This window comes from Streptomyces sp. RLB3-17 (assembly GCF_007113425.2).
Classification (GTDB): domain Bacteria; phylum Actinomycetota; class Actinomycetes; order Streptomycetales; family Streptomycetaceae; genus Streptomyces; species Streptomyces mirabilis_D.
Genome location: NZ_CP041610.2, coordinates 9,154,520 through 9,383,133, shown reverse-complemented (window position 1 = coordinate 9,383,133; position 228,614 = coordinate 9,154,520). Strand labels below are relative to the sequence as shown.

General features: G+C 70.4%; 194 protein-coding genes, 2 tRNA genes, 12 pseudogenes and 1 riboswitch (2 of these 209 running past the window's edge). Of the genes and pseudogenes, 86 read left to right on the top strand and 122 right to left on the bottom strand.

Annotated features, from left to right (window positions below; translation table 11 throughout):
* Positions 1-463, top strand: the 3' portion of a protein-coding gene (locus FNV62_RS42115; protein WP_060898578.1) for a creatininase family protein. It extends 341 nt beyond the left edge of the window; the window shows 463 of its 804 coding nt (coding positions 342-804); the start codon falls outside the window, past its left edge; the stop codon is at positions 461-463.
* A 167-nt stretch (positions 464-630) separates the two neighbouring features.
* Here the strand turns inward: FNV62_RS42115 and FNV62_RS57685 are convergent.
* The 5 genes and pseudogenes from FNV62_RS57685 to FNV62_RS42090 all read right to left on the bottom strand — a co-directional run.
* Positions 631-1,392, bottom strand: a pseudogene (locus FNV62_RS57685) (lysylphosphatidylglycerol synthase domain-containing protein); the annotation flags it as partial.
* Between the two features lie 317 nt (positions 1,393-1,709).
* Entirely contained in the window at positions 1,710-2,654 is a 945-nt protein-coding gene (locus FNV62_RS42105) for a class I SAM-dependent methyltransferase (RefSeq protein WP_097287173.1), read from the bottom strand.
* Positions 2,651-3,916, bottom strand: a complete 1,266-nt coding sequence (locus tag FNV62_RS42100) for a glycosyltransferase family 4 protein (RefSeq protein WP_225900572.1) — start codon at positions 3,914-3,916, stop codon at positions 2,651-2,653. Before FNV62_RS42100 ends, FNV62_RS42105 begins: the two co-directional genes overlap by 4 nt.
* The gene (locus FNV62_RS42095; protein WP_060900963.1) at positions 3,913-4,311 is read right to left on the bottom strand and encodes a 6-pyruvoyl trahydropterin synthase family protein; all 399 of its coding nucleotides are present in this window, start codon (positions 4,309-4,311) and stop codon (positions 3,913-3,915) included. The genes FNV62_RS42100 and FNV62_RS42095 overlap by 4 nt, the downstream gene beginning before the upstream one ends.
* 137 nt (positions 4,312-4,448) lie before the next feature.
* A complete protein-coding gene (locus FNV62_RS42090; RefSeq protein WP_054234506.1) occupies positions 4,449-5,429 on the bottom strand; it encodes a zinc-dependent alcohol dehydrogenase in 981 nt (326 codons plus the stop codon).
* 106 nt (positions 5,430-5,535) lie between these two features.
* Here FNV62_RS42090 and FNV62_RS42085 point away from each other — a divergent pair, with 106 nt between their 5' ends.
* The 3 genes and pseudogenes from FNV62_RS42085 to FNV62_RS42075 form a co-directional block, all read left to right on the top strand.
* Positions 5,536-6,372 carry a CDP-alcohol phosphatidyltransferase family protein gene (locus FNV62_RS42085; protein WP_097287172.1) on the top strand — a complete coding sequence of 279 codons (837 nt, stop codon included), beginning with the start codon at positions 5,536-5,538 and terminating at the stop codon, positions 6,370-6,372.
* A gap of 93 nt (positions 6,373-6,465) precedes the next feature.
* A pseudogene (locus FNV62_RS42080) lies at positions 6,466-8,185 on the top strand (hypothetical protein).
* A pseudogene (locus FNV62_RS42075) lies at positions 8,170-9,207 on the top strand (RNA polymerase sigma factor); the annotation flags it as partial. The pseudogenes FNV62_RS42080 and FNV62_RS42075, both read left to right, overlap by 16 nt.
* Before the next feature lie 149 nt (positions 9,208-9,356).
* Here the strand turns inward: FNV62_RS42075 and FNV62_RS42070 are convergent.
* Positions 9,357-9,725: a hypothetical protein gene (locus FNV62_RS42070; RefSeq protein ID WP_060894699.1), complete on the bottom strand. Its 369-nt coding sequence runs from the start codon at positions 9,723-9,725 to the stop codon at positions 9,357-9,359.
* A gap of 288 nt (positions 9,726-10,013) precedes the next feature.
* Between FNV62_RS42070 and FNV62_RS42065 the strand changes: the two genes are divergently transcribed.
* Positions 10,014-10,841, top strand: coding sequence for an alpha/beta fold hydrolase (locus FNV62_RS42065; RefSeq protein WP_144316000.1), 828 nt, complete (start codon positions 10,014-10,016; stop codon positions 10,839-10,841).
* 153 nt (positions 10,842-10,994) lie between these two features.
* On the opposite strand, the gene FNV62_RS42060 is transcribed toward FNV62_RS42065, so the two are convergent.
* The gene (locus tag FNV62_RS42060) at positions 10,995-11,294 is read right to left on the bottom strand and encodes a hypothetical protein (protein WP_225900571.1); all 300 of its coding nucleotides are present in this window, start codon (positions 11,292-11,294) and stop codon (positions 10,995-10,997) included.
* A gap of 267 nt (positions 11,295-11,561) precedes the next feature.
* Between FNV62_RS42060 and FNV62_RS42055 the strand changes: the two genes are divergently transcribed.
* On the top strand, positions 11,562-12,377 hold the full coding sequence (locus FNV62_RS42055) for a DUF899 domain-containing protein (RefSeq protein ID WP_144315999.1): 816 nt from the start codon (positions 11,562-11,564) through the stop codon (positions 12,375-12,377).
* A 69-nt stretch (positions 12,378-12,446) separates the two neighbouring features.
* Here the strand turns inward: FNV62_RS42055 and FNV62_RS42050 are convergent, their stop codons facing one another.
* The 9 genes from FNV62_RS42050 to FNV62_RS42015 all read right to left on the bottom strand — a co-directional run bounded on the left by FNV62_RS42050 (position 12,447) and on the right by FNV62_RS42015 (position 21,412).
* Complete coding sequence (locus tag FNV62_RS42050; protein WP_144315998.1) at positions 12,447-13,574, bottom strand: LLM class flavin-dependent oxidoreductase; 1,128 nt, start codon at positions 13,572-13,574, stop codon at positions 12,447-12,449.
* A 13-nt stretch (positions 13,575-13,587) separates the two neighbouring features.
* Positions 13,588-14,733 (bottom strand): LLM class flavin-dependent oxidoreductase, encoded by a 1,146-nt coding sequence (locus FNV62_RS42045; RefSeq protein WP_144315997.1) that lies wholly within the window; start codon positions 14,731-14,733, stop codon positions 13,588-13,590.
* Positions 14,730-16,118 (bottom strand): NtaA/DmoA family FMN-dependent monooxygenase, encoded by a 1,389-nt coding sequence (locus FNV62_RS42040; RefSeq protein ID WP_097287168.1) that lies wholly within the window; start codon positions 16,116-16,118, stop codon positions 14,730-14,732. Before FNV62_RS42040 ends, FNV62_RS42045 begins: the two co-directional genes overlap by 4 nt.
* Before the next feature lie 17 nt (positions 16,119-16,135).
* Positions 16,136-17,371 carry an LLM class flavin-dependent oxidoreductase gene (locus FNV62_RS42035; protein ID WP_144315996.1) on the bottom strand — a complete coding sequence of 412 codons (1,236 nt, stop codon included), beginning with the start codon at positions 17,369-17,371 and terminating at the stop codon, positions 16,136-16,138.
* Between the two features lie 75 nt (positions 17,372-17,446).
* Positions 17,447-17,614, bottom strand: a complete 168-nt coding sequence (locus FNV62_RS57680) for a putative leader peptide (RefSeq protein ID WP_313905062.1) — start codon at positions 17,612-17,614, stop codon at positions 17,447-17,449.
* Between the two features lie 28 nt (positions 17,615-17,642).
* The gene (locus tag FNV62_RS42030) at positions 17,643-18,380 is read right to left on the bottom strand and encodes a GNAT family N-acetyltransferase (protein WP_097287166.1); all 738 of its coding nucleotides are present in this window, start codon (positions 18,378-18,380) and stop codon (positions 17,643-17,645) included.
* Between the two features lie 93 nt (positions 18,381-18,473).
* Positions 18,474-19,499 carry an ABC transporter substrate-binding protein gene (locus FNV62_RS42025; RefSeq protein WP_143629067.1) on the bottom strand — a complete coding sequence of 342 codons (1,026 nt, stop codon included), beginning with the start codon at positions 19,497-19,499 and terminating at the stop codon, positions 18,474-18,476.
* A gap of 126 nt (positions 19,500-19,625) precedes the next feature.
* Positions 19,626-20,450 carry an amino acid ABC transporter ATP-binding protein gene (locus tag FNV62_RS42020; RefSeq protein WP_097287164.1) on the bottom strand — a complete coding sequence of 275 codons (825 nt, stop codon included), beginning with the start codon at positions 20,448-20,450 and terminating at the stop codon, positions 19,626-19,628.
* Complete coding sequence (locus FNV62_RS42015) at positions 20,447-21,412, bottom strand: amino acid ABC transporter permease (protein ID WP_143629064.1); 966 nt, start codon at positions 21,410-21,412, stop codon at positions 20,447-20,449. Before FNV62_RS42015 ends, FNV62_RS42020 begins: the two co-directional genes overlap by 4 nt.
* Before the next feature lie 468 nt (positions 21,413-21,880).
* A riboswitch (SAM riboswitch) is annotated at positions 21,881-22,026 on the top strand.
* 30 nt (positions 22,027-22,056) lie between these two features.
* Here FNV62_RS42015 and FNV62_RS58140 point away from each other — a divergent pair.
* Positions 22,057-22,137: a putative leader peptide gene (locus tag FNV62_RS58140; protein WP_351660076.1), complete on the top strand. Its 81-nt coding sequence runs from the start codon at positions 22,057-22,059 to the stop codon at positions 22,135-22,137.
* A 203-nt stretch (positions 22,138-22,340) separates the two neighbouring features.
* A complete protein-coding gene (locus FNV62_RS42010) occupies positions 22,341-23,030 on the top strand; it encodes a glutathione S-transferase C-terminal domain-containing protein (RefSeq protein ID WP_060894711.1) in 690 nt (229 codons plus the stop codon).
* A 65-nt stretch (positions 23,031-23,095) separates the two neighbouring features.
* Here FNV62_RS42010 and FNV62_RS42005 read toward each other — a convergent pair whose 3' ends face one another.
* On the bottom strand, positions 23,096-23,611 hold the full coding sequence (locus FNV62_RS42005) for a YceI family protein (protein WP_097287163.1): 516 nt from the start codon (positions 23,609-23,611) through the stop codon (positions 23,096-23,098).
* 156 nt (positions 23,612-23,767) lie between these two features.
* Between FNV62_RS42005 and FNV62_RS42000 the strand changes: the two genes are divergently transcribed.
* Positions 23,768-24,313, top strand: coding sequence for a MarR family winged helix-turn-helix transcriptional regulator (locus FNV62_RS42000; RefSeq protein WP_097287162.1), 546 nt, complete (start codon positions 23,768-23,770; stop codon positions 24,311-24,313).
* A 24-nt stretch (positions 24,314-24,337) separates the two neighbouring features.
* Here FNV62_RS42000 and FNV62_RS41995 read toward each other — a convergent pair whose 3' ends face one another.
* Positions 24,338-25,132 (bottom strand): maleylpyruvate isomerase family mycothiol-dependent enzyme, encoded by a 795-nt coding sequence (locus FNV62_RS41995; protein WP_143629063.1) that lies wholly within the window; start codon positions 25,130-25,132, stop codon positions 24,338-24,340.
* Positions 25,133-25,187: 55 nt separating this feature from the next.
* Positions 25,188-26,071, bottom strand: a pseudogene (locus tag FNV62_RS41990) (dioxygenase).
* A gap of 306 nt (positions 26,072-26,377) precedes the next feature.
* On the opposite strand from FNV62_RS41990, the gene FNV62_RS41985 reads away from it, so the two are divergent.
* Complete coding sequence (locus FNV62_RS41985; RefSeq protein ID WP_143629061.1) at positions 26,378-26,818, top strand: hypothetical protein; 441 nt, start codon at positions 26,378-26,380, stop codon at positions 26,816-26,818.
* Here the strand turns inward: FNV62_RS41985 and FNV62_RS41980 are convergent.
* Positions 26,801-27,991, bottom strand: a complete 1,191-nt coding sequence (locus tag FNV62_RS41980; protein WP_144315995.1) for an RNA-guided endonuclease InsQ/TnpB family protein — start codon at positions 27,989-27,991, stop codon at positions 26,801-26,803. The genes FNV62_RS41985 and FNV62_RS41980 overlap by 18 nt on opposite strands.
* 333 nt (positions 27,992-28,324) lie before the next feature.
* Entirely contained in the window at positions 28,325-28,951 is a 627-nt protein-coding gene (locus tag FNV62_RS41975) for a MerR family transcriptional regulator (protein ID WP_143651752.1), read from the bottom strand.
* 166 nt (positions 28,952-29,117) lie between these two features.
* Here FNV62_RS41975 and FNV62_RS41970 point away from each other — a divergent pair, with 166 nt between their 5' ends.
* The 3 genes from FNV62_RS41970 to FNV62_RS41960 all read left to right on the top strand — a co-directional run bounded on the left by FNV62_RS41970 (position 29,118) and on the right by FNV62_RS41960 (position 32,548).
* Positions 29,118-29,561, top strand: a complete 444-nt coding sequence (locus FNV62_RS41970; protein ID WP_143629056.1) for a DUF3291 domain-containing protein — start codon at positions 29,118-29,120, stop codon at positions 29,559-29,561.
* 71 nt (positions 29,562-29,632) lie between these two features.
* The gene (locus FNV62_RS41965) at positions 29,633-31,075 is read left to right on the top strand and encodes an MFS transporter (protein WP_143629054.1); all 1,443 of its coding nucleotides are present in this window, start codon (positions 29,633-29,635) and stop codon (positions 31,073-31,075) included.
* Positions 31,076-31,237: 162 nt separating this feature from the next.
* The gene (locus FNV62_RS41960) at positions 31,238-32,548 is read left to right on the top strand and encodes a YhgE/Pip domain-containing protein (RefSeq protein WP_143656255.1); all 1,311 of its coding nucleotides are present in this window, start codon (positions 31,238-31,240) and stop codon (positions 32,546-32,548) included.
* A 38-nt stretch (positions 32,549-32,586) separates the two neighbouring features.
* Here the strand turns inward: FNV62_RS41960 and FNV62_RS41955 are convergent, their stop codons facing one another.
* The 3 genes from FNV62_RS41955 to FNV62_RS41945 all read right to left on the bottom strand — a co-directional run bounded on the left by FNV62_RS41955 (position 32,587) and on the right by FNV62_RS41945 (position 35,171).
* Positions 32,587-33,072, bottom strand: a complete 486-nt coding sequence (locus FNV62_RS41955; RefSeq protein WP_060895443.1) for a hypothetical protein — start codon at positions 33,070-33,072, stop codon at positions 32,587-32,589.
* Positions 33,073-33,260: 188 nt separating this feature from the next.
* Positions 33,261-33,944 (bottom strand): TetR/AcrR family transcriptional regulator, encoded by a 684-nt coding sequence (locus tag FNV62_RS41950; RefSeq protein ID WP_144315994.1) that lies wholly within the window; start codon positions 33,942-33,944, stop codon positions 33,261-33,263.
* 6 nt (positions 33,945-33,950) lie between these two features.
* On the bottom strand, positions 33,951-35,171 hold the full coding sequence (locus tag FNV62_RS41945; RefSeq protein WP_144315993.1) for a cytochrome P450: 1,221 nt from the start codon (positions 35,169-35,171) through the stop codon (positions 33,951-33,953).
* A 133-nt stretch (positions 35,172-35,304) separates the two neighbouring features.
* On the opposite strand from FNV62_RS41945, the gene FNV62_RS41940 reads away from it, so the two are divergent.
* Positions 35,305-36,858, top strand: a complete 1,554-nt coding sequence (locus FNV62_RS41940; RefSeq protein WP_143603542.1) for an MFS transporter — start codon at positions 35,305-35,307, stop codon at positions 36,856-36,858.
* A 55-nt stretch (positions 36,859-36,913) separates the two neighbouring features.
* Here the strand turns inward: FNV62_RS41940 and FNV62_RS41935 are convergent, their stop codons facing one another.
* The 3 genes from FNV62_RS41935 to FNV62_RS41925 form a co-directional block, all read right to left on the bottom strand.
* Positions 36,914-38,176: an NAD(P)/FAD-dependent oxidoreductase gene (locus FNV62_RS41935; RefSeq protein WP_181360949.1), complete on the bottom strand. Its 1,263-nt coding sequence runs from the start codon at positions 38,174-38,176 to the stop codon at positions 36,914-36,916.
* A gap of 165 nt (positions 38,177-38,341) precedes the next feature.
* On the bottom strand, positions 38,342-39,058 hold the full coding sequence (locus tag FNV62_RS41930) for a response regulator transcription factor (RefSeq protein ID WP_143603541.1): 717 nt from the start codon (positions 39,056-39,058) through the stop codon (positions 38,342-38,344).
* 524 nt (positions 39,059-39,582) lie between these two features.
* Positions 39,583-40,107 (bottom strand): MarR family winged helix-turn-helix transcriptional regulator, encoded by a 525-nt coding sequence (locus tag FNV62_RS41925; protein ID WP_054230167.1) that lies wholly within the window; start codon positions 40,105-40,107, stop codon positions 39,583-39,585.
* A 366-nt stretch (positions 40,108-40,473) separates the two neighbouring features.
* Between FNV62_RS41925 and FNV62_RS41920 the strand changes: the two genes are divergently transcribed.
* On the top strand, positions 40,474-41,517 hold the full coding sequence (locus FNV62_RS41920) for a zinc-dependent alcohol dehydrogenase (RefSeq protein WP_143609924.1): 1,044 nt from the start codon (positions 40,474-40,476) through the stop codon (positions 41,515-41,517).
* A gap of 28 nt (positions 41,518-41,545) precedes the next feature.
* On the opposite strand, the gene FNV62_RS41915 is transcribed toward FNV62_RS41920, so the two are convergent.
* The 3 genes from FNV62_RS41915 to FNV62_RS41905 form a co-directional block, all read right to left on the bottom strand.
* On the bottom strand, positions 41,546-42,550 hold the full coding sequence (locus FNV62_RS41915) for a hypothetical protein (RefSeq protein WP_143609922.1): 1,005 nt from the start codon (positions 42,548-42,550) through the stop codon (positions 41,546-41,548).
* Positions 42,547-43,449, bottom strand: a complete 903-nt coding sequence (locus tag FNV62_RS41910; protein WP_097287148.1) for a helix-turn-helix domain-containing protein — start codon at positions 43,447-43,449, stop codon at positions 42,547-42,549. Before FNV62_RS41910 ends, FNV62_RS41915 begins: the two co-directional genes overlap by 4 nt.
* A gap of 61 nt (positions 43,450-43,510) precedes the next feature.
* On the bottom strand, positions 43,511-44,389 hold the full coding sequence (locus FNV62_RS41905) for a hypothetical protein (protein ID WP_143629040.1): 879 nt from the start codon (positions 44,387-44,389) through the stop codon (positions 43,511-43,513).
* 19 nt (positions 44,390-44,408) lie between these two features.
* On the opposite strand from FNV62_RS41905, the gene FNV62_RS41900 reads away from it, so the two are divergent.
* The 3 genes from FNV62_RS41900 to FNV62_RS41890 are packed head-to-tail and all read left to right on the top strand — an operon-like array spanning position 44,409 to position 47,133.
* The gene (locus FNV62_RS41900; protein WP_164657663.1) at positions 44,409-44,708 is read left to right on the top strand and encodes a hypothetical protein; all 300 of its coding nucleotides are present in this window, start codon (positions 44,409-44,411) and stop codon (positions 44,706-44,708) included.
* Positions 44,705-45,907: a CaiB/BaiF CoA transferase family protein gene (locus tag FNV62_RS41895; protein WP_144315991.1), complete on the top strand. Its 1,203-nt coding sequence runs from the start codon at positions 44,705-44,707 to the stop codon at positions 45,905-45,907. Before FNV62_RS41900 ends, FNV62_RS41895 begins: the two co-directional genes overlap by 4 nt.
* Before the next feature lie 59 nt (positions 45,908-45,966).
* Complete coding sequence (locus FNV62_RS41890; RefSeq protein WP_143609918.1) at positions 45,967-47,133, top strand: acyl-CoA dehydrogenase family protein; 1,167 nt, start codon at positions 45,967-45,969, stop codon at positions 47,131-47,133.
* Positions 47,134-47,232: 99 nt separating this feature from the next.
* Here FNV62_RS41890 and FNV62_RS41885 read toward each other — a convergent pair whose 3' ends face one another.
* Positions 47,233-47,814, bottom strand: a complete 582-nt coding sequence (locus tag FNV62_RS41885) for a dienelactone hydrolase family protein (RefSeq protein WP_143603534.1) — start codon at positions 47,812-47,814, stop codon at positions 47,233-47,235.
* A gap of 309 nt (positions 47,815-48,123) precedes the next feature.
* On the opposite strand from FNV62_RS41885, the pseudogene FNV62_RS58135 reads away from it, so the two are divergent.
* The 3 genes and pseudogenes from FNV62_RS58135 to FNV62_RS41875 all read left to right on the top strand — a co-directional run.
* Positions 48,124-48,615, top strand: a pseudogene (locus tag FNV62_RS58135) (3-oxoacyl-ACP synthase); the annotation flags it as partial.
* Positions 48,616-48,754: 139 nt separating this feature from the next.
* Positions 48,755-49,195 carry a 3-oxoacyl-[acyl-carrier-protein] synthase III C-terminal domain-containing protein gene (locus tag FNV62_RS58130; protein WP_413083899.1) on the top strand — a complete coding sequence of 147 codons (441 nt, stop codon included), beginning with the start codon at positions 48,755-48,757 and terminating at the stop codon, positions 49,193-49,195.
* Positions 49,196-49,370: 175 nt separating this feature from the next.
* Entirely contained in the window at positions 49,371-49,724 is a 354-nt protein-coding gene (locus FNV62_RS41875) for an SCO4225 family membrane protein (protein WP_060895429.1), read from the top strand.
* 9 nt (positions 49,725-49,733) lie between these two features.
* Here the strand turns inward: FNV62_RS41875 and FNV62_RS41870 are convergent, their stop codons facing one another.
* On the bottom strand, positions 49,734-50,303 hold the full coding sequence (locus FNV62_RS41870) for a TetR/AcrR family transcriptional regulator (protein ID WP_054230157.1): 570 nt from the start codon (positions 50,301-50,303) through the stop codon (positions 49,734-49,736).
* A 158-nt stretch (positions 50,304-50,461) separates the two neighbouring features.
* Between FNV62_RS41870 and FNV62_RS41865 the strand changes: the two genes are divergently transcribed.
* Positions 50,462-51,319, top strand: a complete 858-nt coding sequence (locus FNV62_RS41865; RefSeq protein ID WP_067362768.1) for an AAA family ATPase — start codon at positions 50,462-50,464, stop codon at positions 51,317-51,319.
* Positions 51,316-52,698 carry a vWA domain-containing protein gene (locus tag FNV62_RS41860; RefSeq protein WP_143609917.1) on the top strand — a complete coding sequence of 461 codons (1,383 nt, stop codon included), beginning with the start codon at positions 51,316-51,318 and terminating at the stop codon, positions 52,696-52,698. Before FNV62_RS41865 ends, FNV62_RS41860 begins: the two co-directional genes overlap by 4 nt.
* A gap of 49 nt (positions 52,699-52,747) precedes the next feature.
* Here the strand turns inward: FNV62_RS41860 and FNV62_RS41855 are convergent, their stop codons facing one another.
* Together FNV62_RS41855 and FNV62_RS41850 are read right to left on the bottom strand one after the other, a co-directional pair.
* Positions 52,748-53,449: an SDR family oxidoreductase gene (locus FNV62_RS41855; RefSeq protein WP_060899181.1), complete on the bottom strand. Its 702-nt coding sequence runs from the start codon at positions 53,447-53,449 to the stop codon at positions 52,748-52,750.
* 182 nt (positions 53,450-53,631) lie between these two features.
* Entirely contained in the window at positions 53,632-55,149 is a 1,518-nt protein-coding gene (locus FNV62_RS41850) for an MFS transporter (protein WP_376327990.1), read from the bottom strand.
* Between the two features lie 164 nt (positions 55,150-55,313).
* Between FNV62_RS41850 and FNV62_RS41845 the strand changes: the two genes are divergently transcribed.
* The gene (locus tag FNV62_RS41845) at positions 55,314-55,796 is read left to right on the top strand and encodes a MarR family winged helix-turn-helix transcriptional regulator (protein ID WP_225900570.1); all 483 of its coding nucleotides are present in this window, start codon (positions 55,314-55,316) and stop codon (positions 55,794-55,796) included.
* Between the two features lie 756 nt (positions 55,797-56,552).
* The gene (locus FNV62_RS41840; protein WP_054230200.1) at positions 56,553-57,734 is read left to right on the top strand and encodes a glycosyltransferase; all 1,182 of its coding nucleotides are present in this window, start codon (positions 56,553-56,555) and stop codon (positions 57,732-57,734) included.
* A 76-nt stretch (positions 57,735-57,810) separates the two neighbouring features.
* Here the strand turns inward: FNV62_RS41840 and FNV62_RS41835 are convergent, their stop codons facing one another.
* Entirely contained in the window at positions 57,811-58,008 is a 198-nt protein-coding gene (locus tag FNV62_RS41835; protein WP_095851535.1) for an antitoxin, read from the bottom strand.
* Between the two features lie 300 nt (positions 58,009-58,308).
* Here FNV62_RS41835 and FNV62_RS41830 point away from each other — a divergent pair, with 300 nt between their 5' ends.
* Entirely contained in the window at positions 58,309-60,954 is a 2,646-nt protein-coding gene (locus FNV62_RS41830) for a glycosyl hydrolase (protein WP_144315990.1), read from the top strand.
* Between the two features lie 47 nt (positions 60,955-61,001).
* Here FNV62_RS41830 and FNV62_RS41825 read toward each other — a convergent pair whose 3' ends face one another.
* From FNV62_RS41825 to FNV62_RS41795, 7 genes are all read right to left on the bottom strand, one after another.
* Positions 61,002-61,346: an acetyl-CoA synthetase gene (locus FNV62_RS41825; protein WP_225900569.1), complete on the bottom strand. Its 345-nt coding sequence runs from the start codon at positions 61,344-61,346 to the stop codon at positions 61,002-61,004.
* A gap of 348 nt (positions 61,347-61,694) precedes the next feature.
* Positions 61,695-62,519 (bottom strand): SDR family oxidoreductase, encoded by an 825-nt coding sequence (locus tag FNV62_RS41820; RefSeq protein WP_143603529.1) that lies wholly within the window; start codon positions 62,517-62,519, stop codon positions 61,695-61,697.
* A gap of 3 nt (positions 62,520-62,522) precedes the next feature.
* A complete protein-coding gene (locus tag FNV62_RS41815; RefSeq protein WP_225900568.1) occupies positions 62,523-63,014 on the bottom strand; it encodes a VOC family protein in 492 nt (163 codons plus the stop codon).
* A gap of 152 nt (positions 63,015-63,166) precedes the next feature.
* Positions 63,167-63,874: a response regulator transcription factor gene (locus FNV62_RS41810; RefSeq protein ID WP_143629027.1), complete on the bottom strand. Its 708-nt coding sequence runs from the start codon at positions 63,872-63,874 to the stop codon at positions 63,167-63,169.
* A 69-nt stretch (positions 63,875-63,943) separates the two neighbouring features.
* Positions 63,944-64,909: an SDR family NAD(P)-dependent oxidoreductase gene (locus FNV62_RS41805; RefSeq protein ID WP_143629025.1), complete on the bottom strand. Its 966-nt coding sequence runs from the start codon at positions 64,907-64,909 to the stop codon at positions 63,944-63,946.
* Positions 64,910-65,024: 115 nt separating this feature from the next.
* Complete coding sequence (locus FNV62_RS41800) at positions 65,025-65,819, bottom strand: SDR family NAD(P)-dependent oxidoreductase (RefSeq protein WP_143629023.1); 795 nt, start codon at positions 65,817-65,819, stop codon at positions 65,025-65,027.
* Positions 65,816-67,444 carry an acyl-CoA synthetase gene (locus FNV62_RS41795; protein WP_225900567.1) on the bottom strand — a complete coding sequence of 543 codons (1,629 nt, stop codon included), beginning with the start codon at positions 67,442-67,444 and terminating at the stop codon, positions 65,816-65,818. Before FNV62_RS41795 ends, FNV62_RS41800 begins: the two co-directional genes overlap by 4 nt.
* Positions 67,445-67,727: 283 nt before the next feature.
* Between FNV62_RS41795 and FNV62_RS41790 the strand changes: the two genes are divergently transcribed.
* The 3 genes from FNV62_RS41790 to FNV62_RS41780 all read left to right on the top strand — a co-directional run bounded on the left by FNV62_RS41790 (position 67,728) and on the right by FNV62_RS41780 (position 70,837).
* Positions 67,728-68,507: an enoyl-CoA hydratase/isomerase family protein gene (locus tag FNV62_RS41790; RefSeq protein ID WP_097287133.1), complete on the top strand. Its 780-nt coding sequence runs from the start codon at positions 67,728-67,730 to the stop codon at positions 68,505-68,507.
* Positions 68,508-68,622: 115 nt separating this feature from the next.
* Positions 68,623-69,681, top strand: coding sequence for an alcohol dehydrogenase catalytic domain-containing protein (locus tag FNV62_RS41785; protein WP_143652333.1), 1,059 nt, complete (start codon positions 68,623-68,625; stop codon positions 69,679-69,681).
* Position 69,682: 1 nt separating this feature from the next.
* Positions 69,683-70,837, top strand: a complete 1,155-nt coding sequence (locus FNV62_RS41780; RefSeq protein WP_097287132.1) for an acyl-CoA dehydrogenase family protein — start codon at positions 69,683-69,685, stop codon at positions 70,835-70,837.
* A gap of 58 nt (positions 70,838-70,895) precedes the next feature.
* Here the strand turns inward: FNV62_RS41780 and FNV62_RS41775 are convergent, their stop codons facing one another.
* On the bottom strand, positions 70,896-71,603 hold the full coding sequence (locus FNV62_RS41775) for a TetR/AcrR family transcriptional regulator (protein ID WP_143629021.1): 708 nt from the start codon (positions 71,601-71,603) through the stop codon (positions 70,896-70,898).
* Positions 71,604-71,801: 198 nt separating this feature from the next.
* Between FNV62_RS41775 and FNV62_RS41770 the strand changes: the two genes are divergently transcribed.
* Positions 71,802-73,811 (top strand): pyruvate dehydrogenase complex E1 component subunit beta, encoded by a 2,010-nt coding sequence (locus tag FNV62_RS41770; RefSeq protein ID WP_097287131.1) that lies wholly within the window; start codon positions 71,802-71,804, stop codon positions 73,809-73,811.
* Between the two features lie 61 nt (positions 73,812-73,872).
* Here the strand turns inward: FNV62_RS41770 and FNV62_RS41765 are convergent, their stop codons facing one another.
* Positions 73,873-74,919, bottom strand: coding sequence for a cyclase family protein (locus FNV62_RS41765; protein ID WP_097289342.1), 1,047 nt, complete (start codon positions 74,917-74,919; stop codon positions 73,873-73,875).
* Between the two features lie 154 nt (positions 74,920-75,073).
* Between FNV62_RS41765 and FNV62_RS41760 the strand changes: the two genes are divergently transcribed.
* Both FNV62_RS41760 and FNV62_RS41755 read left to right on the top strand, forming a co-directional pair.
* Positions 75,074-75,469: a YybH family protein gene (locus FNV62_RS41760; RefSeq protein WP_143629019.1), complete on the top strand. Its 396-nt coding sequence runs from the start codon at positions 75,074-75,076 to the stop codon at positions 75,467-75,469.
* Positions 75,470-75,514: 45 nt separating this feature from the next.
* Positions 75,515-75,913, top strand: coding sequence for a nuclear transport factor 2 family protein (locus FNV62_RS41755; RefSeq protein WP_097287130.1), 399 nt, complete (start codon positions 75,515-75,517; stop codon positions 75,911-75,913).
* 137 nt (positions 75,914-76,050) lie between these two features.
* Here FNV62_RS41755 and FNV62_RS41750 read toward each other — a convergent pair whose 3' ends face one another.
* A complete protein-coding gene (locus tag FNV62_RS41750; RefSeq protein ID WP_143629016.1) occupies positions 76,051-77,688 on the bottom strand; it encodes a flavin-containing monooxygenase in 1,638 nt (545 codons plus the stop codon).
* A 271-nt stretch (positions 77,689-77,959) separates the two neighbouring features.
* On the opposite strand from FNV62_RS41750, the gene FNV62_RS56170 reads away from it, so the two are divergent.
* The 3 genes from FNV62_RS56170 (at position 77,960) to FNV62_RS41735 (ending at position 81,002) form a co-directional block, all read left to right on the top strand.
* A complete protein-coding gene (locus tag FNV62_RS56170) occupies positions 77,960-78,499 on the top strand; it encodes a carboxymuconolactone decarboxylase family protein (RefSeq protein WP_225900566.1) in 540 nt (179 codons plus the stop codon).
* A 358-nt stretch (positions 78,500-78,857) separates the two neighbouring features.
* Positions 78,858-79,610 (top strand): 3-oxoacyl-ACP reductase family protein, encoded by a 753-nt coding sequence (locus tag FNV62_RS41740; RefSeq protein WP_313905059.1) that lies wholly within the window; start codon positions 78,858-78,860, stop codon positions 79,608-79,610.
* Between the two features lie 204 nt (positions 79,611-79,814).
* Positions 79,815-81,002: an NAD(P)/FAD-dependent oxidoreductase gene (locus FNV62_RS41735; protein ID WP_143629014.1), complete on the top strand. Its 1,188-nt coding sequence runs from the start codon at positions 79,815-79,817 to the stop codon at positions 81,000-81,002.
* Positions 81,003-81,051: 49 nt separating this feature from the next.
* Here the strand turns inward: FNV62_RS41735 and FNV62_RS41730 are convergent, their stop codons facing one another.
* Positions 81,052-82,242 carry an RNA-guided endonuclease InsQ/TnpB family protein gene (locus tag FNV62_RS41730; protein WP_143629012.1) on the bottom strand — a complete coding sequence of 397 codons (1,191 nt, stop codon included), beginning with the start codon at positions 82,240-82,242 and terminating at the stop codon, positions 81,052-81,054.
* Between the two features lie 155 nt (positions 82,243-82,397).
* On the opposite strand from FNV62_RS41730, the gene FNV62_RS41725 reads away from it, so the two are divergent.
* Both FNV62_RS41725 and FNV62_RS57675 read left to right on the top strand, forming a co-directional pair.
* The gene (locus FNV62_RS41725; protein WP_143629010.1) at positions 82,398-82,592 is read left to right on the top strand and encodes a ferredoxin; all 195 of its coding nucleotides are present in this window, start codon (positions 82,398-82,400) and stop codon (positions 82,590-82,592) included.
* Between the two features lie 419 nt (positions 82,593-83,011).
* On the top strand, positions 83,012-83,476 hold the full coding sequence (locus FNV62_RS57675) for a hypothetical protein (RefSeq protein ID WP_313905058.1): 465 nt from the start codon (positions 83,012-83,014) through the stop codon (positions 83,474-83,476).
* A gap of 142 nt (positions 83,477-83,618) precedes the next feature.
* Here FNV62_RS57675 and FNV62_RS41715 read toward each other — a convergent pair whose 3' ends face one another.
* Positions 83,619-84,857 carry a DUF418 domain-containing protein gene (locus tag FNV62_RS41715; protein WP_143629008.1) on the bottom strand — a complete coding sequence of 413 codons (1,239 nt, stop codon included), beginning with the start codon at positions 84,855-84,857 and terminating at the stop codon, positions 83,619-83,621.
* Between the two features lie 202 nt (positions 84,858-85,059).
* Between FNV62_RS41715 and FNV62_RS41710 the strand changes: the two genes are divergently transcribed.
* The 3 genes from FNV62_RS41710 (at position 85,060) to FNV62_RS41700 (ending at position 88,210) form a co-directional block, all read left to right on the top strand.
* Complete coding sequence (locus tag FNV62_RS41710; protein WP_054230148.1) at positions 85,060-85,731, top strand: response regulator; 672 nt, start codon at positions 85,060-85,062, stop codon at positions 85,729-85,731.
* Positions 85,728-86,846 (top strand): sensor histidine kinase, encoded by a 1,119-nt coding sequence (locus FNV62_RS41705; RefSeq protein WP_097287124.1) that lies wholly within the window; start codon positions 85,728-85,730, stop codon positions 86,844-86,846. Before FNV62_RS41710 ends, FNV62_RS41705 begins: the two co-directional genes overlap by 4 nt.
* A gap of 557 nt (positions 86,847-87,403) precedes the next feature.
* Positions 87,404-88,210 (top strand): hypothetical protein, encoded by an 807-nt coding sequence (locus tag FNV62_RS41700; RefSeq protein ID WP_143629006.1) that lies wholly within the window; start codon positions 87,404-87,406, stop codon positions 88,208-88,210.
* 51 nt (positions 88,211-88,261) lie between these two features.
* Here the strand turns inward: FNV62_RS41700 and ykgO are convergent, their stop codons facing one another.
* The 4 genes from ykgO to FNV62_RS41680 all read right to left on the bottom strand — a co-directional run bounded on the left by ykgO (position 88,262) and on the right by FNV62_RS41680 (position 89,233).
* Positions 88,262-88,384: a type B 50S ribosomal protein L36 gene (ykgO, locus tag FNV62_RS41695; RefSeq protein WP_054230145.1), complete on the bottom strand. Its 123-nt coding sequence runs from the start codon at positions 88,382-88,384 to the stop codon at positions 88,262-88,264.
* Positions 88,385-88,424: 40 nt separating this feature from the next.
* Positions 88,425-88,685, bottom strand: a complete 261-nt coding sequence (locus FNV62_RS41690; protein ID WP_054230144.1) for a type B 50S ribosomal protein L31 — start codon at positions 88,683-88,685, stop codon at positions 88,425-88,427.
* A gap of 101 nt (positions 88,686-88,786) precedes the next feature.
* Positions 88,787-88,951: a 50S ribosomal protein L33 gene (gene rpmG, locus FNV62_RS41685; RefSeq protein WP_054230143.1), complete on the bottom strand. Its 165-nt coding sequence runs from the start codon at positions 88,949-88,951 to the stop codon at positions 88,787-88,789.
* Between the two features lie 209 nt (positions 88,952-89,160).
* Positions 89,161-89,233, bottom strand: a tRNA-Gly gene (locus FNV62_RS41680).
* 381 nt (positions 89,234-89,614) lie between these two features.
* Between FNV62_RS41680 and FNV62_RS41675 the strand changes: the two genes are divergently transcribed.
* Together FNV62_RS41675 and FNV62_RS41670 are read left to right on the top strand one after the other, a co-directional pair.
* Positions 89,615-91,426, top strand: a complete 1,812-nt coding sequence (locus FNV62_RS41675) for a hypothetical protein (RefSeq protein ID WP_143629004.1) — start codon at positions 89,615-89,617, stop codon at positions 91,424-91,426.
* Positions 91,427-91,433: 7 nt separating this feature from the next.
* The gene (locus FNV62_RS41670; RefSeq protein ID WP_164331842.1) at positions 91,434-92,564 is read left to right on the top strand and encodes a serine/threonine-protein kinase; all 1,131 of its coding nucleotides are present in this window, start codon (positions 91,434-91,436) and stop codon (positions 92,562-92,564) included.
* A gap of 92 nt (positions 92,565-92,656) precedes the next feature.
* On the opposite strand, the gene FNV62_RS41665 is transcribed toward FNV62_RS41670, so the two are convergent.
* A complete protein-coding gene (locus FNV62_RS41665) occupies positions 92,657-93,739 on the bottom strand; it encodes an IS630 family transposase (RefSeq protein ID WP_186003241.1) in 1,083 nt (360 codons plus the stop codon).
* Between the two features lie 119 nt (positions 93,740-93,858).
* Here FNV62_RS41665 and FNV62_RS41660 point away from each other — a divergent pair, with 119 nt between their 5' ends.
* A complete protein-coding gene (locus tag FNV62_RS41660) occupies positions 93,859-94,401 on the top strand; it encodes a GNAT family N-acetyltransferase (RefSeq protein WP_143599674.1) in 543 nt (180 codons plus the stop codon).
* Here the strand turns inward: FNV62_RS41660 and FNV62_RS41655 are convergent.
* The 3 genes from FNV62_RS41655 to FNV62_RS41645 all read right to left on the bottom strand — a co-directional run bounded on the left by FNV62_RS41655 (position 94,385) and on the right by FNV62_RS41645 (position 97,529).
* Positions 94,385-95,259 (bottom strand): IS5 family transposase gene (locus FNV62_RS41655; RefSeq protein ID WP_225900565.1). Its coding sequence is split into 2 segments (ribosomal slippage): positions 94,385-94,869 and positions 94,869-95,259, totalling 876 coding nucleotides; the frame shifts between segments, so codons are not numbered across the junction. The genes FNV62_RS41660 and FNV62_RS41655 overlap by 17 nt on opposite strands.
* 65 nt (positions 95,260-95,324) lie before the next feature.
* A complete protein-coding gene (locus FNV62_RS41650; RefSeq protein ID WP_143629002.1) occupies positions 95,325-96,566 on the bottom strand; it encodes a cytochrome P450 in 1,242 nt (413 codons plus the stop codon).
* Between the two features lie 228 nt (positions 96,567-96,794).
* Complete coding sequence (locus FNV62_RS41645; protein WP_143629000.1) at positions 96,795-97,529, bottom strand: SDR family oxidoreductase; 735 nt, start codon at positions 97,527-97,529, stop codon at positions 96,795-96,797.
* A gap of 136 nt (positions 97,530-97,665) precedes the next feature.
* On the opposite strand from FNV62_RS41645, the gene FNV62_RS41640 reads away from it, so the two are divergent.
* Positions 97,666-98,256 carry a TetR/AcrR family transcriptional regulator gene (locus FNV62_RS41640; RefSeq protein ID WP_143609894.1) on the top strand — a complete coding sequence of 197 codons (591 nt, stop codon included), beginning with the start codon at positions 97,666-97,668 and terminating at the stop codon, positions 98,254-98,256.
* Positions 98,257-98,417: 161 nt separating this feature from the next.
* On the opposite strand, the gene FNV62_RS41635 is transcribed toward FNV62_RS41640, so the two are convergent.
* The 6 genes from FNV62_RS41635 to FNV62_RS41610 form a co-directional block, all read right to left on the bottom strand.
* The gene (locus FNV62_RS41635; RefSeq protein WP_097287118.1) at positions 98,418-98,960 is read right to left on the bottom strand and encodes an FABP family protein; all 543 of its coding nucleotides are present in this window, start codon (positions 98,958-98,960) and stop codon (positions 98,418-98,420) included.
* Positions 98,961-99,316: 356 nt separating this feature from the next.
* A complete protein-coding gene (locus tag FNV62_RS41630) occupies positions 99,317-99,892 on the bottom strand; it encodes a hypothetical protein (protein ID WP_143628998.1) in 576 nt (191 codons plus the stop codon).
* 121 nt (positions 99,893-100,013) lie between these two features.
* Positions 100,014-100,196, bottom strand: coding sequence for a hypothetical protein (locus tag FNV62_RS54780; protein WP_186003158.1), 183 nt, complete (start codon positions 100,194-100,196; stop codon positions 100,014-100,016).
* Complete coding sequence (locus FNV62_RS41620) at positions 100,193-100,561, bottom strand: BlaI/MecI/CopY family transcriptional regulator (protein WP_097287115.1); 369 nt, start codon at positions 100,559-100,561, stop codon at positions 100,193-100,195. The genes FNV62_RS54780 and FNV62_RS41620 overlap by 4 nt, the downstream gene beginning before the upstream one ends.
* Before the next feature lie 78 nt (positions 100,562-100,639).
* The gene (locus FNV62_RS41615) at positions 100,640-101,224 is read right to left on the bottom strand and encodes a class I SAM-dependent methyltransferase (RefSeq protein WP_225900564.1); all 585 of its coding nucleotides are present in this window, start codon (positions 101,222-101,224) and stop codon (positions 100,640-100,642) included.
* Between the two features lie 295 nt (positions 101,225-101,519).
* Complete coding sequence (locus tag FNV62_RS41610) at positions 101,520-102,371, bottom strand: helix-turn-helix domain-containing protein (protein WP_205522471.1); 852 nt, start codon at positions 102,369-102,371, stop codon at positions 101,520-101,522.
* Here FNV62_RS41610 and FNV62_RS58125 point away from each other — a divergent pair.
* Positions 102,348-103,942 (top strand): annotated as a pseudogene (locus FNV62_RS58125) (amidase). The gene FNV62_RS41610 and the pseudogene FNV62_RS58125 sit on opposite strands and share 24 nt — an antisense overlap.
* Positions 103,943-103,954: 12 nt before the next feature.
* On the opposite strand, the gene FNV62_RS41600 reads toward FNV62_RS58125, so the two are convergent.
* From FNV62_RS41600 to FNV62_RS41580, 5 genes are all read right to left on the bottom strand, one after another.
* Complete coding sequence (locus tag FNV62_RS41600) at positions 103,955-104,968, bottom strand: helix-turn-helix domain-containing protein (RefSeq protein WP_143628992.1); 1,014 nt, start codon at positions 104,966-104,968, stop codon at positions 103,955-103,957.
* 54 nt (positions 104,969-105,022) lie between these two features.
* Positions 105,023-105,667, bottom strand: a complete 645-nt coding sequence (locus FNV62_RS41595; RefSeq protein ID WP_143628990.1) for a class I SAM-dependent methyltransferase — start codon at positions 105,665-105,667, stop codon at positions 105,023-105,025.
* Positions 105,668-105,780: 113 nt separating this feature from the next.
* Entirely contained in the window at positions 105,781-107,046 is a 1,266-nt protein-coding gene (locus FNV62_RS41590) for an MFS transporter (protein ID WP_143628988.1), read from the bottom strand.
* A 153-nt stretch (positions 107,047-107,199) separates the two neighbouring features.
* Positions 107,200-108,591: an amidohydrolase family protein gene (locus FNV62_RS41585; protein WP_143628986.1), complete on the bottom strand. Its 1,392-nt coding sequence runs from the start codon at positions 108,589-108,591 to the stop codon at positions 107,200-107,202.
* Positions 108,592-108,651: 60 nt separating this feature from the next.
* The gene (locus FNV62_RS41580; RefSeq protein ID WP_225900563.1) at positions 108,652-109,479 is read right to left on the bottom strand and encodes an Atu4866 domain-containing protein; all 828 of its coding nucleotides are present in this window, start codon (positions 109,477-109,479) and stop codon (positions 108,652-108,654) included.
* A 347-nt stretch (positions 109,480-109,826) separates the two neighbouring features.
* Between FNV62_RS41580 and FNV62_RS41575 the strand changes: the two genes are divergently transcribed.
* From FNV62_RS41575 to FNV62_RS41560, 4 genes and pseudogenes are all read left to right on the top strand, one after another.
* Positions 109,827-110,093 (top strand): Atu4866 domain-containing protein, encoded by a 267-nt coding sequence (locus tag FNV62_RS41575; RefSeq protein ID WP_054230195.1) that lies wholly within the window; start codon positions 109,827-109,829, stop codon positions 110,091-110,093.
* An 86-nt stretch (positions 110,094-110,179) separates the two neighbouring features.
* Positions 110,180-110,386 (top strand): hypothetical protein, encoded by a 207-nt coding sequence (locus FNV62_RS41570; RefSeq protein WP_143628984.1) that lies wholly within the window; start codon positions 110,180-110,182, stop codon positions 110,384-110,386.
* A 487-nt stretch (positions 110,387-110,873) separates the two neighbouring features.
* Positions 110,874-111,760 (top strand): annotated as a pseudogene (locus tag FNV62_RS41565) (SigB/SigF/SigG family RNA polymerase sigma factor).
* 38 nt (positions 111,761-111,798) lie between these two features.
* Positions 111,799-112,203: a DUF1003 domain-containing protein gene (locus tag FNV62_RS41560; RefSeq protein ID WP_143603507.1), complete on the top strand. Its 405-nt coding sequence runs from the start codon at positions 111,799-111,801 to the stop codon at positions 112,201-112,203.
* Between the two features lie 13 nt (positions 112,204-112,216).
* Here FNV62_RS41560 and FNV62_RS41555 read toward each other — a convergent pair whose 3' ends face one another.
* Together FNV62_RS41555 and FNV62_RS41550 are read right to left on the bottom strand one after the other, a co-directional pair.
* On the bottom strand, positions 112,217-112,699 hold the full coding sequence (locus tag FNV62_RS41555) for an ANTAR domain-containing protein (protein WP_375336849.1): 483 nt from the start codon (positions 112,697-112,699) through the stop codon (positions 112,217-112,219).
* Between the two features lie 70 nt (positions 112,700-112,769).
* Positions 112,770-113,684 (bottom strand): MerR family transcriptional regulator, encoded by a 915-nt coding sequence (locus FNV62_RS41550; RefSeq protein WP_143628982.1) that lies wholly within the window; start codon positions 113,682-113,684, stop codon positions 112,770-112,772.
* Between the two features lie 96 nt (positions 113,685-113,780).
* Between FNV62_RS41550 and FNV62_RS41545 the strand changes: the two genes are divergently transcribed.
* The gene (locus FNV62_RS41545) at positions 113,781-115,301 is read left to right on the top strand and encodes an alpha/beta hydrolase (RefSeq protein ID WP_143628980.1); all 1,521 of its coding nucleotides are present in this window, start codon (positions 113,781-113,783) and stop codon (positions 115,299-115,301) included.
* A gap of 483 nt (positions 115,302-115,784) precedes the next feature.
* On the opposite strand, the gene FNV62_RS54775 is transcribed toward FNV62_RS41545, so the two are convergent.
* Positions 115,785-115,922 (bottom strand): hypothetical protein, encoded by a 138-nt coding sequence (locus FNV62_RS54775; protein WP_205522470.1) that lies wholly within the window; start codon positions 115,920-115,922, stop codon positions 115,785-115,787.
* Between the two features lie 200 nt (positions 115,923-116,122).
* Entirely contained in the window at positions 116,123-118,291 is a 2,169-nt protein-coding gene (locus tag FNV62_RS41535) for a hypothetical protein (RefSeq protein WP_164331840.1), read from the bottom strand.
* A 298-nt stretch (positions 118,292-118,589) separates the two neighbouring features.
* Between FNV62_RS41535 and FNV62_RS41530 the strand changes: the two genes are divergently transcribed.
* Positions 118,590-119,504 carry an RNA repair domain-containing protein gene (locus FNV62_RS41530; RefSeq protein WP_143628978.1) on the top strand — a complete coding sequence of 305 codons (915 nt, stop codon included), beginning with the start codon at positions 118,590-118,592 and terminating at the stop codon, positions 119,502-119,504.
* A gap of 215 nt (positions 119,505-119,719) precedes the next feature.
* Here FNV62_RS41530 and FNV62_RS41525 read toward each other — a convergent pair whose 3' ends face one another.
* Positions 119,720-120,409 (bottom strand): ATP-binding protein, encoded by a 690-nt coding sequence (locus tag FNV62_RS41525; RefSeq protein WP_313905057.1) that lies wholly within the window; start codon positions 120,407-120,409, stop codon positions 119,720-119,722.
* A gap of 211 nt (positions 120,410-120,620) precedes the next feature.
* On the opposite strand from FNV62_RS41525, the pseudogene FNV62_RS41520 reads away from it, so the two are divergent.
* The 3 genes and pseudogenes from FNV62_RS41520 to FNV62_RS58120 all read left to right on the top strand — a co-directional run.
* A pseudogene (locus FNV62_RS41520) lies at positions 120,621-121,156 on the top strand (helicase); the annotation flags it as partial.
* 222 nt (positions 121,157-121,378) lie between these two features.
* A complete protein-coding gene (locus tag FNV62_RS41515) occupies positions 121,379-122,617 on the top strand; it encodes a L,D-transpeptidase (RefSeq protein WP_143652325.1) in 1,239 nt (412 codons plus the stop codon).
* Positions 122,618-122,806: 189 nt separating this feature from the next.
* A complete protein-coding gene (locus FNV62_RS58120) occupies positions 122,807-123,229 on the top strand; it encodes an integrase core domain-containing protein (RefSeq protein WP_399223189.1) in 423 nt (140 codons plus the stop codon).
* Between the two features lie 188 nt (positions 123,230-123,417).
* On the opposite strand, the gene FNV62_RS41505 is transcribed toward FNV62_RS58120, so the two are convergent.
* Positions 123,418-123,502: transfer RNA gene (locus FNV62_RS41505), tRNA-Leu, on the bottom strand.
* A 207-nt stretch (positions 123,503-123,709) separates the two neighbouring features.
* Positions 123,710-124,141: a MarR family winged helix-turn-helix transcriptional regulator gene (locus tag FNV62_RS41500; protein ID WP_313905056.1), complete on the bottom strand. Its 432-nt coding sequence runs from the start codon at positions 124,139-124,141 to the stop codon at positions 123,710-123,712.
* A gap of 117 nt (positions 124,142-124,258) precedes the next feature.
* On the opposite strand from FNV62_RS41500, the gene FNV62_RS41495 reads away from it, so the two are divergent.
* Positions 124,259-125,194, top strand: a complete 936-nt coding sequence (locus FNV62_RS41495) for an LLM class flavin-dependent oxidoreductase (RefSeq protein WP_143628972.1) — start codon at positions 124,259-124,261, stop codon at positions 125,192-125,194.
* 23 nt (positions 125,195-125,217) lie between these two features.
* Here the strand turns inward: FNV62_RS41495 and FNV62_RS41490 are convergent, their stop codons facing one another.
* The 3 genes from FNV62_RS41490 to sucC all read right to left on the bottom strand — a co-directional run bounded on the left by FNV62_RS41490 (position 125,218) and on the right by sucC (position 129,055).
* Complete coding sequence (locus FNV62_RS41490; RefSeq protein WP_143628970.1) at positions 125,218-126,771, bottom strand: aldehyde dehydrogenase family protein; 1,554 nt, start codon at positions 126,769-126,771, stop codon at positions 125,218-125,220.
* Between the two features lie 239 nt (positions 126,772-127,010).
* Positions 127,011-127,910, bottom strand: a complete 900-nt coding sequence (gene sucD / locus FNV62_RS41485; RefSeq protein ID WP_143628968.1) for a succinate--CoA ligase subunit alpha — start codon at positions 127,908-127,910, stop codon at positions 127,011-127,013.
* Positions 127,911-127,924: 14 nt separating this feature from the next.
* Positions 127,925-129,055 (bottom strand): ADP-forming succinate--CoA ligase subunit beta, encoded by a 1,131-nt coding sequence (gene sucC, locus FNV62_RS41480; protein WP_143628966.1) that lies wholly within the window; start codon positions 129,053-129,055, stop codon positions 127,925-127,927.
* Between the two features lie 180 nt (positions 129,056-129,235).
* Between sucC and FNV62_RS41475 the strand changes: the two genes are divergently transcribed.
* The 5 genes from FNV62_RS41475 (at position 129,236) to FNV62_RS41455 (ending at position 137,257) form a co-directional block, all read left to right on the top strand.
* Positions 129,236-130,921 carry a thiamine pyrophosphate-binding protein gene (locus tag FNV62_RS41475; RefSeq protein WP_143603494.1) on the top strand — a complete coding sequence of 562 codons (1,686 nt, stop codon included), beginning with the start codon at positions 129,236-129,238 and terminating at the stop codon, positions 130,919-130,921.
* 10 nt (positions 130,922-130,931) lie between these two features.
* Complete coding sequence (frc, locus tag FNV62_RS41470; RefSeq protein ID WP_054230194.1) at positions 130,932-132,191, top strand: formyl-CoA transferase; 1,260 nt, start codon at positions 130,932-130,934, stop codon at positions 132,189-132,191.
* A gap of 3 nt (positions 132,192-132,194) precedes the next feature.
* Complete coding sequence (locus FNV62_RS41465; protein WP_143609877.1) at positions 132,195-134,339, top strand: acetate--CoA ligase family protein; 2,145 nt, start codon at positions 132,195-132,197, stop codon at positions 134,337-134,339.
* Positions 134,340-134,463: 124 nt separating this feature from the next.
* A complete protein-coding gene (locus FNV62_RS41460) occupies positions 134,464-135,852 on the top strand; it encodes an OFA family MFS transporter (protein WP_097287090.1) in 1,389 nt (462 codons plus the stop codon).
* A gap of 1 nt (position 135,853) precedes the next feature.
* Complete coding sequence (locus FNV62_RS41455; protein ID WP_143603492.1) at positions 135,854-137,257, top strand: OFA family MFS transporter; 1,404 nt, start codon at positions 135,854-135,856, stop codon at positions 137,255-137,257.
* Positions 137,258-137,371: 114 nt separating this feature from the next.
* Here the strand turns inward: FNV62_RS41455 and FNV62_RS41450 are convergent, their stop codons facing one another.
* From FNV62_RS41450 to FNV62_RS41375, 16 genes are all read right to left on the bottom strand, one after another.
* Positions 137,372-138,544 (bottom strand): sugar phosphate isomerase/epimerase family protein, encoded by a 1,173-nt coding sequence (locus tag FNV62_RS41450; RefSeq protein ID WP_143628964.1) that lies wholly within the window; start codon positions 138,542-138,544, stop codon positions 137,372-137,374.
* A gap of 156 nt (positions 138,545-138,700) precedes the next feature.
* Positions 138,701-140,101 (bottom strand): nucleotide pyrophosphatase/phosphodiesterase family protein, encoded by a 1,401-nt coding sequence (locus tag FNV62_RS41445; RefSeq protein ID WP_143628962.1) that lies wholly within the window; start codon positions 140,099-140,101, stop codon positions 138,701-138,703.
* The gene (gene eboE, locus FNV62_RS41440; RefSeq protein ID WP_144315987.1) at positions 140,098-141,267 is read right to left on the bottom strand and encodes a metabolite traffic protein EboE; all 1,170 of its coding nucleotides are present in this window, start codon (positions 141,265-141,267) and stop codon (positions 140,098-140,100) included. Before eboE ends, FNV62_RS41445 begins: the two co-directional genes overlap by 4 nt.
* Positions 141,268-141,270: 3 nt before the next feature.
* Positions 141,271-142,119, bottom strand: a complete 849-nt coding sequence (locus FNV62_RS41435; protein WP_143628958.1) for a TatD family hydrolase — start codon at positions 142,117-142,119, stop codon at positions 141,271-141,273.
* The gene (locus FNV62_RS41430) at positions 142,119-142,823 is read right to left on the bottom strand and encodes an EboA domain-containing protein (protein ID WP_164331839.1); all 705 of its coding nucleotides are present in this window, start codon (positions 142,821-142,823) and stop codon (positions 142,119-142,121) included. The genes FNV62_RS41435 and FNV62_RS41430 overlap by 1 nt, the downstream gene beginning before the upstream one ends.
* Entirely contained in the window at positions 142,820-143,797 is a 978-nt protein-coding gene (locus FNV62_RS41425) for a sugar phosphate isomerase/epimerase family protein (RefSeq protein ID WP_143628956.1), read from the bottom strand. The genes FNV62_RS41430 and FNV62_RS41425 overlap by 4 nt, the downstream gene beginning before the upstream one ends.
* The gene (locus tag FNV62_RS41420) at positions 143,794-144,849 is read right to left on the bottom strand and encodes an SCO3242 family prenyltransferase (RefSeq protein WP_143628954.1); all 1,056 of its coding nucleotides are present in this window, start codon (positions 144,847-144,849) and stop codon (positions 143,794-143,796) included. Before FNV62_RS41420 ends, FNV62_RS41425 begins: the two co-directional genes overlap by 4 nt.
* Positions 144,846-145,979, bottom strand: coding sequence for an inositol-3-phosphate synthase (locus tag FNV62_RS41415; protein WP_164331964.1), 1,134 nt, complete (start codon positions 145,977-145,979; stop codon positions 144,846-144,848). Before FNV62_RS41415 ends, FNV62_RS41420 begins: the two co-directional genes overlap by 4 nt.
* Before the next feature lie 111 nt (positions 145,980-146,090).
* Positions 146,091-147,434: a ThuA domain-containing protein gene (locus FNV62_RS41410; protein ID WP_186003156.1), complete on the bottom strand. Its 1,344-nt coding sequence runs from the start codon at positions 147,432-147,434 to the stop codon at positions 146,091-146,093.
* Positions 147,435-147,449: 15 nt separating this feature from the next.
* Positions 147,450-149,954, bottom strand: a complete 2,505-nt coding sequence (locus FNV62_RS41405) for a PQQ-dependent sugar dehydrogenase (RefSeq protein ID WP_186003155.1) — start codon at positions 149,952-149,954, stop codon at positions 147,450-147,452.
* Between the two features lie 80 nt (positions 149,955-150,034).
* The gene (locus FNV62_RS41400; RefSeq protein WP_097287080.1) at positions 150,035-151,039 is read right to left on the bottom strand and encodes a sugar phosphate isomerase/epimerase family protein; all 1,005 of its coding nucleotides are present in this window, start codon (positions 151,037-151,039) and stop codon (positions 150,035-150,037) included.
* 13 nt (positions 151,040-151,052) lie between these two features.
* A complete protein-coding gene (locus tag FNV62_RS41395) occupies positions 151,053-152,327 on the bottom strand; it encodes a Gfo/Idh/MocA family protein (protein WP_143628948.1) in 1,275 nt (424 codons plus the stop codon).
* Between the two features lie 52 nt (positions 152,328-152,379).
* Positions 152,380-153,438, bottom strand: coding sequence for a substrate-binding domain-containing protein (locus FNV62_RS41390; RefSeq protein WP_143603481.1), 1,059 nt, complete (start codon positions 153,436-153,438; stop codon positions 152,380-152,382).
* Positions 153,439-153,480: 42 nt separating this feature from the next.
* Positions 153,481-154,452, bottom strand: coding sequence for an ABC transporter permease (locus tag FNV62_RS41385; RefSeq protein WP_225900909.1), 972 nt, complete (start codon positions 154,450-154,452; stop codon positions 153,481-153,483).
* Positions 154,453-154,588: 136 nt separating this feature from the next.
* Positions 154,589-156,130 (bottom strand): sugar ABC transporter ATP-binding protein, encoded by a 1,542-nt coding sequence (locus FNV62_RS41380; RefSeq protein WP_143628946.1) that lies wholly within the window; start codon positions 156,128-156,130, stop codon positions 154,589-154,591.
* Between the two features lie 186 nt (positions 156,131-156,316).
* A complete protein-coding gene (locus FNV62_RS41375; RefSeq protein ID WP_143628945.1) occupies positions 156,317-157,498 on the bottom strand; it encodes an ROK family transcriptional regulator in 1,182 nt (393 codons plus the stop codon).
* A 227-nt stretch (positions 157,499-157,725) separates the two neighbouring features.
* Here FNV62_RS41375 and FNV62_RS41370 point away from each other — a divergent pair, with 227 nt between their 5' ends.
* The 5 genes and pseudogenes from FNV62_RS41370 to FNV62_RS58115 all read left to right on the top strand — a co-directional run.
* Positions 157,726-158,952 carry a low temperature requirement protein A gene (locus tag FNV62_RS41370; protein WP_143628943.1) on the top strand — a complete coding sequence of 409 codons (1,227 nt, stop codon included), beginning with the start codon at positions 157,726-157,728 and terminating at the stop codon, positions 158,950-158,952.
* A gap of 75 nt (positions 158,953-159,027) precedes the next feature.
* On the top strand, positions 159,028-159,483 hold the full coding sequence (locus tag FNV62_RS41365) for a DUF4231 domain-containing protein (protein WP_143628942.1): 456 nt from the start codon (positions 159,028-159,030) through the stop codon (positions 159,481-159,483).
* A gap of 9 nt (positions 159,484-159,492) precedes the next feature.
* Positions 159,493-160,260 (top strand): hypothetical protein, encoded by a 768-nt coding sequence (locus tag FNV62_RS41360; RefSeq protein ID WP_143628940.1) that lies wholly within the window; start codon positions 159,493-159,495, stop codon positions 160,258-160,260.
* 34 nt (positions 160,261-160,294) lie between these two features.
* On the top strand, positions 160,295-160,855 hold the full coding sequence (locus FNV62_RS41355) for a toll/interleukin-1 receptor domain-containing protein (protein ID WP_164331838.1): 561 nt from the start codon (positions 160,295-160,297) through the stop codon (positions 160,853-160,855).
* A 3-nt stretch (positions 160,856-160,858) separates the two neighbouring features.
* Positions 160,859-161,131: pseudogene (locus FNV62_RS58115) on the top strand (RyR domain-containing protein); the annotation flags it as partial.
* 83 nt (positions 161,132-161,214) lie between these two features.
* On the opposite strand, the gene FNV62_RS41345 reads toward FNV62_RS58115, so the two are convergent.
* From FNV62_RS41345 to FNV62_RS41335, 4 genes are all read right to left on the bottom strand, one after another.
* A complete protein-coding gene (locus FNV62_RS41345; protein ID WP_143628937.1) occupies positions 161,215-161,892 on the bottom strand; it encodes a GntR family transcriptional regulator in 678 nt (225 codons plus the stop codon).
* A gap of 177 nt (positions 161,893-162,069) precedes the next feature.
* Positions 162,070-163,017 carry a beta-ketoacyl-ACP synthase III gene (locus FNV62_RS41340; RefSeq protein WP_054230089.1) on the bottom strand — a complete coding sequence of 316 codons (948 nt, stop codon included), beginning with the start codon at positions 163,015-163,017 and terminating at the stop codon, positions 162,070-162,072.
* Positions 163,018-163,197: 180 nt separating this feature from the next.
* The gene (locus FNV62_RS54770) at positions 163,198-163,335 is read right to left on the bottom strand and encodes an MFS transporter small subunit (protein WP_165853968.1); all 138 of its coding nucleotides are present in this window, start codon (positions 163,333-163,335) and stop codon (positions 163,198-163,200) included.
* Positions 163,301-164,638 carry an OFA family MFS transporter gene (locus FNV62_RS41335; RefSeq protein ID WP_097287074.1) on the bottom strand — a complete coding sequence of 446 codons (1,338 nt, stop codon included), beginning with the start codon at positions 164,636-164,638 and terminating at the stop codon, positions 163,301-163,303. The genes FNV62_RS54770 and FNV62_RS41335 overlap by 35 nt, the downstream gene beginning before the upstream one ends.
* A 232-nt stretch (positions 164,639-164,870) precedes the next feature.
* On the opposite strand from FNV62_RS41335, the gene FNV62_RS41330 reads away from it, so the two are divergent.
* Genes FNV62_RS41330 through fdhD form a run of 5 tightly spaced genes read left to right on the top strand, consistent with a single transcriptional unit; the run spans position 164,871 to position 171,317 of the window.
* A complete protein-coding gene (locus FNV62_RS41330) occupies positions 164,871-165,842 on the top strand; it encodes a 2-dehydropantoate 2-reductase (RefSeq protein ID WP_143628934.1) in 972 nt (323 codons plus the stop codon).
* Positions 165,839-167,758 carry a molybdopterin oxidoreductase family protein gene (locus FNV62_RS41325; RefSeq protein WP_143628933.1) on the top strand — a complete coding sequence of 640 codons (1,920 nt, stop codon included), beginning with the start codon at positions 165,839-165,841 and terminating at the stop codon, positions 167,756-167,758. The genes FNV62_RS41330 and FNV62_RS41325 overlap by 4 nt, the downstream gene beginning before the upstream one ends.
* Before the next feature lie 4 nt (positions 167,759-167,762).
* A complete protein-coding gene (locus FNV62_RS41320) occupies positions 167,763-169,595 on the top strand; it encodes an NADH-ubiquinone oxidoreductase-F iron-sulfur binding region domain-containing protein (RefSeq protein ID WP_143628931.1) in 1,833 nt (610 codons plus the stop codon).
* Positions 169,592-170,452 carry a 2Fe-2S iron-sulfur cluster-binding protein gene (locus FNV62_RS41315; RefSeq protein WP_054230085.1) on the top strand — a complete coding sequence of 287 codons (861 nt, stop codon included), beginning with the start codon at positions 169,592-169,594 and terminating at the stop codon, positions 170,450-170,452. The genes FNV62_RS41320 and FNV62_RS41315 overlap by 4 nt, the downstream gene beginning before the upstream one ends.
* 7 nt (positions 170,453-170,459) lie before the next feature.
* A complete protein-coding gene (gene fdhD, locus FNV62_RS41310; protein ID WP_143609862.1) occupies positions 170,460-171,317 on the top strand; it encodes a formate dehydrogenase accessory sulfurtransferase FdhD in 858 nt (285 codons plus the stop codon).
* Positions 171,318-171,408: 91 nt separating this feature from the next.
* Here fdhD and FNV62_RS41305 read toward each other — a convergent pair whose 3' ends face one another.
* The 3 genes from FNV62_RS41305 to FNV62_RS41295 all read right to left on the bottom strand — a co-directional run bounded on the left by FNV62_RS41305 (position 171,409) and on the right by FNV62_RS41295 (position 173,599).
* Entirely contained in the window at positions 171,409-172,245 is an 837-nt protein-coding gene (locus FNV62_RS41305) for a LysR family transcriptional regulator (RefSeq protein ID WP_143603475.1), read from the bottom strand.
* A gap of 351 nt (positions 172,246-172,596) precedes the next feature.
* Positions 172,597-173,139, bottom strand: a complete 543-nt coding sequence (locus FNV62_RS41300; RefSeq protein ID WP_143609861.1) for an isochorismatase family protein — start codon at positions 173,137-173,139, stop codon at positions 172,597-172,599.
* A gap of 19 nt (positions 173,140-173,158) precedes the next feature.
* Entirely contained in the window at positions 173,159-173,599 is a 441-nt protein-coding gene (locus tag FNV62_RS41295; RefSeq protein ID WP_143609860.1) for a MarR family winged helix-turn-helix transcriptional regulator, read from the bottom strand.
* A 101-nt stretch (positions 173,600-173,700) separates the two neighbouring features.
* Here FNV62_RS41295 and FNV62_RS41290 point away from each other — a divergent pair, with 101 nt between their 5' ends.
* The 3 genes from FNV62_RS41290 to FNV62_RS41280 all read left to right on the top strand — a co-directional run bounded on the left by FNV62_RS41290 (position 173,701) and on the right by FNV62_RS41280 (position 177,949).
* Positions 173,701-174,624, top strand: coding sequence for a quinone oxidoreductase family protein (locus FNV62_RS41290; RefSeq protein WP_143609859.1), 924 nt, complete (start codon positions 173,701-173,703; stop codon positions 174,622-174,624).
* Between the two features lie 162 nt (positions 174,625-174,786).
* Positions 174,787-176,694: a sialidase family protein gene (locus FNV62_RS41285; protein WP_144315986.1), complete on the top strand. Its 1,908-nt coding sequence runs from the start codon at positions 174,787-174,789 to the stop codon at positions 176,692-176,694.
* Between the two features lie 10 nt (positions 176,695-176,704).
* A complete protein-coding gene (locus tag FNV62_RS41280) occupies positions 176,705-177,949 on the top strand; it encodes a DUF4185 domain-containing protein (RefSeq protein ID WP_144315985.1) in 1,245 nt (414 codons plus the stop codon).
* Here the strand turns inward: FNV62_RS41280 and FNV62_RS41275 are convergent.
* Positions 177,882-178,922: a bile acid:sodium symporter family protein gene (locus FNV62_RS41275; RefSeq protein WP_143656218.1), complete on the bottom strand. Its 1,041-nt coding sequence runs from the start codon at positions 178,920-178,922 to the stop codon at positions 177,882-177,884. The genes FNV62_RS41280 and FNV62_RS41275 overlap by 68 nt on opposite strands.
* A 152-nt stretch (positions 178,923-179,074) precedes the next feature.
* Here FNV62_RS41275 and FNV62_RS41270 point away from each other — a divergent pair, with 152 nt between their 5' ends.
* Positions 179,075-179,968: a LysR substrate-binding domain-containing protein gene (locus FNV62_RS41270; protein WP_060900999.1), complete on the top strand. Its 894-nt coding sequence runs from the start codon at positions 179,075-179,077 to the stop codon at positions 179,966-179,968.
* Here the strand turns inward: FNV62_RS41270 and FNV62_RS41265 are convergent.
* Complete coding sequence (locus FNV62_RS41265; RefSeq protein ID WP_143656217.1) at positions 179,943-180,923, bottom strand: Lrp/AsnC family transcriptional regulator; 981 nt, start codon at positions 180,921-180,923, stop codon at positions 179,943-179,945. The genes FNV62_RS41270 and FNV62_RS41265 overlap by 26 nt on opposite strands.
* 121 nt (positions 180,924-181,044) lie before the next feature.
* Here FNV62_RS41265 and FNV62_RS41260 point away from each other — a divergent pair, with 121 nt between their 5' ends.
* Positions 181,045-182,529, top strand: coding sequence for an MFS transporter (locus tag FNV62_RS41260; protein ID WP_144315984.1), 1,485 nt, complete (start codon positions 181,045-181,047; stop codon positions 182,527-182,529).
* A 344-nt stretch (positions 182,530-182,873) separates the two neighbouring features.
* Positions 182,874-184,700 carry an AMP-dependent synthetase/ligase gene (locus tag FNV62_RS41255; protein WP_143603469.1) on the top strand — a complete coding sequence of 609 codons (1,827 nt, stop codon included), beginning with the start codon at positions 182,874-182,876 and terminating at the stop codon, positions 184,698-184,700.
* Between the two features lie 44 nt (positions 184,701-184,744).
* Here the strand turns inward: FNV62_RS41255 and FNV62_RS41250 are convergent, their stop codons facing one another.
* The 8 genes and pseudogenes from FNV62_RS41250 to pqqA all read right to left on the bottom strand — a co-directional run.
* Positions 184,745-186,772: a PQQ-dependent sugar dehydrogenase gene (locus tag FNV62_RS41250; RefSeq protein WP_143656215.1), complete on the bottom strand. Its 2,028-nt coding sequence runs from the start codon at positions 186,770-186,772 to the stop codon at positions 184,745-184,747.
* A gap of 12 nt (positions 186,773-186,784) precedes the next feature.
* Positions 186,785-192,274 carry a glycosyl hydrolase family 28 protein gene (locus FNV62_RS41245; RefSeq protein WP_144315983.1) on the bottom strand — a complete coding sequence of 1,830 codons (5,490 nt, stop codon included), beginning with the start codon at positions 192,272-192,274 and terminating at the stop codon, positions 186,785-186,787.
* A gap of 11 nt (positions 192,275-192,285) precedes the next feature.
* The gene (locus FNV62_RS41240) at positions 192,286-193,077 is read right to left on the bottom strand and encodes a Tat pathway signal sequence domain protein (RefSeq protein WP_144315982.1); all 792 of its coding nucleotides are present in this window, start codon (positions 193,075-193,077) and stop codon (positions 192,286-192,288) included.
* Positions 193,078-193,084: 7 nt separating this feature from the next.
* Positions 193,085-194,284 (bottom strand): glycoside hydrolase family 105 protein, encoded by a 1,200-nt coding sequence (locus FNV62_RS41235; protein ID WP_054230073.1) that lies wholly within the window; start codon positions 194,282-194,284, stop codon positions 193,085-193,087.
* Positions 194,281-195,366, bottom strand: a complete 1,086-nt coding sequence (gene pqqE, locus FNV62_RS41230) for a pyrroloquinoline quinone biosynthesis protein PqqE (protein WP_143609850.1) — start codon at positions 195,364-195,366, stop codon at positions 194,281-194,283. Before pqqE ends, FNV62_RS41235 begins: the two co-directional genes overlap by 4 nt.
* Positions 195,363-195,617 (bottom strand): pyrroloquinoline quinone biosynthesis peptide chaperone PqqD, encoded by a 255-nt coding sequence (pqqD, locus tag FNV62_RS41225; protein WP_060897071.1) that lies wholly within the window; start codon positions 195,615-195,617, stop codon positions 195,363-195,365. Before pqqD ends, pqqE begins: the two co-directional genes overlap by 4 nt.
* Positions 195,618-196,384: 767 nt before the next feature.
* Positions 196,385-197,110: pseudogene (gene pqqC / locus FNV62_RS41220) on the bottom strand (pyrroloquinoline-quinone synthase PqqC); the annotation flags it as partial.
* 75 nt (positions 197,111-197,185) lie between these two features.
* Positions 197,186-197,281 (bottom strand): annotated as a pseudogene (gene pqqA, locus FNV62_RS58110) (pyrroloquinoline quinone precursor peptide PqqA); the annotation flags it as partial.
* A 366-nt stretch (positions 197,282-197,647) separates the two neighbouring features.
* Here pqqA and FNV62_RS41210 point away from each other — a divergent pair.
* The gene (locus tag FNV62_RS41210) at positions 197,648-198,439 is read left to right on the top strand and encodes an aldo/keto reductase (RefSeq protein WP_097289315.1); all 792 of its coding nucleotides are present in this window, start codon (positions 197,648-197,650) and stop codon (positions 198,437-198,439) included.
* A 245-nt stretch (positions 198,440-198,684) separates the two neighbouring features.
* Positions 198,685-199,380: a glycoside hydrolase family 75 protein gene (locus FNV62_RS41205; protein ID WP_143603462.1), complete on the top strand. Its 696-nt coding sequence runs from the start codon at positions 198,685-198,687 to the stop codon at positions 199,378-199,380.
* A 55-nt stretch (positions 199,381-199,435) separates the two neighbouring features.
* Here the strand turns inward: FNV62_RS41205 and FNV62_RS41200 are convergent, their stop codons facing one another.
* Both FNV62_RS41200 and FNV62_RS41195 read right to left on the bottom strand, forming a co-directional pair.
* Positions 199,436-200,137 carry an SDR family oxidoreductase gene (locus FNV62_RS41200; protein WP_054230068.1) on the bottom strand — a complete coding sequence of 234 codons (702 nt, stop codon included), beginning with the start codon at positions 200,135-200,137 and terminating at the stop codon, positions 199,436-199,438.
* Positions 200,138-200,222: 85 nt separating this feature from the next.
* Positions 200,223-203,828: a hypothetical protein gene (locus FNV62_RS41195; protein ID WP_144315981.1), complete on the bottom strand. Its 3,606-nt coding sequence runs from the start codon at positions 203,826-203,828 to the stop codon at positions 200,223-200,225.
* 255 nt (positions 203,829-204,083) lie between these two features.
* Here FNV62_RS41195 and FNV62_RS41190 point away from each other — a divergent pair, with 255 nt between their 5' ends.
* Positions 204,084-205,472 carry a glycosyltransferase family 39 protein gene (locus tag FNV62_RS41190; RefSeq protein ID WP_225900561.1) on the top strand — a complete coding sequence of 463 codons (1,389 nt, stop codon included), beginning with the start codon at positions 204,084-204,086 and terminating at the stop codon, positions 205,470-205,472.
* A gap of 36 nt (positions 205,473-205,508) precedes the next feature.
* On the opposite strand, the gene FNV62_RS41185 is transcribed toward FNV62_RS41190, so the two are convergent.
* Positions 205,509-206,402, bottom strand: coding sequence for a class I SAM-dependent methyltransferase (locus tag FNV62_RS41185; RefSeq protein WP_144315980.1), 894 nt, complete (start codon positions 206,400-206,402; stop codon positions 205,509-205,511).
* A 139-nt stretch (positions 206,403-206,541) separates the two neighbouring features.
* Here FNV62_RS41185 and FNV62_RS41180 point away from each other — a divergent pair, with 139 nt between their 5' ends.
* A complete protein-coding gene (locus tag FNV62_RS41180; protein ID WP_225900560.1) occupies positions 206,542-207,312 on the top strand; it encodes a phytanoyl-CoA dioxygenase family protein in 771 nt (256 codons plus the stop codon).
* Between the two features lie 28 nt (positions 207,313-207,340).
* On the opposite strand, the gene FNV62_RS41175 is transcribed toward FNV62_RS41180, so the two are convergent.
* Positions 207,341-209,056 carry a glycoside hydrolase family 6 protein gene (locus tag FNV62_RS41175; protein WP_144315979.1) on the bottom strand — a complete coding sequence of 572 codons (1,716 nt, stop codon included), beginning with the start codon at positions 209,054-209,056 and terminating at the stop codon, positions 207,341-207,343.
* 124 nt (positions 209,057-209,180) lie between these two features.
* A complete protein-coding gene (locus FNV62_RS41170; RefSeq protein WP_082416619.1) occupies positions 209,181-210,653 on the bottom strand; it encodes a cellulase family glycosylhydrolase in 1,473 nt (490 codons plus the stop codon).
* Between the two features lie 257 nt (positions 210,654-210,910).
* Here FNV62_RS41170 and FNV62_RS41165 point away from each other — a divergent pair, with 257 nt between their 5' ends.
* The gene (locus tag FNV62_RS41165; protein ID WP_144315978.1) at positions 210,911-213,832 is read left to right on the top strand and encodes a glycoside hydrolase family 48 protein; all 2,922 of its coding nucleotides are present in this window, start codon (positions 210,911-210,913) and stop codon (positions 213,830-213,832) included.
* A gap of 232 nt (positions 213,833-214,064) precedes the next feature.
* Positions 214,065-216,719 carry a cellulose binding domain-containing protein gene (locus FNV62_RS41160; protein WP_144315977.1) on the top strand — a complete coding sequence of 885 codons (2,655 nt, stop codon included), beginning with the start codon at positions 214,065-214,067 and terminating at the stop codon, positions 216,717-216,719.
* Between the two features lie 43 nt (positions 216,720-216,762).
* Here FNV62_RS41160 and FNV62_RS41155 read toward each other — a convergent pair.
* A pseudogene (locus FNV62_RS41155) lies at positions 216,763-218,637 on the bottom strand (rhamnogalacturonan lyase).
* A gap of 98 nt (positions 218,638-218,735) precedes the next feature.
* Positions 218,736-219,680 carry a helix-turn-helix transcriptional regulator gene (locus tag FNV62_RS41150; RefSeq protein ID WP_144315976.1) on the bottom strand — a complete coding sequence of 315 codons (945 nt, stop codon included), beginning with the start codon at positions 219,678-219,680 and terminating at the stop codon, positions 218,736-218,738.
* Positions 219,681-219,720: 40 nt separating this feature from the next.
* On the opposite strand from FNV62_RS41150, the gene FNV62_RS41145 reads away from it, so the two are divergent.
* Both FNV62_RS41145 and FNV62_RS41140 read left to right on the top strand, forming a co-directional pair.
* Positions 219,721-220,227: a hypothetical protein gene (locus FNV62_RS41145; protein WP_144315975.1), complete on the top strand. Its 507-nt coding sequence runs from the start codon at positions 219,721-219,723 to the stop codon at positions 220,225-220,227.
* Positions 220,224-220,694, top strand: a complete 471-nt coding sequence (locus FNV62_RS41140; RefSeq protein WP_060900433.1) for a hypothetical protein — start codon at positions 220,224-220,226, stop codon at positions 220,692-220,694. The genes FNV62_RS41145 and FNV62_RS41140 overlap by 4 nt, the downstream gene beginning before the upstream one ends.
* Here FNV62_RS41140 and FNV62_RS41135 read toward each other — a convergent pair.
* Positions 220,663-221,421 carry a class I SAM-dependent methyltransferase gene (locus FNV62_RS41135; RefSeq protein WP_144315974.1) on the bottom strand — a complete coding sequence of 253 codons (759 nt, stop codon included), beginning with the start codon at positions 221,419-221,421 and terminating at the stop codon, positions 220,663-220,665. The genes FNV62_RS41140 and FNV62_RS41135 overlap by 32 nt on opposite strands.
* Positions 221,422-221,426: 5 nt before the next feature.
* A complete protein-coding gene (locus FNV62_RS41130; RefSeq protein WP_060901010.1) occupies positions 221,427-221,732 on the bottom strand; it encodes a 4a-hydroxytetrahydrobiopterin dehydratase in 306 nt (101 codons plus the stop codon).
* A gap of 212 nt (positions 221,733-221,944) precedes the next feature.
* Here FNV62_RS41130 and FNV62_RS41125 point away from each other — a divergent pair, with 212 nt between their 5' ends.
* Entirely contained in the window at positions 221,945-222,796 is an 852-nt protein-coding gene (locus FNV62_RS41125) for a helix-turn-helix domain-containing protein (RefSeq protein WP_143603451.1), read from the top strand.
* A gap of 55 nt (positions 222,797-222,851) precedes the next feature.
* Complete coding sequence (locus tag FNV62_RS41120) at positions 222,852-223,718, top strand: helix-turn-helix domain-containing protein (protein ID WP_054236665.1); 867 nt, start codon at positions 222,852-222,854, stop codon at positions 223,716-223,718.
* 76 nt (positions 223,719-223,794) lie between these two features.
* On the opposite strand, the gene dnaK is transcribed toward FNV62_RS41120, so the two are convergent.
* The 4 genes from dnaK to FNV62_RS41100 all read right to left on the bottom strand — a co-directional run.
* Positions 223,795-225,663: a molecular chaperone DnaK gene (gene dnaK, locus FNV62_RS41115; protein WP_144315973.1), complete on the bottom strand. Its 1,869-nt coding sequence runs from the start codon at positions 225,661-225,663 to the stop codon at positions 223,795-223,797.
* A gap of 130 nt (positions 225,664-225,793) precedes the next feature.
* Complete coding sequence (locus FNV62_RS41110; protein ID WP_054236681.1) at positions 225,794-226,219, bottom strand: OsmC family protein; 426 nt, start codon at positions 226,217-226,219, stop codon at positions 225,794-225,796.
* A gap of 108 nt (positions 226,220-226,327) precedes the next feature.
* A complete protein-coding gene (locus tag FNV62_RS41105) occupies positions 226,328-228,139 on the bottom strand; it encodes a DUF2201 family putative metallopeptidase (RefSeq protein ID WP_164657661.1) in 1,812 nt (603 codons plus the stop codon).
* On the bottom strand, positions 228,136-228,614 hold the end of the coding sequence (locus FNV62_RS41100; RefSeq protein WP_054236668.1) for an ATP-binding protein. 583 nt of this gene lie beyond the right edge of the window; the window shows 479 of its 1,062 coding nt (coding positions 584-1,062); the start codon falls outside the window, past its right edge — the gene reads right to left on this strand; its stop codon occupies positions 228,136-228,138. Before FNV62_RS41100 ends, FNV62_RS41105 begins: the two co-directional genes overlap by 4 nt.

Sequence of the window (228,614 nt, the reverse complement as noted above, 5' to 3'; positions counted from 1 at the left end):
CGACACCCTGGTGCTGGTCAACGGGCACGGCGGGAATTACGTGCTGGGCAATGTGGTTCAGGAATCCGTCGGCACCGGTACGCGTATGGCGCTTTTCCCGGCCATGGAGGACTGGGAGGCCGCGCTGGAACGGGCAGGTGTGGAGACCTCGTTGCTCACCGATATGCATGCCGGTGAAATCGAGACCTCCATTCTTCTGCACACGCATCCTGAATTGGTCCGGCCCGGTTACGAGACCTCCGATTTCGTCGCGGACGACCGGCGTCATCTGCTCACCCTCGGAATGGCCGGCTATACCGAGTCCGGCGTCATCGGCCGTCCCTCGAAGGCGTCCGCCGAGAAGGGGAAGGAGCTCCTGGCGGGGCTGACCGAGGCCTTCGGGGCGTACTTCTCCTTGGTGACGGCGAAGACGCTGCCCACTGCCTCCGACGCGGCCCCGGCCAAGGGGACTTCCGGAGCGTGAACTTCGGCGGTCTCTGACACTCGGCATTGATCGTGCCCTCCTGCGTTCTCCTGCCGGGGGCGCCGCAGCGCCGCGAACCACCGGACGACCAGGACCGCGACGCCGGGCAGGGCGGCGGCGAAGCTGAGCACTCCGTAGATCACCGCGACGCTCAGGCCCATGCCGGCGCCCAGCCCGGCGGCGCCGAAGGCCCAGGCCATGACGCCCTCCCTGGGGCCCCAGCCGCCGATGTTCAGCGGCAGGCCCATGGCGAGCAGGGCCAGCAGGGCGAGCGGCAGCAGTACGGCGGCGGAGGCGTGGGATCCGGCGACGCGGGCGGCGAGCAGGAACATCGCCAGATGTCCCGCCAGCACCACGACCGACGAGATGAGCACGCCCGGCCAGTTGCCGCGGGCGAGCAGCGCGCCACGCGCCTCGGTGAGGGCGGCGCGGACGGCTCGGTGGCGCCGGGACGGGCCGGACTGGGCGCTGCCCCTGCGGACCGCGGCCGCCGTGACGACTCCGCACACCGAGACGATCGCCAGGATCAGGGCGAGTTGGCGGGCGTCCGCGAGGACCGGTGACGGGAAGGTGAGCAGGACCACCGCGCCGACGGCCACCAGGACCGCCTGGCCCGCGGTCCGTTCGAGCACCACGGCGCGTACGCCGCGGCCGACGTCCCCGGTGCTCTGGCCGTGTCGTACGGCACGGTGCACATCGCCGAGGACACCGCCGGGCAGCGCCGCGTTCAGGAACAGCGCGCGGTAGTAGTCCGCGACGGCGCCGCCCAGCGGCAGCCGGATCCGCAGTCCGCGTGCCACCAGGCACCAGCGCCAGGCGCTGAACACGGTGGTCAGCAGGCCGAGCCCCAGCCCTGCCAGCAGGGTCGGGCCGTCGACCCGTCGCAGGCCGTCCAGGAAGACACCGGTACCGAGCCGCCAGAGCAGCACACCGAGGATGAGGACGCCGGCGACGGAACCGATGTGCGTGCGCAGGGAGCCCCCCTTGCGGCGGGCGGGGGGCGGGTCGGCCTCCTGGAGGGCCGGCGCCACGTTCGACTCACTCTCGGAGCGCGGCTCACCCGCCTCGCGCTCGGCGTGCGGCTCACCCGCCTCGCCGCCGGTCGGTGCCGTGTCCGCCGGACTCACGTCGCCGCGCACCCGAACCAGGTCCGCGTCGGCGTGGACCCGGACCGCGGTCGCCGCGCCGCGCGGGCGGGAGGTGCCCGCGTCCACGCCGACCGCTTCCGCCGTCCCCGCCCCGGCGCTCACGCCGCACCGCCGGTCGGCCGCGGCAGCGCCAGTACGTCGCTGTGGTGGACCCGTACGCGCAGCTCACCCGCGGCACAGGCGGCGAGGCGGGACTTCAGATACGACTCTGCACGGGCGGCCAGCGCGGGCCGCTCCTCGACGGCCGCGCCGACCCAGCCGCGTAGCCACTCCGCCGTGAGGTCGGCCTCGTCGGCGCCGAGCCGCCAGGGGCTCGGATGCACCCGTACCGTCGCGCCGTGCCGGTCGAAGGCCTCGCAGGCCGCCGTGATCGCCTCGGGGCCGAGCAGTTCCCCGCGCCGCTGGTGGGCGTTGAACGCCTCGGCGAACTCGGCGTCCAGCGGATCGGCCGGTGTGAACTCGACGCGCCCCACGACGGAGAGCGTGAGGAGGGCCGGCACCCCGGCGCCCGCGCAGGCCGCCGCGAGCCGGTCGATCTCCTCACGGGTCAGCACGTCGAGCAGGGCGGACGCCGTCACCAGTGACGCCCCGGCCAGCGCGTCCGCGGTCAGCCGGCCGATGTCACCGCGCTGGGTGGTGACCGTGACCCGGCTGCCGTCGGCGGCCGCGTGCGGTGCGCCCACGGTCGCGAAGTGCAGCAGATAGGGGTCCCGGTCGTGCAGGATCCAGTGCTGGGCGCCGTCGAGCCGGGGGGCGAGCCAGCGGCCCATGGAGCCGGTGCCGCAGCCGAGGTCGTGGACCACCAGATCGCCGGCGCGGCCCGGCCGGTTCGCCAGCCGGATGCGCAGCGGGTCGAGCAGTTCGGGCGCCCGTGCGGCGGCGTCCGCCGGCTCCCGCAGCTGGAGCCACTGAGGGGCGTAGCGGGGCACGTCGTCGTCGGGCGCGCTCACGCGCTGCCCCGGAACCCCGGACACACCACCCTGCACGCCCACCTCCGACACGCCCTGTTCCGGAACTCCCGACGGAGTCGCAGTCATACTCATGCCGCCCTCCGAGGCTGCTGCGGAAGACGTCCCAGCACACCGGCCAGGCTGCGGGCGGTGGTCGCCCAGCCGTCCAGTGCGGCCCGGCGACTGCGCGCGGCGGCCTTGAGCCGGCGGCGCACATCGGCCTCGCCGAACCAGCCGCGCAGTTCCGCGGCGAGCGCCGCCGGGTTCTCCGGGGGTACGAGGATGCCGGGGACCCCGCCGTCGGGCGCGCGCCCGACCGCCTCGGGGAGACCGCCCACGTCGGTCGCCAGCACCGGGATCCCGCGCGCGAGCGCCTCGGTGACGGCCATGCCGTACGTCTCGGCGTAGGAGGTGAGGACCATGAGGTCGGCCGCCGCGTAGCTCGCGTCGAGTTCCGCGCCCGCCTGCGGTCCCGCGAGGTGCAGCCGGTCGCCGAGCCCGTACTTCTCGATCAGGCCGCGCAGCTGGGCGACGTACGTCGGGTCCTGGGTGAGTCCGCCGACGCAGACGCAGCTCCAGGGCAGGTCGGTGACGGTGGCGAGGGCCTCGATCAGCCGGTGCTGGCCCTTGCGCGGGGTGACCGCGGCGACGCACAGCAGCCGGGAGACGCCGTCGGTGCCGGAGGCGAGGGGCGCGATGTCGGCGCCCGGGGCGGCGACATGGACCCGTTCCGGGGCGAGCCCGTGGTGGGCGACGAGCCGGCGGACGGCCCAGTCGCTGGTGGCGACGACGGCGGACACGGCCCGCAGCGTCGCCCGTTCCTTCGCGTCCAGCTCGGCGGCCACGGCGGGCGCGAGCCCGGTCTCGTCGCCGAGCGGCAGGTGCACCAGGACGGCGAGACGCAGCCGTTCGGCCTCGGGGGCGATGATCTCGGGGACGCCGCAGGCGACGAGCCCGTCGAGGAGGACGACCGAGTCGTCCGGGAACTCACTGAGCGTGCGGGCCAGCTCCGTACGGGCGGAGGCCGACGGCCGGGGCCAGTCGCCCGCGACGGCGTGCTTGTGGACCTGCCAGCCGAAGCCGGGCAGGTCGAGGCAGAGTCGCCGGTCGTAGGCGTTGCCGCCGCTGGGCGCGGACGCGTCGTCGACACCGCCCGGCATCACGAAGTGCACGGAGCGCAGGGACATGGGGATGATCTCGGCGTTCTTGAGAGCCGTGTGCTGCACGGGCACGTAGTTCAGGGAAGCCTGGTCGCCGTTCGCGGCCGCCGGGCCGGTCTTCGCGGCCGCCTGGCCGGTCTTCGGGGACACCGGACCGGACTTGGGGGACGCCTGGTCCATGGTCGTGTCGGTCACAGCGCACGCTCGTAACTCGCCCAGGCGATGTGCGACTCGTGCAGGGTGACCGTGATGCCCGCGAGGCCTTGGGCGCCCTCGCCGAGGGCCCCGGCGTGCACACGCTCGGCGAGGCGGTCGGCGATGACCTTGGCCAGGAACTCCGTCGAGGTGTTGGTGTTCTTGAAGTCCGGTTCGTTGTCGAGGTTGCGGTAGTTCAGCGCGCTCACGACGGCGCCGAGTTCCTGCGTGGCCAGACCGATGTCGACGACGATGTTGTCGTCGTCCAGCTCGGCCCGGCGAAACGTGGCGTCCACCAGGAACGTCGCCCCGTGCAGGCGCTGCGCGGGCCCGAAGACCTCGCCACGGAAGCTGTGGGCGATCATCAGGTGATCGCGGACGGTGATGCTGAACAACGGACGACCCTCCAGGTGCGGCACGTCTGATCCCCTGCCGGGACCATGCCGTGTAGTACGGCTGCCCCGTTCTCCTTGTTCAGCTGCCTGTTCCCCTTTCTTTGCGGTTTTTGGAGGTCAGGCAGGTTGTTCAGTGCTCAAACGCCTTCGTAGACGACGCGATGGCACAGGCCGGGTATCGATCCGGAGGCCAACTTCGGCATCACGTGGGGCAGTTCGTCGAAGCCGCACTCACCAGTGACGAGCGCGTCGAAGCGGGGCTCGGCGAGCAGTTCCAGGGCGAGTGCCAGCCGATCGGCGTACGTCCGACTGGCCCGCCGCGCCGGGGAAACGGAACCCACCTGGCTGCTGCGCACGACCAGGCGCCGGGAGTGGAAGGCCTCGCCCAGCGGAAGGCTGACCCGCCGGTCGCCGTACCAGCTCATCTCCAGGACGGTGCCCTCCTGGGCGAGCAGCTCCAGCGACCGGGTGAGCCCGGCCTCGGTGGCGCTGGCGTGCACGACGAGGTCGCACTCGCCGGCGGCGTCCGCGGGGAGCGCGAAGTCGACGCCCAGGGCGCGGGCGATGTCGGCGCGCGCGGGGTCGGCGTCGACGAGCTGGACGCGTACGCCCGGGAAGCGGGCGAGGAGCGCGGCGACGGAGCAGCCGACCATGCCGCCGCCCACCACGGCGATCCGGTCGCCGACCAGCGGTGCCGCGTCCCACAGGGCGTTGACCGCGGTCTCCACGGTCCCGGCGAGCACGGCGCGCGGGGCGGGGACGGAGTCCGGTACGACGGTCACGGCGTTCAGCGGCACGACGTAGCGCGTCTGGTGCGGATACAGGCAGAAGACGGTCCGACCGCGCAGACCCGCCGGGCCTTCTTCCACCTGGCCGACGCTCAAATAGCCATACTTGACCGGTGCGGGAAAATCCCCGTCCTGGAACGGTGCACGCATCGAAGCATGCTGACTTTCCGGAACGCCGCCGCGGAAGACGAGGGTCTCGGTGCCCCGGCTCACTCCCGAGTAGAGCGTGCGCACCAGCACCTCCCCCTCGCCGGGGGCCGGCAGGGCGACCTCGCGTATCTCGGCGTGGCCGGGCGAGCTCAGCCAGAAGGCACGAGCTGTGAGTTCCATGAGCGTCCCCCTGAACGATTCAGCAGATCTTCACGTACGGAGCGGTGACAAGCCGCGCACTGTACGCGGCGTTGATCGACTCTGTCATACGGCCGGAGGATGTGCGGTGGCCCTGAACAACACGTACGACGCGAGGCTCTTGGCGCAGGAGACCACGGTGGGAGCGGGTCTGCAGCTCCTGGTGCTGGCTCTGCTGGGCACGGCGATCGGGATGGGGCCCGCGGGCTGGCTGACCGGTCTGGCCTTCGCGCTCGCCACCTGGGCGGTACTGACCCGTGCCCTGCGTCGCTCACGGCCCCGTTCCTTCGGACCGGCCAATCGGGTGACGCTCGGCCGGGCCATCCTGGTCGGCGGGGTCACCGCCCTGGTCGCGGACTCCTTCGAGAGCTCGCCCCCGGTCAGCCTGCTCGTCGGTCTCACGGCGGTCGCCCTGATCCTCGACGGGGTGGACGGCAAGGTCGCCCGTCACACCGGCACCTCGACGGCGCTGGGCGCCCGCTTCGACATGGAGGTGGACGCGTTCCTCATCCTGGTGCTGAGCGTGTACGTCTCGATGTCGCTCGGCCCGTGGGTGCTGCTGATCGGCACCATGCGGTACGCGTTCGTTGCGGCGGCCCGGGTGCTGCCCTGGCTGAACGCGGCCCTGCCGCACAGCATGGCGCGCAAGACCGTGGCGGCCCTCCAGGGGATCGTGCTGCTCGTCGCGGGCGCCGGGATCATGCCCCTGGAGGGCAACGCCGCCGCGGTGCTCCTCGCGCTCGCCTCGCTCATCTGGTCGTTCGGCCGCGACATCACCTGGCTGTACCGCCACCGCCACCCGGTCGAGGAGCGGGCGCAGACACAGGAGCGGGCGCAGGAGACCGAGCGGGTGCTGGAGCAGGAACGGGTGCTGGAGCAGGAGCAGCAGGTGCGGGACGGCGTCCGCGAGCTCGTCGAAGCGTGAGGCCGCGGCGGTGGGCGGAGCGTCACCGAGGGCGGAACCGGTCGACAACGATTCGGCAACCGCACGCTCTACCGCGTCGCAGGGTTCGGACATGTGAAAGACCAACTCGTCGTCAAGGGCGCCCGCCGGCACAACCTGCGTGACATCTCCGTGGAGTTGCCCAGGAATGCGCTCATCGTTTTCACCGGAGTATCGGGCTCGGGTAAATCCAGCCCGGCTTTCGACACGATGTTCACCGAGGGCCGACGGCGTTGCGTCGAATCGCTTTCCATCTGCGCCCGACAGTTGCATGCGCACGTGTTCAAGCAGTTGCGGGCCGACGGGTTCAGCCGGGTGCGGGTCGACGGGGAGGTTCAGCCGCTCACCGGGCCGCCGCCGCTGGACAGGCGCGGGAAGCACTCGATCGACGTGGTCGTGGACCGGCTCGCGGTGAAGGCGAGTGCGTGACAGCGGCTGACCGAGTCCGTAGCGACCGCGCTCGGGCTCGCCGGAGGCGTCGTCCGCGTCGACTTCGTGGACATCGGCCTTGAGGCGCTGGAACCGCGGCTGTTCTCCTTCGACGGGCCGTGGGGTGCCTGCCCGAGTGCACCGGCCTGGGCTCACGGAGGGAGGTCGACCCCGAACTCGTCGTACCGGACGAGGAGAAGGCGCTGTCCGAGGGCGCCGTCGCGCCGTGGACGAACACCAGCGGCGCCGAGTACTTCACCCGGCTGCTCGAAGCGGTGGCCGCGGCGGCCGGGTTCAGCACCGCCGCCCCCTGACGTCAACTGCCCGCCACCGCGAAGAAGGTGGTGCCGCACGGGTTCCGCGAGCAGATCCACATCACCTGTCAACGAGGTGCCCTGCCCGGCCTGCGGCGGCGCCCGGCTGGGAGCGGCGAGTCGCCGACGCCGTCGTCGCGGAGATCGGCGAGCGACCGCGGTTCCTTCTCGACGTCGGCCTGGACCATCTCCCACTGAACCGGCCCGCCGCCAGTCTGTCCGGCGGCGAGGCGCAGCGGATCGGGCCGGCCACCCGGATCGGCGCCGGTCCGGTCGGCGTGCTGTACGTGCTGGACGAACCGAGCATCGGGCCGCACCAGCGCGACAACCGACGGCTCGCCGAGACACTGCCGCGGCTGCGGGACCGTGGCAACACCGTGATCGTCGTCGAGCACGACGAGGAGACCGTGAAGGCGCGCGGTGTCGGTCTCCTTCCCGCCCGGGCGGTTCGTCGCCGTCACGGGTGTGTCCGGCTCGCGGCGCGATCAGCGGCGTCGAGGAGACCGACAAGGTGGTCCGGATCGACCGGTCCCCGATCGGCCGCAGCCCCCGGTCGGACCCGGCGACGTACACAGGAGTGACCTCTACGTGCCGTGTGAGGTGTGTCACGGAGCGCAGTACAACCGGGAGACCCGGGACGTACACTTCAAGGGCAGGTCCATCACCGACGTACTGGGCATGACCATCGAGGACAGCCTGGATTTCTTCGCGGAACACGCGATCATCTCCCGACACCTCAGGACGCTCCATGACGTGGGCCTGGGCCATGTGAAACGCTCTACGTCCTCGACGAGCCGACCACCGGCCTGCGTGTCGAGGACGTCCGCCAACTGATGGCCGTGCTCCACCGACTCGTCGACCAAGGCAACACGGTCGTGGTCATCGAGCACGACCTCGACGTGATCAAGACCGCCTACTGGATCGTCGACATGGGTCCCGAAGGCGGCCACCGCGGCGGCACAGTGATCGCCGAGGGCACCCCCGAACAGGTGGCGGCCCAGCCTCGGTCCTACACCGGGCAGTTCCTCCGACCGCTTCTGGAGAGGAGTTGAGCGCCATGGAAACGGACACTCAGGCATGGGAACTGGAGTCGCCCAATCCCGCCGCGTATGCGGACGAGGACGACGACGCGCCCACCCCCCGGCTCACCTCCGGCGGCGCCACGATCGATCAGGTGCGCGACTACCTCAAGCAGATCGCCCGGGTCTCCCTCCTCGACGCCGAGAAGGAGGTGGAGCTGGCGAAGCGGATCGAGGCGGGTCTGTTCGCCGAGCGAAGACTGACGGAGGAGCCGCACATCAGCCCGGATTTCCAACGCGAACTGGAGATTCTCGCCGCGGACGGGCATGTGGCGAAGTCTCATCTCGTCGAGGCGAACCTGCGCCTGGTGGTCTCCATCGCCAAGCGGTACAGCAGGCGGGGAATGCTGTTCCTGGATCTGATCCAGGAGGGGAACACGGGACTGATCCGCGCGGTGGAGAAATTCGACTACACCAAAGGGTTCAAGTTCTCGACCTATGCGACCTGGTGGATCCGGCAGGCGATTTCACGCGCCCTGGCCGACCAGAGCCGGACGATCCGCATCCCCGTCCACATGGTCGAGGTCATCAATCGCATGGCCAAGGTCCGCCGCGAAATACTCCAGGACACCGGGGCCGAACCCACACCGGAACAACTCGCGGACAAGCTGGACGTCCCCGTCGAGAAGATCACCGAGATAGAGGGCTACAGCAAGCAGCCGGTCTCACTCCACACCCCGCTCGGCGAGGACGGCGGCACGGAACTCGGTGACATCCTGGAGGACAGCGAGACCATCTCCCCCGCGGACATGGTCACCTTCCTCCTCCTCAAGGACGCCATCCAGGCCGTCCTCGCGAACATGACCGCACGCGAGGCGGGGATCATCTCCCTGCGCTACGGCCTCATCGACGGGCAGGCCCGGACCCTGGAGGAGATCGGGCAGGTGTACGGGGTGACACGTGAGCGCATCCGTCAGATCGAGTCCAAGACGATGTCCAAACTGCGCCACCCCTCCCGCTCCCAGGCCCTACGGGACTACCTCGACGTCAGCTGATCCCCCCTCACGCCTGCGGCGGGTTCCGCAGGGTCGAATCTCGCCGGAGGCGGAGAGAGAAGGGCCGGTCGGAGGCACGTCGGCCGGGGGCACGGAGAGACGGCCGGCTCAGGAGGGGTTTCCTCCCGGGCCGACCCATCGGCGGTGTGTCAGGCGGGCGGGCATCCGAACCAGTTCAGCTTGCCGTCGCCGGAGGTGTAGCCCATGCAGCTGATGGTTCTGTGGTGCAGGGTCTCGGTCCGGTCGACCCCTGCGTCCAGAGTGTCCCTCTTGTAGTAGGTCCGTACGAGGGTGTCGATCTCGATGGTGTACCAGCGTCTCTTGTTGTTCGGGACGCTGCAGTGGTGGCCGGTCAGGTTGCGGCTGGGCCCGCCGCTGCTCCACATGTCCTGTTCGGCGCGGTCGCAGTGCGCGCGACCGGAGGCGGCGGCGGTGCCGACGCCGGTGCCGAGCAGGGCCGACGCGCCCGTGACCACCGCCGCGGTAACGCCGAGCAGGCGCTTCAGAGTGAGGTTCATCGATTGCTCCTCCTGCCAGATGTGGTGACGGCTCGGAGTCGCCATGTCACCCCGGTGTGATGATCGCATTTATCCGGTATGTCCTGCCTGCCGGCCGGAGGCGCAGTACCTCGACCCGGTGACGTCGGTGCTGCCAATGCAGCAGGCCGCGGTCACACCCCGAGGCTCACCCCCGGAGCCCTCCCATGAACGGCCAAGTCTCGTCATGAGAGTTCACTTGCATGAAGAGAGCACACCCTCTAACTTCATGAGAGTCGACTCTCACCACGCGATGACAAGGACCTCACCATGCCCACCCCCACCTCCACCCCCGCCTCCCGCACCGTCGAGCTGACCGGCGGACTGTCCGTCACTGTCGAGGAGTACGGCGAGAACACCGAGGGATCCGGCGTGCTGATGCTGCACGGCGGTGCCGGCCCGCGCACGGTGGCCGGTATCTCGTCCGCACTGTCCGAGCACGTGTACGTCGTCACGCCGACCCACCCCGGCTTCGACGGCACCCCCCGCCCGGAGCGGTTCGACACCGTCGCCGACCTGGCCGTCGCGTACCTGGATCTGCTCGACACCCTGGACCTGAAGGGCGTCATGGTGGTCGGCAACTCCATCGGCGGCTGGATCGCCGCCGAGATGGCCCTGCGCGACAACCACGGCCGGATCGGCGCGCTGACCCTGCTGAACGCGGTCGGCATCCACGCCCACATGAAGGAGAACCGGGTCGTCGACCCGCGCGCCCTGGCCCCGGCCGAGGTGAGTCGGTTGTCCTTCGCCAACGCGCGGTTCCGCCCCGACTTCGCCTCGTTCAGCGATGCGCAGCGGGCCGCGGCGGTCGCCAACCAGAAGACCCTCGCCGTGTACGGGGGCGAGGGGTTCACGTACGACCCGAAGCTGCGCGGCCGACTGCACCGGGTGACCGTGCCGGTGCTGGTCGTCTGGGGCGAGGAGGACGGCATAGCGCCCCTGAAGTACGGGCGCGGCTACGCCGACTCGTTCCCCGACGGGCACTTCGCCCCGATCCCCGACGCCGGGCACTTCCCGCAGATCGAGCAGATGGGACGCACCCTCGGAGCCATCGGCGACTTCGTCAGCACGATCGTCAAGCCCGACGCTTCGGCCTGACCGTCTCGTACCCCGGCCCGTCTCGTCCCGGCCCGTCCCGCCCCCTGCCTGCCTGCCGCACGCCGGAGCCCCAAGCCCGGCGCGCGGCAGGCACGGCTTCGCAGCGGTCGCCCACTGAGTTCCGCGGCGTCAGAAACGGCGTTCGCCCTGTCCCTATGCCGCACCGCTGATGCCGGCGGCGATGAAGCGCCGGTGGAGCGGGCTGAAGCCCGTCTCGGGTGTACCGGTGATGCCGGCCTTCTGGATCGCGGGTGCGAGCCGTTCGGTGAAGAAGGTCTCGAACGCCTGCTGGGATTCCCACACATCGGTCACGTGGAACCCCTGGGCGTCGAACCAGGCCACGTGCACCTGGCCACCGGCCGCCGGGACCTCCTCCCAACCCACCACATCCCGCACCATGTCGTACTGCTCCGGCGTGACCCCAGCCCAATGCATCGACATCACCACAGCCATGTCCAGCCCCCCTTGCCGCTCGTAGTGCCCAACGCGGGTACCAGTACGGAAATCGTTCCATCCCACGGGCCTTGCCGGACAGAGCGTGTGGAGGCGTACCGGCGCCTGTGGAAAGCCTCGTACGCTCGCCGAGCAGTCCCCTCCACGCGGGCTCGCCCGAAGGTGTCCCGTGCCGCGATGAGTTCTGGTCGGCGCGCGAGTCTGTTCTGGTGAGCGTCGTGGGACGTCGTGCGACGCCGCCCCGCACCAGACATCACGGAGGACATCATGACGACCACGCCGAGTGACCCGACCGCCGCACTGCCCGGCCGTCCACCCGTCGTCGACCTGGCCACCTGGCAGGCTGTCCGTGACGCGCTCCTGATCCGCGAGAAGGCCCACACCCGCGAGGGCGACGCCCTCGCCGCGGCCCGCCGCCGGCTGCCGATGGCGGAGCTCGACGGGACGGTCGAGGTCGTCGGACCCGACGGCCCGGTCCCGTTCCTGGACCTGTTCCAGGGCCGCGACGAGCTCGTGGTCTACCAGCACATGTGGTACGACGGCGCGCCGCACCAGGGGCAGTGCGAGGGCTGCACCACCACGGCCTGGCATGTGAAGGACGCCGTCTATCTCAACGCCCGCGGCGTCTCGTTCGCCGTCCTGACCTCGGGCCCGTGGGACGAGGTGGCCTCCTACGTCGAGTTCATGGGCTACACCCAGCCCTGGTACTCGGTGCGCGGTGTGGACGCGCCGATCGGCGGCGGAATGGGGCACATCGCCTGTTTCCTCCGCGACGGCGACCGCGTGTTCCTCACCTACTCCACGACGGGTCGTGGCAACGAGCCGGTCAACGGGTCCCTCGCGCTGCTCGACATGACGCCCTACGGCCGCGGCGAGGCATGGGAGGACAACCCCGAGGGCCGGCCCGTGATCGTCGACGTCCGCGAGGGGCACCCGTCCCAGGGCCGCCAGGCCTGCTGGTACTGGCGCTCGGACGCGGACGGGAACGCCACCTGGGGACCGACCAGCCGGCCCGTGCCGCAGTGGACCCGCCCCGGCGCGACCCCCGTGGAGACCCTCGGCCGGCATGGCCACCACCACTGACGCGCCTTCGCCGGCGGCGTCGGCAAGAGGAGGAAGCCGGGTCCATGTGTCGTCCGAGTGCCGGTACCGCTATCTGCGTCGCCACTCCTCGGCCAGCAGTTCGTACGAGCGCACCCGGTCCGCATGGCCGTGGGTGATGGTCGTGATCAGCAACTCGTCGGCCCCGGTGGCCTCCTGGAGCTGTTCCAACTGGTCGGCGACGTGTCCCGGGGAGCCCACGAACCGGGTATCGACGCGATCCGCGACCAGCGCCCGGTCCGGGTCGCTCCACACGTGGGCGCGGGCCTCCTTCGGCGTAGGGAACTCGATGGCGCCCTCGGCGGTACGGATGCTGCGGACCCAGAGGCCGTATCCGGTGGCGAGTTCGCGCGCGGTCCCGTCGTCCTCGGCGACGACCACGTCCGCGGACACGCTGACGTACGGCTTGTCGAGGACGTCGGACGGCTGGAAGGCGGCGCGGTAGCCCTCCGCCGCCTCCAGCACCGTGGCCGGACTGACGTGGTAGTTCGCCGCGAACCGCAGCCCGTTGCGGCCGGCGACCGTGGCGCTCTCCCCGCCGCTGCTGCCCAGGATCCACACCTGCACGTCCGCACCCTCGCCCGGGACGACATGTGCCTCGACGCCGTCCGCCGACCGGTACGTCCCCGCGAGCAGGGCGAGGATGTCGTCGATCTGCTCGCCGTAGTCCTGCGACCGGGCGTGCGGCTGTTGGAGCAGCGTGCGCTGAAGGGCGACGCGGGGTGAGCCGAGCAGGTACTCGAAGGAGAACCGGGGTGGGATGCGGAGACCGTTCGGGGCGCGGCCGTCGACCACGGGGGTCGCGGTCGGCAGCGGGGCGGTGGGCCCTCCCGGCGGGCGCCCGCCGGAGCGGCCGAGGCCCAGGTCGAGACGGCCGGGGTGCAGGGCGTCGATCAGGCCGAACTCCTCGACCGTGGAGAGCGCGGTGCGGTGCCCGAGCTGTACGGCGCCCGAGCCGAGCCGGATCGTGGAGGTGGCGGAGGCGGTCAGGGCGAGGACCACCGCGGGTGAGGTGCCGGCGACTCCCGGGTTGAGGTGGTGCTCGGCGAACCAGTAGCGGGCGTACCCGAACCGCTCCGCCTGCCGGGCCAGGTCGATGGAGTTGCGCAGGGCCTCGGTCGCGGTGGAGCCGGAGGAGATCGGGACGAGGTCGAGGACGCCGAGGGGGATGTCGGACATGGGGCGGGCCTCCTCAGCGGTCGGCGGGGACGGACGCGGGGGCGGAGGCGGACACCGGCTCAGGCACCGGCCCGGACGCCGGCTCCGCCTCGGCCTCGGGCGTCGCGAGCACCGGCCCCCACGCGAACGGCGGGTCGGGGATCTCGCGGCGCAGTACCGGAGCGACCTCCGACTGGAAGCGCTCGAGGGAGTCGCGGTGCTGGGCGCCGCCGAGACCGCTCGCGTCCGCGTGCAGATGCAGCACCGTGTGTCCGAACCGCTCGTGGTAGCGGTGCACCTTGTCGATGATCTGCTGGGGACTGCCGATGAGAGCCGAGCTGCGCTCGACGAAGTCCTCCAGCGTCGGGAAGACCGGCTCCAGGCCCAGGCTCTTCTGGAAGGCCAGGTTTCCCTCGAACACCGGGCGGTACGCGGCCAGCGCCTCCTGCGACGTACGGGCCGCGTAGAGACCCGCCGTGCCCGCGCCCACCGCGATGTCGGCCGGGTCGTGGCCGTAGTGCTCCCAGCGCTCGCGGTAGTAGCGGATCAACTCGGCGTAGGGCTCGATGGGGTTGGTGACGTTGGCGGAGAAGAGCGGGTCGCCGTAGCGGGCGGCCAGGTCGACCGACTCCTTGCTGGTCGCGCTGCCGTGCCAGACCCGGATCGGCTGCTGGTACGGCCGGGGCCACACCTCCGCGTCCTTGAGTTGCGGGCGGAAGCGGGTCCCGGCGGTCACCTTGTCCTGGCGCCAGATCTTGCGGAACACCTCGTAGCTCTCGGCGTTGCGGTCCCACTGGTCTTCGGGGGTGACGTCGAAGAGGTCGCGCTGGGCGGCGCCGTTGCCCTTGCCGATGATCAGGTCCAGGCGACCGTCGGAGAGGTGGTCGAGGGTCGCGTAGTCCTCGTACGCGCGTACCGGGTCGAGCAGGCTGAGCGTCGTCACGGCCGTGAACAGGCGGATGCGCCTGGTGAGCGCGGCGACGTGGCTGAGCACGACGGGCGGCGAGGACGAGATGAACGGTCGCTCGTGCCGCTCCCCCACGCCGAAGCCGTCGAAGCCCAACTCCTCGGCGAGCAGGGCGTTGTCGAGGACCTCGCGGAACCGGTCGTGCGTGGACTTCCGCACGCCGGTGATCGGGTCCGGCCGGTGCACGATCAGGGTGATGGCCAGGAATTTCATGACGCCGCACGCTCGTCGCGCACGTGGTCCGGGTGGGCGAGGCCGAGGTGGTCGCGCAGGGTCGTGCCCTCGTACTCGGTGCGGTACACGCCGCGCTCCTGGAGCAGCGGGACCACGGTGTCGGCGAAGGTGTCGAGGCCGCCGGGGGTGATGTGCGGGACGAGGATGAAGCCGTCACTGGCGTCGGCCTGTACGAAGGAGTCGATGGTCTCGGCGACGGTGGCCGGGGAGCCGACGAAGGCCTGCCGGTTGCCGGTCTCGATGACCAGATCGCGGATGGACCACTTGTTGGCGGCCGCGAGTTCCCGCCACTCGCGGGCGGTGGCGAGCGGGTCGCGGTACATCCGGACCTGGGCGCGGCCCCGGGCGATGGTGTGTTCGCCGAGGTCCGGGTCGATGTCGGGCAGGGGTCCTTCCGGGTCGTACGCGGACAGGTCGCGGTTCCAGACGAACTCCAGGTGCTTGATCGCGGTGGCGCCGCTGACCTGCTGGCGGCGCACCTCGCGGGAGATCTCCTCCGCCTCGGCGTCCGTGTCGCCGAGGACGAAGGTCGCGGCGGGCAGGATCAGCAACTGGTCGCGCTCACGGCCGTAGCGGGCGAGGCGTCCCTTGACGTCCGTGTAGAACGCCTGGCCCTCCTTGAGGGTGGCGTACCGGCTGAAGATCGCGTCGGCGCTGGAGGCGGCGAACTCGCGCCCCTCGTCGGAGTCGCCCGCCTGGAAGATCACCGGGCGTCCCTGCGGGCTGCGTGGGACGTTGAACTGCCCCTGGATGTCGAAGTGTTGGCCTTGGTGCACAAAGGCTCCGGCCTTCGCGTCGCGCAGGAAGGTGCCGGTCTGCCGGTCGGCGAGGATCTCGTCCCCGTGCCAGGAGTCGAAGAGCTCGTTCGCCGTGGTCAGGAACTCCTTGGCCCGGGAGTAGCGCTCCTCCTGCGGGAGGAAGCCGCCGCGGCGGAAGTTCTCGCCGGTGAAGGCGTCCCAGGAGGTGACCACGTTCCAGGCCGCGCGGCCGTCGGAGAGGTGGTCGAGGCTGGCGAACTGGCGGGCCACCTCGTAGGGCTCGTTGAAGGTGGAGTTGATGGTGCCGGTCAGGCCGAGGTGTTCGGTGACGGCGGCGAGCGCGGTGAGGATAGTGAAGGTGTCGGGGCGGCCGACGACGTCCAAGTCGTAGACCTTCCCGCCCTGTTCGCGCAGTCGCAGCCCTTCGGCGAGGAACAGGAAGTCGAACTTGGCGCGCTCGGCGGTGCGCGCGAAGTGGGCGAAGGAGCTGAACTCGATGTGGCTGCCGGCCTCGGGGTCGCTCCACACGGTGGTGTTGTTGACGCCGGGGAAGTGCGCCGCGAGGTGGACCTGCTTGCGGGGCTTGTCCTGTGACGTGCTGCTCATGGGTGGGTCCCTCCGGCTCAGGCGGTGGCGGCGTAGCGGTTGGCGGGGCGGGAGAGGCCGAGCAGCCCGCGCAGGGTGTCGGACTCGTACGACTGCCGGAAGACGCCCCGGCGCTGGAGTTCGGGCACGAGGCCCCGGGTGACGGCGGGGAGGTCGTGGCCGAGGACGGCGGGACGCAGTCGGAAGCCGGACAGTCCTGCCTCCCCCAACTCCTGGAGCAGATCCGCCAGTTGGGCGGGCGTGCCGGTGAAGATCCGGGCATGGCTGGTGTACGGGTATCCGGCCAGGGCGTCGAGTCGCTCGCGGCGGGCCGCTGCGGCGGCCGGGTCGTCGTCCAGGAACACCACGAGGTCGCCGAAGAGGTGCAGGGGTTCGTCGGCGCGGCCGGCCGCCGTCCGCTCGGCGCGGATCTCCGCGACGATGGCGCGGGCCTGGCCGGCGTCGTGCGGGGTGACGTAACCGATGTCGGCGGCCCGGGCCACCAGTCGGTAGGGGACGGTCGCGTGGGCCAGGGCGCTGACGATCGGCTGGCCCTGCGGCGGGCGGGGGGTGATCGAGGGGCCCTTGACGCTGAAGTGCTTGCCCTCGAAGTCGATGTAGTGCAGTTTGTCGCGGTCGACGAAGCGTCCGGTGGTGACGTCCCGGATCTCCGCGTCGTCCTCCCAGCTGTCCCAGAGCCGGCGCACCGCTTCGACGTAGTCCGCGGCCTCGTCGAAGAGGTCGGTCGTCAGCTCGCGCAGGGCCGGGCTGTCCAGGTCCTCGATGCGCAGCGGCGGGAGCGTACGGCGGCCGAAGTGCGCGGCTTCGTGCGCGCGGGCCGACACCTGCACCCGTACGCCCGCACGGCCCGTGCTGACGTAGTCGAGGGTGGCGATCGCCTTGGAGATGTGGAAGGGCTCGGTGTGGGTGACGACGGCGGTCGGGACCAGTCCTATGTGGCTGGTCAGCGGGGCGACGCGGGCGGCGATCAGGACGGCGTCCAGGCGCCCGCGGACCTGGTCGGTGCGGCTGTCGGGTTCGGTGAGGTGGGAGGACTGGAGTCCGAGGGCGTCCTCGATGGTCACGAAGTCGAGGAGACCGCGCTCGGCCTCGGTGACCAGGTCCGTCCAGTACCCGGCGGTGAGCAGCTCACGGGGGCGGGCCACCGGCTCGCGCCAGGCGGCGGGGTGCCAGCCGGCGCCGTCGAGTGCGACGGCGAGGTGCAGGTGGGGGGACGAGGGGGAGGAATCGGGCAGCGGAGATGATGCGGACACGGAGGGGGTGCCTTCCTGGTCGACCGTACGAGAGCGCGGCCCTCTGCGCGGAGGGCGCGGCGGCGGGGTGACAGGTCAGGGACGACAGAGCGCGCCGGCCACGCGCTGGAGATCGATGTGCGGCCGGGAGTACAGGTGCACACGGCGGCGCGGGACGAGCGCCACGACGCGGAGAGCGGACCCGACTCGCACGTCCGTCACCTCCGCCTTTGTGTCCCGGCGGGCCCGTGGCCGCGCCGACATCGTGAATCCCTTCAACACAACGGTCCGCCTACGCCGTCTGTTCCTGCTGGGCGCCCGGAGTTCGGACGAGGAGGAAGTCCGAGCGGCGGCGCAGGGTGAAGCCGATCGACTCGTAGAGCCGGATCGCGCCGGTGTTGGTCGCGGAGGCATGCAGGAAGGGCGTGTCTCCGCGCTCCCTGATGCCGGCCGCGATCGCGCGGACCAGTCGCGTGGCCAGGCCCTTGCCGCGGTGGTCCGGGGCGGTGCAGACCGCGCTGATCTCCGTCCAGCCGGGCGGTCGCAGCCGTTCGCCGGCCAGGGCGATGAGCCGGCCGCGGTGGCGGATGCCGAGGTAGGTGCCGAGTTCGACCGTGCGGGGCAGGAAGGGCCCCGGCTCGGTCAGGGCGATCAGGTCCAGGATCTCGGGGACGTCGTCGGGCCCGAGCCGGACCGCTTCGGGGGCGGGCTCGGCGCGCAGCGCGGTGTCGACCAGTTGTACGCCCTGACCGTGCTGGACCGTTTCCCAGCCCTGGGGCGCCGACTTCGCCCCGGTCACGGGGGTGACGGTGCCGGGGCCGACGAGCGCGGCGAGGTCGTCCCAGGCGCGTGGGTCGGCCGGGTCGGCGAGGGCGGTGAACGGGGAGACGTCCAGGGGATAGCGGGCGGCACGTCCTACGCGCTCGGCGAGGTGGGCGTGCGGGCCGGTCAGCGCGGCCCAGGCGGCGTTGTCCAGGATGTGGGGCGTCGCCGGGCTCTGCTGCGGGGTCGGTCGGGCAACGGTGGACATGGTGGTGTCGGAACCTCCAGGAAGCGGTTCGGATGTCCAGGGAACGGATCCGGTCCTCAGGGACAGGAAACGGATCCGGTCCTCAGAGAGCGGTCAGGAGTTGCTGAGCGGCAGCCCGGGCGGATTGATCCGCGAGGTGCTGACGGCCTCGTTGGAGAGGTTCCAGGCGGCGAGCCACTTGGCGTACTGACCGTCCTTGATGAGGTGGTTGATCGCGTCGGCGACCGGCTTGGCCAGCCCGCTGTCCTTCTTCGCGGTGGCCGCGATCAGGCCCTGGAGGGTCGCGCCCGCGCCGGAGAACTTGCCCGCGTTGCGGGTCGGGTCGGGCGTCTTCGCCGTCTGGGTGATGTGGTACGAGATACCGGGGTTGGGCCCGAAGTAGGCGTCGATCTTCCCGCTGGACAGCGCCAGATAGACGCTGTTGTTGTCCTGGAAGTACTTGACGGTGAGCTTCTTGCCCTCCTTCGCGAGCTTCGCCTTCCACTCCAGGAGGATCTTCTCCTGGTTGGTTCCGGCGCCCACGGAGACGGTCCTGCCGGCCAGGTTCTCGTAGTCGCCTGCGAAGTTCCAGGTGCTCTTCTTCGGCACCTCGAAGGCGAGGTTGTCCTGCCGGTAGGAGGCGAACTCGTACTTCTTCTTGCGTTCCTCGGTGTCGGTGACGTTCGAGAAGGCGACGTCGACCTTGCCGCTGTCGATGCCGACGAACAGGTTCTCCCAGGTCGAGTTCTTCACCTCCGCCTTCAGTCCGAGGACCGCGGCGACCAGTCGGCCGAGGTCGGGTTCGGCACCGGTGAGGGTCTTCTGGTCCTGGCCGACGTACGCCAGCGGCGGGAACCCGGCGGGCAGCGCGCCGACGCCGACGACCAGCTTGCCGCTCTTGGCGACGGACTTGGGCAGCTCGGCGCTGATGGACTTGACCTCGGACACCTTCAGGTCGGTCTGCCGCGCGGCGCCGTTGGAGAGCGCGCCCACGGTGACGGTGCCGGCGGCAGCGCTGTCGGAGGTGGTGGCCGCGTCGCTCTCGCCCCCGCAGGCGGCGAGAGCGGCGGCGAGGGCGGCGACGGCGGTGGAGGCGGTGAGGCCACGGAGGAGTCTGCCGCGGAGGGTGACGGTGTGCATGGCTGTCCTTGTCCGATGCTCGTGAGTGAACCGTGTGGTGGGGAAGGCGCGGTGGGGGAAGGCGTGATGGGTGAAGGTGCGGTGGATGAAGGTGCGGTGGATGAAGGTGCGGTGAGGGCGAGGAGTTCAGAGGACCTTGCTCAGGAAGTCCCTGGTCCGCTCGTGCGTCGGGTGGTCCAACACCTCGGTGGGCGAGCCCTGTTCGACGACGCGGCCCTCGTCGAGGAAGACGATCCGGTCGGCCACCTCGCGGGCGAAGCCGATCTCGTGGGTCACGATGATGAGCGTGGTGCCGCTGGTGGCCAGGTCCTTGATGACGGCGAGTACCTCGCCGACCAGCTCGGGGTCGAGGGCGGAGGTCGGCTCGTCGAAGAGGATGACTCCGGGCCGCAGCGCGAGGGCGCGGGCGATGGCGACCCGCTGCTGCTGGCCGCCCGACAACTGCCGTGGATAGGCGTCGGCCTTGTCGGCCAGACCCACGCGGTCGAGGAGGGTGCGCGCGAGTTCCCTGGCCTCGGGCCGCTTCAGCCGTCGGGTCGCCACCGGCGCGGCCGCCACGTTGTCCAGCACCGTCAGATGCGGGAACAGGTTGAAGTTCTGGAAGACGAACCCGATCCGGCCGCGCTGGGCCAGGATCGCCCGCTCGGTCAGCTCCTTGAGCCTCCCCCGGCCTTCGGCCGGGGGGACCCCCGTCTCGCTGCGCTCGCCGTGTCGGCGTACGCCGATCAGCTCGCCGTTCAGGCTGACATGGCCGATCTCGGGCTTCTCCAGGTGGTTGATCACCCTGAGGAGGGTGGACTTGCCGGAGCCGGACGGGCCGAGGATCACGGTGACCTCTCCGGGCCGCACGGTCAACTCCACTCCGTTCAACACGCGTTGGGCGCCATACCACTTGTGCACATCGCGCACCTCGACGGCGGCCGGTCGGATCGCGAGCGTCTCGCCGGTCATATCGCCGCCTCCTTACGGGCCCGGGCCCGCAGGTCACGCAGACCGGTGCGGACCTTCTGCAACGGGGTCGGCGGGAGGGAACGCAGCGCGCCCCGCGAGTAGTACCGCTCGACATAGAACTGGACGACGGACACGACGCTCGTGAGGATCAGGTACCAGGCGGTGGCGACCAGCAGCAACGGCACGATGTCGCCGGGGTAGGTGGAGCCCATGCTCTGCACCGAGCCAAAGAGGTCGAGCAGCGAGACGTAGAAGACCAGCGAGGTGCCCTTGATCAGGCCGATCAGCTGGTTGACGTAGTTCGGGGTGATGGAGCGCAGTGCCTGCGGGAAGACGATCCTCGTGAACTGGTAGCCCTTGGGCAGACCGAGTGCGGAGGCCGCCTCGTGCTGGCCCTGGTCGACGGAGAGGATGCCGCCGCGGACCACCTCCGCCGCGTACGCCGCCTCGTTGAGGCTCAGTCCGACGACCGCGACGACCAAGTCGGTGGCAAGCCGGGACTCGTCGAAGGTGAGGAACGCGGGGCCGAAGGGGACGCCGAGGCTCAGCGTCTTGTAGAGCGCGCTGAAGTTGTAGAGGAAGAGCAGGACGACGATGAGCGGCACCGAGCGGAACAGCCAGATGTAGACCCAGCTCACCGCGCGCAGCACAGGGCTTTCGGAGAGTCGGGCCAGGGCGAGCAGGATGCCGCCGAGCAGGCCCAACACGGCGCTGTAGAGCGTCACTTCGAGGGTGATGAGCAGGCCGTCGAGGATCGTGGGACGCAGGAACCAGTACTGGAACCGGTCCCACTGGAAGAAGGGGTTGGTCGCCAGCCCGTGGACGATCTGGGCGACCACGACGAGCACGATCGCCGAGGCGATCCAGCGGCCGGGGTGGCGCAGGGGCAGCACGCGCTGTGCCGCGGCCGGGCGGGGCTCCGTCGTGCTCAACGGCACGGCGGAGCCCAGGGATTCACTCATGGAGGGCTCCAACGAATGCGGACACACCGCCGCGGCCCGTACGACGGCGGTGCGCGCGGGGACAGACGGATGTCAGGGAGTACGGAGGGAGGAGAGGCTCACCGACAGCACGCCGACAGGACGGCGGGCGAAGGAGGTCGAGCCGTGCGGACGTTCAACGCCGCGAAAGGCGGAAGCGGTCAGCCCTGACAGAGACAGCGGGCGCCGCGGGAGCTACAACACAGCGCGGCGGCGGAGCAGCCGTGGCGCCGCGAAGCGGTCGTCCCGTCAGCTGCGTACATCGCGTTCACCGTCACCATTCCGCCCCGTTGGGCCTCGAACGCACCGGGATCGATCCGGTCCGATGCGGCGTAAGTTAGGCATGGCCCCAAACGAATGTCAACGCGCACCGGCCGGAATGACCACGTGGTGAGACCGCGCATATGCCTTCTTGACGGCTCCGCGGACCGCACCGAGACTGACGGGGACGGTCACGATTGTCAGCGCCCGTCGTGCGGGTTCTCCCGTTCGACGCGGTTATCGGCCCCGGCCCGCTGACAGGCAACCCTTCCACCGCGACGGGGTGCCCCGGGTGACGACCGGGTCCCGCCGGTGCGGCGGGGCAAGCGTGGTCTCGCCTCTCGCGAGCCCCGGACACGGGAGCGATGGGAATGGCCAGGAGGAGCACGAACGGTCTGACCAGGCGCCTGCACATCGATCTGCAGCGGGTCTCCAGCGCGTACTAGTCCAGGCGGTCCGTCCGTCCTGGTCCACGCGGTCCGTCCAGCGCGTACTGGTCCCTGCGGTCCGTCCCGCGCGTACTGGTCCACACGGTCCGTCCGGTCGGGCACGTCCCACGATCCGGACCGGCCCGTACGTCAGCGCAGTCACTCCGTTCCGCCACCGCCGCCCAACGGGCCGCGGGGGCTTCGACGTTCCCTGGAGAGTCATGCCCAAGACAGTGTCGCTCGCCGCCCCTCGCCCCCACCGCATCCGCAGCCGCATCGGCGTCGGCCTGGCCGGCGGTTTCTACCCGGCGCCGCACCGTTATCAGCTGTACCTCGCCGAGGGCTGTCCGCGTTCGCTGCGCATCTCGGTCACCCTGGAGCTGCTCGGACTCCACGACTCGGTCGCCACCACGCTGCTGACGCTTCCCGCCGAGACACCCGACGCGTTCGCCGCACTGCGCGGCGCGTACGAGGCCACCTGGCACCACTACGACGGTCCGCTCACCGCGCCCGCGCTGTGCGACCGTTGGAGCGGACGGATCGTCAGCAACCACACGCCGGACATCCTGCGTGACCTCGCCGGACTGCCGGTCTGCCAGGGCGACGCCCGCCTCCCCCGGCTGAACCCACCGGCCCTCACCGCGGACATCGACGCCTTGCGCGAACTCCTCGACCGGGACGTCACCCCCACCGCGCCGCCGCTCGCGCGCACGACGGCACTCCAGTCACTGGACCGGCAACTCGCCTCGCACGTCCACGCGTTGGGCGACGAGCTGACGGCCGCGGACGTCGACCTCTGGGTGGCCCTGACCCGACTCGGCCCGACGGAGTCCCTCTCGCCGTACGGCCGGCTCCGCGACTACGTACGTCGGCTCGACGCCCACCCGGCCTTCCACGGCAAGGTGCGCTGAGCGCGTACGCCAAGGTCGCCGGGGCCGGTAGGGCCGTAGGGCCCGGGCCCCGGCGCCGGGTCGGCTCAGCCCTTGGCGCGGGAGAAGACGAGCGTGCCGGTGACGGTCGTCAGGCCGCGGATCATGCCCATCTGGTTCCAGCCCATGTCGAACTGGTCGCGGTCCACGGTGAACTCCGCGGTGAGCGTGACGGTGTCGGCGCTCGCCCCGGTCACCCGACCCGTGACGGGCTGCGGCCGGCTGATGCCGCGCACGGTCAGCTGCCCGTTGATCTCCACGGTGTCGTCCTGACCGAGGACGGCGTCACGGACGGCGAAGGTGATCGTGGGGTGGCGGTCGGCGTCGAAGAGGTCGGCGGAGCGGAGGTGCTTGTCCCGCTTGGCGTTCTTCGTGTCCAGGGACGCGACATCCAGGGTGATGGTGCCGCGGGCGGTCCCGTCGGGCTGGACCTCGCCCTCTCCGGCGACTCCGCTGAAGGTGCCCTTCACGGTGACCATGCCCCACATCGTCTTGTGCTTGATGGCGACGCTGGTACGGGCGGGGTCGAGCTGCCACAGGCCGGTTTCGACGGCGACGGTCATGAGAGTTCTCCAGACGGTTACAGGCAGTGCGCAGGGGTGCGCGACACACGGGGCGCGCGGCACACGGGGACTGTGGGGACAATGCGGTCATCCAAATTTGGATGACTCCACGCTAGCCGGTTCTTCAAATTTGGACAACCGGTAGACTGTGACACTATGGCCGACCCTTCCGCCCCCGCTGACCTGCCCGAACGCGAGCCGTCGGGCGACGGTGAGCTGCTGCCCGCCCCGCTGCGGGCCTGGATGCGTCTCCTGGCGGCGGCCGGGGCGATCGAGCAGCAACTGCGCTCCCGCGTCAAGGACACCCTCGACGTCTCGCACGACGAGTTCCTGGTGCTCTGCCTGCTGGCCGACCAGCCCGGTTCCGGCCTGCGGATGACCCAGATCGCGGAACTGCTGGGGCGCCCCAAGACGCGGCTGACCTATCAGGTGGCGTGTCTGCAACACGCGGGACTGATCACACGGCGCTCGGCGTGCGGCGACCGGCGCGGTATCGAGGTGGTCCTCACGGACAAGGCGCGTCGGCTGCTGCGCGAGTCCACGGGCCCGCTGGCCGACGCCGTCTCGCAGGCCATCGCACAGACGGCCTGCGCGCAGCGGTACGAGGCACTGCACGACCTGTTGCCACCCTCGCCGCATCCCGGTGCGGACTCCAGGGAGGTCGAGGGGGGCGATACGGCCCCCGAGGGGCCGGGGAAGTAACCCCTCAGGGGATGGACCGGCGGATCAGAACCCGGGGAAGACGCGTCGCAGGTCGTCCAGGGTGAGGGTGTCACCCTTGAGGGTCACCTCGGCCGGGGTGTGGGCGGCGGCATGGCGGCCGGTGACGAGCCGCAGCCACCACTCGGCCGGTGCGCTCAGGACGGCGTCGGGCTCGGCCGGCTCGTCGGTGAGCGCGACCGCGTCGACCAGGTCGAGCCCGAACGCGCGCCGGGGAGCGGTGGTGTGGACAGCGAGGCGAACCTGCCGCCCGCCGAGGGCCTCGACCTTTCCGAGGAAGCCGATGAGCAGTCCGGACTGGTCGAGGAGCGGCTCGACCGCGGCGGGCGCCAGAACCGCCGTACGGTCGAAGGCCACCTCCACGTCCCAGGTGTGGTGGGTGAACTCGCCGAGCCGCAGACCCGCCACCGTCGCGACGTCCACGGGCGCGGGCAGGAAGCCGAGGTCGACCCGGAGTTCGGCACGGGCCCGCGGGTCGAGAGCCTCGTACCCGCGCACCAGCGCCTCGTTGGCGGTCACAAAGCCCTCGGCGCGCTCGACCGGGGACATCGCGTCCCAGCGCGACCACACCGACTTGTTGAAGTCGCCGTCCTTGGGCCCGGTGCCGTTCAGCGCACCCTCCAGAGAGGCGAGGCCGATCTCCGCGCCGCTGCCCAGGTGGCTGAGGACCTGGGACACGTCCCACTCCGACGCCCCGGACGGCCGGGTGAGGTCGGCGGTGGCGAGCCCGTGCACCACGGCGGTCAGGTAGTCGTGTCCGCCGCGCAGGGCGTCGATGGTCTGGTCGGCACGGTCGTTCATGTCTCAACTCCGTTGGGGTGAAGGCGGTTTGTGTCGGTACGGAGGGTTCAATGGTTCACACCGCGGTCTGGAAGGACCGCTTGGAGAAGCCCATCATGAAACCCTCGACGGTGGTGCGCACCGCCCGGTCGGCCCTCGGGGCGGCGCCCAGCGTGACGAACAGCGGGATGTAGTGGTCGACCGTCGGATGGGGTACGGCATTCCTGGCGCGCTGGTCCGGAAGGCCGCGAGTTCGTCGACGTCGCCGCGGGCGAGCGCGTCGGCGACCCAGGTGTCGAAGTCCGAGGACCAGCGCGGCACTTCGCCCTTCGTCAGCATCTCGCGGGTGAGGTGGGGCAGCCCGTGCGTCATGAACCCCGAGCCGATCACGAGGACGCCCTCCTCCCGCAACGGGCCGAGCCGGGCGCCGAGTTCGAGGAGCCGGCCGGGGTCGTGGGTGGGCAGGCTGAGCTGGAGCACCGGGATGTCACCCAAGGGGTACATGGCCATCAGCGGCACCCAGGCTCCGTGGTCGAGGCCGCGGGAGGGGTGCTGGTACAGCGACTCGCCGTCCGGCATGGCCCCGGCCACGCGGTGCGCGAGGGAGTTCGCGTCGGGGGTGTCGTACGTCATCGTGTAATAGCGCGGGTGGAAGCCGCCGAAGTCGTAGACGAGCGGGGTGTGCGCCGCCGGGGCGGACAGGCACAGCGGTGCCGCCTCCCAGTGTGCGGAGACGATCAGGACGCTCTTGGGCTTCGGCAGGGACTGGGCCCACTCGAACAGTTCCCGCAGCCATGGTCCGTCGTCGAACAGCGGGGGCGCGCCGTGGCTCAGGTACAGCGCGGGAAGCGGTCCGTCCTCGGGCGTCCACGCACGCTGGGACCGGGCTCGCGGCAGCGCGTCGATCAGGAACCGGTCGTACGCTCCGGCGGGCACCTCGGGGTCAAGGAGGGAATTCATGCCGGTCCTTACGTGGGTGAGGGCGCTCCGGCTTGCGGGTCGAGGGCTATTAACTTGAACATTCAACTTTGACCCTAGGTCATCCCACTTGAGACGTCAACCAAACGGCCGCGGACGGTGACGCCGGAGGTCCGAAGAAGGGCGCCGTACGCGATCGGACGTGGTCCGATCTCCGTATGCGGGATCGGACGCCGGTTGGACGCGGTGGCCGACGGGCTTCACTAGGGTCGGCCGGAGTCCACGGTCTGGTGCAGCTCAGCGGTGGACCGTCCGGAGTTCGGGCTGCCCGCCGAAGGAGTCCACCGCGTGTCGCACCCTCCCTCCGTTCCCTCGCCCCACGACCGGATCACCGGCCCCCACCCCGCCCGGCACACCGCGTTGCTCCTGCTGCGCGGGTACGCCGACGAGGACGCGCGGACCGTCGCCTCGGCCCTGGACACCCTGGACGAGTCCGCCCTCGACGACACGTACACCTATCTCTGTGCCGTCATGGACGTCACCCTGCGCCTCACCCTGACCGCCCAGCCCGCGGCCCGTGACGTGGGCCGGGCCGCCGAACATGCGGCCACGGCGGCTCCCCCGCACTACGAGTTCGCCTTCGGGCAGGCGGTCCGGGCCTGGGCAGCGGGCGACACGGAGACCCTGACCCGCGCCGCCGACGCGGACCTCCCGGGGGCCGTGCATCTGCTGGCCGTGTTGACTTCTCCCCCTCCTGAAGGAGGGGGATTCTTACGGCTCGCGCCGTGAGGGTTTCTGCTTCGTTGCCGACTGCCTGTCCGGAGTACTCCGTTGAGGTCTTACGCCAGCTCCACAGACTGTCACCGCCAGCCCGGCGGCCAGAAGGTTGTGCGCCGCGTTCACGTCGCGGTCGTGGGTCATGCCGCAGTCGCACGTCCAGGTGCGGACGTTCAGCGGCATCCTGTCCTGCAGGGTGCCGCAGGCGGAGCACAGCTTGGAGGAGGGGAACCACCGGTCCACGGCGATCACCTCGCGCCCGTACCACTGGGCTTTGTATTCCAGCATGCTCCGGAACTCGCTCCAAGCCGCGTCGCTGATGGCGCGGGCGAGCCGGTGGTTTTTGACCATGTTGCGCACGGTCAGGTCCTCGATCACGATCGTTTGGTTTTCACGAACGAGCCGAGTGGTGATCTTGTGCAGCGTGTCGCGGCGCCGGTCAGCGATCCGCGCGTGGATCTTCGCGACCTTCAGCCGGGCCCTGGCCCGGTTCGCCGAGCCCTTCTCCTTCTTCGCCAGACGACGCTGCTCCCTGGCCAGAGCGGCACGGTCCCGGCGCTCGTGCCGGGGGTTGGCGATCTTCTCCCCGGTCGAGAGGGTCAGAAGATGGTCCAGCCCGGCGTCGATGCCGACCGCGTTCCCGTTCTCGGGGAGCGGCTTGACGCCGGGGTCGTCGCACAGCAGGGAGACGAACCAGCGCCCCGCCGCATCCTGGGACACGGTCACCGTGGACGGGTTCACACCCTCGGGGAGCGGCCTGGACCACTCTATGCGCAAAGGCTCGCTCATCTTCGCGAGCCGCAGCTCACCGTCCCGGAAACGGAACGCGCTGGTGGTGTACTCGGCGGACTTCCTGGACTTCTTCCGCGACTTGAAACGCGGGTACTTCGCCCGCTTGCCGAAGAAATGGGTGAACGCCGTCTGCAAATGCCGCAGAGCCTGCTGGAGAGGGACCGAGGACACCTCGTTCAGGTAGGCCAGCTCCTCGGTCTTCTTCCACGCCGTCAGCATCGCCCATGTCTGGTGGTAGTTGACCCGCTCCTGACGCGTCCACGCCTCGGTGCGGGCGGCGAGCGCCATGTTGTAGACCTTCCGCACGCACCCGAACGTGCGCGACAGCTCGGCTGCCTGCGCATCCGTCGGATAGAAGCGGTACCGATACGCCCGCTTCACGTGAGTGGTCACAGCTCACAAACTATCGCATCGACTTGTGACTATCTGCGGGTAGTTGGCCGCGAACGACGATCCGCCCTGGCGGCGAATCGTCTTTCCCTGCCCTGCTCCGCAGGAGTCCGTTTCCTCTCCACCCTGAAGGTCGGAGTATCCACGGAGGGATCAGATGACCGTGACCCAGGGCGTCTCCGTGCTCGACCACGACGGCCTGAACGCCCTGCCCAACTGCCTCCCGGAAGACCCGCGCTGATCGCGACCACCGCCTGATCGGCGCCCCTCGGTCGGCGCCACCCGAACCACACGGTCCGTCCAATGGCGGCCGGCCGTTCAACGGCAACCGTCCGATCATCGGTGACCGCCCCCGTGACGCCGCGCCGACTCGTTCTCCTGGGCCATGCGGCGCAGCGCCATCAGCGCGGGTTCGAGCAGGACCGTGAGCAGCAGCGCGCGCTCGGCCAGTTCCAGCGGGTCGTCGATTCCGTCGAGCTGGTCGAGGTCGAGCGCCGCGGTGCGTTCGGCCAGCCGGGCGTAGGGCACGAGCGCGCCCTGGTCGAGCGGCACGCCCAGGCCGCGCAGCGAGCCCAGGGTCTCGGCCAGAGTCGCCCGCGCGGGCGCCGACTTGTGGACATCCCAGCCCAACTCCCCTACGAGCGAGTCGACTTCGGCCCGATCAGCGGAGTCCTCCGCGGAATCCTCGACGGGCCCGATCGAACCGAGGGTGAGACCGAGCAGGCGATGGGTGTCGCCGGTGTGCTCCGCCAGGGCCCCCAGGACCTCCCGGGCGGTGCTCACGGACAGCCCCCGGCCGCCGGTCAGCGCGCGGATCAGGCGCAGCCTGCGCAGATGGTTCCCGTCGTACTCGGCCTGGGTCGCCGACAGTTGCCGGCCCGCCGGGAGCAGCCCCTCGCGGAGGTAGTACTTGATCGTCGTGACGGAGACGCCACTGAGGCGGCTCAGCTCGGACATACGCATTGGGTCGGCTCCGCTCTGGTCATTGGATATCTCTACTGTCTAACATGGATAGCAGGGGTATCCAATGAGCGCTCCCCGGATCTCCGTCCGTCGAGCGCTTCCCTGGGCCCTCCGTCCGTCGTCCTGCCTCTCCCGTCGTCCTGCCTCTGTGGAAGAAGGCGCCACCATGCCCACGCTCCCCTGGACCACCGTCAACGTGCCCGCACCGGACTCCCGGGCGTTCGTCATGGCCTCACGCTTCGAGGTCCGTTCCTTCCGTGACGTCCCGCGCTTCTTCCTGCGGTCCCTGGCCGCGTGGAAGCAGGTGAAGGGCGCGGCCGGCGCGTACGGCGCCACGCTCGTCGCCCAGCCGCTCAAGCGCACCTTCTGGACGCTGTCGGCCTGGGAGGACAAGCGGGCCCTCTACACCTACGCGAAGACCGAACCGCACCGCTCGATCATGACCGGGCTGCGGTCCACGACGAGCGGCTCGGTCTTCACGTTCTGGGAGATTCCGGCCTCGGAACTCCCCCTCGGCTGGGCGGACGCCCGGCGACGGCTCGCCGAGCAGGAGCGCGCCGACGCCACCGGCGAGCGCGGACCTTCCGGCACCGGACCCGGCCCCGCCTGACACTCTCCCGCCGCGCCCCTTCCCGCCCCTCTCCCGGACCAACTCTTCATCGCCCAAGGAGACATACCGTCATGACGCTGTCCGAGCGAAGCCCGGCCCTGGACGACCCTTCGGTCGACCCGGCGCGCGGGCGACGAAGGGTGCCGCTGTGGCTCGCGATCGTCGCGTGCAGCGTGCCCATGTTCATGGTCGCGCTGGACAACCTCGTCGTCTCCACGGCGCTGCGCACCCTGGCCGTGGACCTGGAGGCGTCCACCCAGCAGCTCCAGTGGTTCGTCAACGCGTACGTGCTCAGCTTCGCCTGTCTGCTGATGACGGGTGCCGCCCTGGGCGACCGGTTCGGGCGCCGGCGGGTGTTCGTGATCGGCATCGTCGTCTTCACCCTGGCCTCCGCCGGCTGCGGACTGGCCGACAGCAGCGCGCAGTTGATCGGCTGTCGCGCGGTCCAGGGCTTCGGCGCCGCTGCCGTGATGCCGCTGTCGCTGACCCTGCTCTCCCAGGCCGTGCCGGAGCGGCTGCGCGGCCTCGCCCTCGGTCTGTGGTCGGGTATCAGCGGGCTGGCGGTGGCGATGGGCCCGGTGGTCGGCGGCGCGGTGGTCGACGGGCTGGACTGGCGGTGGATCTTCTGGATCAACGTGCCGGTGGGCGTCGTGGCCGTACCGCTCATCCTGCTCACCCTGCGCGAGAGCGCGCTTCCGGGCGTCCGCCTCGACCTGGTCGGGATGGTGCTGGCCGCCGCCGGACTGTGCGCCGTGGTGTGGGGCATCGTGCACGGCGACACGGACGGCTGGACCTCGGCGAAGGTGCTGGGGGCGTTCCTGGGGGGCGCGGTGCTGCTCGCCGTCTTCGTGGCCTGGGAGGCGCGGGTTCCCGCGCCGATGCTGCCCCTCTCCTTCTACCGGGTACGTGCCTTCACCCTGACCAACGTCGTCTCCGCGGCGATGTACTTCGGCGTCTTCGGTTCGCTGTTCCTGCTCGCCCAGTACCTCCAGATCGTGCCGCAGCGCACACCGTTCGAGGCCGGCGTGCGCACCCTGGCCTGGACCCTGATGCCCATGTTCGTCGCCCCCGTCGCCGGACTGCTCTCCGACCGGGTGGGCGGCGGCAGGCTGATGGCCCTCGGGCTCTTCCTGCAGGGCGTGGGTCTCGGCTGGATCAACGTGGTCGCGGACATCGACACCCCGTACTCCTCCCTCGTCGCCCCGATGATCGTCGCCGGTGTCGGTATGGGCCTCGTGTTCGCCCCGACGGCCGCGGTCGTCCTCGGCTCGGTCAGCAAGGAGCACGCCGGCAAGGCCTCCGGCGCCAACACCACCGTCCGCGAGATCGGCGGCGCCCTCGGTATCGCGGTCCTCAGCTCGGTCTTCGTCGCCCACGGCGGCATGGGCACGCCCCGGCGGTTCATCGACGGTCTGCACCCGGCGGTGTGGGTCGGCGTCGCGGTCGTCCTCGTGGGCGCGGTGTGCGCGCTGGGCATCCCGCGCGGCGCGCGACCGGAGGGGGCCGGCGCGTGACCGCCGGTCCGCGCGGCGCCGCGCAAGAGGCGCGGTGCCCCCGTGGCGTTCCGTGCGCGGCGCGTCGCTGACCGCCGCGCCGCCGCAGCCTCCATCCTGGCCTGGTGCGGGCGCCCGTACCCGCCCACGCAGGTCCCGCGCCGCACCCACCCACGGAGAGCCATGGCCGCCGACAGCACGCCCCCCGCCGACGACACCCGCGTCCGGGCCCGCGCCGCCGCGCTCCTGCGCCGGCCGAAGCTGTGGCTGGTGCCGACCGTGCTGTGCGGGCTGCTGGCGTTCCTGCTGTCACTGCTCTACATGGGCGGCATCGTGAACCCGAACGGGGAGCTGCGCCACCTGCCCATCGGCATCGTCGACGCCGACCAGGGCAGACCGCTGCCCGGGCAGACCACGAACCTCGGCACACAGGTCACCCGCTCCCTCACCGCCGACACCTCCGGCAAGGCCGACTGGCAGCCCCTCACCGGCGCCCAGGCCCAGGACAGGCTGGCCTCCGGCAAGATCTACGGCGCCCTGGTCGTCCCCGCCGACTTCACGACCACCGCCGCCGCCCTCACCACCGCGAACGCCACCACCCGGCCCACCCTGACCGTGCTCACCAACCCCGGCATGGGCAGTCTCGGCTCCTCCCTCGCGAGCCGGATCACCCAACAGGCCGCGCAGCAGGCCTCCCTGGCCATCGGCATGCAGCTGATGGACTCCCCCGCCACCGCGGGCGCCGACGCCACCACCCGTCTCGTGCTGGCCGACCCCGTCGCCGTCGCCACCCAGGTCGGCCACCCGATCGGCGACCACAGCGGTCTGGGACTGAGCGCGTTCTACTACACCCTGCTCCTCGTCCTCGCCGGCTTCCTCGGCGGCAACGTCATCAGCAACGGCGTCGACACCGCCCTCGGCTACGCCGACAACGAGATCGGCCCCTGGCACGCCCGCCGTCCCACCGTGCCCATCAGCCGCACCCAGACGCTGCTGCTGAAGATGGCCATGACCGCGGGGATCACCGTTCTGACCACCACGCTGGTCATGATCGCCACCGTCGGGATCCTCGGCATGGACGCCTCGCACCTGCCCCTGCTGTGGATCTACTCCTACTGCGCGTCACTGGCCGTCGGCCTGGGTGTGCAGGCCATCAACGCCGCCTTCGGGGGCATCGGCCAGCTCGTCTCCATGTTCGTGTTCATCGTTCTGGGCCTGCCCTCCTCCGGTTCCACCGTCCCCCTCGAAGCCGTCCCGGGCTTCTACCGTTTCCTGAGCCTCTTCGAACCCATGCGCCAACTCAGCGTCGGCGTCCGCGCCATCCTCTTCTTCGACGCTCGCGCCGACGCCGGCCTCACCCGCTCCTGGATCATGATCGCCGTCGGCGCCGCCCTCGCCCTCCTCTTCGGCCTCGCCATGACCCGCTACTACGACCGCAAGGGCCTGGACCGCCTCACGCCTCAACCCTCCCGACTTGTCGCGCAGAAGACGTAACGCGGGACGGGAGGTCACACCGTGGGGGCGGATCCTCGTCAAGGCGCGGTCGTGGCGCTGGAGTCCCGCAGTCGCCGGACGGTTCCACCGACCTTCGCGCGCAGCGGTTCGAGGACCTTCGGCTCCGCGCTGATCGCCCAGCGCGGGCCGACGAGATAGGTGCCCCCGTAGATCGCGGCGCTGTCCAGCCAGGTCACCTTGTGGCGCTCTTCGGGGAACGTCGTGATGAGGTAGTCGCCGGTCTCGGTGTGGCAGGCACCCTCGCGGAGTTCCTTCGCCTCGATGCGGATCGTGACCTTGCATCCGGTGAGATTCGCGATCACCTCGACGTCCGCGGGCGCCACCACCTCGACGGCGGCGGTCTTCTTCGACGCCTTGCGCTCGGCCGCCGCCTCCTCCCCTCCGGCGTCGCAGCCCACGGCCAGGGGAAGCAGGGCCAGACTCCCGGCGACCGCGGCCCGGTGTGCGAGACGGGCGGGGGAAGGCGTTCGGCCGAGGCGTCCTTGCCGTCGCTGCTGGGGCACGTCGTCTCTTTCCTTCGCCGGTGCGGTTCGCGCGTACTCGACAAGGGATACGAAGGGACGCCGGGCCCTGTTCACGACGGGCCGCCGGGCCCTGTTCACGACGGGCCGCCAGGACGCGTGCGCCGGAGGCGCCTCCTTCACCAGGCCAATGCATCGTCGTCTCGTCCGCGGATCCCGTACGAGCGGGATCAGTCGCGGCAGATCTCACCCCGCTGCCGGCGCGGGCAGGGCGTGATCGGTGCCAGCCACAGCGCGACGACGGCATCGGTCAGGCCGAGTGCGGTGTCGTGCCAACTGGACCGTGGCGTGGGGGTGTTGTCGGCGAGGGCGCGCTCGCGCTCGGCGCACATGTGCACCATCAGCTCCCGCGCCATGTCACTGCGCTCGGCGTGCACCTCGACCGGCAGGTCGGAAAGGCACCGGTGCAGCCGTTCGAGGACCATCCGCATCGACGGGGAGCTGAGGGTCTCGTCGATCACGATCCGGCGCAGCGCCGGATCGGTCATCACCTGCGCGGTGAAGCGGGCGTACCAGGAGGGCCGGCCGAGCTCGGCCAGATGTTCGGTGAGGGGGCGCACCAGGCAGGCCACCCAGTCGCGGATGTCGGCGCTCTCCTCGTCGAGCTCGGCGAGCAGCCGCAGGCGCACCTGCTCGATCCGTACGAAGTGCTTGCGCACGATCGCCCGCACCAGGTCGGCCTTGGTGCCGAAGTGATAGCCGACCGCGGCGTTGTTGCCCTGCCCCGCGGCCTCGCTGACCTGGCGGTTGGAGACCGCGTACACCCCTTGCTCGGCGTACAGCCGCTCCGCCGCGCTCAGGATCGACTCCCGCGTCGCACTGACCTGTTCGGCCCGTACGGTTCTGGCCGCCATGGCCGGTCACCACCTCACCGGGACTTCGCGCAGCCCTCCGACGACCAGTCCCTCGAGCCGTCGCAGCTCCTCGACCGGAACGGCCAGGCCGAGCGAGGGAAGCCTACGCAGCAGTACGTCGAGGACGGCTCCCAACTCGGTTCGGGCGAGCGTCTGTCCCAGGCAGGAGTGCGGGCCGACACCGAACGCCAGATGGGTGTTCGGGGTGCGGTCGAGGATCATCTCCCCGGCGTCCTCGAAGGCGGTCTCGTCCCGGTTCGCGGCGGCCATGCTGCACAGCACGGTGGTGCCCTTGGGCAGTACCGTGTCGCCGACCTCGGTCTCCTCGCCGATGTAACGCGGCATGCCGAGTCCCGGGTTGGCGTCCATGCGCAGCACCTCCTCGACCGCGGGCCGCACCAACAAGGGGTCCGCGAGCAGCCGCTCCCAGTGCCGCCGGTCGGCCAGCAGCATGGCGACCATCTTCCCGATCATGTTCGCCGTGGTCTCGTGCCCGGCGACCAGCAGGCCCTGGCCGGTGTACACCAACTCCTGCTCGGTGAGCCGGTATCCGGTCGGGTCGGTGGCCGTGAGGAGGTCGCTGAGCAGGTCGTCCCCCGGGTGCGCCCGCTTGGCGGCGACATGGGAGGTCATGTAGGCGACGAACTCGGCCTGTGCCGCGTCGATTTCCGCCTGTCCGTACTTGGTGAGGTTGAGCAGGGTGTCCGACCAGTAGGAGAACCGGTCCCGATCCTCGTCGGGGACGCCGAGCAGATCGCAGATCACCCACACCGGCAGCGGAAAGGCCAAGTGGGCCTTCAGGTCGGCGGGTTGGCCGTGCTCCGCCATGGTGTCGAGGAGCCGGTCGGCCATCGCCTCCATCCCCGGGCGCAGCGCGGCCACGCGCTTGGCGGTGAACCACTTGCTCACCATCCGCCGCCAGCGCCGGTGGGCCTCGCCGGTCTGCGGCATGGCGTTGGACATCTCGTCGTTGAAGGCCCCGCCCGATGGGGTGGCGGAGATCCGGGCGGCGTCGTCGGCGTTCAGCAGGCGGCTGAAGCGGGGATCGGACAGCACCTGTCTGACGTCCGCGTAGCGGGTGAGCAGGGATGCCTCGTCGCCGCTGGGCAGGGTCACGCGCGCCACCGGACACCGCCGTCGCAGTCTCGCCCATTCCTCGGGGGGTCCCAGCGGCGTCGCGCCGGGGATCGGGTAGGTCAACGTCGGCTCGTCGTCATGTACGTCCATCGCGGTCTCCTCCGATTCAGCGGTCCCCTCCGATTCAGCCGTCTCCACACGAGGAGGCAACTCCCTCCAGTAATCTAAGTCAAGCAGCTGCTTTAAAATCTGGCCATCGCAGCACCCAGACGGAGGCTCCGCCATGTCCGAGGCCCTTGCTCACCCGTCCGGCTCCGGGACGAGCGGTCCGCCACGGCCGGACACCGTCGTGGCGGTGCTGGCCTTCGCCGGGATCGTCGTCTCGCTGATGCAGACCCTGGTGATCCCCCTGGTCCCGGAGCTTCCCGGATACCTGGGCGCCTCGGCCTCGGACACCACGTGGGCGATCACCGCCACCCTGCTCGCGGGCGCCGTCGCGACCCCGGTGGTGGGGCGTCTCGGTGACATGTACGGCAAGCGGCGGATGCTCCTGGCGAGCCTCGCCATGCTGGTGGCCGGATCCGCCGTGTGCGCGCTCAGCGACAGCCTCGTCCCGATGGTCGTCGGACGGACCCTGCAGGGCCTGTCGGCCGGTGTGATCGCGCTCGGGATCAGCATCATGCGCGACGAACTGCCGCCCGAGCGGCTCGGCGGGGCGACCGCGATGATGAGCGCCTCGCTGGGCATCGGTGCCGCGCTCGGTCTGCCCGCGGCCGCGTTCCTCGCCGACCACGCGGACTGGCACCTGCTGTTCTGGACCGCGGCGGGCTTCGGCGTGGTGGCGGCCGTGCTCGTCGTGACGCTCGTACCGGAGTCGTCCGTGCGCACCGGCGGACGCTTCGACCTGGTGGGCGCGGCCGGGCTGTCGGCCGCGCTGCTGTGTCTGCTGCTGGCGATCTCCAAGGGGGCCGACTGGGGCTGGGCGAGCGCCACGACCCTCGCCCTGTTCACGGTGGCCGTCGCCGTGCTGCTGGTGTGGGGCCGCTGGGAACTGCGTGCGGGACAGCCGCTGGTGGACCTGCGGACCACCGCACGGCGTCAGGTGCTGTTCACCAATCTCGCCTCCGCCGTGTTCGGCTTCTCGATGTTCGCGATGGCCCTGGTGCTGCCGCAGCTCCTGCAACTGCCGAAGGCCACCGGCTACGGCCTCGGGCAGTCGATGATGGTCGTCGGCCTGGTCATGGCGCCCAACGGCCTGGTGATGATGGCCACGGCACCGCTGTCCGCGCGGATCTCCAAGATCAAGGGGCCCAAGGTCACGCTGATGCTCGGGGCCCTCGTGGTCGCCGCCGGCTACGGCCTCGGCGTCACGATGATGTCCGCCATCTGGCAGCTCGTCCTCGTCTCCAGCGTCATCGGGGCCGGCGTCGGACTCGCCTACGGCGCGATGCCCTCGCTCGTCATGGGAGCCGTGCCCGTTTCCGAGACCGCCGCGGCCAACAGCCTCAACACACTCATGCGGTCCATCGGCACGTCGGTCTCCAGCGCGGTCGCGGGTGTCACCCTGGCCCAGATGACCACCACGTTCGGCTCCGTGGCCCTGCCCTCCGAGAACGCCTTCCGGGTGGTCATGGCCATCGGTTCGGGCGCCGCCCTGGTCGCCTTCGGCTTCGCCGCCTGCCTGCCCCGCCGAAGCCCGCTCGCCGGCACCCCGTCGACGCCGGTGGCCGGGGAGCCGTCCACGCCCGCGGACCCTTCCGAGGGCAGTTCCGCGGGCACTTCGACGGGTACCTCGGCGGATACTTCGGCGGGTACGACCGTGGAGACGAGGCCGTAGGCCGTAGGCCGACCGGGCCCGCGTGGCGACGCGCGGGCCCTCCCGCGGGCGGTGCTCAGAACGACGGTTCGCCGTGGACGATCTCCTTGGCATCGGCGTCCGTCGCCCACGCCCACGCCCGTATCGCCTCGTGCCAGCTGGTGCCCATGGCGATGGCCTGCCGCCAGGGACGCATGGCCTTCGGCGGCATCCCGACCGCGAGGGCTCCCGCCAGCCGGTCACCGGTGCGGTAGATGGCCAGGAACCGACGCTCGCTCATCTCGCCCTCCACCACGACGATCTCGTCGTGCCCGCGCAGATGGCCGAACGCCTGCACCTTCATGTCGTACTGGTCCGACCAGAAGTACGGGATCGGGGCGAAGGGCCTGCGGGCCTCGGGGTGGAGCAGGTTGTAGGCGGCGGTGACGCCCTGCTCGGCGGCATTGGTCCGGTGCTCGATCCGCATCGACGTACCGAACAGCGGGTTGTACCAACGGGCGACGTCCCCCGCCCCGTACACCCCCGGCCCGGCCGCGCAGTACTGGTCGCACACCAGGCCGTCGGCCACCTTGAGGCCGCTGCCCTCGAGCCACCCGGTGTTCGGCACACACCCGATCGTGACCAACACCTCGTCGGCGTCCACGAGTTCACCGCCCGCGAGCCGCACCCCGTCCTCCGTCACCTCGGTGACGGTCACACCGGTCCGCAGATCGACGCCGTGTTCCAGGTGGGCCGCCGAGAACACCCGCCCGACCTCCTCGCCCACCGCGTGCGCCAGCGGAACCGGGGCCGGTTCGAGGAGCGTGACCTCCGTGCCCATGCGGCGCGCCACGGCGGCGGCCTCCGCGCCGAGGAACCCGGCACCGACGATCACGAGTCGCCGCCCGTGCCCCAGCCGTTCCCGCAGGGTGAGCGCGTCGTCCACCGTGCGCAGTACGTGCGCGCCCTCGCCGGGGAGCCTGCGCGGGCGCACCCCGGTGGCCACGATCAGACCGTCGTACGACAGTCGCGTGCCGTCGGCCAACAGGACCGTACGAGCCGCCGCGTCAAGAGCCGTCGCGGCGACCCCCAGCCGCAGATCGAGACCGAGCCCGTCCAACTCCGCCTGCGCGCGCAGCGCCAGCCGCTCGGGCTCCCACCGCGCGCCGAGGACCTGCTTCGACAGCGGCGGCCGGTCGTACGGCGTGCGCGTCTCCGCACCGACCAGGGTCAGCGTGCCGTCGTACCCCTCCCCGCGCAGGGTCTCCACCGCAGCGAGCCCGGCGGCCGAGGCGCCGACGACCAGAATCCGCCTCGCCCGTCCATCAGCCGGATCACCACGCCCTTGTGTGTCGGCCATGTCACTCCTCGGTCGTGGGTCCGACCTCAACCGCAGGCCGGAACAAGGTGGTCGAAGACCCGGTTGTGGACCTGGTTGAGCCCAGGCAACCGAACCGGGCTGACGCCCTCCGGCCTTTTGCCTGACTTCAAGCTGACGTGATCGAGGTCACACGGCCGCGGTTCCTCACAGGGTGGCGCGGCCCAACCAGTAGCCGAAGCCCCGGCGGGTGTGGATGAGGGCCGGTTCCTCCTGGTTCACCTTGCGTCGAAGGCGGGACACGAGCTTCTCGATCGCGTTCTCGGCACGGACCTCACCCCAGACGTGCCGGCTGATCTGGTTCTTCGAGAACACCTGTTCCGCGTTGACCAGCAGATGCCGCAGCAGCCGGTATTCGGCGGGGGTCAGATCGAGCGCCCGCTGTCCGCGCCGCGCCTGGCAGGTCGCGTCGTCGAGAACCAGGTCGCCGTAGTGCGGCGAGCCGTCCCCGCGCCCCGCGCCCCTGCCACGGAGCAGTACCTGCGCCCGGGCCAGCACCTCGGCGATCCGGAAGGGCTTGGTGACGTAGTCCACCTCGCCCAGGCCCAGATCGGGGACGAGACTGCCCAGGGAGTCGCACTCGGTCAGGAGCAGCACGGGCGGTCGCCCGCTGGGCGCGAGCCGGTGTCTGCGGGGGACGCCGCCCAGGTCGGTCATCATCGCGTCGAGGACCACCAGGTCGAAGTGGTGCTCGGCGAGCCGGGCCGTCAACTCGGCGCCGTCGGCCGCGATTTTGACGTGATAGCCCGCCAGTTCCAGTGTGGTCGAGAGCAGTTCGGTGATTTCGGGGCCGTCGGCGACCACGAGGACATGCTGACCCTGCCCACGCACCGGCGACCGCCGCTCACTCACGTATCCGTACATGGAAAGACCATTCGTGTAGGGCCGGACTTCACGCGGGAGCGGCACCGAGCGACGAGAGGGGTGCGGTCGGAGGTCTCCGCCGGGTCCGCCGTGCGGCAGAGGCGGTGCTTCGGACGCGTACGAGTGAGGGAAACGGTGCACTCACGGGGACTCCTCCGCGGGTCTCCGAAGGGACGTCCGCCACCGTGGAGTGCGCTGCGGCGCTTCTGAGCGGGCTCCAGGGGCGGCACTTCTGCGTGGTCGGGCCGGGGGTGGTGCGGGTCGTCGCGGGCGGGGGGTGCGGTCGCCGTGGGCGGTTCGGCGGGGTGCGCGGGTCGTTGTCGAACGGTGCGACGGGCTGTGCGGGTTGCCGCTCAGCGGGCCGACTGCGCGGGGCGTCGAGCGGTCGAAGCGGGCGGGGCGCTGCCGGGCGGTCGTCGGAGGCGGGGTGTCGTGGGCTGGGCCGCTGGTCGCGTCGGGGGCGGTGCGGTCGCGCTGGGGTCGTGCTGAGGTCGCGCTCGGGAACCGCCGAGCGGGCCGTTGGATCAGGCCGGGCGGGCAGCCCCGGCCGGCTCCCGGGGGGTCTCCTCGTCCTCGATGGCATAGGAGAGGAAGTCGTCCACCATCCGGTGGAACAGGGTGGCGAGCTGCTCCAACTCCTGCGGTGACCAGTCCGCCAGAGCCATCTGCATACCCCGCGTGCTCGCCTCGCGGACGCGGTGGACCGCCTCCTCGCCTGCCGGGGTGATCTGAATGCGCTGCGCACGACGGTCGTCGGGGTCCGGAACCCGGGTCACGAGACCGGCCTTCTCCAGCTGCTGCACCTGCCGGGTGATGTGGGACGCCTCCACGGCCAGCCGGGCTGCCAGCTCGCCGGGGCGCAGGGGCTCGGAGTCGGCGATCTGCCGCAGCAGCGCCGTCGCGGCACGGTCCAGCGCCACTCCGGCCAGCGCCATCAGCCGATCGTGCTGGCGGATCCCTCTGGCCAGGTAGGTGATGCGGCTCAGGGCGCGCTCGATCTCCAGCATGGCGGTCGAGACGGGAACGTCTGCGGGCGGCGGTGTGGGCATGGGGCCAGTCTAGCATCTGATTGCCTGAGTCAAGTAACTTAGCGAACCATTTGCTTGACTCAAGTACTTCACATATGCTTGCCTGACTCAAGTAAGCCAGTGGCACACACAGACCGGGGCCCCCTCCAGCGGAGGCGGCCCCGCCGCGCCGAACCCGTGGGGACGGGGAACGGCGCAGTCCCGGGCCCGGCGGCCGGTTCACTCCCCCGTCCGCCGCCGGGCCCGAGGGCACCGAACCGCGTCACTGTCCGCCGTCCGACGACGGCCCCCTGATCCGATCGGGTCGCGAACCGCGCGCACCGGTCACGGCTCGTCCGAACCAGAAGCAAGCAACCGTCGCAGCGTCTTCAGAAAGCGAATCCCTCCATGGCCACCATGAAGTCCGTACAAACCGGCCCCGTGAACGCCATCGACATCGTCGAGGTCGAGCGCCCGGTACCCGGTCCCAAGGACGTCCTCATGCGCGTCCGCGCCTGTGGCATCTGTGGAACCGACACCTTCTTCCTGCACATCGGCGGCGCGCCCTTCGGCCCCGACGGCTCCATGGTCTCCATCCCCCTGGGTCACGAACCCGCGGGTGAGATCGTCGAGGTCGGCGCCGAGGTCGAGGACCTGAAGGCGGGCGACCGCGTGGTGGTCAACCCCCAGGCCGCCCCCTCCGGCATCATCGGCTGCGGCGGCAGGTTCGGCGCCCTCGCCGAGTACCTCCTCATCGAGAACGCCGAGATCGGCAAGAGCGTCGCCGTCTTCCCCGGGACCGTTCCCTTCGACGTCGCGGCCCTCAACGAGCCCATGGCCGTCGCCCGCCACTGCGTCAACCGGTCCGGGGCCGAACCGGCCGACAAGGTCGTCATCTTCGGTGCCGGGCCGATCGGTCTCGGCGCGGCGATCTGGCTGAAGCTACGGGGCGTCCAGCACGTCACGGTCGCCGACGTCATCCCCGAGCGCCTGGAGACGGCGCTCGCGGTGGGTGCCGACGCCGTCATCAACTCCGCCGAGGAGAACGTGACCGAGCGGCTGACCGAACTGCACGGCCAGGCCGCGAACGCGCTCGGGCAGCCCCGTCCCGACACCGACATCTACATCGACGCGGCCGGGGTCGCCGCCGTCATCAACACCACGGTCGAGTCGGCGAAGTGGGGAGCCAAGCTGGTCATGGTGGCCGTGCAGAAGAAGTCCGACGCGGTCGATCTCGGCGGGATGCTCCGCAGTGAGCTGACGCTCATCGCCTCGCAGGGCTACCCCACCGAGATCTTCGAGGTCACCCCCGAACTCGTCGAGCACCACGAACGCTTCGCCCAGCTCATCAGCCACCGCGTTCCCTTCGGTGACGCCAAGCACGCCTTCGAGCTCGCGCTGACGCCGGGTGCGGCGGAGAAGGTCGTCGTGACCTTCGACGACGAGCGGTAGTCCCGGGGAGCTTGTCGGGTGGGACGGGCTACTTCCGGCTCCTTCCGATCGACGCGGGACTCAGCAGGAGGTTGGGGTCGGTGGACGTGGTGTAGGCGGCGCTGAGCACGTAGAGCGTGCCGTGGCGCAGCGCGACGGAGGTCGGGTTCTGCAGGCCGTCGGCGGCGGTGAGTACGGTCGACGAGGTGCCGTCACGGCGGATGCGGACGACCGTGTTCGGGCCGTTGAGCGCGGCCAGGATCTCGTCGCCGCGGCCGGTGAAGGCGAAGTCGTCGATGCCGGTGAGATCCGTCGCCCGGATCCGGACGGGTCCGGGCCCGCCGCCCGGGCCGAACGGGACGCGCAGCACGGTGCCGCGGTCGAGGTTGGTCGCCCACAGCGCGTTGTCGTGGATCTTCAGACCGTTGACGCCGAGGAAGCCGGCCGCGGCGAGTTCGGGGGCGGCGGACCAGATGGCCGGTTCACTGCCGGTCGAGCCCTTCGTGGGGACGGTGTAGATCTTCCCCAGTACGGAGTCGGCGACGTAGAGCCTGCCGCGGTGTTCGTCCAGCACCAGTCCGTTGGGCAGGCCGTCCGCGGGGAGGGCGGCGATGCGCTGCGGGGTGCCGCCCGGGCGCAGTCGCCACAGACCGGTCAGGTCCGAAGTGCCGGTGGCGTAGAGGAAGTACAGCGTTCCGTCGTGGGCCCGTGCGATGCCGGTGGTCAGGGCGAAGCCGAGGACCGGGGTGTGCACTCCGCCGTCGGCGGGGGCCGGCAGGGTGGCCAGCACGCGGGTCGTGCCCGCCGTGCTGACGGCGGCCACCTGACGGGCGGCAGCGAAGGTGACGTCGGCCGTGCCGTCGGGCTCCAGCGCGATGTTCTCGGGCATCTGCCCCCGTGCCAGGTCGAAGTGCGCGGCTATACGGGGCTTCGCGAGCGGCCCGGTGGAGGCCCCCGCGGGGGACGCGGTGAGGGCGGTCACGGCGGTCATCCCGGCGGCCGCGACCATGGAGGCGAGTGCGGTGAGTTTCCGTGCGGTCAGTTTCTTTCTCATGCTTCTTTCGCTGCTTCCTTCGCGATGGTTTTCGGGCGCACGGCGGACGGACCGGCCGCCGCCGTGCTGTGGGTGAGGAGGGTCATGGCGGCCCGGGACGGCGAGTCGGCCTCGGTGGTCGCGACGACGACGTACTGCCCCTGTTCGGTGTGCAGCGTCTGCTGGGTGACGTCCATGGCGCCGACCAGCGGATGCCGCATCGCGTAGACCGCGACGTCGCTGGTCTTGACCCGGTGGTCGGCCCACATCGCCGCGAACTCGTGGCTGTTGAGGGTCAGTTCACCGACGAGCGAGGCGAGTGCCGGGTCGTCGGGGTACTGCCCGGACGCCAGGCGCAACGTGCCCACGACGGCTCTGGCCTTGGTCGGCCAGTCCGCGTACAGATCGCGGGTGTGGGCGTCGAGGAACACCAGCCGGGCCATGTTGGGACGCTCACCCGGCCGGTCCGGGCCGTCCGGGTCGAGGTGTCCGGCGTACAGCGCGTGCCCGGCACGGTTCCACGCCAGTACGTCGCTGTACCGGCCCGTCACCACCACGGGCACCTCCGAGAGCACGCCCAGGAGTTGGGCGACCGCGGGTGAGACCCGTTCCGGCGCCGGGCGGCGCGTCCGGGGCCGGCGCCGGGCAGCGGCGGACAGCTCCCGCAGGTGCCGTCGTTCGGCCTCGCTCAGCCGCAGCGCCTGGGCGATCGCGTCCAGGACGTCCGGGGAGGCCTGGGACTGCCCCTGCTCCAGCCGCGCGTAGTACGACTCGCTCACCCCGGCGAGCCGGGCCAGTTCCTCGCGCCGCAGTCCCGGCACGCGACGGCGTTCGCCGTACGTCACCACGCCGAGGTCCTCGGGCCGCAGCTGCGAGCGGCGCGCCCGCAGGAACTCACCCAGCTGTCGTTTTCCGTCCATGCGCCGAGTATTGGGCTCCCCCGCGAGGGCCAACCACACCCTGATCGGGATACCCGAGGGCTCAGCGCTCCGTGAAGGTCACCTCGGCCGTGGCGTGCGCGGGATCCCGGTGGGTGGCGACCGAGAGGTCGGCGCGGTCGTCGCGGGGCGTACCGCGGGCCAGCAGGTGTTCGCCGGCGAAGACGGGGCTGCGCAGCCGGTAGGACAGGGAAAGGACCTGTCGGGAGGGGGCGTCGCGGCGGACCAGTTCCAGCATCAGGAGGGCCAGGAGCGGGCCGTGCACGACGAGCCCGGGGTAGCCCTCGACGTCTCGGGCGTACGGCGTGTCGTAGTGGATGCGGTGGGCGTTCGCGGTGAGCGCGCTGAACCGGAACAGCAGGGGTGGGTCGGGGTGCAGGGGAAGGTGCCAGTGGCCGTCCGGCCGGGCCGTCGCCGAGGGGTCGAGCGCCGCCCGGGTGTGGGGGGTCGAGGTGCGGCCGGAACGGTAGACGATGTCCTGTTCCTCGACGAGACAGGTACGGCCGCGCTGGCGGAGTTCGTGGCGCTGGGTCACGAAGAGGATTTCGCCGCTCCTGCCCCGCTTGGTGGTCACGGCCCCCAGGCTGCTGACGCGCTCGGCGCGCTCGCCGAGGCGCAGCGGCTCGTCGACCGTGCACCGTCCTCCGGCGACCATCCGCTGCCGGTCGGGGACCGGCGGGAGGAAGTGCCCGTGCCGGGGATGGCCGTCGGCTCCGAGGTCGCGCTGGGCCGGCCAGCGCAGGAAGTAGAGCCAGTGCCACAGCGGCGGCAGGGGATCGCCGGTGGTGGCGACTGGTGCGGGCTCGTCCAGGAGGGCCGACAGCGCGGCGACGGGGGCGGCGTGCAGGTCGTCCACGTCGGTCACCGCCTCGGGGGCCCACGACTCCACGTAGGACCGGAGCGGGCCTGGGGTGCGCTGCATTCCTCCATCATGTGCGCTGATGAGCGAAGTTGGACAATCGAAGGGTTCTGCCGACCTCGATGACGGTCACGAGCGCCTTGAGCCGCTTGACGTCCATCGCTGCCTCCTGTGCGTCCGTGTCCTCGCGCGCGTTCGCGTCTTCGGTGGCGCCCACATGCGTATTCGCATCGGCATCGGCATCGGTATCCGAATTCGTATCCGTATCCGGAATGGGGCCATCACGGCTTGCTATTTCACCGAGGTCTCCATGAGCGACGATGATGGCATCACGGCCGCGTCGCCGCGGTCTCCCGGCCAGCCTCTGGAGGTCGCCCCATGACCGAGCTCTCCGAAGCGCTTCCACTCTCCGGCATCACCGTCGTCAGCGTCGAGCAGGCGGTGGCGGCGCCCTACGCCACCCGTCAGCTGGCCGACCTCGGCGCCCGGGTGATCAAGGTGGAGCGCCCGGGAGGCGGCGACTTCGCCCGTCGCTACGACACCACCGTGCACGGCGAGTCCAGCTACTTCGTATGGCTCAACCGCTCCAAGGAGTCCCTGACCCTGGACCTGAAGTCGGCCCGGGGCCGGGACGTCCTGGAGCGACTGCTCGCCGGTGCCGACGTCTTCGTACAGAACCTGGCGCCGGGCGCGGCCACCCGGCTCGGGTTGGACGCCCCGGCGTTGCGGGAGCGGTACCCGTCTCTGATCCCGTGCACCATCTCCGGATACGGGACCAGCGGGCCCTGGGCCGATCGCAAGGCGTACGACCTGCTCGTGCAGTGCCAGACCGGGCTGGTCTCCCTGACGGGGAACGAGCACGGGTCCGCCCGGACCGGGGTGTCGATCGCCGACATCGCGGCCGGGATGTACGCCTACTCGGGCGTCCTCACCGCCCTGTTCACGCGCGCCACCACGGGAGTCGCCCGCGCGGTGGAGGTCTCGCTGTTCGAGGCGCTGGCGGAGTGGATGGGGCAGCCGGCGTACTACACGCGCCACGGCGGCACCCAGCCGCCACGGATCGGCACCCAGCACGCCACCATCGCCCCGTACGGCGCCTACCCCGCGGCCGACGGCAAGGACGTGCTCTTCTCGATCCAGAACGAGCGCGAATGGGCCGCGCTGTGCGAGCGGTTCCTGGGACGCCCCGACCTCGTCGACGACCCGCGTTTCGCCACCGGCTCGGACCGTGTGTCCCACCGGGAGGAGCTGAACGCGATCGTGGCCGCGCGGTTCCGCGCGCTGGACGGTCAGGAGGCGATGAAGCTGCTGGACGCGATGGGGATCGCCAACTCCGGTGTGAACACGGTCGAGGAGTTCCTCACCCACCCCGTACTCGAGGAGCGCCACCGCTGGCAGGACGTCCGACTGCCCGGGGGCGCGGGGCCCGTGCCCGCGCTGCTGCCGCCCGTCGACCTGTCCGGGGTCACTCCCCGTATGGACGCCGTGCCCGCCGTCGGCGAGCACACCGACACGATCCTGGCGGCGCTGGGACACAGCGCGGCCGACATCGCCGCACTCCGGGCCGACGGCGTCGTCTGAATCCCGGGCCCTGCGCTTCCTCTCCCCTTCCGCGCCCGTCCCCCAAGGAGCGGCACAGCATGAGCACTCTCGACGTCCTGTCCGAGGACGAGCGGCTCGTCGTCGCCGCCGTGCGCGAGTTCGTCGACAAGGACGTCAAGCCGGTCGTCCGGGAACTCGAACACGCCAACACCTATCCCGAAGCCCTGATCGAGCGGATGAAGAAGCTCGGGATCTTCGGGCTCGCCGTCCCCGAGGAGTACGGCGGCACACCGGTCTCGACCTCCTGTTATGTGCTCGTCACGGAGGAGCTCGCCCGCGGCTGGATGAGCCTGGCGGGAGCGATGGGCGGCCACACCGTGGTGGCCAAGCTGCTGCTGCGCTTCGGCACCGAGGAGCAGAAGCGCCGCTGGCTGCCGCGGCTGGCCACCGGCGAGGTCCGGGCGACGATGGCTCTGACCGAGCCCGGCGGCGGGTCCGACCTCCAGGCGATGCGGACTCTCGCCCGCAGGACCGCGGACGGCTATGTGGTCAACGGCTCGAAGACATGGATCACCAACTCGCGGCGGTCCGGGCTGATCGCCCTGCTGTGCAAGACCGATCCGGACGCCACCCCCGCCCACCGGGGCATCTCCGTCCTCCTCGTCGAGCACGGCCCCGGGCTCACCGTCTCCCGCGATCTTCCGAAGCTCGGCTACAAGGGCGTCGAGAGCTGCGAGTTGTCCTTCGAGGACCACCACGCGCCGGCCGACGCCGTCCTGGGCGGAGTCGAGGGCCAGGGGTTCGCCCAGATGATGAAGGGGCTGGAGACCGGGCGGCTCCAGGTCGCCGCCCGCGCCCTCGGCGTCGGCCGGGCGGCCCTGGAGGACTCTCTCGCGTACGCACAGGAACGGGAGTCCTTCGGCAAGCCCATCTGGCGGCACCAGTCGATCGGCAACTACCTCGCGGACATGGCCACGTCCCTCTCCGCCGCGCGCCACCTCACCCTGTACGCCGCACGCGAGGCCGACGCCGGCCGGCGCGTGGACATGGAGGCGGGCATGGCCAAGCTGTTCGCCTCCGAGACCGCCATGCAGATCGCCCTCAACGCCGTGCGCATCCACGGGGGTTACGGCTACTCGACCGAGTTCGACGTCGAGCGCTACTTCCGGGACGCCCCGCTGATGATCGTCGGCGAGGGCACCAACGAGATCCAGCGGAACGTGATCGTGCGCCAGCTCGTCGAGCGGGGTGGGCTGGACGCGTGAGCCGGTCCCGCCCCGCTCGTCGGCCGGTCGGGGCAGACCCCGCCCCGCCGCCTCCAGCGCCACCAGGTCACCTACGGTGCCGGCGCCGTGGGCGGGCCACTACTCGATGCCGTCGAGGAAGGCGAGCACGCGTCGGGTGAGCAGGGTGGCGGCGTGCTCGTCGTACGACGGCAGGCTGTTGTCGGCGAACAGGTGCTGCTTGCCGGGGTAGAGGAAGAGCTCGGCGGCGTCGGGGGCCGATTCGACGAGGGCGCGGGCCGCGTCGAGGTCGCCCTCGTCGACGAAGTACTCGTCCGCCTCCATGCCGTGGATCTGGACCGGGACCTGCCGCGGCCAGTCGCCGCCGAACTCCGAGGCCGGGACGCAGGAGTGGAACAGCAGCGCGCCCTTCGCGCCGGTGCGGGTCTGGGCGAGGTACTGCGCCGGCAGGACGCCCAGCGAGAAACCGGCGTACACCAGCTCGGCGGGCAGCTCGGCCGCGGCGGCCCGGCCGCGCTCGACAAGGGTGCCGAACCCGATGCCCTGGGCGTGCGCGGCGCCCTCTTCCAGGTTCTCGAAGACCCGCCCTTCGTACAGATCCGGCACGTGGACGGCGTGTCCGGCGCCCCGGAGAGACTCGGCGAACGCGTGCACGCCGGGCGTGAGTCCCTGCGCGTGGTGGAACAGCAGTACTTCAGCCATGTCGGCCCCCTCCGTCGGCGCGCAGCCCAGGTGACTCCGCGGGACCGAGTATGGACCGGGGCACTGACATCGCCCGGCGGTCGCCCGCGCACCCACGCCGAACACCTCGTCCGGTGGGCGGGTGTGGTGTTCGGCGGGCGCCTGGAGTTGGCCATTCCGCATTCCGTCCATCGGATGCACGGCACGACGGTGGAGTGCTTCTTCGCCGAAGTACACGCCCCCTGAGCGCACTTGTCCCTGTTGATCCACAACGGGTTGGGTAAGCACCATGCTGCTGACCGGCAGCTGACGCGGGGAGAGGTGGTGGTGATGTCAGCTGCTGTGGTCTGTGGGATCGGCACGTGCCTGCCGGAGCGGGTCGTCAGCAATGACGACCTGGCGGCCCGGCTGGACACCTCGGACGCCTGGATCCGTTCCCGTACCGGCATCGCACGGCGCCGGATCGTGGAGCCGGGCACCAGTACCGGTGATCTCGCGGTGTCCGCGGGACGGGCCGCGCTGGACTCCGCGGGGCACGGCGCCGACTTCGTCCTGCTGGCGACGACGACCCGGGACCGTCCGTGCCCGGCGACGGCGCCCGAGGTGGCGCATCGCCTGGGGCTCGGCGAGGTACCGGCGATGGACGTCTCGGCGGTCTGCTCGGGATTCGTGTACGCGGTCACGGTGGCGAGATCCCTGGTGGCGTCCGGGACCTGTGCCCGCCCGCTCGTGATCGGCGCCGAGGTGTACACGTCGATCATCGACCCGCTCGACCGGGACACCGCGGTGATCTTCGGCGACGGGGCCGGAGCGGTCGTGCTGCGCGAGGGCGGGGCCACGGAGTCGGGAGCGCTGCGCGCCGTCGACCTCGGCAGTGACGGCTCGGGCGGCGAACTGATCACGGTGGCCGCGGGCGGCTCCCGCCGACGGCGAACTCCCGCGCTCGCAACGGTACTTCCGGATGCAGGGCCGGACGGTGTACCGGCACGCGGTGCACCGGATGACCGCCTCCTCGCGGCTCGTGCTGGAGCGGGCCGGCTGGTCGCCGATGCCGGTGCGTGCCTTCGTCGGCCATCAGGCCAATCAGCGGATCCTCGACGCCGTGGGCGACCGGCTCGGCATCGGCGCCCCGCACCGCTTCGGGAACATCGCGGAGGTCGGCAACACCGCCGCCGCCTCCATCCCCCTCGCCCTCGCGGACACCGCCGCACGTGGCCCCGTACGGCCCGGCGAGCGGAGCCTGCTCACCGCCTTCGGCGGGGGCCTGACCTGGGGTTCCATCGCCCTGTCATGGCCGGCCGCGGTGCCGGTCCACCGGCCCCTCCCGGCCCCCGCCGCGCGCCGGCCGGCCATGGCACCGGCGTCGGCGCCGGTACCCTGTCAGAACGGACCGCAGCCGTGACACCCGTATGCCACTCAGTGGATCAGTCGGATCACTCGAGTGGATCGGTCGGATCGGATGAGTAGTCGTACTCATGCCCGCTCGCGCACGCAGCCGCCATCGTGATGTCCACGCCCCTCCGGCACCCACGCGGAGCGGGGGACCGCGTCACCGGCTTCGTCCGACGGAGGACATCATGAACATCTCGCGCCGCACCCGTACCGCGCTCACCCGGGCCACGGACAACTGGCTCTCCCGTGTCTACCTGGCCGCCGTCACCGCCGCGACCGGCTACGTCCTCTTCGACGCCCTCTTCGTCGACCACCCCGACGCCTCCATGGCCGCCGTGGTGCCCTGGCTGTTGACCGCCCCGCTGAGCCTGCTGTACACCCTCCTGCCCGACGGCACCCTCTCCGGCACGAGCACCGGCGCCCTCACCGCCCTCTACCTCGCGGGGATCGCCTTCGCCGCCCTCGCGAACGCCGCCTTCATGGGCCACGTCGTCCACAGGCTCCGCCGGCCGTTCCCCGGTACCGCACCCAGCGCCTGAACGTCCCGCCTACTTGACCCCGCCCGCATCCAGCAGCGCCGTCACCGTCGTCGTGGTCAGCCCTTCCAGCGTCTCGATCCCGGCACCGGCCCGGGCGCTCGCGCCGTCGAAGACCAGCATCAACTGCCGGGCGAGCAGCTCGGGATCACGCGCACCACCCAGCTCGGCCTGCGCACGGAACACCTCTTTCATGCGCCCCTTCGCACCGCCCGCGACCACCGACGCCGGGTGTCCGGGGTCCTTGAGTTCGACGAGCGCGGCGAGGAACGGGCAGCCGCGGTACTCGGGCCGCACCGAGGCCGCCTCCATCCGCTCGAAGATGCCCAGGATGCGCTCGCGCGGTGTCCCGGCATCCTCCGGATCCGGCGCGAGCTGCTTCTCGTACAGCGGAATCCGCCGTTCCAGGCTTGCCGCGAGGACGTCGTCCTTGCTCTCGAAGAGCTGGTACATCGACCGCTTCGAGACACCGGCCGACCGGCACAGCGCCTCGATGCCGACGGATACGCCCTCGCGGTAGACGAGGTCGGCCGCCGCGTCCAGCAACCGGTCCCTCGTGGACGCCTTGTCTGTAGTGGCCATAAGGGCAGGTTACCGCGCGGGACGAGACAAGGAAACCGATCGGTCTCCCCGGGCCGCGTGGGCGCAATCACACGTGACACAGCGACTGAACAAGCGCTTGGATAGTGACGATCGGACCGTGTGTCCCACCCCGCCGTGCCGCGCTGGAGGCCCCGTTGCTGTTCACATCCGTCGACGATGTCTCCGCGCGTCTCGCCGAGACCGGCTATCTGGCCTCGCCCGCGGTCGCGACCACGGTCTTCCTGGCCGACCGCCTGGGCAAGCCGCTGCTGGTGGAGGGCCCCGCCGGGGTCGGCAAGACCGAACTCGCCAAGGCCGTCGCCCAGGTGGCCGGGGCGCGACTGGTCCGGCTTCAGTGCTACGAGGGCGTCGACGAGTCCCGGGCGCTGTACGAGTGGAACCACGCCAAGCAGCTGCTGCGCATCAGCGCCGGCCGCGACGAGACGTGGGACGAGGCGCGCACGGACATCTTCAGCGAGGAGTTCCTGCTGGCGCGCCCCCTGTTGACCGCCATCCGCGGCGACGATCCCAAGGTGCTGCTGATCGACGAGACCGACAAGGCCGACGTCGAGGTGGAGGGGCTGCTGCTGGAAGTGCTCAGCGACTTCCAGGTCACCGTCCCGGAGCTCGGCACGATCACCGCGACCAGCCGGCCCTTCGTGGTCCTCACCTCGAACGCGAGCCGTGAGCTGTCGGAGGCGCTGCGCCGCCGTTGCCTCTTCCTCCACATCGGCTTCCCGGAGGAGGAGTTGGAGCGTCGCATCGTACGGCTGAAGGTGCCGGGCCTGGACGCGGCGCTGACGGAGTCGGTGGTGCGGGTGGTCGGCGCACTGCGCGAGATGGACCTGCGGAAGGTCCCCTCGGTCGCCGAGACGATCGACTGGGCGCGCACCCTGCTCGCGCTGGGCGCCGACACCCTCGACGGGACCGTCGTACGTGACAGTCTCGGCGTGCTCCTCAAGCACCAGGACGACATCCTCAAGGCGGCCGCCAAGCTCGACCTGGACGCCATGTGAACGCGCCGACGGGCGTCGCCGAGCGGCTGACGGGGCTGGTCGGCGCGTTGCGCGCGCACGGCGTGCGGATCGGCACCGGCGAGACGGTGGACGCCGCGCAGGCGGTGGCGGCGCTCGGTCTGACCGACCGGGAACTGCTGCGTGAGGGCCTCGCCGCCACCCTGCTGCACAGCACGGGGCAGCGCCGGGTGTTCGACCCCGTCTTCGACCTGTACTTCCCGCGTCTCGTCGGGGCGCCGATGTCCGAGGGGCGGGAGAGCGACGCTCCCGCCGCCGACCGGGAGGAGCTGCGCGAACGGCTCGCGGCCGCGCTCGCCGCGGGCGACCGGGAGCTGCTGGAGCGGCTCGCGATCGAGGCGGTGGACGGCTTCGGGGGCTATGGTTCGTCGCCGGGGTCGGACGGCTGGTCGTCGTACCAGACGCTCGACCGACTCCGGCCGCAGACGCTGATGGCGCGCGTGCGTGACAGCGTCCGGGCGCGGCAGGAGGGTGCGGCGAGGTTCGCCGACCGGCTGCTGGAGGACGAGATCCGGCGGCGTATCGAGGTGTTCCGCGCGCTGGTCGCCACGGAGGCGCGGCGCCGGGTCGCCGAGCGGCGCGGCCGGGACGAGTTGGCGCGGCGGGCGGTGGCCCCGACCGCCGACCGGGTCGACTTCCTGTTCGCGGGGCGGGACCGGCTCGCCGAGCTGCGCAGGACGGTGCAGCCGCTGGCGCGCAAGCTGGCCACCCGGCTCGCCGCACGTCGCCGCCGGGCCGCGCGCGGCACCATCGACCTGCGGCGGACCCTGCGCGGTTCACTGTCCACCGGCGGGGTGCCGATGAAGCCGGTGCTGCGCAGGCGCCGCCCCGTCCGGCCCGAACTGGTGCTGCTGTGCGATGTGTCGGGCTCGGTGGCGGGCTTCTCGGACTTCACGATGCTGTTGGTGCAGGCGCTGCACGACCAGTTCAGCAAGGTGCGGGTGTTCGCCTTCGTCAACCGGATCGACGAGGTGACCGGCCTGCTCGTGCACGGCACGGCCGATCCGGAGGGGCTGGGCGCCCGGATCCGCTCCGAGGCGACGCTGACGGGCTGGCACGGCAGCAGCGACTACGGCGTCGCGTTCGGCGAGTTCGCCGAGCGGTACGTCGACGCGGTGGGACCGCGCACGACCGTCTTCGTCCTCGGCGACGCCCGGACGAACATGGGCGACCCGAATCTGCCGGCCGTCCGGCGGTTCTCCGAACGGGCCCGCCGCGTCTACTGGTTGAACCCCGAGCCGCTCTCCCAGTGGGGTACGGGCGACTCGGCGGCGCCGGAGTACGCCGAGCTCGTCGAGATGCACGAGTGCCGCAACGTACTGCAGCTCAGTGGGCTGATCGGCCGACTGCTGCCGGTCTGACCGCCGGGGGACGGAGAACGGGACCGGCCGCCCCGTCTCCCTGCCTCCGTTACGCGACCAGCTGCGGGTACATCACGCCCAGGTCCTCGGCCAGCTGGGCCTTGACCTGCCGGGTGAGGTCGTCCGCCAGCACCTCGAAGGCGCCGGACTCGATGCCGTCGAGGGCCTGTGCCGCGACGCCCTCGGGCGAGGACTTCGGCGCGTCCACGTGCGAGGCCATGTCGGTGTCGACGTAGCCGACATGGAGTCCCGTGACGTCGATGCCGCGCGGCTTCAGGTCGAGGCGCAGGGAGTTGGTCTGCGACCAGAAGGCCGCCTTGGAGGCGCTGTAGGAGCCAAGGAGCCCCACCCACGACAGCACCGAGTGGACGTTGAGGATGTGGCCGCCGCCGTTGCGCTCGATGATCGGCACGAAGGCGCGCGTGACGAGGAGAGGGCCGAAGAAGTTCGTCTCGAACTCGCGTCGGACGTCCTCGACGGGCGAGTCCAGGAAGTTCGCGTTCACGGACGCGCCCGCGTTGTTGATCAGGACGGTGACGTCCTGCGCGCGCTCGGCGGCCGCGGCGACGGACGCGGGGTCGCTCACTTCCAGCGCCAGCGGCACCGCGTCGGGGTGTGTGACGGTCCGCGGGTCGCGTGCGGTGGCGTACACCTTCGACGCGCCGCGCTCGTAGAGGGCCTGCACGAGCGCGCGGCCGATGCCGCGGCTGCCGCCGGTGACCAGGACGACCGAACCTTCGATGGATGTCATGAGAACTCCCGAAGCCAGGAGGAAACCGATCGGTTTCCCGTTACCGGAAGAGTAAACCGATCGGTTTCCAAGGGCAAGGCGGGAGGCGAGGAGCGAGGCAAAGAGGGGGCAAGGAGCGGCAAGGAGCGCGCACGAAAACGGCTCGCCCCGATGGACGGGGCGAGCCGTTGACCGTGTCCGGATCAGGACGTGACGCCCGCCGTCTCCGCGACAGCCTCGTCCGCCGCGGCCCCGTCGGTGGCGGCGGCCTTCTTCTCGACCGTGTACTCCTGGGCCGCACCCCTGGTCAGACCGACCAGCGCCACGGCCACGATCAGCACGAACGCGACCCCGGCGATCGCGAAGCTCAGCGTGAACTGGCTCTCGGCGGGCAGCGCGGGCGCGCCGGCCGGCAGGTGCTGGATGGTCTTGGACGCCAGCAGCGAGGTGATCACGGCGCTGGCGATCGCGCTGCCGACGGATCGGGAGATGGAGTTGAGGCCGTTGGCGATGCCGGTCTGGTGGTGCGGCACGCTCGCCACGATGAGCGCGGGCATGGCCGCGTAGCCGAAGCTGATCGCGACACCGATCAGCAGGCCCGCCAGGATGATCGACGCGGAGGTGTCGTGCGCCAGGGTGAGCCACGCGAAGCCGGCGACTCCGAAGACCGCGCCCACGGTGAGGGTGAACCGCGCCCCGATCCGCCCGACGAGGATCCCGCCGAACTGTGCGGCGAGCAGCGAGATCAGCGTGGTCGGCAGCAGGTACTCGACCGAGGCGCGCAGCACCGAGGCGCCGAATCCGTACCCGGTGAGTTCCTTCGGCATCTGCGCCAGGTACGCGACGCCGATGAACTGGGAGAACATCGCGAAGCCGAGGAAGAGGCCGGCGAGGTTCGTGAAGAGCACCGGGCGGTGGGCGAACATCCCCATGTCCACCATCGGCGCGCGGACCTTGCGCTCGACCAGGACCCAGACGCCCGCCATGACGACCGCGGCGACGAACAGGCCGATGGTGCGGGCGGAGGACCAGCCCCACTCGTGTCCCTGCGAGATCGGCAGCAGGAGCAGGACGAGCAGCGCGGCGAGCGTTCCCGCGCCGAGCCAGTCGGTACGGCCGCCGGTCGTCGAGCGCGAGGAGGGGACGCGCAGGACGACGCCGACCAGGGCGAGGGCTGCGAGCCCCACGGCGAGCCAGAACACCCGGTGATAGTCGGGGTCCGAGCCCCGCGTGAGCAGTCCGGCCGCCACCAGGGCGAGTCCGCTGCCGACCGCGAGCGTGCCGCTCACCAGCGCCATCGCGCCGTGCAGCTTCGCCGGGGGTATCTCCTCGCGCAGGACCGAGAGGGCGAGCGGGAAGATCGCGGTGGCCGCGCCCTGGAGCACCCGGCCGACGATCAGCCACAGCAGTGAGGTGGTGGTCGCTGCCAGCACCGAACCGGCGATCATCAGCAGCAGAACCCCGATCAGCGTGGGCTTCTTGCCGTGCATGTCGCCGAACCGGCCGAGCAGCGGGGTGAAGACCGCGGCGGACAGCAGGGTCGCGGTGGTGACCCAGCTGACGTTCGCGGTGGTGGTGCCGAGGTCGCTCTGGATGATGCTCAGGATCGGTACGACGAGGGTCTGCATCATCGAGACGATCATGGCCGCGAGGCCGAGGACCAGGACGAGTGAGAGGTCGCCGGTGGGGCGCTTGGGCGCCACGCGATCTGTGGGTGTCACGGTGTTCTTCCGTTTGGTCAGGACGTCGAGCAATCACGGAGAGTGATGCCGCGAAACTTGAGGACCGCAAAGCTGTAGAGCCTGGAAGTTTGAGGTCCTCAAGTAACTCGATAGAGGTAAGCATCGAAGGTTGAGGTAGTCAAGTTTCGGGTTACGCTGGATCCATGTCCGCGACATCTGGAACGAACCGCTCCACCGAGGCGTCCGACACCGGACCCCTCACCGTCTCCAACGTCATGCTTCTCGACACCCTGTGGGCGTCGATGGTCAGCCTCTACGCGGATCTCACCACCGCCGCCGCCGCGCACGGCCTCACCTACAGCCAGGCCAAGGCGCTCAACGTGCTGCGCCAGGGCCCGGCTCCGATGCGGGCCCTGGCGGGCACACTGCGCTGCGACGCCTCGAACATGACCGGGATCATCGACCGGCTGGAGGCCCGCGGCCTCGTCTACCGCGAGCCCAGCCCCACCGACCGGCGGGTCAAGAACGTCGTCCTCTCGGAGGACGGGGCCGCCGCCGTGTCGAGCATCCGCGACGGCATGCACGGCACCCACCAGGCCCTCGACTCCCTCAGCGACGCCGAGCGGTCCACCCTCGAAGGCCTGCTCTCGCGCCTGTTCGTCGCCGGGGACGACCGGGCTTCCTGACCCCCGAAGACCCCCGAACAGGACGCCCCGGCCCAGCAGCCCCTGCGCCTGCCCAGCTCCCCCTAGGGAGGGACCCAGGGATTTACCCGAAGAGCCGGGGTGCGGCGCGGCCCTGACCTCGCAGGTGATCGGCCGGGGCGGCAGGCGAAGCCCCGGGCAGACAAAGGGGGTGGTCGCGGTGGGCAGTGCCGATGTGATCGCCGATGTGTCCGACATCCTGGTGCACGTCCTAACCACCGCGGTACGCGATACGAGGTCGCCGAGGACCCCAGCGCACGCAACCGCCCGTCCCGCCACAGCGTGGTCCTGCGGAGCAGGGTGGTCCGTCCCAGCCCCGGATTCTCCTACGACGAACAGCGCACCGCCGCGCCCGGAGGCCGCGTCACGGAGCGACCGGGCCACCGAATACCCAGACACTCACCCTTCCGCTTCAGCCGAGCGGTCGCGGCACACCTCTCGGCCGCGGCGCGGATTGTACGTGCCTCGCGTCCCCGGGCCAGGAAATTTCTGGCCTGTTTTTTACCATGCGGTGGGTGTGAGAACGGCCGTCAGGCCCGCGACCTCCGCGTCTTCATTCGGCTGATCAACCGAACAGTACGCCGTAACCAATCGTGTCCGAATTTGAAACGACGAGTTCACAAGCTCGCAAGTTTCTCCTGTGTCCATAGCGGAGAACCCGCAGATCACAGGGGTTGAAAAGGTTTCCTCCCTTTCTGCGAGACGGGCCAAGAGGTGCGCGTGATGGACGAACTGCGTGTGCTGTCGATCTATGAAGGATTCTTCTCGGGCGGGGCCCGGATCGTGCACAGTGATGTGGTGCTGGGGCTCCATGAGGGTGGCCAGCGCCATGCGGTGCTGAGCGTGAATGGCGAAATGTATCGGGAGGAGACCCGGCAGCGGATGGAGGACGACGTCTGCTACCGGTCACTGACCGCGGCGGGCGTGCCGGTCACCTCGCTGGGCCGCACCCCCGGGACACCCGGCGGCCCCGAGACCTTCACCGGACCGGAGTTGGCCGCCACCACCCGGGCGGTGGCCGCCGCGGACGTCATCCTGTCCCTCAAGGAGCAGCCGCTCGGCCTGCTCAACCAGGCCGGTCTGCCCCGGCGGCCCGTCGTGGTCTGTCTGCACCGCTCCGACCCCGAGAACCAGGGGGCGGCCCTGGACGAGCTGCGGACGGCGGTCGCCGACGGCCGGATCGCCGCCGGGATCTGTTGCGCCGAGTCGACGCGCGCCGCGTACGCCGCGGCCGGGATCCCGGCCGGCCTGCTGCACGTCATCCCGAACGGCGTGGATCTGCTGCGATTCCGCCCCGACCCGTTCAGACGCGCTCTGCTGCGGACGTCGCTGGGCATCCCAGAGCGCGCGCCCGTGATCGTCTTCGCGGCACGCTACGCCACGATGAAGAACGTTCCGCTGTTCCTCCGGGCCGCCCGGGCCTGGCTGCGCCGACAGCCCGACGGCCACGTCCTGATGTGCGGCGCGGGCATGACGCGGGCCAACGACTGCCTGCGTGAGGACATCGCCACCGCGTTCGGCGAGGACGCCCCGCTCGCCGACCGCCTCTCACTGCTCGGTGTACGGCATGACATGGAGACCGTCTACGCGGCCGCCGACGTGGTGTCGCTGACCTCCGCCAGCGGCGAGGCGGCACCGCTGTGCCTGATCGAGGGCATGATGTGCGGGGCCGTCCCGGTCGCCACCGATGTCGGCGACAGCGCCTCGATCGTCACCGGGCACGGCTTCCTCACCCCGCCCGACCCCGAAGCGATCGCCCTGGCCTGGTCCGAGGCGGTGGCGCGGGGCGCCGAGTTCGCGCCGGCCCTGGCGCTCAGCCGCGAACGGTTCAGCCGCACCCGGATGATCGCCGCGTACGCCGCGCTCATCGAACAGGTGCGCAGCAGGTCGGGCCGGGTGCCTCTCCCGGAACCCTTCTGAGCTACCCCGGCGGGAAGGGGCGCCCCCGTGGCGCCCCGGGACCCGCGTACGCCCCGCGGGTCCGCGGGTCCGCGGGTCAGGCCTCCTTCTCGCCCAGTTTCTCGACGTACTCCTGCGCCTTGTCCACACCGGTCTCGATCTTGTCGGTGTATTTGCCGTCCGTCTTGTCGTCGACGATGTCGCCGGCCTTCTCCAGTCCGTCGGAGATCGTGTCGCCGTGGGCCTCGGCGAGTTCCTCGGCCTTGTCCTTGAGGTTCTTCAGGTTGTCGAACACGCGTGACTCCTTCTCCGGCGGCACTGTCTGATCAGGGTCACGATTCCACCCGGCCCTCGGCGGCCAACAGGCCCACGGTGCGGCGCCCTTGGGCAACGGGAGCGAACGGCGCGGACCGCTCCGGCCCGCCCCAGCCCGACGCGCCCCCGTGCGCGGGTGCACCGGTTCCCGGGTGCGCGCCGCACAGCACCTCATTCGTGGCAGGTTCTGGACAAGAATTGGCTAAGCCCCGGGACGCTCACCCGTCCCTCGTGGTCCTGTCTGTCCCAACGCTGTGTCAACGCCGTTCGGGAGGACCACGTGCCAATACCCACCCGCAAGAGACGATGGCTCACGATCTGTGCCGTCACCGCGTCAGCCGCGCTCGTCGCCCTGCCCGCCGGCGCCGCGCCCGGCCCGGGCGGGGGCCGTCCCTTCGGGGCCCGCGCGCTCGCCCAACTCGCCGCAGGCCGCCTGCAGTCGACGGGTGGCATCACCCCGAAGGTGACCGCGCAGGACTCCGACGGCGGCAACGAGTCCGGCGAGATAGCCGAGGGGGCCGACCAGTACGCCGAGGCCCGCACCTCACCGGGCGTCGTCGCGCCGGGGGCCTACGGCGCCGCCTGGAGCAGCCTGAACAAACTGCCTTCCACCGGCGGGAGTTGGCGCAACGTCACCGACCTGCCGTACAACTCGGACGACCCGCGCTACCGCGACTTCGACTCCAACTCCAGCGGCGGTTCGGGCAACGTCACCGGCCGCCTCGCGGCGATGGCCGCCGACGACGGCGGGTACGTCTACGCGGGCAGCGCGGGCGGCGGCGTATGGCGCTCCCGGTCCGGCGGCGGACACTGGGAGCCCATCAGCGACCGGCTGCCCTCGCAGTCCACCGGCGCGCTGGCCCTGGACGGGTCCGGGCGCCTGTGGCTGGGCACCGGTGAGGCGAACACCAACGCGGACGCGTACCTCGGCAGCGGGGTGTATGTGCTGACCGACGCACACCACGGCACGTTCTCCGCGCGCAGCCGGGTCGGCGGCGACGAGCTGGAGAGCACCACCATCCACCAGCTGCGCTTCGGCGGCGGAAAGGTGTGGGCGGCGACCAGCGCGGGCGTGTGGAGCCACTCCACCAAGACACTCGGCGGCGCCTGGAAGCTGGAGTTCGCCCCCAACCCCGCCTACCTCCCCGGTGGTTCACTGGCGAAGGACCCTTCCGCCCCGTACAAGAACCTCGCCAACGACATCGCGATCGACCCGAAGGACCCCTCCAAGGTGGTTCTCGCGGTCGGGTGGCGCAGCGGTGACGACTACAACGGCTTCTACACCCAGGTGCGGGGCGCCTGGACACGGATCACCAGCGGTCTGGGCGACCTGCCGTCCGACGCGGACAACGTCGGCAACGTCACCTTCGCCCGGTCCGCCGACGGCTCGCGCTACTACGCCATCGACCAGTCGCCGAAACAGCTGAACACCAACCCGGACAGCGGCCTCGAGGGAATCTACGTCGCCAAGTCCGGCTCTCCCTTCGGCCCTTGGACGAAGATCGGCGACTACAAGCAGCTCGCCGCCGACGGCTCGGCCCTCACCTCCAGCGGCTACATGCCCGGCGTACAGGCCTGGTACAACCAGTTCCTGACCGTCGACCCGGCGAACGCGCAGCATGTGTACGCCGGTCTGGAGGAGGTCTACGAGACCAGGGACGGCGGCGGCACCTGGTCCACCGTCGGCCCGTACTGGAACTTCGGTTTCCCCTGCTGGAGCATCGACCCCGCCAAGCAGACCGGCGACTGCAACGCGACGACCCACTCCGACCAGCACGGGGTCGCCATCGGCCGCTACCACGGCAGGAGTTACGTCTACGTCGGCAACGACGGCGGAGCCTACCGCCGGCCGCTCGACGGCTCCCAGGACTCCTCCGGCCACGCCACCGACTGGACGTCCCTGAACGACGGCACGATCGACACGCTCCAGTACTACTCGGTGGGCATCGGCAAGGACCTCGCCCACGGCGGCGTCTCGGTCACCGGTGGCCTGCAGGACAACGGCCAGTCCATCCTGCGCAGCAACGACAAGGTGATGGGCTCCAACTTCGGCGGCGACGGCGGCGACACGCTCACCGACCCGGCCAACGGCTGCGACATCGCCGAGGAGTACGTCTACCTCGCCGTCCAGATCACCCAGAACTGCGCCGTCAACGACGGTTCCTGGGTCAAGGACGCGAGCAAGGTCACCTCGTACAACGTCGCCCCGGCCGACAACGCCACCAGCGAGGCCCGCTTCATCGCCCCGCTCGCCGCCGACATGAAGAACAGCTCGACCTGGATCGCGGGCGGCCGGCACGTGTGGGTGCAGACGCACGGCTACGCCATCCGCAGCGGCTCCGAGTGGACCAGCCTGTACGACCTCGGCGCGGGCCGCACCGCGACCGCCGTCGCCGCGTCGGGCGGCAAGGTGTACGCGGCCTGGTGCGGCCCCTGCAACAACCAGGGCTTCGCGCGCGGAATCTCCGTCGGCAACGAGGACGGCACGGGCTGGCACGACGTGACCCTGCCGGTGGACGCGAACGTGCCCAACCGCTACCTCAGCGGCTTCGCCGTCGACCCGAAGAACGCCGACCATGTGTACCTGGAGGTCAACGGCTTCTCCCGGCACTGGACCGAGGGACCCGGCGCGGGCGTGGGCCATGTCTTCGAGTCCAAGGACGGCGGCACCACCTGGACCGACATCTCCGCGAACCTGCCCGACGTACCGACCGACTCCGCGGTCGTCACGGCCAATGGGGGCCTCGCCGTCGCCACCGACCTCGGTGTGGTCTACCGCGCCCCGGGCCGTACGACATGGCAGCGCGTCGGCCGACTCCCCGCGGTCGCTGTGCTCCAGCTGAAGCTGAGCCCGGACGGCGGCACGCTGTACGCGGCCACGCACGGCCGCGGCATCTACACGATCAAGGTGCGCGACTGCGGCTGACCCGTACGCACGCAGGAGGGGTGAACTCGCCGCCATAAGCGGCCGGTTCACCCCTCCTTCGCGTACGGGACCACACTCACCCGGAGCGTGAACGCGGTGCGAGCCGCGCCCGCCACGTCCGGAGCCTTCGCCGTCACCGTGATCCCGGCCGCCCCGCCCCGTACGCTCGCGCAGCGCAAGGTGGCACGGCCGGTCCCGTCGGCGTCGACGCGCCATCCGGAGACCAGCACCACCGCGGGTGCCGCACTCCGGACGGCCGTCCAGCGCCGGTCGTCCGCACGCGGCCGCAGGGTGACCGAGACCACCGCCCCGGTCCGCACGCACAACCGCCGTTCGACCGCGTCCCCGGGCGAGACGGTGACCTCCACCCGCCCGGCGAAGCAACTGGCCACCGGGGCGGCGGATCCGGGGCCCGACGCGGACGGTGCCCCTCGCCCCGGCTCCGCCGTCCCACCCGTGGAAGCACTCGCGGAGGCACTGGTGGAAGCACTCGCGGAGGCACTGGTGGAGGCACTCGTGGACGCACTCGTGGGTCCGGACGAGGGTCCCCGGCCTGCGCCTCCCGATCCGCCGCACGCCGCGAGCAGCACCACTCCGGCAACCGCCGTCCAACCGGCCCACCACCGCATCGCGCGCCTCCGCCCGTCGGCCCGTCCGCCCGTATCCCGACGAGCACCAGCATGCCCGCCTCCCGGGGAACCGTGCGGCGTAAGCGCCGAACGGACGTGCTCGTGTCCGCGTCAGTCGCCGCGCACGGCGGCGAACACACCGCCGTCCACGAGGATGTCGATGCCGTTCAGGAAGCCGGCCTCGTCCGACAGCATGAAGGCGACGACGCTGGCGACATCCTCGGAGCTGCCCGTCCGGCCCAGCGGGGTCGCGTCGATGAGCCGCTGCATGGAGGCGTGGGTCGACGCCTCCTGCCGGCCCTGCGGGGTGTCGATGATGCCCGGCGAGAGGGAGCACGCCCGGGCTCCCACCGGTCCGAGGCGTACGGCCTCCTTCCGCGCGAAGCGGTGCACGCCGTGCTTGGCCCACGGGTACGCCATGGCGGTGTTCTCGATGGTCGGCCCGAGGGCGTCGTGGATCTTGTCGAGGAAGTCCGGGTCGAGCGGGTCGTCCAGGATCGCGGCGACGGCCGGATCGGGGTCGATGCGCGCGAGGAGCGGGGACATCGAGGCGAAGTAGACCATCGCCGTGCCGGCGGTGGCGAGCGGGCGGAGCGTCTCGGCGAGCAGCGCGGTCCCGACGAGGTCGACCTCGAAGATGCGCCGCCAGTCCGCCATGGTGGGCGAGATGCCGGCAGCGTGCGCGACGGCCCGGAGCGTGCCCAGCTCCGCGACCCGCTCGGCGAGGCGGGCCATGCCCTCGCGGTCGGTGACGTCGAGGGCGAACGGTTCGGCGAAGGCCCTGAGGCCCGAGTCGGAGAAGTCCTTCGCGACCGCGGTCACCGCCGCTTCGTCGCGGTCGACGAGCAGCAGCACGTCCACCATGTCGGCGAGCCGTCGGGCGCACGCCTCCCCCATCCCGCGTCCGGCGCCGGTCGCGATACCTACGGTGGTCATGGGTCACTCCTCACTGGAAACTGGCATGTGTCCCGTGGCGGGCTCGGCCTGGTGGGCCCAGCTCCGCTCCAGGGACGGCTGGGCGCTCCTGGTGACCAGCTCGACCCGGAACCCCGTCGTACTGCGCAGGAACGAGAAGAACGGCGTGCCGTCGGGACCCTTGCGGATCGCCTCGATCACGTAGCCGTGGCTCTCGAGCTCCGCGGTGTCGGCCGCGACGTCGTCGGACCAGTAGCCGAAGTGATGGATGCCGGAGCCGGGCGTCGGTTCCCAGAAGGTCCCGGGGACCCGCCGGACGATCTCCAGCCGGGGCGACGACTTCGAGTACACACAGCTGAAGTCGATGACCGTGGCACCGGTCGGCAGCTCGACCTCCACCGAGCCGCCCATCGCCTCGCTCCACTCGAATCCGAACAGGGACGACACCTGCCGCAGGGTCGCCTCGAAGTCCTCGGCGACGATCCCCACATGGAACTGGTCTTCGGGCCTCAACATGCGATGGTCACTCCCGTGTCTCCTCAGAGGTGCGTTCCCTCGGTCGTGAAGGCCGGGAAACCAGCTGGTCAGAGGTGCTACGACAGTCATGGAAGCGGACCGGTCCGACGTCTTTCGGACAGTTCCCTGACGGAATCCGGACGTGACTCACGTCACGCGGCGCCGAGCCGATAGCCGAAGCCCCGGTGGGTGTGGATGAGTGCGGGATCCTCCTGGTCCACCTTGTGGCGGAGCCGCGAGACGAGCTTCTCGATCGCGGGGTTGGCCCGGTACTCCCCCCAGACGTACCGGCTGATCTGCTCCTTCGACAGGACGTGTTCCGCGTTGGCCATCAGATGACTCAGGAGCCGGTACTCGGCGGGCGTGAGGCCGAGCGGCCTGGTCCCGCGCCGCGCCTGGCAGGTGGCGTCGTCGAGGACCAGGTCGCCGTAACGCGGCACCCCCTCCTGCCGCTCGGGGTTCCGGGCACGCAGCAGGGCCTGGGCCCTGGCCAGGACCTCGGTGATCCGTACCGGCTTGGTGACGTAGTCCTCGGCCCCGACGCCGAGTTCGGGGGCGAGCGTGGGGAGCCAGTCGCACGTCGTCAGGAAGAGCAGCGGGGGGCGGTCCGCCGGAGCCCTGCGGCGCCCCCGGGCGTGGCGGGCCATGTCGGGCAGGGTCGCGTCCCAGACCACCAGGTCGTAACGGTGTTCCGAGATGCGCACCAAGCCCTCGGCGCCGGTGCCCGCCGTCTCCACCCGGTAGCTCGCCAGCTTCAGCGCGGTGGCGAGGTTCTCGGTGTCGTCGGGATCGCCTGCGACGACAAGGACGTGCCGCCCGTCACGCTGCGACGACGGTGTCTCGCTGAGAGTTCCATACATGACAAGACCATTCGTATAGGGCTCGCGCTCACGATCACCCTAACAGAATGTTTGCCTAACTCAAGCAATCTATGCACGGAACTGGTGCTTGAGGAACGAGCCGGACCACGACATCAGGTCGGACGGCACGTAGTAACCGGCCTCGTCGTTGATGGCGTCCCAGTTCTTGGCGATGTCCTCGATGGTGGCCGGACCGCCCAGCCCACCGTCCCGACCGTCCCCCTGACCACCCTGGTGCAGATAGCCCTCGGTCGAGGCGATGAAGAGCCGTGCGAAACGGTCGGCACCGGCCGTGTAGATCTCCCCGCTCACCGGGCAGCTCTCATGGGCGAGGAACGCCACGATGGGCGACACGGCCTCCGACGGCATGGACGGCATGGACGGCCCGTCGGCGGCGACCCGGCCCTCGGCGACCGGCGCGTCACCCCCGGCCATCCGGGTCTGCGCCGCCGGCGCGATCAGGTTGACCTTGATCCCGTGCGGCTCGCCGGCCAGCTTCGCGCTGCGGGCCAGCCCGACCACCCCGGCCTTCGCCGCCGCGTACGACAGGTTGTTGTCGAGGCCGAACAGTCCGCTCGAGGTCGTCAGTACGACTCGGCCGTAGCGCTGCTCGACGAAGTGCGGCCAGGCGGCCCGCATGGTGTTGAACGAGCCGATGAGGTGAACGGCGAGATGGCGCTCGAGGTTCTCCAGGTCGACCTCCGGCAGGCCGCCCCACCTGATGATCCCGGCGTTGTTGACCAGGATGTCGATGCGACCGTAGCGGTCGACGGCGGCGTCGACGATCGCCTGGCCGCCCGCCTGCGTGGACACGTCGCTGATGTCGGCCACCGCGTCGCCGCCGGCCGCGACGATCTCCTCGACGACCGACTGCGCGGGCCCCTTGTCGACACCCTCCCCCTCCATCGACCCCCCGAGGTCGTTGACGACGACTTTCGCGCCCCGCTCCGCCAGCAGGCGGGCATGGGCCCGGCCGATGCCGCGCCCCGCGCCGGTGACGACCGCGACGCGTCCTTCGAAGCTGAACTCGCTCATGGGTGACTCCTGTCGTACTGCGTTGTCGCTGCGGGTCTCGACTGCCCGCATACTTTAGATCGACCGGTCGTTACACACAATGATCCGTCGGGACCGCTCCCGCCCCCGAAGCCGCTCACCAGGCGGTCCAGCCGCCGTCCACCGTGAGCGTGGTCCCCGTGACGAAACGGGAGGCGTCCGAGGCGAGGAACACCGCCGCGCCGCCGAGCTCCTCGGCGCTGCCCACCCGGCCCATGGGAGTGCCGCGCACGATCCGTTCACCCCAGCGGCTGTCCAGGAGCCCGGAGCTGAGGTCGGTGTGGAAGTAGCCCGGCGCGAGGGCGTTGACGCGCACCCCGCGGTCGGCCCATTCGACGGCCAGCGCCTTGGTGAGCGCCTCGACCCCGCCCTTGCTCGCGGCGTAGGCGGCGATCCGCTCGAAGCCGGTACTCGCGTGCACCGAGGAGACGTTGACGATCGAGCCGGAGCGCTGCTCCAGCATCACCTTGCCCGCCTCGCGGCAGCAGTAGAAGGTGCCCTGGAGGTTGACGTCCAGCACCTGGCGCCAGTCCTCGTCGGTGGTCCGCTCGCTGCGGGTGAAGTGGGGGCTGATTCCGGCGCAGTTGATCACCGCGTCCAGCCGGCCCGACCAGGCGTGGATCCGTTCCACCATGGTGCGGACGGCGGCGGAGTCGTCGACGGATCCGGGCAGCACCAGCACCTTGCCGCCGTGCTCGGCCCGTTCGGCCTCCAGCCGCTCCAGGTCGGACGCCGTCCGTGCCGTCACGGCCACGCTCGCACCGGCCTGGGACAGGGCGACGGCGATCGCGCGGCCGAGCCCCTTTCCGGCCCCCGTCACCCACGCGGTCCGCCCGTCCAGACGCAGCTCGCCGTTCACGTCGGTGTGCACGTCGGTGTGTGCCTCGGTCATCGCTCGCCTCCCGCCGCGAGGTCGCGCAGGGTCCGCTTGAGGACCTTGCCCGAGGGCGTACGGGGCAGCTCGTCGACGATGTCGAAACGGGCCGGCACCTTGAACTTGGCCAGGCGCGCCCGGCAGAACTCCCGCAGTTCCTCGGTCCCGGCGCTCGCTCCCGGCCGGAACACCACGAACGCCCTCGGGACCTCGCCCCAGCGGGGGTGCGACAGACCGACGACGGCGGCCTCCAGCACGGCGGGGTGCTCGTACAGGACCCGTTCGACCTCGGGGGTGGCGATGTTCTCGCCACCGGAGACGATCATGTCCTTCTTCCGGTCGTCGATGAACAGGAAGCCGTCCTCGTCGACGTGCCCGATGTCGCCCGTGTGGAACCAGCCGTCGCGCAGGGCCGCGGCCGTGGCCTTCTCGTCGCGCCAGTACCCCGCGAAGACCTTCGGGCCGCGCAGCGTGATCTCGCCGAGTTCGCCCGCCGGAACCTCCTTGCCGGTGTCGTCGACGATCCTGACGCGGGTGTGCGGCACGGGCCGCCCGACCGAGCCCAGTTTGGCCAGCGCGTGCTCGCGGTCGAGGAACGTGTCGCCCGAGACCGTCTCGGTCAGACCGTAGGCATCGGCGAACCAGGCGTTCGGGAACGCGGTCATGATCCGTCGCAGCACGGGCTCCGGGGTCTTCTCCCCGCCGCCCAGGACGAAGCGGACCGAGGTCGTGTCGTACGACTCGCGGTCCGGGACCTCCAGGACCGCGTTGACCATGGCGGGCGCCAGCCACACGTTGGTGACACGGTGCTCCTGGATCGCACGGAGCACGCCGGGCGCGTCGAACCTGCGCTGGAGGACGACGCCGCCGCCCGCGTACAGGGTCGCGAGGGCGGGCATGTCCAGGCCGCCGACGTGGTAGAGCGGGCCGCAGACCAGCGTGGTGTCCGCCGCGGTCAGACCGAAGTGGACGATGTGGGCCAGGTTCTTGGCCTGCAGGTTTCCGTACGTGACGCACACACCCTTGGGGCGCGACGTGGTGCCGGAGGTGTACATCAGCCGCTGGAGGTCGTCGAGCCCGACGTCCACGGGCTCCACGCGGGCACCCGGGTGCCGGGCGAGCAGGTCCTCGTAGCCGGTCCACGCATCCGTGGCGGTACGTCCATCCGCACTGGTCCACGGCGCCGTGGAGCTGTCGTCCTCGACCAGGATCCGGTGTTCCAGGTCCGTCAGACAGCCGGCGCTCCGCTCCACCGCGGGGGCGAACTCCGGCTCGGTGACGATCGCCTTGGCCTGGGCATGGCCCAGGATGTACTGCCACTCCTCCTCCGACAGTCGGTAGTTCAAGGGGAGGAAGACCGCGCCCAGGCGGTTGGCCGCGTAGACCAGTTCCAGGAACTCCGGCCGGTTGTAGAGCAGCAGGCCGACGACGTCGCCGCGCCCGATGCCCAGTTCGGCCAGCCCGGCGGCCAGCCGATTGACCCGCTCATGGAATTGACGCACCGTCAGACGCCGTTCGTCCTGCGCGACGACAACGGCGTCGGGCCGCTGGGCCAGGTGGTAATCGAGGATGCTCGCGAAATTGTGCACGGGACTCTCTCGCTGGGTCGTGTTCGACGTCGAACGCTGCCTGCCGCGGCTCACGCGGTCACTGTGCGGTGTGCGATATGCGATGTGGGTTGTGCGATCCGGTTGCGGGATGCGGACTGTGCGATGCGGGGTGCGCGATCCGGGGTGCGCGGAATTCTCGTTCCACCCGGAGGGAAAGCGGGCGCAGCCGGAATCCGACCGGTCGGTTGCCCACCCTCAAGATTTAGTGTACCCATTGGTCTATAAAACTTGTGTGCCGCACTTTACGACGGCGCGTGCGCCTCGACAACCACCCGCGCGCTCGCGATGTCGCTTCCGCCAGACGAGGAGTGCCTCTGTGCCACGCATCCGAATCGACGTCGAGGGCCCCGTCGTCACGGTCCGCCTCGACAACCCGCCGCTGAACGCCTTCGACTCGGCCCTGCGGGCGGAGCTCTCCGCCTGTGCGCGCGAGCTGGCCGACGCCCGGGACGTACGGGCCGTGGTGCTCCACGGGGGCGAGCGGCTCTTCGCCGCCGGGGCGGACATCAAGGCCTTGGCCGCGATGGGGCCCGAGGAGGTGCGGGGCTGGAACCGCGCGTTGCAGCGGACCTTCGACGAGGTGGCCCGGCTGCCGATGCCGGTCGTCGCGGCGCTCACCGGGTACGCGCTCGGCGGCGGTATGGAACTGGCCCTCGCGGCCGACTACCGGGTGGCCGCCGACAACGCCGTCCTCGGCCAGCCGGAGGTGCAGCTCGGCATCATGCCGGGGTCGGGCGGCACCCAGCGGCTGACCCGGCTGATCGGGCCGTCGCGGGCGAAGAACCTGCTGATGACCGGCCGCCGGGTGGCCGCCGACGAGGCGCTGCGCCTGGGGCTCGTGGACGAGGTCGTCCCCGCCGGGTCGGCGCTCGACGCCGCCCTGAGCTACGCCCGTCGGCTCGCCGAGGGACCGGCCGCGGCCCTGGAGGCGATCAAGGAGTCGGTGGACCACGGCGCCGACATCGGCCTCTCCGCCGGACTCGCCCTGGAGCGGTCCCTGTTCACGGGCGTTTTCGGCACGACGGACGCCACGACCGGCATCCGCTCCTTCCTCGAACACGGCCCCGGACAAGCACGGTTCGGGAGCGCCCCGTAGGGGTGCGGGGCTGTGACATATGCGGCTCCGCCGCGTGGGCGCGACCAGCCACAACGGCGCAGCAGCCAAGTACGACGAACACGGCGCACGGCGAACAAGGAGAGGGGTGGAGGACATGCAGGCACTGCGCTGGCACGGCGCACGGGACCTACGCCTGGAGGAGGTCCCCGAGCCACCCGAGCCAGGTCCCCACGAGGCAGTCGTGGACGTGGCCTGGTGCGGAGTCTGCGGGACCGACCTGCACGAGTTCCTGGAAGGCCCGCACATGATCCGCGAGAGCCCGCATCCCCTCACCGGCGCCCGGCCACCCCTCGCCCTGGGCCATGAACTGAGCGGCACGGTGGTCGCGTTGGGCGCGGAGGTGCCCGGCATCGGGATCGGCGACCGGGTGACCGCCGACCCCTGCTGGCGCTGCGGCGTCTGCTACTGGTGCACGCGCGGCGAGTACCACCTGTGCCCGAAGGGCGGCTCGGTGGGCCTCGCCTCGCCGGGCGCCTTCGCCGAGCGCGTCACCGTCCCGCTCGCCGGGCTGACGCGTCTACCGGACAACGTGAGCGACGAGATGGCGGCGGTGGCCGAGCCCCTGGCGGTCGGTCTGCACGCGGTCACCCGGGCCGGGGTGCGGCCGGGCGACAACGTCCTGGTCGTGGGCGGCGGCCCCATCGGCTTCGCCGTGGTCCTCGCCGCGCGTCTGGCGGGGGCGGCCGGGCTCTACGTCAGCGAGCCGCTCCAGGAACGCCGGGAGAGGCTCCTCGAACTCGGCGTCACCGAGGCCTTCGACCCGAGCGCGAGCGACGTACGCCGCGAGGTGTTCCTGCGGACCGGACGCATCGGACCGGACGCCGTCATCGACGCGACCGGGGTGGCGCGGCTCGCGGCGCAGGCCGTCGCGAGCGTGCGGCGCGGCGGCCGGGTGGTGCTCGCGGGTGTCGGCCACGGCAACGTCGAGTTCGACATGGGACAGCTCGTCTTCTACGAGCGTGCCGTGCTCGGCACGCTCGGCTACACCTTCGACATCCCCCGCGTGATCGATCTGATGAGTACCGGGCGTCTGGACGCCTCGGCCCTGATCACCGGGCGTTTTCCGCTGTCGGGAGGAGCCGGGGTCTTCGAGGACCTGGCCGCCGACCGCGCCCGGCACCTCAAGGTGCTGCTGACCCCGAAGGGACTGTGAGATGGATTTCGACCTGCCTGAGGAGACTCGGGCCCTGCAGGACATGGTCCGCGAGTTCGCAGCCAAGGAGATCACCCCGCACGCGGCCGAGTGGTCGGAGAACGAGCACTTCCCGACCCAGGTCTTCACCAAGCTGGGCGAACTCGGCCTGATGGGCATGCTCGTGCCCGAGGAGTACGACGGAGCCGGCTCCGACACGGTCTCCTACGTGGCGGTGATGGAGGAACTCGGCGCCGCCGACCAGTCGGTCGCCTCCTCCTGGAACGCGCACTCCACCATCGCCTCGCTGCCGCTCCTGGCCTACGGCACCGAGGAGCAGAAGCGGCGCTGGCTGGCGCCGCTGGCCAGGGGCGAGGCGATAGGGGCCTTCGGACTGACCGAGCCGGACGCCGGTTCCGACGCGGCCGGTATCGCCACCACCGCGCGGCGGGCGGACGGCGGCTGGGTGATCAACGGCACCAAGATGTTCATCACCAACGCGGGCACCGACATCAGCCAGGGCGTCACGCTGCTGGCCGTGACGGGCCGGGACGACGACGGGCGCAAGCGGTACGCGACCTTCTACGTCCCCACCGGCACGCCCGGCTACGCCTGCGGCCACAAGCTGAAGAAGCTCGGCTGGCACGCCATGGACACCCGGGAGCTGGTCTTCACCGACTGCTGGATCCCGGACGACCATCTGATCGGCGAGGAGGGCGGCGGGCTGCGCCAGTTCCTGTCCGTGCTGGACAAGGGCCGGATCAGCGTCGCCGCGCTCGGTCTCTCCCTCACCAAGGCGGCGCTGGCGCTGGCCGTCAAACACGCCACGGAGCGCCACCAGTTCGGCCGCCCGCTCTCGGACTTCCAGGCCATCGCGCACAAGATCGCCGACATCGGCACCGAGTTCGAGGCCGCCCGTTGGATGGTCTACCGCGCCGCCTGGCTCGCCGACCAGGGCCGCCCGCACAGCACGGAAGCCGCCATGGCGAAGCTGTACGCCTCCGAGGTCGCCAACCGCGCGGCCTCCGCGTCGGTGCAGATCCACGGCGGCTACGGCTACGTACGGGAGTCGGAGATCTCCCGGTTCTACGCCGACGCGAAGATCCTGGAGATCGGCGAGGGCACGAACGAGATCCAGCGCAACGTCATCGCCAGAGCGCTGGTGAAGCAGGCGTGAGCCGGCCATGAGGAACGGTCGGGTCCCGCGGTGTGCCGGAGCGCACCGCGGGTCCGGGTCAGCCGCCGACGGCGGCCGGCGTCCACTCCGCCTCGGGGTCGAGCGGCAGGTCGGGACGGTCGCGCTTGAACGCGGCGGCCCGCTCCTCCACATCCGGCAGCGCGTTGTCGGACGCGCCGAAGCCGCGGAACAGGGTCGCGCAGTACTCGCGCGACAGGAACGCGGCGTCCCACTGCCCCTCGGGGCGCACCCATTGGTAGGTGTGGTTGTGCAGGTTGAGGAACTGCAGGGTCGCCAGGCGCGGTTGGAGCGCACGGAAGATGCCCTGATCGACAGCTTCCGCGAGCAGGCCGGAGACCAGGTACTCGAAGTCGGAGCGCTGGCCCAGCAGAGTCTCCAGCTCGTCGCCGCTGAGACTGCGGTAGTCGTGTTCGTAGACCCAGATGTGGTCGAGCCTGCGGAAGATGATCGTCAGCAGCGACTCGGACAGCAGCCGCAGTCGCAGCAGGGGATCCTCGTCGAGTTCCGCGATCTGCCGCGCACGCGACAGCAGCGGCCGCATCACCCGCGACTGGATCTCGATGAGCAGGTTCTCCTTGGAGACGATGTAGTAGTACAGCGCCCCCTTGGCGAGCCCGACCGCGCGGCCCAGGTCGTTGATGGAGGTCGCCGCGTATCCCTGTTCGGCGAACAGGGAGGCCGCGACGTCGATGATCTTCTGGCGTCTGACTTCGAAGCCCGGCCCATGACCCGGTGGTCGTGGCATTGATTCACTCCCCGCCTGATGTGACGGCGTGTCTCGACCGAGACCGACCCGGCGTCCGCTCCAGACGGCCGTCGGCGCACCTGGGGGGAAGCGGACTCCGGGGACGCCGCTCCAGTTTGCTAGACCAAACGGTACATTAAAAGACGGCCCCGGGCGGCGCGCAAGCGCGCCGTCTGCGCGAGCATTGCGAGGACGCGCATGACTGAGGCACCGCAGTTCACCGACGCAGGCGTCGGCACCGGTTCCGCGACCGCGGAGCAGCTCCTGGAAATGTACCGTCGGATGCGCCGGATCCGACGGTTCGAGGAGCGGGCCTCCGACCTGTACAAGGCGACGGAGATCCCCGGCTTCCTGCATCTGTCGATCGGGCAGGAGGCCAGTGCGGTCGGCGCCTGCTGGCCGCTCGGCGCACGCGACGGCATCACCTCCACCCACCGTGGCCACGGCCACGTCCTGGCCAAGGGGCTGGACTCCGCGTCGATGATGGCCGAGCTGATGGGCAAGGACGCCGGGACCTGCCGCGGCCGGGGCGGTTCGATGCACATCGCGGACCCGGGCCTCGGCATCTACGGCGCCAACGGCATCGTCGGCGCCGGACTGCCGATCGCCACCGGGGTGGCGACCGCGGCCAAGCTGCGCGCCGCCGGTGACGTGGTGGTGGCGTTCTTCGGCGACGGGGCGGTGGCCCAGGGCATGTTCCACGAGGCCGTCAACCTGGCCGCCGTATGGGACCTGCCGGTCGTCTTCCTCTGCGAGAACAACCACTACTCCGAGTTCTCGCCCGCCGCCGACCAGCACCGCGCCCCGCTCTCCGCCCGCGCCGCCGGGTACGGCATCGCGTACGAGCACGTGGACGGCAACGACGTCGTCGCGGTGGCGCACACCATGACCGAGGTCGTACGGCGGCTGCGCGAGGGCGGCGGTCCGGTCCTGGTGGAGGCGGAGACGTACCGCTGGCACGGCCACTACGAGGGCGACCCCGAGCGCTACCGCTCCCCCGAGGAGGTAGCCGCCGCCAAGGAACGCGACCCGCTGCTGGTGGCCCGCAAGCGCCTGGAGACGGCCGGCGTGGCGACCGCGCTGGCCGACGCCGTCGACGAGGAGATCGACAAGGAGATCGAGGCGGCCGTGGAGTGGGCACGCGGTCTGCCGGAGCCCGCCCCGGAGACCCTGTACGACTTCGTGTCGGCCCCGCGCCCTGCCCTGCCCGAGCCTGCCCCGCTCCCGGCCGAGGCCGAGATCTTCCGCTCCATGGACGCCGTACGCCTCGCCCTGGAACACGAACTCGCCGCGGATCCAACGGTGTTCGTCGCCGGGATCGACGTCGGCGCGGGCGGCAACGTCTTCGGCCTCACCCGGGGCCTGGCCGGGGCCTTCCCCGGGCGGGTCCGCGACACCCCGATCAGCGAGAGCGCCATCCTGGGTACGGCGGTGGGTGCGGCCATGGCCGGCATGAAGCCGGTCGTGGAGATCATGTACATGGACTTCATCGGCGTGTGCCTGGACATGCTGCTCAACCAGGCCGCCAAGCTGCGCTTCATGACCGGCGGCCGGGCCTCCATGCCGCTCGTGGTGCGCACCCAGTTCGGTGCCGGACGCTCCTCCGGCAGCCAGCACTCGCAGAGCCTGGAGGCCATCCTCGCCCACATACCGGGGCTGACCGTGGTGATGCCCTCCAACCCGGCGGACACCTACGGCCTGCTGCGGGCCGCCATCCAGGACCCCAACCCGGTGGTCTTCGTCGAGAACCGCCTGCAGTACGGCCTCAAGGGCCCCCGGCCGCCGGCGGAGCACCTGATCCCCCTGGGCAGGGCCAAGGTGGTCCGGGAGGGCACCGACATCACCCTCGTCTCCTGGTCGCGGATGGTCCAGGACTGCCTGGCCGCCGCGGAGCTGCTCGCCGCCGAGGGCATCGGCGTCGAGGTCGTCGACCTGCGGACGATCGCCCCACTGGACCGGGAGACCGTCCTCGCCTCCCTCGCGAAGACCAACCGCCTGGTCATCGCGCACGAGGCGGTACGGGACTTCGGCGTCGGCGCCGAGCTGGCCGCCCTCGCCGTCGACGAGGGTTTCTGGCACCTGGACGCGCCGGTCACCCGGGTCGCGCCGCCCTCCGTACCGGCGCCGTACGCGCCCTCTCTGGAGCGGACCTGGCTTCCCTCACGGGACACGATCGCGGAGACGCTGCGCAGGATCGCCGCGGTCTGAAACACGGCTACGACGGGAAGGGCCCCCAGGATTCTGGGGGCCCTTCCCGTCGTAGCAGCCGTCAGACGGTCGCGACCGGTGTCAGCGGACTGCCCTGCGTCCCCGGCAGGTTCAGCGGGGGCGCCGTGAGCAGGAACCGGCTGCGGTCGTGCTCCCGCAGCCAGGCCGCCAGCTCGTGCAGGTACCACAGCTCACCGAGCGGGACACCGAGCTTGAAGAGGCAGAGGTGGTGGATCGGCAGGAGCGTGTGCGGGCCCTGGGCCTGTGTGACGCCCACGCCCTCGACCGCGTAGTTGTCGGAGATCAGCGCCGAGATCTGCGACTCGGCGATCCAGTCGAGCAGGTCCTGGTCGTCCGCGTCGAGGTAGGCGGCCGTCTGATGGATCGCCACCGGGTCCGGGTTCTTCTCCCAGGCGAGGATCTGGGTGGCGAAGCCGGTGTGGAGCAGGAGCATGTCACCGGGCTCCACCACCACGTTGTCCGCGGCCATGATGTCCTGGAGCTGCCTGAAGCCGACGGGCTGGTAGCCGGTGCCGAGGTGGTGGGCGATGTCGATGAGGACACCCCGCCCCTGGACCCCGTGCTCCGCCATCTTCTCCAGACCGAGGTGGCGGGCGAAGCTGAGGCTCCCGCTGCCGTCCCCCTTGGCGTCCTCCTGCGGTCCGACCAGGTGGTCGCCCGCCCGGTAGCCGTTGTAGTAGACCGGCTCGGCGACCCCGTCACCGTCCGCGTCGAACTCGGCGCCCTGGTGGGCGAGCGAGTCCCACTGGGTCGAGTACTGGAGCCACAGGGTCACCACGTCGTCGGACCACACATCGATCAGCGAAGGGTCGATCTGCTCACGCGCGACGACGTTGTAGAAGACGTCCTGCTTGTGCTCGAGGTCCTCGGTCGGCCGCAGGATCGGCGGGTACCGCCGCTGGTTCATCGCGGAACCGCCCGGATAGTCGAGAGGCAGACTCAGACTGAAGCTGATCCCGTGCTCGACCTCACGCACCCCTTCGAGGACCTTCTGCGGGGTGAGCAGGTTGATGCGACCCAGCTCGTCGTCCTCACCCCAGTCGCCCCACGTCGAACCCGGCGGACGCTGCTTCCAACGCTTCGTCATGATCACGCCTCCTTCGGCACAGTCCCCGTTGACAGCCGTCCGCATGCTATTTGTGATTGTACCGAGCGGTCAACAAATCTGACGCACTCCACTCCCATTCCCCGGGAATCGGCAATAGACTGTCTGGTCGAAACATCAAACCCTGGAGAGAAGAATGAGCGAATCCACAGAGGCGTGGGTCGTGGCGGGTGTGCGTGCGGTGATCCGCACGCACACCCAGGCCCAGGACGCGGGCCGCACGGACGACGTCGTCGCGCTGTACACGCCCGACGCGGTGCTGGAGCTGCCGGGAATGGACCCCATCGAGGGGCACGACGCGCTCCGGGACGCCTTCAAGTCGTGGGCGCCGACGCAGCCGCAGCTGCATCTGGTGACCAACACCGTCGTCACCTCACGGACGGAGGACGAGGCGACCGCGGCGAGCGACGTGGCCTTCCTCCAGCGGGGTGAGTCCGGCTGGGCGGTGCAGCTGGTCGGGCACTACGAGGACACGCTGCACCGGCGCGACGGCGCATGGCGGTTGCACCGCAGGAGCACCACCTTCCAGTAGTTCTTTCAGCAGTCGACCCACTCACCTTTTGGAGCTTGGAGCGAGATGAGCGCATCGACCGGGGCTTCGGTGGCGGCGAACGTGCACGCCGCCATCGCCGCCTACGCACAGGCGCTGGACGCCGGACGCGTCGACGACCTGACCGACCTGTTCTGGCCCGACGGCGTCGCCGAGATCGCCGGCGTCGGCACCTACGAGGGACAGGAGGCCATACGCGAGGGGTACGCCGCCTTCGCGCCGACCCGGCCCCAACTCCACCTGACGGCCAACACGGTCGTCACTTCCTGGACCGAGGACGAGGCGACCGCGGTGAGCAACCTGGCGTTCTTCCAGCGCGGCGATGCGGGCTGGGCGGTTCAGCTCGTGGGGCGCTACGACGACACCCTGAGCCGGCGTGACGGCGCCTGGCGGTTCCAGCGGAGGGTGACGACGTTCGTGTCGTAGGCCGCAGGGGACAGAGGGCTGGCGGGGACGGTGGGCCGTGAGCCGTCGCAGGGCCCACCTCCTGCCTCAGGAACCCCGCTCGCCCGGGCCGTGTGGAGACGACCGATCGCCTCCACACGGCCCGGGCCTTCGTACGCCTACGCCTCTTTCGTGGCCTTGGAGAAGACGAACGTCGCGTACTCGTCCCGCTGGATGGCGGCGATCATCTCCTGGAGCGCCCACCGCCCCGTCGGGTTCAGCAGCTGCCGCACCGGCTTGCCGGGGATGTTGGCCCCGTAGAAGTAACTGCTCTTCAGGAACGAGGACAGGTCCCCGCTGCTGTTCATCTTGTCCGTCCACTCGTCCTCGGCGGCGGCGGTCACCTCGATCACGTCATGGCCGCGTTCCCGCGTGTGGACGAGCGCGTCGACGACGAAGTCCACCTGGTCGCCCGAGTAGCGCGGGTTGTTGCCGAGCGCGCCGTGCGGGCCGCCGGGGAAGAAGAAGTTCGGGAAGCCGGCGGCCGCGACCCCGAGGTAGGTGCGCGGGCCGTCCTCCCAGTACTCCTCCAGCGCGAGCCCCCCTCGGCCGCGCACCCCCAGCCGGTTGAGCGCGCCGGTCCCGAAGTCGTAACCGGTCGCCCAGATGATGATGTCGATCTCCTGCGCGCCTTCCGCCGTCTCGACGCCGGTCTCGGTGATGCGGGTGACGGGCGTCTCGTTGAGGTCGACGAGGAAGACGTTCGGCTTGTTGTACGTCTCGTAGTAGCCGGTCCCGAACGGGGGCCGCCGACCGCCGTAACCGTGCCCCTTGGGGATCAGCTTCTCCGCCGTCCCGGGATCCTTGACGATGCCGCGGATCTTCCCGGCGAGGAACTCGCACCACTCCGCGTTCACGGTGGGGTTGGTCGTCATGTCCATGTAGTGCTCGGACAGCTTGGTGAAGCCGGGGCCGCTCCACCGCTCCTCGTAGAACTCCTGCCGCTGCTCGGGGGAGTCGTCGAGGCCCGACCGCATGGTGATCTGATGGAGGAACCCGCTCGGCGAGGTGTTCAGCGTCTCGCGGATGGACTCGAAGTTCGCCTTCAGTTCCGCCTGTTCCTCGGGCGCGATCGGGGCGTTGTTGAGCGGGGTGAGCCAGTCGGCCACCTTCTGGTACACCGTCAGGGAGGCCACCTCGTCCGCGATCGCGGGGACGATCTGCACACCGCTGGACCCGGTGCCGATCAGGGCCACGCGCTTGCCGGAGAAGTCGACGGGCGTCTTCGGCCACAGACCGGTGTGGTGCTGCTCGCCCCGGAAGTCGCCGCGCCCCGGAATGTCCGGGATGAACGGCACGGAGAGGATGCCGGTCGCCGCGACGACGAAGCGCGCCCGGTGCTCGGCGCCGTCGGAGGTCCGCACGGTCCACGTCCCGGACGGCTCGTCGTAGACGGTCGCGGTCACCTTGGCGCCGAACACGATGTCGCGCCGCAGGTCGAAACGGTCGACCACGTAGTTGAAGTAGCGCTCGATCTCCGGCTGGCCGGCGAACCGCTCCGACCACTCCCACTCCTCCCACAGCTCCTTCGAGAACAGGTAGCCGTAGGTGTAGCTCTCGGAGTCGAAGCGGGCCTCGGGGTAGCGGTTCCAGTACCAGGTGCCGCCCACACCGGTGCCCGCCTCGACCAGCTTCGCCGAGAAACCGGCCTCGCGGGCCCGATACAGCTGGTAGATGCCCGTGACACCGGCTCCCACGACCAGCACGTCGACTCGGTCCTGGTCCACCGCACTCGACGCCTTCGTCGATTCGCTCATCTGCCCTCCAACGTGACAGGGGCCGCGACTCCCCACGCGAGCCTCATTGATATTTCGACCGGTCGATCGAATATTCAGCCCGAGCGTAGATGAGGGGAAGGGTTCGACTCAATGGCGGTGACGCGGGAAGAGTGCAGGTCCTTGAATGACGGGACGCGGTGGACCGCTCAGGGGTTGTCAGCAGCCAGGTTGTTCGGGAGCATTGATTGTACCGACCGTTTGATCTAACTTTCGCTGCAACGAACGTGAGCGCATGCACCGGGAGTCGCACATGAGGGCCATGGATGCCGAGGAACCCATCGCCGCCGAGGCCGGCGGGGCCGACGGGGTGGAGTCCGCTCCGGGCTCTGTGGGGGGCGGGGGCGAGGGTGGGGGGCGGGGTGGTCGGTCTGGGGCGGGGTCCGGGGCCGATCCGCAGATCGGAGCCGATCCGCGGGCCGGGACCGATCTGCGGGCCGCGGGGCTCAAGGCCATGCGCGAGGCGCTGCCCGGCGTGTTCCCCGAGGGCGACGACCTCGACCTGCGTGACGGTCGGCTCGGAGAGGAGCTGGTCGAGATCGGCCTGACCAGTGTCTGGGGCGCGCTGTGGGCCCGCGAGGGACTCAGCCGCCGGGACCGCAGCCTGGTCACGCTGGGCATCCTGATCGCCCTCGGGGCCGAGACCGAGTTGCGGACCCATGTCCGGATCGCACGCACCAACGGACTGACCGAGGACGAGATCGCCGAGGTCATCTACCACGCCACCGGTTACGCGGGCTTCCCCGCCGCGACGGCGGCCCGCAACGCGGCCCGCGAGGCACTGGCCGACTGACCGACTCCGGGCCCGCCGTCACGGCGGCGGGCGATCACGCCGGGGACGGAGTCCCACTCCGACCTCCAGCAGACCGGCGAGGACGTTTCTCTCCTCTCCAGGGCTACAGGGTGCGGAGTCCGCCTCCCCACTCCCGTGCCTTCGCGGCCGGGCCGCGAAGGCACGCCAGGAGACGGGGCTCCGCTCCGACTCCCAATGCCCCGGGAATGGAGTTCTTCTCCCCGCCGCAGGCCGCCGGGAGGACAGAGCCTCTCCCACACACGCCTACTCCCACCCCCTGCCCACCAAGAACGAAGCCCTCCCCCCCCCGCCCTCAAAAGATCCCGGCACCTGAGACCACGCACCCAAGGAGCACCCCATGCCACTGCCACTGTCGCTGGAAGGAAAGGTCGCCGTCGTCACCGGCGGCGCCCGTGGAATAGGACAGGCGATCGCGACCGTACTCGCGGCCCAGGGCGCCGCGGTCGCGGTGTGGGACCTCAACCTGGAGGCCGCGGAGAAGACCGTCGCCACGATCCACGAGGCGGGCGGCACCGCGATCGCGGTGGGCGGCGACGCCGCCGACGCCAGCGCCGTGGCCGCGGCGGCCGCCCGGACCCGCCACGAACTCGGCCCCGTCACCGTCCTCGTCAACAACGCCGGAATCAGCGTCTACGAGTCGTTCACTGACATCACCGAGGACTCGTGGGACCGCATGATCAGGATCAACCTCAAGGGCCCGTTCCTGGTCACCAGGGAGCTGGTGCCGGACATGCTCGCGGCGAGATGGGGCCGGATCGTCAACATCTCCTCGTCGGCGGCCCAGAGCGGAGCACCGGCCGTGGGCCACTACGCGGCGTCCAAGGGCGGTGTCATCGGCCTGACCAAGGCGCTGGCGTTCGAGTACATCGACAAGGGCATCACCGTGAACCACGTCCCGCCCGGGTTCATCGACACCCCGTTGGTGCGGGAGTCCGACGTCGACGTCGAGGCGGTCGCGGCCATGATGCCCATGAAGCGGGCCGGCCGGCCGGAGGACGTGGCCTACGCGGTCGCCTACCTCGCCTCCGAGGAGGCCGGTTACGTGACCGGCCAGACGCTCAGCACCAACGGCGGCCGCTACATGGCCTGACCCCGGGCCCGCGTGCCCGACACCCGCCGAGGCGCACACGACCACGTCCTCGCAGCGATTCTCACGGGTCGCCGATTGAGCCATTGATTGTACCGACCGTTAGGTCTATTTTTCCTCACAGGGACACCGCACCCGCGCCGCAACGGAGCCGCACATGAAGATCGAGGACGACGCCAGGGAGACCGTAGCCTCCGGGGTGCACGGATGACGGCCCCGGACCGCGTGCTGGTGGTGGGCGCGTCCGCCGCCGGGCTCTCCACGGTGGAGGCACTGCGCCGCAAGGGATACGAGGGCGGGATCACGGTCCTCGGAGCCGAACCGCACGCGCCGTACGACCGGCCCCCGCTGTCCAAGCAGGTGCTCTCCGGCGCGTGGGAGCCAGGCCGCTCCGCGCTGCGCACGCAGGAGGCGCTGTCGACGCTGGACGCCGAGTTCGTCCTCGGGGACGCGGCGGTCGCCCTGGACACGGCGACGCGGACCGTACGGGCGCGGTCCGGGCGCGAACTGCGGGCGGACGCGATCGTGATCGCGACGGGGGTACGGCCACGGGTGCTCCCCGGCCAGGAAGGCCTGACCGGCGTACACGTGCTGCGCACGCTCGACGACGCGCTGGCCCTGCGGAAGGATCTGCTGGACTCCGCACGGTTGGTGGTCGTCGGCGAGGGTGTCCTCGGCGCCGAGATCGCCGCCACCGCACGGACGTTGGGCCTGGACGTCACCATGGCGGGCCCACTGCCGGCGCCGCTGGCCCTGCAGGTGGGCCCGCTGGTGTCCGGGCTGCTGGCGGAACTGCACGACGAGCGCGGGGTGCGCCTGCGGCTCGGCACCGGTGTCACGGGGCTGGCCGGGGAGCACGGGCGGGTCACCGGAGTGCTTCTGGGCACGGGCGAGGTCCTGCCGGCCGACACCGTGGTGGTCGCGATCGGCGCGACCCCCGCGACGGAGTGGCTGGCGGACAGCGGACTGCGCCTCGACAACGGGGTGGTCTGCGATTCCCGGTGCCGCGCGGCGGAGGGTGTCTACGCGGTCGGCGACGTGGCCCGGTGGCATCACGAGCGACTCGGCCGCCTGGTCCGCCTGGAGAACCGGACGAACGCCACGGAGCAGGCCGCGGCGGTCGTAGGGGTGATCCTCGGGGAGGACCGTCCGTACCAGCCGGTGCCGTACTTCTGGACCGACCAGTTCGACGCCAAGCTCCAGGTGCACGGCCTGCTGCCGGCCGACGCCGAAGTGGACGTCGTCGAGGGCGATGTGACGGCCCGGCGCTTCGTCGCCCGGTACCGCAGCGACGGCGTGGTCACCGGTGTCCTCGGCTGGAACATGCCCAAGCAGGCCCGCCTGCGCCGCCAAGAGATCGTCGACGCGCTGAACGCGCCGACGCCCACCCACTAGAACGATCAGGAGAGACCCTTGACGCTCCCCCTCCTGAGGGAGGGGATTCTTACGGCTCGCGCCGTGAGATTTCCTGTTTCATCACCGACTGCCCGCCCGGAGAACTCCGTTGAGGTCTTACACCAGTTCCGCAGGCTGCGACCGCCCGTCCGGCGGCCAGAAGGTTCTTCGCAGCGTTCACGTCCCGGTCGTGGGTCGCGCCGCAGCCGCACGTCCACGTGCGGACGTTCAGCGGCATCTTGTCCTGCAAGGTGCCACAGGCGGAGCACAGCTTGGACGAGGGGAACCACCGGTCCACGGCGATCACCTCGCGCCCGTACCACTGGGCCTTGTACTCCAGCATGCTCCGGAACTCACGCCACGCCGCGTCCGAGATGACCCGGGCCAGTCTCCGGTTCTTGACCATGTTGCGGACGGACAAATCCTCGATCACGAGCGTTTGGTTCTCACGCACGAGACGAGTAGTGATCTGGTGCAGGCTGTCACGACGCCGGTCAGCGATCCGGGCATGGATACGGGCGACCTTGCGCCGGGCCTTGACGCCGTTCGCCGAACCCTTCTCCTTCTTCGCCAGCCGGCGCTGCGCCTTCGCCAGCACGGCCCGGTCGCGGCGTTCATGGCGGGGGTTGGCGATCTTCTCCCCGGTCGAGAGGGCCAGGAGGTGATCCAGCCCGGCGTCAATACCGACCGCCGCGTCCGTGGCAGGCAGATGTGTGATGCCGGGGTCGTCGCACAGCATCGAGACGAACCAGCGCCCCGCCGCATCCTGGGACACGGTCACCGTGGACGGGCTCACGCCCTCGGGGAGCGGCCTGGACCACACGATGCGCAGAGGCTCGCTCATCTTCGCGAGCCGCAGCTCACCGTCCCGGAAACGGAACGCGCTGGTGGTGTACTCGGCGGACTTCCTGGACTTCTTCCGCGACTTGAAACGCGGGTACTTGGCCCGTTTGCCGAAGAAGTTGGCGAACGCCGTCTGAAGGTGCCGCAGCGCCTGCTGGAGCGGCACCGAGGAGACCTCGTTGAGGTAGGCCAGTTCCTCGGTTCTCTTCCACGCCGTCAGCATGGCCGAGGTCTGGTTGTAGTTGACCCGTTCCTGCCGCGTCCATGCCTCGGTACGGGCGGCGAGCGCCATGTTGTAGACCTTCCGCACGCACCCGAACGTGCGCGACAGCTCCGCCGCCTGCGCATCCGTCGGATAGAAGCGGTACTTGAACGCCCGCTTCTCGCAACTGGCCATATCTCACAAACTATCAAATCAGCTTGTGCCCGCCTGCCGGTTGCTGGCAGTGACCGACCATCCGACCTTGCGGCGGATCACCTGTCCCTGCCCTGCTCCGCAGGAGTCCGCTTCCCCTCCGCCCTCAAGGGCGGAGCATCCACGGAGGAATCCCGATGAAGGTAGTCGTCGACGAAGAGAAGTGCGTCGCCGCCGGGCAGTGCGTCGCCGCCGCCATGGACGTCTTCGGCCAGCGCGACGAGGACGGCATCGTCGTACTGCTGAACGAGAACCCGTCACCGGAACTGGCCGATGACGTACGCAACGCGGCGGCCGTCTGCCCCGCGCTGGCGATCCACATCGAGGACTGACGACGTTCCCCACTCCCCCGGCTCGACCTCACCCACCAGGACCAGGCACGACAGCTCCAGACCGAGCCGCCCCCGTGTCTAGCCTCTCCGTACAGTGTCGCGATCTTGGTTCGCCGACGCCGTACGGAATCAGGGGACCGACGAACAGGGGAGGACCATGCAGGGAAGAACACGCCTCAGACATGGGAGGAGTTGGGCCACGGCGGGCGGGGCGGCGGTTCTGGTGCTGCTGACGGCGACCGGCGCGCATGCCGAGGGGAGAGGCGACGCCCGGGTCGTGAAGACCGTCGTCAACGGCGGCAAGAACGTCATCGTGGGCACGTCGAAGACTTCAACACGTCCAACGGCCGCGGATTCGTCGACTGGACCGGGTCTCATGCGTGAAGAAGAGTTCCACCACGTCGGTGTGCACAGCCACGATGACCGTCGATCCAGCCTGGATCCCGGACACCAGTGACACCGATGGAAACACGATCGCCGGCGTCTGGCAGGTCGACGCCACCGTCAAGGCCAACGACGGCGACTACTGGATCTCCGACCGCATCGCCGAGTACAAGGTGAAGCGCGCCTCGAAGCTGACCACCGACGCGTCGCCCGAACCGGTCGCCAAGGGCACCGAGCTCACCGTCACCGGCAAGCTGTCCCGTGCCAACTGGGAGGACCTCACCTACCACGGTTTCACCGGGCAGCAGGTCAAGCTCCAGTTCAAGAAGGCCGGGGCCGCCCACTACAGCACGGTCAAAACCGTGAAGTCGGGCACCCACGGGAACCTCAGCACCAAGGTGACCGCCACCGCGGCGGCCAGTTGGCGCTGGTACTTCCCTGGCACGACGACGACCGCGAGGATCGTCTCGGCCGGGGACGCGGTGGCACTGAAGAAGTGACGTCGACGGGCTGAATGCCTCGCTCAGGGCGGCGGCCCGAGTCGCCGCCCTGAGCCGGGGTCAAGAGGTGACGGCCGTACGACCTGTGCCGTGGCGGTCGCCGTCAGGAGCCAGGGCTCCCAGCCGCCGCTCGACGTGGCGCTCATCGGACGCGCTCCGCGATCCTGGTGGCCCGGCCGAGCAGCCATTCCAGCGGGCCGCGCGCGAAGTGGCGGGACCAGAGGGTCGCGAACACGGTCACGGCCACGAGGAAGCCGAGCAGCACGTGCAGCGGGAAACCTGGCAGTTCCTCCATGCCCAGGGCGCGGATGGCGACGATGTGGAAGACGTACGCGGTCAGGGACATCGTGCCCACCGCGATGACCGGAGCGGCCAGTCGGCGAAAACCCGGGAGCGTGTCGGTGGCGGCGAGGCAGGCGGCCAGGACCACGATGGCCACGCCGGTGTTGGCCACGACCGACAGGGTCGTCTCGCTGTGCGGCGAGGCCGCCAGCAGCCAGGCCGGGGTGGTGCCGGTCGGGTAGCCCGCGGTGTCGGACCACCAGGCCGACATGACCGAACCTCCCTCGCCCCAGCCGGAGGCGCGCAGTGCGGAGGCGACGCCGGGGACGAGGTGCAGGGCCAGGTAGGAGCCGCCGTGGCCGACGACGGCCAGCGAGACACCGGTGACCGCGAGGCGTGCGCGGACGACGGTGGAGGCCAGGTCCAGCCGGGCCACGGCCATGCCGGCGACGACGAACGGGATCCAGGCCAGGGCCGGGTAACCGCCGGTGAAGAGCAGCGAGACGATGCCGTCCGCGTCGGTGGGCCAGGCCCAGATCCCGCCCGGACCACCGCCGTCGCCGCCCTGGTTGAGGGCCTGCTGCACCACGTACAGGATCTGAGGCAGGATCAGCGCACCGCTCACGGCGATGACCGCCAGCGGTCGGGCGCCGAGCCGGTACAGCGGCAGGACCAGCAGGAAGTACAGGCCGTAGAAGGCGAGGATCACCTCGACCGGGGTGCCGGTCAGGGTGAGCGCGGTGCCCAGGACCAGCAGGATGAGGGCTCGGATCACCACCTTGGCGACCGCCTGTCGGCCCGCCCGGCCGGTCTTGGGGGTACGACGGCCGGTGATCAGCACGATCGAGAAGCCGGCCAGGAAGGCGAAGAGCGCGGAAGCCCGGCCGTGAGCCAGTTCCATGAAGAAGCCGGTCGATCCACCCTCGGAGGGATCGGGGCCGACGTGGGCCGCGTACATCCCGAAGACCGCGAGCCCCCGGGCGAGGTCCACTCCGATCAGGCGCCCCACCGAGGGCCGGGTGTCGGGGAGTTGCGTGGTTGCGTACGCCTCCGGTCGGGGCGGGGCCACGAGCGTCGTGTCGTGTGCGTTCTGCGTCATGGATCACAGGCTCGGAAGAATCGACGATCGCGCAGTATCCGGCAGACGTCCGCTTCACACCCCCCGGACGACTGGAACCGACCCGCCGGGTGACCGGGCCGTTCCGCCGGAGCGCCGCACCGGGCTTTTCCCGTTCTACGGTCACAGTGACGACAATCGACATCGAGGACATCGATGACATCGAGGACGAGGCGGAACGTACGTGATCCGGGTAGTGGTGGTGGACGACGAGGCCCTGGTGCGGTCCGGCTTCGAGCTCATCCTCGGCGCGGCCGACGACATCGAGGTCGTGGCGACCACGACGGGCGCGGAGGCGGTGGACGCGGTACGGCGGGAGGGACCGGACGTCGTACTGCTGGACATCCGGATGCCGGACGTCGACGGTCTGACCGTACTGCGGCACCTGCGGGCGCTGCCGGACGCGCCCGTGGTGGCGATGCTGACGACGTTCGACGCCGACGAGTACATCCTCACCGCGCTGCGCTCGGGGGCGGCCGGCTTTCTGCTCAAGGACACCGAGCCGGACCAACTCGCACAACTGGTACGGACCTTGTGCGCGGGTGGTGTCGTGATGTCACCGAAGGCGTCCCGTGCCGTGTGGCAGAGCCACCCGGGCGCGACCGCCGCGGACGACGAGGAGGCCGCCCGTGTCGGACGGCTCACCGAGCGGGAGCGTGAAGTGCTGGTGCTCATCGCGGAGGGGCTGTCCAACGCCGACATCGGCAGCCGCGTCCACCTCAGCGCGGGCACCGTCAAGGACCATGTCAGCGCGATCCTGACCAAGCTGCGCGTGAACAGCCGGGTGCGGGCCGCGCTGCTCGCCCAGCGGGCGGGCCTGCTGGACGGGCGGAACCGGTCGGAGGACCGGCGATGAACGGGGGCAGGCCGTGGTGGGCGCGGATCCCGGATCCGGTCGTCGACGCCGTGGTCGTCGCCGTGGCCGCCGTGGACGTCCTGATCAACCTGGGGGACTCGAGTCGCCTCGCGACGGCGGCGACAGCCGTCGCCTGTGCCGCGCTCGCCCTGCGTCGCCGTTTTCCGCTCACGGTGTTCCTGCTCACGCTCCCGGCCAGCCTGATGGTGGACATCGTCTTCGCCTCGCTCGCCGCGCTGTTCACCCTCGCCGAGCGCTCCCGCGACCGTCGGCTCCTGGTCGCCAGCGCCTTTCTGTTCGCCGCCGCCTCAGCCGTGCCCTGGCCCCTGGGCAACGTCGGCTCACACGACCGCGCCTGGACGCTGATCTACTTCTTCTACACCCTGGCCACGGCCGCCGCCCCCGTGCTGCTCGGCCAACTAGTCCAGGCCCGGCGGGACTTGGCCCACCGGCTCACGGAGATCGAGACGGCCCGCGAACACGAGCGGCTGCTGCACTCCCAGGCCGTCCTGGCCCGGGAACGTGCGCAGCTGGCCCGCGAGATGCACGACGTCGTCTCCCACCAGGTGAGCCTGATCGCCGTACAGGCGGGTGCCCTTCAGGTCGCCGCCAAGGATCCGCACTTCAAGGAGGGCGCCCGCACCATCCGTTCGCTGAGCGTCGACACGCTCGACGAACTGCGTCACATGGTCGCGCTGTTGCGGGCGTCCGGGGGCCGCGTCGGCGAACTCACCCCGCAGCCCACACTCGCCGACCTGCACAAGCTCGTGTCGACCAGCGGCATCGAGGCGACCCTGACGGGCGAACTCCCCTCCGCCATCGCCACCCCCGCGCAACGCGCCCTCTACCGCACCGTGCAGGAATCCCTGACCAACGTACGCAAACACGCGCCCGGCGCGGCCGCCACCGTCCACCTGTGGCACTCCGACGACCGCTTCGGCGTCACGGTGACCAACAACGCCCCCACCCGTCCCTCCCTGCCCCTGCCCGGCTCCCAGCAGGGCCTCGTCGGACTCCGTGAGCGCGCCGAACTCCTGGGCGGGGCCTTCGAGTCCGGGCCCACCCCCGACGGCGGCTACCGCGTGACGCTCCGCATCCCGACGGACGCGGACTGAGCCGCGACGCCGTGGCCCGTACGAACGTCATCCCGTCGCCGGGACGGTACGGAGGGGCCAATCGGGGGACGTGCCCAGGTGGACCGCGTGGGATTCGCGATCCACCGGAAGAGGGCGCCTACTCTCCGAAACGATCAAGGAGGTGGCATGCGGAAGAAGATCCGCGGGGGGATCGTCACGTCGGTGTGTATCGGAATCGGCCTCGCCATGGCCGCCGCCTGCGACTCCTCGGAACCGGCGCCTGCCCCGTCGACATCCCCCGCAGTCACTCCGTCCTGGTCACCGAGTCCCTCTCCCACAGTTCCGGTTCCTTCCCCTTCCCCGGACACCACCAGCCCGACGGTCCCGCCACCACCGCCGCCGCCCACGGACACCGGTGACACCACCGTCGAACCACCCCCTGCACCGCCGTCCGCAACACCGCCCGACACCACCCCGCACGCCGACGAACCGCCGGCTCCTCCCAGCACGTGAGCGAGCATCTCGAGCACAACCACCGTGCGGGTAGTTCCACACCGATGACGGACCTGGGCGACCGTAAGAGCACGACAGCCGTCTTGAAGAGCGTGGTAGCTCAAGCTTCCTTCGTCGCGGCGCTCATGTTCTACCTCGGCGCGATGTACACCACCAGTTTCTACGGCTACTTCAACCTCACTCTGAACACGCTCAACTTCGGCTTCAGCGGCTTGGTTCTACAGAGCCTGCACCTGCTGAGACGCGAAGTCCTGGTGGTCGCCGTGATCGTTCTGGTGGCGGCGGGCGTCCCATGGCCCCGCGTAGGCTCACGATTCGCTGAGCAAGGAGACAGCGACGGCAGCTCACCTCTTCGCACGGCGGCGGCACGTCTCCACTTGATGGTGGTCGGCGTCGGGCTGGTGCTGCTCATGATCTCGCCGGCCATCGCACCGTACGGCTGGGTCGCCCCGCTCACCGTCGCGGCCGGTCTCCTCCTCGGCCAGTGCCGGCACACGACAAGCGACCGTCGAGCCGGTCTCCGGCACAAGGCGCTCCCGTTCTTCGCGGCGGCGGTCTTCCTGTTCTGGGCACTGACCCAGATCACCTGGCAACTCGGTGAGCGGGACGCCAAGGAGCGCGCTCGCGATGTGACGCGCTGGACCGGGGTGCTGATTCTCAGCACCCACCGGTTGGCCCTGCCCCAGGACTCCCTGGTCACGGAAGACCTGGGAGCGCCCTTCCACCCTCGCTACCGCTACACGGGTCTGCGGCTGCTCCTGGAACGCGATGGGCGGTACTACGTGGTTTCCCGTGACTGGAAGCCACGAAGGGATCCCCTCTACGTGATCCGGGAGAGCGACGACATCTGGGTTGCCCTGACGTCTGGCACCCAGCCGCGCGGCACATAGCCACGCGGGGAATCCATTCCTCGTCGCCGCCTGCCTCCGAGTGGTGTGCCGTCAGCCCTGGCGGGCCTTGAAACGCGGGTTCTTCTTGTTGACGACGAAGACCACGCCCCGTCGACGGACCACCTGAGCCCCCGGCTTGGACTTCATGGAACGCAAGGACTTGCGCACCTTCATGGATCTGTCCTCCTCGTGCTGTGAACTGTCAGGCCCGCCGTCAGTGCCGCGGCGCGGCCGTACGGCCGTAACGACGCTCGAAGCGCTCCACGCGGCCTGCGGTGTCCAGGACCCGCGAGGTCCCGGTGTAGAACGGATGACTCGCCGACGAGATCTCGACATCGATCAGCGGGTAGGTGCCCCCGTCCTCCCACTCGATCGTCTTCGAAGAGTGCGCGGTCGAACGGGTCAGAAACGCGATGTCCGCGGCCCGGTCACGGAAGACGACGGGGCGGGATTCGGGGTGGATGCGGGGCTTCATGAGGTTGCCTCCCTAGTGACGGTCGACGGTTCCGTGACCGTCGACGGTCTTGTGACGGTCGACGGTCCTGTGACGGCCCGCCCGGTGGCGCCGGGCTCGGCTCAGCGCTCCTCCCGGAACGGGACGTGCTCACCGACCACCGGGTCGTACTTGCGCAGGACGAGCCGGTCGGGGTCGTTTCCGCGGTTCTTCCGCGTCACGTAGGTGACGCCGGTCCCGGCTGTCGACCTCAGCGTGACGACGGGTCGCGCGCTGTTGCGTGCCATGAGGTACTCCTTCCGCCCACATCACGCGATCTTGACTCGCGCATGTCAGCTACGTGTGCTGTAACAGCGGACCTGGTCGGCGCATTCCCGGGGGCTGGAGCAGGGGGCCAGAGGCAGGTAGGGGGTGACAGGGAGTGGCATGGGGGCGGCAGTGAGGCTTGCGGCGAAATGAAACAAGCCCCGCCTCCGGAATACAGGAGGCGGGGCTGTGGAGCGCCGGGCAGGCCTTGCACCTGCATCTCCCCGCAGGAAGCGGGGCGTCTTTCCTTGGACCACCAACGCGAGGCCGACCACCGAAGTCTCCCGGCGGGCCGCTCAAGATCAATCATAGCGCAGCCGGAGCGGTGCATGACACCGCCAGGGTTGCCGCGTACCCAGGTAGGCCCAGCAGTCATCGGCACCGGTCACCGCCGCGCGCCCGCCGGTCGGAGGATGACGGACCCGCGATACGCCGACTGTTCCTCCCGGCCGAGTGCGCGTGTCGGCCGGAGCCGTCCACGCACGGGAGGAAGCCGAGGCGGCCGTCTCCGCGCACCGGGCGCCCGTCCGAAGACACACATGCGCCGCGCGCGCCGCTACGCGCCCTTGCGCTCCTCCGGTGCGTCGCCAGAAGGTACCTGTTCCGAGGACCGAAACCGCACGGCGGGACGAACGGGGAGCGGTGTGAGTGAGCAGCCCGAGGCCGAGGCCAGTCTCAACGAGTTGAGGGACGGCCTCAAGGAGATACGCGAGGCGCAGCAGCGCCGCGAGGGCGACCTGAAGACCCTGCACGACCGGTTCGGCACGCTGTCGGGGGGCGTGGAGGCCCTGCGCGGCAGAGCCAACGAACTCGCCCTTCAGGTCGAATCGGTGAACTCCGCCACCGAAGAGCTACGGGAGGGGCTGTCCCTGACCCGGTCCGAGCTCGGCCAGGTCAAGGCCGAACTCACGGACTTCCGGTCCCAGTACGAACGCGACCAGGCCGTCCTTGCCGCGCAGTTCGAGCTCGACCGGATCACCGAGGACTGGCAGCGCAGGTTCGGCAACCGGGAAAAGGTGCGCTCCCTCGCTCGTGGCCTGGTCAAACAGCTGACCCCGCAGCTCGTGAGGAGCGGGGCGCTGAGAACCGACAACCTCCGGCTCTTCGTGGAGGAACACCTCGTCCACGACCCCGACTTCTGGCTCGCCCACGCAACCCTGGCGGTCGCCGCCCGCCTGGACGGGGACGACGAGATCCGGCTCACCGCGATGGGGCAGGCGCAGGGGCTCGATCTCGGCAAGGCCAACCTGTTCTTCTCGCTCGCCGCGGCCAGGGCGGGCGAGCACGAACGGGCGGGGAACTGGATGGACGGCTACCTTCAGCACGCCGTCGACCCGGACCGGCTCGGCAGGGACTTCCTCGTGGTCCTCGACGCCGTCGCCAGCCGCGAACTCGGCGACCTCGCACACAGCTACGCCCGGCAGGTGATGGTGCGCTGGGGCACCGAGGCGGCGGCGGGAGGGACGGCGGCCAGGGCGAGTGTCCGACGGTGGACACCCCAGCTGCGCAAACTCCTCACCTCACCCGGCGACCGGTTCGAGTCCCTGGGCCAGGCGTACAACGGGGACTGGCCGGCGCTCCTCGAACACTGGCGGCTGGCCACCGTCACCACAGGCACCCTCGCCCACCTCCGCAAGGAGTTCCCACCCGCGGACCGCACGTCGTCCTCCCCCGGACGTGTCCGCTACGCCGAGACGGCCATCGACCGCCTCATCGGCCACCTCGAACCCGATGAGGCTGCCCTGCACACCAAGAAGGAGGCGCTGCGCCGGTTCATCGAGCACCGGGGCAACGAGAAGGCGGCACAGGAGGAGCACGAGCTGCGTCAAGAGGCGGACGCCGAGGTCATGGACTTCACCACGCTCCTCGACAACGCCGTTTTCAAGCCGAGTCAGATCGCCCTCGGAGACGACGCGCGCCGCCTCGCGCTCATGCAGATGCTGCCCAACCTGTGCACCGCCGCCGGGGAACTGGTGGCGGCCTCGGTGAGCCACCGGCCTCAGAACATCCGTATCGCGATCGAGGGTTGGCACACACGGCTGCCGACCGACCCCGCCGCGTCGATCGACGGGAAAGCCCTGGCCGACGAGCTGGAGACCGTACTCCTCGAACGCACGGAGGCCGAGGCCGCGGCTGTCGACCGCAACCTGCCGCGGCGCGTGGGGGGCACCGCCGGTGGCCTGTCGGCCCTCGTCCTGGCCCCCTTCCTCCTCGGCGGCTTCTTCCTGGCTCTCGTGTTGCTGGTGGGCGCCTTCGCCGGGGTGTGGGGGCTGCTGGACGTGACGCGCGTACCGGCCGAGCGCGGCAGGATCCGCGAGGCCGGCGTGGTGCGGCGGCGAAGTGCGCAGCGCCGGTTGCAGGATGTGCTGAGCCGGCGCATCGAGTTCTTCGCCGAATGGAACGAGCATGTCGCGCGGCTGCCCGAGCTGTGCGCCTGGGACCCGACGGGCAAGTGACGCCATCATGGAATCAGGACGTGTCCTCGACCGGCGCTACAGGCTGGAGTCGCCCCTGGGCCGCGGCGCCCAGGGCTCCGTCTGGCTCGGACTCGACCTCCGACTGAACCGGCCGGTCGCGGTGAAGGTGGCCACACTGCACCGTCACCCCGGACAGGGCGAGCACTCCGAGGAACTGGACCGGCGCGTCGAGCGATTCCGCAAGGAGGCTCAGGCGATGGCGCGCATCCGTAACCGGCCCCATGTCGCCGTCATCTACGACCACGGCGAGGACGGCGACATCCTGTACTCCGTCATGGAGTACATCGAGGGCAGACCGCTCTCCGCCCACACCGGGCAGGGCCGGCACCTCACCCTGGAACAGACCGTGCGCTGGACGAGGCACATCTGCGACGGCCTCGCCGACGCCCACGAGGCGGGCGTGGTGCACAGGGACGTCAAACCCGGCAACATCGTCATCGACACCACCGGATCCGCCAAGGTCGTCGACTTCGGCCTCGCCCGCTTCATCGACGCGTCCTCTTCGCACGGTCCAGGGTGGGGCACCGTTCACTACGCCTCCCCCGAACGGCTCCGTGAGGAGTCCGGCAGCGCTCTCAGCGACCTCTACTCACTCGGCTGCGTCGTGTACGAGATGCTCACCGGCTGGTCTCCCTTCGGCCACATCTCGGATCCCTACGCCGTCATGTGGCACCACGTGGAGACAACACCCGCCCCGCCGGGCGCGCTGCGTCCCGGCATCCCCAGGCCTCTCGACTCCCTCGTGCTGAGACTGCTGGAGAAGTCACCCGGGAACCGGCCGCCCGACGCCCGAGCCGTGGCCCGCGCGGTCCAGCAGATCGAGTACGTCTCGGACGACTCCGCGGACCCACACGTCGACACGCGCCACATCGCCGAGATCCAGAACCTGGAACGGTTCATCCAGCTGCACGCCGACGGCCCCCGGGCCATGGACACGGACGTCCTCGACGCACGCGCCCGGCACGCCAGGCTCACCGGCGAGTCGGGCGACTCCCGGGGCGCCGCCGCGCTCTGCCAGCGCCTGGGGCAGGACTGCGCGCGCCTGCTTGGCCCCGATCACCACCGTGTCTTCGAGGCATACCGGGAGGCGTCGCGCTGGAAGGAGAGCACCGGCTGAAGCTTCGTATCTCCCTTGGTATGTCCCTTCCTACGTCCTGCTGGTGTCGAAGGGCTACAGGTCAGGGGGCTACGGGCTTAGGGGCTAGGGACCTAGTCTCCTGAGTCAGGAATCCTGTTCAGATAGCTGGCGAGGCGTTCGAGGATCTCGTCTGCGGTCTTCGTCCAGACGTAGGGCTTCGGGTCGGTGTTCCATGCGGCGATCCAGTTGCGGATGTCCTTCTCCAGGGCCTGGACGGACCTGTGGACGCCTCGCCGTATCTGTTTGTTGGTCAGTTCGGCGAACCATCGCTCGACGAGGTTCAGCCAGGACGAGCCGGTCGGTGTGAAGTGCAGGTGGAAGCGGGGGTGGGACAGCAGCCACTTCTTGATGGCAGGAGTCTTGTGGGTGGCGTAGTTGTCGCAGATGAGGTGGACATCCAGGCCGTCAGGTACCTCTTTGTCGAGCTTGATCAGGAACTTCTTGAACTCCTCGGCCCGATGCCTGCGGTGCAGAGAGCCGATCACTTTGCCGGTCGCGACCTCAAGGGCTGCGAACAAGGTGGTGGTGCCGGCGCGCACATAGTCGTGAGTCGCCCTTTCGGGAACCCCCGGCATCATCGGCAGCACCGGCTGGGACCGGTCCAGGGCCTGGATCTGCGACTTCTCGTCGACACAGAACACCAATGCCCGCTCGGGCGGGTCCAGGTAGAGGCCGACGACATCGTGGACCTTGTCGACGAAGTACGGATCGGTCGACAGCTTGAAGGTCTCCGATCGGTGCGGCTGCAGGCCGAAGGCCCGCCAGATCCGTGACACCGACGACTGTGAGAGGCCCATCTCTTTCGCCATCGACCGCGTCGACCAGTGCGTCGCGTTCTTCGGAGTGGATTCCAGTGTCCTGGCGACCACCGCGGCGACCTGTTCGTCCGTCACCGTCCTGGGGCCACCGGAACGTGGCATGTCGCCTAGACCGGCGATCCGGTACTGCACGAACCGGGCCCGCCAGCGACCCACCGCATGAGGTGTGGAGCCGAGTTCAGCAGCCACGTCCTTGTTGGACGCACCCTCGGCGCAGGCCAGGATGATCCGACACCGCAATGCCCACGCCTGCGGCGTGGAATGTCGCCGCACCCACCCCTCGAGTGCGGCCCGTTCCTCGTCCGACAGCGTCAACTCGGCCTTCGGCCGCCCCATCCGTGCCATAGAGCAAGCCTATACATCTGAACAGAATTCCAGACTCAGAAGACTAGGGCGTGTATCGAAAGTGCCTGGTGAGGATGGAGGAGAGCCCATTTGTGATCCAGAATGATTGGATGGTCACGCTTGAGACTCCCCGTTTGATCCTGCGTCGCTGGCGCGAGGAAGACGTTGCGCCCATGGCTGCCGTCAATGCCGACCCCGCGGTCATGCGGTGGATCCGTGACGGCAGCGTCCTTGACGAACAGCAGACTCGTCGCCGGGTCCAGGCATGGGAGAGCGAGTGGGAGTCACAGGGCTTCGGCCTGTTCGCCGTGGAGATCCGGTCCACTGGCGAGCTGGCCGGATTCACCGGCCTTTCGGTGCCCAACTTCTTGCCGGAGGTACTGCCGGCGGTTGAGGTCGGCTGGCGGCTGGGACGTTCCCACTGGGGGCAGGGCTTGGCCACCGAGGCCGCTGCGGCCGCTGTACGGTTCGGGTTCGAAGAGCGAGGGCTGGAGCGGATCGTCAGCATCACTCAAGTGGGCAACGACGCCTCCGAACGAATCATGACCAAACTGGGGATGCATCCGGTCCGTGAGACGGTCAATCCCACCGGGGGTCGGCGAGTACGGGTGTTCGGCTTGTCGTCGGACCAGTACGTCACAACCACTCGTTGATGGCGGCAACGAGGACTGTGGCCTCGTAGCGGACCGCAAGTTTGTCGTACCTTGTGGCCACGGCCCGGTGCCTCTTGAGGCGATTGATACCGCACTCGACCGCGTGCCGAGCCTTGTAGTCCTGCGGGTCGAACTTCGGCGGCCGGCCGCCGCGCGAACCGCGCTTCTTACGGTTGCGGGCCTGGTCGGCCTTGTCCGGGATGGTGCAGAGGATCCCGCGCCGCCGCAGGTAAGCGCGGTTCTTCCGGGAGGCGTACGCCTTGTCGGCGCGCACCCGACCTGGCCGGGTACGCGGCCTGCCCGGCCCGAGACGCGGGACACGGATCTTGTTCAGGACAGGCTCGAACTGCGGGGAATCCCCGCGCTGTCCGGCCGTGATCACGATGGACATGGGCTTCTGGCCCTGTTCGACGGCCAGGTGCAGCTTGGTGGTCAGGCCACCGCGCGAGCGCCCGAGCCCGTGGTCGTCCGGCTCGACGGCGACGCCTCCGGGCGGCTCCTTCTGCAGCTCCCCCTTTTCCTCGCCCCGGCGGCGTGCTGGTGGGCCCGGCACACCGTGGAGTCGACGTTGATGTCCCAGGTGATCAGCTCTTTCGCGTCGGCCCGGGCCTGCAGCGCGGTGAGGATCCGATGCCAGGTGCCGTCCCGCTGCCACCGGCGGAACAGGTCGTACGCCCGGCCCCACGGCCCGTACTCGGCTGGCAGGTCCCGCCAGGGGATGCCGGTGCGGACCCGAAACCGTATGCCGTCGATCAGCCGCCGCCTGGCCCACGTCGGCGGCCGTCCGGGCTTCTTGCCCTTCGGCAACAGCGGTTCCAGCACCGCCCATTGCGCATCCGTCAGATCTCCACGTGTCACGAACCAAGATCATCTCACGTTCAAGATCCACTTTCAATACACGCCCTAGGGGCTAGGGGTACGGGCTACCAGGTGACCGGCAGCGCGGCGACGCCGTACGCCATCGCGTCTTCCTTGAAGTCGATCTCCTCCAGCGTGGTGGCCAGTCGCAGCGTGGGCACGCGCCGGTAGAGCGTGCCGTAGACGACCTGGAGTTCCACGCGGGCGAGTTGCTGGCCCAGGCACTGGTGGACGCCGAAGGCGAACGCGTTGTGCTGGCGGGCGTCGCGGAGCAGGTCGAGGCGGTCGGGCTCCGGGAAGGCCTGCGGGTCCCAGTTGGCGGCGGGGAGGGAGACGATGATCCCGTCCCCGCCGCGGATGACCTCGCCGCCGATCTCGATGTCCTCCAGGGCGATCCGGCGCTGCCCGGTGTGGGCGATGGTCAGATAGCGCAGCAGTTCCTCGACCGCTCCGGCCACGACCTTGGGATCGTCCGTCTCGCGCAGCAGGGCGAGCTGCTCCGGGTGCTCCAGCAGCGCGAGGGTGCCCAGCGCGATCATGTTCGCGCTGGTCTCGTGCCCGGCGATGAGCAGGATGACGGCCATGAGGGACGCCTCCCCCATGGTCAGTTCACCGGCCTTGACCAGGGCCGCCAGGTCGGACAGCGTGTCCTCGGCGGGGTTGTCCGTCTTGGCGTGGATCTGCCGGGCCAGGTACGCGCCGAGCGCGACGCTCGACTCACGGTCCTGCTCGGCCGATGACGTCTGGCTGACCGCGACGGTGGCGTGGTGCTGGAAGAACTCGTGGTCCTCGTAAGGGACTCCGAGCAGTTCGCAGATCATCAACGTGGGAATGGGCAGACCCAGCGCCTGGACCAGGTCGGCCGGCTTCGGCCCGGCCAGCATCGCGTCGATGTGCTCGTCGGTGACCTTCTGGATGGCGGGGCGCAGGGCCGCCATCCGCTTGGCGGTGAAGGAGGAGGTCAGCATCCGGCGGAGCCGGGTGTGGACGGGGGCGTCCGTGTTGAAGAGCGTGTCGGGGTGGTGGTGCGCGTTCTCCGCCATGGCCTTCTTCGGGAACGGAAAGCCGGGCCGCTTGTCGTCGACGCTGACGCGGGGGTCGCCGAGGACGGCCCGCAGGTCCTCGTGGCGGGTGATGAGCCAGGGGGTGCTGCCGTCCCAGATCCGTACCTTGCTGATCGGCTTCCCCTCGCGGATCTCCGCGAGGACCGGCGGCGGCGCGAACGGGCAGGCGGCCGCCCTGGGCGGTACGAACTCGGGGATCTCTGCGGCGGCGCCGCTCGCGGTTCCGGTCAGTGTCTCAGCCATGTCACTCCTCGGTGGGGGGCTCCCCCGGAACGGGGAGCGGTGTCTCAGAGGGGCTCTGGGGCCTATGACATCGGAGCGGACTGACGGCTAGGGGCCACTTCACTGACGGGAACCTGACGTGACTCGGATCACGTGTACGCGCCCCACACCTCGGCGCCGGCAGGCCATGACGCGGCATGGCGTGGCATGCCGCGGTGTGACGCGGCATGGCGTGGCGGCGAACGGACCTCAGTCCTGCGCGGTGGGACGCACCACGATGTCACCCACGTCGACACCGTCCGGCTGCTCGACGGCGAAGGCGACGGCGCGGGCCACCGCGGCCGGCGGGATCGCGATGCTGTCCATCTTTTCGACGATCCGGGCCTTCACCTCGGAGTCCATCCGGTCGGCGAAGTCCGTACGGACGAACCCCGGCGAGACGACGGTGACGCGCAGGCCCTCGCCGGCCTCCTGGCGCAGGCCCTCGGAGAGGGTACGGACGGCGTTCTTCGTGGCGGCGTACACCGACTGGAGCGGAGTGACGCGCAGTCCGGCGGTGGACACGATGTTGACGAAGTGCCCGAAGCCCTGCTCCCGGAAGACCGGCAGAGCTTCGGCGATCCCGTACAGCACGCCTTTGAGGTTGACGTCGATCATCTCCTCCCAGTCCTCGACGCGGAGGTCGTCCAGGGGGGAGATCAGACCGACTCCGGCGTTGCTGACGAGGACGTCGAGCTTGCCGTACCGCTCGCGGGCCAGCCGTACGAGGCCGGACAGATCCGCGCGCCGCGTCACGTCCGTACGGACCCAGGCGGCTTCACCGCCCGCCTTCTCGATCCGGGCGGCCAGGGCCTCGAGACGCTCCGCACGGCGCGCCCCGAGGACGACCCGGGCGCCGCGCTCGGCGAGCAGGAGCGCGGTCGCCTCACCGATGCCGCTGCCGGCACCCGTGATCGCCACTACCTTGCCTTCGATTCCCGACATGATCGACAGTCCTATCGCAGGAGGAACGAGGGCATGTCACACCCATGCCCTACAGTGAAAGCGGAGGCGCCGCCACTTCATCCACCATAAGTGGAGACTCCTCCACTTAGCAACGGGAGAGCGAGGAGCGACGCCGATGGCGCGCGAGACAGGACGTCCACTGAGGGCTGACGCACAGCGCAACCGGGAGAAGATCCTGGCCGCCGCGGTACGCGTGTTCACCGAGGAGGGGCTGGACGCGCACTTCGAGCGCGTCGCCAAGGAAGCGGGCGTGGGCACCGGCACCCTCTACCGCAACTTCCCGACCCGGGAGGCCCTGATCGAGGCCGCGTACCGCAACGAGGTGGCCCGGCTGTGCGAGGCCGTCCCCGGACTCCTGGCGACCATGCCGCCCCACGAGGCCCTACGCGCCTGGACGCGTCGCTTCATCGACTACGCCACCGCCAAACTCGGCATGGCCGACGCCCTACGAGCCGTCGTCGCCTCGGGAACCAACCCCTACGCCGAGAGCCACGAGCTGATTCAGGCCGCCCTCACCTCCCTCATGAACGCCGCCACCGCCGCCGGCACGATCCGCACCGACATCAGCCCGACCGACATGTTCGCCGCCCTCGCCGGCATCGCCCTCACCTCGGCCGGCCCCGACCAACGCGAACAGGCGGAACGCCTCCTCGACCTCACCCTGGACGGCCTGCGCCCGACGCCGCCGCGGGCGCCCGACAACTGACGCCGAGAATCCGGCCGCATGGCAGGCAAGCCCGGAGACGTTCAGGAACGCGCTGACGCAGGCGTTTCCCGATGTCTTCCTGGAGACGCCCAGTTGCCGAACCCGAGTGACGCGCCCCGCACCACATCTCAGCGGTACTGCTCAACCACCTCGCCGCGCGCCTATGCCGTGCGCCGCAGCGTCGCCGAGAGGTGGTGCTGCAAAGGCTGCCCCATCGCCGCGAGCTCGTGGACGAACGTGAGCGTGTCGTCGTCGGTCAGGACATAGGTCCGGCGGGTTGCGGTGACCTCCTTGGCCGTGGGTGTGAGGGCCACCTCGTGGGTGGAGAGGTCGACCGTGTCGTCGGCCGCCCGGCCGACAGCGATCTCGGCGATGCCGGTGGGCTGGGTGATCAGTGCCTCCACCCGGCCGTCGGGCTGGAGCCGCCACCAGCCGCTCTCCCGAGCCGACGGGCGCAGCGGTGCGCCGTCGACGTCCAGCAACCAGGCCCGGGCCTCGTACCGGAGGAAGGGACGGCCGTCGTGGCTGAAGGTGACCTCCTGCGCGTACGCGAACTCCGCGGCGAGCGTGGGATACCCGCCGTGACCCCGCCCGTGCCAGGTTCCCAGGAATCCGATCACCGGTGTGAGAAGCGCGTGCGGGGTGGGCGCTTCATCCGATCGGCGGACGTCGGGGTACGGATACTCCGGTGCGGGGTCGAACACGGTGTGCGCTCCTGGGATCGGGTCCGGTGCCGGGCCGAAGCCTAGGCCGTCGATGTCGCTCCCCGCGGCGACGGCGCGAAGGACTGTCCGCCGACCCGTCACTGCCGGCAGTCCCGGGGGCACGCGATCTCGTCCACGGACGCGGTGGACAGCACGGTCACCGCGTACAGGGACGACGCCCAACCAGCCTTGGCTGTACGTACGTTCACGCAGCGACTCAGCTCCAGGCGGCGCGGCGCGCGGCGGACCACGTACGCCAGACATCTCGACCTCCGCCGTTACGACCGTGCCCGAACTCACCGTCCGACGTCGAACCGCGCCCTCCCCGCGGCAAGACCACGGTCGTGTGTCCGGGCTCAGCCCGTGCTGGTGGACTTCGTGCCGGACGGGGTGATGGCGTACCACGTCTTGTTCTTGGCCTGGCCGTTCGTCTGTCCGGCCTGTGTGTCACCCACGTATCGGTACAGGGGCCAGCCGCCGAGGGTGAGCTGTTTCATGCCGTTCCGGTGGACCGTGCCGAGCAGGCTCTTCTCGACCCCCATGGTCTGTACGGAGTCCTGCACAATGACGGGGATCCACGTCTTCGTGCACTCGCCGGCGCACGTCCACTTGGACGGATTCGCCTCGTCCTTGTCGTAGCGGTAGAGGGTCATCCCCTTGTCGTCGGTCACCACGTTGCCGATGCCGCCCACCGTCTTGGCCATCACCATGGTGGTTGTCGCCGGGTGGCCGCCGGCGGCCGGTGCGGACGGCGTGGATTCCGAGGCGGTCGGAGCAGAGGTCGCGGACTCCGAGGCGGCCGTGGCGACCGGAACGGCGTTGCCGGGGCTCGTACCCGTGGAGGCCTTGTCCATCGAGTTGCCGCACGCCGCCAGAAGGAACGCCGAGGCGAGCCCTGCGGCCGAGAGGAGGACGATGCGTCGCTGGATCACGGAGTTTCCCTTCGGCGGTCGTTCTACTTACTCCCTTAGTACGTGGGGTAACTCCCGCCCGCTCAGCCACCGGTGGCACATGGCGAAGCCTTGACCGTCTGCGACGGAGAACTCAGGAAGTTCAGTTGGCGGCCGGCCGACGCCGGTCGGGCAGGCGATCAGAGGCCTGCCCGTGTTCCGGTACGGCGCCGAGCTGTTCCGGCGTGAGCTCGCGGAAGGCCGCCTCGCTGATCACTGTCCGGGCGCGGCGGCCAGGGAGGCCCACAGTCACCGTGTACCCGACCAGGACGGGGGCGGCGTTCACGACTTCGTCTGTCGGTCCATGTTTCGCAGAGCTCTGCGCAGAGCGGCCACTTCTTCCTGCGACATGTTCTCCACGAAGTGGCGCAGCGCGGTCGAGCGGTCCTTGCTCTCCCCCAGGCCGTCCTCCATGAGTGCGGCGGCGTAGGCCTCACGGCTGCGGACCGGCGCGTACAGCCAGGCGCGACCCTGCATGCCCCGCAGCAGCCAGCCCTTCGTGTACAGGATGTTGGTGACGGTCATCACCGTGGTGTACGCGATGGGGCGGGTCTTGTTGATGTCGTCGACGACCTCGCGCACGGTCGCCGGACGGTCCCACGTCCAGAGGCGATCCATGATCTCCGCCTCGAGATCCCCCAGCCGCCGCATGGCCCGGCTCCCTCACACCACCGAATACGTAGGGCCATAGTAGACGGCTGACGTGACGCATTTCCGTGGGCGGCGTGCTCAGCGGCCCTTGACGGCATGCAGCAATGTGACGCCGAGCCATGGGCCGCCGTACCAGTACCCGGGGCCGAGTCCGCGCAGTGTGCCTTGGCCGATGTGCGCGGCGTACTTCCTGGCCATGGGCCAGAAGTCGGCGACGATCAACCGCCCGCCCGGGCGCAGCACCCGCATGGCCTCGTCCACCGCGCGGTATCGCGCCTCGGACGAGGGGATGTTGTGGATCGCCAGCGCGCTCGTCACGACGTCGAAGGAGCCATCGGCGAACGGCAACGCGGTCATGTCGGCGGTACGTACTTCCACCCGGTCGGCGACCCCTGCCGCGGCGGCGTTGGCGAGCGTGACTTCGGGCCGGTTGCCGCTCTGGTCCTTCCCGGACCACAGGTCCACGCCCACGGCGTGTCCCGTCGGCAGCCGCCTGGCGGCCTCGATCAGCACCGCACCGCGACCGCACCCCAGGTCCAGCAGTTGCTCGTCACCCTTCAAGCCGGCCTGGTCCAGCTCCCGCCTCCAGATGCGCAGCTTGCCGTGCAGTGTGGTGTGCAGGTAGATGCCGGTGCTGGCCAGCAGTACCGTCCCCGCGGTCACCGTCGCGCTCCGTCCCGACCGCCACCGGCCGGCGGCCAGGCAGCAGGCCGCGCCGACGGCGCCGAGTGTCGCGGGGAACGCTGGAGCGTCTACGCCGTACCGCGGCTGTTGAAAGCGCGGCCGTGGGGAGTCATCCCGGTTCTTGGACATACGCGCAGTGTCACAAGCTCAACTGCCGGGCGGCTTGTAGAAATGTTCCCCCGTGGCCGACGTGCCACCGGCCTCGCGCCTGCCGGGTGCAGACGGTCGGCTGCCGACGGTCGGGTACGGATCGTCGGGTCAGGGCATCGTCGGGTCAGGACTCGGACAGGTACTCGGGGGCGGCCCACGCCACGTCGTCGACCGCAAGCCACGGCGCGACCGCGACGGCTGTGGGCGTCACACCGGCGAAGGCCATGACGTCCCTATGGAGGTGGGACTGGTCGACGTAGCCGATCTCCGCCGCCACCCGTGCGGCGCTGTGACCCGCGGCCAGCCGGTGGGCCGCGTGGTCGAAACGGACAAGCTGAGCGGCGCGCTTGGGGTGGAGACCGATCTGGGCTCGGAACCGGGACCACAGTCGCTTACGGCTCCAGCCGACCTCGGCTGCCAGCCGCTCGACCCGAACCCCTCCCAGGTTCGTCACCATCTGCCGCCACACGAAGGCGACCTCAGGATCGATCGCTCGGCCTGCCTCGTGACGTCGAACGAACGCCGCCTCGGCGATCGCGAACCGGTCGTCCCATGACCTGGCAGCGTGCAGTTGCTCTTGGGTTCGCGCGGCATCGCGGCCCCAGAGGTCGTCGAGGGAGACCATCGTCCCGCCCAACTCCGAAGAGGCGCCCAGCACGGCGTGCGCGACCACCGGCGACAGCCGCACCTGCAGGCACTCGATGTCACGGCCGCGTCCTCGAAGGCCGCTGGGCACGAGCCCGACGACGACACTGCCGTTCTGCTGCCGGCCGTCGATGTCGTCGACGGTGAACGGCTCGTCGCCGAGGCTGAGGGCCACCGTGACAGCCGGGTACGGGATGACGCTCAGGTCGAAGAACTCCGTGGTACGAGCGCGGAATCCGGCCATGCTGACCCCTGGCAGCAGCCCGGGACGGGACGGGGTGGCGATGTCCCACACCGCCGCAGCGTCATGTGCCGAGTCGGCGGATCGCATGTCGCCAAGCTACGCGACATTCGTCCAAGACGGGATGTCGCGGACGCGACGACACTGACGGCTTCCGCAAGCACCGCGGACCAGAAGGGACCGCCCGTGATGCGCTCACCGATTGACCCGCTCAACCCGTTCAAACCGTTCGACCGGTTCGACCCGTTCACGTCGGCCGTCGAACTCGCCGCAGCCATACGCCGAAAGGAGGTGAGCCCGGTCGAGGTGGCCGACTGCTGTCTCGAGCGGATGGACCAACTCGACCCCCGGCTGAACGCCTTCTGCCACCGGGCCGACGACGACGTCCGCAAAGCCGCGTCCGCCGCGGCTGATGCGGTGGCGCGGACCCCGTCGGCCGATGACCTTCCGCCGTTCCACGGCGTCCCGCTGCCGATCAAGGACCTGCTCGACGTGGCCGGATGGCCCACCACTCATGGGTCCGCCGCCGCCAGGCGGGCGCCGGCCGCGGCATCGGACCCGGTCGTGCAACGGTTCGTGGACGCGGGGTTCATCCTGCTCGGCAAGACCACCACCTCCGAGTTCGGTGCCCTGCCCTTCACCGAGAACGAGGCCCTGGGCATCTCGCGCAACCCGTGGGACCCGGATCGCGCGCCGGCGGATCGTCGAGCGGAGCGGGCGCCGCCGTCGCCGCCGGGATGGCACCGATCGCGCACGCCGAAGACGGCGGCGGGTCGATCCGCATCCCCGCGTCGTGCAACGGCCTCGTAGGGCTCAAACCCACCCGCGGCCTCGTCACCAACGCGACCGTCAGCGTGGAAGGTCTCGGCACCAGCGGCGTGCTGACCCGCACGGTGGCGGACACGGCCGCAGCCCTCGATGTACTTGCGCGGCATGATCCGGCCGCGTGGTGGTCACCCCCGACCCCGCACAGGTCCTTCGCCACCGCGATGCGGACGGACCTGCCGACCGGGCTGCGGATCGGTGTGCTCACGGACTCCCCGATCGACGGAATCCATGTGCACCCGGCGTGTACTGAAGCAGTCACCGTCACTCTTCGGGCGCTCGATGCGGCCGGTCACGACATCGTCGACACTCGCCTTCCGCTCCCCCCGACCGACGAGTTGGTGGCGGCGTTCACGACCATCTGGAACGTCGGCGGCAGCGGGATCGTGCTCGCGGACCCGGACCGTGTCGAGCCGCACAATCGTGCCCTGCGTGACGCGGCACGAGCGATCGATTCGTGGTCCTACGCGGAAGGAGTGAGGAAGACCCAACAGTTGTCGCGGCGCATCGTCGAGGGCTTCCTCGCCGGCTTCGACCTCCTGGTCACGCCCACGATGGCGTGCCTCCCGCCGCTCACCGGTGCCTGGCGGGCAGGCTCCGCCGACGATCCCCTGATGCCACTGCTGAACAGCTACCCGATGGGCGTGTTCACGTCGGTGTTCAACGTGACTGGCCAACCGGCGATCTCGATCCCCATCCACCACGACGACGCCACCGGCTTGCCCGTCGGCGTCCAGATCGTCGCCGCACCGTGGCGCGAAGACCTCCTGCTCCAGGTGTCTCGCACCCTCGAGCTCGCGCATCCCTGGGCCGATCGCCGCCCGCCCGTCAGTTGAGCAGGGAGGCCGTCAGTCCATCGGGGACCGGCCGAGCGTCTGCTCCCGCTCGTGCAGGGCCTGGAGCCGGTACTCCCTCGGGGAGAGCCCGTACGCGGTGCGAAAGGCGCGGGTGAACTCGGAGGCGCGGGGAAAGCCCCAGCGGGCGGCGACGGCGTGGATCGGCGTGGTGCGCAGCGAGGAGTCGGCCAGGTCGCGGCGGGCGTTCTCCAGCCGCCGCCCGCGGATCCAGGCCCCGACCGTTTCGCCCTGCGACTGCTGCTGAAAGATCCGGTACAGGTAGCTGCGGGAGATGTGGTGCGCGGCGGCGATCGCGGGCGGCGTCAGCTCCGGGTCGTGGAGATTCTGCCGGATGAACGCCTGGATGCGTTGTGCTGTGACCCGCTGGTGGGTCTCCTCCGGAAGGGCGGCCTCCGCGTCCAGTACCTGGGCGAACCAGGCCGACACCAGGTCGAGTACGACCGTACCCAGGCGTGGCGCGTCGGAGGGCTGAAGGGCTTCGGCCTGCCGGTCCAGGCCGACGAGGAATTCCGTCAGCAGAGCGCCGGTACCCTCCCGCCCCGACAGCCCCCGGCCCAGCAATTCCCGGACCCGGTGCGGCGGCAGGGGCAGCAACGCCTTGGGGAAGTCCACGCCGACCCCCTTGACGGCTCGGCGATCCCGGTCGTCCGCCGGTCGGAGGTCGTACGGCCGCGAGCCGTCGACCATGTGCAGGTCACGTGGGCCGAACGTGTCGGTCCGTCCGGCGTGCTCGAGAGCCAGGTCTCCATCGAGCAGCAGCGTGAGGTGGTACAACTCGGGGTCGGACCGGCGCACCATTTTTCCGCTCCGCCGGTAGCGGGTCGGCAGGAACGACGACGGCCATACGGTCACCGGCCCCAGCTCCATCAGCCGGTACTCCGCCCAGTAGTCGGCGGTGTGGGCACTGATCAGGTCGCTCGAGCGCGTCCGGCCGACCAGTTCCCGCCAGTACTCGAATCTGTCCTCCGCAGGCACGTCCTCGCTGCGGAACACGGTCCCGATCATTCCGTCCCATCTCCCCTGGCCCCAGGGCCATGGCCGCCCGTGCCGACAGCTGAGCTACTTGGCTGCGCGCATCAGCAGATGGCCATGGCGGAACTGGCGTTCCTCCTCGCGCGGCGCACGCAGCATCCGGCCGACCTCGACGAACCCGGCCTCGCCGGCCAGCCCCGCGAGGTCGTCGATCGGCCATCGGTACGCCCTCACCACTTTGTGGTCGAACGCCGTGACCGGATCACCCTCCGATTCGAAGAAGGCGAGCGAGAGGTGGCCGTCGGGCGCGAGTATCCGCCGGAACTCGGCGAAGTACGAGGGCAGCTCCCGCGGTGGGGTGTGGATGACCGAGTAGTAGGACACGATGCCGTTCAGCTCGCCGTCGGCCAGGTCCAGGGCGTCCATGGAGCCGACCTCGAACCGCAGGTCCGGGTATGCCTCGCGGGCGAGACCGATCATCACCGGCGACAGGTCGACGCCGAAGACGTCCAGTCCCAGGTCCCGCAGGTGCGCGGTGATACGTCCCGGGCCGCATCCCAGCTCCGCGACGGGCCCGGCGCCGGTGGTCCGTACGAGGTCGGCGAACGCGGCGAGCATCGCGCGATCCAGCGGAAGAGCGTCGAGATCATTACGGAAGAGTTCGGCGTAACGGACTGCGACGGCGTCGTAGGCGTCCGCTGTCGCACCGAGATGCGAGGAGGGTTCAGCCACAGAGGAGGGTTCAGTCACAAGCGAGGACACTAGCTCGTCGCGCGGGGCCGTCTCCTCGTGGGCAGACAGGAGTTGGTAGAAGCGCTGTTCCATGCGATGGGGGCACGTGCGGGTCATCGGGTGCGGTGGTGGCGGAGGGCCGGCAGGGCCAGGAGGATGCCCAGGACGAGCGCGGCGGAGACGACGCGCAGGATGCCGCCGAAGCCGAGGGCGGTCAGAGCTCCGGTGAGCTGCGGGCCCAGGCTGGCGCCGATGAACATGCTGCATCCGTAGAGGGCGACGGCCGCGCCGCGGGCGTGCGGGGCGGTGGCGTTGATGGTCTCGACGACGGCGGGTGCCGCTGCCGCGACGGCTGCCACGAACAGGAGTAGCGCGAGGGCCAGCGGCACGGTGTGACCGCCGAGGAAGGAACCGGCCGCGACGGTGAGGGCGGCCAGCGCGAACGCGAGGACCGCGCGCAGGGGTGCGGCCAGGCGCTGGAGCAGGCGGGCGAGTACGGGGATGGCGACGAGGGCGGGCAGCGCGCTGGCCCGGAGGGCGAGGATCGCGGAGGAGTTCCCGGCGATGCCGGACGGTCCGGCGATGGCCACCGCCGTGTAGATGGCGACGAAGGAGGACATCAGGACCACGGTCGACAGGTAGAGGGCGACCATGCGCGGCCGGCCCAGTAGTCGGGGCATCGCCGCGAACGCCTGGCTCAGCCCGCCGCCGGTGCCGTGGCGGAGGGTGGGCCGCAGGACGCGGCGCACCGGGATCAGGCTCAGGGCCATGAGGGCGGCGCTGAGCCAGAAGGCCGCGCGCCAGCCGAGCCCGGCCGCGACGGCCTGGGCGCCGATCTGCAGGAGCACGGCGGCAGCGAACATGCCGCTGGTGATGCAGGTCAGGGCGGTGCCGCGGCGTTGTGGCGCGATGTGGTGGACGACGTAGGAGAGCGCGGAGGGCGCGAAGGTCGCGGCGGTGAGTCCCTGCAGGCCGCGGAGGGCGATGGCCGTGGGGAGGTCGGGGGCGGCGCTGACCGCCAGGGTGGCTGCCGTGGCGGCCACCAGCCCGGTGGTGATCACGGCGCGCGAGCCGTAGCGGTCGGACAGCGGACCGGCGAGCAGAAATCCGGCGGCGTAGGCGAAACCGAACGCCGTCGCCGTCCAGGTGACCTGCTCCGGTGCTGTGCCGAGCGAGGTGGCCATGGGGTGCAGCAGGGCCAGGACGGTGTACATCTGGCCGACCATCAGGACGCCGAGTGCGGTCAGCAGGGCGATGGTCGGGGCGGCGGGCGCCCAGGAGGACGGCTGGTCAGGGGTGCTGGGCGCGGTTGCTGCGGCGGGCCCGGGGGACGTGGTGGTAGTGGGATGGGGGGACGTGGCGGGAGTGGGGTGGGACATGGGAACTCCAGAAGGGGGCGTCTGGTCGCCGCCCCGCGGGTTTGCGCGCGGCACGATCGGCCGATGGCACCACCGGGATCGGGTGGGTGCCCCCGGCCGTGGGAGGAACGGCCGGGGGACGATGGAGGGAAGGGGCGGGTGGTGGGGAGATGCTCAGGCGGCCGGGGTGTTCAGCACGTACTCGCGCGAGGCGTGCACCTCGCTGCGCAGGGCGGCCAGGTTGACGTCGAGGACCTGTCCGTCCCACTTGCGGGGCTCGCCGTTGATGAGGACGGCGGTGATGTTGCGGGCGTCGGAGCCCAGCACGAGGGTGCCGATGGGGTCGTTGAGGGGCATGTTGTTGAGGTCCTCGGCCTGGACGACCAGCAGGTCGGCCTTCTTGCCCGGGGTGAGTGAACCGGTGACGCCGGCCAGGCCGTTGGTGCGGGCGCCCTGGAGGGTGGCGAAGTCGAGGACGTCGTGGGTGGTGATGCGCGAGGGCTGCTGGTCGGTGCCGTGGACGGCGTTGACCGCGCGCATCCGCTGGATGGCGTGCAGGGCCCGCATCTGCGTGAACATGTCGCTGGCGAGGGCGACTTCGACGTCGATGCTCAGGCCCGGGCGGATGCCGACGGACAGGGCCTCGTCAATGGCGGGGATCGCCGTCTCGAGGCCGATCTGTGCGTCGGACGTGGGGGCAAGGGCGACCGTGGTGCCGGTCTCCCCCATCGCCTTCCACGCCTCGGCGGTCAGTCCGGTGGAGTGGATGAGGGTGACGTCGGGGCCGAGAACGCCGTCCTTGGCCCAGCGCAGGACCGCTTCGGAGGAGGACGTGCCGAAGACGGCGTCCACGCTCACTCCGATACCCAAGTCCTTTGCCACCCGAGCGAGTTCGGGACCGTAGGCGAGTGCCGGTCCGGCGATCTCGTCGGTGGCCAGGGTCGCCAGGCGCAGCGTGAGCAACTGGTCGTCGCTGCTGAAGTACTGGTCCTTGATACGGGTCAGGTCGCCGGGCCACTGCCGGTCCCACTCACCGAAGTGCGGGCCCATGGAGGCGTGCACGCCTCGGATTCCGGTGTCGCGGAGGGCCCCGATCGCGGCGTCGGAGTGCTCGCGGGTGCGGGAGTTGTGGGAGAAGTCGAGCATGGTCGTGATGCCGCTGTCGATCGCGGTCAGGGCGGCCAGCCGGGTGCCGATGTACATGTCCTCGGGCCGGTAGACCGTGACGTAGCCGGCCAGGGTGGCCATGACGTAGCCGCCGAGGTCGTCGACGTCGGGCATGATCCGGCGCAGCTGGGCCTCCCAGGCGTGCCGGTGGGTGTCGACGAAGCCGGGGGTGAGGATCGTGCCCGTGGCGTCGACGACCACCGCACCGTCAGCGGTCAGGTTCGCCCCGATCGCGGCGATGGCGTCACCCTCGACGAGGAGGTCGCCGCGGTCGATGACGCCGAGGTCGGGGTCCATGGTGACGATGGTCGCGCCGGTGAACAGGATGCGCCGCCGGTCGGCGGGCCGACGCCGGAGCTCTTCGAGTACGGCGGCGCTGGTGGTGTCGTTGACGTTCATGAGGGGCCTTCTTTCGGTACGACGGAGAGGGCGGGGGATGAGCGGTGGGAGCGGGGAAGGTCAGCCGAGCTTCATGACGTAGCCCGCGTGGTGGAGTTCGTCGCCCTGGAACTCTCCGTAGGCCCAGAAGCCGAGGTCGTCCAGGTAGTCGATGCGGTCGCCGTCGATCCAGTACCGGCCCTGGTAGGCGTGCGGGCGGCCGCCCCGGGTCTCGTCGTAGCGGCCGTCGGCGGTGAGCTCCTGGTGCAGGAAGTCGTGTCTGTCGATCCAGACGCCGACGCGCGGGCTGCCGGTCAGGTCAGCGGAGGCCGGGACGCCCGCCTCGGGGGCGGTGGCCCGGCCGGGGGCGTCGGTGCCGGCCCACAGGACGGGCCGGCCGGCCGCGACGAGTGCGCGGACCTGCTCCGGCCGCGTCATGAGTGTGGCCATCGCGCTCGGCACGTCGGCGGCGAGTTCGTCGGGCACCACCAGGAAGTCGGAGGTGTTGCCCGGGGTCAGCGTCGCGACGTACTCCGACCGGTGGCTGCGGCCGCCGGCCAGCGCGACGGTGTCCACGACCGCGGGGGCGATGGTCATGCCGGTGCAGTCGACGACGATGGCGTTGTCGTCCCCCGCCGCGGTGACGATGGCGGGGCCGACCCCCACCACCAGGGAACCGACGAACAGCAGGTCGGCGCCGGTCATGGTCCCGATCAGCGGGTCCGTCGTCAGGATGCGGGCGTTGGTGAAGAGGACGGGACGCCCTTCGTCGTTCGAGAGGATCTCGTCGAGGGCGTCGGGGTTCCAGCTCACCGTGTCGGGGTCGGGGTCGGGGTCAGGGGCAGTGCCGGTGCCGGTGTCGATCTCGGTCTCAGTGCCGGTGTCGGTGCCGGTGTCGGTGATGCTCATTGCGTGCTCCTCGGTGGAGTCGGCTCATCGGTCCGCCCGATGCGCGAAGCGAGCGCCGGTGCAGGTCCGAGGCGGATGTCCGGCAGCTACCGCGGCTGCCTGACCACCAGGTTCGTCGCGTGAGCGAGTCGGAACCAGGCCGCCGTGTCCCCAGGTGTCGGGCACCCACCCTCCGTCCCGCCGTGTGCGACGGAGGGGGCATGCGACGGTCTCGGACGGCACACGCCGCTGCCGCCCCGCACGAAGGACTCGGCCGCCAGCGATACTGGGTGCGCGGCACCCAGGAAGCCCTCACCTGGGGAGACGGCGGCCTGGTTGTCACCGGCCGCCGGGCGGACCGTAGAGCCATGACCAGCAACGACACGCCCCGCGACCCACACCCGTACGTCGGGATGTGGGTGACCGCGGACGGCTTCATCCGCCAGGAACTGCTGCCGAACGGCCGCTACGACGAGGCTCGCGGCAACCGCCGGAGCGCCTACACCGGCAGCTACACCGTCACCGGCAACCACCTCGACTACGTCGACGACACCGGCTTCACCGCGACCGGCGACGTCCGCGATGGCGTTCTCTTCCACGAGCACCTGGTGCTCTACCGCGAGTCTCGGCCATGACCATGTCCACCAGCCGGAGCCGGTCCTGCGGACCCAGCACCACGGGCACTTCATCGACGTCGCCTCGATCGGCGCCCACCAGGGGTGTGACCGCGTCCGAACTCGCCGAGTCCCTCTCCGAACCCGAGGGCCGCGAGAGGATGCGTATCTACCGGAGCGTCGCCAACCCGGCCTCGTCCGTCGCGGCGGCGATCGCGTGCGCCATGGACCAGCCTGCCAATGTCGATGTCGATGTCGATGTCGATGTCGATGTCGGCGAGATCATCGTCCGTCCCACGGCCGGTCGGACCTGAGCCTTTCGGTTGTCCCGTCCCCTCCGAGCGGTGGGGACGGGACGGTGTCGTCGGCTCACGCGGGCATCGAGGCCGCGTTGTGCCCGGGCGCCGGACGGTCGGTCCGGGAACGGAGTTCCGCGAAGGCAGCCGCGGTGGCAGAGGCGGGCTCGGCCTGGTAGACGACCAGTTGCTGATGCGGAGCACCGTTGACCGTGGGAGGACTTTACAGAGCACGGCGACGCCCGGGCGACAGGTTCCGTACGGCCATCCGTCAGGTTCTCTCGTTCGACCGAGTCCAGGCCGCGCCCAGCATGTTCTCTGCCCGCGTCCCGTAGGTAGACCCGCATGGCGGAAACCCTGTTTGAAAGTGGGCTGTCCGGGGAGCCGTCCGGTGTGCTTCAGACCGGAGGCACGCCCGTGGGAGCAGCTTTGGCTGCTCCCCAGTGCGCTGCGGTCGACCGGCTCCCACGGTGAGTGATGCCACTGATCAGGGAGGCACGTACCCATGACGTACCAACGCACGCAGAGCCCGGGAAGCACCCGACCCTACGACGACGCGCCGGACACCGACGCCGCGTTCCGCCGTATCGCCGCCCTGCGGGACGGCCCGGAGAGGTCCGCGCTGCGGCAGGAGGTGGTGTGCGCCTGGATGCCGATGGCCGTACGGCTGGCCCGGCGCTTCCGCCATCAAGGTGAGACCTTCGAAGACCTCAAGCAGGTCGCCTAACTGGGCCTGGTCAAGGCGGTGTCCCGCTTCGACCCGAGTCTCGGTACCGCCTTCCAGGGCTTTGCCATACCGACGATCCTCGGCGAGGTGAAGCGGCACTTCCGTGACGAACTCTGGGTCGTGCATGTGCCGCGGCGCGTACAGGAGCTGCGCGGCCAGGTCCGCTCGCCGACCATGAGCTGTGCTCTTCGCTGGGCGGAGGTACACCCGCGGTCCACGAGATCGCCGCACACACCGGTCTGACCGAGGCAGAGGTACGGCTGGGCCAGGAGGGGCCGGAGCCCTTCACCGCCCGGTCCTTGGACGCCGTGCCCGGCCGCTCCGAGGGTCACCCTCTGGCCGACACCCTCGGTGGCATGGAGCCCGGCTTCGACCGGGTCGTGGACCGTGAGGCGCTCCGACCCCTGCTACGGGCGCTGCCCGAACGCGAGCGGCAGATCCTGTACATGAGGTTCTTCTGCGAGATGACACAGGCTCGCATCGGCCTACAGCTCGGTGTCTCTCAGATGCACGTCTCTCGTCTGATCACCCGCACCTGTGCACGTCTGCGCGACCAGGTGACGGCCGACGTCCACAATCCCAGGGGGCATCGTGACGACGTCGCGGCTGCACGGGCGACAATCGGGCTGACGGGGCCCCACGAGGCCACTGTTGCCGTCGGTTGACTCCGAGGGCACTCCTATTCCGCGAGAGGCACGCTGCGATGAGCGAGCAGGACAACCAGGCCACACACCATCCCGCAGTGGTCGCGCACCACCAGAGCCGTGCCGAGGACGTCCAACTGCGTATCGCCGATGCCATCACCAAGTTCGCCGGTTCCATGCCGTTCGTCTATGCCCACGCGGTCGCTTTCGCGTTGTGGATGCTGTTCTTCGAGGCCAACCCCTGGCCCACGTTGACGCTCGTGGTGTCACTGGAGGCGATCTTCCTGTCGGCGTTCGTCATGATCGGCCAGAACCGGCAGGCTGCCTTCCAGCAGATCAAGGCAGATCACGATTTCGTCGAGCAGGAGTTGGAGCTCAAGACCAACACCGAGCTGACCCGTGCGATCCATGCCATGACCACGGAACTCCACAGCCGTTTGATCGAGGACCTCGCGGAACAGTAGCGGGGCCGGGTGCTCAGGCGCCCAGGCCGTGGAGGGGTTCGGAGTCGTCGATGAAGGCCCGGGCCACGTCGGACAGGCGCCGGTTGTGGGAACGGGCATGGCCGCGCAGGGCGGTGAAGGCCTGTTCCATGTCGATGCTCTGGCGTTCGGAGAGTTTTCCCTTGGCCTGTTCGATCAGTACGCGGCTGTTCAGCGCAGTCTGCAGCTCTTCGTTGAGGACGGTGCTGCGCCGGCTGGCACGTTGTTGCAGCAGGCTGATGGTGGCGACGTCGGCCAGGGCCTGGGCGAGCGGCGTGGCGGCCAGGTCGAAGGGGCCAGGGGTCGCACGGAAGAGGTTCAGGGCACCGACGGTCTCGTCCCGCAGGCGCATGGGCAGGGCCTGGACGGCCCCGAACCCGCTGCGGTGGGCCGCCGTGCACCGCCGACGAACGCGTCCGCGAGTGAGATGTCGACCTTGAGTTGGTGGATTGTGCGTCCTGGTCGGCGAGCCCCGCAGGGCGCCCGTGCCGACCGTTGCCCGGGACGGGCAAGGCCCTGGTCTCCAGCCGCCGGGGAAGGCACCCGGTTCAGACCGCCGGCCCGGCGGTCTGGGTGTCCAGCGCGGCGCAGAGCCAGTCGTGCGCGGCGCCGGCGGTCGGTTCCGACGGACTGGACAACTCGGCCGTGAGTTCCCAGTAGCGGTCGATACGGGGATCAGCGGCCAGCACCCGGCTGAGTCCCCGGCGGAAGGCAGGAGTGTCCCGCGTGCCGCGTGAGCGGGCATAGGCGGAGACGAAGCAGTCGAGTGCCTCACCCTCGTGCGGTGGCCGCTGTGCCCGCAGTTGCGGTGATGCCAGCGCGTACGCCTCGACAAGACCGTCGTAGAGCACGGCCGGGCGGCCCCCGTCGGGCCCGTGTGCCGCGGGCTGGCCGTGACCGGTGCCGGGGCAGGGGGCGGAGACGAGGGCGTGCAGCCGGGTGAAGGCCAGCACCTGGGACGGCGTCGGGCCTTCGGGGAGCTGGGGAACTGCGTGTTCGACGATGGCGGAGACCAGCCGGGCCGGGAGCCGCGGCGGCAGCCAGCGTCGCCAGAAGCGTGCCAGCGCGGCCGTGCTGGGCGGGACGGACACGGCGCCGATCAGCCGCAGCCGCTCGGCGCGTTCCTCGGGGGCACAGTCCTGGAGTAGTTGGAGGGCCGCCTCCTGCCAGCGCAGGGCGGCCAGCCGCGAGCCGATCTGCCGCAGCTGCCCCGCGACGACGTCCTCCAGGGTGTCCTCCTGATCGAGGACCCGGCCTACTTCGGGGACCGGCAGGTCGAGGGTGCGCAGGGAGCGGATCAGGTGGAGCCGGTCGAGTGCCTCGGGGCCGTACCTGCGGTGGCCGCCTGCGCTGCGGGCGGCTTCGGGCAGCAGACCACGGTCCGAGTAGAAGCGGACGGTCTTGACGGTGACGCCCGCGTGCTCGGCGAGCTCTCCGATGCTCCATGTGCTTTCAGGGCCCACGACTTGAACCTCCCTCAGGGGGAGTTCCTACCGTACCGACGAGCGCGGACGGCCGGTACGGACGGCCCCGCGACCACGGCGTGCGAGGAGACATCGATGACGGCATTCATCCTGGTGGCGGGCGCCCACACCGGCAGCTGGATATGGCAGGCGGTGGCCGATCGGCTGCGGGAGTCGGGGGCACCGGCGTATCCGGTGACGCTCACCGGCATGGGTGACCGCGGCCATGCGGCGGGACCTGACACGGACCTGGAGACGCACATCCACGACCTGCTGCGGGTGATCGACCGGACGGACGCGGCAGAGGTGGTGTTGGTCGGTCACTGCTACGGCATCTACCCGGTGCTCGGCGCAGCCGACCGGCGCCCGGAACGGATCGCCCGGATCGTCCACCTGGATGCCGGCATGGCTCAGGACGGCGATCAGGCCCTCACCCTGGTGCCCGACCAGGCGGTCCGCGACCGGCTGCTGCACCGCGCCGGGCCGGCCGATGACGACTGGCGGATTCCCCCGCCGACGCTTGGGGAGTGGCAGCGCTGGGGCAGCGTCGCCGGCCTCTCGCCCGCCGTGCTGGCTCGGCTGGCGACACGCGCCGTACCGCAGCCGGTGGGCACGCTCACCCAGCCGCTCCGCCTGTCGAAAGCGGTCTCCGAGCTGCCGAGGACCGGCGTCCTGTGCACCGCCAACGGTTCGAGCATCGCCATGGTCGAGGCCCTGGTGGGACTGGGGGACCCGCGCTTCCAGGTGCTCACCGACCCCCGGGTGAGCTTCTTCGAACTCGACACCGGGCACTGGCCGATGCTCTCCCGCCCCGACGAGGTGGCCGAGACACTGATGCGGGCCGCCGCGGGAGAAGGGCACCGGGTGGCCGCGAAGGTGAACGAACAGCCGGCTCACCTTCGCCCCTTCGTGATGGAGGTACCGGAGCGGCCTCGCGAGCGGGTGGGACGGGTCGATCTCCACCTCCCCGACGACCTCGCTGAAGCCGACCACCCGCGGCCGGCGGTGGTGTTCGTGCACGGTGGCCCGGTCCACCCCGACGTGCGGCCGACTCCGCGGGACTGGCCGGGCTTCGTCGGCTACGGCCAGTACGTGGCGGGTTTGGGGGCCGTCGGCGTGACGCTCGACCATCGACTGCACGATCTCGCCGACTACGGTCGGGCCGCCGAGGACATAGCCGAAGCGGTCGACCTCGTACGGGCCGATCCGCGCGTCGACGGGGATCGCGTGGCGCTGTGGTGCTTCTCCAGTGGCGGGCTGTTGTCGGCGGACTGGCTCGCGGCGCCTCCGCCGTGGTTGCGGTGCGTCGCGGCGAGCTATCCGATACTCGCACCGCTGCCGAACTGGGGCCTCGTCGATTCCCGGTTCCGCCCGGCGGACGCGGTGCGTACCGCGGGACGGTTGCCGATCGTGCTGACCCGGGTGGAGCTGGAGCGCGCGGAGATCGCGGTGACGGTCGAGGAATTCCTGGCCGCCGCCGAGAAGTGCGACGCCAATGTCGAGGTGATCGACGTTCCGCTCGGCCACCACGGTTTCGAGACCATCGACCGTACCGAGCAGGCGCGCGACGCCGTGGAGCGCGCGGTGCGCTCCGTGCTGGGGCACCTGCGGCGCTGAGAAACCCCTCGACGAGCCGACCGAGGCACTGCCGGGACCACCTGGGCGCACCCTTGCCGGGGTGCCCCTCCATGACCTCACCGTGGAGCACGAAACACGGATGGTGCCGACCGAGAGTCGGCCAGCACCATCCGTGTGTGTAAACGTTGATAGCACTCAGCGCATTGAGCTTGGACGCCGGTCGACATCCCTCACAGGGGTGGTGCTCTCTGGTTCCGGCCTTGTCGAGGGCCAGGGTCAAGGGCCCTGTTGATTCCGGAGCACGAATCCCTCCCTCTTCGGGACGCTTTTCACCGAAGGGCTTCACAGGGCCCAGTGGCGGAAGGCTTCGATCCATTCGGCGCCCTCGGGCGGAGGGTCGGGCAGCGGGAGGTCTCGCAGGAGGCGGGGATACGCAGCAGAAGGCGGCGGCAGCTCCAGTTCGCGTAGTACAGGTGGGCGTCGTAAAGCTGCTCGACGAGCTTGGTGGGATCGCCGTGGAAGTCACCCCCAGTGATATTCGTTGACGAAGCTGGTGGAGGTGATCCGGGCCCGCGTAGCCAGCGCTCTCACCTGGGCGATCTCGGCCTCGGTCAGCGGGCGGTCGACGGCCAGGAACTCGTAGTACTGGTACTCGCTCACGGCGCGGCAGCCTACCGGCGCGACGGGAGCACGCTTGTCTTCGGCTTCGCTGCCGGAATGATCACGGCTTGGCGGATGGCCTCGCTTGAGGCAACCATGACACGAGCCCCACAGGCGGAGTCCATCAAGGCAGCCGGTATCCCTGTCATGCGGTCACTCTGCCGTCGACCTCGCCCTTGAGCGCCGGGAGCGCCAAGTCCTCAGCGGCGCCGCCTGCCGCCCCGTCTGCCGTTCTCTCGGTGGCCGCGCTGCTGAACAAGGCCGACGTGGGCCTTGTGCTCCCGGGGCAGACGCTCGGCGAGGGCCTGAAGGTCCGCGAGGCCCTCCCGGTCCGGGTGACCGGAGGCCAGAGCCGCCCGGAGGGCCTCTTCGGCCTCGCGACCTTGTTGGCGTAGTACTTCCCTCACCCCGTCGGCGCCGGTCGCCTCACAGAGCTGCAACAGGCTCTCAGCGACCATGAGCAGGCTTTCCGGCTCCGTGAGGTCCTCGGGGGTGAGAATCTCCCGGCGTGCCAGGAGGCTCAGCGCGGTGGGAGCCAGCCAGGAATCCGAACGCAGGCTTCGCAGCAGGAGCTCCCCGTCGTCGAGCGATGAGACGAGGACGTCCAGCATGGCCTCGGCCCGGGTACGGAACGGCATGGTCCGCACCGCGTGGACGAGCTGCTCCAGCGCCGCGGACCGGTCGCCGTGGACGGCGATCCACGCGGCGAGCTCCGCCCGGGCGGACTCTGGATCGTAGTGATCGGCGAGGACGCCCAGCAAACCGGCCGGCGAGGCCTGGGCAAGCTCGCCGATCAGGGGTGCATCCCGGCCTTCGGCCAGCAGCCGACGGCGCACGGAGTCCGTTCCGAGGTCAGTGAGACGGATCAACTCGACCGGGCCCGAGCTCAGTTCGGACTTCAGTTTCCGGGCCCGCTGGGTGTCCTCGTCATCCAGCTGAGCGTCCCTCAACAGGGCGTCACCCGACAGGGTCTCGTCCGGCAGGGCGTCGTTCAGCAGCCCGGCAAGTCCGGTCGGCATCCCTGGCAGTATGCCGGACGGCGTCTCGAGGTCGTCATCGCCCTCGGTCGGTATTCCGGCCCACCCCTCGAGGTCGTTCTCGCTCATCGCCAGATCCGCAAAGACGGGGTCAGCCATCCCTTGGTGGCACTCGATCGCCCCCAGGTCCTCCAAAACACCCAGCACGGTGCGTAGATCGTCATCGGCCTGTTCGAACCCGATGGAGTCCGTGGCGAAGCCCTCGAGCGGGGAACCCGAGCGGTAGGCGAGGTGGACGCTGTCCCGCAGCCCGGGCCAGGGCATGGGGTACGGCAGGCTGTAGAGGGTCGCCAGTACGTCGGGCAGGACGACGTCGCACATGTCGTACTCGACGAACAGCACGGATTCTCCGTGCCTGCCGCCGCGCCCGCGCCGCACTGGGCTGGGCAGCTCGCGGAACGCGTCGAACGCGCGCCGCCACAGTGCAAGCGGGTCGTTCAGTACAGGCTCAGCCTTGGCCACCGCGTACAGCCTCCCCTTGGCGACTCGTATCAGCCTGGCTGTCTTCGCCCACTCCACAAGGAGGTTGAGGCGCGGCAGGTCCGCGGACGAGCGGACCGCGTCCGTGTCATCTCCGGTGTTCAGCCGCTCTACGAGTTCCCGGGCATCCGACAGACGCAGCCTTCCGGAACCGGTGAGCGTTCTGCGGTCGCGCCCGGCCCACTCGGCCAGCTCGCGCAGCTGCCGCAGGACCGGTGACCGGCCGGCCTGCTCCCGCAGGACATCGTCGCCCGGGAGCGCGACCGGGAGCTGAGGCTCGGACCGTACCGGCCCGGAACTCCGCCTGTGCCGCTCGACGATGGTCTGAAGCACCTCCGGGTCGTAGGGCACCTCGCCGCCCTGTGCACGCCCCACGAAGTCCTGCAACGCCTGCTCGTCGTGGACGTCGACGCCCTGCTCCGCGGCGGTGGTGATCCAGAACTTCGCCAGGCCCCAGAGGCTGCGGTCGGCCATCGCCGCCGCGTAGCGGGGCGCCGCCGCGTCGACGGCCTCCAGCACCTCGGGCAGGGACGCCCCTCGGGGATCGGCAAGATGGACGTCGTCCAGATACCGCAGCAGGCACCGCAAAGTGCCTGGCGCATCGACGGGCTCCTCGTCGGGAAGTACGGTCACCGTCCACGGAACCCAGTCGAGCAGGAACTCCTCGATGTGCGGCTGGTCCCACAGTCCCAGCCTGCCGTCCGGCGTACCGAGATGGCGGTAGTCCAGCGCGGCTTCGACGACGAACGGATCGGCGTCGATCCCGTTCTCCCGGGCCCACTGTTCGAACCGGTGGACAAGAAGACCACGAACCGCCTGGTACTCGTTCTCCTCCGCGGGATTGAAGATCATCCGCATGGTTCCCGCTCTTGTCTTTCGCAGGGCTCTGTCTCGTTGCCCACGCTACCGGCCGCGACGAACAAGCCGGTCCCAGAACCGACAGGACGCCGAGAAGAGGTACGCCACGCTGCCGCGGGTGCTCACCGCACACGCGCACCGGCTCTCCTTGCCGTCCCCCGTCAGGCGCACCGCACCTGATGCGTCGCGGTGCGAGCGGAACAACCGTCGAAGGCAGGGTGGGCGCCACCCTGGAGGAAAGAGGGCGGCACCCTGGAGGAAGAGAAGGTGTGAAGGCGGGCGAGGAGGCGTGATGCGGACCAGCGACGAGATCTATCACCGGGTCCGCTGGGACCCGCGGTTCGACCCGGGCCGGTTCGTGCTGGGGATCAGCCAGCGCGGGGATGCCCTCAAACGCATCCCGCTGTCTTCCTTCGTGCCCGGGGGCGACATCCCGTGGCACCGGGTGGTGTTCATCGAGGCGGACGGCGAGGTGGTCTGGGACCGGGCCACGGGTGTGGACCGCATCGACGCGTCGGGCGCCGGCCGGGTGCGGGACCCGCAAGCGGACCTGGGCTTCGACACGAGCTCCGGTAGGCACGAGCCCGCCGACGTCCTCGACGTGTCGCCGACGGCCCGCACTGCGGTGGCCTGGATCCCGCCTGCGGAGCTGTGGTCGCCGATCCAGGACATCCGCCGGGACTACGATCCGCAGATCCACCGCTGGCCGCCGCACGTCAATGTGCTCTTCGGCTTCGTGCCGGAGTCCGACTTCGAGCGGGCGGCCCCGCTGCTCGCCGCGGCGACGGCCGAGACGCCGGTCTTCACCGCCCGACTGGACGGGGTGCGCACCTTCCGGCACAGGGCGTACTTCACCGTGTGGCTCGACCCGACGGCGGCCGGCAAGGCGCCGTGGGCGGATCTGCACCGCGTACTGCGGCAGCGGTTCCCGCTCTGTCGTGGGCCCTCCAAGAACTTCACCCCACATCTGTCCCTGGGCCGGACCCGGGATCCGCGGCGCGTCACCGCCGACTGCGCCACCCGGTTCGACGCCATGACGGCGACCGTCTGGGACCTCGTCCTGCTCTCACGCAGGGGCGACGGGCCGATGCGGCCACGGGCCACGGTCGCCCTGCGCACGGGAGAGGTCCGCCGGCTGCCCGAGCCCGGCCCCGAAGCGCCGGGCCCGGAAGACACGGCCTGGCTCTCCGAGATCACCGACAGGTGAGGCACATAGCCAGGTGAGACAAAGTCTCGACGACGGCCGAACGCGGGCTCAGTCAAGCCTGCGCGTCCTGTACGCCGAGAACGGCCGTGAAGGCGTGGAGGCAGCCGCCACCCCGGAATCGGCGGCGGTGTCCACCCGGACGGGCGTGGGGACCCCGGGCGGGTCGGCGACGGCACTCTCGCTCAGCAGGGACAGCGGCCCTCGTGGGCTGGCCTCTACGACCAGCACGCGGCGCCCTGCGGGTGGCGCACCGTGGGTGTCCGCGGCGAGGCCGGCTTCGCCGTGGCGTCCCAGGCTGCCGGGTGCGGTGCCGCGGCGGTCGCGTGGCTCGGCCGCCGCAGGGGCTGCGGCGGCTGCCGGTGGGGCCGCCGTGTCCTGGACGGCGGGGTGCACGGTCGGCAGGTACAGGGTGAAACAGCTGCCCTCGTCTTGGTGCTCTGGGCGTGGATGGAGCCGCCGAGCAGGTAGGCGATCTCGCGGCAGATGGACAGGCCCAGGCCGGTTCCTCCGTACGTGCGGCTGATGGTGCCATCGGCCTGCTGGAAGGCACCGAAGATGTTCTCCAGGTGCTGGTCCGAGATGCCGATGCCGGTGTCGCGGCCCCGGAAGGACGGGGCGGGGCTGCCGCGGCGGACGGAATCGGGCAGGTCGGCGGCGGCCCTGTCGACGGGTTCGATCCGCAGCTCGACATGGCCTGCCTCGGTGAACATCACCGCGTCGGAGAGCAGGTTGCGGAGCACCTGGCGCAGCCGGGACTCGTCGGTGACCAGTTCGGACGGGACCCCAGGGGCCCTGACGACCCGGACCTCCAGTCCTTCGTGGGAGCTCAGGGGGCGGAAGGCGGCCTCCAGGCAGTCCAGCAGCTGACGCAGCCGGAGGCGCTCGGGGCTTGTACCTGGAGGCACGGGCGTGCTCCCGGGCCCGGGCCTCGAGCTCCCTTCCGCGCTTGCTCGATCTCCAGGTTCTTCGTGTCGATATCGCGGTTCTGGCTGGCCAGCAGCGCCATGACGGGCAGCACGACCAGGCTGACAGGGGCCGCACCCCCCAGACCGGAGGAGACGGTGACGTAATCGGCTGGGACGTCGTCCACCGCAATGGTGCGTCGGCTGCGGGCGGCCCGGCCCAGCGGCCGGGCTCTCGGAGGGCGCACTGCGGGGCCGACGCCTCGCCCTCCTGGAGCACGCGGCGGCGTACAACCTGCGCATCGTCATGACCTTGAACCAGAAGGTCGAGAAGGCCCCCGATGCCACCACCTTCGCGGAGAACCTGCCGGAGACGGCCGCGGAGCTGTACGTCACCGACGCCGCCGACGACGACCTGGCCAAGGCGGACCGGCTGCCGAGGTCCTCGATCGACGCGGAGTTCTACGGACTGATGGCCGACCGCCGCGTCGCCCGGACCGGGTCTGGTCGGCATGGCTATGGGGCGACCGCCTCGTGGCCGAACGACGCGAAGCGCTTCGGCAGTTCGCCAACGGAATCTCCGCCACGGGCCAGCGCGTACACAGGGCCTTCCTCGCCTCCGGGCGGGTCCTCGGGGAAGGCGTCGACCTCACCGGCGAGCGCGGAATGGAGGCCATCTGCTTCGCCGACACCCGCGGCTCCCAGGTCGAGATCGTGCAGAACATCGGCCGGGCGCTCCGCCTGAACCGGGCGCCCCCGTCATGACCGGCTTCGGGCGGCGAGAGCGGATCGACTACGCGCCATCCGTCGGTCGAGCAGGGCCTCGGCGACGAGCTCAACGGTGCGTGGCCTTCACCACAGTTTGCTCATTTAAGGACGGATAACCTCATATAAAGAGTTTTATAGCTAGCTGCACTCCCTCGGCATCCAGCTCCAGGGATTCAACGACCAGTGACATGGGAGAAGCGTTTGATCACGGCACGTAAAGGACGCACCGGGCTGGTGGCCGCGGTCGGTGTACTCGGCGGTGTGCTCTCACTCACGGCCCTCGGCGGCACCAGCAACGCTGCTACCGGCGGTAACGACGCCGGGAATCACCCGAAACCGCAGGCGCGGGCGGATCAGACGGCCACCCAAGAGGCTTCCGACGCCCGAATAAAGATCACGCCCAAGCAAGGTGCCTACGACGTCGGGATCAACGACTCCACCAAGGTCACCGTCAGCAACGGCAAGCTCACCAAGGTGACCATGACCGCCGTCGCGACCGGTGCCGAGGTTCCGGGCACCCTGTCCGCCGATGGCACGTCCTGGAAGCCGAACGGCCGACTGGAGCGGGCCACCAGGTATCAGGTCGCCGCGGAGGCCAAGGACGCCAAGGGCCGCTCCGTCACCGGGACCGCCACGATCACCACGGTCTCCCCGGCGAATAACTTCATCGGGCACCTCTCCCCCGAGGACGGCTCGACCGTCGGCGTGGGCATGCCGGTGACGGTCAACTTCGACAAGGCGATCAGCAACAAGGCCGCCATGGAGTCGAAGATCCAGGTCAGCTCCAGCAGCGGCCAGCAGGTCGTCGGCCACTGGTTCAACAACGACCGCCTGGACTTCCGCCCCAACAACTACTGGAAGCCCGGCTCCACCGTCACCGTCACGCTCAATCTCCACGGCATCCAGAAGACGGTCACGTTCAAGATCGGCCGGAGCCAGATCAGCACGGTCGACGCCAAGACGAAGCAGATGACCGTCGTACGGGACGGCAAGGCGATCAAGACCATCCCGATCTCGTCCGGCAGCACCGAGCACCCTACTTACAACGGTCAGATGGTCATCTCCGAGAAGTTCAGGCAGACCCACATGAACGGTGCGACCGTCGGCCTCACGAAGAAGGACGGCAAGCCCTCCTACGACATCGAGGCCGTACCGCACGCCATGCGCCTGACCGCCTCGGGCACCTTCATCCACGGCAACTACTGGGGTGCCGACGCGGTCTTCGGCAAGGTCAACACCAGCCACGGGTGCGTGGGCCTGAAGGACGTCAAGGGCGGCGGCGATGGCAGGCAGCCCGCCGCGTGGTTCTTCGACAACTCGATGATCGGTGACGTCGTGATCGTCAAGAACTCCGAAGACAAGACCATGTTGGCCCCCGACAACGGCCTCAGCGACTGGAACATGCCGTGGAGCGAGTGGGTCGCGGGCAGCGCGACCGGCTGACGCCACGTCACTCCCCAAGCATCTGAGCCTGAATCCCTTCCGCCGGGCGGCGGGCGACACGGTGTCGCCCGCCGCCCGGCGGCGTCAGGACGCTCGAGCAGCCTTGCCGCGTGTGGGACCGCGGTTGCGTCACGTCGCCCAACAGACGACCGATGTCGGCGGACCGGTGGGCTGTTCGACACCAGTGCTGTGCGCCCATCGCCCGCCGGTCCCGCTTGGTACTGGGCCGGAAGAAGTGATCGCGAGCAGCGGAAGCGGACTTGTTCCCGGCTCGGTGCCGAGAACCCATTCCTGGGCAACACGGGTATCCACGTCGTGCTCACCGGGGTCCGCATGCCGCGGATGAACTCCCTGACGGAGCGTTGGGTGCAGACCTGCCGCCACGAACTCCTGGACCGCACGTTGATCTGGAACGAGCGGCACCTGAGCCACGCGCCGCGCGAGTTCGAGCGGCATCACCATGCGCACCGGCCCCACCAAGCGATGCGCCAGGCGGCGCCCCTGCGCGCGGTCCCCGAAGCGATCACCGATCCCGAACGAGTGACCCGTCTCAACATACGCCGGAACGACCGGATCGGTGGAGTGATCCACGAGTATCGGCATACGGCCTGACCTGGTCGGATGAGGTATTCGGCAGGCGCAGACCTGGCCGCCGCCGTCCGCCAGGCGAAAGCCGCGGACAAGGCGGAGATCTACCGTCGGCTCGGGCTCGCCCTCACTTACGACTCCGGGAAACAGAAAGTGCTGGTCGAGATGAATCTCAACCAGCACTATGCGACAACCCGTGGGCTACCAGTCAGTGTCCGAGGGGGGACTTGAACCCCCACGCCCGATAAAGGGCACTAGCACCTCAAGCTAGCGCGTCTGCCATTCCGCCACCCGGACCAGGTGTCTGCCGCCTGGCCGGGGGTGTTCCCCGCGGCGACATGGACAACAATACCAAGGTTTCGGAGTGCCTTTCACCTGCATATCGGGGTCCTGGGAGTGGCTGCACGGGGCCGAAGGAGGGGGCGCCCGGCCGATCACAAAAGGTGACGCGAAGATCACCCAGGGTCCATGTGGGAGGGCCGAAGAGCCCCCGGACCCGCACGGTCACTCCCCGATCCGACGCTCCTCCACCACCAGGATCCGCAGAGCCCGCACGAGCGCTGCCGCCGTCTCCTCGTCCAGCGGGTCGAGGAAGCGCCGCTCCATCGCGAGGCGCGCGCGCTCGGCCCGGTCGAGGCAGTCCCGGCCCTCGGGCGTCAGCTCGACGATGTTCTTGCGTCGGTCCGCAGGACTGCGGCGCCGCTCGACCAGCCCTTGGTCCTCCAGGCCGTCGACGAGCGCGACCATCGTGGTGCGGTCGACGCCGAGCCGGCCGGCCACCTCGACCTGCGACAACGGGTACTCGGCGGCGAGCACCGCCAGCACCGCGAGCTCGTGGCCGTCGATCCCGAGGGGTGCCAACGCCGCCGCGGACGCCCGCGCCAGCCGCTGCTGGGCGTGCTTGAGCAGATAGCCGAGCCGGGACTCAAGGGGCACGGGAGGAACATGACGCGCGGGAGGTACGGGAGGTACGGGAGGGCGCTCACCGGTCATGCGGGAACTGTACCCAAGACTGATTGTCAGCTCAGCTGATGATTGTCTAAGCTGAGCGATATGAGCGATCAGCGCGTGCGCTTCGGTATCAAGACCACCCCCATGCACGTCCCCTACGACGACATCCGCCGCGTCTGGCAGGAGGCCGACGCCCTGCCCGAGATCGAGGACGCCTGGCTCTGGGACCATCTGCTTCCGCTCCGCGGCCCCAAGAACGGCCAGGTCCATGAGGGTTGGACGCTGCTCAGCGCCTTGGCCGCGCAGACCGAGCGGCTGCGGCTCGGGCTCCTCGTCACCAGCAACCGCATCCGCCCGCCGGCCGTCCTCGGGAAGATGGCCTCGACCGTGGACGTGATCTCCGGCGGTCGGCTGGTCATGGGCATCGGTGTCGGCGGCACCCACCAGCCGCCCGGCACGGGCGGGATCGCCGGCGAGAATCCGGCCATCGCCGAGTACGAGGCGTACGGGCTCTCCCTCGTCCCGCCGGGCGAGGGGGTCGCCCGGCTCGGCGAGACGGTCGAGGTCCTGCGCCGGATGTGGACGCAGGACGAACCCTTCGACTTCGAGGGGCGTTACTACCGGTTGCGGGGCACGCGGAACGAGCCCAAGCCGGTGCAGCGGCCCGGGCCGCCCCTGCTGATCGGCGGCTGGGGGACCCGGCTGCTGCGGCTCGTCGCCGAGCAGGCAGACATCTGGAACATCCCCGGACCGCCGCACAACGACGTCGAGTTCGTCGCCGCGCGCGGTCGGGTGCTGGACGCGCACTGCGCGGACATCGGACGGGATCCGCGTGAGATCACGCGCTCCGTACAGATCGTCGTCTCGTACGACGATCCCGCCGCCACCCGCGCCACCGTCGCCGACCTCATCGGCATCGGCGTGAACCATGTCGTGCTCGGTCTGCCCCAGCCCTATCCCCCAGGTGTCGCCCGCTGGCTGGTGGACGAGATCATCGCGGGAGTCCGCAGGGGTCCGAGAGAGCAGGCGGCGCCCTGAGGCGGGTACCGCCCGCCCTCACCTCACGGAACGAGCTGGTACTCGGGGAAGTTGCCCGGGAGCCGCTCCCCCGCCGGTCCCTGTGTGACGGCGCGCACGAGCAGCTCGCCGCCGACGAAGGCGCCGCGCCAGGACGCGCCGAGGCCGCCGAAGAGCTCGTCGCGGTCGCCGCGGGAGCGGGGCTTGCCGCGGCCGACCTTGAACGCGCGGATCTGCGGGGCCAGTCGGGCGTACGTCGCCTCGTCGTCCGTGGACAGCGTGGCGACGAGCGCGCCGTTCGACGCGTTCATCGCGGCGAGCAGCTCCGCCTCGGTGTCGACCAGGACGATGGTGTCGACCGGGCCGAAGGGCTCCGCGTGGTGCAGCGGTGAGGACGGCGGCGGGTTCAGGAGCGTGACCGGTTGGACGTACGCCGCCGTGTCCTGGCCGGGCAGGAAGCGTGCGTCGGTCAGCTTGCCGCGGTGCAGCGGGACGGCGCCGCGGTCGATGGCCTCCGCCACCTGGTCGTGCAGTTCCTTCGCCTTGGCCGCGTTGATGACGGGCCCGAAGTCCAGCGCGGGGTAGGGGTTTTCGGGATGCTCGACGGCCAGTGGGTGACCGACCCGCAGGGTGCGGACGGCGGGGAGATAGGCGGCGAGGAACTCGTCGAACAGCGAGCGCTGGACGACGAAGCGCGGGTAGGCGGTGCAGCGCTGCTTGCCGTAGTCGAAGAGCTTGGGGATGACGGCCGTCAGTGCGTCCCAGTCCGTGTGGTTCCAGATGCCCCAGGTGTTGAGTCCCTCCTGTTCGAGTACATGCCGCTTGCCGAGGTCGGCGACGGCGGTGGCCACCGCGGCGCCCGTGTCACGGCCGCCGACGAAGGAGACACAGCCGATCTCGGGCGCGCGGACCAGCGCCTCCGACAGCTCGCCTCCGCTGCCGCTGACGAGGGTGACGGGGATCCCTTCGCGTGCGGCGAGCGCGCCGGCCAGGGTGAGGCAGGCGACGCCGCCGTCGGTCGGGGTCTTGGCGATGACCGCGTTCCCTGCCAATGCCTGTACCAGCATTGCGTGAACGAGCACGCTCATCGGGTAGTTCCAGCTCGCGATGTTGGACACCGGCCCGTCGAGCGGAGCCCGGCCGTCGACCATGGGCTCGATGCCGTCGACGTACCAGCGCACGCCGTCGATCGCCCGGTCCACGTCGGCCTGCGCGAGTCGCCAGGGCTTGCCGATCTCCCAGACGAGGAGGAGGGCGAGCAGCTCGCGGTGCTCGGTCAGGGCGTCGAGGGTGGCCGCGACGCGCGCACGTCGTTCGGCGAGCGGGACATGGCGCCAGGCCCGGTGCTGGTCGAGTGAGGCCCGTACGGCCTGGTGGGCGGTTGTGGCGTTCAGACGGGGCGGGCCCGCGATGGGGCTTCCGTCGACCGGACTGGTGGCGGGCAGTGCCCGGCCGTCCGCCCGCCAGGCGGCGTCCCAGAGATTGAGGACGCGGTCCTCCTGGAACGCCTCGGGGGCGACGGCGAGGCAGCGCTGCCAGGCGTCGGCCCAGGACGTACCGGACTTCAGGACAAGGGGGTTGTTGAGGGTGGATGCCATTCGGATGTCTCCGCTCTCGGTGCACAGTCGGGGGCGGGAGGTGCCTGGCTCCTGCCGAGCTGCATGGTCCACGGGCCCGGACGAGGGGTGGTCGCATCCGTGCGGAGGAGGACGGTGGTCGCGTCCGCACGGAGGGAAGGGTTCGTACGCGCAGGGTGGTCGCGTACGTACGGAGGAAGGTACTGAGGAGGCTCCGCTCGTGACAGTCACCTCACATCAACTATGAGTGACGTCTCATCTCACCCCTGTGCGGCGACACGCTCCGATTCCAATCGGGTCAGCACCAGCCGGGCCGTCTCGGTCGGCGTGCCGCCCACTCGTACTCCGGCCGCCTCGAGGGCCTCCTTCTTGGCCTGCGCGGTGCCGGCCGAGCCGGAGACGATCGCGCCCGCGTGGCCCATCGTCCTGCCCTCGGGCGCGGTGAAGCCGGCGATGTAGGCGACGACGGGCTTGGTGACGTGGTCGCGGACGTACGCGGCGGCCCGCTCCTCGGCGTCGCCGCCGATCTCGCCGATGAGGACGACGAGTTCGGTGTCGGGGTCGTCCTGGAAGGCGGCCAGGCAGTCGATGTGGGTGGTGCCGACCACGGGGTCGCCGCCGATGCCCACGCACGTCGAGAAGCCGATGTCGCGGAGTTCGTACATGAGTTGGTACGTCAGCGTGCCCGACTTGGACACCAGACCGATGCGCCCGGGCTTGGTGATGTCGGCGGGGATGATGCCCGCGTTCGACTGCCCCGGAGTGATCAGGCCCGGGCAGTTGGGGCCGATGACGCGGGTGCCCTTCGTGGCGGCGTACGCGTGGAAGGCGACGGAGTCGTGGACGGGGATGCCCTCGGTGATGACGACGGCGAGCCCGATGCCCGCGTCGGCGGCTTCGGTCACGGCGGCCTTGGCGAACGCGGGCGGCACGAACACGACGGTGACGTCGGCGCCGGTCGCCGCCATCGCCTCGCGCACCGAGCCGAAGACGGGTACCGCCCGGTCGTCGAAGTCGACGGTCCGGCCCGCCTTGCGCGGGTTGACCCCGCCGACGACGTCCGTGCCGGCGGCGAGCATCCGCCGGGTGTGCTTCATGCCCTCGCCGCCGGTCATGCCCTGGACGAGAACCTTGCTCTCCTTGGTGAGAAAGACGGCCATGTCCTGTTCCTCCTTCAACTGGCGGTGGCGAGTCGGGCCGCGCGGTGTGCGGCGTCGTCCATGGTGGTGGCCTGCTGGACCAGGGGGTGCGCGCGGTCGTCGAGGATGGCGCGGCCACGGACGGCGTTGTTGCCGTCGAGGCGGACCACGAGGGGTTTGGTCAGCCGCACGGTCTCCAGCGCCCGCACGATGCCGTCGGCGACCGCGTCGCAGGCCGTGATGCCGCCGAAGACGTTGACGAAGACCGATTTCACGGCCGGGTCGGAGAGGATCACGGAGAGGCCGTCGGCCATGATCTGGGCGGAGGCCCCGCCGCCGATGTCGAGGAAGTTCGCGGGGCGGGCGCCGCAGCCCGCGACCACGTCGAGCGTCGACATGACGAGGCCCGCGCCGTTGCCGATGATGCCGACCTCGCCGTCCAGTTTGACGTAGTTGAGACCCTTGGCGGCGGCCACCGCCTCCAGGGGGTCGTCGTGCGTGGCCTCCTGCTCACCCCAACGTGTCTGGCGGAAGCGGGCGTTGTCGTCGAGGGTGACCTTGCCGTCCAGGGCGAGGATCTGCCCCCGGGCGGTGCGTACGAGGGGGTTCACCTCGACGAGCACGGCGTCCTCGCGGCTCAGCACCCCCCAGAGGCGTACGAGAACGTCGACGGTCTCCGGGGGCAGCCCCGCGGCCTCGGCGATCTCGGTCGCCTTCGCCGAGGTGACGCCCACGGCCGGGTCGACGGGAACACGCGCCACCGCCTCCGGGCGGCTCGCGGCCACCTCCTCGATGTCCATGCCGCCCTCGGCCGACGCGATCGCGAGGAAGCGTCCGGCGGCGCGGTCGAGGACGTAGCCGACGTAGAACTCGCTCTCGATGTCGACCGGTTGGGCCAGCATCACCTTGCCGACCGTGTGGCCCTTGATGTCCATGCCGAGAATCCGACGTGCCGTGAGCTCGGCGGCGGCCGGGTCGGCGGCGAGTACGACGCCGCCCGCCTTGCCGCGTCCACCGGTCTTCACCTGGGCTTTCACGACGACGCGGCCGCCGAGTCGGCGGGCGATCGCGCGTGCTTCCTTGGGCGAGTCCGTGACCTCGGCCCTCGGCACCAAGATGCCGTGTTCCTCGAAGAGTTCCCTTGCCTGGTGTTCGTACAGGTCCATCACCGGCTCCTGACTGCTGTGTCTGTCCGGGGAGCGACTCCCAGACCCCCGGAAAATGCCGCACGCCCCCTGGACACCACCCACCGGATGCGGGATAACAAGCTTCATACAGTATTCGTCGACTGTATGCAATGTACCGCGAGAGCGTTCCAACCCCCTACGAAGGGACAGGACTTCGCCATGCCCGACGACATCAGCCAGGACTTCATCTCCGGTGGGCATCTGGTCGCCAAGGCACTCAAAGCAGAAGGTGTGGAGGTCATCTACACCCTGTGCGGCGGCCACATCATCGACATCTACGACGGCTGCGTCGACGAAGGCATAGAGGTCGTCGACGTCCGTCACGAGCAGGTCGCCGCCCACGCCGCCGACGGCTACGCACGCATCACCGGCAAGCCCGGATGCGCCGTCGTCACGGCGGGTCCCGGTACGACCGACGCCGTGACCGGCGTCGCCAACGCCTTCCGCGCCGAGTCCCCGATGCTGCTCATCGGCGGCCAGGGAGCGCACACCCAGCACAAGATGGGGTCCCTGCAGGACCTGCCGCACGTCGACATGATGACGCCGATCACCAAGTTCGCGGCGACGGTGCCGGACACGGCGCGCGCCGCCGACATGGTGTCGATGGCGTTCCGGGAGTGCTTCCACGGCGCGCCCGGCCCCTCCTTCCTGGAGATCCCGCGCGATGTCCTTGACGCCAGGGTGCCGGTGGAGAAGGCCCGGATCCCGGCCGCCGGCCACTACCGGGCCTCGACCCGCTCGGCCGGTGACCCCGAGGCGATCGAGAGGCTCGCCGACCTCCTCGTCCACGCCGAGAAGCCGGCGATCCTGCTGGGCAGCCAGGTGTGGACGACGCGCGGCACCGCGTCCGCCATCGAGCTCGTCCGCACCCTCAACATCCCGGCGTACATGAACGGCGCGGGGCGCGGCACGCTGCCGCCCGGGGACCCGCACCACTTCCAGCTCTCGCGCCGGTACGCCTTCTCCAACGCCGATGTCATCGTCATCGTGGGTACGCCCTTCGACTTCCGCATGGGCTACGGCAAGCGGCTCTCCCCGGACGCGACCGTCGTGCAGATCGACCTCGACTACCGGACCGTCGGCAAGAACCGGGACATCGACCTCGGCATCGTCGGCGACGCGGGTCTGATCCTGAAGTCGGTCACCGAGGCAGCCTCAGGGCGCCTCAACGGCGGCGCGTCGAAGCGCAAGGAGTGGCTGGACGAGCTGCGGGCGGCCGAGCAGACGGCCATCGAGAAGCGGCTGCCCAGCCTGAAGTCGGACGCCTCGCCGATCCACCCGTACCGCCTGGTCAGCGAGATCAACGACTTCCTCACCGAGGACTCGATCTACATCGGGGACGGCGGCGACATCGTCACCTTCTCCGGGCAGGTCGTCCAGCCCAAGTCACCCGGGCACTGGATGGACCCGGGCCCGCTCGGGACGCTCGGCGTCGGCGTCCCGTTCGTGCTCGCGGCCAAGCAGGCACGGCCCGACAAGGAGGTCGTCGCCCTCTTCGGGGACGGCGCCTTCTCCCTCACCGGCTGGGACTTCGAGACCCTCGTCCGCTACGACCTCCCCTTCGTCGGCATCGTCGGCAACAACTCCTCCATGAACCAGATCCGTTACGGCCAGGCCCAGAAGTACGGCCTGGAGCGCGAACGGGTCGGCAACACCCTCGGCGACGTCCACTACGACAAGTTCGCGCAGATGCTGGGCGGTTACGGCGAGGAGGTCCGCGACCCCGCCGACATCGGCCCGGCGCTCCGGCGTGCCCGGGAGTCGGGCAAGCCTTCGCTGATCAACGTCTGGGTCGACCCGGACGCGTACGCCCCCGGAACCATGAACCAGACGATGTACAAGTGAGGTGCCCGCGATGACCCCGATCACCCCGATCACAGGAACGTCGACCAAGGCTCTCGAAGGCGTCCGTGTCCTCGACATGACGCACGTCCAGTCGGGTCCGTCCGCCACGCAGCTGCTGGCCTGGCTGGGCGCGGACGTCGTCAAGCTGGAGGCGCCGACCGGTGACATCACCCGCAAGCAACTGCGCGACCTCCCCGACGTCGACTCCCTCTACTTCACGATGCTCAACTGCAACAAGCGGAGCATCACCCTCAACACCAAGACCGAGCGCGGCAAAGAGATCCTCACCGAACTGATCCGGCGCTCCGACGTCATGGTCGAGAACTTCGGACCGGGCGCGGTCGACCGCATGGGCTTCACCTGGGACCGCATCCAGGAGATCAATCCGCGGATCGTCTATGCCTCCATCAAGGGGTTCGGGGACGGCCCGTACACCAACTTCAAGGCGTACGAGGTCGTCGCGCAGGCCATGGGCGGGTCGATGTCGACCACCGGTTTCGAGGACGGGCCGCCGCTGGCGACGGGGGCCCAGATCGGTGACTCGGGCACGGGCGTGCACGCCGTGGCGGGGATTCTCGCGGCGCTGTACCAGCGGGAGAACACCGGGCGCGGGCAGCGGGTCAACGTGGCCATGCAGCATGCCGTGCTCAACCTCTGCCGGGTGAAGTTGCGCGATCAGCAGCGACTGACACATGGCCCGCTCGCTGAATATCCCAACGACGACTTCGGCGTCGAGGTTCCCCGCTCCGGCAACGCGTCCGGCGGCGGCCAGCCTGGCTGGGCGGTCAAGTGCGCTCCGGGCGGCCCCAACGACTACGTGTACGTCATCGTGCAGCCCGTGGGCTGGAAGCCGATCACCGAGCTCATCGGGCGGCCGGAGCTGGCGGACGACCCCGAGTGGGCGACCCCGGAGGCCCGGCTGCCGCAGCTCACCAAGATGTTCCAGCTCATCGAGGAGTGGTCGGCCACGCTTCCCAAGTGGGAGGTGCTGGAGAAGCTCAACGCCCACAACATCCCGTGCGGCCCGATCCTGTCGACCAAGGAGATCATCGAGGACGAGTCGCTGGTCGCCAACGAGATGGTCGTGTCGGTGCCGCACCCCGAGCGGGGTGAGTTCGTGACCGTGGGCAGCCCACTGAAGCTCTCCGACTCCCCTGTTGACGTGACCAGTTCGCCGCTGCTCGGCGAGCACAACGAAGAGGTCTACATCGGCGAGCTCGGCCTCGGCGACGAGGAACTTCGCCTGCTCAAGTCGAACGGAGTGATCTGAGTGATGGCCGAAGACCGGATTCTCCGGGTGCGCACGCTCCTCGACGCCGTGCGGGCCGAAGGGCGGAGCGCGCTCACCGCGCCCGAGGGAAAGGTGATCGCCGACGCGTACGCGATCGCCGTCCCCGGCGAGGAGCTGGCGACGGACGTCGACGAGGCGGTGGCGTACGCGGCGCGCTTCGGCGGACCCGTCGTGATGAAGATCGTCTCGCCGGACATCCTGCACAAGACCGACGCCGGCGGCGTGATCGTGGGTGTGGAGGGCGCGGCGGACGTACGCGCCGCCTTCCACAGGATCGTCGAGAACGCGCGGGCGTACGACCCTGAGGCCCGTATCGAGGGCGTCCAGGTCCAAGAGCTGCTCCCCCAAGGGCAGGAGGTCATCGTCGGGGCGGTGACCGACCCGACCTTCGGGAAGGTCGTCGCCTTCGGGCTCGGTGGGGTGCTGGTGGAGGTCCTGAAGGACGTCACCTTCCGGCTCGCCCCCGTGGACGCCGACGAGGCGCTGTCGATGCTGGACTCGATCAGGGCGGCCGAGATCCTGCGCGGGGTGCGTGGCGCGCCGCCGGTGGACCGGTGGGCGATCGCCGAGCAGATCCGCCGGGTCTCCGAACTCGTCGCGGACTTCCCCGAGATCGCCGAGGTGGACCTCAACCCGGTGATCGCCACTCCGGAGGGCGCGGTCGCCGCGGACATCCGCGTGATCCTCGCGGACTCGGTCCCCAAGGAACGGCGCAAGTACACACGCGAGGAGATCCTCACGTCGATGCGGCGACTGATGGAGCCCTCGTCCGTGGCCGTGATCGGTGCCTCCAACGAGCAGGGCAAGATCGGCAATTCGATCATGCGCAACCTCGTCGACGGGGGCTTCTCCGGCGAGATCCACCCGGTGAACCCCAAGGCCGATGACATTCAGGGCCGCAAGGCGTACAAGAGTGTCACCGACGTTCCCGGTGAGGTGGATGTGGCGGTCTTCGCGATCCCCGCCAAGTTCGTGGCCTCGGCCCTGGAGGAGGTGGGACGCAAGGGGATCCCCAACGCCGTACTGATCCCCTCCGGGTTCGCGGAGACCGGCGAGCACGAGCTCCAGGACGAGATCGTGGCCATCGCCGAGCGGTACGGGATCCGGCTGCTCGGGCCGAACATCTACGGCTACTACTCGACCTGGCAGGACCTGTGTGCCACGTTCTGCACACCGTACGACGTGAAGGGCGGCGTCGCGCTCACCTCGCAGTCCGGTGGCATAGGAATGGCCATCCTGGGCTTCGCGCGCACTACGAAGACGGGTGTTTCCGCGATCGTCGGGCTCGGCAACAAGTCGGACCTCGACGAGGACGACCTGCTCACCTGGTTCGGCGAGGACCCGCACACCGAATGCATCGCGATGCACCTGGAGGACCTGAAGGACGGCCGCGCCTTCGTGGCGGCGGCGCGCGCGACGGTCCCGAAGAAGCCGGTCGTCGTCCTGAAGGCGGGGCGTACGGCCGCCGGGGCGAAGGCCGCCGGCTCGCACACCGGCGCGCTCGCGGGCGACGACGCCGTGTACGAGGACATCCTGAAGCAGGCCGGCGTCATCCGGGCTCCCGGGCTGAACGAAATGCTGGAGTACGCGCGCGCGTTGCCCGTACTTCCCACCCCCAAGGGCGGCAACGTCGTCATCATCACGGGTGCGGGCGGCAGCGGTGTGCTCCTGTCCGACGCGGTGACGGACAACGGCCTGTCCCTGATGGAGATCCCGCCGGACCTGGACGCGTCCTTCAGGGCCTTCATCCCGCCCTTCGGGGCCGCGGGCAACCCGGTGGACATCACCGGGGGCGAGCCGCCGTCGACGTACGAGGCGACGATCCGGCTGGGCCTGGAGGACTCTCGCATCCACGCGCTCGTCCTCGGCTACTGGCACACCATCGTGACCCCGCCCATGGTCTTCGCCGAGCTCACCGCGCGCGTGGTGGCCGAATTCCGTGAGCGCGGCATCGAGAAGCCCGTGGTGGCGTCGCTCGCGGGTGACGTCGAGGTCGAAGAGGCCTGCCAGTACCTGTACGAGCGGGGGGTCGTGGCGTACCCGTACACGACGGAGAAGCCGGTGGCCGTGCTCGGCGCGAAGTATCGCTGGGCGCGGGCGGCGGGCCTGTTGGGGGGCGGTTCATGAGGTGAACCAGGGCGGGGGCGGCCGACGGTGCGCGTCGGCCGCCCCCAGGACCCGTGCGCACACGAAAGGCATTTGGACAGGGGGCGCTGGCCAGATCTTTCGACGCGAGGGGTGCTGAACCGACATGACAACCACCGACCTATCGACATCCGTCCCCTACAGGGAGGTGACGGATCGCAACGGCCGCCTGTACCGCATCGGTGAGACCGATCGGGACATCATGGGGCGACCACGCTGGACCATGGTGCTCTTCCCCTGGATGGGGATGCTGGGCATCAGCTCCTCGGAGTACGCGTTCACCTCCGCCGAGGACACCCTGCACGACGCCCATCTCTGGGGCAGTGGGCACATCTTCTGGCTGATGGGCGTCTGGATATTCTTCCAGGCCGCCGTCGCCTTCCCGGCCGGGCAACTGCGGGAGAGCGGACGGCTGCCCGCGCGGTACGCCATGATGCTCGGCGCTCTGGGCACGGTCCTGGGGTACCTGTCGCTCGCGTTCGCGCCGCATGTCACCGTCGCGTACATCGGCTTCGGCATGTTCAGCGGTATCGGCGCCGGCCTGGTCTACGCGACCTGCGTGAACATGGTCGGCAAGTGGTATCCGGAGCGCAAGGGCGGCAAGACGGGCCTGGTCAACGGCGGTTTCGCCTATGGCTCGGTGCCCTTCGTCTTCCTGTTCACCTCGTACATGGACCTCGGCAACTACCAGGGAGTCCTGGTGACGGTGGGCCTGGTCTGCTGTGCCGTGGTCGCCTTCGCGGGCTGGTTCTTCAAGGACCCGCCCAAGGGGTGGTGGCCGCCGCACGTGGACCCGCTGAAGGTGTCCGACGACCCGAGGATCCGCCGGGCGCTGGAGAAGAACCCGCCGGCGGTGAAGCAGTACACCCCCAAGGAGGCCGCCCGTACGCCCGTTCTCTGGATGATGTGGTTCTGTCTGCTGTGCACCGCCGGGATCAACATCTTCGGCATCGCCTTCCAGGTACCGTTCGGCAAGGACATGGGGTTCGCGGGCGGGATCGTGGCCACCGCGATGTCCCTGAAGGCGATCGTCAACGGCACGGGTCGCGGCGTGATCGGCTGGATCTCCGACCGCTTCGGACGCCGCAACACACTGATCATCGTCTGTCTGGTGCTGGGCTCCGCCCAGTTCGGGGTGCTGGTCTCCGGCCAGATGGGCAGCATGCCGTTCTTCCTGTTCTGCTCCATGGTCTCCGGCTTCGGCGGCGGGGCGATCTTCCCGCTGTTCGCGGCCATGACGGCGGACTACTTCGGCGAGAACAACAACGCGTCCAACTACGGAATGGTCTACAGCTCGAAGCTGATCTCGGGCCTGGTGGGCTCGGGCATGGGCGCGGTCGTCGTCGGCGCGTGGGACTACCACGGGGCCTTCGTGCTCGCGGGCTCCATCGGCCTCGCCTCCGCCGTGCTGGCGCTGTTCCTCAAATCACCGGGCCGGCCGAAGGCCCGGAGCATCGTCCCCAATCCGCAACCGCTCGGCGAGGAGATGGCGTGACATGACGACAGAACCCATCGCCACCCAGGGCGCGTCGGCCGCCGCCGGCGCCTCGAACCGCTCGTACCGCGAAGTCACCGACGCCCGGGGCCGTGTCTACCGGGTCGGTGAGACGGACCGCGACATCCTCGGCCACTCCCGCAAGTTCATGGTGTATCTGCCGTGGATCGCCATGATGGCCATCAGCGTCTTCGAATACGCGTACGGCTCGGCCGAGGACACCCTGTCCCACGCCCACGGCTGGACGCAGAGCAACACCTTCTGGATATTGAGCGTCTGGGTCTTCTTCCAGGCCGGCATAGCCTTCCCGGCGGGCTGGCTGCGGGAACGGGGCATCCTCACCGCCCGCAGGGCCATGTACATCGGCGCGGTCATGTGTGTGATCGGCTTCCTGGCCCTCTCGCACCTGAGCAACGTGCTGCTGGCCATCCTGGGCTTCGGCGTCATCGGCGGCCTCGGCTCCGGCCTGGTGTACGCGACCTGCATCAACATGGTCGGCAAGTGGTTCCCCGAGCGCCGGGGCGCGCGGACCGGATTCGTCAACGGCGGATTCGCGTACGGATCCCTGCCGTTCATCTTCATCTTCAACTACGCGTTCGACACCGGGAACTACCACCGCGTCCTGGACCTCATCGGCTGTTACGTGATGATCGTCGTGCTGTCCTGCGCGTTCTTCTTCAAGGACCCGCCGAAGAACTGGTGGCCCTCGGACATCGACCCGCTGACGTACGGCGGCAACAGCAAGACCTCCGCCGCCCTCGCCAAGAACCCTCCCGCGGTGAAGCAGTACACGCCCAAGGAGGCCATCAGGACGGGTGTGCTGCCCCTGATGTGGATCACGCTGGTCATGACCGCGGGCGTGTCGATCTTCGGGATCTCCTTCCAGGTCGACTTCGCCAAGGAGGTGGGCTTCGGACCGCTGGTGGCGGCGTCCTCCATGGGCATCATGGCCGTGATCAACGGCATCGGGCGGGCCGTGGTGGGCTGGCTGTCCGACACCTGGGGCCGCAAGCTGACCCTGGTGTTCGTCATCGTCGTGCTGGGGCTCGCGCAGTTCGGGGTGATCTGGGCCGGAGACATCAAGAGCGAGTGGCTGTTCCTGTTCTTCGCCTTCCTCTCCGGGTTCGGCGGCGGCGCGTTCTACCCGATGTTCGCGGCCCTGACCCCGGACTACTTCGGCGAGAACTACAACGCCACCAACTACGGCCTGGTGTACAGCGGCAAGCTGATCAGCGGCCTGTTCGGCGGCGGTCTCGGCTCGATGGTGGTCGCGGCCTGGGGCTACAACGGCGCGTACGCGCTGGCCGGTGGTATCTCGATGCTGGCGGCGGCGATCGCGTTGCTGCTGAAGCAGCCGGGACGCGACAGCGAGGTACGCACTCCCCAGCCGCAGCCCGCGAGCTGAGAGGTCTCCTGGTCAACGGGTTGAGAGATTCTCCTACCGGCACAGAGCACCGATCGGGCGGCCCTCCCCACGTGGCGCGTTGTGGGGAGGGCCGCCCGGTGCACTGCCGCGAAGCTAGTGACGCCGCTTGCGGAGGGCCGCGAGGTTGTCGTAGCCGATCTTCGCGTGCGTGAGTGACTGCCCGGGATCCGTGGCGCTCGGGGCGTTGTCCTGCTCGACCATCGGGTTGTGGTAGTTCCGGTCACCGACGCGCGAGAAGAACGTGGTGTAGTCGATGACGCCGGTGCCGAAGGGCACCATGTCGTAGCCCATGCCGTTCGTCGTGTTGACGACGCCGTCCTTGGCGTGGAAGAGCGGGTAACGCTTGTTGTTGCGGACGACGAGCCCGGCGGGATCGAACACCTTCTCCTGGGTGGAGCCGTCGTGGGCCGTGTACGTGTGGAACTTGTACTGGGCCACGTGCGCCCAGAAGATGTCCATCTCCAGCCAGACCACCTTCGGGTCGGTGATCTTCAGGAAGTACTCCAGCTTGCGGATGCCGGAGCTGCGGGTCGGGTGGCCCTGGGCGTCCAGCGGGCCGCCGTCGAGCAGGAAGCCGTACGCCGCGTCGTGGTTGTGGGTGTACAGCTTGAGGCCCTCGCGGCGGGCGATCTCGCCGAGCGCGTTCCACTTGTCGGCGGCCACGTCCCAGTCGGCGCGGTAGGCGCTGCCGGTGGGGTCGCCACCGGTGCCCATGTGCGCCATGCCGAGGATGTTGGCGATCTCCAGGTGCTTCTTGAAGGTGTCCAGGTCGGCCGTGGTGAGGGGCCAGGACGGGGGTATGAAGCCGTGGTTGCCCTGCGCCCGCAGCCCGTACTCGTCGAGCCAGGAACGCAGCAGCCTGGCGCCCTGCACGGACTCCAGGCTCGCGCCGCCGGGAGCGTTGGCGTGCTGGCCGTATCCGGCGAACTCCACCTGCCGGTAGCCGAAGCGCGAGAGCTGCTTGAAGACCTCGCGGAATCCGGCGGGCAGGTCGGTGGCGAGCGGGTCGCGGCCCGTGGCGTCCCGGACGGTGTAGAGGATGATGCCGCGCTTGTTCGCGGGGACGAGGACGTCACCGCCGTGGCCATGCTCCTGGTCGTGGCCTCTGTCCCGGTCCTGGGCCAGGGCGGGCGAGGCACCGAGGACGGGTGCCGCGATCGCCGCGGTCGCGACGGCGGTGCAGGTGCTCAGAAAACGGCGGCGGTTGAGGCCGAGAGCGCGGCGCAGGGCTTCGCCGGTCGCGGGCTCGTCGTGGAAGGCGGTCACGGTTTCTCTCTTTCGGGTCGGTGTACGGCTTTGACGGGTGCCGTTGGGTCTGCTGCTCGTGCGCAGGTCAGAGGCGCGCGAAGCGCTCACCGGACGCGTTGTCAGTGGCGCGTGTTTCACTTTCCGTAGTTGCTCGTCACGCTTCGTCAGGTCTCGTCAGGTGAGGCCGGCCAGGTCGAGCAGCAGGGATTTCACTTCGGTGGCCGCGATGCGGCCGGGAGCGGTGTGGGGGGTGGAGCAGATGAGGAGCGGACCTTCGTCTTCGCTCGTGGGAAGGCGGCCGTGGCTGCCGCGAATAGGTGAGGGGTCCAGCGGCACGACCGCCATGCGATAGCGCAGTCCGAGCTTCTTGCGGGCCAGTGCCGTGGCCGCCTTCACCTTGACGTAGGGGTCTAGGGGATCCATGAAGAGTTCGACCGGGTCGTAGCCGGGTTTGCGGTGGATCTCGACGAGCTGCGCGAAGTCGGGCGCGCGGGCGTCGTCGAGCCAGTAGTAGTACGTGAACCAGGCGTCCGGCTCCGCGACGGCGACGAGTTCGCCGGAGCGCGGATGGTCGAGGTGGTGGGTCTTCTTGCCCTCGTCGTCGAGGAGCCGCTCGATGCCGGGCAGGTCGGCGAGGGCTGCCTTGGTGGCCTCCAGGTCCTCGGGGCGGCGCACGTAGACATGGGCGATCTGGTGGTCGGCGACCGCGAAGGCTCGGGAGGTCATCGGGTCGAGGTACTCCATGCCGTCCTGCGTGTGCACTTCGAGGAGTCCGGCGCGGCGCAGGGCGCGGTTGATGTCGACGGGGCGGTCCACGCGCGTGATGCCGTACTCGGAGAGCGCGACGACGGTGCGGCCTTCCGCCTTCGCGTCGTCGAGGAGGGGAGCCATGGCCGCGTCGAGGTCCGCGGCCGCCTGGAGGGAGCGCGGGTCGTCGGGGCCGAAGCGCTGGAGGTCGTAGTCGAGATGAGGGAGGTAGCAGAGGGTCAGGTCCGGTCGGCGGGTGCGGTTGATGTGGCGGGTCGCGTCGATGATCCAGCGGCTGGAGACGAGGTCGGCGCCGGGACCCCAGAAGTGGAACAGGGGGAACGTGCCGAATTTCTCGGTGAGTTCGTCGTGCAGGGCCGGGGGCCGGGTGTAGCAGTCGGGTTCCTTGCGGCCGTCGGCGTAGTAGACGGGACGGGGAGTGACGGTGATGTCGGTGTCGGCGCCCATGGCGTACCACCAGCAGATATTGGCGACCGTGTAGCCGGGATGCGCGCGCCGGGCGGCGTCCCACAGCTTGTCGCCGGAGACCAGGCCGTTGTGCTGCCGCCACAGCAGTACGTCGCCGAGCTCGCGGAAGTACCAGCCGTTGCCGACGATGCCGTGCTCTGAAGGGTGGGTGCCGGTGAGGAAGGTGGACTGGGCGGCGCAGGTGACGGCGGGCAGGACGGTGCCGAGCGGGGCGCGGAAACCCGACTGGCCGAGGGCCTTGAGGTGGGGCATGTGGTCGAGGAGACGGGGGGTGAGGCCGACGACGTCCAGGACGAGGAGAGGAGTGGGGCCGGCCGGCTCCTGTGGTGGTGGGGTCACGGCAGCTCCTTGAGGCCGAGGTCTGTCAACAGGTCCCGCGCGAGGGTGAGTTCGGCGGCGATGCCGTCGACGAGCTGGGCGCGGGCTCGGGGGCGCAGCTCCGGCGGGAGGGCCTGCCAGGTGTAGGTCTCGACCTCCAGGTGGTGGGTGAGGGGGTGTGGGCCGCCGACGAGGCGGGTCAGTGCGGCCCGCAGGACGGGGAGTGTCGAGGTGAGGGGTGCGGCGGGGGCCGCGTGCAGCGGGACGTGGAAGTGGGCGCGCCACGGGGAGGCGTCGGGCAGGGCGTCGCCGGCGAGGGCCTCGCCGAGGTCGTCGGTGCCGCGCAGGCCCGCGGCGGTGAGGGTGCGGGTCTGGTGCAGGAAGCGGGGTTCGTCGAAGGCGGCGAGGGCCGCGCGGACTTCGGGGAGATGGGGGTGTTCGGCGTGCAGGGCGGCCGAGAGCTGGGATTTGACGATGGGGACGCGGGCCTGTGCGAGCGCGTCCAGGGCGGTGTGGGGGTCTTCGAAGGAGGTGGCGAGATGGCAGGTGTCGACGCAGATGCCGATGCGGTCGTGACCGATCGCGGTGAGCAGGACGAGGGCGTCACGGGTGGTCTCGACGGTGCAGCCGGGTTCCGGTTCCAGGCCGATGCGCAGGGAGCGGCCAGTGAGTTCGTCGAGGGCGTCGAGGCGTTCGGCGAGCGTGGTCAGCGCGGTGTGCGCTGCCGTCGCCCGCTCCTGGTCGTAGGCGGTGCGCCAGGCGAGGGGCAGGGTGGAGATGCTGCCTTCGGTGACGTCGTCGGGCAGGAGCTGGGCGAGGACTCGGGCCAGGTCGGTGGTGTGGGCGAGGCGTTCGGGATCGGCCCAGTCCGGCTGGTACACACGGTACTTGACCTCTTCGGCGCCGAAGCCTTCGTAGGGGAAGCCGTTGAGGGTGACGACTTCGAGGCCGCGGTGTTCGAGTTCGGTGCGCAGGCCGCGCAGCGCGGAGGGGTCGGTGACGAGGGCGTGAGCGGCGTCCCTGGCCAGCCACAGGCCGATGCCGAGCCGGTCGCGGCCGAGACGGCGGCGGACGGGTTCGCAGTGGTCGCGGAGTTGGGCGAGGACGCCGTCGAGGGTCTCGGCAGGGTGGACGTTGGTGCAGTAGGCGAGGTGGACGGTGGAGCCGTCGGGATGGCGGTAGCGCATCACTCACTCCCCGCCGCGCAGGATGGAGTTGCCTTCGTGGGTGACGTCGGGGGTGGTGACGTCGAGGCTCAGCCGGCCGCTGAGGCCGTAGAAGGCGACGGGGTTGCGCCACAGCACACGGTCGACGTCGTCCGCGGTGAACCCGGAGGCCAGCAGGGCATCGGCGACGCGGCGGGTCTTGAGGGGGTCGCTTCTGCCCCAGTCCGCGGCCGAGTTGACGAGCACCCGCTCCGGTCCGTACTCCGCCAGGACGGCGACCATGCGTTCCTCGTCCATCTTGGTGTCGGGATAGACGGAGAAGCCCAGCCAGCAGCCGCTGTCCTTGGCCTCCTTGACGGTGTTCTCGTTGAGGTGGTCGACCAGGACGCGGTCCGGGGACAGGGCGGACTCCCGGACGACGTCGAGGGTGCGGCGCAGGCCGGCCTGCTTGTCGCGGTGCGGGGTGTGGACGAGCGCGGGGAGCTCGTGGTCGGCCGCGAGTTGCAGCTGGGCGGCGAGGGCGGTGTCCTCGGCGGGGGTCATCGAGTCGTAGCCGATCTCGCCCACGGCCACGACCTGGTCCTTGACGAGATAGCGGGGCAGTTCGTCGAGGACGGGGGCGCAGCGGGGGTCGTTCGCCTCCTTGGGATTGAGGGCGAGCGCGCAGTGGTGGGCGATGCCGTACTGGGCGGCGCGGAAGGGTTCCCAGCCGAGGAGGGAGTCGAAGTAGTCGAGGAAGGAGGCGACCGAGGTGCGGGGCTGGCCGAGCCAGAAGGAGGGCTCGACGAGGGCGCGGACACCCGCGGTGTGCATGGCCTCGTAGTCGTCGGTGGTCCGTGACGTCATGTGGATGTGGGGGTCGAAGATGCGCATCAGGACTCCTTGCCGGATGTGCGGGAGGGACCGCACGGGCCTGCGGGGGCGGCGGTGGGCTCGGTCAGGGCCAGGACGCGGTGCAGGTCCTCGGGGACGGGACGGTCCGCGGCGGTGCGTTCCCGCGCGTAGTCGCCGAGCATCCGGGCGAGTTCGACGTCCGCGTGGGCGCGCGGCGCCAGGTCGGCCACGACGTCCACGGGTACGCCGGTGAACAGGCATTTGAGGACGGCGTGCCGCCAGGTGTGGGCGTCCAGGTGGCGGGCGGCGTACGGGCCGAGGGCGGCGGCGACGAGTCGGGTGTCGTTGGTGCGCAGGGCGTCCTCGACGAGGGGCAGCGCGCCGGGGCCGGGCACGAGGTGGGGCAGCGCGTGCAGGACGGCCCGGCGTTCGGCGGCCGTGCCCTGCCGGTAGACGCGGGCGAGTGCGTCCGGGTCGGCGCGGGCGGCGTGCAGGAGGAGCACGCGGGCGGCGTCGGCGTGCTCGGGGCCGCAGCGGCGGCCCGCCTCGGCGATGCGCAACTCCCAGACGGAGATGGGTCCGTGGGTGCCGGGGTGGTCGGCGGCCTCGTCGAGGGCCTGGTCCAGCCAGGCGCGGGCGGGCGGGGCGAGGGAGGTGTTCAGGCGGGCGTGCAGGGCGGCGAGGGCGGGTTCGGCCGGGTGGCTCGCCGTGCTGCCGTGGGGTGCGTGCGGGTGGTGGTTCACGGGGTGCTCCCTTCGGCGCCTGCGGGGATCGCCCGGGCCGCGCGGTGGAGGAACGGGAGGGACTGTGCGGCGAAGTGGGGACCCGCGTGGGAGTGGCGGGGCAGTTCGACGACGGTCAGCGCCTGGTATCCGGTGGCGGCCAGGGCTTCGAGTACGGGCGGGAAGTCGATCTCCCCGTCCCCGAACGGGAGGTGTTCGTGGTGGCCTCGGCGCATGTCCTCGATCTGGACGTGCCGCAGCCAGGGGGCGGCGGCACGGACGCAGTCGGCGGGTGACAGGGGTTCCAGACACTGGCAGTGGCCGATGTCGAGGGTGAGGCCGAGGGCGGGCGGGTCGCCGAGGATGCGGCGCAGGTGGTGGAAGTCGGCGAGGGTGGCGAGGAGATGACCTGGTTCGGGTTCGACGGCGAGCGGGACGCCGGCGTGGGTGGCCGCGTCCAGCACGGGGGTGAGCGTCTCGGCGAGGCGCTTCCAGGCGGAGTCCTCGGCGGGGTCGGCCGTGGCGGCGGGATGGGCCGGGTCGGCTGGGTCGGCCAGGTGGGTCGGGTCGGCCGGGAGTACGCCGCTGAAGCAGTGGACGGCGTGGGCGCCGAGGTCGGCGGCGATGCGGACGGCGCGGATGAGGAGGTCGACGCGGCGGGCCCGGTCGGCCGGGTCCGGGTCGAGGAGCGAGGGGCCGTGCTTGCGGCGCGGGTCGAGCACATAGCGGGCGCCGGTCTCGACGGTGACGCCGAGTCCGAGGGTGTCCAGCCTGCGGGCCACCTTCCGGGTGCGGGCGGCGACGTCCGGGGCCAGCGGGTCCAGGTGCATGTGGTCGAGGGTCAGGCCGACGCCGTCGTAGCCGAGGTCCGCGAGGAGGGCGAGGGCGTCGTCGAGGCGGAGGTCGGCGAGACCGTTGGTGCCGTAGCCGAAGCGGAGGGGGTGGGCGTTCGTGCCCTGGGGCCGGGGGTTCGTGCGGTGGGGTGACGGGGTCATGTGACGCTCACCTTTCTCGCGAATCTGCGGGCCGCCGGGGCGAGGGCGGCCGTGAGAAGGGCGGAGGCGAGGGCGCCGGAGCGGGCCGCGAGGGCGGCCTGGAGGGGGATCATCGCGCGGATTCCGCCGCCGACGGCTCGCTGGGTGAGCGGGGGTGAGGGGTTGAGGGCGGCGTGGAGGAGGGGGCGGCCCGAGGTGGCGACGAAGGCGGCGGCGAGGACGGTGCGCAGGGTGTCCGCGGCGGGGTGCCGGGAAGGGGCCGCGGCGGGGTATCGGGAGGGGGCCGTGCCCGGGGCCTGCGGGGTCCTCGTCAATGTCCAGGCGAGCGTGCCCGTCGTGGCGAGCGCGACCAGCGGTGCGAGCGGCGAACCGCCCCGGGTCTCGCCGCGGGACACCGTGGTCACCGCGAGGGTGTGGGTGGCCAGGGTCAGGGCGGAGGGCAGGGCGGGGCGGGCGCTGCCGCCGGTGGCCGTCGCGCCGAGGAGCAGGTCCAGGCCCCGTGCGGTGGCCATCGCCGCCGGCCCGGCGGGGGTTCGCTTGAGCGCGAGGTCGTACGCCCAGACGGTGGCCGCGAGGGGGGCCGCGACGGCGAGGGCCGGGCGTCCGGCGCGTGCTGCCAGGGCCAGGCCCGCCGCCGTGAGGGCGCCTGCGGCGACGAGGGCCGCGGGCGGGCGGATGCGTCCGGAGGGCAGTGGGCGGTGTGGGCGTTCGAGGGCGTCCTCGGCCTGGTCGGCCCAGTCGTTGAGGGCCATGCCCGCCTCGTACAGACAGAGGGAGGAGGCGATGGCGAGCAGGGTGCGGGGGTTGGGGCGGTTGCCGGTGGTGGCGGCACCGGCGAGGGCGTCGCCCGGGACGGTGAACAGGGCGGGCAGACGGAGGAGTTCGGCCCAGGCCCCGGCCCTGGCCCCGGCCCCCGCCCCGTCGCCGGCCCCGGCCCCGGCCCCGGCCCCGGATGCTGTACCCGCTCGCGGGCTCTGGCTCGGGCCCTGGCTCAGGCCCTGCGGCGGGCTCGTCGTGGTCGTCTGGTCCGGCCCGGGCGGGCGCGGCGTCATCGGGTCTCCCCGGGGAGTGCGCGGAGCCGCCCCGCGAGCCCCGCCAGGGCCGCGTACTGCTCACCCAGCGCCGCGGGCCCGTCGCCCATCGGGTCCTTGAAGTAGAAGCCGAGTTCGCTCAGGGGGCCCGAGAGACCGGCCTCGTGCGCGCGGGACACCAGGCGCGCGAGGTCGAGGACCAAGGGCGCCGCCAGTGCGGAGTCGCAGCCCTGCCAGGTGGTCTGCAGGATCATCCGGGTACCGAGGAAGCCGTCGAAGGCGATGTGGTCCCAGGCGGTCTTCCAGTCGCCGAGGGCCGGTACGTCGTCGATGTGGACCTCGCCCTGCGGGGCCCCGCCCAGGGTGTCCGCGAGGACCCGTTCCTTGCCGGCGTTCTTGGCCGCGGCGGCGGCCGGGTCGGCGAGGGAGGCACCGTCGCCGCCGCCGAGCAGGTTGGTGCCGGACCAGGCGCGGACCTCCAGTGCACGCTGCGCGAACATCGGGCCGAGCACCGACCGCAGCAGGGTCTGGCCCGTCTTGCCGTCGCGGCCCGCGTACGGGAGGCGGCCGGCGCGTACCGCCGAGGCCAGCGCCGGGTGGTGCAGACCGGTGGACGGGGTGAAGTTCACGTAGGGGCAGCCGGCCGCCAGCGCCGCCGCCGCGTAGAGCGAGCTCGGGGGCAGGGCGGAGCCCACGGGCGCGGGTTCGGTGGAGGCCACGTTCAGCACGACCGCCCGGGTCAGACCCCGTCGTCGTACGAAATCGCGCAGATCGGTCGCGAAGGCGTCCACGAGCTCGGACTCGTCCCGTGTGTCGCCGGGGACGGGGCCGCCGGGGCGGATCTCCGCGTCGGCGGCAGCCAGTTCGGCCGCGATCGCCGAGGGGAGGCCGGGTGGGAGCACACCACCGGCGGCCAGGGCCTCGGCCCGTTTCGGCAGTGGGCAGTCCACGGTGTCGTGGCCGCCGAAGACGAGGGAGGACAGCGTGGGCAGGCCGCACTCGGCGAAGAGGGATGTCTCGGTGACCACGCCCGTCGGGGGGTGCAGGCCGGCGGTGAGGGCCGCGCAGCCCGCGATGACGGTGGTGGCGACGGAGCCGCGGGCTCCGATCAGCCACACCCCCACCCGAGGTTCGGAAAGGGACGCGGGCATGGGGGACATGGGCAGCCTCCTTGTCGTACGTCAGCCACACAGGGGAGAGGAGAAAGAAGCGAGGTGGGCGAGACGGCGGGCGGGGGTCCGGCGTCCCCCGCCCGCCGCCGGTCAGTCGCCCTTCGTGGGCAGTTCCTTGATCCGGACGTCGCGGAAGGACACCTGGTCGTCGGCTCCGTGGTTCTGGAGGCCGATGTGTCCGTCGCGCAGGCTTCGTACCGGATCGGTGTTGGTGAAATCGTTGATCTTCACGCCGTTGAGCCAGACGCGGAGGCGCTCACCCTCCACGCGGATCTCGTACGTGTTCCACTCCCCCGGCGGGTTCAGCGCGCGGTCGCGCTTCTTCAGGTCGGCGGACTGGAAGCTGTACACGGCCCCGGTGGTGCGGTCGGGGGCGTCGGTCGCGTCGATCTGGATCTCGTAGCCGTTGTTGACGGCCGACCAGGGGTCGTCGGACTCCGGGAACCCGACGAACACCCCGGAGTTGTCGTCCCCGGCCACCCGCCAGTCCAGCTTCAGCGAGTACGAGCCGAACCCGGAACCGGCGTACCAGAGCATCCCCAGGCCGTCGTGCGACGTCAGCGTGCCGTCGTCGCTCAGCGAGAACGAACCCGGGCCCGCCTGTTTCCACGCCGCCAGCGACTCGGCCGTGCCGTCGAAGAGCGGCCGGTAGCCGTTCTCCGGGCGGCAGTCGGCCTGGGCGGCGCCGATGGCGTACCGGATGCCACCCAGCAGGTGCTGCCGGAAGGCGGGTTCGGCGTAGGACTCCTTGGTATGGCCGCCCCCGGTGTAGAAGGCGCGGCCGCCCCGGTACTCCTGGCACCAGGCGATCGGATGGTCGCCGCTCATCGTGCCGCCGGTGTACGAGGACTCGTCGAGCGAGGCGAGGACGTGAGCCCGGTCGCGCGGATTCGAGCGGTAGTTGTACCACTCGTCCGTGCGCTCCCAGGATCTCGGGAGCCCCGAGGTCGCCGGGTGGGAGCGGTCCTCGACGGTGACCGTCGCGGGCTGGATCGCGGGGTGCGACTGGAAGTACGCGCCCGCGAGGCCGCCGTAGAAGGCCCAGTCGTACTCGGTGTCGGCGGCCGCGTGGATGCCCACATAGCCGCCGCCCCGCTTGATGTACCGCTCGAAGGCGGCCTGTTGGGTGGTGTCGAGGACGTCACCGGTCGTCGAGAGGAAGACGACGGCGTCGTACCGCGCCAGGTTGCGTGCGGTGAAGGCGCCTGCGTCCTCCGTGGCGTCGACCGCGAAGCCGCCCGTGGCCCCGAGCTCCCGTACGGCCGCGATCCCCTCGGGGATCGAGTCGTGCCGGAAGCCCGCGGTCTTGGAGAAGACCAGCACCCGGCTCCTGTCGGGGCCGTCCACGCCCTTGGACGCCGCCGGTCCCAACACGCAGCCGAGGAGCAGGGCGGCAGCGGCACCCACGGTCAGCATGCGTATGGATGTGCGCATGACCGTCACCCCCCGTCAGCTCGTCGTGAAGGTGAAGTCGTCCACGTCGTAGAGCGCTCCGGTGCCGGTTCCCTTGAAGACGAGGTAGAGCGTGGTGGTGCCGCGCGGGGCGTTCGCGAGATCGGCGCTCACGTCCTGGAAGGTGTCCCAGCCACCCGTCACCGGTACGGTCGCCCGGCCCAGCGTGCGGCCGGTCGGGGAGCCCGCTCGGATCTCGAGGGTACCGCCCGCGCCGGCGGAGGACACACGAGCCGTGATCTTCTGGGCGTCGCTCAGGGAGTAGGGCGTGAAGGAGATCCAGTCGCCGTTGTCGATGTCGCCGACGGTCTTGCCGCCGTGCGCGGTGGTCTTCGACTGGACGGTGATGCCGGAGGCCTTGCCGTAGTGCTCGGCCTGGCGGTGCTTGGGCTGGAGCACGTTCTGGTCGTGGGTGGTCAGCGGGGCCTGGCCGCCGCCTCCGCCGTCGGTGTACTCGGCGTCGAGGACTCCGAAGATGTTGGCGTCCTGGTCGTGGCCGCCGTCGGCACTGGTCTGGAGGGTGCCGAAGCAGCCGTTGGCCGAGGTGAGCGGGTGGCCATGGCTGTCGTGGCCGAGGATGAAGGTGACCTTCACCTTGGCGCAGTCGATGGCTCGGCCGTCCTCGGGGTCGGTGACCTTCACCTTGAAGGGCACGGGGTCGCCGAAGCTGAAGAGCTGACCGTCACGCGGTTGTTCGATCACGACCTTGGGCGCGGTGTTGCCGACCACGATCTGCACGCTCGCGCTGCCGGTGCGGCCGGTCGCGTCCTTGGCGGTCACCGTCGCCGTGTAGGTGCCGTTCGTCTTGTACTTGTGGGAGGGATTCGCCGCCGTCGACGTACCGCCGTCGCCGAAGTCCCAGCTGTAGGTGAGGGCGTCACCGTCCGCGTCGGACGAACCGGCCGAGGAGAAGCTCACCTTGAGCGCGGCCTGCCCCGAGGTGCGGTCGGCCGCGGCCTGCGCGACGGGCGAGTGGCCGTCGGTGGCGTTCTCGATGCGATAGAGGCCCGAGTTCTCGTCGCCGCCGAACCAGGCGGTGCCGTAGTCGAGGACGTACAGGGCGCCGTCCGGTCCGAACGCCATGTCCATCACCTGCGTGCCGGCCCACGGGACGGAGTTGATGGACTGCACCGTGCCGGCGGAGTCGCTCGCGATCCGCTTGATCCAGCGGCGGCCGAACTCTCCTGCGAAGAAGTTCCCGTCGTACGCCTGCGGGAACTTCACGGGCGAGTCGAGCGAGGCGTCGTAGTGGTAGACCGGGCCGCCCATCGGGGACTCCGAGCCGCTGCCGAACTCCGGCACGGAGGCGCCGTCGTAGGGGATCCAGGCGGGCTGGGCCGGGGGCAGGTCCGTCAGTCCCGTGTTGTGCGGGGAGGTGTTCTTCGGGGCGTTGCAGTCGAAGGCGGCGCCGGAGGTCTTCGTCGCGAAGTCGTAGTCCACGTAGGCGTCGTTCTTGCCCGTGCAGTACGGCCACCCGAAGTTGCCGGGGCCGGTGACGCGGGCGAACTCGACCTGGCCGCCGGGGCCACGTGCCGGGTCGGCCGCGCCGGCGTCGGGGCCGTAGTCACCGACGTAGACGATGCCCGTCGCCTTGTCGACGCTGAAGCGGAACGGGTTGCGGAAGCCCATCGCGTAGATCTCGGGTCGCGTCTTGTCCGTGCCGGGCGGGAAGAGGTTGCCGTCGGGGATGGAGTACGAGCCGTCGGCGTTCACCTTGATGCGCAGGATCTTGCCGCGCAGGTCGTTGGTGTTGCCGGCCGAGCGCTGGGCGTCGAAGACCGGGTTGCGGTCGGGGCGCTCGTCGATGGGCGTGAAGCCGTCGGACTGGAAGGGGTTGGAGTCGTCCCCGGTCGACAGGTACAGGTTTCCCGCCGCGTCGAAGTCGATGTCGCCGCCGACGTGGCAGCAGATGCCGCGGGTGGCCTGGACGTCGAGGACCTTCTTCTCGCTGGCGGTGTCGAGGGTGCCGTCCGTCTTGAGGACGAAGCGGGACAGACGGTTGACGCCGTCGAAGGGCGCGAAGTCGGCCGCCGTGCCCGTCTCGGGGGCGTCGCCCGCCGGGGTGTTCAGGGGCGGCGCGTAGTAGAGGTAGATGAAGCGGTTGTCGGCGAAGCCCGGGTCTATGCCGACGCCTTGCAGGCCTTCCTCGTCGTGCGTGTAGACGTCGAGCTTGCCCGCGATCTTTGTGTTTCCGGCCGCGTCGGTGAGGCGGAGTTCGCCGTCGCGCGAGGTGTGCAGGACCGAGCGGTCGGGGAGCACGGCGAGCGACATGGGCTCGCCGACCTCGGGCTCGCCCTTGGCGAGGGTGACCTGCTGGAAGTCCTCCGCCGCTGCCGTGTTCCCCGGGTCGGCGACGGCTGCGCCGGCCGGGGGTGCGGTGAGGGTGAGCGAGGCGGCCGCGAGCAACGCGCCGCTCAGCAGGGCGAGCGCTCGGCGGAATGCGGGGCGTCGTCTGTGGGTCTCGGTTCTGTCGGTGCGGGTGGCGCGGTCTTTCCCGTGCACGAATGCCTCCAGAAAGGGGCTGGTTGTACGAGCGGGTGCTTGCGCCGGGGTGCGCCGTCACCCCGGAGACACAGGAGAAGTCAGTCGTTGCCGCCGAACGCCGCGTCGAAGGATGCCGACGGCGGCTCGAAGTCGTACGCCTTGAGACGGGTCAGGGCCTCGGGTGCGCCCTGGAGCCGGTCCATGCCGGCGTCCTCCCACTCGACCGAGACGGGGCCCGTGTAGTCGATGGAGCGGAGCATGCGGAAGACGTCCTCCCAGGGGACGTCGCCATGCCCGGCCGACACGAAGTCCCAGCCGCGCCGGGGATCGCCCCAGGGCAGGTGCGAGCCGAGGCGGCCGTTGCGGCCGTCGAGCCGCTTGCGGGCTTCCTTGCAGTCGACGTGGTAGATGCGGTCGCGGAAGTCGTAGAGGAAGCCGACCGGGTCCAGGTCCTGCCAGACGAAGTGCGAGGGGTCGAAGTTCAGTCCGAACGCCGGACGGTGGTCGACCGCCTTGAGCGCGAGCTGCGTTGTCCAGTAGTCGTAGGCGATCTCGCTCGGGTGGACCTCGTGCGCGAACCGCACGCCCTGCTCGTCGAAGACGTCCAGGATGGGGTTCCAGCGCGTCGCGAAGTCCTCGTAGCCGCGGGCGATCATCGACTCGGGGGCGGGCGGGAACATCGCGACCAGGTGCCAGATCGCCGAGCCGGTGAAGCCGACGACGGTGTCGACGCCGAAGGCCGCCGCGGCACGCGCGGTGTCGGCGATCTCGGCGGCGGCCCGCTGCCGTACGCCCTCGGGTTCGCCGTCGCCCCAGATCCGAGCGGGCAGGATCGCCCGGTGCCGCTCGTCGATGATGGCGTCACAGACGGCCTGGCCGACCAGGTGGTTGGAGATCGCCCAGCACTTGAGGCCGTACTTGTCGAGGAGCGCGTGCCGGGAGTCGATGTACGAAGGGTCCGCGAGCGCCTTGTCGACCTCGAAGTGGTCGCCCCAGCAGGCGAGTTCGAGGCCGTCGTAGCCGAAGTCACGGGCGAGGCGGCAGACCTCTTCGAGGGGCAGGTCGGCCCACTGGCCGGTGAAGAGTGTGAAGGTGCGCGGCATGTCCGGGGCCTCCTCAGACCGCGATGGGTGTGTAGACGGAGTTCTTCTCGGCGCTCTCCTCCACCGCCGCGAGGACGCGCTGCACCCGCAGCCCGTCGGCGAAGGACGGTTCGGGGCGCCGGCCGACGGCGATGGCCCGCACCAGATCGCGGGCCTGGTGAGTGAAGGTGTGCTCGTAGCCGAGGCCGTGGCCCGGCGGCCACCAGGCCTCCAGGTAGGGGTGGTCGGGCTCGGTGACGAGGATCCGGCGGAAGCCCGCGTGCGTGCCGGGTTCGGTGTGATCGTGGTACGAGAGCTCGTTGAGCCGTTCCAAGTCGAAGGCGAGCGAGCCGCGCTCGCCGTTGAGTTCGATGCGCAGGGAGTTCTTGCGTCCGGTCGCGAAGCGGGACGCCTCGAAGGAGGCGAGGGCGCCGGAGGCGAAGCGGCCGGTGAAGAGGGCGGCGTCGTCGACGGTGACGGTGCCGACGCCCCCCGCCCGCGGGTCGGTCGCCGATACGGCGGTCAGTCCGCTCGACTCTCCGCCGGGCAGCGGGCGCTCCCGTACGAACGTCTCGGTGAGCGCGGAGACCCCGACGACCGGCTCACCCGCCAGGTACTGGGCGAGGTCGACGATGTGGGCCCCGAGGTCGCCGAGCGCGCCCGATCCCGCGAGCTCCTTGCGCAGCCGCCAGGTGAGCGGGAACTGCGGGTCCACCAGCCAGTCCTGAAGGTACGTCACCCGTACGTGCCGCAGGGCTCCGAGCCGGCCCTCGGCGACCATCTTCCGGGCGAGTGAAGTCGCGGGCATTCGACGGTAGTTGAAGCCGACCATGGACACCTGACCGCGGGCGAAGGCTGCCTCGGCGGCCTCCGTCATCGCCTCCGCCTCCTCAACCGTGTTCGCGAGGGGCTTCTCGCACAGTACGTGTTTGCCGGCGGCCAGGGCGGCGAGGGCGATCTCGGCATGGCTGTCGCCGGGGGTACAAATGTCGACGAGGTCGACGTCGTCCCGGGCGATCAGGGCCCGCCAGTCGGTCTCGGCCGCCGCCCAGCCGTGCTGGTCGGCCATGGCCCGCACCGCGCTCGCGTCCCGGCCGCAGACGGCGGCGAGGACCGGGCTGCGCGGCAGGTCGAAGACGCGGCCCACGGTGCGCCAGCCCTGGGAGTGGGCGGCGCCCATGAAGGCGTATCCGACCATGCCCACCCCGAGCGTCGGCTTGCCCGCCTTCGCCCCGGCCGCCTCGGCCCCGGGCCCGGAAGCGAGCCCCGCCTCCACCCCGGCTGCCTCACCCTGGTGCGGCTGTCCCATACGGATGTCCTCCTCGTCGTCGTGACGCTGTGGGGGGTGTGAGCGGGGCGGATCACCTGAAGCCGGTGGCCATGTACTGGCCGACGTTGTCCTTGTCGACGACGGCCGAGTAGAGCGTGAGCGAGACCGGGATCTCGAACTCGGCGAGCCCGCCGATGCCCTTGCCCTGGCCGAGCGCGCGAGCGAGGTCGATCGCGGAGGCCGCCATGGTCGGCGGGTAGAGGACGGTGGCCTTCAGGACGCTGTTGTCGGCCTGGATGGCCTGGAAGGCGGAGAGCGCGCCCGCGCCGCCGACCATCAGGAAGTCCTCGCGCCCGGCCTGCTTGATGGCGCGCAGCGCGCCCACGCCCTGGTCGTCGTCGTGGTTCCACAGCGCGTCGAACTTCGGCTGGGCCTGGAGCAGTTGGGCCATCTTGGCCTGTCCGGACTCGACGGTGAAGTCGGCGGCCTGGCGGGCGACCTTCTTGATGTTGGGGTAGTTCTTCAGGGCCGCGTCGAAGCCCTGGGTGCGCTGCTTGGTGAGTTCCAGGTTGTCGAGCCCGGCGAGTTCGATGACCTTGGCGTCCTGCTTGTCCTTCAGCTTCTCGCCGATGTAGTGGCCGGCGCTGAGGCCCATGCCGTAGTTGTCACCGCCGATCCAACAACGGTATGCCTGCGGGGTGTTGAAGATCCGGTCGAGGTTGACGACCGGGATGCCCGCACGCATCGCCTTCAGGCCGACCTGGGTGAGCGCCTTGCCGTCGGCGGGCAGCACCACCAGGACGTCGACCTTCTTGTTGATCAGTGTCTCGATCTGGCCGATCTGCGCGGCCGTGTCGTTGGAGCCCTCGGTGATCTCCAGCGTCACGTCCGAGTACTTCTTGGCCCGGCTCTTGGCGTTGTCGTTGATCGCGTTGAGCCAGCCGTGGTCGGCCTGCGGACCCGCGAAGCCGATGGTGATGTGCTTGCCGGGCTTGTCGTCGGCGGCCGGTTGGCTGTTCGCGGCCGTCTTCTCGCTCTTGGTGTCGTTGCTGGTGCAGCCGACCAGGAGGGCGCCGGCCGAGGCCGCGGCGGTCCCGAAGAGGAGCCCTCTGCGGCTCGTGAAGCTGGTGGAGCTCGTGGATTCTGGCATGGCGGCGGGCCCTTCCCGTGTCAGGTGCTGCTTGCTCCCGTGTCAGGTGCTGCTTGCTGCCGTACGCCGCTGGACCAGGACCGCCGCGACGATGATCGCGCCCTTGGCGATCTGCTGGACGTCGCTCTGCAGGTTGTTCAGCGCGAAGATGTTGGTGATCGTGGTGAAGATCAGGACACCGAGCACCGAGCCGGTGATGGTGCCGCGGCCCCCGCTGAGCAGGGTCCCGCCGATGATCGCGGCGGCGATGGCGTCGAGTTCGTACAGGTTGCCGTTGGTGTTCTGGCCGGAGCCGGACAGGATGATCAGCAGGAAGGCGGCGATGCCGCAGCACAGTCCGGAGAGCAGGTAGAGGTAGAGCCGCTGGCGCCGTACGTCGATGCCGGCCAGCCGGGCCGCCTCCGCGTTGCCGCCGACGGCGACCGTGCGGCGGCCGAAGGTGGTGCGGTTGAGAATCAGCCAGCCGATAATCGTGACGACGGCGAAGACCAGGACCAGCGGGGGGATGCCGAGGACGTACGAGTCGCGTTCGCCGAGCTTCAGGATCCCGTCGATGGTGACGATCTGGGTCTTGCCGTCGGTGATCTGGAGGGCGAGGCCGCGGGCCGAGGCGAGCATGGCGAGCGTCGCGATGAACGGGACCATTCCGCCGTACGCGATGAGCAGGCCGTTGACCAGGCCGCAGCCCACGCCGACGAGCACCGCGGTGAAGAGGATGCCCGCGAAGCCGTACTCCTGGGTGGCGACCGTCGTGGCCCACACCGAGGACAGCGCGACGATCGCGCCGACGGACAGGTCGATGCCGCCGGAGGTGATGACGAAGGTCATGCCGACGGTGACGACGCCGATCACCGAGGCCTGGGTGAGGACGAGTTGGAGGTTTCGGGTGTCGAGGAACTCGTCGGGCTTGGTGATACCGCCGATGACGATCAGGGCGACGAGTACGCCGAGCAGCGAGAGGGTGCGGACGTCGGCGCGGGCGGCTAGAGCACGCAATGGGCCGCCCCGGGACACCGCGCGATCGGACTTCCGTGCGGCCGTTGATCCTGGCGGGTGCAGTTTGCTGAGCACGGGCAACTCCCGTCGTAAATGCCGCTAGATTGGCAAGTGCCTTCAGGCAACGGTCAGGGCTTGACCGTCATGAGGCCGGTCAACGGCCGATTGAGAAGCCACTTCCTTCGGGAAACGGCGGAGTCACGACAAGGTCGAGTACGCGAAACTCGTCCAGTTCCCGCGAAGGGCCGGAGTGGATCACCCGGCCCTCGCGGAGAATCATCACCCGGTCAGCCAGCCCCAGAACTTCGGGAATCTCGCTGGAGACCAGAAGTACGGCGAGGCCTTCGTCGGCGAGGCGGCGGATGACCGCGTACAGCTCGGCGCGGGCACCGACGTCGACACCGCGGGTGGGTTCGTCGAGGAGCAGGACGCGGCAGCCGCGCAGCAGCCAGCGGGCCAGGACGGCCTTTTGCTGGTTGCCGCCGGACAGCGTCCGGATCGGGACGGACGGGTTGTCCGGGCGCAGCGACAGCTCGCGTGTCGCGGCGCGGGCGGCGCCCCGCTCGGCGCTCCGGTCGATCCAACCCCCGTGCGAGAAGCGGGACATGGAGGAAACCGACACATTGCGGGTGACGGACTCCAGCATCAGCAGGCCCTGCGCCTTGCGCTCCTCGGGGGCGAGTCCGAGTCCGGCGCGGACGGCGGCGCGTACGCTGCCGGTCCGCAACGCCCGGCCGTCGACACTGACTTGACCGGCTGTCGGCTTGCGGGCCCCGTAGATCGTCTCCAGGATCTCGGAGCGCCCGGAGCCGACGAGACCGGCCAGGCCGACGATCTCGCCGGGGCGCAGTTCGAGGTCGAGGGGCTCGAACTCGCCTGCCCGTGCGAGTCCTTGGACTCTGAGCACCGGCTCGGACGCAGGCGGTCTCGTGGGCCGTTGCGGGAAGACGTACTCGACGTTGCGGCCCGTCATCAGCGCCACCACCTCGCGGGTCGGGGTGGACTTCGCGGGCAGTCCGCCCGCCACCGCGCGGCCGTCCTTCAGTACGGTCACCCGGTCGCCGATGCGGCGGATCTCCTCCAGCCGGTGCGAGATGTAGACGACGGCGACGCCGTCCGCGGTGAGGTCGCCGACGATACGGAAGAGGTTGTCGACCTCGTCGGGGTCGAGGGCGGCGGACGGTTCGTCCATGACGATGAGGCGTACGTCGTGGGAGAGTGCCCGCGCCATGGAGACGATCTGCTGCTGGGCGGCCGACAGCTCACCGACGAGGCGCGCCGGATCGATCTCCGGATGGCCGAGTCGGCGTAGCAGCTGCGCCGTTGACGCCTTGGCCGCCTTGCCCCGTACGACGAAACCGGCGGCGGTGGGTTCATGGCCGAGGTGGACGTTCTCGGCCACCGACAGGCCCTCCACCAGGTCCAGTTCCTGGTAGATGGTGGCGATGCCGAGGCGCATGGCGGCGATCGGGGAGCGGAGCGTGACGGGTTCGCCACGCCAGCCGATGGTGCCGCCGTCGGGCTGGTGGGCGCCGGCCAGGACCTTGATGAGGGTGGACTTTCCGGCCCCGTTCTGGCCGAGCAGGCAGTGGACCTCGCCGGCCTGGACGTCGAGGTCGACGCCGTCGAGGGCCCGGACTCCGGGGAACGACTTGGTGATGCCGGACATGGTGAGCAGCGGTGGTTCTGGTGCCATGACGGTTCCCCTTGGCGGGCGTTCGGGCCGGTTTCAGGGCGGTGCGCTCGCGGAGCGGGCGTTTTCGGGCAGGGCAGAGCAGGGCGCTGTACAGGTGGGGTGCTTGGGTGATGTGACCTTTGGTGCGGCTCTGGAAGGAGTGCTTCGTGCGGCTCTGGAAGGAGTCTTCGTGCGGCTCTGGCAGGGTTACGCGGGCGAGAACAGGTGGTCGCTGATGAGCCGGGCCGCGCCGATGACTCCGGCGGTCGGCCCCAACTCCCCGAGCACGATGGGTAGGTTGCCGGTCGCCAGCGGCAGCGACTGGCGGTATACCTGGGTGCGGATCGCGGCGAGCAGCGTGTGGCCGAGGCCGGTGACGCCGCCGCCGATCACCACCAGGCCGGGGTTGAAGAACGAGACGAGGCCGGCGATGACCTGCCCGGTGCGGTTGCCGCCCTCGCGGATCAGTCCGAGAGCGGTGGCGTCGCCCGCCGCGGCCGCGGCGGCGACGTCGACGGCGCTCAGCGTGCCCGCCGCCTCCAGCCGCGCGGCGAGCTCCGCCGAAAGCCCCTGCTGGGCGGCCTCCGTGGCGTCCCGGGCGAGCGCGGCCCCACTGAAGTGGGCCTCCAGGCAGCCCCGGTTGCCGCAGGCGCACGGACGCCCGTCGGGTACGGCCTGGATGTGCCCGATGTCGCCGGCGCTGCCCGTCGTACCGCGGTAGACCTCACCGCCTACGACGATGCCGCAGCCGATGCCGGTGCCGATCTTGACGCAGAGGAAGTCGCCCACGGAGCGTGCGACTCCCGCGTGCTGCTCCCCCATCGCCATCAGGTTCACGTCGTTGTCGACCATGACGGGGCAGCCCAGGTCCTGACTGAGCGCCTCGCGGACCGGGAAGCCGTCCCAGCCGGGCATGATCGGCGGTGCGACCGGAACGCCCTCGGGGAAGCGGACCGGACCCGGGACGCCGATCCCGGCGCCGTCGAATTCCTCCGCGAGCCCAGATGACCTCAACTTGGCGGCCAAGGACAGGACTTGCTCGAAGACGGCGACCGGTCCCTCGCGGACGTCCATGGGCTGGTTGATGTGCCCCAGGACCTCCAGTTCCGCGTTGGTGACGGCCACGTCGATCGAGGTGGCCCCGATGTCGACGCCGAGGAAGCGCAGCGCCGGGGCGAGCCGGATGTTGTGGGAGCGGCGGCCGCCGCGGGATGCGGCGAGGCCGTCGGCGACCACGAGCCCGGTCTCCAGGAGCCGTTCCACCTCGACGGCCAGTTTCGACCGGGAGAGGTCGATCTGATCGCCGAGCTGGGCACGGGAGTTGGGCCCGCCGTCGCGCAGCAGGCGCAACAGGCGCGCCTGGTGCGCGTTCGCGGGTCGTGCCGTCATGCGTCTCACGAGCCCCTCCCCGCCTCAATCGGCCAGTGTCCAACGGGTTTTGGCCACAACACCGTGGCTTGCTTTCGATGGGAACGTAGCAGCGGCTGCCGGGAGTGGGAAGAAGTTGCGCAGAGATTGCCGTCAACTTTCTCCACTGAGTGGACAAAGCGAGGTCCGGGAGCGGCGGCTAGGACGCCGCATACGATCTCCCTACGGATCGTGTCAGGGGGACGCACATGAGCACGGCAGCGGACGGACCACATCGGCCGGCAGCCGACGAACCACATCAACAGGCCGCGGACGGAACACATCCCGTGCCGGCGGCGGAGCCGGGACGCAGAGTCAGCACCCTGGAACTCTTCTTCGACCTGGTCTTCGTCTTCACGCTCACCCAGCTCACCGTGATGCTGACCGCCGACCTGTCGTTCGCCACGGCGGGGCGCGTCGCACTGATCTTCGTCGTGCTGTTCTGGATGTACGGCGCCTACGCGTACCTCACCAACCAGGTGCCGCCCGACCGCCCCTCACGCCGCATCCTGCTGATGCTGGGCATGGCGTCCTTCCTGGTCTGCGCGCTGGCCATCCCGCGCGCCTTCGACGACGGCGGGGTCGTCTTCGGCCTCGGCTTCCTGGCCGTCGTCCTTGTGCACAGCACGCTCTACACGCGCAGCCACGGCCGGGACGTCATCTGGTACGCGGTGCCGAACTCCCTCGCCGCACTGTCGGTGACGGCCGCGGGACTCTTCGACGGACTCGCCGCGGACGGGCTGTGGCTGCTCGCGCTGGTGCTGCAGTTCGTCACGCCGTTCCTGGCCGAGCACGGTCCGCGCCGCCGGGACGGACGCGAAGCAGCCTTTCTGCGCGCCCAGTTGGGCGGCCTCGACCCGGCGCACTTCGTGGAACGGCACGGGCTGTTGCTGATCGTCGCGTTCGGCGAGTCCGTCATCGCGATCGGCATCGGCATCGGCGATCTGCCGTTCACCGCCAATGTGTTCGGCGGAGCCTTCCTGGCCCTCGCGCTGGCGAGCGCGCTGTGGTGGACGTACTTCGTGCGCGACGAGGACCGCGCGGAGGCCGTGTTCGCCGTGACCCCGCAGGACCGCCGCTGGCGGCTCGCGATGAACGCGTACTACTACGCTTTCCTGCCCATGCTGCTCGGCATCGCCTATCTCGCGGCGGGCGTGAAGAAGTCGCTGGGGCACCTCACGGAGCAACTGCACACCGGTCCCGCCGTCGCGGTCGCGGGCGGGGTGGCGCTGTTCCTCGCCGGGGACGTGGCGTTCCGTGCGGTGCTGCGACTGACACCGCTGGCCTACCGGGCCACGACCGTACCGATCGCGCTGGCAACCGCTCCGCTCGGCACCCACCTGTCGGCACTCGCCCAACTCATCGCCCTGGTCGCCGTGTTGGTGACCATGCTGACGATCGAGGCGCGTTGGGCCGAGCGGGATCCGGCCAGGTGACTCCACGGCTACTGTGTGCCTGCGGACAGGAGTGGTCGTCACGTCCGCGTGGTCGTCAAGTGCTGGGGGGAGCGCATGGTGCCGGAGGCGTCGCGTGAGAAGTTCCCGGACCCCGGCTATGCCTTGGGCATCGCCAACGGGTCCTACGAGTGGTACCGGGCCGCCGCAATCAAGGCCCGTAGGTACTTCCGGCTGACGGAGGTCCTGCAGTTGATCCTGTCCGCGGCCATTCCGGTGTCGGCGGTCATCGTGCCGGGGACCGCACGGCTACCCGCGGTGCTGGGCGGCCTGGTCGTGGTCATCACCGGCCTGCGCTCCACGTTCCACTGGCAGGACGACTACCTGCGCTTCAGCCAGGCGCGCGAGGCCGTCGAGGCGGAGCGTCGGCTGTATCTGACCGGCGCCAGGCCGTACGACGACGCGAGCACGCGGGACAAGAACCTCGCCTCCAGTGTGTCGCGGATCGAACAGCGGGAAATGGGCACCTGGGTTCAGCTCGCGAGCCCGCGCAACGAGTCCACGGGGAAGTGAAGAGCGGTCATGGTCGCGGCACGGCGGATTCCCACCTATTTCAGCCACAGCTATCGGCGGGAAGACCGCGATGTGAACGAGTTCTTCTGGCGCGCCTTCGATGCGCACGGATTCGGATTCACGGTCGACCCGAAGTCCGCAGGGGCGCTGTCGACCTGTCATCTGGAAATGATGATGCGGCGCAGCGCGTGCTTCGTCGGCGTGGTCACCCTGCGCCGGGATCAGCCCGCCTACAAGTGTTCGCCGTTCATCGTCTACGAGTACGGGCTCGCGGCCCGAGTGCTGGCGGCACGGGCGATCAAACCCCTGCTGGTGTTCGTCGAGAAGGGTGTCCCCGGGTATCACTTCCCCAACGTCCAGGAACGCTTCGTCTTCGACCGGGACGAGCTGGACACGTACGACGGCTTCGAGCAGCCGATCCGGCAGCTCACGCTCAAGGCGCGGGGTTACTCCTCCGCCGGCGACCAACTGGTCGGCGAGGTGGGGCTCGCGGTACCCGACACCCCTGCCTACCGGGCGGCGAAACCCCTGATCGCGCAGACCCTGACGAAGTTCGGGTACGCCGTCAAGGGGGTGAACGTCGAATTCACGGATCCGGCGGAGATCCCCCTCCAGCTCGACCCGCTCGACTTCGTCGTCATCGACATTGGTGACCAGGAGCCTCTTGACCGGCTCTTCCACCTGCTCCTCGGCCGGTCCATCCCGACCCTGAACGTGATCCACCACGATCCCGCGAACGGTCCGCGGCCCCCGGGTCCCGGACCTGGTCGCGGGTGAGACCCTGCGGCACGCCACGTTCGAGCAGGATCCCGTGCTGTGGTGGAACAACCCCGGTGAGTTCGCCGCCCGACTGGAGCAGCAACTGGAGCGGTTCGACCTCCCCCGCCAACAGTTCCGCAACCTCGACGAGGGGATCGGCTACATCCGCAGCACCGGCCGCGCCGACGGCAAGATCTTCCTCAGCACGGCGGGACCGGACGACGCGCTGTCACGCGAGGTCGGTCGTGCCCTCAAGCTCCAGAACTTCACCTTCTTCCACTACGTGTACAACAACACGATCCCGCGCGGGTCGAAATGGCAGGACCGGCTGGAGCAGCAGCTCTCGGCGAGCCAGGTGTTCGTCCCGCTGGTGAGCCACGCCTATTGGCGCAGTGAGTGGTGCAGACGCGAGTTGGCGACCGCACGCCGGCTCAGCGACGAGGGGCGGCTGACCATCATTCCCTACTTCCTCGACGGCAGTTCGGAGGACCTGATCCCCGAGCAGGGGGCCGACATCTCCGACCTGACCGAGGCCGAGCGAGTCGCCCTCATCGTCCAGGACATGGACGGCTTCTTCACCGGTCAGATCACATCCGACTACTCCGGAACCTGAGGCATGGCAGAGAACAACTGGACGCCCACACCCCTCGACACCAGCGGGATCGAACTCGACGCGGGTCTGCTGGCGCTCGTCGAGGCGCTGGCGGAGAACGCACACGCCCACTGGGCCCGGCGCCGGTTCGCGGAGGGCTGGCGGCGCGGTGCGGAACGAAGCGACATCGCCCTGACACACCCCCTGCTCGTCCCCTACCCGGAGCTGCCGGAGCCGGAGAAGGAGTACGACCGGGAGCTCGCCGTGGAGACCATCAAGGTCGTCCTCAGCCTCGGTTACCGCATCCGGCCCCGGCATAGCCGGCCGCCCCGCACCGCGCACCGTGACGACAGCCGACCGCGGCCGGTCCGAACCGGTGGTCAGGACCTCTCGCGCTCGTGGTACGTCTTGCGCGTGTGCTCCGTGTGGGCGCGCATGACCTGGGTGGCGCGGGGTTCGTCGCGGGCGGCGATGGCCGCGATGAGGTCGCGGTGCTCGATCCAGGACTGGTGGCCGCGCTGCCGGGCGACCGGGGTGTAGTACCAGCGGACCCGGCGGTCGACCTGGGCGGCCAGCTCGGCGAGGACCGCGTTGCCTGCGAGTTCCATGACCTTCGCGTGGAAGTGGGCGTTCATCGCGACCGCGCCGTCCACGTCGTCGGCGGCGACCGCGCGCTCACCCTCGGCGCACAGCTCCTCGAGCGCGGTGATGCCGGCGGTGCCCGCGTTGGCGGCGGCGAGCCGGGCGGCCTCGGCCTCCAGCAGCGTACGGACCGTGAGGAGCTGGTCGGCCTCCTCCTCGGTCGGTTCGTGCACGAAGGCGCCCTGGGCGGGCCGAAGATCGACCCACCCCTCCGTGTTCAGCCGCTGGAGCGCCTCGCGGACCGGCTGCCGGGAGACGCCGAGATGCCCGGCGAGCTCGCTCTCGACCAGGTGCTGGCCCGGCTGGAGGGCGCGGGTCGTGATGAGTTCGAGGAGCGCCTCGTAGACACGGTCGCGCAGCGGGCCTGGCCGTTCGAGCTTGGGCACCGCCCCCGGCGGCAGTCCTGTCGACAACATCGGGGTCCCCTCCTGCCGAGCCATCCCGTCACCGTCACCGTCGTCGGAAAGCAGATGCCAGTCACCGGAAAGCAGGTGTCAACAGACAGTATCGATTGTCTTTCGTCTACAGTCTACGGCGCACCATGGCCAGGCCCGGGGAGAGTCGGACGCGTCACACCCGGTCGTCCGCGCACGTCAGGGGCAGCGGACGACCTGTCCCGCGTACGAGAGGTTGCCGCCGAAGCCGAAGAGGAGCACCGGGTCGCCGGTGCTGATCTCGCCGCGTTCGACGAGCTTGGAGAAGGCGAGCGGGATGCTGGCGGCGGAGGTGTTCCCGGAGTCGACGACATCGCGCGCGACGACGGCGTTCACGGCGCCGATCTTCGCGGCGAGGGGTTCGATGATGCGCAGGTTCGCCTGGTGCAGGACGACCGCGGCGAGCTCCTCGGGCGAGAGCCCGGCCCGCTCGCAGGCCTGCCGGGCGATCGCAGGGAGCCGTGTCGTGGCCCAGCGGTAGACGCTCTGCCCCTCCTGCGCGAACCGCGGGGGCGTGCCCTCGATGCGTACGGCGTGCCCCATCTCGGGCACCGATCCCCACAGCACCGGCCCGATGCCGGGCTCCGTGCCGGGAGCGGCGGCCTCGACCACCGCGGCCCCCGCCCCGTCCCCGACGAGAACGCAGGTCGTACGGTCGCTCCAGTCCGTGACCTCGGACATCTTGTCCGCGCCGATGACGAGGGCGCGGGTCGCCGCCCCCGCGCGCACGGCGTGGTCGGCGGTGGCGAGCGCGTGCGTGAAGCCCGCGCAGACCACGTTGACGTCCATCGCGGCCGGGGAGGGCACGCCGAGGCGGGCGGCGACCCGGGCGGCCATGTTCGGGGAGCGGTCGATCGCCGTGGAGGTGGCGACCAGCACCAGGTCGATGTCGCCCGCGGTCAGACCGGCCGCCGCGAGCGCCTTGGCCGCGGCGTGCGCGGCCAGCTCGTCGACGGGCTCGTCGGGACCGGCGATGTGGCGCGTGCGGATGCCCACCCGGCTCGTGATCCACTCGTCACTGGTGTCGACCAGGCCCGCCAGGTCCTCGTTGGTGAGCACCTTGGCGGGCTGGTAGTGGCCGACGGCCGCGATGCGTGAGCCGTTCATTGGGGGGTCTCCCTCATTGCCTTGGGTAGGGGGATCCTCCAGTCTGATCAGTGACTCGCGGGTACGACGGCAGGTGTTGCCACAGGAAAGCGGCGTCAGGCTTGTCGGCTTCTGTCAGACCTTCGGACGTCCTGGCAACGTCCGCACGCACGCCCGGCCTCGCGGTCCGTACACCGGGCGTTACCCCGTGAACAGCTGCTTGGCCTTCAGGACGAGCTCGTACAGGCCGTAGCAGAGCGGCGCCCCCACCCACAGCCAGGCGAAGGCGATCAGTGGACGGCGGTCAGGCGGACTGCTGGGGCTGGACGGAGTCGTCATCGGCGGCCTCCCTCGGGGCGGGGATGTGGTGGCGGGCATGGACGGGTCGCACCAGCTCATTGGCGACGAACCCGACGACCAGCAGCCCGATCATGATCAGGAACGAGGTGTCGTAGAGCTGCGCACCGTGCTTGCCCGCCTCCTTCTGGCGGTCCGCGATCCAGTTGACGATCAGCGGCCCGAGGACGCCGGCCGTGGACCAGGCGGTGAGCAGCCGGCCGTGGATGGCGCCGACCTGGTAGGTGCCGAAAAGGTCCTTCAGGTAGGCGGGAATCGTCGCGAAGCCGCCGCCGTAGAAGGAGAGGATCACCAGGGCGCAGACGATGAACAGGGGCTTGGAGGAGTCCCCGAACTGCGAGATCAGCAGATACATGATCGCGCCCACGCCGAGGTAGAGGCGGTAGATGTTCTTGCGGCCGATCAGGTCGGACGTGGAGGACCAGCCGATCCGGCCCGCCATGTTCGCGGCCGAGAGCAGCGCCACGAAGCCCGCGGCGGCGGAGACCGACACCGGGGTCGAGGTGTTCGCGAAGAAGTCCGTGATCATCGGGGCGGCCTTCTCCAGGATGCCGATGCCCGCGGTCACGTTCATGCAGAGCACGACCCACAGGCACCAGAACTGCGGGGTGCGCACGGCGCTGTTCGCGGACACCTGCACCCCGTCGAGCGGGGCGGGTCCGGCCTTGACCGGCGGTTTGTCGCCGCGCGGCACCCGCACCAGCAGGACGCCGAGCGTCATGAAGACGGCGTACGACAGCCCGTGCACGAGGAAGGCGAGCGCGATGCCGGAGGAGTCGGAACCGAAGGACTTCAGCATCTGCGCGGACCACGGCGAGGCGATGAGCGCACCGCCGCCGAAGCCCATGATCGCGATGCCGGTGGCCATGCCGGGCCGATCCGGGAACCACTTGATCAGGGTCGACACGGGTGAGATGTAGCCGATGCCGAGGCCGATCCCGCCGACGAAGCCGTAGCCGAACACGATCAGCCAGTACTGCTCGGTGGCGGCGCCGAGCGAGGCGATCAGGAAGCCGGTGGAGAAGCAGACCAGGGCGACGGTCATCGCCCAGCGCGGTCCGTTGCGCTCGACGAGGGTGCCGCCGAACGCGGCGGACAGTCCGAGCATGACGATGCCGAGCTGGAAGGGCAGCGCGCTCTGGGTCCCGCTGAGGCCGAGCGCGGATTCGAGCGGCGGCTTGAAGACGCTCCAGGCGTACGCCTGGCCGATGGAGAGGTGGACGGACAGTGCGGCGGGCGGGACGAGCCAGCGGCTCCAGCCGGGTGGCGCGACAGGGGGACTCATGATCCCGGACGATAGGAAGCGGTTGCCCGGTTGTGAAGCCGTTCGACGCCAACTCGTCGACGGTATGCGGTGAGCGGTATCCATCGCGCGACGAACGGTCGGGCGGCCCTCACGATGGTCCGTCGAGGTGCTGCGCGAAGCCTTGCCGCCCCAAGTTCCATACTGTAGACAATATTTCGTCGACAGAGTTCGGCAGTTCCTCGGTACCCTCGACCGAACGGAGCGAGCCACAGTGAAAGTCGCCGTTCTCGGCGCCGGTGCGATCGGCGCCTACGTCGGCGCCGCGCTGCACCGCGCCGGCGCCGATGTGCACCTCATCGCCCGTGGACCGCATCTCGCGGCCATGAGGCAGCACGGAGTCCAAGTCCTCAGCCCGCGTGGCGACTTCACCGCGCGCGCCCATGCCACCGACGACCCGGCCGAGGTCGGCCCGGTCGACTACGTCCTGCTCGGCCTGAAGGCCAACTCGTACGCGGCGTGCGGGCCGCTGATCGAGCCTTTGCTGCACGACACCACGGCGGTGATCGCCGCCCAGAACGGCATCCCCTGGTGGTACTTCCACCGGCACGGCGGCCCGCACGACGGCCACCGCGTGGAGAGCGTGGACCCGAACGGCGTGGTCAGTGCGGTGCTCGCGCCCGAACGGGCCATCGGGTGTGTCGTGTACGCCGCGACCGAGCTGGAAGGACCGGGCGTCGTACGGCACTTGGAAGGCACCCGGTTCTCCGTCGGCGAGCCCGACCGCACCCTCTCCGGGCGGTGCGCGGCGTTCAGCGAGGCCATGACGGCCGGCGGTCTCAAGTGCCCGGTCGAACGGGATCTGCGCAACGACATCTGGCTCAAGCTGCTCGGCAACATCTCCTTCAACCCGATCAGCGCGCTGGCCCGCGCGACGATGCGGCAGATGTGCCTGCACGGCGGCACCCGCAAGGTCATCGAGATCATGATGACCGAGACGCTCGCGGTCGCCGAGGCGCTCGGCTGCGAGGTGGGCGTCTCCATCGAACGGCGGCTGGCCGGCGCCGAGCGCGTCGGCGACCACCGCACGTCCACTCTCCAGGACCTGGAGCGCGGCAAGCCGCTCGAACTGGACGTACTGCTGGCGGCGGTCGTCGAGCTGGCGGACATCACCGGCGTCGAGGTGCCCACCCTGCGCACCGTCCACGCCATCTCGGACCTGCTCGCGCTGAGGAGCGCCGCATGAGGAAACGTGAATCGAAGATCTACGCCCGGCTCACGCACCCCCTGGTCCGTGACGCGCGCGACGAGCCCTTCCGGCGGGCCGGCTGGGACGAGGCCCTGACCCGGGCGGCGGCGGGACTGAGCGCCGCCCGCGGCGCCTTCGGCCTGTTCTCCTGCGCCCGCGCGACCAACGAGATGAACTACGTGGCCCAGAAGTTCGCCCGGGTCGTGATGGGCACGAACAACGTCGACTCCTGCAACCGCACCTGCCACGCCCCGAGCGTCGCGGGCCTGAGCGCCGCCTTCGGTTCCGGCGGCGGCACCTCCTCGTACGCGGAGGTCGAGGAGACCGACCTCATCGTGATGTGGGGCTCCAACGCCCGCTTCGCACACCCGATCTTCTTCCAGCACGTGCTGAAGGGGATCAGGAACGGCGCCCGGATGTACGCGGTCGACCCGCGCCGTACGTCCACGGCCGAGTGGGCGGAGAGCTGGCTCGGTCTGAACGTCGGCACCGACATCCCGATGGCGCACGCGATCGGCCGTGAGATCATCCACGCGGGCCTCGCCAACCACGCCTTCATCGAGCGGGCGACCAGCGGCTTCGAGGAGTACAAGGCGCTCGTCGAGCCCTGGACGCTGTCGCTCGCCGAGAAGGTGACGGGCGTACCGGCGGCGGCGATACGGCAGTTGGCGCACGCGTACGCCCGCGCGGAGCGCGCCCAGCTGTGCTGGACCCTGGGCATCACCGAGCACCACAACGGCACCGACAACGTCCGCGCGCTGATCAACCTGTCCCTGCTGACGGGGCACGTGGGCCGCCACGGCTCCGGGCTCCAGCCCCTGCGCGGGCAGAACAACGTGCAGGGCGGCGGCGACATGGGCGCCATCCCCAACCGCCTCCCCGGCTTCCAGGACATCCTCGACCCCGAGGCGCGGCTGAAGTTCGAGTCCGCCTGGGGCACCGTCATCCAGCCGCACTACGGGCTGAACCTGACGGAGATGTTCGAGGCCATGGAGGAGGGCACGCTCAAGGCCGTCTACTGCATCGGTGAGAACCCGGCGCAGTCGGAGGCCGACAGCGAACAGGCGGTACGGCGGCTAGGTGCCCTCGACTTCCTCGTCGTGCAGGACATCTTCCTCACGAAGACGGCCCAGTTGGCGGACGTCGTGCTGCCCGCGACCGCCGGGTGGGCGGAGACGGAGGGCACCACCACCAACAGCGAGCGGCGGGTGCAGCGGGTGCGCGCGGCGGTGACGCCGCCGGGTGAGGCACGCGAGGACATCGACATCCTCTGCGCCCTCGCCGCGCGCCTCGGGCACGACTGGAAGTACGCCGACGCCGAGGCCGTCTGGAACGAGCTGCGGTCGGTGTCGCCGGACCACTACGGGATGACGTACGAACGTCTGGCGGAGCACCAGGGCATCCAGTGGCCCTGCCCCGACATCGGACGGCTCGAACCCACCTATCTGCACGGCCGGTTGTGGGCCTCGGACCCCGCCGAGCGCGGCCGGCTCGCGCCGTTCGGGATCGTCCAGCACGACCCGCCCGTGGATCTGACGGACGAGGAGTATCCGATCCGGCTCACCACCGGGCGGCGGCTCGACTCGTACAACACCGGGGTGCAGAGCGGCGGTTTCGCCTCGCCGCTGCGGCGCGGCGAGTACGTCGAGCTCTGTCCGGAGGACGCCGAGCACTACGGGGTCGTGGTGGGCGAGGAGGTCCAGGTCTCCTCGCGCCGGGGATCCGTCGTGGCACCGGTGTGGATCGACACCGCGCTGCGGCCCGGCCTCGCGTTCATGACCATGCACTTTCCCGACGAGGTGGACACCAACCAGCTGACGATCGAGGCGAACTGCCCGATCGCGGGGACGGCGGAGTTCAAGGCGTCGGCCATCCGGATCGAGAAGCTGCCGGTCGCGACTCAAGTGAGGTGATGTGGTGGATCTGCACTTCGGTGACAGCAAGCCGACGGACGAGGAGCGGGCGGCGATCGACGGGCTGCTCGGCCCTCCGGAGTCCTCGTGGGAGGGCGCCGCGCGCGATGAGATGAGGGCCGCCGACCTCAGGTGGGCGCGCGGCGGCCGGGAGGCGCGCGAACGCCGCGACCTGCTGTTGCCGGGGCTGCACGCCGTCAACGACCGGATCGGCTGGATCAGCGAGGGCGCGCTCGACTACCTGTGCCGTCGGCTGACCGTGCCGCCGGCGGAGGCGTACGGGGTCGCGACCTTCTACGCGATGTTCTCGGTGAAGCCGCGCCCCGCGACCGTGCTGCACGTGTGTACGGACCTCGCGTGCGCGGCGGCGGGCGCGGCGGAGCTGTGCGCCGGGGTCGAGGCCCGCCTCGGGCCCGGCAGCGGCGTCGGCGTCGAGCGCGGCCCCTGCCTGGGGTTGTGCGAGCGCGCTCCGGCGGTCCTCGCGGTCAGGGCGGGCGATCCGGTGCGTACGGCCGTGTCGGCGCCCACCACCGTCGCGCGGGCCGCGGAGGCGGCGAGCGCCCCCGGCTCGGCGCCCGAGGAGCCGCCCGCGGCCTTCGCGGTGCCCCAGGCGGGCGATCCCTCCCTCGTGCTGCTGAGCCGTGTCGGTGTGGTCGACCCCGCCTCGCTCGACGACTACCGGGCGCACGGCGGGTACGCCGCGCTGCGGCGGGCCTTCGCACTCGGGCCGGCCGGGGTCATCCGCGAGGTCACCGACGCGGGCCTGGTCGGGCGTGGCGGCGCCGCCTTCCCCACCGGCCGCAAATGGCAGGCCACGGCGTCCCAGCCCGACCGTCCGCACTACCTGGTGTGCAACGCCGACGAGTCCGAGCCGGGCACCTTCAAGGACCGGGTCGTCATGGAGGGCGACCCGTACGCCCTCGTCGAGGCGATGACCATCGCGGCGTACGCCGTCGGGGCGCACAAGGGTTACCTCTATCTGCGCGGCGAGTACCCGCGCGCCCTGCGCCGCATGGAGCACGCCATCGGGCAGGCACGCGCGCGTGGCCTGCTCGGCGAGGACGTCCTCGGCCAGGGGTACGCCTTCGACATCGAGATCCGGCGGGGCGCGGGCGCGTACATCTGCGGCGAGGAGACCGCCCTGTTCAACTCGATCGAGGGGTACAGAGGAGAGCCGCGTTCCAAACCGCCCTTCCCTGTGGAGAAGGGTTTGTTCGGCAAACCCACTGCCGAGAACAACGTCGAGACCCTGGTGAACGTCCTGCCGATCCTGACGAGGGGGGCCGAGGCGTACGCGGCGATCGGCACGCCGGGCTCCACCGGCCCGAAGCTGTACTGCGTGTCGGGCAGCGTGGACCGGCCCGGAATCTACGAACTGCCGTTCGGGGCGACGCTGGGCGAGCTGCTGGAGTCGGCGGGCGTGCGCGAGGGGCTGCGCGCGGTGCTGCTCGGCGGCGCGGCGGGCGGCTTCGTACGGCCCGACGAACTCGACATCCCGCTCACCTTCGAGGGCACCCGGGCGGCGGGCACGACCCTCGGCTCGGGTGTGGTCATGGCCTTCGACGACACGGTCCCGCTCCCCCGCCTCCTGCTGCGCATCGCCGAGTTCTTCCGCGACGAGTCGTGCGGGCAGTGCGTGCCGTGCCGGGTCGGGACCGTACGGCAGGAGGAGGCGCTGCACCGGATCGCCGAGCGCAGGGGAGCCGCGGCGGCCGATGACATCGCCCTGCTCAGAGAGGTGGGCCGCGCGATGCGGGACGCCTCGATCTGCGGTCTCGGGCAGACCGCGTGGAACGCCGTGGAATCCGCGATCGACCGCTTGGGGGCCTACGAATGACCGCGATACCGCTGGGAGTGCCGCGTCGGCTCGTCGAGTTCACCCTCGACGGGCAGGAGGTCAGGGTTCCGGAGGGCTCGACGATCCTCGACGCCTGCCGGGCGGCGGGCAAGGAGGTCCCCACCCTCTGCCAGGGCGACACGCTCACCCCCAAGAACGCCTGCCGGGTCTGTGTCGTCGAGCTCGAGGGCGCCCGGACCCTCGTCCCGGCCTGCTCGCGCAAGGCGGAGGCGGGCATGGAGGTACGGACGGACACCGAGCGCGCACGCCACAGCCGCAAGGTCGTCATCGAGCTCCTCGCCTCCTCGGTCGACTTGTCGACCACTCCGGAGGTGGCCGGGTGGATCAAGGAGTACGAGGCGAAACCGGACCGCTTCGGCCCCGACGCGGCGCGTCTCGACGAGGAGCCCAAGATCGACAACGGCCTCTATGTCCGCGACTACGACAAGTGCATCCTCTGCTACAAGTGCGTCGACGCCTGTGGCGACCAGTGGCAGAACACCTTCGCGATCTCGGTCTCCGGGCGCGGATTCGACGCCCGGATCGCCGTCGAGCACGATGCCCCGCTGACCGACTCGGCGTGCGTGTACTGCGGCAACTGCATCGAGGTGTGCCCGACGGGGGCACTGTCGTTCAGGTCGGAGTTCGACATGCGGGCGGCGGGTACATGGGACGAGTCGGCGCAGACCGAGACGACGACGGTGTGCGCGTACTGCGGTGTGGGCTGCAACCTCACCCTGCACGTGCAGGACAATGAGATCGTGAAGGTCACCTCCCCGCACGACAACCCGGTGACCCACGGCAATCTCTGCATCAAGGGCCGCTTCGGCTACCAGCACGTACAGAACCGGGACTGATCAGGACATGGGACGAGTCACGGAACGACGCAAGGTGATCCGCATCCGGGACGGGGCTGTCTCCACCCGCCCCGACACGCTCGTCGCCGAGGAGCCACTGGAGATCCGACTCAACGGGAAACCGCTCGCGATCACCATGCGCACCCCGGGCGACGACTTCGCGCTCGCGGCGGGCTTCCTCGTCAGCGAGGGGGTCTTCGGCCGGGCCGACGAGGTGCAGAACATCGTCTACTGCGCGGGCGCGACGGTCGACGGGTCCAACACGTACAACGTCGTGGACGTCCGGACCGCGCCGGGCGTCGTGCTGCCCGACATCACGCTGGAGCGCAACGTCTACACGACCTCGTCCTGCGGCCTGTGCGGCAAGGCGAGCCTGGACGCGGTCCGTACGACGGCCCGCTGGGCCATCGACGACGGCGGCGACGCTCCCCCGGTCCGGCTGGAGCCCGCTCTCCTCGCCGGCCTCCCCGACCGGCTGCGCGAGGCCCAGCGGGTCTTCGACCGGACCGGGGGTCTGCACGCCGCGGCCCTGTTCACGGAGGACGGGGAGATGCTCGACGTACGGGAGGACGTGGGCCGGCACAACGCGGTCGACAAGCTGGTCGGGCGCGCCCTGCAACGCGGCGACCTGCCGCTCTCCCGCACGATCCTGCTGGTGTCGGGCCGGGCCTCCTTCGAGCTGGCGCAGAAGGCGGTCATGGCGGGCGTCCCCGTACTGGCGGCGGTCTCGGCACCGTCCTCGCTGGCGGTGGACCTGGCCGCCGAGACCGGGCTGACCCTGGTGGGCTTCCTGCGCGGCCCCTCCATGAACGTGTACGCGGGCGAGCACCGCATCGCCCTGCGGGCCGCGGCCGCCCAGGGCTGACCGGCTCCCCGCGGCACGGCGGCGGGGCCCCGACCGGCGGGGAGCGCCCCCTGCGCCGTAGGGGCCCCGCCTCAGCCCGCCGCGACCGGGCTCACGGCTCCTCGGCCCGCGCCGGGTCGGCGAGGGGGGCGAGCCGGGCGAAGGCGGTGATCAGGGGCGAGCGCCGGCTCGCCTCCCAGGCGAGCAGCACCTCGTCGCGCTCCGCGTCCGGCACCGGTACGTAGGTGATGTCCGGGCGCGAGTACTGCTCGGCGACGGACTCCGGTACGAGCGTGATACCGGCCCCGCTCGCCACGGACTCGAACTTCTCTTCGATGGTGCGGATCGGCAGCTCGCCGGGACGCGGGTCGGCGTACCTCAGGCGCGGTTCGTCCGCCAGGTCGGCCAGGGCGAGTTCCGGTTTGCCCGCGAGCCGGTGGTCGGCGGGGAGCATCGCCACGCGCGCCTCACTGAACAACGGCAGCAGCGTGAGGCCCTGCTCGCGGATCGGGCGGCGTACATAGGCGAGGTCGACGGTACCGTCGAGGATCAGTCGCTCCTGGTCGTCCCATTCGACGCGGCGGGCGAGCGCCTCGACATCCGGGTGGGCGGCTCCGAAGGCGCGCAGGGCGCGGGTCACGACGACGCCGGCCCGGAAGCCGACGACCAGCCGGCGCGGTCCGCCGGCGGCCCGTCGCACCCGGAGCCTGGTGGCGTCCGCGATGGCGAGCAACTGCCTTGAGTCGTCGAGGAGTTGATGCCCGGCCGCCGTCAGGGTCACCCCATGGCTGTCGCGTTCGAAAAGCGGTGCGCCCAAGTCCTTCTCCAGGGCGCGGATCTGACGGCTCAGGACCGGCTGAGCGATGTGCAGTCGCTCCGCCGCGCGGCCGAAGTGGAGCAGCTCGGCGACCGCCACGAAGTAGCGGATCTTCCGCAGGTCGAGGTCCATGGCCGCCCCTTCCGTCGTCGCGGTGGCGATGCCTTCAGGGTATCGCCACCGGCGAAGGAGGTCCTGGACGGCGGTCAGGTACGGCGCACCAGGAAGGGCGGTTCCATCGCGCCCACCACGGGCACCGCGGGCCGGCGTCCGATGCCGGGCAGGACCGTGGCGGCCGGCCCGTACGGGGCGAGGGAGTCCCTCACCCACGCCCGAGGATGTGGCGCAGGCGTACCTCTGCCTGATGCGCGGCCGGTTCGGCACCGGTTCGACCGTCGCCCTGGACGGCGGCACGGTGCTGGTGCGACCGCGCGCGTTCCCCTGCCTCGCGCCGCCGCGGCATTCCCTGCCCGACTCCGCGCCTCAGCCCGCGCTGAAGTGCACCTGCGCGGTGGTCACGACCGTGCCCAGGCGGGGGAAGTCCAGGCGGACCGACGCCTCGTGTTCGGGCGCGGTGAGGGCCGCCATCGCGTCCTCGGCGAACACGAGGTCGTAGCCGAGGTCGCCGGCGGCGCGGGCGGTGGACTCGACACCGAGGTTGGTGGCGATCCCGCCGAACACCAGGGTGGAGATGCCGCGCTCCCGCAGCCGCTCGTCGAGACCGCTGCCCTGGAACCCGCCGATGGTCCGCTTCACGACCTCGAGGTCACCCTCCACCGCGAGCCCGGCGACGAGTCCGCTGCCGGGCGGCTGTTCGGGCAGCCCGGGCCGCTCGCCCCGGACGAGCACGACGAGCGCGCCCGCCTTGCGGAAGGTGGCCGCCAGCTCCTCGGCGGCGACGAGGACTTCGGTGCCCTTGCGGGGTTCCACGGGCAGTCCGACGATGCGCTCCATCAGATCCACGAGCACCAGGGCGGTGCGCGCGGGGTCGAGGGCGAGCCGGGGTTCGGTTTCGGGTGCGGTCATGACGGAACGTTAGCCTTCATCAGCCGTCCGTACCGGAAATCCGGATCAACAAGCCCATGAACTGCTTCCGCTCGGCCTCCGAGAGCGGCGAGAGGAGCGCGTCGTTGGCCTCGCGCGCCGCCCGCTCGCAGCGCGCGAGCAGGCGTGCGCCCTCCTCCGTGAGGGACACCGCGTTCTTGCGCCGGTCCCTGGGGTCGGGTTCACGCAGGACCAGGCCCGCGCCCTGGAGGTCGTTGAGAACACCGACCAGGTCCTTGGGGTCGAGCTGGATGCTGCGGCCCAGTTCGGCCTGGGCGACGGGGCCGAGATCGGAGACGGCGGAGAGCACCACGTGATCCCACATCTTCAGACCCTCGGCCGCCAGCGCCTCGGCGACGAGGGCACGGCCGCGGGCGGCGGTGCGGCCGAGGAGCCAGCTGGGGAGGGAGCGGATGGCGGACAGGGGCGCGGAGGCGGACATGGGGCCAGCCTAACGAATAGCCGTTGGTCTTCCCAATGAATGCGGTATACCGTTGGGGATCCCAACGACCTGAGGGCTCACCCTCTCCCCCTGGAGGTGCGATGCGTCGCGTCCGCTACGAGCACACCGGCGGCCCCCTGTTCCTGGAGGACGTCCCCGTACCCGCCGCCGGGCCCGGCGAACTGCTGGTGCGCACCGAGGCGATCGGCGTCACCCTCCCCATCGTCCGCAAGGTCACCGAGGCCGCGGAGCCGATCCCGCTGGGCGGCGAGATCGCGGGCGAGGTCGTCGCCGTCGGCGCGGGCGTCACCCGCTTCGCGGCGGGCGACCGCGTCACCGGACTCTGCTTCGGACACGGGTACGCCGACTACGTCCTGCTCAACGAGACCATGACCTCCTCCGTCCCGGTGGGTGCGAGCGCGGTCGACGCCGTCGCCCTCGTCCGCAGCGGACTGGTCGCGTTCGGCGCCCTGGAGGCGGCGCGCCCCGCACCCGGCGAGGCGGCGCTGATCACCGGCGCGGCGAGCGGCGTCGGCCATCTCGCCGTCCAACTCGCCCGGCTGCGGGGCGCGTCGCGTGTCGTCGGGGCCGTGTCCGCGCTCGCCCTCGGCAAGGCGGAGTTCGTCCGGGGGCTCGGCGCGGACGAGGTGATCGCGTACGACTCCGAGGACTGGGGCGAGCCCGTCGACTACGTTCTCGACGCGGTCGGCGGCGACCTGCTCACCCCGGCCGTCGCCGCCCTCGCCCCGGGCGGGCGGCTCGTCGCGTACAGCTCGGGCGGCGGGAGCGTGCGGGCGTACGACCTGCTGGTGGGCGCCAAGTCCGTGATCGGCTTCCAGATGGCCCGGATCGCCCGGAACGAGCCGGGGCGGTACGAGCGGTGGCGCGAGGAACTGTGGCGACTGTTCGCGGAGGGAGCCCTGCGGTCCGCCGTGCACGGGGAGTTCGCCCTGGAGGACGCGGCGAAGGCGCACGCGGCGATCGAGTCACGGAGCAACCTGGGGAAGGTGGTGCTGCGCCCCTGACAGACGCGTTCAAATTTGGCGTGAACACGACCGGCGCTCGCTTCTTGTGGGGCCGCTGAGAGCCCAAGTAGCGTCTGTGGCACACACATTGGACGTCCGATGTCGGATGTCGGATGTCTGGATCCCCCTGGTTGCCCAGCCACACGAAGGGCAGGTCGCACCATGTCGGCACGTCTGCGCGCACGTCTCAGATCGACCCTGACCGCCGTCCTCACGGCCGCCGCACTGTGCGTGCTCGCGCTGCCGAGCCCCGCGAGGGCCTCCGCGACCGACGCGTCCGGTGCGTCCGGTGCGTCCGGTGGGTCCGGTGCGTCGTTCGAACAACAGGTGCTCTTCAGGGCTTCCCAGGATCCCGGCTACGCCTGCTTCCGCATCCCGGCCGTCGTGCGGAGCACCCACGGCACCCTGCTGGCGTTCGCCGAGGGTCGCGTGCACGACTGCGGCGACGCGGGTGACATCGACATCGTCGTCAAGCGGTCGACCGACGGCGGCCGGACCTGGGGACCCCTCCAGGTCGTCAACGAGGGGGCGGGCGACACCCACGGCAACCCCGCCCCGATCGTGGACCGCGAGACCGGTCGCATCGTGCTGGCGGAGACGTACAACACGGGCCGCACGGACGGGCGCGGCTGCGACGTCCCCTGCGACCGCACCCCGCATCTCCAGTACAGCGACGACGACGGCCTCAGCTGGTCCGCACCGCGCGACCTGAGCGCCGAGATCCTCCCGCCGAACTGGAACTCCTGGTACGCGACCGGCCCTGTGCACGGCATCCAGCTGACCCGTGGCAGGCACGCCGGGCGGCTCGTCTTCGGCGTCAACACCGAGACCTGGAACGGAAGTCGGGTCACCGCCAACAACGCCGCCCTCATCACCAGCGACGACGGCGGCGACCACTGGCGGATCGGCGCGAGCGACTCCTGGCCGATCGCGGAGGACGGCACCTTCCGTCAGAAGCCGTCCGAGCTGACGCTCACGGAACGCGCCGACGGGTCCGTCCTCGTCAGCGGGCGCGAGCAGGACGGCACCGACCTCGGCCACCGCACCCAGACCGTCAGCCGCGACGGCGGCGACAGCTTCACGGCGCCCTTCCGCGACCTCCCCGGCCTCTACGCGCCCCAGGTCCAGGGCTCCGTACTCCGCCTCGGCGACCGCGTCCTGCTGGCTTGCCCCGGCGACCCCGACCGCCGCAGGACCATGATGATCCGCTCCTCGTACGACGGCGGGCGTACCTGGGACAGCGTGGACCGCGGCACGGTCGTGACCACCGACTGGTCGGGCTACTCCGACCTGGTGGGGATCGGCGGCGGCGCCGTGGGGCTGCTGTACGAGGGCGGCGCGGTCGACGCACGCGACGAGGTCCGCTTCGCCCGCTTCACCGAGGACTGGCTCACCCCGCGCCGCGGCCCCGACCCGACGACCGACGACCTCGCCCGGCACGCCGAACCGGCCGCGGTCCTCGGCGGCGCCCGGGAGACGGCGGGCGTGCGCGGCGGCGCGCTGGAGTTCGACGGCGCCGACGACGCCGTACGCCTGCCGTATCAGGACCGACTCCCGCTCGGGACGAAGGACTTCACCGCGTCGCTGTGGTTCCGTTACACGGCCACCGGCGGGGAGCAGCCGCTGCTGTGGATGGGCGGGATCGGGACGACGCAGCCGCAGGTGTGGATGCGCGCCGAGCCCGCGTCCCACCGGATCACCGCGCTGATCACCACCAGGAGCGGAGCCGCGGCCCCGACCTCCGCCTCCGTGCGCACCGCGAGCGCCTACAACGACGGCCAGTGGCATCATCTGGCCCTGCGCCGGGGCGGCGGACTGCTCACGCTCTCCGTCGACGGTACGGCGGTCGTCGCCGCGGACGTGCCCGGATCGGTCAGCCGCAACTCGCCGTTCGGGGTCCATGTCGGGCAACGGATGGACAGCCGGGCGTACTTCACGGGAGCCATCGACGAAGTACGCGTCCACGACCGCGCGTTGAGCGACGACGAACTGTCCGCGCCGCCCTCCCGGGAAGTGACCCGGGACACCGTCCTGCATCTGCCCATGGACCAGGTGCGCGGCGGCCACTAACGTCCCGTCCGTGCCCGACGACGCACGAGCACGACGACGGCGGACCGGGGCCGGCCTCGGTGTCCTGCTCGCCCTGGTCTGCGCGGCCGTGCTGCTCACCGCCCTCCCCGACCACGACCGGGAGGGCGGCGGCGCGTGCACGGCCCGCACGCCGCGGTCCTGGAGCGCGGACGCTCGGCTCACGGGCGAGTTCGCGCGGTACGGGGACGACGCGAGCCGTGTCGACGACTGGACCGGCGGCGACGGTACGCACTCGGTGCGGCTGCCGGACGGGCGGGTGCTGTGGCTGTTCTCGGACACGTATCTGGGCCAGGTGCACGCGCCTCCGAACCCGGTCGGCGAGTCGTACGCGTGGCGCGACACGAGTGCGCCCCTGGTGCGGAACTCGGCCGTGGTGATGGCGAAGGACGGGCGGCTGGAGACGACACTGCCGACGCCGGTGTTCCCCGACCCCGGGCCGGGGCGGTGGCGGTGGCCGGTCGCGGCCCGTGTCGAACCGCGCTCCCCCGGTTCCTCCGAGCAGGTCGTCCGCGTCCTGCTGTGGACGCGTACCGCCGGCCAGGCTCCCTGGATCTACGGCGTGCCCACGTCCACCGAGATCGCCACGCTCTCGCTGCCCGACCTGCGGCTGGAAGGCATCACCACGGCCTTGGACCAGAGTTCCGTGACCGATCCCTCCAGGCGGGTGCTGTTCGGCACCTCGACGGTCGACGCGGGCGCGTGGACGTACGTCTTCGGCGGCGACGACGGCCAGGCCGCCTCGCGTCCCGCCTCGCAGGCGTACGTGGCGCGGGTGCCGCGCGGCCGGCTCGGGCAGCCGGGGGCCTGGGAGTACTGGGACGGCAGCGGATGGGCGGTGCGGGCACGACCGGGGCCGGTGCTCGGGGACGAGCGGCGCACGGGGGTCGGCAGCGCTTTCACGGTGGTGCGGGACGGCGGGACGTACGTCCTGTTCACGATGGCGGCGGGCACCGCGGGCCTGACGACGATCACCTCGTACTGGGCGTGCGCGCCGACCGGCCCCTGGCACGGGCCCACCCGGAGCTTCAGTCCGGCCCTGCCGCAGGGGCAGGTGGCCGCGTACAACCCGCAGGTGCACGCGGCGCTGAGCGACGGCGACCGGCTCGTCCTGAGCTATGACGTGAACTGGCTGGACGCCACGGGCGGTGTCTCGGCGCAGGCGAACCTCAGTCGGAACGTGGCGCTGTACCGACCGCGATTCGTGACGCTGCGACTGGGGGAACCGGGGCCGTAGCCGCCTCGGGGTCGTGGGCGCGGCGCTTGGCGATCACCGCGCACACCATCAGCTGCATCTGGTGGAAGAGCATCAGCGGCAACACGGCGAGCGAGGCGTGCGCGCCGAACAGCACGCTGGCCATGGGGAGTCCCGAGGCGAGGGACTTCTTCGACCCGGCGAACTGGATCGCGATGCGGTCCTCGCGGTGGAAGCCCAGCGCCTTCGCGCCGTACCAGGTGAGCGTCAGCATCACCGCGAGCAGCACGCCCTCGACCGCGAGCAGGCCCGCCAGTCGCACCGCGCTCACCTGGTGCCATATGCCCTGCACCATGCCCTCGCTGAACGCGGTGTAGACGACGAGCAGGATCGAGCCGCGGTCGACGTAGCCGAGGACCTTCTTGTGGCGCGTGATGAATCCGCCGATCCAACGGCGCAGCACCTGCCCGACGAGGAACGGCACCAGCAGTTGGAGCACGATCTTGACCAGCGAGTCCGCGGAGAAACCGCCGCCGCTGCCGCCCAGCAGTGCCGCGGCGAGCAGCGGGGTGACGACGATGCCCGCGAGGGAGGAGAAGGAGCCGGCGCAGATCGCGGCGGGCACGTTGCCGCGGGCCATGGAGGTGAAGGCGATCGACGACTGGATGGTCGAGGGGACGAGTGTGAGGAAGAGCAGACCGGTGTAGAGGTCGTGGGTCAGGAGCACCGGTTCCAGGCCGCGGGCGGCCAGGCCGAGCAGCGGGAAGACGACGAAGGTGCAGGCCAGGACGGTGACATGGAGCCGCCAGTGCTTGAGGCCCTCGACCGCCTCACGGGTGGAGAGCCGGGCCCCGTAGAGGAAGAAGAGGAAGGCGATGGCGGCCGTGGACGCGCCCGACGCGACGTCGGCGCCCGTGCCCCGTGCCGGGAGCAGGGCCGCGAGGCCCACTGTCCCGAGCAACAGCAGGATGTACGGGTCGATCGGCATCCAACTCGGCCACTGCAGGCGTTTCACGGTGCTCCACTGCTCAGACGTCGTACGGGGCGGCCCGGGCAAGGGTGGTCCCGGGGCGGGTCGTGCCCTCTCCATCGTCCTCTTCCGGCCCGCGATCGGGAATCCGTCATACCGTTCTGACTGTCATCGCGAATCGCGATAACGTGGGAGGTGTGTACGACCCCTCCCAACTGCGTACCTTCCTGGCGGTGGCCCAGACCCTGAGCTTCACGCAGGCCGCACGACGGCTCGGGCTGCGCCAGTCCACCGTCAGCCAGCACGTGCGCCGCCTGGAGGACGCGGTGGGACGGCAGCTGTTCTCACGGGACACGCACTCCGTGGAGCTCACCGAGGACGGCGAGGCGATGCTCGGCTTCGCGCGCCGCATCCTGGCGGTGCACGAGCAGGCGACCGCCTTCTTCACGGGCACCCGCCTGCGCGGCCGGCTGCGCTTCGGCGCCTCCGAGGACTTCGTACTGACCCGGCTCCCGGAGATCCTGGAGGGCTTCCGGTACGACCATCCGGAGGTGGACCTGGAGCTGACGGTCGAGCTGTCCGGCACGCTGCACGAACAGCTCACGGCGGGCAGGCTGGACCTGGTGCTGGCGAAGCGGCGGCCCGAGGATCCGCGCGGCGAGCTGGTCTGGCACGACCGCCTGGTGTGGATCGGCGCGGAACGCCTGCGGCTCGACCCCGACCGCCCGGTCCCCCTGATCGTCTATCCGCCCCCGGGCATCACCCGCGCCCTCGCCTTCGAAGCCCTGGAGCGCCAGGGCCGCGCGTGGCGCATCGCCTGCACCAGCGGCAGCCTGAACGCCCTCGTCGCGGCGGCCCGCGCGGGCCTCGGCGTGATGGCCCACTCGCGCGGACTGATCCCTCCCGGCCTCGTCCGCGTCCCGGACCGCGCGGGCCTGCCGGAACTGGGCGAGGTCGACTTCGTCCTGGTGCACGGACAGCGGCGTACGTCCGCACAGGGCGCGGCGGACGCCCTCGCGGCCGCGATCCTGGGCGGCGGGGACCGGCTGCTCAGGGGCGGCGGGGCTAGCGGGCCGGTCTCGCGTACGTGAGTTGCTTGATGCGGCGCAGGAACGGGGTCGTCTCGATGTGCTGGACCCCTTCGAGGGTGCCGAGGCGGCCGCTCAGGTAGGCGTAGAGGCCCGCCGTGTCACGGGCGACGGCGGTGACGACGATGTTGGAGGGGCCGGCCGTCGCCGCGGCGAAGGCGACCTCGTCGTGAGTGGCGAGGGCCTCTCCGACGGAGTGCAGGGCCGCCGGGGCCGCGGTGATCCACAGGACGGCGGCGCAGGCGAAGCCGAGGGTCTCGGAGTGGTACTCGACGTCGACGTACACGGCGCCGGAGGCGAGCAGGGCGGCGAGGCGGCGCTTGACGACGGACTCGGAACGGCCGGTGGCGCGCTGGAGTTCCGGATAGGTGGCGCGTCCGTCGCGTTCGAGCGCGGCGACCAGCGGCTCGTCCTCGGGGTCGATCCGGGCCGGCCGCGAGGGGTCGGGAAGTCGCGGCCGCAGCGCGGCGATCTGCTCGTCCGTCAGCGCGACGAACCTGCTGACCCAGCCCGTCGGTCCGCCGAAGAAGCGGTTCAGGATCTGGTGGGCGCGGATCTCCATGATGCTCGGGGTGCGCGGCAACTTTCCGAGCAACAGGTCGTCGTGGTCACCGGGGCTGCGCGGCCGGGTCATGCAGACCACCTCGGTGCCGCCCGAGGCCAGTCCGATCCACGCGGTGTCCGGCCGCTTGGCCAGCGCCTCCGCGATCGTCTCCGCGCTGTCGGGCGCGCAGCGCAGCCGTAGCATCCACTGGCTCTGGCCGAGCCGTTCGGCGTCGCGCACCGCGACCACCCGCAGGCCGCCCTCGGCGGAGAGCCTGCGGAAGCGGCGCGCGATCGTCTGGTCGGAGACACCCAGCACCGCCGCGATCCGGCTGAAAGGCGCGCGGGCGTCCAGTTCCAGCGCGGCCAGCAGTTGCAGATCGAGCGTGTCGAAGGTGTGGGATTCCATCTCCATGGGGGCCGTCCTTGTCGGATTCCGGCGATCTGGTGCCCGAGGCCGCCGCGATCACCCATCGGGAGCTCATCGTACGGAGGCTTGCGCATCCGCGGCACGGGGTTCTGGAGGAGTTGAGGACATGCGTAATTGGGGGCCGCTCACGGCGGTGTGCCTGGGGACGTTCATGTTGTTGCTGGACGTGACGATCGCGGTCGTCGCGCTGCCGGACATGGCACGGGCGCTGCACGCGTCGCTGAGTGATCTGCAGTGGGTGATCGACGGGTACGCGCTCGCGCTCGCCGCGCTGCTGCTGGGAGTGGGGGCCGCCGCCGACATTCTGGGACGGCGCCGGGTGCACGTGGCGGGCGTGGTGCTGTTCGCGGTGGCGTCGCTGCTGTGCGGGCTCGCGTCCGGGCCCGGGATGCTGGTGGCCGCGCGTGGGCTGCAGGGGGTGGGCGCGGCGGCGATGTTCGCGACGACCCTGCCGCTGCTCGGCTCGGTCTACCAGGGGCGGCAGCGGTCGACGGCGCTCGGGGTGTGGGGCGCGGTCAGCGGCGGCGCCGCGGCGGTCGGGCCGGTGCTCGGCGGCCTGCTCACCGAGGGGCCGGGCTGGCGGTGGATCTTCTTCGTGAACCTGCCGGTGAGCGTGGCGTCGGTGTGGCTGACGCTGCGGGTGGTGCCGGAGTCGCGCGGACCGCGGGGGATGCGCATCGACTGGGCGGGCACGGTCGCCTTCGCCTGCTTCGCGGGGGCGACGACGTACGGGGTGGTGCGGGCCGGGGCGGACGGCTGGACGTCGGGGGCGGTGACGGGATCGTTCGGGACGGCGGCGCTGGCGCTGGTCGCGTTCGTCCTCGTCGAGCGGCGGGTCGCCCACCCGCTCCTGGACCTGTCGCTGCTGCGCAAGCCCGCGTTCGTGGGCGTGATGGCGGGCGCGCTCGCCTTCAACGGGGTGGCATTCGGTGTGATCCCGTACCTGTCCATCTGGATGCAGACCGTGCTGGGCATGAGCCCGGTGCGCGGCGGCCTCACCCTGCTCCCGCTGACCGGCGCGACGATGGTGGTCGCGATCCTCGCGGGGAAGCTGCTCCACGGGGTTCCGGTGCGGCTGACGATAGGCGGCGGGCTGCTCCTGGTCGGCTCGGGCGCGTTCTGCCAGGCCGTGCTGGACGCGGGTACGAGCTGGACGGTGCTGGTGCCGGGCCTCGTCCTGGTCGGCGTCGGCACGGGCCTGGTGTCCCCCGCCATCGCGGGCGCCGCGCTCGCCGCCGTACCGCCGGAGCGGGCGGGCATGGCGGGCGGCGCGGTGAACACGGTCCGCCAGCTGGGGTACGCGCTCGGGGTCGCCGTCTTCGGCACGGTGCTGACCTCCCGCATGCAGGACACGCTCTCGCACGACGCGGCCCACACCCTGGCCGGCGGCGGCGCCGGGGCACTGCGCGGCTCGCTCTCCGAACACGCCCTGCGGGCCGCGTTCGCCTCGGGGCTCGACTCGGCGTCGGTGGCGGCGGGCGTGACGGGGATGGTCGCCGGTGCGCTGGTACTGGTGTTGGTGCGGACGCCACGCGCTGTGACGGACACGGCCGAGGCACCGGCGAAGCGGGCGACGGCGTCCCGCGCATGACACCGGTGAGGGCCCGGTCATGACACCGGCGGAGCCGGTTCCGGAGCCACCGGGACCGGCTCCGGCGGTAGCCGCACAGCACGGAATCGGAGATCCCGTGTCCGGTATTCGGCGCCCCGCACCCCGTAGGAGGGTCGTACAGATTCCGTGGAGATTACGGGACCGAAACCTACGGAACCGTAAGGGATTCTGTCCGGCCCTTCCCCATGTGCGGGCATTTTCTCGGCTGACCAGTGCGTATGCCGCACCCACCCTCGGCCGACCCCTGTTCCGGCACCCCTCCCGCCCGACGGCGTGGTGGGGTAGCTTTCACGGCGCTGTGCGGAGCGCCACTAGGAGCGGGATTGCGCGAGTTCACCAACCCTCCGTTGGCGTCGGCGCCGCCGGTGGGCGGCCTGGCCGACGTCGTCTTCGACCATGCCCAGGAGGACCCGCTGCGGGCCGCGTTCGGCCGCAAGGACGAGAACGAACAGTGGCGCGATGTGACGGCCGCCGAGTTCCGTGACGAGGTCCTCGCGCTTGCCAAGGGACTGCTCGCCCAGGGAATCCGATTCGGCGACCGGGTCGCGATCATGTCCCGTACCCGCTACGAATGGACACTCTTCGACTACGCGTTGTGGACCATCGGCGCCCAGGTCGTCCCCATGTACTCGACGTCCTCGGCCGAGCAGGTCTTCTGGATGCTGCACGACGCGCAGGTGTCGGCCGCGGTGGTCGAGCACGAGGACCACGCTATGACCATCGCCACAGTGATCGACCGGCTGCCCCAGCTGCACAAGCTCTGGCAACTGGACTCGGGCGCGGTGCAGGAGCTCTTTGAGGCCGGTGCGAGCATCGACGACGAGGTGGTGCACCGGCACCGGCGCGCCGTCACCCCCGAGTCGATCGCGACGATCATCTACACCTCGGGCACCACGGGCCGCCCCAAGGGCTGCGTCATCTCGCACGCCAACTTCATGGCCGAGGCGAGCACGGTCATCGGGCTCATGGAACCGATCTTCACCTCCAAGCGCGACAACCAGGCGTCCACACTCCTGTTCCTGCCGCTCGCGCATGTCTTCGGGCGGATGGTCCAGGTCGCGGGAGTCCTCGGGAAGGTCAAGCTGGGCCATCAGCCTCAGATGCATGCCGCCGTGCTGCTGCCCGACCTGGCCGCGTTCCAGCCGACGTTCATCCTGGCGGTGCCGTACATCTTCGAGAAGGTCTTCAACGCGGCCCGCCGCAAGGCCGAGAAGGACGGAAAGTCCGGAGCCTTCGAGAAGGCCGTGGAGGTCGCGGTCCGCTACGCGGACGCGATCGAGGCGAAGGCGTGGGGGATCGGCGCCGGGCCGTCGGCGAGCCTGCGGATGCAGCACCAGTTCTTCGACAAGGTCGTCTACACCAAGATGCGCGCCGCCATGGGCGGCCGGGTCAGACACGCGGTGTCGGGCGGCTCCGCTATGGACCGTCGGCTCGGGCTGTTCTTCGCCGGCGCGGGCATCCAGATCTACGAGGGATACGGGCTCACCGAGACCACCGCCGCCGCGGTCGTCACCCCGCCCGAGCGGACCCGGTACGGGACGGTCGGCCAGGCCATTCCGGGCACGACCGTGCACATCGCGGACGACGGCGAGATCTGGCTGCACGGCGACAACATCTTCCAGGGCTATCTGAACGACCCCAAGGCCACCGACGCCACCCTGCACGACGGCTGGCTGGCCACCGGCGACCTCGGCGCCCTCGATGAGGACGGCTTTCTCACCATCACCGGGCGCAAGAAGGAGATCCTGGTGACCTCCGGCGGCAAGAGCGTCTCGCCGGGCGTCCTGGAGGAGCGCGTGCGTGACCATCCGCTGGTCGCGCAGTGCATCGTGGTCGGCAACGACCGGCCGTACATCGCGGCGCTCGTCACCCTCGACTCCGAGGCCGTCGAACACTGGCTGCAGATGCGGGGCAAGACGCGGCTGTCCCCGTCCGACCTGGTGCGCGACCCGGACCTGGAGACCGAGGTGCGGCGGGCGGTGGTCGCCGCGAACACCCTGGTCTCGCAGGCCGAGTCGATCCGTACGTTCCGGATACTGGCCAACCAGTTCACCGAGGAGCACGGGCTGCTGACGCCGTCGCTTAAGTTGAAGCGGAAGGCGATCGAGAACGCGTACGCGACGGAGGTGGAGGCGTTGTACCGGGCCTGAGCCCGCTGCGACGCCTCCGTCCGGCCAGTTGATGCTCACCTCGACTAGTTGATGCTCACCTTGAAGATCTTGTCCGAGCCGTCCGCCGCTCCTCCGTTGTTGTCGCAGTTGGTGGTGGAGAGCCAGAGCTGGTCGGCGCCGGGCACCTTGGTGACCGTACGCAGGCGGCCGTAGGTGCCGACGTAGTACGCCGTCGGCGTGCCGACGTTCTCCGTGTCGCCGGTGATGGGGATGCGCCACAGCCGTTCGCCGCGCAGGGACGCCATGTAGACGACGTTGCGGACGATCGCGATGCCGCTGGGTGACGCCTCGGAGACGTTCCAGGTCGCCTTCGGGTTGGTCATCCCGGAGACGCTGCAGCTGCCCTCACAGGTCGGCCAGCCGTAGTTGGCACCCGGTTTGATGAGATTGAGTTCGTCCTTGGAGCTGTTGCCGAACTCCGCCTCCCACAGGCGGCCGTTGCGGTCGAAGGCGAGGCCCTGCGGGTTGCGGTGCCCGTAGCTGTAGACGTAGTTGCCGAACGGGTTGCCGGGGGCGGCCTTGCCATCCGTCGTCATCCGCAGGATCTTGCCGTTCAACGACGTCTTGTCCTGGGCCAGGTCGGGTGTCTGGGCCTCGCCGGTGGAGACGTACAGATAGCCGTCGGGGCCGAAGGCGAGGCGTCCGCCGTTGTGGTAGCGGTTCTTCTTGATGCCCTGGAGGAGGATCGTGTAGTCGGTGAGGGAGCTGCCGTCGTAGGTCATGCGGACGACGCGGTTGCCCTCGGAGGCCGTGTGCATGAAGTACACGTAGTGGTTGGTGGCCCACTTCGGGTCGACGGCCACGCCCAGCAGTCCGCCCTCGCCGTTCGTGGTGACGGCGTTCGGCACGGTGCCGACCTGGGTCCTCGTGCCGTCCTTGGTGACCTTCCAGACCCGGAAGTCGTCCCGCTCGGTGACCAGCGCCGTCTGCCCGTCGGGCATCCAGTACGTGCCCCAGGGGATCGTCCAGCCGCTGGAGACGGTCCCGATGGACGAGGGGACCCCGCCGTCGGTGGCACAGGCCTTGGTCGTGAAGGTGACCGTGTTGCTCTGCGGCGACACGTTGCCGGCCGCGTCGCGCGCCACCACGTTCAGCGTGTACGGGCTGTTGCAGGCGAGCCCGGTGAGCGTGGTCGACGTACCGGTGACGCTCTTGTAGACCGTCGTGTCGCTGCGTACGTCGTAGCCGACGACCGCCTTGTCGTCGGTCGAGGCGCCCCAGCTCAGGTCGGCGCTGGTGGCCGTGACGTTCGAGGAGGTGAGGGTGCCGGGTTTGCCTGGCGGGGTGGTGTCGGAGCTGGGCCGAGTCGTGCAGTCGACGACCGGGCTGGCCTGGGAGGCGTTGCCGGCGGCGTCGCGGGCGATGACGGTGAGGTTGTAGGTGGTGTTCGGACTCAGGCCGGTGAGCACCTTGGAGGTCGCGTCACCGGCCGCCTCGCCGAGCTTGTTGCCGTGCTCGTAGAGGTCGTACGCGGCCACGCCGACGTTGTCCGTGGAGGCACCCCAGGAAAGGGTGAGGCCGTCCTCGCCGATGGCCGAGCAGCTCGGCTGGCCCGGCCGCGAGGGTGCCTGGGTGTCGGCGGCGGTACCGACGCTGACGCGGTCGAGGTTGGGGCCGCCGTTCGCCGTGGTGGCGGTCGCGCGGATCTTGTTGGAACCCGCGTCGAGCGGGACGTTCACACTCTTCGTCGCCCAGGTGTTCCAGTCGGTGGTGGCCGGGAAGGAGACACCGGAGGCGACGACCGTACCGTTGACGGAGAGGTCCATCGGGCGGTCGACGGTCGTGCCGTTGGCGTAGCGCAGGGCCAGCGAGGAGGTGCCGGCCGTGGCCGCGCTCACCGTGAACTCCACGTAGGAGCCGGTGATGTTGGTGTAGTCGACGAAGCCGGTGCCCGTGTAGCCGGTGTGGTTGGTGGCGACGGCGCCCTGCGAGATCGTGGCGTCCTCGGCCTGGTAGTCGGTGGCCGCCTGCGCCGCCGTGCCGGTCAGTGCGACGAGCGGCACGGCCAGGACGAGCGAGAGGCACCAGGGCAGCGTTCTGTTGAGTTTCATGGGTTCGTCCCCTCAGCCCGTGTACTGGGCGAAGACCTTGAGGTAGTCGTACGGCTGCTGCGACACGCCGCTGCAGGAGTCACCGTCGGAGCCGGAGCCGCAGGCCCGGTCGCGGTTCACGGACCAGTAGGTGAGGCGCCCGATGTGGTGCTGCTGGGCGTAGGCGAGCATGGTCTTGAAGTCGGCGACGCGGACCAGTTCACCGGAGTCGTCGGTCTTGCCGTTCATGGACGACAGGCCGATGTGCGCGTACGCCGTCGCGTCGCTGTATCCATAAGCCGACTTGACCCGTGCCTTGAGGCCCTCCATGGCCTGGGTGGTGAGCGTGCCCATGTTCGTGGTGCCGCCGCCGAAGTCGAACGGCATGATGCACCAGATGTCGTTCGCGAGGCCCGAGGCGGCGCCGCGCTTGATCATGTCGACGCCGGTGGAGTCCGGGCCGCTGGTCGTCGTGCCGAAGGTGATGATCGTCTTGAGCCCGGGGTGGCCGGCCTTCACGATCTTCAGCGCGTCGATCACCCGTTGTCTGACGGTGGCGTTGCTCCACTCGGTGTTCTCGATGTCGATGTCGATGACCTTGAGGCCGTAGGCGTTGACGACCTTCTGGTAGGCGCCCGCGAGCGCCGAGGCGCTGGAGCACTTCTCGCCGAGTTTGGCGCCGCTCCAGCCGCCGACGGAGACGACGACGTCACCGCCGGCCGCGCGGATCGCGTTGATCTTCGACTGGTCGTTGCCACCGGTCAGCGGGCGCGAGCCGTCCCACTTCGGGTTGCAGGAGCCGTCGGAGAGGACGAACGCGAGCGTGAACCACTTCACCCCGGTGGCCGACATGACCGAGGTCGGGTTCTGCGGGCTGCCCCAGCCGAGGTACTCGTAGGGTGCCACCGCCATGCCGGGTGAGGCCGCGGCGGTCTTCAGGGCGGCGCTCACCGGTTTCACCCGGATCAGGCGCGTCTCCCCGGGGCGCAGGGTCGCGCTGTACGAGTCGGCGATCGTGCCCTTGTGGGAGCCCGACCACAGGTCCGTGACGTCACCGGAGCCGGTGAAGCCGACCTGCGACCAGTTCACACCGACCGTGGTGTTGCCGGACGTGCCGGTGTTGAAAAGGGCGACGACGTACTCACCGTCGCTCTCCTTCTTGCTCCAGACCTGCTTGACGCCGCTGTTCACGATCCGTTTCGCGGCGACGCCGTCCTGGTCGACACCGATGAGCCGGTCGTTCGTGAGCATCGGTTTGTCGACGGAGTCGAGGTTCGTCAGGTCCGTGCCGAGGAGCAGGGGCGCGCCCGCCATCGCCCACAGGGTGAAGTGCGAGCGGCGCTGGTCGGCGGTGAGGCCCGCCTGGTCGCCGTTGCCGATCTCCAGCGAGTCCAGGTCGTTCCAGCCCCCCGGGCCCGCGTACTGCTGCCAGTTGGCCGCCGAGGTGAAGCGGGCGGAGACGTGCGACCAGTCGGTCAGCGGATAGCCGCTGCCGTTCGCGCCCGAGCCGCAGTAGCACTCGACGTCGCCCTGGGTGCGCCAGCTGTTCGCCAGTGACTTCCAGGTGGAGGCGCCCGCGATCGGCAGGTTGTTGGAGAGGGCGAAGGTGATGGGCCGGCCGGTGGCGCGCAGCGCCTTGTCCCAGGCCTGGACGTCGGGGATGTCGGCGCTGCCCACCCCGTCGATCTTCAGGTAGTCGACTCCCCAGGAGGCGAACTGCTTGGCCCACGAGTTCACGAACTCCTGGGCGCCCGGCTTCCCGTAATCGATGTAGTACATGTTCTTGCAGTTGTAGTTCTTCTCGGTCTTCGAGGTGTCCGCGATGTCGGCCGCGTGGTATGAGGTCCCCTCGATCGGTGTGTTCCTGGTGACGGCGTTCTTGGCGATGCCCGGCGTCACGTAGAAGCCGAACTTGAGCCCCTTGGAGTGGATGTAGTCGGCCAGCGCCTTGATCCCGGCGGGGAATTTGGCGGTGTCGACGGTCCAGCGTCCGTAGGAGTCGACGACGAATCCGTTCGCGTCGCACTTCTGCCAGAAGTCGTCGAGGTTGATGTACACGAAGCCGTGGTCCTTGAGCCCGCTCGCGACGAGCGCGTCGGCCTGCGCCTTGATCTTCGCCTCGGTCGGCCAGCGGCGCACGAAGCTCCAGCTGCTCCAGCCCATGGCGGGGCGCAGGGCCTGGCCGTTGTCCGAGTACGTGTTGACGGTGGCCGCCGGGGTGGCGTACGACGTGCCGATCCAGGCCTCGTCGATCCGCAGCCGCTTGTAGCGGGTGGTGTCGGTGGACGCGGCCCAGGTGGTGTCCACTTCGAGGCGTACGTATCGGGCGTTGGCGGCGGTCAGGTCGATTCCCTGGATGCCCCGCCGACCGGCGAGCTGACCGGTCTTGACCGCGCTGCCCCAGGTGGACCCGTCGTTGCTGAGAAACACCTTGTAGTCCTTGATACGTGCGGACTGCTCGGTGTCGGAGCGCGCGTAGGCGACGGAGTCCTCGCGCTGGTTGAGGCCGATGTACTGGACCTTCCTCGCGCTGCCGAGGTCGAAGGTGAGGTTGACGGGCAGCGTCTTGTTGCTGTCCCAGTAGGTGAGGTAGTCGCCGTCGCCCGCGGCCGCCGCGCCGTGACCGCTCGCCGAGGCGCTCGCGGACATCGTGACGCCGGACGCGATGCCCTGGCGGCCGGCCGTGGTGACCTTGAAGACGGTGTCGTAGGGGTCCCAGTTCGCCAGGCCGGTCAGGGTGAGCACGCCGCCCGACTGGGACCACGAAACAGCCGCTCCTGTACGGAGGTTGGTGACGGAGGCGATGCGGTAGCCGTTGTCGCGGATGCGCAGGGTGCTGGTGCTGGGCGGGGTCAGTACGTGGATGTACTGCAGGTCGGGGTCGGTCTTGCTGACCGTGGTGACACCGTGGGCTCCGTCGTTCCAGAAGCCGGGCTTGAGGCCGCCGTACATGTAGCCGCCGCCCTCGGTGCCGTGCAGGGACTGCCAGATGGGGCCGAGATAGGAGTTGGCGAAGTTGTTGAAGGCCTCCTGGTTCGTCGGGAACTTGCCGTTGACCTGCGCGGTCTCGGCCATCAGGGCCTTCACGGAGGAACCCGCGTTGGTGATCAGCCGACCGAGGGTGAGCATCTTGTCGACGGAGGGGTTGGAGCCGTCGTACCACCACGCTCCGCTCGACGGCAGCTTGAAGTCGGCTTCGGTGAGGCGGGGCTGGGCCGTGTAGACGGCCTGGGGGTAGTCGTAGGACGGGGTCATGCCCGTCTTCTGCTCATTGCTGATCATGTCCATGATCGGCGTGTCTTCGTTGTTGTTGCTGAGCGTGTAGTTCGGACGCTTCTGCTGGATCTGCGCGTAGAGGTCGTGGCTCTCCCAGTACGCGTTGTCGTTGTCGATCCAGAAGCCGCCGAGGTCCGGATAGCGGTCCATGACCTCGAAGAAGTTGTCGTAGCTGAAGCGGCCGAAGCCGTCACGGGTGGTGAGGTCGACGTCCGTGCCCTTGTAGGCGGAGTACGCGGCCGAGTCGAGCCACTCGTGGCCGCCCTCGTTGTGCCACTGGGGGTCGTCGGTCATGTAGAGGATGACCTTGAGGCCCTTGGCCTTGGCGGCGGTGATGAGTTCGCCGAGGAAGTCCCGCTTGGTGGAGCAGCTGCCGGGGATCTTCGAGGGCCAGGGGCGGGCGTAACCGAGGCGGCTGTGGAAGGTGGCGAGGACGAGGTACTGGGTGTGCAGTTTCTGGGCCTCGTTCACCCAGTAGTCCGGAGTCCAGCCACCGTTGGTGACGTCGTTCTCCCAGGCGGTGCAACTGGTGTGGGCGGGGGCGGTGCGTTCGCCCCAGTGCAGGAAGAGTCCGCCGACGGAGCCGCGCAGGAAGGCCTGACGGGGGTTTTCGAGGTCGAGCGGTTTCCCACCTGTGTGCGGCCGCTGCACGGCCGTGGTCGCCATCGCCGTGCTCTTGGCCGGCATAGCGCAGTTCTCACTGGAGCCGCCGGCGGAAACCCTCAACGCGCCGCCCGAGGTGTTGTGACTGTCCGTCAGGCAGTAGCCGGTGACGTTCTGGAAGCCCATGTCATGGGGAGAGTTGCTCCCCCGCTGGGCCGTGAACCGGGTGAACCTGATCCCGTTCGCGGCGTTCGCGATGACGGCCGGACGTCCGTCGTCGGCCGCGTACTTCACCGAGCTGTCCGTGAAGGTGATGTTGTCGGCGTTGTGGACGTACCAGCCGTAGGCGGGCCGCGTGCCGATGGCCTTCGGGTTGTAGTCGCCCGGGTCGTTGCTCGGCACGGCGGTGGACATGGTGCCGTTGCCGCCGGGGACGGTGATGTCGACGTTGGTGAAGGTGACCCCGTTGATCCGGTGGCCGCTCTCGCCCCACAGCGTCGGGCTGAAGGACGGACTCACCCCGGTCGCCGTGATGTTGTCGTACGTGACGTCGCTGATCGAGCCGACGCCGGGACTGTTGCCGCAGCGCTTCCGGGTACCGATCTTCTGCATGATCGGCGAGTGGACGCCGGTCATGGTGATGTCGCGGTAGTGGACGTCGAAGATCTTCGCGCCGTCCATGGAGACCATGCCGAGCCCTGACTTGTTGGAGCCCTCGATGCGGATCTTGGCGAACTGGTAGTCGGAGAAGTCTCCGCAGGTCTCGGACCCGAACATCAGGGCGTTGCAGCACACCGCCGACAGATACGAATCACTCACCCGGACATGGCCGTTGGGGAGCTTGGCGCCGAGCGCGTAGTCGCTCTTGAAGACGAGGGCGTCGTCGTTGGCCTTGATGTTCGCGTTCGTGACCGTGACGTTGGTCGTACTGATGATGTTCCAGCCGTCGCGGTCGCTCGCGGTGTCGATGGTCAGGTGGTCCGAGGTGACGTTCGTACAGCCGTTGATGAGGGCCGCGAAGTGGCCGCCGCGCCGCAGGGTGAGGCCGTCGCCGAGGCGCAGGCCGTCACAGCGGGTCAGCGAGAGGATCTTGTCGGCCTCGCCGGACTTGGGGTTGCCGGTGATGAGGTTGCCGAGGCCGTCGATGACGCCCTCACCGACGAAGCCGATGTGTGTCAGCCGGTCGCCGTAGATCATCGCGTTGTGGAAGTGGCTGTGCCCGTAGTCCTGGTAGGCGTCGTTGGGGTTGGCCTCGGGCGGGTCGTAGGTGTCCGCGCTGGAGCCCTGGATCGTCGCGCCCTTGTCCACTTGAAGAGTGACCTCGCTCTTCATGTGGATGGTGTTCTTGGACTTGTACTGGCCGGCGGGGAAGCGGACGGTGCCGCCGCCCGCCGCGTTGGCGGCGGTGATGGCCTTGTTGATGGCGGGGGTGTCGTTGGTGGAGCCGTCGCCCTTGGCTCCGTAGTCGTGGACGTCGAAGACGGCGGCGTGGGGCGCGGTGGTGGACATGGGCGCCGTGGTGGACGTGGGTGGGGTGGCGGTTCGGGGGGCCGCGAGGGCCTCGGGGTGGGTCAGGCCGAGTACGACGGCGAAGGCGAAGAAGACGCTCGCCGCCCAACTCCGTTTTCTCATGGGGGGTTTCATGGAACGGCTCCTCATACCAGTTGGTAGCCGCGCAGGTTGGTCAGCAGCAGGTAGCAGTCCTGCAGGGACCCGGAGGTGTCGCCGAGGGACCGGTAGATGCCCCACTTGGGGCGCACCCGGTCGGCGAGGAGGGTGTCGACGCCCGTCCTGGACTTGTCGATGATCGTGGTCGAGCCGCTCTTGAGGATCCAGCGGACCGAGCCCGACGTGCCGTCACCGACCTTGATCTGGAAATCGACGTCCGTCCACTTGTCGTGCAGCGGATCCAGGTCCGTGCGGCCGATGAGGATGTCGTCGATGGCGAGCTTCAGTTCGATGGTCTGCACGCCGTTCACCCGGCGCAGTGACTGCACGACGATCGGCGAGGTGCCGGTGCCCGGCTGCTTCATCTGCATGATGTGCGTGAAGGTCGTGGTCGCCTTCAGCGAGCTCGGGATGTACATCGAGTACGTGAGCCGCCAGGTCTGCCCGGCGGTCCACTTGAGATAGCTGCCGGCGCTCGTACGCAGCCCGGTGACCTCCTGGCGCTGACGGTCGGTGGAGGTGTCGCGGTCGACGGTGTGCATGTTGAAGCGCCAGTTGTCGCCGGTGGCGAAGATGTGCGGCCGGCCCGCGGGGTGCGAGTCGGCGCGGTCGTCCTCGATCGTCTCGAAGGCGCCGAGCTTGTCGCCGCTCGCCGACGGCGACCACTTCAGCTGCCAGGAGGCGGCGTGGGCGGCGGTGGCCGTCGCCGGGATGCCGACCGCGGCTCCGCCGGCGCCGCCGAGCGCCGCGCCGAGCAGGGTCCTTCTGGTGGTGCTCATGGCTGACTCACCTCGTCCTGAGTGGGTGGGCTGTGAGCTGTTCGTTCATGATCAGAAAGGCGCCGAGGCCGTGGAAGTCGTTCGTGGCACGGTCGCGGGCGATGTAGTACGCGTAGTCGCCGACATTGGTGCCGATGGAGATGTCGGTGAGGTTGGTGCGGCCGTCGGAGCCGACCGACATCCTGGCGAGGACGCCCTGGTAACCGCGTTGCGCCACGGACGCGTAGTGCGGGTCGAGGTAGCCCTGCTGGGCGCCGCGCGAGAGGGCGTAGGTGAACATGCTGGAGCAGGACGTCTCGGTCCAGTTGTCGCCGCGGGCACCCTTGTCGATCACCTGGAACCAGCGGCCGGTGGCCGGGTCCTGGTACTTCTCCAGCCCGGCGGCCAACCTCCTGAAGATGCCTACGAGTTGGGGCCGTCTGGGGTGGTTGACCGGGATCGCGTCGAGCACGTTGACGATCGCCATCGCGTACCAGCCGACCGCCCGGCACCAGTGCTCCGGGGCGAGGCCGGTCGCCGGGTCGGCCCAGCTCGCCGTCTTCGACTCGTCGTAGGCGTGCTTCAACAGGCCGCTCGCCACCTGGAGGTGGTTGCCGTAGACGTAGAGCTGCTTGGCGGCCTCGTCGTTCGCGTAGGTCGCGTCCCCGAACTCCTTGCCGTACTCGACGAGGAACGGGTTCACCATGTAGACGCCGTCCGACCAGAGCTGGTGGGCCCGGCTGCTGGTGTCGGCGTGCCAGAAGCCTCCGTCGGAGGTGCGCGGATAGGTGTTGAGACGGTTCCGGATCTTCAGGGCCGCCTTGCGGTAGCGGTCCTGGCCCGTCTCGTGGTGCAGGATCGTCAGGAGCCGGCCCGCCTGCATGCTGTCGAGACTGTTGAAGCTCTGGCCGATCGAACCGTCGCTCGACACGAAGCGGTCGACATAGCTCTTGATGTAGGTGAGATAGCGGGCGTCGTGCGTGCGCTGGTACGTGAGGTACTGGCCGTAGAGGTACAGCCCGACCGGGTACGACCAGCCGCCGATCGTGCTCGGGGTGTAGCGGGCCATGGTCGAGTCGATCAGGGCGACGGACCAGTCCTGGGCGGCGGCGGGCCTCCCCACAGGCCCTCGGGGTAAAGGTGTCGGGGGCGCGGTGGCGGCCACCGTGGTCAGGCCGGCGGTGGTGAGCACGCCCGCCATCAGCGCTGCCCGCAGTCGTCGTCTCATGTTCCTCCCTCTCGGTAGGCGTAGGCGGAGTTCCTGAGCGGGGCCTCGTCGACGAGCGCGCGGACGAGGTGGTGGTCGGGTGCGTGGCGGCAGGCCGGGTCGGTGCGGGAGGCGTCGCCGGTGAGCGCGTACGCCTGGCAGCGGCAGCCGCCGAAGTCGGTCGTGCGCAGGGCGCAGCCGCGACAGGGGTCCGGCATCCACGCCTCGCCCCGGTAGGCGTTGAAGGCCTTCGACTCGCGCCAGATCCAGTCGAGCCGGTGTGCGCGCACGTTCGGCGCGTCGAGTGCGGGGAGTGTCGCGGCGGAGGGGCACGGGAGCGCGGTGCCGTCCGGGGCCACGGTGAGGGAGACGGCGCCCCAGCCGCCCATGCAGGGTTTCGCGGTGGCGTCGAGCAGGTCCGGGGCGACCCAGACCAACTCCAGGGAACCGGCGAGTTGTTCGCGTCGGCGGCGCACGGTGACGCGAGCCTGTTCGACCTGGTCCCGGGTCGGCAGCAGGGCGGCGCGGTTGCGGGCGGCCCAGCCGTAGTACTGCGTGTGGGCGAGCTCGATGCGGTCGGCGCCCCAGGTGAGGGCGAGCGTGATCAGGTCGTCGACGGCATCGATGTTGGCCCGGTGCAGCACGACGTTCAGACCGAGTGGCAGCCCTGTCGCCCGCACCAACCGTGCGGCGCGCTCCTTGGCGGTGAACGCGCGGGCTCCCGCGATGCGTTCGGCGGCCTGCGCATCGGTGTGCTGTACGGAGAGCTGGACACTGCGCAGTCCCGCGTCCAGCAGCTCCGCGAGCCGTCGCTCGTGCAGGGCCACACCGCTGGTGACGAGCTGGGTGTAGAGGCCCGCGGTGTCGGCGGCGGCGACGATCCGGGCGAGATCGCGCCTGAGGAGGGGCTCGCCGCCGGACAGGTGGGTCTGGACAACGCCCAGGTCAGCGGCTTGATGAAAGACGTCGGCCCACTGTTCGGCGGTCAGCTCTCTTGACCGACTGATCAGTTCGACGGGGTTGGAGCAATACGCGCAGCGCAGCGGGCAGCCGTGGGTGAGTTCGGCCAGCAGGGCCCAAGGGGGATCGACGGTCGAGGTCATCGCAGCCAGCCTTCCTCGTGCAACGCCGAGAGGAATCGGGGTACTTCGTCGGCGACCGGCGCGCCGGGGAACCGTTCGGCGAGCGCGGCGACGATCTCGGGCACCTCGCGCCTGCCGTCACAGAGCCGGACGACGCTCCCGGCGTGGCCGCGCAGGACGACGACGCGTTCGGGCATGAGCAGCAAGTCGGTGTCGCGGACGGGATCATGACGGAGCATCACGGTGTGGGCCAGGACGGGGCGCCAGGTCATGGCGGGCCCCCTGCGGGGCCGGGAACCACCGGGGTGCCCGTCTGCGCGGGTGCGCCGGGGTGGCGGCCCGGGATCTTCGTCGGCATCGACCCACCCGAGGTCCGCGCCTGCGCCGCCGCGCCCGAAGCCCAGGAAGCCACGTCGCCGCCGACCGCGTCCCGCGCGGCGCGGGGACATCCCTGCGCGGGCTCGCGCCCACGCGGAGTCGCCACCGAATCCGACAGACCCGGCGAGGCGCCTCCGGTCGAGACATCCCCTGACGCCGACTCGGACACGAGGGGCGAGGCATCTCCCGGCAGATGCTCGGACACACGGGGTGAGGCATCTCCGGGCACACCCTCAGACACCAAGGACAAGACATCCCCTGGTACGCGCTCACGCCCGAAGCCCGAGACATCCCCCGGCACATGCCCAGACACACGGGGTGAAGCACCTCTGGGCACACCCTCAGACACCAAGGACAAGACATCCCCCGGTACGCGCTCAGACCCGAGGCCCGAGACATCCCCCGGCGCACCCTCGGGCACGAAGGGCAGGACATCTCCCGGCACACGCCCGGACGCGAGGCCGGAGACATCCCCCGGCGCATCCTCAGCCGCGAGGGGCAACGCATCCCCCGCCACCCCGCCCAAGGCACCCGGCAGTTGATCCGAACCTCTCCCCGACCCACCCCGACGGCCGCGACCCGACGCGCGCGGCGGGGTGCCCGGTGCGGCGGCTGGGTCGCCCCGCGGGGTACCCCCCGACACCCGGTCCGACGTGCCCGTCGGACCGGAGTCGCTCGCCCGGTCCACCGCGTCCAGGAGCGCCCACAGCACCTCGCACTTGAACGTCAGCGCCGCCACGGCCCGTTCCTGCTGCTCACGGGTGCGCGCCCAGCCCTGGACCAGGGCGAGCGCCTCCTCGCTGTCACGTCCGCCCTGCCCGATGCGGGTACGGAAATACGCCAGCCCCGCTGCCTCGATCCAGGGGTAGTACCGCTCGAACGCGGCGATCCGCGTGCGCATCAGCCCCGGTGCGGACAGCTCCGTGAGGGAGGCGGCGACCGCGTCGAGCACGGGGCGCAGGCGGCAGAAATTGACGTAGCCCTCGACCGCGAGCCGGACGCCGGGCAGCACCCGGGCGGTGTCCCACAGCGCCGGCCGTTCGAGGCCGGCGGCCTCGCCCAGCCGCAGCCAGCGTTCGATGCCGCCCTGTCCGACGGCCGTACCGTCGTGGTCCTGGATCCTGCGGACCCACACCCGTCGCAGTGCGGGATCGTCGAACTTGGCCAGGATCAGGGCGTCCTTGACGGGGATGTGGCGTTGGTAGTGGAAGCGGTTGATGATCCAGCGGCGCAGCTCGGCCGGGGTCAACTCGCCCTGGTGCATACGGACGTTGAAGGGATGACGGTCGTGGTAGCGGTCCTCGGCGACGGCGCGCAGCCGCTCGGTGAACTCGGCGGTTCCCCAAGGGGCCGCGGCACCGTCGTCGCGCACCGGTGTCGCGGTCATGGTTCGACAACCGTGGGGCTAGGCCGTACGTGCCAGGTGTGGCCCGGCGGTTGCCCGTTCGGTAACCGGGCCCAGGCGGTCACCGAGGGCGTAGGCCGTGACCTCCAGGGCGGTCTCGACGACCAGATACCCGGGGGTCTCCCAGACGCTTTCCTCCGATGTTTCCCGGATGACCTGCTCCGCGCGGCGGCCTTCGAGGGCGCTCTTGTTCATGTGCGCGTACCTGCTTTCCTGATGGGTGGGGGGTGTGGGGCCCAGACAGGTGCTGGTGTTCACATGCGTGCACCGAGTTCATGAACCCGTTCGGTGACGCCCTACAGAGTGGTCGGATGACGGAACTCGGTCAATGGTCCGGACCGATAAGGTCGGATCCATTTCCGGCCAATCTCCGACCCTCACCAGGAATCCACAGCTAATCCGCCGGTCAGGAATGCATGACGGCCGGTGATCGTTGACCATGGGAGTACCACCCGACGACTTAAGGATCGAGAGCTCGTGAGCAAGGTCCCCCCGATCATCCTGAACAACGGCGTCGAGATGCCGCAGCTGGGCTTCGGTGTCTGGCAGGTCCCGGACGACGAGGCGGAGCAGGCCGTCGCCACGGCGCTGGAGTCCGGATACCGCAGCATCGACACCGCGGCGATCTACGGCAACGAGGAGGGCACGGGCAAGGCCATCGCCACCTCCGGCATCCCCCGCGAGGAACTCTTCGTCACCACCAAGCTCTGGAACAGCGACCAGGGGTACGACTCGACGCTCCGCGCGTTCGACACGTCCCTGGAGAAGCTCGGCCTGGACTACCTCGACCTGTATCTGATCCACTGGCCGCTGCCGTCCCGGGGCAAGTACATCGACACGTACAAGGCCTTCGAGAAGCTCTACACGGACGGCCGGATCAAGGCCATCGGTGTCTCCAACTTCTACCCGGAGTACCTGGAGCAGCTGATCGAGGCGACGTCCGTCATCCCGGCCGTCAACCAGATCGAGCTGCACCCGCACCTCCAGCAGCACGCCACCCGCGAGTACCACGCGCAGCAGGGCATCGCCACCGAGGCCTGGTCCCCGCTCGGCTCGGGCAAGGGCCTGTTGGAGGTCCCGGCGATCGTCGCGATCGCCCAGAAGCACAACCGCACTCCGGCCCAGATCGTGCTGCGCTGGCACATCCAGCTGGGCAACGTCGTGATCCCCAAGTCCGTGACCCCGTCCCGGATCAAGGAGAACATCGACGTCTTCGACTTCTCGCTGGACACCGAGGACATCGCGGCGATCAGCGCGCTGAACGAGGACCGTCGCCTGGGTCCCGACCCGGCCACGTTCGACATGGGCTGAGCCCGGCCCTCATCGGCTGACCTGCCCCGGCCCGGACGCGCACCGCGTGTCCGGGCCGGCGGCGTCTCTCTCCCCACACACATCGACTTCCCCCACCCGCGTCGACACGCATCGACACGCCCCCACGCCGATTTCAACCCCTGGACCGGACCAACTCCGCCGGAGGGCTTGACGCGGTCATGCAAGAGGGCCACCTTGTAGCGCAACCCGGTAAGGAAACTTTCCTAACAGAAGGGTCCCCCACAGTGCGCTCTCGAACACTGACCCTCGCGGCCGTCGCCGGTGCCGCGCTCCTCGCCACCGCGGCACTCCCGGCCAGCGCGTCGGGCTCCGTCACCCCCCGTTCCGCCCAGGAGGGTTCGGTCAGCGCGGCCGACCTGCTCGCCAAGGTGACGTCCTGTTCGCAGATTTCGAACGGCAAGTACAAGACCGACGACGAGACCTCGGCCACCATCCCCGTGTGCGGCAAGAACGGCGCGGTGTTCTGGAAGGCCGACATGGACATCGACTGCGACGGTCAGGTCACCGGCAAGTGCAACGGCAACGCCGACCCCTGGTTCCAGGACGACACGGCGTTCCACCAGTCCGACGGGAAGCCGCTGCGCGCCGAGTCACTGCCGTATGTCGTCGTGCCCAGCACCAGCAGCATCTGGAAGTACACGAGCTACGGCATCAAGGGCGGCGGTGTCGTCGCCGTGATCTACAACAACAAGGTCGAGTACGCGGTGGTCGGCGACACCGGGCCCACGAAGATCATCGGCGAGGCGTCGTACGCCACGGCGAAGGCCCTCGGCATCGACCCCGACCCCGCCACGGGCGGGGCCGACTCCGGCGTGACCTACATCCTGTTCAAGAACTCCCAAGTGTCGCCGATCGAGAGTCACAGTGCGGCGGTGTCGCTCGGGGACTCGTTGGCGAAGCAGTTCCTCCAGAACAACTGAGGCTTCCGCAACGACCGAGGTTGACGCGACAACCCAGGCGCCCGCGGGTCCGACGTCAGTTGGGCTGGCCGATCGGACGTACCACCACGGTGTTCACATCGACGCCCGAAGGCTGCCCGATCGCCCAGACGATCGACTCGGCGAGCTGGTCCGCCGTCAGCAGATGACCGGGTGGCAGACTCCCGTAGCTGTCCCAGAACGGGGTCTCCACCCGGCCCGGCGAGATCAGGGTCACGCCGACACCGAACTCGGTCACCTCACGGCGGGCGTTCTCGGCGAGCCCGGTCACGGCCCACTTGGTGGCCCCGTAGATGTTGCCGGGGGTGTGGACGTGGCCCGCCACACTTCCGACCAGCACGATCCGGCCCCGCGTCTCCTTCAGGGCGTCGATGGAAGCCCTGATCAGCAGCGCGGGACCGAGCACATTGGTCAGCACCATCTCGGACCAGCCGGCCGGGTCACCGCCGGCGACGGTGTCGTGCGTGGCGAATCCCGCGTTGGCGACCACAGTGTCGAGGCGGCCGAACTCCTTGAGCGTCAGCTCGACCGCGGCGCGCACCTGGTCGTACTCGGCCGCGTTCCCGACGACCGTCAACAAGCCCTGGGGACGTCCGAGTTCCTCGGCGAAGGCGCGCAGCCGATCCTCGCCGCGGCCGGTGACCGTGACCCGGTGGCCGGCGTCGAGCAGTCGCCGCGCGACCGCGGCACCGATACCGCTTCCACCACCGGTGATGAGTGCGACAGGTGAGTCGGTCATGGATACCCCCGTATGTGTACGACAACGAGCGGGAGTACATCACTTGAAGCGCCCTCGAAGTCAAGGCCGGGGCCGCCGACCTCCCTCAACACGTCCGCCGGTAGGGCACGTCGGGCAGATGTCTGCGCCACTCGGCCCGGGTCGCCCCGCCCCCCGCCCGGGCGCACACCTCGCCCGCCGCACGTTCCGGCATCAACTGCTCTGAGCGCAGCGGCAGATGGGGTGTCGCGACGTACAACTCCTTGGCGCCCGGGGCGAATCCGATCGCGAGGACCGGCCCGTCGCCGGTCGGCAGGGTCGCGCCCTCCAGTCGCGGGGACGCCGTCTCCCACACGCGGACCGAGCCGTCGGCCCGGCTCGCGGCCAGCAGCGAGCCGTCGGCCGAGAAGGCCAGGGCGGGCCGCTCGACGGTGGAGTCGGCGGCTGCCAGGACGGCGATCCGGTGCTGCCCGCCCGCGTCCCACAGAGTGAGGCGCCCTTGGGTGTCGGCGGCGGCCAAGTAGCGTCCGTCCGGGCTGAAGACCGCGGTCGGCAGGAGATCCTCGCCCTGGAGTCCCTGTCTGCGACCGCCCGTCGCGACGTCGATCAGGACTCCTTCGGCGGTCACGACCGTACGCCCGGCCGGGTCGATCGCGGCGGGTCCCTCGCTCCGTCTTCCGACGACGTGGGAGACGGGGTGCGCGCCCTGACGGGTGACGAGGATCCCGTCGCGGGTGCTGACGGCGGTGTGCACCGTGCCGTCCGCCGCGACGGCACGCACCGCGGGCCGCACGGCGGGTTCGGCCGGCTGCCCGTAGGCGTCGAACGCGGCGTCGGTTCGCGCCCTGTTCCGCCACCCCGTGCCGATGAGCCCGTGCAGCGAGAGGGTGTGCACGACTCCCGCCCGGGAACCTTCGCGGTAGCGCAACACGCCCTCGCGCGGGTCGAGCCGGATGTCGGTGACGGCGGGTGTCTCGACGGGGAACGTGATGAGCGGTCGGCGCGGTCCGCCGTCCGTCGGGGCCGGACTGTCCGTACGCCACAGGGCGAGGCCGGCCGAACCCCAGGTGAGGACGTAGGCGCCGGTAGGGTCGAACTCCACCGAGTTGACGTCCTCGCCGGGCATCGGCAGCAGGGGACGTCCACGGTCGGCGTGGAAGTCCCAGGTGACGACGCCGTCAGCGGTTCCCGCGGCCAGCGCGCGGTTGTCGGGGGTGAAGACCGGCTCGTCCGAGCGGCACAGGAGCCGCTGCGTCCGCGCGGGCGGCTCGGTCGCGACCCGGCGCCGCTCGACGACGTCCCAGACGCGCAGTCGTTCACCGTCGTGGGTGCACCAGGCGAGAAAGCGGTCGTTCGGGCTCAGAACCGGCAGCGGACCGTCCCGGTCGCCCCCTGGATATCGGAAGAGGACCCGCTCCCGTCGTACGTCCCACACCTCGACCGTGGCCCCTTCGTCTCCGGCCCCCCGTCCCTCGCGCCGTACGACGAAGGTGCGTCCGCTCGGCCCGAACGCCCCGCCGGTGTCGGTCCAGGATCCCGGGGCGACGCGGTGGCTCTCCCCGTTCGTCAGGTTCCTGACCGTCGCGCCGTCCCGGCCGCGGTACGCGATCCAGCGGGCGTCGGCGCTGACGTCGACGATCCCCTCCGAAAGACCGGGCAGCGCGACCTCGCGCAGGTGCCGCTGACGGCGTACGTCCCACTGAACGACCTTGTCCCGTACGACCGTTGTCAGGATCCGGCCGTCCGCGCCGAGCCAGTGCGGCGCGTCGGGGGCGCCGAGCTGTGCGGGCTCGGTGAAGGCGGCCTGGTCGCTCTGGGCGGCGGCCGTCCGGACCGCCTCGCGGGTCTCGGGCAGGTCCGCGGTGCGCCAGGCCGCGAGCGCGAGACGCATCGCCGTGCGCGGATCCGTCGGCCGGAGCGTGTCCGCGAAGGCGGCGACCCGCCGGGCCCGCGCCTCGTCCCGCTGCCGTGCGCTGACCCCGCTCTGCCGCCAGGCGGTCGCACCCGCGACGACGGCGAGACAGAGCAGCACGGCGAGGGACACCGTCAGACTCCGCAGACGGCGGGCCGCGCGGGCGGCGGTACGACGACCCGCCTCGTACGCCGTCACGCTCGCGGCCAGGAAGTCCCGCTCCAGTCGGCTCAACTCGCCCAGCCTGGAGCCGAATTCCTCGGGCGCCGCCGTCAGTCGCACCCCCCGGTAGAGGGCTCCGGCGTCCCGGTCCAACTGCTGCCAGGTGCGCGCCGCCTCGGTGAGCCTGCGATGCAGCCGCAGCCGTTCGCGGTCCTCGTCCACCCAGCCGCGCAGCCGGGGCCAGGCACTGATCAGGGCCTCGTGCGCGAGGTCGACGGTGTCGCCGTCGACCGTCAACAGGCGTGCCCGCACCAGCTGTTCGAGCACCCGCGCGGTGGTGTCGGCATCCCCCAGCTCGTCGCGCAGGACGGGCCGCCGGGTGTCCTCGGCCCCGTCACCGGGGTTCACCAGCCGCAGCAGCAGCGCCCGTACCGCGGCCGCCTCTACGGGGGTGCAGCGCGCGTACACCTCTTCCGCGGTGTGCGCGACGGCGCCCTGGACGCCGCCGATCGCCTCGTACGTGGCCAGGGAGAGGGTGCGGGCGCTGCGGCGACGCCAGAGCTCGCGCAGCGCGTGGGCCATCAGGGGCAGACCGCCCGGCTCGTCGGCCACGTCCGCCACGATGCGTGCGGTGAGGGCGCGTTCGACGACGACCCGTCGCGCGACGGCCGGCCGGACGACCGCCTCGCGCAGCCGCTGCGGGGTCATCGGCCCGACGAGCAGGGTGGAGTCCCGCAGCGCCTCGGCGAGCGGACCGTGTTCGGCGCACCGTCCGTAGAAGTCGGCGCGGACCCCGAGGATCACGCGCAGTCCGCTGTCCGGATCCAGCGCCGTGAGCAACCGTTCGATGAACAGGGCCCGTTCACCGGGATCGGCGCAGAGCGCGAAGAGCTCCTCGAACTGGTCGATGACGAGCAGGGTGTCGCCGGGCGCGTCGTGCGGGACGAACAGCGCGCCGTGGGTGCGGGCCGGGTGGGCGCCGGGGGTGAGGATGCGGATGGCGGCGGGGGCCGGAGGGTGAGTGGCGGACAGCGGGACGGCGGGCGGAGCGGGCTCGGTGGCCGTGGTCCCGAATTCGGCGGCGGGGGACCTGCGTTGTCCGGGAAGCGCCGCGCGCGTCCGCGCCGCGGCGGTCGGCTCCGCCTCCCTCGTACCGGCCGATGTACGCAGCGCCGGTATCAGCCCCGCCCGTAAGAGGGACGACTTGCCGCTGCCCGAGGCACCGACGACGGCCGACACCCGCCTGCGGCCGACGAGTCGCAGCAGTTCGGCGATCAGGTCGTCGCGGCCGTGGAAGCGGTCCCGGTCGGCGGGCTCGAAGCGGGCGAGTCCGGGGTACGGGCCCTCGGCGTCGTCCGGTGCGGGGGTGCCCGCCTCCTCCGCGAGCGCCGCGCGCCAGCGCCGTTCCCACACGGAGATGTCCCCTCCGCACGCGCTGACGTACGCCAGGAGCACCGGCAGTGTGGGCAGTCTCTCGCCCGCCGCCGCCGCGGACAGCGTGGGTCCCGAGTAGCCCGCCCGGCGGGCCATCGCGCGGTAGGTCGGGGCGCCCGCCTCGTCGCGGAGCCCCCGCAGCCCGAAGGCGAACCGCGCCACCGCGCCCTGCGCCGGATCCAGCGGCTTCTCTCGGCGTCCCACCGGTGACTCCCCCCGTCCGCGGCGGCCCGATCCGTCGGCACCGCTCCCCATCTGCATTGATAGGTGCCCCGCGACGGGGCTGCCCATCAATCGTCCGGCGGCTGGACTCGACGGTGCACGTCCTCGGGGCCCCGTCGGAGGGGACCGCGAGGCATCGACCACGCGCCGGAGTCAGCCATCGCCACCACACACACTTCCAGACCGCCGCTCGCCCCCGCACGGTTGCCGACGCCCGCCCCGCACACCCCACCGACGGTGTACGCCCCCGCCCTGCTCTCGCTCGCCCTCGGACTGTGGGGCATTCGGCGCGGCGGCACCCTGTGGCGGGACGAGGCGGTGACCTACGACATGGCGCGGCGGTCCCTGCCCGACCTGTGGTCGACACTCGCCGACGCCGACGCCGTACACGGTCTGTACTACCTGCTCATGCACCTGTTGTTCGAGGTCACCCGCGGGCTCGACCCGCTCCTGGTGCTCCGGCTCCCGTCGGTCCTCGCCACCGCCGCGGCGACCGGAACGCTGGCCCTCCTCGGACACCGGCTGGCCGGACCCCGCGCAGGTCTTCTCGCGGGATCCGTCTTCGCACTGCTGCCGCAGGTCCAGCGCTACGCGCAGGAGGGCCGGTCGTACGCGATCGTGTGCGCGCTGGTCGTCTGGGCGACGTATCTGCTGGTGCGGGCGGTGGCGAGCCCGGACGGCCGCACCTGGGTCGCCTACGCCGCGGTGCTGGTGGCGGCCGGGCTGCTGCACGAGTTCGCCGTACTGGCGCTCACCGCGCACGCGGTCGCCGTGCCGCGCGCCGCCCGCCGGGCCTGGGCCGGGGCGGCGGCGGTGGTCCTCGTCACGGTGGCGCCGCTCGCCGTGCTGAGTACGCGGCAGTCGGATCAGGTGTCGTGGATCGGCAGACCGGGCGCCGGAGCACTCGTGGGGTTCGCGGGAACGGCCGTCCTCGCCCTGGCCTGCGCGGCGATGGGCCGGAAGCCCACTTCGCGCGTACTCCGGGGCGTCCGGCTGCCCGTCCTCGCGCTCGGGCTCCTCGTCCTGCCCGCCCTGCTGCTCCTGCTGGTCTCGCTGGTCACACCCCTGTATGTGGACCGCTATGTCCTCTACGGCCAGAGCGGCACCGCCCTGTTGACCGGCGCGGCGCTGGCCCGACTCACCCGGGCCCGGCGGACCCGCGCGGCGGCGCTGGCATGCGCGGGCGCCGCCGTTCTCGCGCTGCTCCCCGTCACCCTGCAGCTGCGTACACCGCAGAGCCGGGTCGACGACGTGGGCGCGATCGCCCGGGCCGTCGCCGAGGCCGGTGCGCCGGGTGACGGGGTCCTCTACCTGCCGGCGCGGCGCCGGGTGTGGTCCCTGCCCGACCCCGGCGCCCTGCGCGGGCTGCGGGACCTGGCCCTCGACCGCGCACCGGCCGCCTCGCACACCCTGTACGGCACCGAGGTTCCGGCGCCGGTCGTCCGCGCCCGCATGATCACGGCGAGCCGTATCGTCGCCGTGAGCGATCCCGCGGGGCAGCCGCTCGACGCGACCCCGGGGGAGATCGTCAAACGGCGGGTCCTGGCCACGTACTTCGAGAAGTGCGGCACACGCCGGGTCCAGGGCGCCCGGGTCACCGTGTACGCGCGCCCGGGCACGTGCTGACCGGCCGGAACCACTCCGGATGCGGACCGGCCGGAACTACTCCGGCTTCACCGCGACGTGCACGGTGTGCGCCGTCAGCAGGAAGACGTCCGGTCGGTGGTACACGCTCGCCTTGTCGTCCGGGTCGAGGAGACGGTTGAGGGTGGCGAGGTCGTCCGCGTCGAGGCCGGGGGCGAGGAAGTCGCGGCGGTGGGTGAGGGAGGTGACGACGAAGGCGCGCGTCTCGTCCGAGACCGGGGCGGGGTGGTCGACGAGGAAGGTGCGGGTCGCCGTGTGGCGCAGGCCGACGGCGGTCATCAGGGCGGCCCAGTCCTCCGTCTCTCGCACCGCTCCGGGCAGCTCGTCCCGCATCCGGCCGAACCATTCGTCGTGGACCGCGTCGACACGGGACTGAAGGCCGGGGCGGCCGATGCCGATCTCGCGCGGGAAGTAGCGCATGGGCAGGCCGCCTTCCATGAGGGCGAGGGTGCCGCCGGGCGCGAGAGCGCGCGCGAAACCGGCGAGCGCGGCGCGCTGGTCGCCCACGTGATGCAGGGACCTGCTCGCCCACAGCAGGTCCGCCGGGTACTCCAAGTCACCCAGTCCGCCGCCGAGTTCGGCCCGCAAGGTGCTGAAGCGGTCGCCGACGCCGAGCCGGTCGGCACGGGCGCGGGCCCGCTCCAGCAGGGGTTCCACCTCGTCCACGGCCACGACCCGCGCCGCGGGGAAGGTGTCCGCGAGGAGACAGGAGATGACACCGGGGCCACTGCCCGCGTCCACGATCAGCCCGGTCTCGGACCGCTGGTCCCGCAGCCAGCCCGCCGCCTCGGTGTAGAGCGGGCTGAACAGCTCCGCCTCCTGCTCCAGCATGGGGATCATCTCGGCGAAGTCCATGTGGGTGTGGTCATGAGCGTGCTGGGCATTCTCGTGGTCGTGGTGGTCGTGTGCCATGGTGGTCCGCCTCTCGTCCGGGTGCGTACACAGCGTGCTCCTCGGCTCCCGGAAACGGCCAACGATGTTGCGCGAACAGCAAAAACCGCGGTCGGAAAATCTGATGCGTCCGAGGCGGTCCGTCCCCGAGCATGGCCCCATGGACGACGAGATGGTGGCGCGGTTCCTCGAGGACGGGTTCGTGAAGATCGAGGGCGCCTTCCCGCCGCGCGTCGCCGAGAGCTGCGCCCGGCTGCTGTGGAAGGAGACGGGGTACGACCCGGACGACCCCGGCACCTGGAAGGACCCCGTGCACTGGGTGAGCAGCATGGCGCAGGGCCCGTTCGCCGCCGCGGCCAACTCCCCCGCTCTGCACCAGGCCTTCGATCTGCTGGTCGGCGAGAGACGCTGGGAGCCGCGCTACGCGCTGGGCAGTTTCCCGCTGCGGTTCCCGCACACGGAGGAGCCGGACGACGCGGGCTGGCACATCGAAGGCAGTTACCTCCCCGACGGTGAGGCGCTCTACCACTCCAATCTCCGCTCGCGAGGCCGGGCCCTGCTGATGCTCTTCCTGTTCAGCGAGGTGACCGGGGCCGACGCCCCGACCCGTATCAGGGTGGGCTCGCACCTCGACGTGCCGCCGGTCCTGGAGCCGTACGGCGAGGCGGGGGCCTCGTTCCTCGAACTCGGTCCGAAGGTGGCCGAGGCCTCCGCGCACCGCCCGCTCGCCTTCGCCACCGGCCGCCCCGGCGACGTATTCCTCTGCCACCCGTTCCTGGTGCACGCGGCCCAGCCGCATCACGGCACGCGCCCGCGTTTCATGGCGCAGCCGCCGCTGTATCCGGCGGTGCCCTACGAGCTGGAGCGGGCGGACGGCGACTACTCGGCGGTGGAGTTCGCGATCCGCCGGGGGCTGGCCCAGGAGGCCTGACCCCCGACGGATCACCAGGTCGGACGTCCTACAGCGGCGGATACGCGTTCGTCATCAGCTGCTGGAACTGCGCCGAGAACCAGTGCCCCGACAGCGGGGCGTTCGGCAGCGCGCCGGACATGCTGTTGTTGTTCCGGGGGTTGCCCGTGTAGGTCGGGTCGCACATCCGGTCGAAGCCCTTGCCCTCGTCGTTGGCGATGGCGGAGCTGGAGCCGTCGGACTCACCCGGGGGCTTCATCCACACATAGGCGTCGATCCCGGTGGCCGGGGAGGCCTGCGGGCGCTCGCCGAGACCGGCACCGGCCTGGTTGCACCAGTTCCCGACGTGGATACGGCGGTCGTAGCGCCCGCCGTCGACGTAGGTGTCGACGCTGGTCGTCGCGCCGGGGCCGGTGGGCCGTGCGGTGCCGCCCCAGCCGTTCCTGGAGGTGTCGATCAGCATGCCGATGCCGGAGTTGAAGCCGACCGACACGAGCTGGTTGCGGAAGGCCTGGGCGAAGGACAGCTCGTCGACATAGCGGTTCCAGTCGACCCACTTGGACTGGCGGACGGAGGTGCCGTTCACCGTGTCGTTGATGGTGAAGTTGTTCTCCTTCAGGGCGCTGTAGTTCGCCGTGTTGGTGATGAACCCGGCGACGTCGTCGACCGTGGCGCCCTCGCTGGTGGCCGCCTGCTTGAACAGGGTCGCGGACGGGGCGAAGTTGTCGTCCCAGCCGATCCAGCCGTGGTGGCCGGCGTCCAGGTAGTTGTAGACGTTCGGGATCGCGCCGAGATTAGCGAGCGCGTAGCCCACGCCCTTCACGTAGTTGCCGTTGGCAAGCATGGTGTCGCACTGCGGGGTGGCGGTGGCCCGGCTGCCGGTGTTGGTGACGAGGTTCGGCAGCGAGTCGATCTCGATGGTCGTGACGATCCGCAGCGAGGCGTACTTGCTGTCCGCGAGGATCGCCGCGATCGGGTCGATGAACTGCGTCTTGTACTTGTCGATCTCCGTCGGGCCGAGCTCTCCGTTGGAGGCGAGGGCCGCGCAGTCACGTCCGGGCAGATCGTAGACGACCAGCTGGACGACCTCTTCGCCGCTGCCCTTCTGCGCGAGCGCCGCGTCGAGGTGGGCGCGCAGACCCATGCTGCCGCTCGCCCCGTTGATCGCGGCGATCCGGTCGAGCCAGACACCGGTGGGCTGGTTGGAGATCCGGCTGCCGCCGGTCTCCGCCGCCGCCTTCGCGGACCACTCCGGGTTCACGTAGACCTTGGCTCCGGCGTACGGGTTGTCGACTCTCCCGGAGGGGTCACTGCCTCCTCCCCCGCCTCCGCCACCACTTCCGTCGTCGACGTTGCAGGTCATCCCGTCAAGGGTGAAGGAGGTGGGCAGCGCGTTGGTGCCGCTGTAGGAGGCGTTGAAGCCGAAGCTGACCGAACCGCCGGTCGCCAGCGTCCCGTTGTAGGTCTCGTTGGCCGCGGTGACGGCGGTGCCGCTCTGGCTGATCTTCGCGTTCCAGCCCGAGGTCACCTTCTGGTTTCCGGCGTACGCCCACTTCACCGCCCAGGAGGTCTTGGCGGCGCTGTTGTTGGTGACCGTGACGGCCGCGGTGAAGCCGGTGTCCCACTGGTTCTGCACCTTGTAGTCGACGGTGCAGGGGATGGCGGCGATCCCGGCGGGGTCCGCGGGAACGGCCGCCACGGCGGTTCCCGAGGCGCCGGCGAGCAGGACGAGCGCCCCTAAGAGCGCGGATTTGGTACGACTCATGAGTGCGGGTTCCCATCTCTTCTTGTGCGGGTGTCCGTTGACTTCTTGCGCGGGTGTGCGTCGGGTTCCGGCGCGGGTGTGCGTCTGATTCCTGCGCCGGTCATCCGTTGAGGGCGCGCACCGGTCATCCGTTGAGGGCGCGCAGATGATCACGCAGCCCGACTCCGTACGACGTGGGAGTGCCGTCGTAGTCGGAGATCAGGGAGGGACCGGAGGAGCAGTCCCAGGTGTTCCAGGTCCAGCCGAGGTAGGAGAGCCCCCGGTCGTCGAACCACTTCATCGCCGTGTCGACGAAGCCGTGGGAGCAGGTGTTCTCACCGATCTCCCCCGCCACGAGCGGGACTTGGGCGGCCACCGGGGCGAGCGTCGAGTTCCAGCAGCTCTCACTGGCGCACGTGTTGAAGTTGTAGGTGTGGAAGGCGGCGACGAGGTTGCCCGTGGGATCGCTCGGCTTGTACGTCAGCCACTGGCTCAGGTCGTTGGAGTACGCGAGCCCGCCGGCCAGGATCAGGTTCCTGGCGCCGGTGCCGCGCACCGCGTCGACCAGGTCCTGCATCCCGGCGACCTCGTAGCCGATGCCCGGGCAGCTGCCGCCGTCCTTCCAGCAGGCCCACGCCTGGGCGGTGGTGGAGGTCGCGCGGTCCGGGTAGGGCTCGTTGAACAGGTCGAAGGCGACGGCCTGGTCGTCCTTGAACGTGCCGGCGACCGAGGACCAGAACGCCGGGCTGTACTGCGCGTCCGGCATCGGCTTCTGGCAGGTGGCGTGCACGTCCGAGCAGCCCGCCGAGTTCCCGGTGTACTGCCCGTGGTTCCAATGCAGTTCGACGAGCGGGGTCATCCCGTGCGCCTCGACCTTGGCGACCAGGTCCTTGACGGCGGAGATGTAGTTGGCGCCCGCGTACTCCGGTTTGATGTTGGACAGGCCGAGCCAGCACTCCTCGTTGAGCGGAATGCGGACCGTGTTGGCCTTCCAGTCGGCGATCGCCTTGACCGAGGCGTCGTCGACGGGCCCGTCGAAGATGCCGTATCCCTGGACGCACATGAACTCGCCGCCGGAGCGGTTGACGCCGAGCAGCCGCCGTGTCGTGCCGCCGGCGTCGACGAGCTTGTTCCCGGAGACGTGCAGCTCGGGTGCCGTACCGGTCGTGGGCGGCGGATCCGTCGGGGTCGGCGACGGCTCCGTGTCCACGTTGCACGTGGTCCCGTTGAGCTTGAACGTCGTGGGTACGGCGTTGCTCCCCGACCACGAGGCGAGGAACCCGGCGCTGACACTGGCCCCTGAGCCCAGCGCACCGTTCCAGCTCTCGTTGGCCGCGGTGACCGTCGTGGCGGACTGGGACCACTTGGCGTTCCAGCCCTGACCGACCTTCTGACCGTTCGCGAAGTCGAAGGTGAGACTCCAACCGCTGAGCGCGGCCCTGTTGTTGGTGATCTTCACGGCGCCCTGGAAGCCGGTGTCCCACTGGCTCGTGACGGAGTAGTCCACCGTGCACGCGGGGGTGGCTCCTGAAGCCGTGACGACCGGCGCGATCGCGGTGCCCACGAGGGCGACCGCGGCGCCGACCACTAAAAGTCCTGAACGCGGAGGGTGTCGCATGAGCGACTCCTTGCAGCTCGGGCGCGTCGTGACGGACGCGTCGACTGATGGAACCGCTCCCACTGGTGCGGATGAAGTTAGCGCCAAGTGTCGGTAAAGGACAGAGGCGTCGCACTGTTGATCAATCGAACAATTTCGACTCTTCAAGCACCTTGACCCCTTCGACCCCCCTCTCCAATATGGGAGCGCTCCCACTGGTTCAAGGCTTGTTGCTGCTCCGCCCCCCACTTCTCCGAGCCGCAAGGAGGAACCAGGACATGCACCCAAGTTCCAGAAGCAGACGCCGGAGTACCCGGCGGCTGTGGACCGCCGTGGTGGCGGCCCTCGCGCTTCCGTTCACCATGCTCGCGAATAGCTCAACTCCCGCTCAAGCAGCGGGAGTTCAGTGCAGCGTCGACTACAAGACCAATGACTGGGGCTCGGGCTTCACCGCGGATCTCACGCTCACCAACCGGGGCACGGACCCGATCAACGGCTGGACCCTGACGTACGACTACACGGGCAACCAGACGCTGACCAGCGGCTGGAACGGGACCTGGTCGCAGTCCGGCAGGACGGTCACCGCGAAGAACGCCTCCTGGAACGGGACGATCGCCGCCGGGGCAGCGGTCTCCACCGGCGCGCAGTTCACCTACAGCGGCACCAACACGGCGCCCGCCTCCTTCGCGATCAACGGCACCACCTGCACCGGCGCCCACCAGCCGCCGGTCACCGTGCTGACCAGCCCGGCCGCGGGCGCGGTCTACACACAGGGCGACGCGATACCGCTGGCCGCGACCGCGGCGGCCGCCGACAACGCGACGATCGCCAAGGTCGAGTTCTACGACGACACGACCCTGCTGGGCACGGACACCAGCTCCCCCTACACGCTGTCCACCTCCAGCTTGACCGTGGGCAGTCATTCACTGGTGGCCAAGGCCTACGACAGCCTGGGCGCCTCCGCGGCGTCCACACCGGTCGGCATCACGGTCGCCTCGGGTCCCGCCGTGGTGGCCTCGCCGACGCAACTCGGCGTCCAGCAGAGCAAATCGGGAACGTTCGCCGTACAACTTTCGAAACAGCCGGCCGCCAGCGTGACGGTGACGACCGCCCGTACGGACGGCAATACCGGACTGTCCGTCACCGGCGGCGCCTCGCTCACCTTCACCCCGGCCAACTGGAACACGGCACAGAACGTGACCGTCACCGCCGACGCCTCCGGGACCGGCGCCGCGACCTTCACGGCCTCGGCGACCGGGTACGCCAAGGCGACGGTCACGGTGACGGAGTTGGCCGCGTCGAAGGCCTACGACGCACGTTTCCTGGACCTCTACGGCAGGATCACCAACCCGGCGAACGGCTACTTCTCGCCCGAGGGCATCCCCTACCACTCGGTGGAGACGCTGATCGTCGAGGCGCCGGACCAGGGTCATGAGACGACGTCGGAGGCGTACAGCTATCTGATCTGGCTGCAGGCGATGTACGGGAAGGTCACCGGCGACTGGTCCAAGTTCAACGCCGCGTGGACGACCATGGAGACGTACATGATCCCCACCCACGCCGACCAGCCGACGAACTCCTTCTACAACGCCTCTAAGCCCGCGACCTACGCGCCGGAACTCGACACCCCGAACGAGTACCCGGCCAAGCTCGACACGGGCGTCTCCGTCGGCCCGGACCCGATCGCGGCCGAGCTGAAGAGCGCGTACGGCACGGACGACGTGTACGGCATGCACTGGCTCCAGGACGTCGACAACGTCTACGGCTACGGCAACGAGCCCGGCAAGTGCGAGGCCGGACCGACCGCGACCGGACCGTCGTACATCAACACCTTCCAGCGCGGCGCGCAGGAGTCGGTGTGGGAGACCGTGCCGCAGCCGACCTGCGACGCCTTCAAGTACGGCTCCACCAACGGCTACCTGGACCTCTTCACCGGGGACTCCTCGTACGCCAAGCAGTGGAAGTACACCGACGCGCCGGACGCCGACGCGCGGGCCGTGCAGGCCGCGTACTGGGCCGACGTGTGGGCCAAGGCGCAGGGCAAGGGCGGCGACGTGTCCGCGACCGTCGGCAAGGCGGCGAAGATGGGCGACTATCTGCGCTACGCCATGTACGACAAGTACTTCAAGAAGATCGGCAACTGTGTCGGCCCGTCGACCTGCGCGGCCGGCACCGGAAAGGACGCCTCGCACTATCTGCTCTCCTGGTACTACGCCTGGGGCGGTGCGACCGACACCTCGGCGGGCTGGGCCTGGCGCATCGGCTCCAGCCATGTCCACGGCGGCTACCAGAACCCGCTGGCCGCGTACGCGCTCAGCTCGTACGCCGATCTGAAGCCCAAGTCGTCGACAGGGACGGCCGATTGGAGCACCTCCCTCACCCGGCAGCTGGAGTTCTACCGCTGGCTTCAGTCCAACGAGGGCGCCATCGCGGGCGGCGCGACCAACAGCTGGGCGGGCCGTTACGCGACCCCGCCGGCCGGGACGCCGACCTTCTACGGCATGTACTACGACCAGCAGCCGGTGTACCACGACCCGCCGTCCAACCAGTGGTTCGGCTTCCAGGCCTGGTCCATGGAGCGGGTCGCCGAGTACTACCAGCAGACGGGGAACGCGAGCGCGAAGGCGGTCCTCGACAAGTGGGTCTCCTGGGCGCTGTCCAAGACCACGATCAACCCGGACGGCACCTATCAGATCCCCTCCACGCTCCAGTGGTCCGGCGCGCCCGACACCTGGAACGCTTCAAGTCCCGGCCCCAACACCGGACTTCACGTGACCGTCGCCGACTACACCAACGACGTCGGTGTGGCCGCCGCGTACGCCAAGACCCTGTCGTACTACGCCGCCAAGTCCGGCAACGCCCAGGCGAAGACGACGGCGAAGGCACTCCTCGACGGCATGTGGAGCAACTACCAGGACAGCCTGGGCATCGCCGTCCCGGAGACCCGCGCCGACTACAACCGCTTCGACGACACGGTCTACGTCCCGAGCGGCTGGAGCGGCAAGATGCCGAACGGCGACACGATCAACTCCACCTCGACCTTCACCTCGCTCAGGTCCTTCTACAAGAACGACCCGAACTGGTCGAAGATCGAGGCCTATCTGGCGGGCGGAGCCGCGCCCTCCTTCACGTACCACCGGTTCTGGGCCCAGGCGGACATCGCCCTGGCCATGGGCTCGTACGCGGAGCTTCTCGAATAGTCCCCGCCGGGCGCTCCGCGGGTTGGGCGGTACTTGAGCTGCGGGCCGTCCGTGGCTGGTCGCGCAGTTCCCCGCGCCCCCAGGGGCGCGGACCAGCACCGTGCCTCCAAGAGCGCCCGAAGCTCCGCGTGCGCGGTCTCGTCACCTGACGACGAGGCCACCTGGCCGGGCGGCCCCCACCCGCACTGGGGGCCGCCCGGTCGTCATGCCCTCCCTCAGAGAGGACCCCACCGTGCGAAGAACCCGTATCCTCACGGCCGTACTGGCACTGGCCGCCGGCCTGCTGGCGGGCAGTCCGTCCGCCCTCGCCTCGAGCCCCCCGACCACGACGCTCGCCGCCGACACGTACACCTGGAAGAACGCCCGGATCGACGGCGGCGGCTTCGTCCCCGGCATCGTGTTCAACCGCTCCGAGAAGAACCTCGCCTACGCCCGCACGGACATCGGCGGCGCCTACCGCTGGCAGGAGTCGACGAGGACCTGGATCCCGCTCACGGACTCGATCGGCTGGGACCGGTGGGGCCACACCGGGGTGGTCAGCCTCGCGTCCGACTCCGTCGACCCGAACAAGGTGTACGCGGCGGTCGGCACCTACACGAACAGCTGGGACCCCGGCAACGGTGCCGTGCTGCGCTCCGCCGACCGGGGCGCGAGCTGGCAGAGGACGGACCTGCCCTTCAAGCTGGGCGGGAACATGCCTGGCCGGGGCATGGGCGAGCGCCTCGCGATCGACCCCCACAAGGACAGCGTGCTGTACCTCGGCGCGCCGAGCGGCAAGGGTCTGTGGCGGTCGACGGACTCGGGTGTCACGTGGTCGCAGGTGACCAATTTCCCGAACGTCGGCACCTACGTGCAGGACGCGACCGACACGAGCGGCTACACCAGTGACAACCAGGGCATCGTGTGGGTGACCTTCGACGAGTCCACGGGCACCCCGGGAAGCGCCACGCAGACGATCTACGTCGGGGTCGCCGACCAGGACAACGCGGTCTACCGCTCGACGGACGGCGGCGCGACCTGGTCCCGGCTCGCCGGGCAGCCCACCGGCCAGCTGGCCCACAAGGGCGTCCTCGACGCCACGAACGGCTACCTCTACCTCGCCTACAGCGACAAGGGCGGCCCGTACGACGGCGGCAAGGGCCGGCTGTGGCGGTACGCGACCAGGACCGGGACCTGGACGAACATCAGCCCGGTCGCGGAGGCCGACACCTACTACGGATTCAGCGGACTGACCGTCGACCGGCAGCATCCGGGCACGGTGATGACCACGGCGTACAGCTCGTGGTGGCCGGACACCCAGATCTTCCGATCCACCGACAGCGGCGGCACCTGGACGAAGGCCTGGGACTACACCTCGTACCCGAACCGCTCGAACCGCTACACGATGGACGTGTCGTCCGTGCCCTGGCTGACGTTCCACGCGAACCCGTCACCTCCCGAGCAGTCGCCCAAACTCGGCTGGATGACCGAGGGGTTGGAGATCGACCCGTTCAACTCAGCCCGGATGATGTACGGAACGGGCGCGACGATCTACGGCACCGAGAACCTCACGAACTGGGACAGCGACAGCCAGTTCACGATTCGGCCCATGGTCCAGGGCCTGGAGGAGACGGCCGTGAACGACCTGGCCTCTCCCCCCTCCGGGGCCACCCTCCTCAGCGCCCTCGGTGACATCGGCGGCTTCCGGCACACGGACCTCACCAAGGTGCCGTCGATGATGTACACCTCGCCGAACTTCACCACGACGACGAGCCTCGACTACGCCGAGACCGACCCGAACACGGTGGTGCGCGTCGGCAACCTCGACTCGGGCCCGCACATCGCCTTCTCCACCGACAACGGCGCCAACTGGTTCGCGGGCACCGACCCTTCGGGCGTCAGCGGCGGCGGCACGGTCGCCGCGGCGTCCGACGGCAGCCGTTTCGTGTGGAGCCCGGTGGGCGCGGGGGTGCAGTACACGGCCGGCTTCGGTACGTCGTGGTCGGCGTCCGGCGGCATCCCGTCCGGCGCGATCGTGGAGTCGGACCGGGTCGACCCGATGACCTTCTACGGGTTCAAGTCCGGCAAGTTCTACGTCAGTTCGGACGGCGGCGCCACCTTCACCGCCTCCGCCGCCACCGGCCTGCCGAGCGGTGACAGCGTGCGCTTCAAGGCGCTGCCCGGTGCGAAGGGCGACGTGTGGCTGGCGGGCGGCGCGAGCGACGGCGCGTACGGGCTGTGGCACTCCGCGGACGGCGGCGCGAGCTTCACCAAGCTGTCGAACGTCGACCAGGCCGACACCATCGGCTTCGGCAAGGCGGCGACCGGCGCCTCGTACCAGACGCTCTACACCAGCGCGAAGATCGGCGGGGTGCGTGGCATCTTCCGCTCGACGGACAAGGGCGCGAGCTGGACCCGCATCAACGACGACGCCCACCAGTGGGGTTGGACCGGCGGCGCGATCACGGGAGACCCGCGGATCTACGGACGCGTGTACATCGCGACCAACGGGCGCGGAATCATCTACGGCGACGGCTCGGACACCGGTGGCGGGGGTGGCGGTACGGATCCGACGCCCCCGCCGACGGGCGCCTGCGCGGTGACGTACAAGATCACCAACCAGTGGTCGGGTGGCTTCCAGGCCGACGTGGCGCTCACCAACACCGGCACCACCGCCTGGAGCGGCTGGTCCCTCTCCTGGGCCTTCGCGGACGGACAGAAGATCGCCCAGGCCTGGAACGCCGACGCCGCCCAGTCGGGCACCACGGTCACGGCGAAGAACCTGACCTGGAACGCGAACGTGGCGGCGGGTTCGTCGGTGAGCTTCGGCTTCACGGGGAGTTGGACGGGGTCGAACACCACACCCACGTCCTTCAAGCTGGGGGATCAGACCTGCACGGTGAGCTGAGCGAGTAGGGGCGCGCGCCACACCCGGCGCGCGCCCCTACTGCTTACGGCGTGTAGACCGTCGGCCGGGGTGCCGTCGTCATCCCGTCGCCGATGAAGAAGCTCGGGTGCGGGGGCTGGTTGTAGGCGGTGTTCTGCCAGGCCAGGGCCGTGCGGTACTGGGTGTCGTGGAGGAGGGTGGTGATCCTGGTGGTCGTCTCGTAGGGGGTGGAGTAGATCCTGAGGGCCGTGTTGTCGGTCGTCGGCCAGACGACCTCCTCGCGCCAGTCTCCGAGGATGTCGCCTGACAGTGACGGAGTCGCCTTGGTGCCGTTGTTGGAGTGGACTCCCGAGCCGGTCAGCAGGCGGGTGTCGGACGAGGTGCCGTACTTGTCGATGTGGGTGTCGTCGAGGAGTTCACGGACGGGGTCGCCGTCCCACCAGGACAGGAAGTTGATGCTGCCCGGCTTGCGGGTCGCCACCACCGTTCCCTGCGGGTTGCGGACGCCGTCGGCGTGCGAGGACCAGGACTCGGCGCCCGCGCTGCCCGCCCAGACGTCATCGGAGACGCCTCGGCCGTTGTCGCCGTTGGCCGCCGTGGACCAGAGGATCGTGCCCGTCCTGGCGTCCGCCATCCAGGACGCCGGTTTCGAGGAGTCCTCGTCGACCTTGAACTCCTCCAGGCCGGGGCGGGAAGGGTCGAGGTCGCCGACGTGCATGGCGTCCCCGTGCCCGTTCTTGGTGGTCCACAGGCCGTTGCCGTTGTCGTCCACGGCCATCGAGCCGTACACGATCTCGTCCTTGCCGTCCCCGTCGACGTCCGCGACCGACAACTGGTGGTTGCCCTGGCCGTCGTAGCCCTTGCCGCTGTTGGTCGAGGAGTTGGTGTCGAAGGTCCAGCGTCGGGTGAAGGCGCCGCCCCGCCAGTCTCAGGCGGCGATGACGGTACGGGTGTAGTAGCCGCGCGCCATGACGAGGGAGGGCCGGGAGCCGTCCAAGTAGGCCGTTCCCGCGAGGAATCGGTCGACGCGGTTGCCGTACGAGTCACCCCAGGAGGAGACCGTGCCGCGCGCCGGGACATAGTCGACGGTGCCCATGGCGGCGCCCGTCTGCCCGTTGAACATGGTCAGGTACTCGGGCCCGGACAGTACGTATCCGCTGGAGTTCCGGTAGTCGGCGGAGGAACTGCCGATCACCGTGCCCCGGCCGTCCGTCGTCCCGTCCGCCGTCTTCATGGCGACCTCGGCCTTGCCGTCGCCGTCGTAGTCGTACACCTGGAACTGTGTGTAGTGCGCGCCCGAGCGGATGTTCCTGCCCAGGTCGATGCGCCACAGGCGGGTGCCGTCGAGCTTGATGCCGTCGATGACGGTGTTGCCGGTGTAGCCGGACTGGGAGTTGTCCTTGGCGTTGGTGGGCTGCCACTTGAGGACGAAGTCGAGCTGGCCGTCCCCGTCGAGGTCGCCGACGGAGACGTCGTTGGCCTCGTAGGTGTAGGCGACCCCGTCGGGAGTGGTGCCGCCCGCGGGCGGGGTGATGGGCACGTCCTTGTATCCGGTGCGGAACTGGACGGCGTGGACGGAGTCGGCCTGCTCGACGCCGTTCACGATCGCGCGCACCGTGTAGTCGGCCTGGGCGGGCGCGCCCGAGTGGAAGTAGTTCGTGGAGCCGGTGATCGGCGTCGAGTTGACCAACGTACCGGCCTGGTAGACGTTGAACGACACGTCGTTCGGGTCGGTGCCGAGCCAGCGCCAGCTGACCAGGTTGCCGCTGTCGGTGTGGACACTGACGACGCCCCGGTCGAGGGCCTCCACCTGGCGGGCGGTGGCCGCCTGCGCGGTGCCGGTGCCGAGGGCGGTGAGCCCGGCGGCGATCAGGGCGGCCGTGGTCACCAGGGCCGAGCCGATGGCGCGTCTGCGGTGCTGCCTGTGCGAGTGCTGCACGATGGTTACCTCCTGGGAGGACAGACTGCTTCTGTCCCCTCAGTCGCCGCGGCGGGCAGCGGAGTTGCCGCCCTCGGACACCTGCGTGCAAGCGCTCTCTACGCGTACAGGCGGACCAGTGCCGCCACCGTGCGCGCGATGCGCTCCCGCAGTTCGGCGGGCTCCAGCACCTCGATCGCCGCGCCCAGTCCGAGGAATGCGTCGTGAGCCTGGTCGATGGACTCGATGGGGACGGTGACGCGCGTCCAACCGTCCTGATCCACACGGCCGTCGACCTCGGCGGCCCGGGCCGCCGGGCCGGTGAGAACGGTTCCCGGCGCGATCCGGATCACGGCCTCGGCGCGGTGCAGCCGGTCGTGGAACTCCTGTTGGTACGCCGTCCAGTACGCGGCCAGGTCGAACGTCTCCGGGCGGCTGAACTCCTCTTCCATCGCGGTGAGTTCGAGAATCTGGTCGACGCGGAACGTACGAGGACCGGGGCCCGCGACGACGTACCAGCGGCCCGCCTTCAGGACCAGGCCGTACGGTTCCAGGCGGCGCCGCACATCCGTGGGCTCGCGCCAGCGGCGGTACAGGACGTGCAGCACCCGTGCGTTCCAGACGGCGTCGGCGACGGCGGGGAGGTACGGGGTGTCGTCGGCGTCCGCGTACCAGCCGGGGGCGTCCAGGTGGAAGCGGCCGCTGATCCGGTCGGCGTGCGTGCGCAGCTCGCGCGGGAGGGCGGCGCGCACCTTCAGCTGGGCGGCGGCCAGGACCGGACCGAGGCCCATTTCGGCGGCGGGGCCGGGGACGCCGGCGAGGAAGAGGGCCTCGGCCTCCCCCTCCGTGAGGCCGGTGAGACGGGTGCGGTAGCCGTCGAGGAGGCGGTAGCCGCCGGCGTGCCCCGCGTCGCCGTACAGCGGGACGCCCGCCGCGCTCAGTGCCTCGACGTCCCGGTAGACCGTGCGCACCGAGACGTCGAGCTCCTCGGCGAGGTCTGCGGCGGTCATCCGGCCGCGGGTCTGGAGCAGCAGGAGGATCGAGACGAGTCGGCTGGACTTCACTGACACAGGATGTCAGTGAAGTCCGCCTAGCGTGCGCGTCATGGCTTCCACGACCTCGCCGAACTCCTCGGGCTTCAGGGAGAAACTGCTGACCGTGCCGCCGCCCATCGAGGTGGCGGGACGACGGATCAAGCGCTACCACGTCACCGCGGGCCCGGCCGGTATCGCACCCGACGTCGAGGCGGCGGCGTACGCGATGCTGCCGAAACTGCTGCCGGAGCCCGACGGCACACCGCCCGCGACCTTCGTCGTACTGCACCGGGGCGGCGACGACGGCGCCTACCTCAACGCGTACAGCTGGGTGTGGGACAACGTCCTGCACTTCCGCGGCGCGTCGGCGGGCCAGCCGGTCCTGGGCTGCCCCGACCGGGACCCCACGCACTTCATCACACCCGACCTCCCCTGGATCGGCTGCGTCTGGGAGCTGCCGCCGATCCTGCACGAACGCGACGCCTGGGTACGGCACATGCTCGCGCCCGACGCCCCCGACCTCGACGCCTACCTCGCCGACTCCCTCCCCGAGGGCACGACTGGAGACCGCTCATGAGCAGCCCGCACGACTTCGACTTCTTCCACGGCGAGTGGGACGTCCACCACCGGCGTCTGAGCGACTTCCTCGACCCCGACAGCGGCTGGGAGGAGTTCGAGGCCACGAACCGCTGCTGGAGCCTGTTCGACGGCGCCGCGAACATCGACGAGATGACGGTGCCCGGTGAGGGCTGGCAGGGGCTCACCCTGCGGCTCTTCGACCCGGCGGCGCGGGTGTGGTCGCTGAACTGGTCGTCGAGCCGCAGCGGGAAGCTGTTTCCGCCGGTGGTGGGGCGGTTCGGGCCCGACGGGCGCGGCGAGTTCCACGGCGACGACACGCACGACGGGAAGGACGTGCGGGTGCGGTTCGTCTGGTCGGGGATCTCCCCGACCACGGCCCGCTGGGAGCAGGCCTTCTCCGTGGACGGGGAGAAGACATGGGTGACCAACTGGGTCATGGAGTTCGCGCGGCGGGGATCTTCCTGAACGCGCGGAGAGCGAACTGCGGGTCGGGGCGCGGGACTTCCTGATCGGGCAGCGCTTCGAGCAGCGTGACGAAACGCTCGGCCAGCGGGTCGTCCGGGGGGATCCGGGTGAACCAGCCGCGGCGCAGGTCCGCCACCGTGCTGCGCGGGCTGCGGCCCTGGCCGTGGCCCCGGAAACGAGCCCCACCGGTCGGGGCCAGGCCGTGCTCGACGGCGTACGCCTCCACGTCCTCGGGGCGGTCCTGGGCTGGGCGGCGCGGGCGGGAGGCGAGTACGGCGTCGATGTCGCTGCCCACGTCGTGCGCGGCGGCCTTGTCGACGGTGGTGACGTACACCCCGCCCGGGCGCAGGACCCGCGCGCACTCGGCGACGATGGCGCGGACGTCCTCGGCGCCGTCGACCAGATGGAGCAGCCAGACGCTGGTGACGGCGTCGAACGAGGCGTCGGGGAAGGGCAGTCGGCGGCTGTCGGCGCGGACCACCGCGCCCGGGAGCCGTGCCGCCGCCATCCGGGCCATGCCCTGCGCGGCGTCCGCGCCCGTCACCCGGAGTGTCGGGCGGGCGGCGGCGAGGCGGCGCGTGACGATTCCGGTGCCGCACGCGACGTCGAGCAGGGCCTGAACGTCGTCGGGGACGAGGCCGAGTACGGCGTCCGCGGCGGCGGCCGCTCTGGGCTCACCGCCCCTGCTGGCGTCGTACGCGTCGGCTTCCTTGTCGTAGTCCAGCATGCGGATCAGTGTGCGCCATGTCCCGGAGCCAGTGCCTCCACCCTGCGGGCGAGGTTGAGGTCGAGCTCGGTGACGGCGCCGCCGACGCTGTGGGTGTTCACGGTGAGGGAGATCGTGTTGTAGCCGAGGGTGAGGTCGGAGTGGTGGTCGAGCTCCTCCTGTACCTGGGCGATGTGTACGACCATCGCGGTCGCGGCGAAGTGGGAGGGGAGGTGGTAGGAGCGGGCGAGGTGGTCGCCGTCCAGCGACCAGCCGGGCAGCTCCGCGAGCTGATCCTCGATCTCCTTCTGCGACAGGGGTTCGACGGGCATGGCCTCGCTCCGTTCTTCTGTGCGGTGGGGTGCGGTGGGGACTGTTCCTCAGCCTGCCACAGTCCCCCGAACAGGGCTCTCCGGCGCACCCGTCTTCGACTGCGGGTGTGTGGGGCCCGGTCGCGCGGTTCCCCGCGCCCCTGGAAACCCGGACCGTCCGGCGTTCGAGGGCCCGGCCCACGTCGGGAGCGTTCCTCGGTTACGGTCGGCGTATGTCCATCGTCGCCGCAGGTCCGACCAGGCCCTCAACCACCCCTGCCGGCAAAGGCGTCGGTCCGCTGCTGCGCGGCTGGCGGGAGCAGCGCCGGGTCAGCCAGCTGGAACTGGCGCTGCGGGCCGACTCCTCGGCCCGCCACATCAGCTTCATCGAGACCGGCCGCTCCCGACCGAGCGAGGAGATGGTGCTGCGGCTGGCCGAGCACCTCGACGTCCCCGTACGGGAACGCAACGCGCTGCTGCTCGCCGCCGGCTACGCGCCCCACTACCCGGAGACCCCCCTCGACGACCCCTCGATGGACGCCCTGCGCCAGGGCATGGAGCGGCTGATCCAGGGCTACGAGCCCTACCCGGCGCTGGTGGTCGACGCCACGTACACCGTGCTCGCCGCCAACCGTGGCATCGCCATGCTTCTGGAGGGCGTCTCCGAGTCGCTGCTCGCGCCGCCGCTGAACGCGATGCGGCTGACCCTCCACCCGGAGGGCCTGGCGCCGCGGATCCGCAACCACCGCGAGTGGCGCGACCACCTGCTCGCGCAGATGGAACGGCAGATCGCCCTGGACCGCTCCGAGCCCCTGCGCGCGCTCCACGAGGAGGTGGCGGCCTACCCGGTACCGGAGCAGGAACGGGGAGGGGATGGGGAAGGGGAACTGGACGGTGGCGTCGAGCCCGTTCCCTATTTCGCGCTCCCCCTGCAGATCGAGCACGGCGGGCGCGTGCTGTCCTTCATCTCCTCCATCTCCACTTTCAACACCCCGATGGACGTGACCGTCGCCGAGCTGGCCATCGAGACGTTTCTGCCCGCGGATCCGGCGACGGTCAAATACCTTCAGTCACTGGTGTCTTGACGGAGCGTCGCCGATCCGTTTGAGTGGTGGCTTCGGCGCTTGGGGAGGGCGTGGCGTGAGTGAGCGGCGGGCTGCGCCCACCGTGGGGCAAGTGGTGCTCGGGCGGCGGCTGCAGGAATTGCGGGAGGCCACCGGGCTGAAGCGGGAAGAAGCCGCGCGTGTCCTGCGTGTCGCCCCGGCGACGGTGCGGCGGATGGAGATGGCCGAGGTCGCCCTCAAGATCCCATACCTCCAGGTGCTGCTGACGACGTACGGCGTGGCCGACGACGAGGTGGCCGCCTTCGTCGCGCTGGCCGAGGAGGCGAACCAGCCGGGCTGGTGGCAGCGGTTCCACGATGTGCTGCCGGACTGGTTCAGCATGCACGTCAGCCTGGAGGGCGCCGCCCGTCTGATCCGCTCGTACGAGCCGCACTTCGTGCCCGGGCTGCTGCAGACCGAGGAGTACGCGCGCGCCGTGCTGGAGGCGGGAACGGTGGGCCAGACGGGTCCCGAGGCCATCGAGCGGCATGTGACGTTGCGCATGACGCGGCAGCAGCTGCTGCTGGGGCGCGAGCACCGGCCCCACCTCTGGGTGATCATGGACGAGACCGCGCTGCGGCGTCCGGTGAGCATCCGTGGCGAGGTCATGCGGGACCAGATCGACCGGCTGCTGCGGGAGATGGAGAGCGACGACATCTCCGTCCAGGTCGCCGAGTACGCGAGCGGCCCGCATCCGGGGACGTACACCTCCTTCGCGCTGTTCCGCTTCGCGGAGCCGGAACTGCCCGACATGGTCTACAGCGAGTACCTGACCGGTGCCATCTACCTCGACTCGCGCGCCGAGGTGGCCATGCATCTGGAAGTGCTGGACCACATGTCCGCCCACGCCGCCTCCGTGCCCCGCACCAAGGAGATCCTGCGGGAGATCCGGGACTCCTACTGAGAGGTTCCGGGAGAGGCGTTCTTGGTGAGGAGTTCCCAGGGAGGGGCTCGCCGAGAGCCCCTCACCGGGAGGCTCCTTACGCCGCGCCGCCCCTCGTCTCCCTCTCGTCGTCCACGATCTCGGCGTCCACCACGCCCTCCTCCTCCGCCGCCGTGGTGTGCTGGGCGGCCGGCTCCTCCCGGGGCGTCTGCTGGGCCTGGGCGTACATGGCCTGGCCCATCTTCTGGCTCACCGAGGCCAGATTCTCGACGCCGCCGCGCAGGGCGGTGGTGTCGGTGGCGGAGTCCTCCAGGAGGCGCTTGAGGTCGGCGACGGCGGACTCGACCTCGGGTTTCGTCTCGGAGGCGATGCGTTCGTCGTTCTCCCGGAGGAACTTCTCGGTCTGGTAGACGAGTTGTTCGGCCTGGTTGCGGGTCTCGGCGGCCTCGCGGCGCGCGCGGTCCTCCTCGGCGTACTGCTCGGCCTCGCGCATCATGCGGTCGATGTCGTTCTTGGGGAGCGCGGAGCCGCCTGTGACGGTCATCTTCTGTTCGCGCCCGGTGGCGAGGTCCTTCGCGGAGACGTGCATGATCCCGTTGGCGTCGATGTCGAAGGCGACCTCGATCTGCGGGACTCCGCGGGGTGCGGGCGGCAGCCCGGTGAGGTCGAAGACGCCGAGCTTCTTGTTGTACGCGGCGATCTCGCGTTCGCCCTGGTAGACCTGGATACCGACCGAGGGCTGGTTGTCCACGGCCGTGGTGAAGATCTCCGAACGGCGGGTCGGGATCGTGGTGTTGCGCTCGATGAGCCTGGTCATGATGCCGCCCTTGGTCTCGATGCCGAGGGACAGCGGGGTGACGTCGAGGAGCAGGACGTCCTTCACGTCCCCCCTGATGACTCCCGCCTGGAGGGCCGCGCCGAGCGCCACGACCTCGTCCGGGTTGACGCCCTTGTGCGGGTCCTTGCCGGTGAGTTCCCTGACCAGGTCCGTGACGGCGGGCATCCGGGTCGAGCCGCCGACCAGGATGACGTGGTCGACCGCGGCGATCTTGACGCCCGCGTCCTTGACCGCCTGGTGGAAGGGGGTCTTGCAGCGGTCGAGCAGATCGGCGGTCAGCTCCTGGAACTGGGCGCGGGTCAGTTTCGCCTCGAGGTGCAGGGGGCCGTCGGCAGTGGCGGTGATGTAGGGCAGGTTGACGCTGGTCTCGGAGGAGCTGGACAGTTCGATCTTGGCTTTCTCGGCGCCCTCGCGCAGCCGTTGCATCGCCATCTTGTCGTGGCCGAGATCGATGCCGTACGAGGCCTTGAAGCGCTGTGCGAGGTGTTCGACGATCCGCTGGTCCCAGTCGTCGCCGCCGAGTCGGGTGTCGCCGTTGGTGGCCTTGACCTCGATGACGCCGTCGCCGATCTCCAGGAGCGAGACGTCGAAGGTGCCGCCGCCCAGGTCGAAGACGAGGACGGTCTGCTCCTCGCCCCGGTCGAGGCCGTAGGCGAGGGCGGCGGCCGTCGGCTCGTTGATGATCCGCAGCACCTTCAGGCCCGCGATCTCGCCCGCTTCCTTGGTGGCCTGGCGCTGGGCGTCGTCGAAGTACGCGGGCACGGTGATCACGGCGTCCGTGACGTCCTCGCCGAGGTAGGCCTCCGCGTCCCGCTTCAGCTTCTGCAGAACGCGCGCCGACAGTTCCTGGGCGCGGTAGCGGGTGCCGTCGACGGAGCCCTTCTCCGGGAAGCGCCAGCTCGCGTCGCCCATGTGGCGCTTGACCGAGCGCGCGGTGCGCTCCACGTTCGTCACCGCCTGCCGTTTGGCGACCTCGCCGACGAGCACCTCGCCGTTCTTGGCGAAGGCCACCACGGAGGGGGTGGTGCGCGCACCCTCCGCGTTGGTCACGACGGTGGGGTCGCCGCCTTCCAGGAGGGCCACCACCGAGTTCGTCGTACCGAGGTCGATCCCGACCGCACGTGCCATGTCCGTCCCCTTCCGCCAGGGCGCTGCCCACCTTCAAGCACAAAACTTGAGTGCGTTCTTGTCAATGGGGCGGACATGACAGCGCCGCGGGCCCTGCGCGGGGACCGCGGCGCCGTACTGCTCCCGGACGTCAGGCCAGCTTGGCCGTCAGGGTGATCGTCGTGCCGGTCAGCGCCGCGCTGACCGGGCAGTTCTTCTTCGCGTCCTCGGCCGCCGCGACGAAGCCGTCGTTGTCGAGGCCCGGCACCGTGCCCTCCACGGTCAGGTGGATGCCGGTGATGCCCTCGCCGGGCTGGAAGGTGACGTCGGCGTTGGTGACGAGCTTGGTGGGCGGGGTGCCCGCGCCCGCGAGGGCGTGCGACAGCGCCATGGAGAAGCAGCTGGAGTGGGCGGCGGCGATCAGCTCCTCGGGGCTGGTCCTGCCGTTGGCGTCCTGCGCCCGCGACGCCCACGTCACCGGCTGCTGGCCGATGCCGGAGGAGTCGAAGGTGACGACGCCGCTGCCCTCGAGCAGGTTGCCTTCCCACACGGTGTGCGCGGTGCGCGTGGTTGCCACGATGATTCCCTTCGATGGGGTCCCGTTTTCGGGGTCCGTGCGCACCATCCGATCACACCTGCGCGCGACTCACCCAGAATGACGGCTCACCGAGACCGCGAAGACGGTTCAGCGCACCCGGAAGACGGGTCCCCGCGCCGTGAACGGGAGCCGCGCGCCCTGCGGAATCAGATACGCGTGCTCGCGCCGCACCCGCAGCACGTCGCACCAGCCGTCCGTGATGACCAGCAGCGGCGCGCCCGGCGGGAAGTCGTCCGCGCGGTGCAGCAGATCGATGCCGGGCTGCAGCACCGTACCGCCGCGCCCGTGCACCCGTACGCGACCGGCGATCTCGGTGACCGGAAGATAGCCCGCGTCGTGCGGCGCCGCGTCGCAGAACACCACCCGCGCGGCCGGTACGTCCCGGGCCTCGGCGTACGAGGCGATGGCGCCCAGCGCCTTGCCGAGCAGCGTGCGGTCCATGGAGCCGGAGGTGTCGAGGACGACGCCGAAGGTGCAGCGGGCGATCTCCTCGGGCGGGAAGTACCGTCCCGCGCGCGGGATGTCGGGGGTGGACGCCTGACGGCGCGAGGGGCGCGCGTACGTCCGTACCGGCTCGGGGCGGGGCACGAACTCGTCGAACCAGCGGGCCAGCCGGGCGTCCCAGGGCAGCGGCGGATGGTCGAGCGCGCGGATCTCCTCGACCAGGCCGCCCGGCAGATAGCCCCGCTCCAGCTGCTGGTGCAGGTCGAAGCCGTGGCTCAGCCCTCGCCGGTAGAGCTCGTCCAGGTCCACGTAGTCGCGCGGGGAGCCGAGCGGGGCGCCGAGGATGTCACCCGCCCCCTTGCCGCGCAGCGTGGACAGCCGGCGCATCCGGCGCAGGTCCTTCGCGATCCGGTCGTACACCTCCTCCGCCGAGAGGTCCTTCAACTCCGCGTCGTACAGGAGTCCTTCGGGCATCGTGCCGACCTGCATCTCGCACAGCCAGCCGTTGATGACGTAGTCGGCGGCGATGTTGAAGAGGTACGGGTCGCGGGCGCCGCAGCGGTCGCCGTGCCGCAGGGCGGCGTGCAGCATCTCGTGGGCGAGGACGAACCGCCATTCCTCGTCCTCCAGTTGACGCAGCGGGTTGATGTAGATCTCCCCCGCCTCCGCGTTCACGGCGGCGACGGAGATGTCGTGGGCGCGGGCCAGTTCGGCGTCGGCGACCAGGGTGATGCCGGCGGCGATGCCACCGAGCAGCGGGTAGGAGGAGATGAACCAGCTCAGCGCCCGCTCCCAGGGCTGCAGCTGGGTGGGCCCGCCGCGCATCGAGCCGCGACGGCCGCCGGCCACGTCCATCGCCGTGGCCACGGTGCGGGTCAGGGCGTGCGCGAACTCGAGCTGCCAGTCCGGGGCCCGGCCGCCCTTCCAGGTGTCCCACGGCACCAGCAGCTGGTCCGGCTCGCCGCCGGCCGTACCGCAGCGCTCGTACGGGGCCGGAGTGCCCTCGCGCCGCCAGCGTGCGGCGAGTTGCTCCTCGTCGCCGTCGGGGTAGGTGGGCGGCAGGTCCTCGGGGGTGAGGCCGATGGGGAAGCCGAGCAGGAAGCGGTTGACGACCGCACAGCGGGCGGCGAGGGCGTGGCGGTCGGGCTGCTCGCGCGTCTTCGGCGCCGCCGGGACATGGCCGAAGCCCAGGTGGATGACGGCGTGCGCGACCGCCCAGGCCCACTCGACGGGCTCGGCGCGGCGGGTGGGGTGGACGTGCAGTACGCCGTTGGAGTCGACGCGGACGAGACCGTCGCGGGGCGAGTCGGGGCAGTCCTCCTGGCGGCAGGTGCTGAAGCCGATGGCGGCGAGCGCCCGGTTGGCCCGCACCAGCCGCATCCCCTCCGCGAAGGCCTCCGCCGCCAGGTCCTTCTTCGGCTGTCCCTTGCTGCGGCGCGTCGGCGTACGGCTCACTGCCGCGCCTCCACCAGCCGGGGCATGTCGCGGGCCGCCTCGACCAGGAACCAGGCGGGCAGGAGGGGGTTGCCGTCGGTGTCCGGGGCGATGACGCTCTGCGCGACCTCCACGGAGATCTCGGCGAGCTGCACGAGCAGCGACTTGGCGCGGTACGCGGTCTGCTGTCCGCTCGCGGAGAGGTGCTCCTTGCTGGCGGGCAGCTCCTTGACGAGCCGGCCGCGGAAGGACTCGGCGAGGTAGTAGAGCAGGTCGCGGTCCTCGGGGCGGTGCGGCCAGCGGGCGTCGCCCTTGACGATCGCCTCGATGCCGAACCGGCTGCGCACGATCTTCACATAGCCGCAGAAGGCGACCGCGTGCGCGGGCGTCAGGGTGCCGTGCGCGATCACCTTCAGGGTCGGCTCGTCGAGGGCCGGCCCGAAGGAGTGCAGCGCGTCGGAGAGCATGTGCCAGGAGCGGGGCGTGGAGAACGGCT

Excerpts from the sequence above, each read along its gene's own strand:
- FNV62_RS42105 (WP_097287173.1), bottom strand. The coding sequence starts at position 2,654 with ATGAGTATGACTGCGACTCCGTCGGGAGTTCCGGAACAGGGCGTGTCG.
- FNV62_RS42090 (WP_054234506.1), bottom strand. The coding sequence starts at position 5,429 with ATGGAACTCACAGCTCGTGCCTTCTGGCTGAGCTCGCCCGGCCACGCC.
- FNV62_RS42070 (WP_060894699.1), bottom strand. The coding sequence starts at position 9,725 with ATGAACCTCACTCTGAAGCGCCTGCTCGGCGTTACCGCGGCGGTGGTC.
- FNV62_RS42065 (WP_144316000.1), top strand. The coding sequence starts at position 10,014 with ATGCCCACCCCCACCTCCACCCCCGCCTCCCGCACCGTCGAGCTGACC.
- FNV62_RS42060 (WP_225900571.1), bottom strand. The coding sequence starts at position 11,294 with ATGGCTGTGGTGATGTCGATGCATTGGGCTGGGGTCACGCCGGAGCAG.
- FNV62_RS42055 (WP_144315999.1), top strand. The coding sequence starts at position 11,562 with ATGACGACCACGCCGAGTGACCCGACCGCCGCACTGCCCGGCCGTCCA.
- FNV62_RS42050 (WP_144315998.1), bottom strand. The coding sequence starts at position 13,574 with ATGTCCGACATCCCCCTCGGCGTCCTCGACCTCGTCCCGATCTCCTCC.
- FNV62_RS42045 (WP_144315997.1), bottom strand. The coding sequence starts at position 14,733 with ATGAAATTCCTGGCCATCACCCTGATCGTGCACCGGCCGGACCCGATC.
- FNV62_RS42040 (WP_097287168.1), bottom strand. The coding sequence starts at position 16,118 with ATGAGCAGCACGTCACAGGACAAGCCCCGCAAGCAGGTCCACCTCGCG.
- FNV62_RS57680 (WP_313905062.1), bottom strand. The coding sequence starts at position 17,614 with ATGTCGGCGCGGCCACGGGCCCGCCGGGACACAAAGGCGGAGGTGACG.
- FNV62_RS42030 (WP_097287166.1), bottom strand. The coding sequence starts at position 18,380 with ATGTCCACCGTTGCCCGACCGACCCCGCAGCAGAGCCCGGCGACGCCC.
- FNV62_RS42025 (WP_143629067.1), bottom strand. The coding sequence starts at position 19,499 with ATGCACACCGTCACCCTCCGCGGCAGACTCCTCCGTGGCCTCACCGCC.
- FNV62_RS42020 (WP_097287164.1), bottom strand. The coding sequence starts at position 20,450 with ATGACCGGCGAGACGCTCGCGATCCGACCGGCCGCCGTCGAGGTGCGC.
- FNV62_RS42015 (WP_143629064.1), bottom strand. The coding sequence starts at position 21,412 with ATGAGTGAATCCCTGGGCTCCGCCGTGCCGTTGAGCACGACGGAGCCC.
- FNV62_RS58140 (WP_351660076.1), top strand. The coding sequence starts at position 22,057 with ATGGGAATGGCCAGGAGGAGCACGAACGGTCTGACCAGGCGCCTGCAC.
- FNV62_RS42010 (WP_060894711.1), top strand. The coding sequence starts at position 22,341 with ATGCCCAAGACAGTGTCGCTCGCCGCCCCTCGCCCCCACCGCATCCGC.
- FNV62_RS42005 (WP_097287163.1), bottom strand. The coding sequence starts at position 23,611 with ATGACCGTCGCCGTCGAAACCGGCCTGTGGCAGCTCGACCCCGCCCGT.
- FNV62_RS42000 (WP_097287162.1), top strand. The coding sequence starts at position 23,768 with ATGGCCGACCCTTCCGCCCCCGCTGACCTGCCCGAACGCGAGCCGTCG.
- FNV62_RS41995 (WP_143629063.1), bottom strand. The coding sequence starts at position 25,132 with ATGAACGACCGTGCCGACCAGACCATCGACGCCCTGCGCGGCGGACAC.
- FNV62_RS41975 (WP_143651752.1), bottom strand. The coding sequence starts at position 28,951 with ATGCGTATGTCCGAGCTGAGCCGCCTCAGTGGCGTCTCCGTCACGACG.
- FNV62_RS41970 (WP_143629056.1), top strand. The coding sequence starts at position 29,118 with ATGCCCACGCTCCCCTGGACCACCGTCAACGTGCCCGCACCGGACTCC.
- FNV62_RS41965 (WP_143629054.1), top strand. The coding sequence starts at position 29,633 with ATGACGCTGTCCGAGCGAAGCCCGGCCCTGGACGACCCTTCGGTCGAC.
- FNV62_RS41960 (WP_143656255.1), top strand. The coding sequence starts at position 31,238 with ATGGCCGCCGACAGCACGCCCCCCGCCGACGACACCCGCGTCCGGGCC.
- FNV62_RS41950 (WP_144315994.1), bottom strand. The coding sequence starts at position 33,944 with ATGGCGGCCAGAACCGTACGGGCCGAACAGGTCAGTGCGACGCGGGAG.
- FNV62_RS41945 (WP_144315993.1), bottom strand. The coding sequence starts at position 35,171 with ATGGACGTACATGACGACGAGCCGACGTTGACCTACCCGATCCCCGGC.
- FNV62_RS41940 (WP_143603542.1), top strand. The coding sequence starts at position 35,305 with ATGTCCGAGGCCCTTGCTCACCCGTCCGGCTCCGGGACGAGCGGTCCG.
- FNV62_RS41935 (WP_181360949.1), bottom strand. The coding sequence starts at position 38,176 with ATGGCCGACACACAAGGGCGTGGTGATCCGGCTGATGGACGGGCGAGG.
- FNV62_RS41930 (WP_143603541.1), bottom strand. The coding sequence starts at position 39,058 with ATGTACGGATACGTGAGTGAGCGGCGGTCGCCGGTGCGTGGGCAGGGT.
- FNV62_RS41925 (WP_054230167.1), bottom strand. The coding sequence starts at position 40,107 with ATGCCCACACCGCCGCCCGCAGACGTTCCCGTCTCGACCGCCATGCTG.
- FNV62_RS41920 (WP_143609924.1), top strand. The coding sequence starts at position 40,474 with ATGGCCACCATGAAGTCCGTACAAACCGGCCCCGTGAACGCCATCGAC.
- FNV62_RS41915 (WP_143609922.1), bottom strand. The coding sequence starts at position 42,550 with ATGAGAAAGAAACTGACCGCACGGAAACTCACCGCACTCGCCTCCATG.
- FNV62_RS41910 (WP_097287148.1), bottom strand. The coding sequence starts at position 43,449 with ATGGACGGAAAACGACAGCTGGGTGAGTTCCTGCGGGCGCGCCGCTCG.
- FNV62_RS41905 (WP_143629040.1), bottom strand. The coding sequence starts at position 44,389 with ATGCAGCGCACCCCAGGCCCGCTCCGGTCCTACGTGGAGTCGTGGGCC.
- FNV62_RS41900 (WP_164657663.1), top strand. The coding sequence starts at position 44,409 with ATGAGCGAAGTTGGACAATCGAAGGGTTCTGCCGACCTCGATGACGGT.
- FNV62_RS41895 (WP_144315991.1), top strand. The coding sequence starts at position 44,705 with ATGACCGAGCTCTCCGAAGCGCTTCCACTCTCCGGCATCACCGTCGTC.
- FNV62_RS41890 (WP_143609918.1), top strand. The coding sequence starts at position 45,967 with ATGAGCACTCTCGACGTCCTGTCCGAGGACGAGCGGCTCGTCGTCGCC.
- FNV62_RS41885 (WP_143603534.1), bottom strand. The coding sequence starts at position 47,814 with ATGGCTGAAGTACTGCTGTTCCACCACGCGCAGGGACTCACGCCCGGC.
- FNV62_RS58130 (WP_413083899.1), top strand. The coding sequence starts at position 48,755 with ATGCAGGGCCGGACGGTGTACCGGCACGCGGTGCACCGGATGACCGCC.
- FNV62_RS41875 (WP_060895429.1), top strand. The coding sequence starts at position 49,371 with ATGAACATCTCGCGCCGCACCCGTACCGCGCTCACCCGGGCCACGGAC.
- FNV62_RS41870 (WP_054230157.1), bottom strand. The coding sequence starts at position 50,303 with ATGGCCACTACAGACAAGGCGTCCACGAGGGACCGGTTGCTGGACGCG.
- FNV62_RS41855 (WP_060899181.1), bottom strand. The coding sequence starts at position 53,449 with ATGACATCCATCGAAGGTTCGGTCGTCCTGGTCACCGGCGGCAGCCGC.
- FNV62_RS41845 (WP_225900570.1), top strand. The coding sequence starts at position 55,314 with ATGTCCGCGACATCTGGAACGAACCGCTCCACCGAGGCGTCCGACACC.
- FNV62_RS41820 (WP_143603529.1), bottom strand. The coding sequence starts at position 62,519 with ATGACCACCGTAGGTATCGCGACCGGCGCCGGACGCGGGATGGGGGAG.
- FNV62_RS41815 (WP_225900568.1), bottom strand. The coding sequence starts at position 63,014 with ATGTTGAGGCCCGAAGACCAGTTCCATGTGGGGATCGTCGCCGAGGAC.
- FNV62_RS41810 (WP_143629027.1), bottom strand. The coding sequence starts at position 63,874 with ATGTATGGAACTCTCAGCGAGACACCGTCGTCGCAGCGTGACGGGCGG.
- FNV62_RS41805 (WP_143629025.1), bottom strand. The coding sequence starts at position 64,909 with ATGAGCGAGTTCAGCTTCGAAGGACGCGTCGCGGTCGTCACCGGCGCG.
- FNV62_RS41800 (WP_143629023.1), bottom strand. The coding sequence starts at position 65,819 with ATGACCGAGGCACACACCGACGTGCACACCGACGTGAACGGCGAGCTG.
- FNV62_RS41785 (WP_143652333.1), top strand. The coding sequence starts at position 68,623 with ATGCAGGCACTGCGCTGGCACGGCGCACGGGACCTACGCCTGGAGGAG.
- FNV62_RS41780 (WP_097287132.1), top strand. The coding sequence starts at position 69,683 with ATGGATTTCGACCTGCCTGAGGAGACTCGGGCCCTGCAGGACATGGTC.
- FNV62_RS41775 (WP_143629021.1), bottom strand. The coding sequence starts at position 71,603 with ATGCCACGACCACCGGGTCATGGGCCGGGCTTCGAAGTCAGACGCCAG.
- FNV62_RS41770 (WP_097287131.1), top strand. The coding sequence starts at position 71,802 with ATGACTGAGGCACCGCAGTTCACCGACGCAGGCGTCGGCACCGGTTCC.
- FNV62_RS41765 (WP_097289342.1), bottom strand. The coding sequence starts at position 74,919 with ATGACGAAGCGTTGGAAGCAGCGTCCGCCGGGTTCGACGTGGGGCGAC.
- FNV62_RS41760 (WP_143629019.1), top strand. The coding sequence starts at position 75,074 with ATGAGCGAATCCACAGAGGCGTGGGTCGTGGCGGGTGTGCGTGCGGTG.
- FNV62_RS41755 (WP_097287130.1), top strand. The coding sequence starts at position 75,515 with ATGAGCGCATCGACCGGGGCTTCGGTGGCGGCGAACGTGCACGCCGCC.
- FNV62_RS41750 (WP_143629016.1), bottom strand. The coding sequence starts at position 77,688 with ATGAGCGAATCGACGAAGGCGTCGAGTGCGGTGGACCAGGACCGAGTC.
- FNV62_RS56170 (WP_225900566.1), top strand. The coding sequence starts at position 77,960 with ATGAGGGCCATGGATGCCGAGGAACCCATCGCCGCCGAGGCCGGCGGG.
- FNV62_RS41740 (WP_313905059.1), top strand. The coding sequence starts at position 78,858 with ATGCCACTGCCACTGTCGCTGGAAGGAAAGGTCGCCGTCGTCACCGGC.
- FNV62_RS41735 (WP_143629014.1), top strand. The coding sequence starts at position 79,815 with ATGACGGCCCCGGACCGCGTGCTGGTGGTGGGCGCGTCCGCCGCCGGG.
- FNV62_RS41730 (WP_143629012.1), bottom strand. The coding sequence starts at position 82,242 with ATGGCCAGTTGCGAGAAGCGGGCGTTCAAGTACCGCTTCTATCCGACG.
- FNV62_RS41725 (WP_143629010.1), top strand. The coding sequence starts at position 82,398 with ATGAAGGTAGTCGTCGACGAAGAGAAGTGCGTCGCCGCCGGGCAGTGC.
- FNV62_RS57675 (WP_313905058.1), top strand. The coding sequence starts at position 83,012 with ATGACCGTCGATCCAGCCTGGATCCCGGACACCAGTGACACCGATGGA.
- FNV62_RS41715 (WP_143629008.1), bottom strand. The coding sequence starts at position 84,857 with ATGACGCAGAACGCACACGACACGACGCTCGTGGCCCCGCCCCGACCG.
- FNV62_RS41705 (WP_097287124.1), top strand. The coding sequence starts at position 85,728 with ATGAACGGGGGCAGGCCGTGGTGGGCGCGGATCCCGGATCCGGTCGTC.
- ykgO (WP_054230145.1), bottom strand. The coding sequence starts at position 88,384 with ATGAAGGTGCGCAAGTCCTTGCGTTCCATGAAGTCCAAGCCGGGGGCT.
- FNV62_RS41690 (WP_054230144.1), bottom strand. The coding sequence starts at position 88,685 with ATGAAGCCCCGCATCCACCCCGAATCCCGCCCCGTCGTCTTCCGTGAC.
- rpmG (WP_054230143.1), bottom strand. The coding sequence starts at position 88,951 with ATGGCACGCAACAGCGCGCGACCCGTCGTCACGCTGAGGTCGACAGCC.
- FNV62_RS41670 (WP_164331842.1), top strand. The coding sequence starts at position 91,434 with ATGGAATCAGGACGTGTCCTCGACCGGCGCTACAGGCTGGAGTCGCCC.
- FNV62_RS41665 (WP_186003241.1), bottom strand. The coding sequence starts at position 93,739 with ATGGGGCGGCCGAAGGCCGAGTTGACGCTGTCGGACGAGGAACGGGCC.
- FNV62_RS41660 (WP_143599674.1), top strand. The coding sequence starts at position 93,859 with ATGGTCACGCTTGAGACTCCCCGTTTGATCCTGCGTCGCTGGCGCGAG.
- FNV62_RS41650 (WP_143629002.1), bottom strand. The coding sequence starts at position 96,566 with ATGGCTGAGACACTGACCGGAACCGCGAGCGGCGCCGCCGCAGAGATC.
- FNV62_RS41645 (WP_143629000.1), bottom strand. The coding sequence starts at position 97,529 with ATGTCGGGAATCGAAGGCAAGGTAGTGGCGATCACGGGTGCCGGCAGC.
- FNV62_RS41640 (WP_143609894.1), top strand. The coding sequence starts at position 97,666 with ATGGCGCGCGAGACAGGACGTCCACTGAGGGCTGACGCACAGCGCAAC.
- FNV62_RS41620 (WP_097287115.1), bottom strand. The coding sequence starts at position 100,561 with ATGCGGCGGCTGGGGGATCTCGAGGCGGAGATCATGGATCGCCTCTGG.
- FNV62_RS41610 (WP_205522471.1), bottom strand. The coding sequence starts at position 102,371 with ATGCGATCCGCCGACTCGGCACATGACGCTGCGGCGGTGTGGGACATC.
- FNV62_RS41600 (WP_143628992.1), bottom strand. The coding sequence starts at position 104,968 with ATGATCGGGACCGTGTTCCGCAGCGAGGACGTGCCTGCGGAGGACAGA.
- FNV62_RS41590 (WP_143628988.1), bottom strand. The coding sequence starts at position 107,046 with ATGTCCCACCCCACTCCCGCCACGTCCCCCCATCCCACTACCACCACG.
- FNV62_RS41585 (WP_143628986.1), bottom strand. The coding sequence starts at position 108,591 with ATGAACGTCAACGACACCACCAGCGCCGCCGTACTCGAAGAGCTCCGG.
- FNV62_RS41580 (WP_225900563.1), bottom strand. The coding sequence starts at position 109,479 with ATGAGCATCACCGACACCGGCACCGACACCGGCACTGAGACCGAGATC.
- FNV62_RS41575 (WP_054230195.1), top strand. The coding sequence starts at position 109,827 with ATGACCAGCAACGACACGCCCCGCGACCCACACCCGTACGTCGGGATG.
- FNV62_RS41560 (WP_143603507.1), top strand. The coding sequence starts at position 111,799 with ATGAGCGAGCAGGACAACCAGGCCACACACCATCCCGCAGTGGTCGCG.
- FNV62_RS41545 (WP_143628980.1), top strand. The coding sequence starts at position 113,781 with ATGACGGCATTCATCCTGGTGGCGGGCGCCCACACCGGCAGCTGGATA.
- FNV62_RS41535 (WP_164331840.1), bottom strand. The coding sequence starts at position 118,291 with ATGATCTTCAATCCCGCGGAGGAGAACGAGTACCAGGCGGTTCGTGGT.
- FNV62_RS41530 (WP_143628978.1), top strand. The coding sequence starts at position 118,590 with ATGCGGACCAGCGACGAGATCTATCACCGGGTCCGCTGGGACCCGCGG.
- FNV62_RS41495 (WP_143628972.1), top strand. The coding sequence starts at position 124,259 with ATGAGCGATCAGCGCGTGCGCTTCGGTATCAAGACCACCCCCATGCAC.
- FNV62_RS41490 (WP_143628970.1), bottom strand. The coding sequence starts at position 126,771 with ATGGCATCCACCCTCAACAACCCCCTTGTCCTGAAGTCCGGTACGTCC.
- sucD (WP_143628968.1), bottom strand. The coding sequence starts at position 127,910 with ATGGCCGTCTTTCTCACCAAGGAGAGCAAGGTTCTCGTCCAGGGCATG.
- sucC (WP_143628966.1), bottom strand. The coding sequence starts at position 129,055 with ATGGACCTGTACGAACACCAGGCAAGGGAACTCTTCGAGGAACACGGC.
- FNV62_RS41475 (WP_143603494.1), top strand. The coding sequence starts at position 129,236 with ATGCCCGACGACATCAGCCAGGACTTCATCTCCGGTGGGCATCTGGTC.
- frc (WP_054230194.1), top strand. The coding sequence starts at position 130,932 with ATGACCCCGATCACCCCGATCACAGGAACGTCGACCAAGGCTCTCGAA.
- FNV62_RS41465 (WP_143609877.1), top strand. The coding sequence starts at position 132,195 with ATGGCCGAAGACCGGATTCTCCGGGTGCGCACGCTCCTCGACGCCGTG.
- FNV62_RS41460 (WP_097287090.1), top strand. The coding sequence starts at position 134,464 with ATGACAACCACCGACCTATCGACATCCGTCCCCTACAGGGAGGTGACG.
- FNV62_RS41455 (WP_143603492.1), top strand. The coding sequence starts at position 135,854 with ATGACGACAGAACCCATCGCCACCCAGGGCGCGTCGGCCGCCGCCGGC.
- eboE (WP_144315987.1), bottom strand. The coding sequence starts at position 141,267 with ATGCGCTACCGCCATCCCGACGGCTCCACCGTCCACCTCGCCTACTGC.
- FNV62_RS41435 (WP_143628958.1), bottom strand. The coding sequence starts at position 142,119 with ATGCGCATCTTCGACCCCCACATCCACATGACGTCACGGACCACCGAC.
- FNV62_RS41425 (WP_143628956.1), bottom strand. The coding sequence starts at position 143,797 with ATGACCCCGTCACCCCACCGCACGAACCCCCGGCCCCAGGGCACGAAC.
- FNV62_RS41420 (WP_143628954.1), bottom strand. The coding sequence starts at position 144,849 with ATGACGCCGCGCCCGCCCGGGCCGGACCAGACGACCACGACGAGCCCG.
- FNV62_RS41415 (WP_164331964.1), bottom strand. The coding sequence starts at position 145,979 with ATGCCCGCGTCCCTTTCCGAACCTCGGGTGGGGGTGTGGCTGATCGGA.
- FNV62_RS41410 (WP_186003156.1), bottom strand. The coding sequence starts at position 147,434 with ATGCGCACATCCATACGCATGCTGACCGTGGGTGCCGCTGCCGCCCTG.
- FNV62_RS41400 (WP_097287080.1), bottom strand. The coding sequence starts at position 151,039 with ATGCCGCGCACCTTCACACTCTTCACCGGCCAGTGGGCCGACCTGCCC.
- FNV62_RS41395 (WP_143628948.1), bottom strand. The coding sequence starts at position 152,327 with ATGGGACAGCCGCACCAGGGTGAGGCAGCCGGGGTGGAGGCGGGGCTC.
- FNV62_RS41390 (WP_143603481.1), bottom strand. The coding sequence starts at position 153,438 with ATGCCAGAATCCACGAGCTCCACCAGCTTCACGAGCCGCAGAGGGCTC.
- FNV62_RS41380 (WP_143628946.1), bottom strand. The coding sequence starts at position 156,130 with ATGGCACCAGAACCACCGCTGCTCACCATGTCCGGCATCACCAAGTCG.
- FNV62_RS41375 (WP_143628945.1), bottom strand. The coding sequence starts at position 157,498 with ATGACGGCACGACCCGCGAACGCGCACCAGGCGCGCCTGTTGCGCCTG.
- FNV62_RS41370 (WP_143628943.1), top strand. The coding sequence starts at position 157,726 with ATGAGCACGGCAGCGGACGGACCACATCGGCCGGCAGCCGACGAACCA.
- FNV62_RS41365 (WP_143628942.1), top strand. The coding sequence starts at position 159,028 with ATGGTGCCGGAGGCGTCGCGTGAGAAGTTCCCGGACCCCGGCTATGCC.
- FNV62_RS41360 (WP_143628940.1), top strand. The coding sequence starts at position 159,493 with ATGGTCGCGGCACGGCGGATTCCCACCTATTTCAGCCACAGCTATCGG.
- FNV62_RS41345 (WP_143628937.1), bottom strand. The coding sequence starts at position 161,892 with ATGTTGTCGACAGGACTGCCGCCGGGGGCGGTGCCCAAGCTCGAACGG.
- FNV62_RS41340 (WP_054230089.1), bottom strand. The coding sequence starts at position 163,017 with ATGAACGGCTCACGCATCGCGGCCGTCGGCCACTACCAGCCCGCCAAG.
- FNV62_RS54770 (WP_165853968.1), bottom strand. The coding sequence starts at position 163,335 with ATGACGACTCCGTCCAGCCCCAGCAGTCCGCCTGACCGCCGTCCACTG.
- FNV62_RS41335 (WP_097287074.1), bottom strand. The coding sequence starts at position 164,638 with ATGAGTCCCCCTGTCGCGCCACCCGGCTGGAGCCGCTGGCTCGTCCCG.
- FNV62_RS41325 (WP_143628933.1), top strand. The coding sequence starts at position 165,839 with ATGAGGAAACGTGAATCGAAGATCTACGCCCGGCTCACGCACCCCCTG.
- FNV62_RS41315 (WP_054230085.1), top strand. The coding sequence starts at position 169,592 with ATGACCGCGATACCGCTGGGAGTGCCGCGTCGGCTCGTCGAGTTCACC.
- fdhD (WP_143609862.1), top strand. The coding sequence starts at position 170,460 with ATGGGACGAGTCACGGAACGACGCAAGGTGATCCGCATCCGGGACGGG.
- FNV62_RS41305 (WP_143603475.1), bottom strand. The coding sequence starts at position 172,245 with ATGGACCTCGACCTGCGGAAGATCCGCTACTTCGTGGCGGTCGCCGAG.
- FNV62_RS41300 (WP_143609861.1), bottom strand. The coding sequence starts at position 173,139 with ATGACCGCACCCGAAACCGAACCCCGGCTCGCCCTCGACCCCGCGCGC.
- FNV62_RS41295 (WP_143609860.1), bottom strand. The coding sequence starts at position 173,599 with ATGTCCGCCTCCGCGCCCCTGTCCGCCATCCGCTCCCTCCCCAGCTGG.
- FNV62_RS41290 (WP_143609859.1), top strand. The coding sequence starts at position 173,701 with ATGCGTCGCGTCCGCTACGAGCACACCGGCGGCCCCCTGTTCCTGGAG.
- FNV62_RS41285 (WP_144315986.1), top strand. The coding sequence starts at position 174,787 with ATGTCGGCACGTCTGCGCGCACGTCTCAGATCGACCCTGACCGCCGTC.
- FNV62_RS41265 (WP_143656217.1), bottom strand. The coding sequence starts at position 180,923 with ATGGAGATGGAATCCCACACCTTCGACACGCTCGATCTGCAACTGCTG.
- FNV62_RS41260 (WP_144315984.1), top strand. The coding sequence starts at position 181,045 with ATGCGTAATTGGGGGCCGCTCACGGCGGTGTGCCTGGGGACGTTCATG.
- FNV62_RS41250 (WP_143656215.1), bottom strand. The coding sequence starts at position 186,772 with ATGAAACTCAACAGAACGCTGCCCTGGTGCCTCTCGCTCGTCCTGGCC.
- FNV62_RS41245 (WP_144315983.1), bottom strand. The coding sequence starts at position 192,274 with ATGAAACCCCCCATGAGAAAACGGAGTTGGGCGGCGAGCGTCTTCTTC.
- FNV62_RS41240 (WP_144315982.1), bottom strand. The coding sequence starts at position 193,077 with ATGAGCACCACCAGAAGGACCCTGCTCGGCGCGGCGCTCGGCGGCGCC.
- FNV62_RS41235 (WP_054230073.1), bottom strand. The coding sequence starts at position 194,284 with ATGAGACGACGACTGCGGGCAGCGCTGATGGCGGGCGTGCTCACCACC.
- pqqE (WP_143609850.1), bottom strand. The coding sequence starts at position 195,366 with ATGACCTCGACCGTCGATCCCCCTTGGGCCCTGCTGGCCGAACTCACC.
- pqqD (WP_060897071.1), bottom strand. The coding sequence starts at position 195,617 with ATGACCTGGCGCCCCGTCCTGGCCCACACCGTGATGCTCCGTCATGAT.
- FNV62_RS41210 (WP_097289315.1), top strand. The coding sequence starts at position 197,648 with ATGCCGCAGCTGGGCTTCGGTGTCTGGCAGGTCCCGGACGACGAGGCG.
- FNV62_RS41200 (WP_054230068.1), bottom strand. The coding sequence starts at position 200,137 with ATGACCGACTCACCTGTCGCACTCATCACCGGTGGTGGAAGCGGTATC.
- FNV62_RS41185 (WP_144315980.1), bottom strand. The coding sequence starts at position 206,402 with ATGGCACACGACCACCACGACCACGAGAATGCCCAGCACGCTCATGAC.
- FNV62_RS41180 (WP_225900560.1), top strand. The coding sequence starts at position 206,542 with ATGGACGACGAGATGGTGGCGCGGTTCCTCGAGGACGGGTTCGTGAAG.
- FNV62_RS41175 (WP_144315979.1), bottom strand. The coding sequence starts at position 209,056 with ATGAGTCGTACCAAATCCGCGCTCTTAGGGGCGCTCGTCCTGCTCGCC.
- FNV62_RS41170 (WP_082416619.1), bottom strand. The coding sequence starts at position 210,653 with ATGCGACACCCTCCGCGTTCAGGACTTTTAGTGGTCGGCGCCGCGGTC.
- FNV62_RS41165 (WP_144315978.1), top strand. The coding sequence starts at position 210,911 with ATGCACCCAAGTTCCAGAAGCAGACGCCGGAGTACCCGGCGGCTGTGG.
- FNV62_RS41145 (WP_144315975.1), top strand. The coding sequence starts at position 219,721 with ATGGCTTCCACGACCTCGCCGAACTCCTCGGGCTTCAGGGAGAAACTG.
- FNV62_RS41140 (WP_060900433.1), top strand. The coding sequence starts at position 220,224 with ATGAGCAGCCCGCACGACTTCGACTTCTTCCACGGCGAGTGGGACGTC.
- FNV62_RS41135 (WP_144315974.1), bottom strand. The coding sequence starts at position 221,421 with ATGCTGGACTACGACAAGGAAGCCGACGCGTACGACGCCAGCAGGGGC.
- FNV62_RS41130 (WP_060901010.1), bottom strand. The coding sequence starts at position 221,732 with ATGCCCGTCGAACCCCTGTCGCAGAAGGAGATCGAGGATCAGCTCGCG.
- FNV62_RS41125 (WP_143603451.1), top strand. The coding sequence starts at position 221,945 with ATGTCCATCGTCGCCGCAGGTCCGACCAGGCCCTCAACCACCCCTGCC.
- dnaK (WP_144315973.1), bottom strand. The coding sequence starts at position 225,663 with ATGGCACGTGCGGTCGGGATCGACCTCGGTACGACGAACTCGGTGGTG.